Source organism: Nocardioides szechwanensis, assembly GCF_900103935.1.
GTDB classification, from domain to species: Bacteria; Actinomycetota; Actinomycetes; order Propionibacteriales; family Nocardioidaceae; genus Nocardioides; species Nocardioides szechwanensis.
The window spans coordinates 111,593-336,343 of the sequence record NZ_FNIC01000003.1 but is presented as its reverse complement, the minus strand read 5'-3'; the positions used below and the strand labels follow the sequence as shown (position 1 = coordinate 336,343).

The following is a 224,751-nucleotide window of genomic DNA, read 5'->3' as shown; positions in this document are numbered from 1 at the left end:
CCACCGGCCGCGACGATCACCGACGGCGCCGCCACGAACCCGGTCTCGTCGAACGAGCGCCAGGCGACCCCCACGACCGCACCCGAGCCGGAGTTGGAGTCGGCGACGACCAGGTTGGTCACGCCGGTCTCGTAGCGCACGGTGACGCGGGCCTCCTCGATGCGCTCGCGCAGCAGGTCCATCACGATCCGGGTGCCCTCGGTGTCGCCGGGCACCGGCACCTTGTGTCCGCGCGGAGCGGGCCGGGCCTGCTCGCGGAACGGCCAGACCTTCTCGTTGCCGGTGAACATCAGCCCCTGCGTGCCGGGCTGGATGACGGCCTTCTCGGGGTAGTAGCTGCGCTCGAACTCGAAGCCCAGCGACTCCAGCCAGTCGAAGTGCTCGACCGACTCGTCGCAGTAGACGCGGATCTTGTCGGGCTCGGGGTCCTTAGAGACCGCGAGGAGGTACTTGTACATCTCGTCGGCCGAGTCCTCCTGGCTGGTCGCACGCTGCACCGCGGTGCCGCCACCGAGGTAGAAGTGGCCCCCCGACATGCTCGACGTGCCGCCGTGCACGGCGGCCTTCTCCAGCAGCAGCACCGACGCGCCCGCCCTGGCCGCCTCCAGCGCCGCGCAGCCCCCGGCGATGCCGAAGCCGACCACCACGACGTCGTACGACGGCGCGTCGGCGGGCAGGTCGGCTGCCGGGAGGACGGCTGGGATCGCGGTGCCCTTGGGCGTTGAGGTCATGGCCGCAAATCTAGAACAAGTTTCAGTTTCGTGCGATCCTGACCACCATGCTGACCCTGATCGACGTGGACGGCCGCGAGCACCAGCTGCGCACCGCCGACGGCTACGTGCACGCCGAGGACCTCACCGCCGCCACCGGCTGGACGCTCAAGCCCGTGGGACTGTGCCGGGGCGAGGTGTGCCTGCCGCTGTTCGGCCGCCAGATCGCGCACCCGGACAACCCGGACCTGATCGATCTCGACGCGTGGGCCGACGTGGTCGGCGTGGTCACGGCCCGCGACACCGCCTCCGACGTGGTCGCCCTCGCGCCGTCGGCGGAGGCGCGGCTTCAGGAGCTGCGCGACGGCAAGGCGCCGTCGCTCACCCTCAACGACGTCGACGGCAACCCGGTCAGCTTCGACGACTTCTCCGGCAGCAAGCGCGTCCTCGTCACGTGGGCGTCGTGGTGCGGGTGCCGCCACGAGCTCGCCGGCTGGCAGCAGCTCCAGGACGAGCTCGCCGACACGGGCCTGAAGCTGTTCTCCGTGGCGCTCGACGCCGACCCCGAGGACTCCCGGCCGTGGATCGAGGCCGGCCACCCGTCGTACCCCGTCGCGGTCGACACCGCCCACGTGACCGCCGAGCGCTACGGCATCACCAACGTGCCCTCGGTGGTGTGGATCGACGAGGACGACAACATCGTGAAGCCGCCGACGATCGCGCCCGGCGACGACCAGTTCGTCGAGTTCACCAAGATCAGCAGCGAGCAGCACCACGACCTGCTGCGGGCCTGGGTCAAGGACGGCGTCCTGCCCGAGAGCGCCCAGGTCGAGCCGGCGCAGCGCACCGACGAGGAGCAGCGCGCGCTCGCCGAGCGTCGCGTCGCCGCCCACCTCCAGCGGCAGGGCCGCACCGAGGACGCGCGCACCCACCTCGCCGCCGCACAGGAGCTCTCGCCCTGGGACTGGACCGTACGACGAGGCGGGATCGCCATGACCGGCGGCGACCCGTTCCTCGGCGAGGAGTTCACGTCGTTCTGGGAGGAGTGGGACGCCTCCGGGCGGCCCGGCTACACCCCGACCACCTGACGTCGACTCGGTCAGGACGGCCCTCGCGCACCGATAGACTGCGCACCCGCCGCCCCGCCAAGCAGGACGAGGTGACATGTCGTTCGACGTCCACCAGCTCGAGACCTTCCTGCTGCTGGGCTCCGCCGTCACGTTGCTGGCCGTGTTGGCCGTGCGGGTCAGCACCCGGGCCGGGCTCCCCAGCCTTCTGATCTACCTGCTGATGGGCGTGCTCCTCGGCGAGGCCGGCTTCGGCATCGGCTTCGAGGACGCCGAGCTCGCCCACGCGCTGGGGTTCGCGGCGCTGGTCCTGATCCTGGCCGAGGGCGGTCTGACCACCAACTGGCGTGAGATCCGGCCCGCGATGAAGCTGGGTGTCTCGCTGGCCACCATCGGCGTCACCGTCTCGGTGGCGGTGGTCGCGACCGGTGCGCACTTCCTGCTCGGGCTGCCGTGGGAGCTCGCCGTGCTGCTCGGGGCGGTCACGTCCGCGACCGACGCGGCGGCGGTGTTCTCCGTGCTGCGCGTGGTGCCGCTGCCGCGCAAGCTCACCGGCTCCCTCGAGGCCGAGTCCGGCCTCAACGACGCCCCCACCGTCGTGCTCGTGGTGCTCGTCTCGACCGGCGCCGCCGCCGACGAGGGCGTGCTGATGATGCTCCTGACGATCGTCTTCGAGCTCTCCGCCGGCGTGCTGTTCGGGCTCGCCGTCGGCTTCGGCGGCGCCTGGGTGATGCGGCGCGCGGCCCTGCCGTCGACCGGCCTCTACCCGATCGCGGTGCTCTGCCTGACGGTCTTCGCGTACGCCGGCGGGGCCGCCGTTCACGCGTCGGGCTTCGCCGCCGTCTACGTCGCCGCCCTCGTGCTCGGCAACTCCGACCTCCCGCACCGCAACGCCACCCGGTCGTTCTCCGAGGGCATCGCGTGGCTCGCCCAGATCGGGCTGTTCGTCATGCTCGGGCTGCTGCTCTCCCCGGGCCGGATCTCGATGGAGACGGTGGGGCTTGCGGTGGCGGCCGGGCTGATCCTGACCTTCGTGGCCCGTCCGCTCTCGGTGCTCGTCAGCGCGACCGTCCAGCCGATGCCGTGGCGTGAGCTGGGCTTCCTCTCGTGGGCCGGACTGCGCGGAGCGGTCCCGATCGTCTTCACGACGATCCCGCTGGCCGAGGGGGTGAAAGACGCCGAACGTCTCTTCGACATCGTCTTCGTCATGGTCGTGATCTACACGCTGCTGACCGGCCCGACGCTCCCGGTCGTCGCGCGGGTCCTCGGCGTGGCCCGCCGGTTCGAGCCGCGCGACCTCGAGCTCGAGGCGGCGCCGCTCGAGCGGGTGGCTGCCGACCTGCTCCAGGTCACGATCAGTCCGGCGTCGCTCATGCACGGCGTCGAGGTGGGCGAGCTGCGGCTGCCGACGGGTGCGTCGGTCGCGCTGATCATCCGCGACGGCGACGCCAAGGTGCCCGAGCGGCGTACCGTCCTGCGCCACGGCGACGAGCTGCTCGTGGTCACCCCCCGCAAGCTGCGCTGGCGCACCGAGGAGCGGCTGCGGCAGGTCAGCCTGCGCGGCCGTCTCGCCCAGTGGCTCGACGAGTCCTAGGAGACGCCCTCGTCGGTGTCGGCCTCGGCCGGGGGGCTGCAGATCTCGGAGTCGTCGTCGGACTTCGTCGACTTGCGGCCCTCGACCAGCTTGGTGAACTCGTCGCCGACGATCACGGTGACGCCGGGCAGGTCGGTCTCGGCCTCGACGATCTCGGCACGCTCCCCGAGCCGGCTCGCGACCAGCCGGACCGCGGGGTTGCGCGGGTCGTCGGTCCAGATCTCGGCGAACTCGACCTCGGCGGTGGGCGGCGCGTTGTCGGTGCGGCCGGCGCCGAAGCCGGCGTCGGTCAGGAGCAGCATCACGCGCCCGGCCAGGCCCTCGGTGGTGCCGGCGTTGGCGACGCTGACCAGGACCTGGTCGGGGTAGACCTTGGTGCCGGCGGGCACCGTCGTGTCGGTGCAGATGGGGGTCTCGGTCGACTCCGGGAACGGCGCGGTGACCGCCGACCATCCCCACGTCACGCCGATCAGCAGCAGCACCCCGAGCACACCGAGGGTGAGCGCCGTGCGCAGCCGGGCCGCGATGAGCGAGGCCATGTCAGGCCTCCAGCCGGTGGACGCGGGCGTGGAGCACGTTGCGCTGGTGCAGTGCGGCGCGCAGCGCGCGGTGGAGACCGTCCTCGAGGTAGTACTCGTCGCGCCACTCCACGACGTGGGCGAAGAGGTCGCCGTAGAACGTGGAGTCCTCGTCGAGCAGCGTCGCCAGCTGGAGGGTGTCCTTCGTCGTGACCAGCTCGTCGAGCCGCACCTGGCGCGGCGGCACGCCGGCCCACGCGCCGGCGGAGAGGCCGTGCTCCGGGTAGGGCCGGCCCTCCCCGACGCGTTTGAAGATCACGCCGCGACTATAAACGGCGTCCGGCTACCCCTCCGGTGGCGGCTGTGACGGCGGCTATGTTGGCGCCCATGACGGAGACCCCCGCGAACCCCACTCCCGAGACCCCGCCGCCGGCCGCCGGCGACAGCCCGGTGGTGGCCGCGGTCGCCCCCGGCTACGCCTTCGAGGGTGCGGCGCTGGACCTCGGTGGGCTGATGCTCGACGCGGTGAACCTGTCCGACGTACGGATCAGGATCCCGCTCGCGATGGTCAACCGGCATGGTCTCGTGGCGGGCGCGACCGGCACGGGCAAGACGAAGACCCTGCAGCTGCTGGCCGAGCAGCTGAGCACCCAGGGGGTGCCGGTCTTCGCCGCCGACATCAAGGGCGACCTCTCCGGCCTGGCCACGCCGGGCGAGACCAGCGACAAGGTCACCGCCCGTGCGCAGTCGGTCGGCCAGCAGTGGACGGCGACCGGCTTCCCGGTGGAGTACTACGCGCTCGGCGGGCAGGGCACCGGCATCCCGCTGCGGGTGACGATGAGCGCCTTCGGCCCCACCCTGCTGAGCAAGGTGCTCGGCCTCAACGACACCCAGGAGTCCAGCCTCGGCCTGGTCTTCCACTACGCCGACCGGGCGGGGCTGCCGCTGCTCGACCTCGCCGACCTGCGGGCCGTGGTCGGCCACCTCACCAGCGACGAGGGCAAGCCCGAGCTCAAGGAGCTCGGTGGCCTGTCCTCGGCGACCGCGGGGGTCATCCTGCGCGAGCTGATCGCCTTCCAGGACCAGGGCGCCGACGAGTTCTTCGGCGAGCCGGAGTTCGAGTCGGCCGACTTCCTGCAGACCACCGCCGACGGCAAGGGGCTGATCTCCCTCGTGGAGCTGCCCAACCTGCAGGACCGCCCCGCGGTCTTCTCGACGTTCCTCATGTGGCTGCTGGCCGACCTCTTCCACGACCTGCCCGAGGTCGGCGACATCGACAAGCCCAAGCTGGTGTTCTTCTTCGACGAGGCGCACCTGCTGTTCAACGACGCGTCGAAGGAGTTCCTCCAGCAGGTGGCCCAGACGGTGCGCCTGATCCGCTCCAAGGGCGTCGGCGTCTTCTTCGTGACGCAGAGCCCCACCGACGTGCCGGACGAGGTGCTCGCGCAGCTCGGCTCGCGGGTCCAGCACCAGCTGCGCGCCCACACGCCCAACGACGCCAAGGCCCTCAAGGCCACCGTCAACACCTACCCCACTAGTGCGTACGACGACCTCGGTGCCGTGATCACGAGCCTGGGCATCGGCGAGGCCGTGGTGACCGTGATGAACGAGCGCGGCGCGCCCACCCCGGTGGCCTGGACCAGGCTGCGGGCGCCTGAGTCACTGATGGGCCCCAGCGACCCCGCGGCGATGGCCGCCGCGGTCCAGGCCAGCCCGCGCTACGCCAAGTACGCCGAGACCGTCGACCGCGAGTCGGCGCGCGAGAAGCTCGCCGTACGTCTCGAGGAGGGCGCGCGCAAGCGGGCCGAGGAGGAGGCCGCCGCCACGCCTCCGGCCAAGCAGCCGACGTCCCCGACCAGTCGCCGTACGCCCCGGGAGAAGGACGAGGGCGGGCTGGTCAGGGACGTCGTGCAGTCGAGCGCCTTCAAGGACTTCATGCGCACCGCGGCCCGAGAGATCGCGCGGGGCATGTTCAAGACCGGAAGGCGGTAGACGGTAGACGGGAGAACGAGCGAAGCGAGTTCTCCCAATGAAGGGCGAAGCCCTTCACGCGGTCCAGCGGACCGCGTCGTCGACGAGGTCGGCGAGGGCGTGGACGCCGCGCAGGTCACTGCGCTCGTCCATCAGGGTGGTCAGGCCGCGGGCGTGCCGCAGCTTGAAGGCGGCGCGCTTCTCGCGGGCCTGGTCGGTCTCTTGTGCGGTGGTGATGTCGGCGTTCATCGGGGGTCCCCCTCAGGTGTTCGGTGTTCTCGGTGGGACCAGCGTGCCCGGGCAACATCGCCGGGAGATTGACCCACGGTTACAACCACGTCTCAGGGGCGGCCGCGCCACGTGATCCGGCCCACAGGGAATGGCTAGATTGACCTCTGTGACCGACTACGACGACATCTGCCAGCTCAAGTACCGCTACCTGCGCACCCTCGACACCAAGGACTGGGACGCCTTCGAGGCCTGCTTCCTGCCCGAGGCGACCGGTGACTACAACGGGCTGGTCTTCGACGACCGTGCGGCGCTGGTGAGCTACATGCGAGAGAACCTCGGCGAGGGCATGCTGACCATGCACCAGGTGCACCACCCCGAGATCACCATCGAGGGCGACGAGGCCACCGCGCGCTGGTACCTCCAGGACAAGGTGATCGTCGAGGCTTTCCGCTTCATGCTCGAGGGGGCGGCGTTCTACACCGACCGCTACGTCCGTACGCCGGAGGGCTGGCGGGTCGCCCACACCGGCTACCGCCGCACGTTCGAGCTGAGCTACAACCTGGACGACCTGCCGAGCCTCAAGGTCACCGGTCCCGGCGTCCACACCCACACGTAGGCGGGCCGGAAAGTACGGAACGTTTTCGACGTGGATCCGCGCGATCAGGGTCGGTTTCGTTCCGTACTTTCCGCTCGGCTCACTTCCAGGTGAAGGTCGCCAGCATCGAGGCGATCGTCTGGGTGCGCTCGGGCTCGTCGGAGAGCATCTCGAAGTCGATCTCCACGACCACGCCGTCGCGCAGCATGATGTAGACCTCGGCGTGCCGGTTGGCGCCCGCCTTGCCGCTGAGGTGGAGGGCCGGCTGGCCGTCCACCTCGGTGTCGGCCAGGCGGGCGAGGCTGCCGACGTACGTCGCCTCGGCGGCGTAGACGTCGGCGAGTTCCTCCAGCGTGAAGTCGTCGTAGTCCTGCTTCACGGAGAAGTAGACGTTGTCGCCGACCCGGAGGTCGCTGAGCGCCGTGATCTTGTCACCGGACACGACGCGGGAGACGTAGTCGGGCGTGGCCCCGCGGATGGTGAACGCGCTCGTCTCGTGCACCGGGCCGGTCGCCTCGGGAGCCGCCGGTGTCGTCTCCGACGTCGTGTCGGTGGGCGACGGGCTCCCGGTGTCGCTCGCCGAGGGGGCCGGCGACGGGTCGGCCTCCGGCTCCTCGTCGCCGGAGCAACCACCGAGCAGCAGGACCAGGATGGCCACCGCGCCCATGAGCGGGACCCTCACAGCGTGGGCTCCGTCCAAGCGGCCTGGATCATCTCGGTGCCGCGGTCGCGAGTGATCAGGCGGCCGCGGCCGGGGAGCAGCGGGACCGGACGCAGGTTGCCGAGCAGCGGGCCCTCGTCGGGGTTGCCGGAGAGCATCAGGCCGGGCATGGCGAGGTCACGCATCGACTGGATGACCGGCTCGTAGAGCGCCCGCGACGCACCACCGGAGCGGCGGGCGACGGCCACGTGCAGCCCGACGTCGCGAGCCTGGGCGAGCAGCGGCTGAAGCAGGGCGACCGGCGAGGTCTGCTGGGTGGCGACCAGGTCGTAGTCGTCGACGAGCACGAACACCTCGGCGCCGGTCCACCACGTGCGGCTGCGCAGCTGCTCGGGCGTCACGTCCGGGCCGGGGATCCGGCTCTCGAGGTAGGTCGCGAGGTCCTTGAGCGCCGGCGCCGCCTGGGTGGCGGAGGTGAGGTAGTTGAGGAGGTAGTCCTCCGGTACCTCTCCGAGCAGGGAGCGTCGGTAGTCGACGACGACGATCTGCGCCTCCTTCGGCGTGTAGGCGCGCATCACCTCGTGGGCGTAGGTGCGCAGGATCGCGCTCTTGCCCGAGCGGCCGTCGCCGAAGACCAGCAGGTGCGGCTCGGTGTCGGGGTTGAGAGCGACCGGCGCGAGCTCCTTCTCGTTGATGCCGAGCAGGATGCGGCGCTCGCCCTCGCCGGCGGCGACGCCGTTGGTGCCGGCCTCCACCATCTCGCGGACCTCCGCCAGCTCGATGCGCTCGGGAAGGAGACGGAGCTTCGGTCCGGTCGGACCGCGCCAGGAGGCAGCGACCCGGGTGATCAGCTCGTCGACCCCGTCGCCGAGCGTCTCGGCGGAGGGCTGGCCGTCGATGCGCGGCAGCGCGGCCAGGAAGTGCAGCTTGCTCTGGACCAGCCCGCGACCGGGGCGGCCCGTGGGCACCAGCTGGGCGATCTTGCGGTCGATCTCGGAGTCCATCGCGTCGCCGAGGCGCAGCTCCAGGCGGGTGCCGAACAGGTCGCGCATCGCGGCCCGGAAGTCGGCCCAGCGGGAGGCGCCGGTCACGATGTGGAGCCCGAACGTCAGGCCCCGCGACGCCAGCTGCTGGATCTCCATCTCGAGGTCGTCGAAGTCGGAGCGCAGCGTGCTCCAGCCGTCGACGACGAGGAAGACGTCGCCGTAGCCGTCGTCGGCGCGACCCTGCGCGCGGCGCGAGCGGTAGGTCTCGATCGAGTCGATGCCGTTGGCACGGAAGTAGGCCTCGCGGCGGTCGACGACCCCGCCGACCTCGGCCATGATCCGGCGTACGACGTCGGGCTCGGAGCGCGTGCCGACGCCGGCGACGTGGGGCAGGTTGACCATGGGCGCGAAGGTGCCGCCACCGAAGTCGAGCACGAAGAACTGCGACTCGGCGGGCGTCGTGGTCAGCGCCATGCTGGTCACAATCGTGCGCAGCATGGTGCTCTTGCCGCTGCGCGGGCCGCCGACGACGGCCACGTGGCCCCCGGAGCCGCTCAGGTTGATGGTGAGGGTGTCGCGGCGCTGCTCGCGCGGGCGGTCGACGGTGCCCAGCGGTACGACGAGCCCGCCCAGGGCCCGCCACTGCTTGGAGACCAGCCCGAGGTCGGGGTCGGCGACCAGGTCGGGCATCAGCTCGTCGAGGGTGTCGGGCACGTCGAGCGGCGGCAGCCACACCTGGTGGGCGGCGGGGCCGTGACCCACCATGTGCTCGACGGCGATGTCGAGCAGCGTCTCCTGGCTGTCGGGCTCGACCTGGGGCTCGGGCTCCGGCTCCTGGTCCGCGGCCTCGAGCTTGTGCACCTCGGAGATCGTGAACGGCAGGATCCCCTGGAGGTGGCCGCCCTCGTCGCGACGGATGCGCACCCGGCCGGACGGCGGCCCGGAGACGTAGGCCGCCTTGAACCGGATCAGCGAGGTCGGGTCGGGCTTGAGGAAACCGAGGCCGGGCACCGCCGGCAGCTCGTAGGCGTCGGGGACGCCGAGGACCGCGCGCGACTCCTGGGCGCTGAACGTGCGCAGCCCGACCCGGTAGGACAGGTGTGACTCGAGGCCGCGCAGGCGGCCCTCCTCGAGGCGCTGGGACGCCAGCAGCAGGTGGAGGCCGAGGGAGCGACCGAGGCGGCCGATCGCCACGAACAGGTCGATGAACTCCGGCTTGGCCGAGAGCATCTCCGAGAACTCGTCGACGACGACGAAGAGCGACGGCATCGGCTCGAGCTCTTCGCCGCTGACGCGGGCCTTCTCGTAGTCGCGGATCGAGGCGTAGTTGCCGGCGTCGCGCAGCAGCTCCTGGCGGCGCACCATCTCGCCCGACAGGGCGTCCTGCATGCGGTCGACCAGGGTGAGCTCGTTGGCGAGGTTGGTGATGACCGCGGAGACATGGGGCATGTGGGACATGCCGGCGAACGTCGCGCCGCCCTTGAAGTCGACCAGCACCATGTTGAGCTGCTCGGGGGAGTGGGTCATGGCCAGCCCGAGGACGAGCGTGCGCAGGAACTCCGACTTGCCCGAGCCGGTCGCGCCGATCACCAGCCCGTGCGGGCCCATGCCCTGCTGGGCGGACTCCTTGATGTCGAGGTGGACCAGGCCGCCGCCCTCGCCGAGCCCGATCGGCACGCGCAGCCGGTCGCGGGCCGGGCGCGGTCGCCAGGCGGCGACCGGGTCGAAGCGGCGTACGTCGCCCAGACCGAGGAGGTCCATGAAGTCGGTGGGGCCGGTGATCTCGCCGCTGGCGGGCTCGGTCGTGCCGGCGGCCACCGTGTGGAGCGGGGTGAGGCGCCGGGCGAACGCCTCGGCGGTGGCGAGGTCGCACTGGTCGGCCTTGGCCCGCACGGGCTCCTCGCGCAGCCGCAGTGCCAGCACCGGCACCTGGCCGTCACTCGCGACGGGTACGTCCTCGAACTGGACCCGGAGCCGGCTCGGGTCGTCGAGCTCTCCCCAGTGGGCGGGCAGGTCCAGCACGGTGACCCCGTGGAGGCCGTCGGGCGGGATGACGTGGTTGCCGGGCGGCAGCTCGACGTCGTCGGTGATCAGCAGGATGTGGGGCGTGGCCGGGCGCTCGTCGGCGCCGAAGCGTGGCCGGTCGCTGAGGTCGGGGGGCAGCAGGCTGGCCAGGTCGGCCAGCGACGTGGTCACCATCCGCATCGGGCCCACGGCATCGGTGAGCTGGGTGCTCTGCGCGTGCGGTAGCCACTTGATCCAGTCCCAGTGCGCGAGGTGCTGCTCGGAGGAGAGCACCGCGACGACCAGGTGCTCGGGGGAGTGGAACGCGGTGGCCGAACAGATCATCGCGCGGGCCAGCCCGCGGGCCTCCGCCTCGTCGCCGCAGAGCTCCACCCGGTCGAAGGCGCGCAGGTCGATCGACGCCGGCAGGTCGGGCTGCAGCCGGTGCACGACCAGCAGCCGGTGCAGGGCGGAGGCGGCGGCGGGGTCGACCTCGTCGATGGGCGCGCTCTCCGGTGGCACCAGCTCGAGGGCCAACGGCTGGGCGCACAGGCCGTAGCGGACGTGCAGGAAGTTGGGGTCGCTGGTCGAGTGCTCCCAGATGCGGGAGCGCTCCTCGGCGATGGCCGGGAGGGAGCCGGGGTCGGGGTGGTGCCAGGTCAGGGCCCGGCGCTGCTGGTCGGCGGACTCGCGGGCGACCTTGCGGACGTTGTTGAGGTAGCGGAGGTACTCCGTGCGAGAGCCGGTGACCTGCTGGGCGCGCTGCTTACGCTGCCGGTCGATCTGCACGACGATGAAGCCGATCGTGGCGAAGAGGAACATGCCGGCCGCGATGAAGCGGATCCCGTTGCCTCCGGTGCTCCGGGAGCTCATCGTCGCGACGAGCACGATCGAGCCGAGGCTGCCGAGCATCGGGATGGCGTTCATCATCACGCCGGCCGCGCCCTCGTTGGGCTGGATCTGCGGCGGCGGCTGGAGAACCAGCTGTCCGGTCGGCATCTCCGGCTCGTCGACCCGTGCTCCGCGAAGCGTCGTGCTCAACTCATCAGTCCTCGCCGTAGACCATCCGTGCCCGAGAGTGCCCGGCCCGCTCCCGCCGCGGTGGCTCGATGATATGCACAGCGTCCAGCGGCTACGCTGCGCGCGACGGGCGGTCCCGTCCGGGACTTCTTCGGGGAGGCGACGTGAGCGGGTCAGCCGGGCACACCACCGACGGCCTGTCCCTCAGCGTGCACGGCCCGTCCGGGGTGCTCGACCTGGTCGTCCCTGCCGGCGCCTCCGCCGGTGACGTCGCGATCGAGTACGCCGCCCAGGCGCGGATGCCGGCGGTGCCCACGCTCCTCACGGGGCTGGGCCAGGCCCTCGACCCCGAGGAGTCGCTGGAGGGTGCCGGGGTGCGGTCGGGCTCGCTGCTCGTCGCGCTGCTGCACGGCTCCGCGACGCCGACTCCCACCGCGTCCCGACGGCGCCGCCCGGCCGATCGCACCTCTTCGCGCAGGGCTGGGCCGGCACTGGAGGCACCCGGTGCGATCTCCGTGCTGTGGTTCTGCGTGAGCGCCGGCGTCGCGCTGCTGGCCGGCTGGTTCGCCTCGCAGGAGGAGCCGTCCGACCTGCGCTCGGTCGCCGTCTGGCTGCTGGCGGGGGCTGCCGTGGTGGGTGTGCTGCCGTTCGGGCGCTACGCACCACACCGGATCCTCGCGGCGCCGGCCTTCGCGGCCTCGGCCGCGTTCGTGGTCGCCTGGGACCCCGCCCCCGAGCGCCTGCCGACGATCGTCGGTGTCGCCGCCCTCACCGCCGCAGTGACCGCGGCCGTCGCCCGCGCGCTCGACCAGCACTCGGAGGAGGCGCTGCGGGTCTGGGTCGTCGTCGGCGTGGCGGCGTTCGTCGTCACGTGCGGTGTGGCCCTGCTCGACTTCCGGCCGCAGGTCGCCTGGACCTTGCTGCTGGTGCTCGCCATGCTCGCGGCCCGGTTCGTGCCCACCCTCGCCGTCGACGTGCCCGACCAGTTCCTGATCGACCTCGAGCGGCTGGCGGTCACGGCCTGGTCGGCGCGTGACCGGCCCACCGGTCGCCGTGGCCGGATCGTCGTACCTCCCCACGCGATCGAGGTGGTGGCCGAGCGCGGCACCCGTCTCGTCACCGCGGCCTGCGCCGCGATCCTGGCGACGGTCGTGATCTCGGCACCGCTGCTGCTCGAGACCGCGACCCAGCGCCACGACTGGGTCGGCGCGCGCTGCCTGGTCGGGTTTGCCGGCGCGACGCTGCTCTTCACAGCCCGCAGCTATCGCAACACAGCGGCGCGGGCGCTGCTCCGCGCCGCCGGGCTGGCGTGCTGGATCTTCCTGCTCGTCGCGCTGTTCACCGACGCCGAGGTCGACACGGTGCTGACCCTCGGGATCGTGGCGATTTCCCTTGCCTGCTTGGTGATTGTCGCCTCCGTGGCCCTCGGGCGGGGGTGGCGGTCGGCGTGGTGGTCGCGCCGCGCCGAGGTCGCCGAGGCACTGTGCGGGTCGTTCGCAGTCGGGTCCGTCGTGGTCGCCGTCGGGCTCTTCCGGCAGCTGTGGGAATTGACAGGCTGAGGTTTAGGGGGTTAGCCCCCGGGTAGAGACGTGGTTGTCCGGATCGGACCGAGACGGACCCAGATCTGACACCACTGCACCACTCGGAACAGACCTCTTGAGAACGACCCCACGAATGAGCGGCGACATGCCGCCAGACATTGAAGGAGAAGGCGACATGTCCGAAAACTCCAACGAGTTCGGCCAAGGCGAAGGTGTACTCACCCGTGCCGCGGGGATGGTGGCCGATGCTCGCAGCGACTTCAACACCATCAGCCGTCAGCTGACCGACCAGATCTCGCAGGTCCAGGGCCGCTGGGGCGGCCAGGGCGCCACGGCGTTCTTCGCCCTGCAGCAGGCCTGGACCGAGAAGCAGCAGGTCATCGTCGACGCGCTCAACGAGTTCGAGAACTCCCTCGGCGTCACCGAGCGCGACAACATCAACACCGATGACGCGCAGGGCAGCAACTTCACCAACCTCACCCACAAGCTCGGCTGACGGCCGCTACCGGACTAGGAGCACACCAATGAACCTCGACGGAATCAAGGTCAACCACGGTGCCGTGGACCAGGCCGCGGCCGACATGTACCAGAAGGTCAAGGACATCGACGACCGCATGAACCGCCTCGAGTCTGAGCTCGAGCCGCTGCGTAGCCAGTGGGTCGGTCAGGCGCAGTCGCAGTACACGATCTCCAAGGCCAAGTGGGACTGGGCCATCCAGGAGATGCGGGACCTGCTCGACAAGAGCAGCCAGACGGTCTACCAGTCCAACGCCGAGTACATGGCCGCCGACAAGCGCGGCGCCGCCCAGTTCGAGATCTGATCTCGCGGCACGGACGGACAGGACGGAAGGGGGTCGGCACTCGGTGCCGACCCCCTTTGTCGCCGTCTCACCCGCTCGCTCCCTCCCCTGACCTGGTCAGGAGCTAAGGACTCCCACGTCATGCTGATGATCGACAGGGTCGTCTCGATCCTTCACGACCTCTCCGTCAACGAGGAGGCCATCCAGGCCGTGTCGGCCGCCCTCCAGGACGGCGCGGAGCTGATCGAGACGAGCAGCTTCATGACTGCCGACCCGCTCCCCGTGACCGCGTTCGGCGCCGGCGACAAGGGCGGCCTGCTGGGCTTCCACCACGACAAGGCGCGGGTCGTCATCCAGGAGACCCTCGACTCCTTCATGACCGACCTCGTGGGCTTCGCCGAGGGCGTCTCGTACGCCGTCCAGCTCGTCGTCGGTGCCGACGAGACGGCGGGGGCCGACCTGTCGGTGCAGCGGCAGGCCGTCGAGATCCTGGCGAGCCACAGCGACTTCTCCGCCTCTGAGCAGCAGGAGCAGGGAGCCCGCGACGCCTACCCCGACAGCCCGTCGGACGGCGGCGCCACGAACGAGGGGACGGGAGCCTGATGGCCAACGGTGAGCAGGTCGCCCAGCTGCAGACCGCCTTGAGCGGCGTCGAGCTCGGCCGGGTCCGGCTCGCGGCGACCGACTGGCACGACGGGGCCAAGGTGCTGCGCGACGTCGCGGCTGCCCTGGCCAAGTGCAGCCCCGACATCCGCGAGCACTTCGGCGGCGAGACCGGCGCGGCCGCCCAGGCGGCGTTCGACCGGGTGCACTCCCGCGTCTCCGAGCGAGCCGACCAGATGGCCCTGGCCGGCGGTGCGCTCGACGACGCCGGCGACGCGATCTTCACGGCCGAGGAGGACGCCAAGGCACTCGAGGCCAAGGAGCCCAAGCCACCCACGAAGGAGACGCCCGGCCTCGACGAGACGCCGCTGGAGGCCCTCAACCGGGAGGCCCGCGACGGTCAGGCCGCGTCCGACTACCAGGCCGAGTTCGAGAAGCACGAACGCCGGGCGCGCAAGATCCGCACCGCTCTCGAGGCCGACTACGACGTGTCGACCGAGAAGATGAAGCAGATTCACGGCGACCCCGACCCGATCACGGACGGGCCCGGTGGTGGCGGCAACGGCGGTGGCGGTGGCGGCGGGACCCCGCTCAAAGGCACCGGCCGACCGCCCCGCGACCCCGGCGTCGGCACCTTCGACGAGCCGCGGCCGCCCAGACCGCCGCGGCCGCCCGAGCCGCCCATCTGCTTCCCGCCCCCGCCTCCGGAGCCGCCGCTCCCGCCGGAGCCGCCGCTCCCCCCGGAACCCCCGCTGCCCCCCAACCCGCAACCTCCCGGCACGCCTCCGACGACCACGCCTCCTCTCAGCACGTCGTCACCGTCCGGGCTGAGCGCCGGTGTGGCCGGTGGCCTCGCCGCGGGAGCGGTCGGTGGCCTCGCCGGCGGCGCCATCCGTGGAGCACTGTCGTCGGCCGCCGGCGGCACTCCGGTGCGCCCCATCGGCGCTGGTGGTCGACCGGGCGCGCCCGGTGCCCTCGGGCGCGGTGCTGCCGCCGGAACGCGCGGCGGAGCCGCCTCTCCAGGTGCCCCTGCCGGGCGTGGCTCACGCGGTGGGACACGTGGTGGCCAGGGCGGTGCCGGCGGCCGTGGCGCGGCCGGAGAGGGAGCCCCCGGCGGCCGCGGTCGCGGCACCAAGCGCGACCGGGACGAGAAGGACCCGAGACGCAACCTCTTCCTCGACGAGGACGGGTGGACCGACGACGAGGGCGCCGCGCTCGGTGTGATCGACTGAGCGGCACTCCGGCCAGACCCGCCCGGGCCGGTAGCATGCGCCTCGCTTGCGCCGGGCGCTCGGATCCGTTGCGAACACCCCTGAGGGAGAGACGATGAGCCAGGTCCCCGTTGGCGCGTCGGGACTCGTGCGTGTGACGGTCACGTCCGGCAGCCGCCGAGTCGACCTCGTGCTGCCGGGCGCCGTACCGGTCGCTGAGCTGGTGCCCGAGCTCGCCCGCAGTGTCGGGCTGCTCGACGCCAGCACGGTCTACGGCGGCTACCGCCTGGTGACCGCCGAAGGGCGGCGCCTCGCACCCGACTCGGGCCTGACGCTCCAGGGCGTCGAGGACGGCGTGACCCTGACGGTGACCGCCGGGATCGACGACGATCCACCGCGCGTCTACGACGACGTCGTCGAGGCGATGACCGACGTCGTCGAGCGCGACCTGAAGCCCTGGGAGCCGGCCTCGGGACGCCGTACGGCGCTGAGTGCCGCCGCGCTGTTGATGAGCCTGGGGGCGGTGGCCCTGCTGATCCAGGAGGACTCCCTGCTCGCGGCCGTCGCGGCGGTCACCGTCGCGTTCGCCCTCGTGTCCGGCGCGATCGTGCTGTCGCGCGCACAGCGCGAGGCCGAGGCCGCCGTCGCGGTCGCCTGGATGGGCGCCGGCTACGCGGCCGTCGCCGGCCTGATGCTCGCGCCCGAGGGTCCCTTCTTCGACTACCCCGTCGCCTACGCCGGCGCGGGTGCCCTGATCGCCGGGCTGGTCTGTCTGGTCGGTCTGGGCGAGGGGCGCACCCTGGTCATCCCGCCGGTCGTGGTCGGCGCGTTGTTCCTCGCCACCGGCATGCTGATGCGTGCCACCGACTTCGACCCTGCGGTCGTGCTCACGGTCGTGCTCACCGTGGTCGTCATGATCGGCAGTGTCTTCCCGTGGCTCGCACTGGGCGCGACTCGCACCCAGGTCGACCAGCTCTTCTCCGCCGCCGACATCACTGCCGACCCTGCCGAGATCGACCCGGCCCGGGTCGAGGCCGACGCTCGGGTCGCCCACGAGATCCTGGTCGCCATCTCCGGCACGGTGGGCCTGCTGCTCGTCGTGATCGCGCCGCTGGCGGTGTCGCTCGGTCTCTTCGGCACCCTGCTGGCGGTGGTCTGCAGCCTGGTCGTCATGCTCCGCACCCGTCAGTACCGCACCGGTTCCGAGGTGCTGGTGGGTCTCGTCTCGGGCATCCTCGGCCTGGTCTCCGTGGCGGTCTCGCTGCTCGTGATGTTCCCCGAGTGGCAGCCGGTGGCGGCGGTGGTGCTGGCCGGGTCCGGCGCCGTGCTCCTGGCCGCGACCCTGCTCCCCGCGACCCCGTCCGTACGACGCGGTCGCTTCGGCGACGTGGTCGAGAGCATCGCGCTGCTCGCCCTGCTGCCCCTGGCGGTCCTGGCCGTCGGTGTGTTCGACGTGTTCCAGTCGGTCGGGCGCTGAGGGCTCCCGGATGGCCACCAAGAAGGATCTCGTCGAGGCCTACTCCTTCAGTCGTCGACGGCTCGTCACGGCCTTTGTGTCCGGGGCGCCGGGCGGCCGGGAGGTCGAGCCGTCACGGCCCGGACGCACGATCGTCGGTGGCCTCGCGCTGGCGGTGCTGCTCTGCGCCGGTGCCGCGATCGCCGGCGTCTTCAAGCCCGACGTCGACGTCGACTGGGAGCAGCCGGGCCTGATCCTCTCGAAGGAGAAGGGCGCCGCCTACGTCATCCTCGAACCCAACGCGGACGGTGAGCACCAGGTCCGCCCGGTCATCAACGTGACCTCGGCCCAGCTGATCCTCGGGGAGGACGCCACCCCCGACGTCATCCCGCAGGCCGAGATCGACGAGAAGAAGATCGGCCCCGACATCGGCATCCTGGGGGCGCCGGTGACCGTGCCCGCCACCGACGACCTGATCGAGAGCGGCTGGACCGCCTGCACCGACAACGACCGTGGCACCCGCTTCACCGTCAGCGCCGCCCCGGACGTCGACGCCGCTCCCGACAGCGGAGCGCTGGTCAAGCACGGCGGCGCCTTCTACATCGTGGCTCACTCCCAGCTCGACGACGAAGGACAGTCGCGGGCCTACCGCTACGAGCTGCCCAAGCTGGCGGGCCTCGACAACCTGCTCGGGGCCCTCGGGATGCCGATCGACGACAACGCCACCACGGTGCCTTCCGAGTGGCTCGACCTCTTTCCCGCCGGGGGCCCCCTCAAGCTCGAGAGCTTCGGCTTCGAGACCTACGGCAAGGCGTCCCCGCAGGCCGGACAGGGCGGGCTGCCGGATACGGCGAAGATCGGTGACTACTACGAGATCGACGGCCAGCTGACCGTCCTGACGCCCGACGGTCCGGCCGTGATGACCGAGTTCGCCCGGGCGCTCTACCTCCAGGTCCGCCCCGACCGGGCCAAGGACCTCGGTCTGGACGAGCCCGCGGACGTGTCGCAGGCGGAACCGCCGTACCGGGACGCCCACTGGCCCTCGGAGGTGCTGAGCCAGCTCCTGGGCGAGCAGTGCGCCCAGCTGCTGACCGAGCCGGGGGAGCTGCCGCGCGCCGTCCTGGTCGCCAACCCCGGCGACTTCGCCAGCGCCGCCGACGTCGAGGCCGGCGACCGCGAGGTCACCGTCGACCCCGGTCGCGGCGCCTTCGTGCTCTCCGGCGGCTGGCACGACCCCGAGGTCGGCGAGCCCTTCGTGATGGACGCCAAGGGCTTCAGCTATGCGCTGATCGGCACCGATGCGGTCGCCAACCTCGGCTTCGGCGACTACGACGCTCCCGTGGTCCCCGACAGCTGGCTCCAGCTGTTCGAGGAAGGCGAGGAGCTGTCCGTGGACGCGGCTCTCTGCCCGCCGATCCGGCCGAGCCGCGAGGACCGGGCGGAGGAGGGCGGCGAGGAGTCGGACGAGGCCGACGGACAGGCCGAGTCATGCGAGTGACCCTGCCGCTGCGCTCGGTCCTGGCCGGAGGGCTGGCGGTCGGCACCCTCGTCGTCGGCGGCGCACCCGCGCACGCCGTCGACCAGGAGTGCAGCGCGATCCGCGCGGACAACACCGACCCGACGACCGCCGAACGGGTCGGCTCGCCCGTGCAGCTCCTGCAGATCGACGAGGCGCAGCGCATCGTCGCCGAGTCGGGCAAGGAGCCGGGCGAGGACGTGGTCGTCGCAGTCCTGGACTCCGGGGTCGCCAAGAACGACTTCATGTTCGTGGGCCAAGGTGACTCCTTCTCCAAGACCCCCAAGGACGCCGTGCCCCTGGAGATGCAGGGCACGGCCGTGGCCGGCCTGATCGCGGCGAAGGGTGGCGAGGACCAGTCGATCGGCATCGCCCCCGGCGCCGTGATCTTCGACGTCAAGATCTACGACCGGTTCACCACCGACGACCCCGACACCGAGTCGGAGCCCGACGTGGGAGCGCTGCTCGGAGCCCTGCGCTACATCGCCGGCCTGGAGAAGGGGACGGTCGACGTCGTCAACATCTCGGTGGCGTTGCGCCACAGCGAGGAGCTCGACGCCGAGCTCGACGAGGTGCTGGAGGACCTCGCGGACAAGGACATCGTGGTCGTGGCCGCGACCGGCGACCGGCCCGAGGAGGCCGACCCGCTCTACGCCGACTTCGGGTACGACGGAGAGGAGCCGCCGCACGGCGAGGACGCCCGCAAGGTGATCTGGCCGGCCAGTGACCCGCACGTGCTGGCCGTCAACGCGAGCGCCACCGTGTTGGTCGACGACGAGGTGGTGCCGGGCGACGCCTTCGACTCGGTCCTGCGCAGCTCGGCGACCGACGTCGCCGCGCCGACCTCCGACGCGGTCTCGGTCGCGATGGACGGCGAGAGCACCTGCCTGCTCCCCGAGGTCTCCACCGCATGGGCCACGGCCGAGGTGTCCGGAGTGGTGGCGCTGCTGCGGTCCTACTACCCCGACGAGAGCGCCCAGCAGATCGTGGAGCGCATCAAGCGCACCGCCACCGGCTCGCCCCGGGCCGGCACCACGCTCACCGGCCACGGCGTCGTGCAGCCGGTGGAGGCCCTGCAGCGTCCGCTCCCGGCTGAGGGCGACGCCGCCGGCTCACGCATCGTCGACCCCCCCGACGAGCGGGCGGAACGGCCGCAGCCTGAGCCCGACCTGCTCGCCAGCACCAAGCGCAACGCGGTCTGGTGGGGGCTGCTCGCCGGCGGTGGGCTCGTGGTCGCCGTTCTCCTGCGGCCGGTGCTGGCCCGCCGCCGCGACTGACTCCTGCCGCCGGGTTGATCGCGGCCTACGACATCAGCTGCGATCCTCGAACAGCGTCGTCGGCGGCTCGCGGCCCTCGAAGCAGAGAACGCCGGTCTCGTCCCCGAACGTGTTGCGCGCCTCGATGCAGTAGCCGCCGCCCTCGACCGTGACGCGCACCGTCTCGGTATGGGAGTCGAGGGTGAGCCCGGTCTCGCCGCCGGTCCGGTCGCCACCTGCCAGCGTCAACGCGGCCGGCCGGCCGGTCTCCTTGATCTGCTCCCACTCGTACTGGGCGACCGCGAGCACGTCGTCGTACAGCGGTCGTGCCCGGTCCGTACGGCGGTCCAGCGCGGTGGTCGCCGGCAGCAACAGCGAGAAGAACACCACCGTCGCCACTCCGGCGAACCACGCCATGCGCTGCTCCGTGCTGAGCCTCGTCGTCCTGGTCATCGCTCCGAGGGTGGCACACGTCGTGAGACGACGAACGGCGCCGCGGTGAGCGGCGCCGTCCGGTTGGCGGAGGATAGGGGATTCGAACCCCTGAGGGCTTTCACACCCAACCCGCTTTCCAAGCGAGCGCCATAGGCCACTAGGCGAATCCTCCGCCGGAGACCCTACCCGGCGGTTCGGGGTCGGATGAAATCGCCTAGACTCCGGGGCAACCCCCCGTGTGGCGACATCTTGCTCAACTCCCCCAGGGCCGGAAGGCAGCAAGGGTCGGCGAGCTCTGTCGGGTGCGCGGGGGGCCTCATTCTTTCTGGAACCGGGCCGACGACCGCCCGCTACCGGCTGTCGGCAGCGGTGGTTAGTGTTCTGGCGTGGAGTCCCCCCTGGCGTTGTACCGCCGCTACCGTCCCGAGACCTTCCAGGAGGTCATCGGGCAGGAGCACGTGACGGAGCCGCTGCGGGTGGCGCTGGCCAACAACCGGGTCAACCACGCTTACCTCTTCTCGGGTCCGCGCGGGTGCGGCAAGACCACGTCGGCCCGCATCCTGGCGCGCGCCCTCAACTGCGAGCTCGCTCCGGTGGCCGACCCGTGCGGTGAGTGCGACAGCTGTCGCGACCTGGCCCGCGGTGGCCCCGGCTCGATCGACGTGATCGAGATCGACGCGGCCTCCCACGGCGGTGTCGACGACGCGCGCGACCTGCGGGAGAAGGCGTTCTTCGCGCCCGTGCGCAGCCGCTACAAGGTCTACATCATCGACGAGGCCCACATGGTGACCACGCAGGGCTTCAACGCCCTGCTCAAGCTGGTCGAGGAGCCGCCGCCCCACCTGCGCTTCATCTTCGCGACGACCGAGCCCGACAAGGTCATCGCCACGATCCGCTCGCGCACCCACCACTACCCGTTCCGGCTGATCCCGCCGCGCCTGCTGTCGTCCTACCTCTCCGAGCTGTGCATCCAGGAGGGCGTCTCCATCGAGCAGGCGGCGCTGCCCCTCCTCGTGCGCGCCGGTGCCGGGTCGGCCCGCGACACCCTGTCCGTGCTCGACCAGCTGCTGGGCGGCGCCGGGCCCGAGGGCGTCACCTACGCGCTCGCGAGCGGGCTGCTCGGCTACACCCCCGACACCCTGCTCGACGAGGTCGTCGACGCGTTCGCGGCCGGTGACGGCTCCGCAGTGTTCGGGGTGGTCGACAAGGTGATCGAGACCGGCCAGGACCCGCGCCGCTTCACCGAGGACCTCCTGCGCCGCCTTCGCGACCTGGTGATCATCTCGGCGGTGCCGGACGCGCCGGCCACCGGGCTGATCGACGTCTCCGAGGACCAGGGGGAGCGGCTGATCGCCCAGGCCGCCCGCTTCGGCGCCGCCGAGCTCAGCCGCGCCGCCGACATCGTGGCGACCGGCCTGACCGAGATGCGCGGGGCCACCGCGCCCCGGCTGCTGCTCGAGCTCATCTGCGCGCGGGTGCTGCTGCCGGGCGCCGACCACTCCACCGACGGCGTGCTCGCGCGCCTCGACCGCCTCGAGCGCCGCGCCGCGATCACCGGCTCCCCGTCCGACGCCGTGGCCGCGCCGGCCCCCGCGAGCGCGCCCGCACCTGCCCAGGACCGGCCTGCCCAGTCCCGACCGGCCCCCCGCGAGCCGGAGGCGCCCGCACCGGTCGCGGCACCCGAGCCCCCGCCGGCGGCTCCTGTGCCCCCGGCCCGCCCGGTCGAGGTGGTGCCCGAGACGCCCGAGCCCCAGCGCGCTCCGGAGCCGGAGCCCGCGCCCGCGACGGCGGGCACGAGCGTGCTGTCCCTGGTCGACGTACGCCGACTGTGGCCCGACATCGTCGAGGCGACCAAGCAGCGGCGCCGGGTCACCTGGATCCACCTCACCCAGCACGCCCAGGTGGTCGCGGTCGACGCCGCCACCCTGACCCTCGGCTTCTCCAACGCCGGGGCGCGCGAGTCCTTCGACAACGGCGGCTCGCCCGAGATCGTCCGCCAGGCCGCGATCGACGTGGTCGGCACCGACTGGAAGGTCGAGACGATCGTCGACCCCGGTGCCTCCGCCGACGTGCCCCCGCCGCCCCCACCCGCGACGCCGGAGCCCGTGCGGCCCGTGTCGTCCGAGCCGGTCGCCCAGCGCGCCGAGCCCGACGGGCCCCCGGCCTGGATGAGTGACGACGCGGCGCCCGCCGAGCCCGAGCCGCCCGCCGCCGCCAAGCCGGACCCCGTCTCCGTGGGGGCGGCTCGCGAGGCGATCAAGGGCACCCGTCCCGCGGGCGCCGGTGCCGACAGCGGCCCCGACCTGGCCGCCGCCGACGCCGACGCCCACCCCGACGATCTCGACGCCGACTCCGACGAGCTCGGGGGGGCCGACCTGCTCGCCCGCGAGCTGGGGGCGAAGATCATCGAGGAGATCCCCAACAAGTGAGCTCCCCCCAGACCACCACCCGCCCACTCCACCCCGAGGTGACCGCACGATGACGCAGAACCCCTTCGACGCCCTGGGTGGCGGTGGCTTCGACATGAACGCCCTGCTCCAGCAGGCCCAGCAGATGCAGGAGCAGCTCCAGGCCGCCCAGGAGCGGCTCACCGACACGGTCATCGACGGCACGGTCGCCGGTGGCGCCGTGACCGTCAAGGTCAACGGCGTGGGTGACCTGATGGCAGTCGAGATCAAGGCCGGCGGGTTCGACGGCAGCGACGCCGACGACCTGAGCGACCTCGGCGACATGATCGTGGCCGCCTACCGCGACGCCAAGAGCCAGGCCGACGCCCTCGCGGGCGAGGCCCTCGGTCCACTGGCCGGAGGTGGCGGCCTCCCGGGCATGCCGCCGTCCGGCCAGCTGGGGTTCTGAGCCCGCCTTGTACGAAGGCGTCGTCCAGGACCTCATCGACGAGCTCGGCCGGTTGCCGGGAGTGGGACCCAAGAGCGCCCAGCGGATCGCCTTCCACCTGCTCCAGGCCGAGCCGACCGACGTACGCCGTCTTGCCGACGTGCTGATGGAGGTCAAGGCCAAGGTGCGGTTCTGCTCGGTGTGCTTCAACGTCTCCGAGGACGAGCAGTGCCGGATCTGCCGCGACCCGCGCCGCGAGACGACGGTGCTGTGCGTGGTCGAGGAGTACAAGGACGTCGTCGCGATCGAGCGGACCCGCGAGTTCCGCGGCCGCTACCACGTGCTCGGCGGCGCGATCTCGCCGATCGACGGCATCGGGCCCGATCAGCTGCGGATCAAGGAGCTGTTGCCCCGGCTGGCCGACGGGGTGGTCACCGAGGTGATCCTCGCGACCGACCCCAACCTCGAGGGGGAGGCCACGGCGACCTATCTCACGAGGCTTCTGGGGCCGATGGGCTTGCAAGTGACCCGCCTGGCGAGTGGACTGCCGGTGGGTGGTGACCTCGAGTACGCCGACGAGGTCACCTTGGGCAGGGCTTTTGTGGGAAGACGGGCAGCCGAATGACCAGCAATATGCAGGGCAACATCCAGGACACCGACCTCGACGGCGTGACGCAGGACTTCGCGCAGGAGATCGCCGACAGCGTCGCGAGCTTCCTGATCGCGCTGAGGGCGATCAGTCGCGAGGCCACGTCCGGGCAGGCGATCTCGTTGCTGCTGCTCGAGATCAGCCAGGTGCTGCTCGCAGGGGCCCGCCTCGGCGCGCAACAGGACTTCACGCCCACCGCCGACTACCAGCCCGACGTCGGCCCCGAGGCCGACCTCGACGAGATGCGGCTGCGCCTGGCCACGCTGCTCGGCAACGTCGACACCTACAGCTTCGTGCACGACCCCTACGTCCCCGAGGTGGTCGAGAGCCAGCTCTCCGACGACCTCACCTCGATCGCGACCGACCTCGAGAACGGCCTGCGCCACTACCGCCTCGGTGACATCAGCGAGGCGCTGTGGTGGTGGCAGTTCTCCTACGTCGCCTCGTGGGGCAACCTCGCCGGGGCCGCCCTCAACGCGCTGCTCTCGGTGGTGTCGCACGACCGGCTCGACGTCGACAACGACGAGGAGATCGAGCAGATCGAGGCGGCCGAGGCGGTCCTGGACGTCGACCCGGCCTGACCCCGCGCGCTCGGTAGACTCTGGGGGTCCTTCCCCGATCGCAGGAGTGAGCTCGTTGGGCATTGTCGTGCAGAAGTACGGCGGCTCGTCCCTGGGCGACGCCGGCCGGATCAAGGAGGTCGCGCGCCGGATCGTCGAGTCCAAGAAGGCGGGCTACGACGTCGTGGTCGCCGTCTCGGCGATGGGCGACACCACCGACGACCTCCTCGACCTGGCCAAGGGTGTCAGCCCGCTGCCGCCGGCGCGCGAGATGGACATGCTCCTGACCGCCGGCGAACGGATCTCGATGGCGCTGGTCGCGATGGCGATCTCCGACCTGGGCTTCACCGCCCGCTCATTCACGGGCTCGCAGGCGGGTGTCATCACCGACTCCGCGCACGGCCGGGCCAAGATCATCGACGTCACCCCGGGTCGGATCTCCGCGGCGATCGCCGACGGCCACATCGTGATCGTGGCCGGCTTCCAGGGCGTCAGCCAGGACACCAAGGAGATCACCACGCTGGGCCGCGGGGGCACCGACACCACCGCGGTGGCGCTGGCCGCCGCGCTCGGCGCCGACTACTGCGAGATCTTCACCGACGTCGACGGCGTCTTCACCGCCGACCCGCGCATCGTGCCGACCGCGCGCCGCCTCGAGCGGGTCTCCTACGAGGAGATGCTCGAGATGGCCGCCTCGGGCGCCAAGATCCTCCACCTGCGGTGCGTCGAGTACGCCCGCCGTTACGACATGCCGGTCCACGTCCGTTCCTCCTTCTCGCACAAGGAGGGGACCTGGATCACCCCCGAGCAACCAGGAGAAGAAGCCATGGAGCAGGCGATCATCGCGGGCGTTGCCCACGACCGCAGCGAGGCCAAGATCACCGTCGTCGGCGTACCCGACAAGGTCGGCGAGGCCGCCCGGATCTTCGAGGCGCTGGCCGCGACCGAGGTCAACATCGACATGGTCGTGCAGAACGTCTCCGCCGCGGCCACCGGCCTCACCGACATCTCCTTCACGCTGCCGCGCGCCGACGGCCAGACCGCGATGAGCGCCCTGGCCCGGATCCAGGACGAGGTCGGCTACGACAAGCTGCTCTACGACGACCGCATCGGCAAGGTGTCGCTGATCGGCGCCGGCATGCGCTCGCACCCCGGCATCACCGCCAAGTTCTTCGCCGCGCTCGCCTCGGCCGGCGTCAACATCGAGATGATCTCCACCTCCGAGATCCGGATCTCGGTGATCGTCAACGAGGTGCAGGTCGACGAGGCGGTGCGCGCCACGCACACCGCGTTCGAGCTGGACGCCGCCGAGGTCGAGGCGGTCGTCTACGGCGGGACCGGGAGGTAGTCATGGGTGTCCGTATCGGCATCGTCGGCGCGACCGGCCAGGTCGGCGTCGCCATGCGCCAGATCCTCGCGGAACGGGACTTCCCGGCCGACGAGATCCGCTTCTTCGCGTCGGCCCGCTCGGCCGGCTCGGTGCTGCCCTACGCCGGACGCGAGATCACCGTCGAGGACGCCGCGACCGCCGACCCGAGCGGCCTCGACATCGCGCTCTTCTCCGCGGGCGCCACCACTTCGCGCGCCCTGGCCCCGGCCTTCGCCGCCGCCGGCGTGACCGTGGTCGACAACTCCTCGGCGTTCCGGATGGACCCCGACGTCCCGCTGGTCGTCTCCGAGGTCAACCCCGAGGCGATCGAGCTGGCGCTGTCCGGCCGGCGCATCATCGCCAACCCCAACTGCACCACGATGGCCGCGATGCCGGTGCTCAAGCCGCTGCACGACGCGGCCGGGCTGGTGCGCCTGATCGCCTCGACCTACCAGGCCGTCTCCGGCTCCGGCGTCGCCGGCGTCGAGGAGCTGGCCACCCAGGTCGCCGCGGCCGGCGACAAGGCCCGTGAGCTGGCCTACGACGGCGAGGCCGTGTCGTTCCCCGACCCGGTCAAGTACGCCCGCACCATCGCCTACAACGTGCTGCCGATGGCCGGCTCGATCGTCGACGACGGCCTGTTCGAGACCGACGAGGAGCACAAGCTCCGCAACGAGTCGCGCAAGATCCTCGGCATCCCCGACCTGGCGGTCTCCGGCATCTGTGTCCGGGTCCCGGTCTTCACCGGGCACTCCCTCGCGATCAACGCCGAGTTCGCGTCGTCGATGACCGTCGAGCACGCCCGCGAGCTGCTGTCGTCGGCCCCGGGCGTCGCGCTCTCCGACATCCCCAACCCCCTCCAGGCCGCCGGCAAGGACTCGTCGTACGTCGGTCGGCTGCGGCACGACCCCGGCGTACCCGACCACCGTGGCCTCGCGCTCTTCGTGTCGAACGACAACCTGCGCAAGGGTGCCGCGCTCAACACCGTCCAGATCGCCGAGCTCCTCGCCGACCGCTGACGTTGACCCGCCCGAAACTTTCGGGCGGGTCAACGGGCAAGTCGGTGAGTTTCGGGCGGGTCAGTACTCCCCCGCGGAGGGACGAAGTCACTCCACGGGTTCGATGAAGGTCGTCGTGACCCAGTGGGAGAGCAGGTAGGCGAGCACGGAGACGGCCGGGATGGCGATGATCATCCACCAGGCGTCGATGACCTCGATGAAGAACAGCAGCGCGACGACGGAGACCAGGCCGACGGCCAGGAAGCTGGTGCTCCCGGGGTCGGGCACCTCGAACATCCGCAGCAGCACCGAGCCGAGCACGATCATCAGCACCACGATGACGACCAGCAGCGGGAAGCCCGCGCTGCCGCAGGTCGACGTGTTCTGGACGGCCTCGCAGCCGCGTAGGGCTCCGGCCGTGGCGCCGACCAGCGCGAGCCCGACGACCACGCCGGTGAGGGCTGCGGCCACCCGGCCGGGCAGCGGCTTCCGCGGCGGCCGAGGCTCCTTCGGCGGCTTGGGTGCCTTCGGCTCCTTGGCGCGCTTGCGCTCCTTGGCCTTCGGCTCGGGGGTGGGAGTGACGGCGGGCGGCTCGACCTCGTCGACGAAGAGCGGGGGCGGCGGCTCCTCCTGCGGGGGAGCAGCAGGCACGGAGGCCGCGACGGGCGCCGCGTCGACCATGGTGTCGTGGACCTCAGGAGCCGGCTCCGGCTCGATGACCTGGGTGTCCTCGACGTCGGCGGGGGCCGTCTCGGCCTCGGGGGCGGACGCCTTGCGGCCCCTCTTGCGGCCGAACAGCCGGGGCGGCTCGAGCCGCGCCTGGGCGTCCTGCTGGTCCTCGTCTGCCATGCGGGCAGTCTGTCACGCGGCAACCCCCGGAAATGGCACAGACCCGGACCCATTTTCGTGGGTCCGGGTCTGGCGGATGTCCTGCGACATCACATGGTCGGGCTGACAGGATTTGAACCTGCGGCCTCCTCGTCCCGAACGAGGCGCGCTACCAAGCTGCGCCACAGCCCGATTTATGGGCTCCCCCCGGTGGAGGGAGGAGCCCACAAGCACGGGAGCATACCCGAGCGTGGAGCGCGTCCCCCAATCGGCCTCAGCCTCGGGGCACCAGGGTCAGCAGGGTCGCCTCGGGGCGGCAGGCGACCCGGATCCGGGTCCACGGGCTGGTGCCGACGCCGGCGGAGACGTGCAGCCACGCCGAGCCGGAGTCGCCGGGCCTCGAGTCGGCCGGGTGGCGGTGCAGGCCCTTGGCACGCGCGGTGTCGAGGTCGCAGTTGGTGGTCAGCGCCCGGCCCCCCGGCAGGCACACCTGGCCTCCGTGGGTGTGCCCGGCCAGGACGGCGTCGTAACCGTCGGCGGCGTACTGGTCGAGCACCCGGAGGTACGGCGCGTGGGTGATCCCGAGCCGCAGGTCGGCGGTCGGGTCGGCCGGGCCCGCGACCAGGTCGAGCCGGTCGTAGCGCAGGTGCGGGTCGTCGACCCCCGCGAACGCGAGCGTCGTCTCACCCACGGTCAGGGTGTCGCGGCGGTTGGTCAGGTCGAGCCAGCCGGCACCGGTGAGGGTCTGGCTGAGCTCGGGCCACGGCAGCTGGGGTACGTCGGTCCGGCGGGTGCCGTCGTCGGGCAGCAGGTAGCGCAGCGGGTTGCGCAGGGTCGGCTCGTAGTAGTCGTTGGACCCGTGGACGAACACTCCCGGGACGTCGAGGAGCGCCCCGAGGGCGTCGCGCACGACCGGGACGGCGTCGCGGTGCGCCAGGTTGTCGCCGGTGTCGACGACCAGGTCGGGGCGCAGGTCCGCCAGCCCGCGCAGCCACTCCTGCTTGCGCGTCTGGCCGGGGGTCATGTGGATGTCGCTCAGGTGCAGCACCGTGAGTGGCCGCTGGCCCGGGGGCAGTACCGGCACCTCGACGCGCCGCAGCGTGTAGGCCCGCGCCTCCCAGGCGGCGTACGCCGTCAGCCCGCCGCCGGCGAGCGCCCCGGCGCCCAGAAGGCGGGGGAGCAGGCGCGGGAGAATCCGGAGGCTGGGCATTCGCCCAGGCTGCCACAATGGCCCTATGAGTGCTCTGAAGGACCGTCTCCGCGCCGACCTGACCACCTCCATCAAGTCGCGTGACGAGGTCCGCTCCTCGACCCTGCGGATGGTGCTCACCGCGATCACCAACGCGGAGGTCGCCGGCAAGGAGGCCCGCGAGCTCACCGACGACGACGTGATCGGCGTGCTGTCGAGCGAGGCCAAGAAGCGCCGCGAGGCGGCCACCGCGTTCGCCGACGGTGGCCGGGCCGAGATGGCGGCCAAGGAGAAGGCCGAGGCGGCGGTGATCGCCGACTACCTGCCCGCCGCGCTCAGCGACGACGAGGTCGCCGCCCTGATCGCCGCCGCGATCGAGCAGACCGGTGCCGCCGGTGAGGGCATGCGCGCCATGGGCAAGGTCATGGGCGTCGTGACGCCCCAGGTCAAGGGTCGCGCCGACGGGTCGGCCGTCGCCGCGGAGGTACGCCGCCAGCTCGGCTAGCGGCCCCCGCCGTTGCCGTTGCCGCCGCCATTGCCGTTGCCCTGGCCGCCGCCCCCGCCACCGCTGCCCGGAGGCGGACGGGTGCGGCCGGTGGACTGGTAGATGACCACGGTGTCGCCGCTGGCGAGCTCGGAGCCGATGCCGGGGTCGGTGTAGGCGACCGTGTCCGCCGGGTAGCCGGAGGGCCGGTAGCCGCCGAGGGTGACCTCGAAGCCGAGGTCCTCGAGCTCGCGGCGGGCGTCGTCGACGCTCATCCCGCCGACGTCGTGGATGCCGATGAGCAGGCCCATCACGTCGGTGCCGCTGGGCTGGGTGAAGTCCTCGTCGTCTAGCCACTGCTCGATGACCTTCATCGCGTCGCCCCACATCGGGCCGGCCAGGGTGGAGCCGAACGCCGCCGAGACGTAGGAAGGCCCGATGGTCTGGCCGTTGAGCGTGATCGGCTGACCCTCCTTGTTGGCGCCGGCGATCATCGAGGCGGTGGCGAGGTTGGGCGTGTAGCCGACGAACCACACGGCGCGGTTCTCCTGGATGGTGCCGGTCTTGCCGGCCGAGGGCTGTGCGGTCTGGATGTTGGCGCTGTAGCCGAATCCGCCCGGCTCGAGCACCCCCCGCAGGATGTCGTTGACGGCGTCGGCGACCGAGCTGGGCATCACCTGGGTGCACCGCGCGGGGTAGTCCTTCAGCGTGTTGCCGGCCGCGTCGAGGATCGCGGTGACCGGGCGCGCGTCGCAGTGGAGGCCGCGGCCGGCGAAGGTCGCGTAGGCCTCGGCCATCTCCAGCGGGCTCACGTCGGCGACCCCGAGGGTGAACGTCGGGACCATCTCGGTGTCACGGTCGGTGAGCTGGATGCCCATCTGCTTGGCGAGCTCGTAGGGCTCGCAGAGACCGGTCTCCAGCTCGAGCTGTGCGAAGAAGGTGTTCACCGAGAGCCGGGTGCCGGTGTAGAGGTCGAAGGTGCCGGAGTCGGTGGAGTTGGAGGGGTCCCAGATCTCGGAGCTCTGGTAGAACTCGCCGTCGCAGACCTCGAAGTCGCCCTGGTCGAGGAAGACCTGCGGGGGCGAGGGGATCTGGGTGGAGAGCGGGATCTCCTGCTTGATCGCCGAGGCGAGCACGAACGCCTTGAACGTCGAGCCGGCCTGGAAGCCGTTGGAGTCGCCGTACTGGGAGGGCACGACGTAGTTGAGGTAGGTCTCGCCCTGCTTCTTGCGGGCACCCATCGGTCGGGACTGCGCGATCGCCTTCACCTCACCGGTGCGGGGCTCGACCATCGCGAGCGCCCCGATGGCGTCGTTCTCCTTGTAGACGTGGGAGCGCACCGACTCGTCGGCCGCGTCCTGGAAGCGCAGGTCGACGGTGGTGCGGATCGTCAGGCCGCCGGAGTTGAGCAGCCGCCAGCGCTCCTCGGCCGTCCGGCCCAGCGAGCGGTCGCGCATCAGGTAGCGCAGGACGTAGTCGCAGAAGAACGGGGCCCGCGAGAAGAAGCAGCCGTTCTGAGTCTTGTTGATGTCGAGCTTGAGCCCCTTGGCCTTGGTCCTGTCGGCCTGCTGCTCGGTGATGACGTTGAGCTCGGCCATCCGGTCCAGCACGATGTCGCGGCGCTCGCGGGCGCGGTCGGGGGAGTTGGTCGGGTCGAACTTCGTGGGGTTCTGCACGAGGCCCGCGAGGATCGCCGACTGGTTGAGGTTGAGCTTGCGGGCGTTGACGTCGAAGTAGTGGCGGGCGGCCGCCTGTACGCCGTAGGCGCCGTCGCCGAAGTAGGCGATGTTGAGGTAACGCTCGAGGATCCAGTCCTTGCTGTAGGCCTTCTCGACCGCGATGGCGTAGCGCAGCTCCCGGAGCTTGCGGGCGTAGGTCTGGTCGACCGCCGCTTCCCGCTCCTGCTTGGTGTCGGCCTGGTTGAGGAGCGTGAGCTTGACCATCTGCTGGGTGATCGAGGAGCCACCCTGGACCACGCCGCTGGAGGCGGAGTTGGTCAGCAGGGCGCGGATGGTGCCCTTGACGTCGAGGGCACCGTGCTCGTAGAAGCGGTAGTCCTCGATCGCGACGATCGCCTTGACCATCCGGCGCGACACCTGGCCGAGCGAGACCTCGACGCGGTTCTGGTCGAAGATCGTCGCGATGGTCTCGCCGTTGCCGTCGACGATGCGGGTCTTCTGGGGCAGCGCGTCGGCCTCGAGCTCGGTCGGCAGCTGGTCCATGGTCTCGGCGACGTTGCGGGTCGTCACGCCCACGACCGCGGCGAACGGGATGGCGAGGCCGGCCACGACCACGCCGAGCACGGCGGCGACAGCCACCATGACGCCCAGGTGGGAGACCACCTTGACGAAGGAAAGACGCTCAGATCCAGACCGGGACATGGCGCCAGCGTACGTGAGGAGGCCGAGCGGGCGGCTTTCGGCGGTGCGACCGTCATACCAGGCCCGAGTGCGGGTATGACCACAAATGACTAGTCATTTCGGACTAGTGAGTGTGGGTCGTGCGGGCCTTACGGTTTGGTTGAAACATCCTTAACTTTGTCATTGTTGGGATAGGAACCGGGGGCGTCGTGGGGACGCACTTCCTTCTCGGAAGATGTGGGGACATCACTTATGTGGGTTGAAGACTGGGCGCCTCGCGCCGCTTGCAGGGCCACGCAGCCGGACCAGCTGTTCGTGCGTGGCGCAGAGCAGAACAAGGCCAAACAGCTGTGCGCCGGGTGTCCCGTGCGCACCGAGTGCCTGGCCGAGGCTCTGGACAACCAGATCGAATGGGGGGTCTGGGGCGGGATGACCGAGCGGGAGCGCCGTGCGCTGCTGCGTCGTCGCCCGGCCGCGTCCTGGCGCACGGTCCTCGAGACCGCTCGCGAGGGCAGCCAGGTCGCCGTCCTGGCCTGAGCCACCAGCGCAACGCCTGAGCCGCCCCGGGAGGGAGGGTTCAGGCGTTGTCTACTGCCCGGCGAGCAGGTCGCCGATCCGGCGCAGGCCCTCGAGGTCGTGCACATCCCCGGCGAGCGCGGGCACCACGGCCGTCGCCACCTGCGGGTGGGCGGTCGCGAAGCGCTCGCGCAGCCGCGCCTCCCGCTCGACCATCCGGGTCTGGTCGGCGTGCAGCCGCAGGAGCCCCGCGGTGAGCGACTCCGGGTCGCGCTTGCGCAGCCGCTCGGCGGCCGCCATCGCCTCGTCCGCCGACAGCGTGCCCGCGGGCGCCGGGCTCGCCCGGTTGACGATCAGCCCGGCCAGTGGCATCCGGTCCTCGCTGAGGCGCTCCACGAAGTACGCCGCCTCGCGCAGCGCGTCCGGCTCGGGCGCGGCCACCACGAGGAACGCCGTGCCGTCGGCCTGGAGCAGCGCATAGGTGCGCAGCGCCCGCTGGCGGAACCCGCCGAATACCGTGTCGAGCGCCGAGACGAACGTCTGTAGGTCCTTGAGGACCTGACCGCCGAGGATCTTGGTCAGGGCGTTGGTGATCAGGCCGAAGCCGGCCGTCATCAGCTTGGCCGGACCCCGGGCCGGGGCCAGCATCAGGCGGATGAACCGGCCGTCGAGGAAGCTCGACAGCCGCTCGGGGGCGTCGAGGAAATCCAGCGCCGAGCGTGACGGCGGGGTGTCGACCACGATCAGGTCGTAGCTGCCGTCGACGGCCGCCTGGGCGTGGATCTGGCCGAGCTTCTCCATCGCCATGTACTCCTGCGTGCCGGCGAACGAGCTCGACAGGGCGATGTAGAAGGGGTTCTCCAGGATCTGCTGCGCCTTCTCGGGACTGGCCTGGCTCTCGACCACCTCGTCGAAGGTGCGCTTCATGTCGAGCATCATCGCGTCGAGCCACCCACCCCCGGAGGTGTCGACCGGCGACACCGGGCGGGGCGTGTTGTCGAGCTCCTCGATGCCCATCGACTGGGCCAGCCGCCGAGCCGGGTCGATCGTGAGGACGACGACCTTGCGGCCACGCTCGGCCGCGCGCAGCGCGATCGCCGCCGCGCTGGTGGTCTTGCCGACGCCGCCGGAGCCGCAGCACACGATGATGCCGGTGGCGGGGTCGTCGATCAGGGCGTCGACGTCGAGGGCGTGTGCCTGGGTCCCGGTCGGTCCCTGCCGGGTGCGGGCTTTCGTCATCTCTCGGGGTCCCCGGCGAAAGCGGAGCGAAGCGAGCATTTCGTTGGGGTGTTCATGCCATCCCCTGGTCTCGGAGGCTGGCGGCGAGCTCGTAGAGCGCGCCGAGGTCGACGCCGAGGGGCAGCCGGGGCAGCTCGTACGTCGGGCCGCCGAGGCCGCCGACCAGCACCCGCTGGGAGTCCTCCAGCGCCCGCCGCTCGGCGTGGTCGTGGGCCTCGCTGAGCAGCCCGTCGACCAGCGCCGGGCCCGGAGCGATGCCGGCGTACTCGAGGTCGGCCTCCACCTCGGAGCGGTCGATGGTGCCGCTGTGGGAGCGGGCCAGGTCGTCGGCCGAGAGGTCCTGCGGCCGGACCAGGTTGACCACGATGCCGCCGACCGGGAGGTCCGCGGAGCGCAGCTCGGCGATGCCGTCGGCGGTCTCCTGTACCGGCATCTCCTCGAGCACGGTGACGAGGTGCACGGCGGTCCGGGGCGAGCGGAAGAGCGTCATCATCGTGTCCGACTGCGACTTGATCGGCCCGACCTTGGCCAGCCCGGCCAGCTCGTTGCTGACGTTGAGGAACTGGGTGATCCGCCCGGTGGGGGGCGCGTCGAGCACCACGGCGTCGTACTGGATGGCGCCCTTGTTGCGGGTGTTGCGCTGGACCGCCTCGAACACCTTGCCGGTGAGCAGCACGTCGCGGACGCCGGGGGCGATGGTCGTGGCGAACTCGATCACGCCGAAGCGGTCGAGTGCGCGGCCGGCGCGGCCGAGCTTGTAGTAGAGGGAGAGGTACTCGAGCAGCGCGGCCTCGGCCTCGATGTGGAGCGCGTGGACGACGCCGGGGCGGCCGTCGGCGCCGGGCAGGCCGGTCGTGAGGCGTCGCTCCTCGGGGGGCAGCGGGTCGACGTCGAACATCCGCGCGATCCCCTGGCGGCCCTCGACCTCGCACAGCAGGACGTTCTTGCCGCGGTCGGCGAGCGCCAGCGCCAGGGCCGCCGCCACCGTGGACTTGCCGGTGCCGCCCTTGCCGGTGACGACATGGAGTCGCACCTTCGGCCAGTCGTTCGCGGCTTCACTCACGGGTGAAGCCTAGGGCCGTCGTGGTTGACGCCCGGCGGCAACCTGCTTGGATCGGGCCATGGACAAAGTGGTGGCCTCCGCGGCCGAGGCTGTGGCCGATATCCCGTCCGGGGCGATGTTGTCGGTGGGTGGGTTCGGGTTGTGTGGGATCCCGTCGGTGTTGATCGATGCGCTCCTGCAGGTGGGTACGACGGACCTGGAGGCGGTGTCGAACAACTGCGGGGTCGACGACTGGGGGCTGGGGCGGCTGCTGGCGCAGAAGCGGATCCGGCGGATGATCTCCTCCTACGTGGGGGAGAACAAGGAGTTCGCCAGGCAGTACCTCTCGGGTGAGCTGGAGGTGGAGCTGACTCCGCAGGGCACGCTGGCGGAGCGGATGCGGGCGGGTGGGTTCGGGATCCCGGCGTTCTTCACGATCACGGGGGCGGGCACCCAGGTCGCCGATGGTGGGCTGCCGTGGAAGTACGACAGCGAGGGCGCCGTGATCGTGGCCTCGCCGCCGAAGCAGACCCAGACGTTCGAGACCGACCACGGTCCGGCTGAGTTCGTCCTGGAGCACGCGATCACCGCGGACTTCGGGCTGGTGCGGGCCTGGAAGGGCGACCGGCACGGCAACCTCGTCTACCGCGACTCTGCCAGGAACTTCAACCCGCTCGCTGCGATGTGTGGGCGGGTCACGATCGCGGAGGTCGAGGAGCTGGTCGAGCCCGGGGAGATCGACCCCAACCACGTGCACACCCCCGGGGTGTTCGTGCAGCGCGTCGTGGCGCTGACTGCTGAGCAGGCCGCGGACAAGCGGATCGAGAAACGCACCGTGCGGAGCCGCCAGGAGGTCTCACCGTGAGCTGGTCGCGTGAGGAGATGGCTGCCCGGGCGGCCTCGGAGCTGGTCGACGGGTCGTACGTCAACCTCGGGATCGGGCTGCCGACGCTGGTGCCCAACTATGTCGCCGACGACGTCGAGCTGGTGCTGCAGTCGGAGAACGGCATCCTCGGTGTGGGTGCCTACCCCCTGGACGGCGAGGAGGACCCGGACCTGATCAACGCCGGCAAGGAGACCGTCACGCTGCGTCGGGGGGCGTCGTTCTTCGACTCCGCGACGTCGTTCGGGATGATCCGGGGCGGCAAGATCGACGCCGCGATCCTTGGCGCGATGCAGGTCTCCAAGGGCGGTGACATCGCGAACTGGATGATCCCCGGGAAGATGGTCAAGGGCATGGGCGGCGCGATGGACCTGGTCCACGGCGCCAAGCGGGTGATCGTGCTGATGGAGCACGTCGCCAGGGACGGGTCCTTCAAGATCGTCGAGGAGTGCTCGCTGCCCTACACCGGTCGCGGCGTCGTCCAGCGCATCATCACCGACCTCTGCGTCATCGACATCACCCCCGCCGGGCTCACGCTCGTCGAGCTCGCCCCCGATGTCACCGAGGCCGAGGTCCGCGAGAAGACCGAGCCCGAGCTGGTCTAGCGAGGGGCCCCGATGTCACGTCCGGGACGGGCTGTCTCGTCATCAGGGTATGAACACGACGACGCAGACAGCGGCGACCGGCGTGCTCACGGCATCGGCGTCGTACGTCGGTTCGTGGGCCTCGTTCGCACCGCGGTCCTTCTACGACGACTTCCCGGGCTTCAACCGCATGTGGGTCGGGGGTGACGGCCCCTACAACGAGCACCTCGTCCGCGACGTGGGCGGGCTCTACCTCGCCCTCGCCGTCGCCGGCCTCCTCGCCCTGCTCTGGCGCGAGCCACACGTGACGACGCTGCTCGGCGCCGCCTGGGCCGTCTTCTCGGTGCCGCACCTCGGCTACCACGGCCACCACCTCGGGCAGATGGACACGCTCGATGCAGTCGGCAACGTGGTCACCCTCGGTGGGACGCTGGTCCTGGCACTGCTCCTGCTCGTGCCGTCGCGGAAGGAGGCCGGTCGATGAAGCCGATGAGGATCGCCGTGGCTGGTGGGACCGGCGTCGTCGGGCACCACGTCGTCGAGGTCGCCCGGGAGCGCGGGCACCACGTCGTGGTCCTGTCGCGCTCGGAGGGGGTCGACCTGACGACCGGCGCCGGCCTCACCGAGCGTCTCGACGGAGTCGACGCCGTCATCGACACGACCAACCAGGTCTCGCAGAGGCGGGCGGACTCGGAGGCGTTCTTCGGCGGCGTGACGCGCACCCTGCTGAGCGCCGAGGCCGCGGCGGGGGTGCGCCACCATGTCGTGCTCTCCATCGTCGGCATCGACGACGTCGACTCGGGCTACTACGCCGGCAAGCGGCTCCAGGAGCGCATCGCCGCCGAGGGCCCGGTGCCGTGGAGCGTGCTGCGGGCGACCCAGTTCCACGAGTTCGCCGAGCAGGCGCTGGGCTTCGTGCGGGTCGGGCCGTTCTCGCTGGTGCCGCGGATGTTGAGCCAGCCCGTCGCCGCCCGCGAGGTGGGCGAGGCGCTGGTCGACCTGGCGGAGGGTGACCCGGCCGGCCAGGCTCCCGAGCTCGCCGGGCCCGAGCGGCTGCAGATGGTGGACCTCGCGCGCAAGGTCGCCCACGGGCGCCGGGTGGTCCCGGTGCGGGTGCCGGGTGCCGCGGGCAGGGCGATGCGCACGGGCGCGCTGGTGCCGACGGGCGATGGTCCGCGCGGCCGCGTCACGTTCGACGCGTGGCTGGCGGGCCGGTGACCGACCTGCTGGCGGCGGCGTACGACGCGGAGCGGTCAAGGCTGGTCCGCGTCGCCTACGCCATCCTCGGCAGCCATGCCGAGGCCGAGGACGTGGTCGCCGAGTGCTGGCTGCGGCTGGCCGCCGCCGACGAGCGCGAGCCGGTCCGCGACGTCGCGGCCTGGGCCACGGTCACGGTGGCCCGGGCGGCGCTCGACGTGCTCCGTTCGGCGCGCGTGCGCCGTGAGTCGTACGTCGGACCGTGGCTGCCCGAGCCGGTGGTGGTCGTCCCCGACGCCGCTGACCGCGTCAGCCTCGACGACTCGGTGCGCTACGCGCTGCTGGTCGCGCTGGAGCGGCTGACGCCGGCCGAGCGGACCGCGTGGGTCCTGCACGACATCTTCGAGATGCCCTTCGACGACGTCGCGGACGCCGTCGGGCGGACACCGGTCGCGGTGCGCCAGCTCGCCCGTCGGGCGCGGCAGCACGTGGCCGCCGGGACCCCGCGGGTCGCGGTCGACGCCACCACGCACGACCGGGTGGTCGGAGCGTTCCTCGGCGCTGCCGCCGGTGGCGACCTGGCCGGGCTGGTCCGGCTGCTCGACCCGACGGTCGTGCTCACCAGCGACGGTGGCGGTGTCGTGAACGCGGCCCGGCGGCCGGTGCTCGGTCCCGACCGGGTGGCTCGGTTCTTCGCGGGCATCGCCCGCAAGGACGGTCAGGTCGAGATCGTCGAGATCAACGGCCGGACCGGCCTCACCTTCAGCGTCGACGGGCGGCTGCACTCGGTCGTGTCGTTCACGGTCGACGGCGAGCAGATCACCCGCATCGACATCGTGCTCGCGCCGGACAAGCTCAGCGGCGTGCGGTCCGCCCGGACGCCCTAGCCCTTCGGGGGCAGGGACTGTGCGGTGGCGACGCCGCGGCCGACCCAGGCCCCGAGCTGCTCGTCGGTGCGCACGAGCAGACCGCCGTCGTGGCTCGCGCAGACCGCCAGATGGCCACCGAGCAGGAACGCCGGGCCACCGAACATCCGCTTCTCGTCGGCCGGGCCGTGCTCCTGCACCAGCTCGCGGACCCGATCGGCCAGCTGCTCGTCGTACGCCATGAGGAGAGTGTGGCGCACGGCGCCGACAGCGCCGTTCTGGTAGTCATGGCGAATGAGCGCCGCGACCTACAAGGACCTCTGCGTCGACGCCGTCGACGCGGCGCGGCTGGGGCGGTTCTGGTCCGACGTACTGGGGCTGGAGCTGCGGCGGCGCGAGCGCGACGGCATGACGCTGCTCGTGGGGGCCGGCGACCGGCACACGGTATGGGTCAACCAGGTGCCGGAGCCCGTCTCGGTGAAGCAGCGCGTGCACCTGGACGTCCACGCGGCCCGCGTCGACGACGTACTGGCGGCCGGGGCGACCGCCGTCGACCTCGAGTCGTTCTCGTGGAAGGTCCTGCGCGACCCCGAGGGCGGCGAGCTGTGCGTCTTCGAGCGGGAGTCGGTGCCCGACGAGCGGCTGTACGAGGTCGGCGTGGACAGCGCCGACCCCGAGCGGATCGCCACCTGGTGGGCCGATGTCCTCGGCTCGACCGTGGAGCTCGGGACGGACGACTGGGGCGGGAGCTGGGCGGGAGTGCCGGTACCGGGTGCGCCGTTCGGGAGCTTCGTCTTCGTGGCGGTGCCCGAGCCCAAGACGGTCAAGAACCGCATCCACTGGGACGTCGACACCCCTGACCTCGAGCTGCTGGTCGGCGACGGTGCGCGGGTGCTGAGGGCGCCGGACGGCGACATCTCGTGGACGGTGCTCGCGGATCCCGAGGGCAACGAGTTCTGTGCGTTCGAGGAGTGAGGGGTACGACGTGGTGAAAGCAGAGCTGGAGGAGCTGCTGGTGCCCGACACCGCTGGGTGGCGGGCGTGGCTGCTGGAGCACCATGCCGACGTACCCGGCGTGTGGCTGGTGCTGAGCAAGAAGGGCGACACGGTCACCGAGCTGAGCTACCCCCAGGCCGTCGAGGAGGCGGTCTGCTTCGGGTGGATCGACGGGCAGGCCCGGCGCCGAGAGCAGGGCGGCACCTTCATCCGGATGACGCCGCGCGGCCCCCGCAGCAACTGGTCGGTCAGCAACGTCGAGCGGGTCGAGCGCCTCGACGCCGCGGGCCGCATGCACCCCGCCGGCTGGGCCGCCGTCGACGTCGCCAAGACCAACGGCCGCTGGGACAAGGCTGTCGCCGAGCGGGACGCCCGCTGACCCAGCTTGTGGATGAGCCGGGGGAAGTACGGAACGCAATCGACGTGGTTCTGTCGATTCTGGGTCGATTGCGTGCCGTACTTTCCCGGGCTGGGGCCGGAGGGACGCGAGGAAGCCCCCGGGTATGGTGCGAGCCATGACGAAATGGGAGTACCTGACCGCGCCGATCCTCACGCATGCGGCCAAGCAGATCCTGGACAACTTCGGGGCCGACGGCTGGGAGCTGGTGCAGGTCGCGCCCGGCATGAACCCGGAGAACCTCGTCGGCTACTTCAAGCGTCCCGTGGAGGGCTGAGCCATGAGCACCCCCGAGGAGCGGCTGGCCGGGCTGGGGCTCGCGGTGCCCGAGGTCGCGAAGCCGGTGGCGGTCTACGTGCCCGCCGTACGCAGTGGCAACCACGTCTACACCTCGGGGCAGCTCCCGATGCGCTCCGGCGAGCTGATGTTCACGGGCAAGGTGGGCGGCGAGGTCACCGTCGACGAGGCCGTGGAGTGTGCGCGGCAGTGCGCGCTCAACGCGCTGGCCGCGATCAGGGCCGAGGTCGGCGAGCTGAGCGCGGTGAAGCGGGTGGTCAAGGTCGTCGTCTTCGTCGCCTCCACCCCCGACTTCACCGGCCAGCCGGGCGTCGCCAACGGCGTCTCCGAGCTCCTGGGCGAGGTCTTCGGCGACGCCGGCGTCCACGCCCGCTCGGCCGTGGGGGTCACGGCCCTGCCGCTCGACGCCCCGGTCGAGGTCGAACTCCTCGTCGAGCTCTGACCGCGTGAGGATCCCACTGCCGCCGGTCCCGCTGCCGGCTCACCTGCTCGACGTCGCCCGTGAGTACGACGACGGCACCCGGCAGGCGGTCGAGCCGCGCAACGCGGCCACCGTCGTGCTGCTGCGCCCCTCCGACGAGGGCCCCGAGGTCTACCTGATGCGCCGGCAGGTCTCGATGGAGTTCGCCGGCGGCATGTGCGTCTTCCCGGGTGGCGGGGTCGACCCCCGCGACTTCGACACGACCGTGTCCTGGGCCGGGCCCCCCGCGTCCGAGTGGGCGCAGCGCCTCGGCACCGACGAGGAGACCGCCCGCGCGCTGGTGTGCGCGGCCGTGCGCGAGACGTTCGAGGAGTCCGGGGTGCTGCTGGCCGGTACGTCGGAGACCAACGTCGTCGCCGACACCACCGGCGACGACTGGGAGGCCGACCGGCACGCGCTCGAGTCGCGCGACGTGGCGATGACCGAGTTCCTCAACCGGCGCGGGCTGGTGCTGCGCACCGACCTGCTCGGCACCTGGGACGGCTGGCTGACGCCGGTCTTCGAGCCCAAGCGCTACCGCACGTGGTTCTTCGTCGCGCTGCTCCCCGAGGGCCAGCTGACCCGCGACGTCTCGACCGAGTCGTCCTCGGTGCACTGGGTGCCCGCCCGGGTCGCCGCCGACCAGGCCGACCGGGGCGAGCTGGCGATGTTGCCGCCGACGTACCTCACCTGTCTGGAGATCGGCGAGCTCGAGTCGCCCGAGGCGGTCCTGGCGGCCACGCAGGGGCGCTCGGTGGAGATGTTCACGCCCACCGTCGAGGCCCTCGGTGACGGCTTCACGCTGTCGATGCCCGACCGGCTGCGGCCCCTGGTGGCGCAGCGACGCCGCGCATGACCGAGGCGACCGACGGGGCCTGGACCGGCGGGTCCTTCGGTGAGCGCGCGCGGTGCGTCCTGGCCGACAACGCCAACATGATGACCCTCGACGGCACCAACACCTGGGTGCTGCGCGAGCCCGGCGCCCGGCGCTCGGTCGTCATCGACCCCGGCCCGTCGATCCCGGCCCACCTCGACGCGATCGCGGAGGCGGCCGGCGAGGTGGGTGTCGTACTCCTGACCCACCACCACTACGACCACTCCGAGGCCGCCAAGGAGTTCGCCGAGCGGATGGGCTGCGGCGTACGCGCCCTCGACCCCGACTACCGGCTCGGCTCCGAGGGGCTCGGCGACGGCGACGTGGTCTCCGTCGACGGCCTCGAGATCAAGGTCGTGGGTACGCCGGGGCACACGGCCGACTCGCTGTCGTTCCTGCTGCCCGCGGAGGGTGCCGTGCTCACCGGCGACACCGTCCTGGGGCGCGGTACTACGGTCGTCGCCCACCCCGACGGCCAGCTCGGCGCCTACCTCGACTCGCTCGACCGGCTGCACGCGCTCGCCGCCGCCCACGAGGTCGCCTCGATCTGGCCCGGCCACGGACCGGTGATCACCGACGCTCTCGGTGCGCTCGACTTCTACATCGCCCACCGCAAGGAGCGCCTCGGGCAGGTCGAGGCGGCGTTCGCCCAGCTGCGCGACGCCCCGCACCCCGAGGGCATCGCCGAGGACGAGGTCCCTCGGCGGGTCGTCGAGATCGTCTACCAGGACGTCGACCCGGTGCTCTGGGGCGCCGCGGAGCTGTCCGTGCGGGCCCAGCTCGCCTATCTACAGAACCGCTGACGCGTTGCTCGGTGGAGTCAGCGGGCGCGTCGGGCCAGTCGCTCGACGTCCATGATGACCACCGAGCGGGGCTCGAGGCGCAGCCAGCCGCGCGAGGCGAAGTCGGCGAGCGCCTTGTTGACCGTCTCGCGGGAGGCGCCGACCAGCTGGGCGAGCTCCTCCTGCGTGAGGTCGTGGTGGACGTGGACGCCGTCGTCGGCGGTGCGGCCGAAGCGGTCGGCGAGGTCGAGCAGCGCCTTGGCGACGCGGCCGGGGACGTCGGAGAACACCAGGTCGGCGACCACGTCGTTGGCCTTGCGGAGACGGCCGGCGAGCTGGGTCAGCAGGCCGCGAGCGACGACGGGGCGCCCCTCGAGCCAGCGGAGCAGGTCCTCGTGGGACAGCGACGCGAACGTCGTGTCGGTGACCGCCGTGACCGTGGCCGAGCGCGGGCCGGGGTCGAAGAGCGACAGCTCGCCGAACATCTGGCCGGGGCCGAGGATCGCGAGGAGGTTCTCGCGGCCGTCGGAGGACGAGCGGCCGAGCTTCACCTTGCCCTCGAGGACGATGTAGAGCTTGTCGCCGGAGTCTCCCTCGTGGAAGAGCACGTCGCCGCGGCGCAGTCGCGTGTCGGACATGGACGCCCGCAGCGCCGTCGCGGCCTCGTCGTCGAGCGCGCTGAACAGCGGGGCTTGACGGAGTACGTCGTTGTCCACGGATCCTCCTGTTGTGGTGTCGGGTTGATCCTATCCAGTGGCTCATCTCACACGGAAACCCAACCCGCCCGATGACCTGCGAACTTGTCGCCCCGCAGTCGGGTCCGGACGCTGTTTCGGGGGTGTCCCCGCTGCGCCGTAGGCTGTCGGCGTGCCTGCGCCCGAGACCCACACCGGCCTCGTCCGGCGCGCACGCAAGATCGACCGGATGCTCGCCGAGACCTATCCCGACGCCCGCTGCGAGCTCGACTTCGACAACCCGTTCCAGCTCCTGGTCGTCACCGTCCTAAGCGCCCAGACCACCGACCGGCGCGTCAACGCGGTGCGGCCGACTCTCTTCGCCGCCTACCCCACGCCCGCGGCCATGGCCGCCGCCGACCGCGCCCACCTCGAGCAGATCGTCGGGCCCCTGGGCTTCTTCCGGGCCAAGACCGAGTCGCTGCTCAAGCTGAGCGCCGCGCTCGTCGAGCGGTACGACGGTCAGGTGCCCCCGCGGCTGGTCGACCTGGTCACGCTGCCGGGTGTCGGTCGCAAGACGGCCAACGTGGTGCTCGGTGACGCCTTCGGCGTACCCGGCATCACCGTCGACACCCACTTCGGGCGGCTCGCGCGCCGCTTCGGCTGGACCGAGGAGACCGACCCGGTCAAGGTCGAGCACGCCATCGGGGCGCTGTTCCCCAAGCGCGACTGGGTGATGCTCAACCACCACCTGATCTGGCACGGCCGGCGCCGCTGCCACGCCAAGAAGCCCGCCTGCGGCGCCTGCCCGATCGCGCGGCTCTGCCCGTCGTACGGCGAGGGGCCGACCGACCCGGTCGCCGCCGCCGCGCTGGTCAAGACGCAGGGTCCCGCGTGAGGAGGCTGCTCGGCGGGCTCTGTCTCGTGCTGCTGCTCACTGGCTGCACCGAGGACGAGCGCCCCGAGGTCAAGACGCTGCCCGAGGTCACCCTCGTGGGCTTCGACTCCGAGGACGAGGTCGACCTGTCCACGCTCAAGGGGCCGCTCGTCGTCAACCTGTGGGCGTCGTGGTGCGGCCCCTGCCGGCGCGAGCTGCCGATCCTCGAGGCGTTCGAGAAGGAGCACGGCGACCAGGTGGCGATGCTCGGCATCAACCACCTCGAGACGATGCGAGACAAGGCCGAGCAGCTGATCGCCGACAGCGGCGTCACCTACGAGCTGCTGTCCGACGACGAGGGCGAGGTGAGCGACTCCCCGCCGTTCCCGGACATCTTGGGCCTGCCGTTCCTGGCGCTGGTCGACGCCGACGGCGTCGTGGTCCACATGGAGTTCACGGAGATCGAGTCGGTGGCCGAGCTCGAGGAGCTCGTCGAGACCCACCTGGACGTGACCCTGTGACCTCCGACCTCCCCGACTGGCTCGAGCCGGTCGCGATCGGCGCCCGCTCGATCACGGTCCACGAGCTGACCCGCTTCATGCCGCCGGAAGACTCCAACGCCCGCCGCGGCGCGGTCCTGATGCTCTTCGGGGAGGGGCCGCAGGGACCCGACCTGCTGCTCACCGAACGCGCGCACCACATGCGGTCCCACCCGGGCCAGGTCTCGTTCCCGGGCGGCACCATCGACGAGGGCGAGACGCCGCACGACGCCGCGCTGCGCGAGGCACAGGAGGAGACCGGGCTCGACCCGTCCGGCGTCGACGTGTTCGCCGAGCTCCCCGAGCTCTGGCTGCCGCCGAGCAACTTCGCCGTCACCCCGGTCCTCGCCTGGTGGCGCGAGCCGAGTCCGGTGTCGGTGGTGTCACCCGACGAGGTGCACGCCATCTACCGCGTGCCGCTCAGCGAGCTGACCGAGCCGACGCACCGGATCGCCGTACGCCACCCGAGCGGCTGGGTCGGTCCGGGCTTCCTGATCGGCGACGACCGCGACGTGATCCTGTGGGGCTTCACGGCCGGGATCATCTCGCGGCTCTTCCACTTCCTCGACTGGGCCGAGGAGATCGCCGACCCGCCGGTGCACGACCTACCGGCCCACATGCTGCAAGGTGAACCCACCCGCACCGACTTCAAGCCCAACACCCGTTTCGAGGAACGCCGTTGAACGCACTCGACTGGCTGCTCGTGCTGCTGGTGCTCGCCTACGCGCTCTCGGGCTACTGGCAGGGCTTCGTCACCGGGGCGTTCGCCACCACCGGCCTGCTGCTCGGCGGGCTGCTGGGGGTCTGGCTCGCGCCGGTCGCGCTCGGCGAGGCCGAGCCGTCGCTGCTGGTCTCGTTGGGGGCGCTGTTCATCGTGATCCTGTCCGCCTCGCTCGGGCAGGCCGCGATGCAGTACGCCGGCGCGCGGATCCGCGACCGGATCACCTGGCAACCGATCCGGGCGATCGACGCGGTCGGCGGGGCGGCGCTCAGTGCGGTCGCCGTACTCCTGGTCGCCTGGGCCCTCGGTGTCGCGATCTCGGGCTCGCGGATCGGTTCGGTGACCCCGCTCGTCCGCAGCTCCGAGGTGCTCGCGGGTGTCGACCGGGTGCTCCCGCAGTCGGCGTCCAACGTGCTCCAGGCGTTCAACAACGTCGTCGGCACCAGCTTCTTCCCGCGCTACCTCGAGCCGTTCGCCCCCGAGCGCATCGTCGAGGTCGGACCCGGCGACAAGCGGCTGCTCACCGACCCCGACATCACCCGCGCCGAGGCCAGCGTGCTCAAGGTGCTCGGCACCAACGACTGCGGCCGCGGGGTCGAGGGCACCGGCTTCGTCTACGCCCCGGGCCGGCTGATGACCAACGCCCACGTCGTCGCCGGCGTCGACAACCCCGAGGTGGTCGTCGGCGACACCTCGATGGCGGCCCAGGTGGTCGAGTACAACCCGGAGCTCGACATCGCGATCCTCGCGTTCGACACCGGCGACGTGCCGATCCTGGCGTTCAGGGACGCCCAGCCCAAGGACGCCGTCGCGATCCTCGGCTATCCGCAGGACGGGCCGTTCGACATCCAGCCCGGCCGGATCCGTGACGAGCAGCGGCTGCGCTCACCCAACATCTACGGCGAGGGCACGGTCATCCGCGAGGTCTTCTCGCTGCGGGCGCTGGTCCGCCCGGGCAACTCCGGCGGGCCGATCCTCACGTCCAAGGGTGACGTCGCCGGCGTGGTCTTCGCCGCCTCGGTCACCGACAAGGAGACCGGCTACGCGCTCACGGCCGACCAGGTCGCGGAGTCCGCGGCGATCGGGATCACCAACACCGAGAGCGAGTCGACCGGCGACTGCGCCGGCTGAGGTGAATCAGCGGACCGGGAGTACGAGCGCAGCGAGTACTCCCAAGGGAAGTGACGAAGTCACTTTCCCTGGCCCTTCAGGGCGGCGGGGATCTGCTTGCCCTGCCGGATCGCCTTCTCGGGCGCCTTGACCTGCTTGACCTTCTTGATGCCGACGAAGACCAGGCCCCCGGCGAGCAGCAGGTAGAACGCGAAGACGATCAGGAACGCCCAGTGCAGGTCGAGCCCGGAGCCGTTCCAGTGGATCAGGTAGGCGATCGCGACCGAGAGCATGATGACCGCGAGCACCAGCAGGAACCCGGCGGCGGCGAACAGCCCCGCGCCCAGCCCGCCGGCCTTGACGCTGACCTTGAGCTCCGACTTGGCGAGCTCGATCTCCTTCGACAGCAGCGTCGAGATGTCCCGGCTGGCGTCGGCGACGAGACGTCCGATGGTGGGATCGCCCTCAGCGGGCGGTGCCTTGACCGGTTCGGGTGACATGCGCGTTCCTCTGGTCTCGTTGGTCTCGGGTTCCGACCCTACCGAACCCCACCGGCGAACCTCACCAGTGCCGGTCGCGGTCAGGAGGTCTCGTCCCGCTCGAAGACGTCGGGTACCCCGTCTGCGTCCGTGTCACGCTCCTCGAGCTCGCAGATCCGCCGATAGACGCGGTTGCGCATCCTCAGCACCACCGAGGCGAGCACAGCGGCGGTGAGCGAACCGACGAGCACGCCGACCTTGACGTGGTCGGTGGTGGTGCTGCCGTGACCGAAGGCCAGCTCGCCGATCAGCAGCGACACGGTGAAGCCGATGCCCGCGAGCAGCGCCATGCCGAACACGTCGACCCACGACAGGTCGTCGTCGAGGTCGGCCCGGGTGAACGTGGCGAGCAACCAGGTCGACCCGGTGATGCCGACGGTCTTGCCGACCACCAGGCCGAAGACGATGCCGAGGGCAACCGGGTCGCCCAGCGAGTCGGTCAGCCCGCTCAGCCCGCCAACGGTCACGCCGGCGGCGAAGAACGCGAAGACCGGGACCGCGAACCCCGCGGAGATCGGCCGCACCAGGTGCTCGAGGTGCTCGGCCAGGCCCCGGGCGTCCTCTCGCCCGTCGCGCCGGAGCACCGGCACCGTGAACCCCAGGAGCACGCCCGCCACGGTCGCGTGGACGCCGGACTCGTGGACCAGCGCCCAGGCGAGGAGCGCCAGCGGGACCAGCAGCCAGGCGCTGTGGATGCGGCGCTGCACCAGCAGCGCGAACAGCCCAATGGGCACCACCGCCAGCGCGAGGAACAGCAGGTCCAGGTCGCTGGTGTAGAAGATCGCGATGATCGTGATGGCCAGCAGGTCGTCGACGACCGCCAGCGTCAGCAGGAACGTACGCAGCCCCGTCGGCAGGTGGGTGCTGATCACCGCGAGCACCGCCACCGCGAACGCGATGTCGGTGGCGGTGGGGATCGCCCACCCGCGCAGCGAGCCGTCGCCGCCGAGGTTCCACAGCACGAAGATCAGGGCCGGCGCGACCATCCCGCCGACGGCGGCGGCGACCGGTACGGCGGCCCGGCGCGGGTCGCGCAGGTCCCCGGCGACGAACTCCCGCTTGAGCTCGAGCCCGGCCACGAAGAAGAACACCGCCAGTAGCCCGTCGGCCGCCCACGCGCCGAGCGTCAGGTCGAGGTGCAGCGACGACGGGCCGACCCGCTGGTCGCGGATCGACTCGTAGACGTCGCTCCAGGGCGTGTTGGCCCAGATGATCGCGATCGCCGCCCCGGCGATGAGCAGCAGGCCGCCGGTGGTCTCGGCGCGCAGGATCTCCGCCGTACGGGAGTGCTCGAGGAACGTCCCCCGCGCGAACAGCCGCGGCCGGCCGGCCGGTCGGTCGGGAGGGGTCTGGGGTGCGGGGCTCGCGGGGCTCACAAAGAGGCTCCTGGCAGGGGTCGGCGGAATCGTTGCCGACCAGACTTCCCGGCGCACCTGGTGCCCACCCTACCCATCGCGAGTCGGCTCTTGTGCACGCCCAGAAACGCCGAGTCGGCGCGAACAACGTGCGTTCGCGCCGACTCGGCAGGTGGTCAGGCCTCGTCGCCGGCGGCGGAGCCTTCCTTCTTGGAGATCAGGTCCATCACGGTGGAGTCGGCGAGGGTGGTGACGTCGCCGACCTCGCGGTGCTCGGCGATGTCCTTAAGCAGGCGGCGCATGATCTTGCCCGAGCGGGTCTTGGGGAGCTCGGGGACGACCATGATCTGGCGCGGCTTGGCGATCGCACCGATCTCCTTCTGCACGTGGCGGCGCAGCTCCTCGACGATGTCCTCGCCGCCGTCGCCGGCGGAGTCACGCAGGATCACGAACGCGCAGACGGCCTGGCCGGTGGTCTCGTCGGCGGCGCCCACCACGGCCGCCTCGGCGACCTTCGGGTGGGACACCAGGGCCGACTCGATCTCGGTGGTGGACAGCCGGTGGCCGGAGACGTTCATGACGTCGTCGACGCGGCCGAGCAGCCAGATGTCGCCGTCGTCGTCCTTCTTGGCCCCGTCGCCGGCGAAGTAGAAGCCCTGCTTCTTGAACCGCGACCAGTAGGTGTCCTTGAACCGCTCGTCGTCGCCCCACAGGGTGCGCAGCATCGCGGGCCAGGGCTGCTTGAGGACGAGGTAGCCGCCGGAGCCGTTGGGCACCGACTCGCCATCGTCGTTGACGACGTCGGCCTCGACCCCCGGCATCGGCGTCATCGCCGAGCCCGGCTTGCCGGCGGTGACGCCCGGCAGCGGCGAGATCATGATCTGGCCGGTCTCGGTCTGCCACCAGGTGTCGACGATCGGGCAGCGGTCGCCGCCGATGACCTCGCGGTACCACATGTAGGCCTCGGGGTTGATCGACTCACCGACCGAGCCCAGCAGCCGCAGCGACGACAGGTCGAAGCCGTCGGGGATCTCGCGCCCTTGCTTCATGAACGTCCGGATCGCCGTGGGGGCGGTGTAGAAGATCGTGACCTTGTAGTCCTGGATGATCTCCCACCAGCGGCCCTTGTGCGGCGCGTCCGGTGTGCCCTCGTACATCACCTGGGTGGCGCCGTTGGCAAGCGGCCCGTAGACCATGTAGGAGTGGCCGGTCACCCAGCCGACGTCGGCGGTGCACCAGTAGACGTCCGTCTCGGGCTTGAGGTCGAAGACGGCGTTGTGCGTGTACGACGTACCGACGAGGTAGCCGCCCGTTGTGTGCAGGATGCCCTTCGGCTTGCCGGTGGTGCCCGAGGTGTACATGACGTAGAGCGGGTGCTCGGCGTCGAACGCCTCGGCCTCGTGCTCGGCGGACGCCGAGTCGACGACGTCGTGCCACCACACATCGACGCCGTCGTCCCACCCGTTCTCGCCCAGGTCCTGGCCGGTGCGGCGTACGACGAGCACGTGCTCGACGTCGAAGCCCTCGCCTGCGGCCTTGGCCCTGGCCTCGTCGACGGCGGGCTTGAGGCCCGAGGCGGCGCCGCGGCGGTAGCCGCCGTCGGAGGTGATGACCACCTTGGCCTCGCAGTCGACCAGCCGTGAGGCGAGCGCGTCGGAGGAGAAGCCGCCGAACACCACGGTGTGCGGTGCGCCGATGCGGGCACAGGCCAGCATCGCGACGACCGTCTCGGGGATCATCGGCATGTAGATCGCGACCCGGTCGCCGGCCTGGACCCCGAGCGAGAGCAGGGCGTTGGCTGCCCGGCAGACCTCGTCCTTGAGGTCGGAGTAGGTGATCGTGCGCTTGTCGTCGGCCGGCTCACCCACCCAGTGGATCGCCACCTTGTCGCCGTTGCCGGCCTCGACATGGCGGTCGACGCAGTTGTGGGCGGCGTTGAGCTTGCCGCCGACGAACCACTTGGCGAACGGGGGGTCGTCCCAGTCGAGGACGCGGTCCCACTTCTGGCTCCAGTCAAGGCGCTCGGCGGCCTCGGCCCAGAACCCGTCGCGGTCCGCGGCGGCCCGGTCGTAGGCCTCGGCGGTGACGTTGGCCGAGGCCGCCAGGTCCGCGGGCGGCTCGAACGAACGGTCCTCGCGCGACAGGTTGGACAGGGTCTCTTCGCTCACTTCTCACTCCTGGCTTAGTGGAGTGACTTCGTCACTCCATTGGGAGTACTCGCTTCGGTCGTACATCCCGGTGGTGGAGGACTTCGTCCTCCATTGGGAGTACTCGCTTCGGTCGTACATCCCGGTGCTTGGGTGGCTCTCGCCACCCTAGGACGCCCGTGGCCGGGTGTCTCTCCCCGATGGAGAGAGCACCCGACCACGGCAATGGAACTACTCCGTCAGTCCACGATCAGTGCACGATCGCCTTCTCGGACCCGGCACCCGTGAGGGCGCGGACCTCGAGCTCGGTGAACTTCTCCTCCGACTCCGGCTCGCGACGGCTGATGGTGCCGAGGAAGCCGAACAGGAAGCCGAGCGGGATCGAGACCAGGCCGGGGTTCTCCAGCGGGAACCACGAGATGTCGATGCTGGTCGGCAGCAGAGACAGGTTCTTGCCCGTGACCGGGTCCAGGCCCTTGCCGGACATGACCGGCGAGAAGAACACCAGGCCGAGGGACGAGATCAGGCCGCCGTAGATGCTCCAGGTGGCGCCGCGGGTGTTGAAGCGCCGCCAGAACATGTTGTAGACGATCGCCGGCAGGTTCGCCGAGGCCGCGACCGCGAACGCCAACGCCACCAGGAACGCGATGTTGAGGTTCTGGGCCGGGATGGCCAGCAACGTCGCGATGGTGCCGATGGTGATCGCCGCGATCCGGGTGACCCGGATCTCCTGGGCCTCGGTGGCGGTGCCCTTCTTGATCACGTTGTTGTAGATGTCGTGCGCCACGGACGCCGACGACGTGAGGGTCAGTCCGGCCACCACCGCGAGGATGGTGGCGAAGGCGACCGCCGCGATCAGTGCGAGCAGGATCGCGCCTCCGGTGGAGCCGGCCCCGCCGCCGACGGACTCCGCCAGCAGTGGGGAGGCCAGGTTGCCCTTGCTGATGGCCACCTGCTCTGCCTCGTCACCCTTCAGCAGGGCCGCGGCACCGAAGCCGAGGACCAGCGTGAACAGGTAGAAGACGCCGATCAGGCCGATCGCCCACAGCACCGACTTCCGCGCGTCGCGAGACGTGGGGACGGTGTAGAAGCGGATCAGGATGTGCGGCAGGCCCGCCGTACCGAGGACCAGCGCGAGCCCGAGCGACACGAAGTCCATCTTGCTCGTGAGGTCGACGCCGTAGCGCAGACCCGGCTCGAGGAACGCCTGGCCCTTGCCGGTGTTGGAGCTGGCGGCGCCGAGGAGCTCGGAGAGGTTGAAGTTGAACTTCACGAGCACCAGTACGACGATCAGCGCCGAGCCGGCCATGAGCAGCACGGCCTTGACGATCTGGACCCAGGTGGTGCCCTTCATGCCGCCGACGGCGACGTAGAAGATCATCAGCAGTCCGACGCCGAAGATGGTGAGGTTCTTGATGGCCTGGCTCTCCACGTCGAGCAGGAGCGCGACGAGCGAGCCGGCGCCGACCATCTGGGCGAGCAGGTAGAAGATCGACACCGCGACCGTCGAGGTCGCCGCGGCCATCCGCACCGGCTTCTGCTTCATCCGGTACGCGAGCTGGTCGGCCATCGTGTAGCGGCCGGAGTTGCGCAGCATCTCCGCGACCAGCAGCAGCGCCACCAGCCAGGCGACGAGGAAGCCGATCGAGTAGAGGAAGCCGTCGTAGCCGTAGAGCGCGATGGCACCCGAGATGCCGAGGAACGAGGCGGCCGACATGTAGTCGCCGCCGATGGCCAGGCCGTTCTGGAAGCCGGAGAAGCTGCGGCCTCCGGCGTAGAAGTCGTCACTGCCGGAGGTCTGGCGGCTGGCCCAGAACGTGATGCCGACGGTCAGGGCGACGATCGACAGGAAGAGGCCGGTGGTGATCAGCTGGTCTTGGTCCATGGGTCAGTGCCTCTTTCCGTGCTCGTCGATCACGGTGGCGTCGTACTCCTCGTTGAGGCGGCGCGCCAGCGGGTCGAGCTTGGCGGTGGAGAACCGGCTGTAGAGCCAGGCCAGTCCGAACGTCGTCACGAACTGCAGCAGCCCGAAGATCAGGGCGACGTTGATGTTGCCGACGACCTGGGTGTTCATGAACGAGGTCGCCCAGTTCGACATCAGGACGTAGAGGAGATACCAGGTCAGGAACGCGATGGTCGCCGGGAAGACGAACCCCCGGTACAGCTTGCGCAGCTCGGCGAACTCTGGCGTCGCCGCCAGCCGGTCGTAGACCGGGTCGTGACGCTCGGCGTGGTCATGGGCGTGATGTGTGGGCGTGACCTCTGGTGGCACCGGAGACTCCTTCCGTGAGGGGTGTGATCGCCGTCACCGTAGGAGTGACCGGGCTCACGGCGAGAGGGGTGCGCGAGGTCGCTGCGGTCAGCGGGAGCGCGTCTGCGCCGAGCGGTCGGTCCCGTACGACCAACGGTCGTCGTTGACGGGCCCCTCGCCAGGAGTGCGAGCGCAGCCTTGCGGGAGTACGAGCGAAGCGAGTACTCCCAATGGCAGGACGCAGTCCTGCCACTACTCCCCATGGAGCGACGAAGTCGCTGCACGGACTGTTAGGCCGTGAGGACAAGTTGACCTTCAGGTTGCGCCGGGCGGTCCGCCGGTGAAACCTGCGCTGCCTTTAGTGGGGGCATCCGAACCCCCACAGGAGCGCGATCATGACCATGACCAGCACCTCACAGGCTGAGCAGACACCCGAGAGCACGGCGGTCCACGCCCGCCGTACCGGCCGTTGGATCGACGACTGGAGGCCCGAGGAGCCCGAGTTCTGGGCCGAGACCGGGCAGCAGGTCGCGCGCCGCAACCTGATCTGGTCGATCTTCGCCGAGCACCTCGGCTTCTCGGTCTGGCTGATCTGGAGCGTCTCCTCGGCGTTCCTGCTGTCGGTGGGCTTCTCGTACTCGCCGCAGCAGCTGTTCCTGCTCGTCGCCCTGCCCAACCTGGTCGGCTCGCTGCTGCGGCTGCCCTACACGCTCGCGGTGCCGAAGTTCGGCGGCCGCAACTGGACGATGGTGAGCGCGGCCCTGCTGCTGGTCCCGACGCTCGGGTTCGCGTACGCCGTGCAGAACCCGCAGACGCCGTTCTGGGTGTTCTGCCTGATCGCCGCGACCGCCGGCCTCGGTGGCGGCAACTTCGCCAGCTCGATGGCCAACATCAACTTCTTCTACCCCGCGGCCAAGAAGGGCACCGCCCTCGGCCTCAACGCGGCCGGCGGCAACCTCGGCGTCTCGCTGATCCAGTTCTTCCTGCCGGTCATCGTCGGTGGTGCGGGCATCTTCGGCCTGGTCAAGGCGGGGGAGGGCGGCATCAACCTGGAGCGCGCCGCCTGGGTCTACGCCGGTCTCGCGGTCGTTGCCACGCTGGCGGCGTACTTCTTCATGGACAACCTCGGCACCGCGATCTCCAAGCCGCGCGAGCAGCTCCAGGTCGTCAAGAAGCCCCAGACCTGGATCATGGCGTTCCTCTACATCGGCACCTTCGGCTCGTTCATCGGCTACTCCGCCGCCATGCCGCTGCTGATCAAGCTCAACTTCTGGGTGCCGGAGCCGGCGCCGCTCGGCACCGGCATCTACTTCGCCTACTTCGCGTTCCTCGGCGCCCTCGTCGGGTCGGTGACGCGTCCCGTCGGCGGCTGGCTGGCCGACAAGTACGGCGGCGCCAAGGTCACGCTTGCTGCCTTCGGCGCGATGGTCTTCTTCACCCTGGCGGTGCTCTGGACGCTGATGCAGCTCACGCCCAACCCCACCAAGGACCCGACGATCGCCACCGACAACCAGTCGTGGTTCCCGTTCTTCCTCGCCTTCTTCCTGTGCGTCTTCGCCGCGACCGGCATCGGCAACGGCTCGACCTACAAGATGATCCCGGCGATCTGGCGCCACGAGGCCGAGCGGGATACGACGCCCGGCACCGCGGAGCGCGCCACTGCGCTCCTGGCCGCCAACAAGCAGGCCTCGGCCGCGATCGGCGTCATCGGCGCGGTCGGTGCCATCGGCGGCTTCCTGATCCCGATCGCGTTCAGCGCGCCGTGGGTCGACGACCCGATGTCGGCCACCAAGGGCGCCTTCGTCGTCTTCACCGCGTTCTACGTCGTGTGCGCGGCCGTCACCTGGTTCGTCTACCTGCGCAAGCCCGCCACGGTGAAGGCCACGAGCCTTGCCGGGGTCGGCATCTAGGGCCGCATGACCAAGACCCACTGCCCCTACTGCAGCCTCCAGTGCGGGATGACTCTGGCGCCTTTGAGTCCGAGTCGTCGCACTGGCAACCAGGTGGAGGTGCAGGCGTGGCCGGAGTTCCCCGTCAACGAGGGAGCGCTGTGCCGCAAGGGCTGGACCGCCACGGGGCTGCGGGGGAGCCGGGAGCGGCTCACCACGCCGCTGGTGCGCGACCGTGCCACCGGTGAGCTGCGCTCGGCGGGCTGGGACGAGGCGCTCGACCTGGTCGCCGGCAGGCTGGCCGCGCTGCGGGCCGAGCGCGGCCCCGACTCGGTGGCGGTCTTCGGTGGCGGTGGGCTCACGAACGAGAAGGCCTACCAGCTGGGCAAGCTCGCCCGGGTCGCGCTGGGCACCTCGCAGATCGACTACAACGGGCGCTGGTGCATGTCGTCGGCCGCCTCGGCCGGCAACCAGGCGTTCGGGATCGACCGGGGGCTGCCGTTCCCGCTCGCCGACGTCGAGCAGACCGACGTACTGGTGCTGGTGGGGTCGAACCTCGCCGAGACCATGCCTCCGGCGGCGCGTCACCTCGACCGGCTGCGCGAGCGCGGCGGCCACGTCGTCGTCATCGACCCGCGGCTCACCTCGACCGGCGAGCGCGCCGACACGTTCCTCCAGCCGGTGCCCGGCACCGACCTGGCGCTGGCGCTCGGGCTGCTCCACCTGCTGGTGGCGATGGGCGCCGTCGACGAGGAGTACGTCGGGGCGCGCACCACCGGCTTCGACGACGTACGCCGCTCGGTCGCCGCCTGGTGGCCCGAGCGGGTCGAGCGTGTGACCGGTGTCCCGGTCACCGACCTGCACGCCACCGCCCGGCTGCTCGCCGGTGCGGACAAGGTGATGGTGCTGACCGCCCGCGGCGCCGAGCAGCACAGCCAGGGCACCGACACCGTGCTCGCCTGGATCAACGTGGCGCTCGCGCTGGGGATGCCGGGCAAGGCGTTCAGCGGGTACGGCTGCCTCACCGGCCAGGGCAACGGCCAGGGCGGGCGCGAGCACGGCCAGAAGGCCGACCAGCTGCCCGGCTACCGGATGATCGACGACCCCGCCGCCCGCGAGCACGTCGCGCGGGTGTGGGGCGTCGCGCCGGAGACGCTGCCCGGCAAGGGCCGCTCGGCCTACGAGCTGCTCGAGTCGCTCGGTGTCGAGGACGGCCCGCGGGCGCTGCTGGTGTTTGGCAGCAACATCGTGGTCTCGGCGCCCAACGCCACCCATGTCACCGACCGGCTGGAGTCGCTCGACCTGCTCGTCGTCGCCGACATGGTGATGTCGGAGACCGCGGCCATGGCTGACGTCGTACTACCCGTGACCCAGTGGGCCGAGGAGACCGGCACCATGACCAACCTCGAGGGCCGCGTGATCCTGCGCGAGCGCGCCGTCGCCCCGCCCGAGGGCGTCCGCAGCGACCTCGAGGTGATGGCCGGCCTGGCGTCGCGGCTCGGCTCGCCGGTGCCGTTCTCGACCGAGCCGGAGGAGATCTTCGCCGAGCTCGGCCGCGCGTCAGCCGGCGGCAAGGCCGACTACGCCGGCATCGACTACGACCGGATCCGTCGTGAGCACGGCGTCTTCTGGCCCTGTCCGACCCCGGAGCACGCCGGTACGCCGCGGATGTTCGGCGACACCTTCGCCACGCCCGACGGCCGCGCCCGCTGCCTTCCCGTCGAGCACCGCGGGGCCGCCGAGGTGCCGTGCGACGACTACCCCGTGCACCTGACCACCGGGAGGGTGCTGGCGCAGTACCAGTCCGGCGCCCAGACCCGGCGGATCAAGGAGCTGCCCGACGAGGGTGCGTTCGTCGAGCTGCACCCGATGCTGGCCGACCGGGTCGGCGCGCACGACGGCGACCTGGTCGTCGTCACGACCCGACGCGGCGAGCTGAAGGCGCCGGCCCGGGTCGTCACCACGATCCGCCCCGACACCGTCTTCGTGCCCTTCCACTGGGTCGGCGCCAACCGGCTCACCAACGACGCGCTCGACCCGTCCAGCCGGATGCCGGAGTTCAAGGTCTGCGCCGCGGCGGTGCGGACATGAGCGCCCCGCAGCGGATCGTCGTCGTCGGCAACGGCATGGCCGCCACCCGGCTGGTCGAGGAGCTGGTCGCGCGCGGGGCCGGTGGAGCGACGAAGTCGCTCCACGTGCTGGGTGACGAGTCGCACGCCCCCTACAACCGGATCCTGCTGTCCGCCCTGCTCGAGGGCACGCACCGCCGCGACGCCCTCACGCTCCGCTCGCCCGAGTGGTACGCCGAGCACGGCGTGGACCTGCGCCTCGGCGCGCGGGTGCTGGGGGTCGACCGGACGCACCGCGACGTGATGATCGTCGACGGCACGGTGCTGCCCTACGACCGCCTGGTGCTCGCCACCGGGAGCATCCCCAGCCTGCCGCCGATCCGCGGCCTGGTCCGCCTCGACGGCCGGCTCCACGAGCGGGTGCACGCCTTCCGTTCGCTCGACGACTGCACCCGCCTGATGGACGCCGTGCAGCACTCGCGGCGCGCGGTCATCGTCGGCGGCGGACTGCTCGGCCTCCAGGTCGCGCGGGCGCTGAGCGTGCGCGGCCTCGAGACCGAGATCGTGGAGGGCGGCGAGCACCTGCTGCGCAGCCAGGTCGGCAACCCCGCCGGCCAGGTGCTCGCCCGCGGCCTGCGCCGGCTCGGCACGACGGTCTACACCGGCGCCCGCGCCGTACGCCTCACGGACAACGAGGACGGCTCCGTCGGCCTCCGCCTCGACAACGGCTTCACCCTCGACACCGACCTGGTGGTGCTGACCGCCGGCGGCCGCCCGTCGACCGCCCTCGCCCGCGGCGCCGGCCTCGAGGTCAACCGCGGCATCGTCGTCGATGACCACCTCGCCTCGGTGACCGACCCCGACATCCACGCCATCGGCGACTGCGCCGAGCACGGCGGCCGCACGACGGGCTTCGTCCCGCCTGCGTGGGAGCAGGCGACGCTGCTGGCCCGCCGCCTGCTGGGGGAGGACGTCAGCTACCAGGGCAGCCGCAGCGTCGCCCGGCTGCGCGCCACCGGCCTGGACGTCGCGGTCCTCGGCGACCCCGAGCGTGCGGCGCGCGAGGGCGGCGAGGTGGTCGAGGTGACCAACCCCGTCGTCGGCTCGCACCGCAAGCTCGTCGTCCGCGACGGCATCATCGTCGCCGCGACGCTCGTCGGCGACCTGTCGCGGATCGGCCTGATCACGCAGTACTACGACCGCGGCATCCGCCTCTCCGGCACGGAGCCGGGCGCCCTGCTCATGGGCGACCGCCAGGCGCCGCCCACCCGGCTCCCCGAGGACGCCGAGATCTGCGCCTGCGCCGGCGTCAGCGCCGGCCGCATCCGCGCCTGCGCCTCCCTCGAGGAGGTCCGCGAGACCACCCGCGCCACCACCGGCTGCGGCGGCTGCGCGTCCGCCGTACGCCAGCTGCTCGACACCCGACCCGCCCTGTCCGGCACGTCCTGAAGGAGAACCAGATGTCCCCCAAGACCAGGAAGACGCTCGTCGTCGCCGGCCACGGCATGGTCGGCCACCGCTTCGTGCAGGCGGCGATCGAGCGCGGGCTGACCGAGACCTACGACGTGATCGTGGTCGGCGAGGAGTCGCGGGCGGCGTACGACCGGGTCGCCCTCACCTCGTTCTTCGAGGTGGGCGCCGACGAGCTGTCGCTGCTGCCCGGCGGCCAGTACGACGACCCCCGGGTGCGGCTGGTGCTCGACACCGCCGTCGAGGGCTTCGACCCTGAGACGCGGACCGTGCTGCTCGCGGGTGGCGAGGTGATCTCTTACGACGAGCTGGTGCTGGCCACCGGTGCCTCGCCGTTCGTGCCGCCGGTGCCCGGCCACGACCTGCCGGGCTGCTTCGTCTACCGCACCATCGACGACCTCGAGGCGATCCGCGAGGCCGCGGCCGGCGCCCGGGTCGGTGTCGTGATCGGCGGGGGCCTGCTGGGCCTCGAGGCGGCGAACGCCCTTGCCCAGCTGGGTCTCGAGACCCACGTGGTCGAGATGGCGCCGCGTCTGATGGCGGTCCAGGTCGACGCCGCGGGCGGCGCCACGCTGGCCCGCCACATCGAGAAGCTCGGCCTGAAGGTCCACACCGGCGCCATGACCAGCGAGGTCGTCGAGAAGGACGGCCGCGTCGGCGCCCTGGCGCTGAAGGACGAGGAGCCGATCCCGGCCGAGGTCGTGGTCTTCTCGGCCGGCATCCGGCCGCGCGACACCCTGGCCCGCGAGGCCGGTCTGGACCTCGCGGAGCGCGGTGGCGTGCTCGTCGACGAGCGCTGCCGGACCTCCGACCCCCACGTCTGGGCGATCGGTGAGTGCGCGGCCCCGGGCGGCCGGATGTACGGCCTGGTCGCGCCCGGCTACGCCATGGCGGAGGTCGTCGTCGACGCGCTGCTCGGTGGCCCCGGTGAGTTCACCGGCGCCGACATGTCCACCAAGCTCAAGCTGCTCGGCGTCGACGTCGCCTCCTTCGGCGACGCCCACGCGACCACGGTGGGCGCGCTGGAGCTGGTGTTCGCCGACGCGGTGGCGGGCCACTACAAGAAGCTGGTCGTCCTAGAAAATGAAGCCGGGGACGGCACCGTACTCATCGGCGGCGTCCTCGTCGGCGACGCGTCGGCGTACGGCGTGCTCCGGCCGATGGTGGCCAGCGGCATCGAGCTGCCGGCCAACCCCGAGGACCTGATCCTCCCCGCGAGCCGCGGCGTGCCGGAGATCGGGCTGCCCGACGAGGCGGTCGTCTGCTCCTGCAACAACGTCACCAAGGCCACGATCCTCGAGCACGTGTCGCGGGAGGAAACGCCCTGCACCGACGCCACCTGTGTGACCAAGTGCTCCGGCGCCGGAAGCACCTGCGGATCCTGCAAGGCAGGCGTGAAGAAGATCGTCGAGGACCACTTCGCGTCGGTCGGCAAGGTCGTGGACCGCAGCCTCTGCGAGCACTTCCCGCTGACCCGCCAGGAGCTCTTCGACGTCATCGCGGTGCACGGCTACACGCGCTTCGACGACGTCGTCGAGGGCCACGGCCGGGGACGCGGCTGCGATATCTGCAAGCCGACAGTCGCCTCGATCCTGGCCAGCCAGCTCAACGGGCACGTGCTCGACGCGGCGGCCCGGACCCTGCAGGACACCAACGACGCCTACCTCGCCAACATCCAGCGCAACGGCACCTACTCCGTCGTACCCCGGATCCCCGGCGGTGAGATCACGCCCGAGAAGCTGATCGTGATCGGTGAGGTGGCCCGCGACTTCGACCTCTACACCAAGATCACCGGTGGCCAGCGGATCGACCTGTTCGGCTCCCGGATGGAGCAGCTGCCGCAGATCTGGCAGCGCCTGGTCGACGCCGGCTTCGAGTCCGGCCACGCGTACGGCAAGTCGCTGCGCACCGTGAAGTCGTGCGTGGGCTCGACGTGGTGCCGGTACGGCGTGCAGGACTCGGTGGGCCTCGCGATCGCGCTCGAGCTGCGCTACCGCGGGCTCCGCTCGCCGCACAAGCTCAAGGGTGGCGTCAGTGGCTGCGCCCGCGAGTGTGCCGAGGCGCGGTCGAAGGACTTCGGCGTGATCGCGACCGAGAAGGGCTGGAACCTCTTCGTCGCCGGCAACGGCGGTGCCGCGCCGGTGCACGCCCGGCTGCTCGCGGGGGACCTCGACACCGAGACCCTGGTCCGCTACCTCGACCGGTTCCTTATGTACTACATCCGCACCGCCGACCGCCTCCAGCGCACCGCACCCTGGGTGGACAGCCTCGAGGGCGGGTTGGAGCGGGTCCGCGAGGTCGTGGTCGACGACGTGCTGGGCCTGGGCAGCGAGCTCGAGGCGGCGATGGCGAGCCACGTCGAGGGCTACTTCGACGAGTGGGCGGCCACGCTGGAGGACCCCGACAAGCTCGCCCGCTTCGTCTCCTTCGTCAACGCTCCCGACACCCCCGACCCGCACATCACGTTCCGTGAGGAGCGCGACCAGGCGGTGCCCGGCGACTCGGCAGGTCCGGTCTCGCTCGGAGCGAGCATCCCCGTGGGAGCTCCGCAGTGACCGCCTCGGCGGAGCCGGACAGCCGGGTGACCACTGTGGTGTGCCGGCTCACCGACATCGAGGTCGAGGGAGGCGTCGCGGCGCTCGTCGTGGGCGAGGCCGTGGCCGTCTTCCGGACCTACGACGACCACGTGTTCGCGTTGTCCAACTACGATCCTTGTTCACGGGCCTCGGTGCTGGCTCGTGGCATCGTCGGGACGCGGGACGTCGACGGGACCCAGGTCCCGTTCGTGGCCTCGCCGATGCACAAGCAGGCCTTCGACCTGCGCACCGGGCAGTGCCTCGACGACGCGGCGGTGCAGGTCCCGACGTACGACGTCCGGGTGGGCGACGACGGCATGGTGCTGGTGGGAGGTAGGACATCGAGCTCGTAGATACGGACGCCTCGACCGGGCCGACGCCTCTGTCCCTGACCGGCTACCGGATCGGGGTCACCGCTGCGCGCAAGGTCGAGGAGCAGGTCCAGCTCTTCGAGCGGCGTGGTGCCACCGTGGTCTGGGCGCCGGCGCTGTCCCTGGAGCCCAACCAGGTCGACGACGCCTCGCTGCGCGCGGCCACCGACGAGGTACTGAGCCGGCCGATCGACCTCTTCCTGGCCACCACCGGCATCGGCATGAAGGCGTGGTTCAACGCGGCCGAGCAGTGGGGGATGCTCGACCAGCTCCTCGCGGCCCTCGGCTCGGCGGAGATCCTGGCCCGCGGCCCCAAGAGCGTGGGCGCGCTGCGCAGACGCGGCCTGCGCGAGCTGTGGGCACCGGAGTCCGAGGAGTTCGAAGACGTGCTCGAGCACCTGCGCGGCCGGGACCTGGCCGGCCAGCGGATCGTCGTACAGGAGCACGGTCAGTCGCTGTCGATGGTCGCCCACGCGTTGCGCCGCCGCGGGGCCGACGTGACCACCGTGACCGTCTACCGGGTGGCGAGCGCCGACGACCCCGAGCCGATGTTCCACCTGATCGACGAGATCGCCGACCGCGCCCTGCACGCGGTCACCTTCACGTCCGCGCCCGCCGTCGCCGCCCTGATGGAGGCGGCCGGCTCCACGGGACGTCGTGAGGAGGTCGTCGGCGCCTTCCAGGCCGACGTCATCGCGTCGTGCGTCGGCCCGGTGACCGCGGCGGCGTTCGAGATGTGGGGGGTGCCGTCGATCTACCCCGACCGGTCCCGGCTGGTCGCGATGGTCAAGCAGCTCGAGACCGAGCTGCCCTCGCGGGCCACCGGGCACTCCTTCGAGGTGGCCGGCCACACCCTGCTGCTCCACGGCGACGAGGTGCTGCTCGACGGCGTCGAGGTCAAGCTCTCGCCGGCCCCGTTCGCGGTGCTCCAGGCGCTGCTGGTCAACCCTGGTCACGTCGTCTCGCGCCGCGAGCTGTTGTCCTACCTGCCGTCGGGGATCGCCGGCTCCGAGCACGCCGTCGAGATGGCCGTGGCCCGGCTGCGCGCCGCGATCGGCACCCGGATGATCCAGACCGTGGTCAAGCGCGGCTACCGGTTGGCGGTCTCGCAGTGAGACTGGTGACCGTCGCGCACGGCACCCGCAAGGCGTCGGGCAACGAGGTCGCGCGCGAGATCACCTCGGCTGCCGGGGACGTGCTCGGCGTCGAGGCCGTCTGCTCGTACGTCGAGCTGTGCGAGCCGCTGTTCGAGAGCGTCGTAGCGGCGTCCGCCGTGCCCACGATCGTCGTACCGCTCCTGCTGTCGACCGGGTTCCACCTGCGCCAGGACCTGCCCCGGATGGCGCGCGCCGCCGCGGGCCCGCTCGTGCTGGGGCGCCCGCTCGGGGCGCACCAGATGCTGGCCGAGGCCCAGGTCGCTCAACTCGTTGCGGCCGGGGCCCGTCGCGGCGAGGGTCGGCTGGTGCTCCTCGCCGCCGGCTCGTCGGACCCGCTGGCCACCCGCGACCTCACCCGCGCCGCCGAGCTGCTCGGCCTCGCGTGGGGCACGCCGGGCTCGGTGGAGATCGCGACCCTGTCGGCCCTGGGCCGCCGGCCCGCCGAGGTGGTCCGCCCGGGCGACCTGGTGTCGCCGTACCTGCTCGCGCCGGGGTTCTTCGCCGACCGCGCCCGCGACGAGTCGCTGGCCGCCGGCGCCGCGCTGGTCGCTGACGTGATCGGGCCGCACCCGCTCGTGGTCGACCTGGTCGTGCAGCGGGGGCAGGCGCTGGCCGCGGCACGTGTCTCCGCCTGACCCAACCGCGACCTCGACTCGCACGAGTCCCTACCCCTACAAGGGTGTTCGCTGCCATGCTGGCCCCGATGGTGGTCGACGCCTTTGAGGGGGAATACATGGGCCTGCACGAGGATCTTCGCGCCATGGTCGCTCGGCTCGGCCCGGGCGTCCTCGACGATGCGGATCGGTTCCGCGCGGCCCTGGACGACTTCGTCCCGGAGGACTCCGCTACGCCCGGTGAGCTCAACCAGCTGGTCGACGCGGTTCGACTCGGCGCGTTGGAGATGCTGGTCCGGAACCTGCGGTACGGCGCTGCGGCCGGCCCGGCGGTTGAGAGTGCCGGCGAGTACCTGGGGCGCGAGCGCGGGTCCACCCAGCCGCGGGGAGCCCGCTGGACGGTGGCGGCGTTGGGCTACGCGCTCGGCCTGGTGGAGGAGGCGGAGGTGGCGCGGCACGCCCCGACTGCAGAGTCGCCGGACGCGGCGCCGGTGACCGCTGCCGCTGTACCACCCCCGGTGCCCGGGTCTGCGGCCGCCACTGGCTCGCGACGACCGTTGCTGGTCGCCTCTGCTGCGCTCGCCGTGCTGCTGGGTGTCGGGCTGGTCGCGTGGTCGCCGTGGTCGACGGAGGCAGACCCGGACGATCCGGGTCGTGCGTCCGACGGATCGTCGGAGAGCCCGTCATTCAGCCCCTCTGCCACCCCGTCGGAGACGGACGAGCCCGACGCCTCCCAGCAGAACCTGCCCCCGACCGTGGACCTGAAGGAGCAGACGATCGACGAGGAAACGCCGGTCTCGGTGCCCGTGCTGGTCTCCGACCCCAACGGCGACGAGGTGACCGTGCAGACCGTGACCGGGCTGCCTCCCGGTCTGCGGTTCGACGCTGCGTCGCTGAGTGTGATCGGCGCCGTCGCCCACACGTTCGCCAACGGCACCGTCAAAGACGACGACCTCGCGTCCGAGACCCGGAAGGTCGTGATCACCGCACGGGACGCGCAGGGCAAGGAGGCGCGCACGACGATCCGGTGGACGGTCCTCGACAGCCACCGGCTGATGCCCGACTACACCGATAAGTACGGCGACGGGAGCCAGGGCCTACCGGACATCAGCGACATCACGACCGTAGATACCCCCGCACACTTCTGCCGCGACGCCGACCGGGAAGAGAGCACGATCGCGGGACAGTCCCTAGCCCCCGGGGCCGTGCTGAGGTACGGCGAGGTCGTCACCTTCGTCTACGTGTCCACGGAGCCAGGGCATCCGTCGTGCTGACTAGTCCTGGTCGAGCAGCAGGTCGCGGTCGTGGAGGTCCTGGAGCGGGCGGGAGTTGGCGTCGTAGCGCGCCGTGAGTCGCGCGAGCTGCTCGGCCGACCAGGTGACGGGCTCGTCGAGGACCAGCCAGGTGACGTCCTCGGTGCACGGTGGCGTGGTGAGCGAGCCCTCGTAGCGGTAGGCGGTGAGGGAGTCGGGCAGCAGCTCGGCCGCGTCGAAGAACGTGCCGGCGTCGGCGTCGCCCGTGCCGACGGGCAGGTGGTCGAGCACGTCGTTCATCGCCGCCTCGGGCGGCCCCTCCTCGACGAGCACGCCGAGCACCACGAACGGTCCGTCGTGGTCGCCGTGGACGAAGTGGATCTCCGCGGCCGCAGGCTTCCCGTCGATGGTGTGCTCGCTGGGGGCGTGGAAGTGCAGCTGCACCAGCTCGTACGCCGCGTCGTCCAGCGTCAGCGTGCTGCCGGTCTCGTAGCCGACCTGGATGGAGTGGTCGGTGTCGGTCACGGTCAGCTCGAAGGGCTGGTAGTCGAGCACGGGGTCGGCGAGGTCCTCGTCGGCGGCGCCGGCCAGGTCGACGGGTGACTGGCGCTCCCCGGTCCCGCACGCGGCGTACTGCTCGTCGAGGTCTCCCCACTCGGGTGCCTCGTCGTAGGTCCAGTGCGGGGCGTCGGGCAGCGCCGGGTGGGCGGTGAGGTTGTGGCTCGGCGCGTCGTCGGCCGCGGCGACCGGCTCCTCGTCGGAGCCGCACGCGCCGGCCGCCAGGCATGTGGCTGCGACGGCGGCGAACTGCAGCTGTCGTCTCATGTGTGTCCTTCCCCCGAGCCGAAAACGTAGCGCCTCTTCGGGTCGTGTGCCCGAGGGTGCGCCGCAGCGCACTGTGGGGCACACGACCCGCGAACGCCGGCCGCTCACCTCAGCCGCGGTCGAGCTCGAGCGCCTCGGGGGTGTGCAGGCGCACCATGAACCGCCGCGTGTGCGGCGGCACCCGCGACGCGGTCAGCCGCGAGACGCCGACCATGACCGCGAAGGCGAGCGGGACGCTCCAGGCCGCCGGCTGCACCAGCAGGATGCCGGGCCAGCCGGACGCCGACCCGTCGGCGAGCGTCCACACCACGCCGGCGCCGGAGCCGAGCCCGCCCGCGACCAGCCCGGAGACGGCGCCGACGTCGGTGAGCCCGCGCCACCAGATCCCCAGCAGCAGCAAGGGGCAGAACGTCGAGGCCGCGACGGCGAACGCCAGCCCGACCGCCCGGGCCACGCCGACGTTGGGCAGCGCGAGCGCCACCGCGAGCGGCACCGCCACCGCGACGGCGGCGCTCGTCCGGAAGACCGCGACGCCCGTGACGTTGCGTGCCCGCAGCAGCTTGCCGGTCACGTCCTGGCTGAGCACGCCGGACACCGCGATCACGAGCCCGGACGACGTGGACAGGAACGCCGCGAACGCCCCGGCCACGACCAGCCCCGCGAGCAGCTCCCCGCCGAGACCGGGCACCATCAGCCGCGGCAGCTCGAGCACGAGTACGTCGGACCGCCCGGCGGCGGCCAGCTCCTCGGCGTACACGCGTCCGAGGGCGCCGTACACCGGAGGCAGCAGGTAGAACACGCCGAGCAGCACCAGCACGAAGAGCGTCGTGCGCCGCGCGGCGCGGCCGTCGGGGTTGGTGTAGAAGCGGACGACCACGTGCGGCAGGCCCATGGTGCCGAGGAACGTCGCGACGATCAGCGAGTAGGTGAGGTAGAGGCCCTCGCTGCCGCCGGAGGCGAGCGGGACCGACCAGCCGGGGTCGGCGGGCATCCGGCTGCCCGGCGCGCCGTCGCCGGCCCACACGATGAGCAGCACCGCGGCGGGCAGGAGCAGGGCGGTGAGCTTGAGCCAGTACTGGAAGGCCTGCACGAACGTGATGCTGCGCATCCCGCCCGAGGACACGTTGGCCAGCACGACCGCGCCGACGATCACCGGCCCGAGCCAGATCGGCGCCCCGATCGCGGCGCGCAGGGTGATGCCCGCGCCGTGGAACTGCGGCAGCAGGTAGAGCCAGCCGATCGCCACCACCATCATCGAGCAGGTAGCGCGGACGCCGCGCGAGCCCAGCCGCGCCTCGGCGAAGTCGGGCAGCGTATAGGCGCCGGAGCGGCGCAGGGGTGCGGCGACCAGCGCCAGCAGGAGGAGGTAGCCGGCGGTCCAGCCGATCGGGTACCAGAGCATGTCGGCGCCGAACGTCAGCACCAGCCCGGCCACGCCGAGGAACGACGCGGCGGAGAGGTACTCCCCGCCGATGGCCGACGCGTTGAGCGCCGGCCGCACCGACCGCGACGCCACGAAGAAGTCGCTCGTCGTCCGCGAGAACCTCAGCCCCCACGTGCCGATCACCAGCGTCGCGATGGTCACGACCACCACCGCGACCAGGCCGGTGGCGGTCTCGGTGCTCATTGTTCGCTCGCAGTTCGAGCGCACGGTAGCGGTCGGCGTTCGGGCGCGTGGCCGATGCGCTCTCTCGCTTCGCTCACGGTGCTCACGGGGTCCTCACCGGTCGACCTCGCTCATCAGGTCCGCGAAGTCGCGCTCGTTGCGCTCCGCCCGGCGCACGTAGCGCCAGCCGAGCAGCACCAGCAGCGGGTAGACCAGGCCACCGAGCAGCACCCACGCGAGCGGCACCCCGACCAGGTGTACGTCGGACAGTCGCGGCGCGACGTGGAACGCGAGCGGCAGCGAGCCGACCGTCAGCATCAGCACGCCGACCGTGCGCAGCGCCAGCCGCAGCTGCTCGCGCATCAGCGAGCCGAGGTAGACGCTGCCCAGCCGGGTCTGGTCGTCGATGTCCCCGGTCCGGGTACGGGGCAGGTGCCGCCGCGGCGGACCGGTCACCCGGACCCGCTCCGGCCGCGGTCCCTCGGTCATCCGGACCTCACGGCTCGGCGCGCCGGATCAGCAGGTCGCGCAGCTCGCGGGTGTGGCGGCGGCTCACCCCGAGCTGGATGCCCTCGTCCGGGCCGGCCACGACCACCGAGCACCGACCGGCGTCCATGCGGACCTCGCGCACGTGCGCGAGCGACACCAGCAGCGACCGGTGGATCCGCACGAACCCGGCCGAGCGCCACTCCTCCTCGAGCGTCGAGAGCGGCACCCGGATCAGGTGGGACCCGTCGGCGGTGTGCAGCCGGGCGTAGTCGCCGTGCGCCTCGACGTGGGTGACGTCGGCCCGGTCGATGAAGCGGGTGACACCGCCGCGCTCGACCGGGATCTGGGCCTGGTGGGCAGGGCCAGGGGCCCGCTCGCTGCCCTCGACCACGCGGCGTACGGCCTCGGCGAGACGGTCGGCGCGCACCGGCTTGAGCACGTAGTCGACGGCCCGCAGCTCGAACGCGTCGACGGCGTGCGCCTCGTGCGCGGTGACGAAGACGATCGGCGGCGGCGTCTTGAAGCGCGACAGCACCTGGGCCAGGTCGAGGCCGGTGAGCCCGGGCATCTGGATGTCGAGGAACACCACGTCGACGTCGATCTCGTGCAGCGTGCGCAGGCCCTCGGCGGCGGAGTCGGAGGTGAGCACGTCGCCGATGCGCTCGTCGCGGGAGAGCAGGTAGGCCAGCTCGTCGAGGGCTGGCCGCTCGTCGTCGATGACCAGCACCTTGAGCAGGCCGGTCATGCCTGCACCCCCGGCGCGAACTTCGGCACCCGCACGATCACCTTGGTGCCGGCGCCGGGCGCGGTCTCGACGACCAGACCGTAGTCGTCGCCGAAGCTGTTGCGCAGCCGGCTGTCGACGTTGCCCAGACCGACCGAGTCGAGGGCGGCGTCGCCCGCGAGCGCGCGCCGGACCTTCTCCGGGTCTTCGCCCACACCGTCGTCCTCCACCTCGATGACGCACTCCTGCCCACGGTCCAGCGCCACGATCCGCACGTGGCCGGCCCCCTCGACGTTGGCGAGCCCGTGGCGGACGGCGTTCTCGACGAGGGGCTGGATACACAGGAACGGTACGGCGACCGGGAGCACCTCGGGGGCGATGCTCAACGTGACCTGGAGCCGCTCGCCGAAGCGGGCCTGCTCGAGCAGCAGGTAGCGCTCCACGGAGCGCAGCTCCTCGGCCAGCGTCGTGTACTCACCGTGGCTGCGGAAGGAGTAGCGGGTGAAGTCGGCGAACTCCAGCAGCAGGTCGCGGGCCCGGTCGGGGTCGGTGCGCACGAAGCTCGCGATCGCGCCGAGCGAGTTGTAGATGAAGTGCGGGCTGATCTGGGCCCGCAGTGCGCGGACCTCCGCCTCGATGGCTCGCGTGCGCGACGCGTCGAGCTCGGCCAGCTCGAGCTGCCCCGACACCCACTGCGCCACCTCGTCGGCGGCGCGGGCCAGCCCGGCGGTGGGGTAGGGCGCGAAGGCCTGGAGGGTGCCGACGATCCGCTCCTCGACGACCAGCGGGCTGACCACCGCGGTGCGCACCGGGCAGCCGGTCTCGTCGCACCCGAGGTCGGAGCGGTCGAAGACCCGGGTCGCCCCCCGCTCGAGCGTGCCCGCGACCAGGGTGGCCACCTGCTCCTCGTGGTGCTGGCCCAGGCCGTCCCACGCCAGCGCCGCCGCGGTGTCGGTCAGCGCCATCGCCGGAGTGCCGAGCAGCGAGCGCAGGTGCCGGATCGACCGCGCGGCAGAGTCGGTGGTCAGGCCCTCGCGCAGCGCGGGTGCCGCCAGCGACGCGCGGTGCAGCGTGCGGAACGTCGCCCGGTCGGCCTCCGTGCCGAGATGGGTACGCCGCCAGGCCCGCATGCGCTCATGGTGCACCACTCCCGACTCGAGTCGGCGTGAATGCACGCTCGTTCTCGCGTGAGTCGGCGCTTACGTCATGCACAAGCGCCGACTCGGCGTCGGACAGCCGTGCACAAGCGCCGACTCGGCGAGGGTCAGCGGAAGTCGATGAGGAGCATGCCGCTGTCGTCGTCGGTGGGCGGGGCGACCGGGCCGCCCACCGGATCGGAGGCGGGGTCGGAGGCGTCGCGGTCGGAGTGCACGAGGGGGAGCGGCCCGGTGTCGGCCGGCCGGGGGACGACCTGGGCACGGAAGCAGCGGGTGACGTAGGGGAGCTGCATGCCGTCCATGCCGCGGCCGTAGTCGCGGTAGAGCGCCGCGACGGCGTCGAGCTTGGCGGCGCGCTCCTCCTCGGGCAGCGCGATCACGTCGGAGCGCGAGCGCACGAGGTCGAGGATGGAGTGCTGGTCGACGGTCTGCCAGCACTTGAACGACTCCTCCGCCGCCTCGGCGAAGTGCTTCGACGCAGCGAGCACGCCGGCCGAGTCGCGCTCGCGCGGAGCGGAGCCGATGATCCGGCCGAGCTTCTTGACCCACGGGATGCGCTCGTCGCGGGCGTTCCAGATCACCGCGAGATGGCCGCCGGGCTTGAGCACGCGCGCGATCTCGGGCAGCGCCCGCTCGTGGTCGAACCAGTGGAACGCCTGCGCCACCACGACCACGTCGTACGACGAGTCCGAGGCCGGGATGTCCTCGGCGCCGGTGAGCGAGGTGCGCACGTCGGGCAACCGGGTCTTCAGCACGTCGAGCATCGCGGCGTCGGGCTCGGTCGCGTGGACGTCGTGGCCGAGCGCGACCAGCTGCTCGGTGAGCTTGCCGGTGCCGGCGCCGAGCTCGAGCACCGTGAGCGGCTCGTCGGCGGTCGCCCACGCGGCGGCCTCGCGCGGGTAGGCGGGTCGACCTCGGTCGTAGATGTCGGCCACGCTCCCGAAGGAGCGGGCGGGAGGCAGGTGGTCGGTCATCGGGTCGAGGCTACCCGCGGATAGCCTTCGGCCGTGGCTTCTGATCCCCTTGCGTGGCTGGTGTCTCTCGAAGGCGTGCCCTCGGCGTACGCCGCCGTGCGCGACGGGATCGACGTGATGCTGCGCGACCGCGGGCTGCGCCGTACCTCCCCCGAGACCACGGCTGAGTCACTGCTGCGCGGCGCGCACGCGAGCGCCGTGCTCGAGGGCTCGGGCTCGACCCTCGCCGAGGTGCGCGAAGGCCGCGGCGACGAGGTGGCCCAGGACGCAGTCCGGCTCTCCACCGAGCTGCTGTCCCTGGCGCCGCTGATGGACCGCTCGCCGGCGCAGGCGCTGGCCAGGATGCACGCGCTGGCCGCGTCGTCGCTGCCCGACGACCTGCGCGGCCGCCCGCGCGGCGACGAGTCCGCCGCCCGGCTGCGCGACATCGCGACCCTGCTGACCAAGCCCACCGAGGCGCCGGCGCTGCTGGTGGCCGCGCTGATCCACGCCGAGCTGATCACCGCCGCGCCCTTCGCGTCGCACAACGGCGTGGTCGCACGGGCCGCCGAGCGGCTCGTGCTCGTCGCGCGCGGCGTCGACGAGAAGTCGCTCGTCGTGCCCGAGGCCGGGCACCTCGCGTTGCGGGCGGCGTACGAGTCCAACCTGGTGGGGTACGGCGAGGGTGGTGCGGCCGGCATGCACGCGTGGGTGCTCTACGCGGCGGAGGCCTTCGCCGCCGGCGCCGAGGCGAGCCCGCTGCGGCGGTCGGCCGACTGACCGTCGACCCAGAGCGTGCAGGTGGCGCCCGAGTCCACGAGGGACCTGAACGCCACCGCTGACACGTGGGCACCTGGCTACCAAGCGTGCATCGCCAACTGCTGCTCCGCGAATATCGCGGATGACAGCGCCCTAAAGGAAGGGAGATCGCCGCGTGGGTACCCGGCTCACGTGCTGCTCTTGAGTTGTTGTCTTCTTTCTACGCCCCTGTCGGTGCGGGAACAAGGGTTGACTTTTGGCTACGGCGAGAGGTGAGTCGCGAGGTCCCGGCCGGTCGGTGGCTGGACCAGACCGAGGTCTCCGGGTACGACGGAGTCGCCGTCCGGGGTGCGGCCCGAGAGGTAGAACGTCACCCGGTTGACGTCGTCGCCGAGCAGGTCGCTGAGGACCGCGTAGGCCGTGCGCAGGACGGCCAGGAACGCCGGGGTGTCGGCGACGTCGACGACTCCGCTGAGTGCGCCGCCCTTGTACTGCTGGTGGTTGTAGGTCAGCGAGTGCGCGCTGACACCGGGCTGGGAGGCGACGGCGTCGGCGACCGCGTGGGTGACCGCGGCCTCGTCGGGTCGGCTGCCGAAGAAGCGAGACAGCAGACCCACAGCGTCAATCTCCTCTGCTCACCGGCACGTCCACGGCGGTCGCGGTGCCGCCCGGGGTGACCAGGAACGGTGCCAGCGTGGACTGGTAGTCCCGAAGGATATGCGCTGCCTCGCTGTTGGTGGCGAGCTCGGAGCGAACCGAGGAGGCGTACTCGGTGTAGCTGTGGTTGGTCGCGACCTGCCAGAACTGGCCGGGGCTGTCAGACTCCGCGCCGCCGAGCTCGAGGTCGACGCGCCGCGTGGTGTCGTCGTACGTGACGACGACCCGGAGAGCGACCGTGGGACGTGGGGACCCGGTGTCGTTGAGGCCGGGTTCACTCAGTGCGGCGGACGTCATGCGCCGACGCTAGGACTGCAGGGGCGTCAGCGGCAGGTGGAACGTTCCGGCTTGTCGTGGAGTGACTTCGTCACTCCCGGGCTTTTCCGCCCGAGGAGATCAGGCGCCGAGCCGGCGACGACGGGCCTGGGCCCACCAGAGGCCACCGGCGGTGGCGACGCCGCCGACCGCGAGGACGGCGAGGGTGGGCTTGACCGGTGGCAGCCGGAGCCGGCTGCGCAGCGCCACCGGCTTGGTGAAGACCAGGACCGGCCAGCCGTTGGCGGCGGCGATCTTGCGCAGCTCGCGGTCGGGGTTGACGGCGTGAGGGAAGCCGACGGCCTCGAGCATGGGGACGTCGGTGACCGAGTCGCTGTAGCCGTAGCACTGGGCCAGGTCGTAGCCGAGCTCGCCGGCGAGACGGCGCATCGCGACGGCCTTCTCGGGGCCGTAGGCGTAGTAGTCGATCTCGCCGCTGTAGCGGCCGTCGACGATCTCGAGCTGGGAGGCGATGACGCGGTCGGCGCCGAGGAGCTCGCCGATCGGCTCCACCAGCTCGCTGCCGGACGCGGAGACGATGACGATGTCGCGACCGGCCGCCCGGTGCTCCTCCATCAGCGAGACCGCCTCGTCGTAGACGAGCGGGTCGACGATGTGGTGGAGGGTGTCGGCCACGATCTCGCGCACGGTCGCGACGTCCCAGCCGGCACACAGCTGCGACATGAACTGCCGCATCTTCTCCATCTGGTCGTGGTCGGCCCCGCCGACGAGGTAGACGAACTGGGCGTAGGCGGAGCGGAGCACGGCGCGGCGCGAGATCAGCCCCCCGGCCTGGAACGGCCGAGAGAAAGCAAAGGTGCTCGACGCGGCGATGATCGTCTTGTCGAGGTCGAAGAAGGCCGCAGTGGGCATGTGCTCATGGTAGGCGGCCGGGTGTTGCCAGCTGTGATGCACAGGGTGTCGCGGCGCGGACCTAGGAGCATGCTGAACAATCCGGCCGGCTACGCGCCGCGATGGACGCACGCTGGCTGCGTTGTCGACGCTCGACGCACGCCCAGTGTGCCTTCACGCCTCCGCCTTGTCAGCCCACGCGCCTCACGACGCTCGCTTCGCCCGCCTTGTTCAGCAGTCTCCTAGGCGTCGTCGTAGAAGGCGTAGTCGTTGAGGAACTCGCGCTTCCAGAGCTGGTCCCGCTCTGCTCTGGTCAGCCGGGCCTCGTCGCAGACGTCGTCCCAGCAGCCGGTGAGGGTGTCGATGACGTGGTCGATGATGCCTTGGGCGTCCGGGACCGTGAGGAGGAACTCCGGCGCAGCCTTCAGGGCGACGCGGAACTGGCTGGCCCGTTCGCCGGCGCTGGTGAGCTTGATCGCGTGGGTCGTGACCGAGGTGGACCGTGCCTGTGGTGAGACGTCGTACGCCGGTGTGAGCCGTAGGTCGTGGCCGTTCCAGAAGGCGGCGTGGTTGCGCAGGTGGTCGTCGGTGTTGGAGATCGCGATGTTGAGGACCATGCGCGTGTAGAGCTCGCGGAGCTGTTGGGCGCTGTCCGCCCACCCGGGGTGACGGATGGCCCGGGCGATGTCGCCGTAGCCGGCGTAGCGCGACTCCTCTTCGCGGAGCCCGAGGACGGTGAGCGCGGAGACGACGCCGCGCCGCTGGCCTTCGGGAGAGCGGTCGAACCGGTCGACGAGGAGCACGTCCTTGCCGCCCGTCGTGGTGACGACCTCGACGTGTGGGACGTCGATGCCGACGCGTCCCGCCATGAGCATGCCGACCGCTTCGGCCTTGACGACGGGCCGGCTGTCCGTCGAGGAGGAGAACTTGGCCACCATCTGCCGGTCGCCTTCGGCCAGCAGTGCCTTGGGGCGGGCGCCGCCGATGGAGGTGCCGTGAGCCGCGGCGGCCGCGAGCCCGTCGGGGATGGGCATGCCCTGTTCGATGAGCTCGGCGGCGGCGGCGAGCTGCTCGAGCGTGGCGACGCCGCCGCGGGGCACGTATTTCGTGGGTGAGGCTTGGAAGTCGAGATTGCCGGTGCGGTCGCTGCCTGACCGGAGCAGGTAGGTCATCTCGCTGAGGTCGATGTCGGGGTTGTCGTCCAGACACAGGTTGATCACGCGGCGGCCCCAGGCGTCGGGAGCGGCATCTCGCAGGCAGCCGGCGAGCGACAGTGGCGAGCGGTCGGCGGCGGCCGGCCAGCCGGCCCAGGAGTCTTCGGCGCCGGCGAGCCTGACGGTCTCGTCGGGCCTGGTCGGGTCGAAGGTTCCGGGTCGTAGGGGCAGTTCGGGGGTGAACAGCGGGATCGAGTCAGCGCGTTCGCGGTAGCTGCGTGCGTAGGCGAACGCGATGACCGGGTCGGCGCCGAAGCGTTGCCTCAGCTGGGAGATGGTGCCTGCGACGACGGGTTCCACGGCCCCGGGGAGCCAGGTCCACACGTAGGCCGATGTGGGATTCTCCGTCTCGGTCGGCCTAGAAGTCATCGTCCAGGTCCACTCGTTGGGGGCGCACTCGGCTGGGGAGCAGGGCCAGCTGGGTGCGCGAGCTCGCCGCGAGGCGGCTCAGGGTGACGGCATCGGGCGTGAAGAGGGGCACGCCGCACAGGACCGCAGCGTCGAACACGGTCCCGATCTGGGTGGTGGCGTGACCGTTCTCGATCCGGCTGATCACAGGCGCGCTGGCTCCCACACGTTCTGCCAGCTCAGCGGCAGTCCAGCCGACCTCACGGCGGGCGGCAGCGATCTGGGCGCCGAGCACAGCGAGAGCATCCAGGGTGGCGGGCAGTGGTGCCCGGGTCTTCTTGGCCATCATGCTCCGTTGCATAACATAAAACAGTAATTAGCGGCTTAACTGGTGTTTTATGTTATCACTAAGGGTGCGGCCGGTGGAAACGCTGCCAGATGTGACCCACAAGGCCACTCCGCGGCCGGGTTCTCCACAGGCCGCGTCCTTGTGGGGTTGGGATGTCCGACCCGGCGGGGAGGCTCCCCGCCATGACCGCACCCCTGATCGTGACCCGCGACGAGACCCTGCTCGACGAGCTGCTGCGCCTGGCCGCGGCGGCCGGCGTCACCCCCGAGGTGGCCTCCGACTCCGGCGCCGCGCTCCGCTCGTGGAACGCCGCGCCGTTGGTCCTGGTGGGTGCCGACCTCGCCGACGAGACCGCCCGGCTGGCGCCCGCGCGCCGGGCGGCGGTCCACATCGTGTCGTGGGGGGCGGTGCCGCACGAGATGTTCCGCACGGCGCTCGCGGTCGGCGCCGAGAGCGTCACCGAGCTGCCGCGCTCCGACACCTGGCTGACCGAGACGCTCACCGACCTCGGTGACACCGCGCCCTCGCGCAGCCTGGTCCTGGGTGTCGTCGGTGGCTCCGGCGGAGCCGGAGCCACCACGTTCGCCTGCGCCCTCGGGCAGGTCGCGGCCCGCACCGGCCACGCGGTCGTGGTCGACTGCGACCCGCTCGGCCCCGGCGTCGACCGGGTCCTCGGGCTCGAGACCCACGACGGGTTCCGGTGGGACGCGCTGTGTCAGACCACCGGGCGGCTCAGCGGCCGGGCGCTGCGTGAGGCCCTGCCCCGGCGCGGCGCGTTGGGCGTCCTCTCGTGGTACTCCGGAGCCTCCGGGTCGCTCCAGGCGTTCGCGGTGCGTGAGGCCCTCTCGGCGGCGAGCCGCGGCCACGACGTGGTGGTGGTCGACCTGCCCCGCTCCGGCCCGCCCGTGGTCGAGGAGGTCATGGCGCGGTGCGACCTGGTCCTCGTGGTCGTGGTGCCGACCGTGGCCGGCGTCGCCTCCGCGGCCCGGCTAGCCGCGCAGCTCGAGAGCCGACCTCAGCTGCGGCTGGTGGTCCGGGGCAGCGGCATCGACGCCCGCCACCTGAGTCGCGCCACCGGGGTGCCCGTGATCGCCGAGATGACCGACCAGCGGGGGCTGGCCGAGGCGATCGACCTCGGGCTCGGGCCGGTGCGCTCGCAGCGCGGGCAGCTCGGCCGCGCCGCTGCCGACGTACTCCAGCGGGTGGGCGTGATGGGCCGCGCCGCGTGACCCTGAGCGGGACCACCGCGGTCGAGCTGGTCCGCGACCGGCTCGCCCGCGACCCGGGTGAGCTCACCCCGCACCGCGTCGCCGAGGCGCTGCGGGCGACCGGCCGGCCGGTGGGCGACGCGACCGTGCTCGAGGTCTACGAGGCGCTCCGCCGCGACGTGGTCGGCGCCGGGCCGCTCGAGCCGCTGCTGCGCCTGCCGGGCGTGACCGACGTACTCGTCAACGGCGCGGGCCAGGTGTTCCTCGACCGAGGCCGTGGCCTGGAGCCCAGCGACGTGCGGTTCCCCGACGACGACGCCGTACGCCGTCTTGCGCAACGCCTCGCCGCGGCGGGCGGTCGACGGCTCGACGACGCGACGCCCTACGTCGACCTGCGCCTGGCCGACGGCACCCGCTTCCACGCCGTGCTGTCCCCGGTCGCCCGGCCCGGGACGCTGATCTCGCTTCGGGTCCCGCGCCGGCAGGTCTTCTCGGTCGAGGAGCTGACCGCCGGCGGCTTCCTCACCGAGCAGGCGGCGCGGCTGCTGCGCTCGGTGGTCTCGTCGCGGCTGGCGTTCCTCGTCAGCGGTGGCACAGGCACCGGCAAGACCACGCTGCTGGCCGCCCTGCTGTCGCTGGTGCCGAGCGACGAGCGGCTGGTGCTCGTCGAGGACTCCTCCGAGCTGCGGCCCGACCATCCCCACCTGGTGGCGCTGGAGGCACGTCCGGCCAACATCGAGGGTTCCGGCGAGATCGACCTGCGCACGCTGGTGCGCCAGGCGCTGCGGATGCGGCCCGACCGGCTGGTGGTCGGCGAGGTGCGCGGTGCCGAGGTGGTCGACCTGCTCGCCGCCATGAACACCGGCCACGAGGGCGGCTGCGGCACCATCCACGCCAACTCCGCGCTCGACGTGCCGTCCCGGGTCGAGGCCCTCGCCCTCGCCGCCGGCCTCGACCGGGCGGCCGCCCACAGCCAGCTCGCCTCGGCGGTCGACGTGGTGCTCCACCTCGCGCGCGGCCGCGACGGTCGGCGGCGGCTGGCCCAGGTCGCGCTCCCCGTCCGTGAGACGTCCGGTCTCGTGACGATGGTCCCGGCGATCGAGGTCGACGCACGCGGCACCGCCCGGGCCGGCCCGGCCGAGGGGCTGCTGGCCGACCTGCTGGAGGCGCGGTCCCGATGATCATGCTGGCGGCAGCCGCTGCCGTCCTGGCGGTCTGGCTGCTGCTTCCGTCGGTGGGGCTGCCCACTCTTGTTGACACCTCCGAGCGACCGCCGCGCCGGGGGGTCTGGTGGGCCGTTCCCGGGGCCGCGCTGCTGGTCCCGCTGGTCCCGGGCCGCGCGCTGGCGCTGGCCGGGGTGTCGGTGGCAGCCGGCTACGCCGGCCTGGCCCTGCTGCGGGCGCGGCGGGCCCGGCTCGCCGCCCGGGCGACGGCGGCCCAGGTGCTCGAGCTGTGCGAGCAGCTGTCCGCCGACCTGGGGGCCGGCCAGCCACCCGGCACCGCGCTACAGCGTGCGGCCGCGACCTGGCCGGCGCTGGCGCCCGTGGCCGAGGCGCAGCGGATCGGCTCCGACGTGCCGGTCGCCCTGCGCGACGCCGCGCGCGAGCCCGGTGCCGACGACCTGCGGCTGGTCGCGGCGGCCTGGCAGCTCACGCACCGAACCGGCGCCGGGCTCGCCGACGCGGTCGACCGGGTCGCCCGTGGGTTGCGGGAGGCCCACGCGACCCGGCGGGTCGTCGACGGCGAGCTGGCCTCGGCCCGGGCGACCGCCCGGCTGGTCGCCTGCCTGCCGCTGCTCGCCCTCGCGATGGGTTCGGGCGCTGGTGGCGACCCGTGGGGGTTCCTGCTGGGCCACCCCGTCGGCCTGGCCTGCCTGGGCGCCGGCCTGCTGTTCGGGTTCGCGGGCCTCTGGTGGATCGAGGCGCTGGCGCGCGGGGTGGAGCAGCCGTGACCGCGCTCTGGGTCGCCGTGCTGGCCGCGGCCGCGGTCCTGCTCGCCTGGCCGCCGGCCGTCCCGGCGCCTCGGGCGAGGCCCGCGGCGGTGGAGCAGCCGTCCGCCGATGCCGCGGCCGTGCCCCGGAGTCGTGCGCTGATGTGCCTGCTGGCCGGGGTCGCGGCGGCCCTCTTCGTCGGCGGCGCTGGTGGCCTGGCCGCCGGGGTTGTCGCGGCAGTCGCGGCGTGGGTGACACTCGGCCGCGCCGAGCCGACCGTCGTACGACGTGAGCGCGAAGCGGTCCAGCACGAGCTCCCGCACATGGTGACCCTGCTCGCGGCGGCTCTGCGGGCCGGAGCGGCCCCCGCCGAGGCGGCCCGCTTGGTGTGTCGGGCACTTCCGGGTCCGGCGACCCGACGCCTCGAGCGCACGGTGGCTCATCTCGAGCTCGGTGCCGACCCGGGTCAGGTCTGGGAGCGGCTCGCCCGCGAGCCCGGGCTCGCGCCGCTCGGACGCGCGCTCGCCCGATCGCAGGCGACCGGCGCGTCGGTGGTCGCTGCCGTCGACCGGCTCTCCGACGAGCTGGCCCGGGAGGCCCGCGGGCAGGTCGAGGACCGTGCCCGTGCGGTCGGGGTCAAGGCCGCGGTACCGCTCGGGCTGTGCCTGCTGCCGGCATTCGTGCTGATCGGGATCGTGCCGCTGGTGGCCGGTCTCCTGTCCACACTGGCCTGGTGAGGGGGTCCGGGTGGCCACCAGCTGTGCACAGCCGGGGCGCCGCGCGGGCCACTGCACAGCGGAGGCCGCACCGGTCGCGGACTGTCGGGGCGGTCGCCAATCCTCGTCCCGACCGGCCGCGACCCGTGGCCGCCAGACGAAGGGGATAGCCCATGACCGACACCACCACTCCCGTCCCGCTGCGCCGGCGTCCGCACGACGAGCGCGGCATCACGACGGCGGAGTACGCCGTGGGCACGGCCGCGGGCGCCGGGCTCGCCGGGCTGCTCTACAAGCTGCTCACCGGCGGCTTCGGCGACAAGCTGCTCAAGACCCTGTTCGATCACGTCCTGGGCCTGCTGGGCATCGGGTGACCTGGCCGACCCGGCCACGCCGCACCGACCGCGGCGCCGTCACCGCCGAGCTGGCGCTCACGCTGCCGATCCTGGTCGCGGTGACGATCGGGCTGGTGTGGCTGCTCGCGGTCGGTGCCGCCCAGGTCCGGGTGGTCGACGCCGCTCGCGAGACCGCACGGGCGGTGGCCCGAGGTGACAGCACTGCCGAGGCGGTGGCCCGCGGTCAGCAGGTGGCGCCGCCCGGCAGCACCGTCACGGTGAGTCGACAGGACGGCCGGGTCGTCGCGGTTGCCTCGGGGCGGGTGGACGGTCCGGGTGGGCTGTTCGGCTTCCTGCCCGGCGTCGAGGTCCGGGCCGAGGCCGTGACCCTCGACGAGGACGAGGTGGGCCAGTGAGGGTTCGGCCAGTGAGGTCGCTCCGTCGTCGTGACGAGCGCGGTGGCGCCACGGTCTTCGCGGTGGCCTGCCTGGCGGTGATGCTCCTGGTCGGCGCCGCCCTCGGCGTCGTCGCGGCCATGGTGACGGCTCACCGCGCCGCGCAGTCCGCCGCCGATCTGGCCGCTCTCTCAGGAGCGGCCGAGCTCGGCCGCGGCCGCGATCCTTGCCCGGCCGTCGCCGTTGTGGCCGAGGCCAACGGCGCCTCGGTCACTGGATGCGCGGTTGCCGGTCGCGACGTACTGGTCGAGGTCGAGGTGTCCGGGCCGCACTGGCTCGGTCAGTTCGCCGACATGGGCGCCGCGGCCCGGGCCGGGCCGGCCTGAGACCGCCGCAGCGCGCTGTCGCTTGGGAGCACCTCAAACCATAGTTCCTGATCTCCTCGGAGTGTAGTTCTCAGAAATCACAAACTGTAGTTTGTGGGAGTCGCTAAGTGTAGTCTGTGCAGGTGAGCATGCCAGGACGAGGCGCCAGAGCCTACCGCCCCCGCGTCCTCGATGTCGTCGTCCAGCAACGCCTCCAGTCCTCCGGTGCCGTGCTGCTAGAGGGTCCCAAGGCATGCGGCAAGACGTTCACCGCTGAGCAGTTCACCGCCAGCCAGGTCTACCTGGACACCGACACCGCAGCGCTCGACGCCATCCGAATCGTCGACCCGGGACTGGTGCTCAACGGGGACCCTCCCCAGCTCGTCGACGAATGGCAGCTCGAGGCGACCCGCATCTGGAACTACGTTCGCAGCGAAGTGAATCGCCGGGCCGAGCCGGGCCAGTTCGTGCTGACCGGGTCCGCCGTCCCTGAGAACGACGCGCGGCGTCACACCGGCGCCGGCCGGTTCGCCCGACTGACGATGCGGCCCATGAGTCTCTTCGAGAGCGGTGAGTCCACCGGGGCCATGTCTCTCGCCGCGCTCCTCGCAGGCGAACGCCCGGCCACGGCCACCAGCCTCAGCGTCTCCGACGTCGCAGGCCTCATCGTCCGAGGCGGCTGGCCACTCAACCTCACCCTGCCCGTAGACGCAGCGGCCCAGTCCAATGCCGACTACCTACGAAGCATCGCCGAGGTCGACATCTCGCGCATCGACGGCGTACGTCGCAACCCCGCCCTCGTCCAACGCCTCATCCAGGCACTCGCACGCAATGTCGCCATGGAGCAGAAGGTCGCTCGACTCGCCGCTGAAGTCGAAGGGGAAGAAGGCACCATCGCGCGCACCACCGTCTACAGCTTCCTCGACGCGCTACGGCGCCTCATGGTCCTGGAGGAGCAGCCACCGTGGAGCACCCACCTGCGCTCCCGCGCGACACTCCGTCAGGCGCCCCGCACTCACTTCATCGACCCCTCACTGGCCGCCGCCGCCGTCGCGGCAGGACCCAAGCGGCTCCTGGCCGACCTGAACTACCTCGGGCTGCTCTTCGAGTCCCTCGTCATCCGGGACTGCCGGGTCTACGCGACACCCCTGGACGCGAGCATCCACCACTACCGGGACAGCGATGGGCTCGAGGTCGACGTCATCGTCCATGCCCGAGACGGCGGCTGGGGAGCGTTCGAGGTCAAGCTCGGCGGCGAACAGGCCATCGACCAAGCCGCCGCGGGGCTGCTCAAGTTCGCCGGCAAGGTCGACACGAGCAAGGTGGGCGAGCCCGCCGTCCTTGGCATCATTACCGCTTCCGGCTACGGGTACACCAGGCCTGATGGCGTCATCATCGTCCCCATCGGGGCTCTCGGCCCCTAGTAGATCCGCAGCTTCAGCGAAGTCGCAGCGCCAGATCGATGCGCTGGGTCTCGTCTAGGTCGGTACCTGTCAGACGCTCCGCAAGTCCCTGGGCGTCTCCCGCAACTAGCAGTTCGTGGCAGGTGGGGCACAGGTGCCACGAGTCCGCCATGGCGAACGTCGCGGCAGCGGGGGTCTCGGTGACGTGGGCCCACGGAGCCGGCGTGCCCTGGCACACGGCACATGCCCCGGTGCCTCCGTCGCCGCCCTCGTCGTCGCGGTCGCCGTCCGGATGCGGCTGGGAACTCGTTGTCCCGGCAGGCGCAGGCGATCGCTCGCCAGAGACGGACCCTTCGTACGAAACCATCTCGGCCACCGCAGTGGCTCAGATGTGCGGGCGGTCCTGGTCGTCACCGTCGAGGTCACGACGGCGCTCGGCCTCGGCCCGGTCGAGCTTCTCCGAGAGCTCGGAGAGCTTCTGGTTCTCGCGGCGCTGGGCCAGCTGGCGCTTCGCGCCGAACTTGGTGATCGACATGCCCCAGAGGATCGCGATGCCTGAGCCCACGCCCAGGAGGAACAGGGTGACCGCCCCGACCTCGGTGTTGAGCAGCTCGAGCTTGCCGCTGGAGGTCACCTCGGCGGTGAGCACGGAGGCGACAATGAGCAGGGCTCCGCCGCCCATCAGCAGGACTCCCAGGATCAACATGTGCCGAGGCTACTAGTCGCCGGCGCCGGCGAGCAGCACGTCGAGCAACCTGGCGGCGGCGAGCTTGTCGAGGGGGTTGTTCTGGTTGCCGCACTTGGGCGACTGGATGCACGACGGGCACCCGTCGGCGCAGGCGCACGACGCGATCGTGTCGCGGGTGGCGGTGAGCCACTCGCGGGCCGCCCCGAAGCCGCGCTCCGAGAATCCGGCGCCGCCGGGGTGACCGTCGTAGACGAAGACGGTGAGCCGACCGGTGTCGCCGTGCAGGGCGGTCGAGACACCGCCGATGTCCCAGCGGTCGCAGGTCGCGAACAGCGGGAGCAGGCCGATCGAGCAGTGCTCGGCGGCGTGGGCGGCGCCGGGCAGGTCGGCGGTGGCCAGCCCGGCGTCGGTGAGCAGGTCGTCGGGCACGGTCCACCAGACCGCGGTGGTGCGCAGCGCGCGCACCGGCAGGTCGAGCAGCTCCTCGCCGATCACCTCGCCGCTGGGCCGGCGGCGCTTGAGGAACGACACGACCTGGTGGGACACGTCGACCTCGCCGAGCGAGAGTCGCGAGCGGCCCCACTCCTGGTGGAGACGCTCCGAGACGATGGTGATGTCGGTGATCTCCCGCGCCGAGGTGGAGTAGTGGGGCTCGGCCCGGCTCATCACCGCCACGTGCTCGTCGAGGTCGAGGCTCTCGACCAGCCAGGTCTCACCGCGGTGCACGTAGACCGCGCCCTCGTGGGCGGTGCCGTGGGCGCGACCGCCGTCGACGGTGCCGACCACCCGACCGGTCTCGGCCTCGATCAGCTGGATCGGGGAGCCGCCGGCCGAGCGGATGTCGGCGAGGTCGGCGGCGCGGCGCCGGTCGGTCCAGAACCAGCCGCGCGGCCGGCGCCGCAGCAGGCCCGCCTCGACCAGGCCGGCGACGACCGAGGGTGCCGTGTCGCCGAAGAGCGGGAGGTCGTCGTCGGTGAGCGGGATCTCCTGGGCCGCCGCGCACAGGTGCGGGCCGAGCACGTAGGGGTTGTCCGGGTCGAAGACCGTGGCCTCGACCGGACGCCCGAACAGCGCCTCGGGGTGGTGGACGAGGTAGGTGTCGAGCGGGTCGTCGCGCGCCACCATCAGCCCGAGGGCGTCCTGCGCGTCCCTGCCGGCCCGGCCGACCTGCTGCCAGAGGGCCGCACGGGTGCCGGGGAAGCCGGCCATGATCACGGCGTCGAGGCCGCTGACGTCGATGCCGAGCTCAAGGGCGTTGGTCGCGGCGAGACCGACCAGGCTGCCGTCGCGCAGCGACTGCTCGATCGCCCGCCGCTCCTCGGGGAGGTAGCCGCCGCGGTAGGCCGCGACCCGGCCGGGCAGGGACGGGTCGACCTCGGCGAGCAGCTCCGCCGCGGTGAGCGCGACCTGCTCGGCACCCCGGCGGGAGCGGACGAACGCGAGGGTGCGCACACCCTCGGCCACCAGGTCGGCCAGCAGGTCGGCGCTCTCGGAGGAGGCGGCCCGGCGCACCGGGGCGCCGTTCTCTCCGGCGTACGACGTGAACGGCGGCTCCCACAGGCCGAGCGTCACCTGCCCGCGCGGCGACGCGTCGTCGGTGACGGCTCGGACCGGGAGACCGGTGAGGCGACCGGCCGCGGTCTCGGGCTCGGCGACCGTCGCGGAGGCCAGCACGAACGTCGGGTAGGCGCCGTAGTGGGCGCAGATGCGCCGCAGCCGGCGCAGCACCTGGCTGACGTGGGCGCCGAACACCCCGCGGTAGTGGTGGCACTCGTCGACCACGACGTAGCGCAGCGACCCGAGGAACGCCGACCACCGCGCATGCCCGGGAAGCAGCGAGCGGTGGAGCATGTCGGGGTTGGTGAGGACGTATTCGGCGTAGTCGCGGGCCCAGTCGCGCTGGTCGCGCCCGCTGTCGCCGTCGTGGGTCGTGACCCGGACGTCCAGCCCCAAGGAGGTCAGGCCGGCGAGCTGGTCCTGGGCCAGGGCCTTGGTCGGGGCGAGGTAGAGCACGGTCGCCCCGCGCTGGCCGCGAGTGCCGCGGCTGCTGCGCGCGGCGGTGAGGGCGGGCAGCTGGTAGGCGAGCGACTTGCCCGAGGCGGTGCCCGTGGACAGCACGACGTGCTGGCCGGCATGGGCGAGCTCGGCGGCCTGCACCTGGTGGAGCCAGGGGCGCTCGACCCCGCGCGCCACCCAGGCGGCGCGGACGTCGGGCGCCACCCAGTCAGGCCAGTCGCCGAAGACCGCCGCGCGCGGAGCGAGCGTCTCGACGTGGGTCAGCCGGTCCTCGCGCCCGGGCGCCGCGGCCAGGCGTCGTACCAGCTCGGAACCGCTCCGGGAGAGCGGGCTGGTGGAGGACGGCACCCGTCGATTGAAGCAAAGTCCACCGACACCCGCCCGTGGCGACCCTCGTCCCGAGGAGAGTAGGTTTTACTTCTTTGTGCAGGCGAGCGGTTGCCGTGGTTTCATATTCCTGGCCGGGTGTCGGGCAGGCCGCCCGCTCTCGCTGTCTGAACACTGTGCTTCCTGGGAGAGAACGTGGACCTGACTCTTGATACGCGCGAGGTCGGTGGGCGCACCATCGTGGCCGTCGGCGGCGAGATCGACGTCTACACGGCTCCCAAGCTGCGGGACCGGATCACCGAGCTGGTCGCTGACGGGGTCTACAACCTGGTCATCGACATGGAGGGTGTCGAGTTCCTCGACTCCACCGGTCTGGGTGTCCTCGTCGGCGGGCTGAAGAAGGTCCGCGCCCACGACGGCTCGCTCGAGCTGGTCTGCAACCAGGACCGGCTGCTCAAGATCTTCCGGATCACCGGCCTGGCCAAGGTGTTCGTCATCCACGAGTCGGCCGAAGCCGCCCTCGCCTGAGCCCTCCGGGCGTCTCGCCCGAGACTCGCCGGTGTCGTCCCTCACACCTCCTGTGCTACACCTCACTGCGCCTGCGTAGACTCCGCCACGTTCCGTGACCTGAGCCACAACACGCGGCTCGATCCCACTTCGCAGGAGGAAGCACATGGCCGGGATTTATCCCGCTGTCGTGGACCTCTCCGGCGGCAATCTCATCCTGGTCATCGTCGTCGCCCTGATCGCGCTCGGCGCGTTGGCGATGGCGTTCATGTTCCGCCAGGAAGTCCTTGCTGCCGGTGAAGGCACCGACAACATGAAGAACATCGCCCAGGCCATCCAGGAGGGCGCCAACGCCTATCTGACCCGGCAGTTCAAGACGCTGGCGATCTTCGCCGCTATCGCGTTCTTCGCACTGCTGGCGCTGCCCGCCGACGACATGGCGGTCCGGATCGGTCGCTCCATCTTCTTCCTCGCGGGCGCCGGCTTCTCGGCGGCTGTGGGCTACCTCGGCATGAACCTCGCGGTGCGCGCCAACGTGCGCGTCGCCGCGGCGGCCAACGAGCCCGGCGGTCGCGAGCCCGCCATGACGATCGGTCTCCGCACCGGCGCCATGGTCGGCATGCTCACCGTGGGCCTCGGCCTCCTCGGCGCCAGCATCGTCGTCCTGCTGTTCAAGGACGAGGCGCCCCACGTGCTCGAGGGCTTCGGCTTCGGTGCCGCGCTGCTCGCCATGTTCATGCGAGTCGGCGGCGGCATCTTCACCAAGGCCGCCGACGTCGGCGCCGACCTGGTCGGCAAGGTCGAGCAGAACATCCCCGAGGACGACCCGCGCAACGCCGCGACCATCGCCGACAACGTCGGCGACAACGTCGGCGACTGCGCCGGCATGGCCGCGGACCTGTTCGAGTCGTACGCCGTCACCCTGGTCGCCGCGCTGATCCTCGGCTCGCAGGCCTTCGGCGACAAGGGCCTGGTCTACCCGCTGCTGATCCCCGCGATCGGCGCGCTGACGGCCGTCGCGGGCATCTACCTCACCCGGCCCAAGGTCGGCGAGAGCGGTCTCACCACGATCAACAAGGCGTTCTACCTCTCCGCCGGCATCTCCGCGGTGGCGTGCGTGATCCTCTCCTTCGTCTACCTGCCCAACGACTTCGCGGACCTCGAGGGCCTCGAGACGAGCCCGCTCGACGCGATCTCCTCCGGCTCCGCCTCGGGCAGCCCGGCCCTGATCGCGGCGCTCGCCGTGGTCATCGGCATCGTCATGGCGGCCGGCATCCTGGCGCTCACCGGCTACTTCACCGGCACCGAGTACAAGCCGGTCAAGGACGTCGGCAAGACCTCGCTCACCGGCGCGGCCACGGTCATCCTGTCCGGCCTCTCGGTCGGCTTCGAGTCCGCGGTCTACACGACCCTGGTCATCGGTGCGGCCGTCTTCAGCGCGTTCCTCCTCGGTGGTGCCTCGCTCACGGTGTCGCTGTTCGCCGTGGCCCTCGCCGGCTGCGGTCTGCTGACCACCGTCGGCGTCATCGTCGCGATGGACACCTTCGGTCCGGTCTCCGACAACGCCCAGGGCGTCGCGGAGATGTCGGGCGACGTGAGCCCCGAGGGCGCGCAGATCCTGACCGAGCTCGACGCCGTGGGCAACACGACCAAGGCCGTCACCAAGGGCATCGCCATCGCCACCGCGGTGCTCGCGGCGACGGCACTGTTCGGTTCCTACGCCACCTCGGTGCTCGAGGCGGTCAAGGATGCACGTCCGACGGAGGAGGAGTTCTCGCTTGCGGACTTCTTCGTCTTCAACCCCTCGGTCCTCGTCGGCATCCTGCTGGGTGCGGCCGTGGTGTTCCTCTTCTCCGGCCTCGCGATCAACGCCGTGGCCCGTGCCGCTGCCGCAGTCGTCTACGAGGTGCGCCGCCAGTTCCGGGAGATCCCCGGGATCATGGAGGGCACCGGCCGGCCGGAGTACGGCAAGGTCGTCGACATCGTCACCAAGGACTCGCTGCGCGAGCTGACCACGCCGGGCATCCTGGCGGTCCTGGCCCCGATCGCGGTGGGCTTCGGCCTCGGCGTGACGGCGCTGGCCGGCTTCCTGGCCGGCGCGATCGGCACCGGCACCCTGATGGCCGTCTTCCTGGCCAACGCGGGTGGAGCCTGGGACAACGCCAAGAAGCTGGTCGAGGACGGCCACCACGGCGGCAAGGGCTCGCCGGCCCACGAGGCCACGATCATCGGTGACACCGTCGGCGACCCGTTCAAGGACACCGCCGGCCCGGCGATCAACCCGCTGATCAAGGTGATGAACCTGGTCTCGCTGCTGATCGCCAGCGCCATCGTGTCCCTGAGCATGGGCGACGACCAGAACGACGCCGTCCGGATCATCATCGCCCTCGTGGCGGCGGCGATCATCGTCGTTGCCGTCTACATCTCCAAGCAGCGTGAGAGCTCGATGGGTGACGACTCCGGTACGCCGGCGCCGCCCCTCGCGACTCCCACCCAGCCTGTCGTCACGGACCCCACCAGGCCCACGCCGACCGTCTGACCCAGCTCCACCGTTGACCCGCCCGAAACTTTCGGGCGGGTCAACGTCATTTCAGGAGTTGCGGCGCCGGACCTTCAGCACGACCGCCTTGGAGCGGGACGGCTTGACGGTGGGGCCACCGGCGTACCGGGCGGTCAGCGAGTGCTTGCCGGGCTTGAGCCGGGGCAGCAGCACGACGCGTACGCCGTCGTCGGTGCGGCGCACGGTGTAGGTCTTGAGCAGCTTGCGGCCGTCGTAGATGTGAACCTTCCCGTACGGCGTCACGCCGGCGGCGGCGAGGGTGATCTGGACCGGACCCCGGGTGCCCCACGGGATCGTCTTTGCGGCCAGCACGAGCCTGGCCGTGCTCGCCAGCTTGGCGACCTGCTTCGGGCCGGCCACGGCGACGCCGGGCTGGTAGCCCGGGCGGGTGGCGGTCACGCGGACGGCCAGGGTGCGGCCGGCGTCGGCCGCAACGACGGCGTACGTCGCCGCGAAGGCGCCGCTGACGGGCACCCGGTCGCGGAACCACTGGTAGGTGAACGTCGGCTCCTCGTCGCCGGGCCAGGTGCCCGGCTTGACGGTGAGGATCCGGCCGACGACCGCGGTGCCGGTGATGGACGGAGCCGTCTCCACCTCGATCGGGTCGCCGATCACCCCGGTGACCGCGGCGCTGGTCGTGGTGCCGGCGAGCAGCAGGGTGTTGGTGCCGGTGGCGACGACGGTGAGCTGCTTGCCGAGGTCGGCCGGGCGGACCGTGTAGGTCTGCCCCGTCGCGCCGGTGATCGCGACGCCGGTCTGCTGCCACTGGTAGGTCGTCGTGGCCGTCGCGTCGTTCCAAGTGGGCTCGGTGGCCGTGAGCTCCGACCCGACCTTCGGCGTCCCGGTGATGGCGGTCGGCGACGTCGCGACCGGCGGCTCGAGGTTCGGGACCGGAAGACCGGGGATCTCCGGGACGCAGACCGGGGGCAGGGGCGGGACCGGAGGCAGGCAGATGTCCGCCACCGCGGGCGACGCGGACAGCGTGAGGGAGCCGACGACGAGCGCCCCGCCCGCCAGGGTGGTGCCCAGCAGGCGCGAGAGGTGGGACATGGGTTACCGCTTCCTGGTGACGGTGAGGACGACCGGCGCCGACTTGGAGGCGGTCGTGGCCCGGGTGCCCGCGAAGCGGGCGGTGAGCTTGTGCTTGCCGGGCTTGAGCTTCGGGAGCTTCACGATCCGGGTGCCGTTGTCGGCCAGGCGCACGGTGTAGGTCTTCGCAGCTTGCGGCCGTCGAAGATCTTGACCTTGCCGGAGGGCCGGAGCGAGCCCGGGGCGAGGGTGATCCGGAGCAGCCCGGCCTTGCCCTGCTTGATCTTCTTCTTCAGCAGCTTGAGCGTGGTCTTCGAGGCGACCTTGGGCACGGTGACGGGCCCGGCCGCCGCGCTGGCGGGCGTGAAGCCCAGCCGGGTGACGTTGACAAGCACGGCCAGCCTGCGGCCGGCGTCGGTGACCTTGACGACGTACTGCGAGTTGGTGGCGCCGGTGATCGGCTGGTTGTCGAGGTACCACTGGTAGCCGAACGTCGGGAGCGTCCCGAGGCCCCAGGCGCCGGGCTGGACCGTGAGCACGTTGCCGGCCTTGGCCACGCCGGAGATCGAGGGCGCGGTCTCGGCCAGCAGGTCGCCGAGCTTGCCGAGGACGGTCGCGCTGCTGGCGGTGCCGATCGCGTCGCCCTTGGTGCCGGTCGCGGTCAGGCGCAGCGCCTTGCCGAAGTCCTCGGGCTTGACCGTGTAGGTCAGCGACGTGGCCCCGGGGATGGGGATGGTGTTGCGCTGCCACTGGTAGGTGGTGACCACGTCGGAGGTGTTCCAGGCGGGCGCGGTGCCGGTGAGCAGCGTGCCCACCTTGCCGGTGCCGGTGGGGATCGGGAAGGCGGTGGCGACGGGTGTGCCCGGTGCGCCGACGAGCGGGATGCCGAGGCCGTTGGTGAGCAGCTGGACGATCGGGATCCCGGCGAGGGTGCCGGTGACGACGGCGGTGATCTCGGTGCCGGCGTGCTCCGCGCCCGGGATGAAGGAGAGTCCCTGGGCGCCCGGGATCGGGACGCCGTCGCTGAGCCACTGGATGGTCGTGGTGACGCCGGGCAGGCTCCACTCGACCTGGCTGAGTGACAGCAGCTCGCCCACTGCCGGGACGCCCGTGAGTACGGGGGCGACCAGGGCCGTGAGCACAGCACCCGGGTCGGGGTCCGGGTCGGGGTCGATCGGGAGCGGGATGTCGATCCCGTTGCTGAGCGCCGTCCCGACCAACGGGATCAGGCCGAGGAGAGTGCCGGTCACCCGCGTCGTGATCTGGTGCCCGGCATCGTCGGTCGTCACGGCGTAGGTGAGGTCGGTGGCACCCGGGATAGGCACGCCGTCGCGCAGCCACTGGTAGGAGTTGCTGACCACGTCGAGGGGGCTGAGCAGGTCCCAGACCGGGGGAGCCACCGTGAGGGTCTGACCGACCTGGCCTACACCGCTGAGCAGCGGCGCGGTGATCACGCCGAGCACGTCGGCCTGTGCGGCGCTGGGCGCTGGTGCCGTCGCGGTCGCGGTCGCGGTCGCGGTCGCCGGTGAGCCGACCCCGAGGACCAGCCCGGAGCCGATCAGCGCGGTGGTGACGACGTCGCCGAAGGCGCGCCTGTACGAGTTCATCGTGCTTCCTCCCCATGAGGTGCCCGGACTCGCGCCCGGCCACCGTTCTCCCCTACCGCCCCGAAGGTAGGACGAGCCGCGCGGGTCCTGGGTGGGTTCTCGGGGGATGCGGGCGCTGGTCTAGTCCGCCGCGGGGGCCGGGTCGGCGGGGGCCGGGTGCGAGGATGCGGAGGTGAGCCAGCCCCCCGAACGACTCGACTTCGTGGGCCCCCTCCGGGCCTCGCTCCTGACGGCCGGCTTCACCTACGACGGCGTCGCGGACCTGCTGGGCGCGGAGGCGCACGCCGCCCTGATGCGCAACGAGACGACCCCCGGACGCCGGCGGACGACGGGCGGTACCCCGGTCGAGACGCTGGTCCGGCTCTTCCTCCTGCAGCTGCCGGTGTCGCTGGCGGAGGCCGAGCTGGCGCTTCCCGGCCAGGTCGACCGGCTCACCGCGGAGGGCCTGCTCGAGCAGAGCGTGAGCGAGGTCGCCGCCCGCCTCGACATCCGGCCCTACGCCACCGACGACGCCGACCTCTGGGTGGTCAGCGACCTCACGCCCGGCCTTGACGGCGGGTCGCAGCGGGTCGGCACCGACCACGTGCTCGGCATCAGCTCCGCCTCCACCTCCCTCGCCCAGCTCACCATCCGCACTCCGGTACGACGTGCGCTCGACCTCGGCACCGGGTGCGGGGTGCAGGCGCTGCACCTCGCCGCGCACAGCGACGAGGTGGTCGCGACCGACGTCAACCAGCGCGCGCTGCGGCTGACCCGGCTCAACGCCGAGCTCAACGGCGTCGCCGCGCGGGTCGACGTCCGTGAGGGGTCGTTCTTCGAGCCGGTCGCGGGGGAACGGTTCGACCTGATCGCGACCAACCCGCCGTTCGTCATCTCGCCCGGCACCGGCGAACGTCTCGTCTACCGCGACTCCGGGCTGCCCGGTGACCGCGTGGTCGAGGACATCGTGCGCGCCGCGCCGTCCTACCTCACCGACGGCGGCTGGTGCCAGGTGCTCGCCAACTGGGTGATCGCCCGGGACCGGCCGTGGGACGAGCGCCTCGGTGACTGGCTCGCCGGCGACTGCGACGCGCTGGTCGTGCAGCGCGAGGTCGTCGACCCGGCCGTCTACGTCGAGCTGTGGCTCAAGGACGCCGGACTGCACGGGTCGGCGGACTACCTGCGGCGCTACGACACGTGGCTGTCGTGGTTCGGGGACCAGGGGATCGAGGCGGTCGGCTTCGGCTGGGTCAACCTCCGCGCGTCCGGCGCCGGCGACGTGGCCACCGACTTCCTCGACTGGCCCTACGACGTGGAGCAGCCGATCGCGCCCGCGATCCACGAGTGGGGCGAGGCAGTGCGGGCCCGCGTCGACCTCGACACCCGGCTCGTCGCACGGACCGACGTACGGCAGGAGACGGCGGGGCCGGCCGGCGCCGAGGACCCCGAGACCATCGTGCTGCGCCAGCAGCGCGGCTTCCGCCGGGCCCGCCAGGTCGACACCGTCGAGGCCGCCCTGGTCGGTGCCAGCGACGGCGAGCTCAGCCTGGGCCAGATCCTCGAGGCCGTCGCCACGCTGACGGAGGCCGAGCCCGACCTGGTGCGCGACGCCTACCTGCCGGTCGCCCGCGAGATGGTGCGCGAAGGTTTCCTCGAAGTGCCGTGACGCCGGGTGGGCGAGCAGTATCGTCCGGGGCGCCCCGCGAACTCGAGGTCGAGGGTCTCTCGAACCCGACCGGAGGTTGCCCCGTGCGTGCCCACGCCCTAGCTCGGACCACTGCTCTCCTGCCCAGCCTGGTGACGATCACGGCGCTCGCCGCGCTGCTCGGTGCCTGCGGCGACGACGACGAGGGCGACGACGGCTCGTCCGGCTCCGGAGGTCTCCCCGACGGGGTCTATCCGTGCGCCTACAACTCCGGCGGCCAGCTCTACACGCTCGGGGAGCTGGTGATCGACGGCGAGGAGTACGGCGGGTTCTCGGGCGGGCTTCGCGGCGACTACTCGCTGGCCGGCGAGGAGGCCCTCGCCTTCTCGGACAGCTTCTCCGGCCTGCCGGACGGCTTCAGCGTGCTGTCGGCCGCCTGGCTGACCAGTACGTCGTCGGGCGAGCGCTTCGTGAGCATCAACATCGTCTCCGAGGCCTCGAACAACGTCCTGACCGTCACCTGCAGCCCGGAGTGAACGCCTCAGTCGGGGAGCGTCGCGGCGGTGACGTCGGTGTGGTGGAAGTCGTCGCCCTTGAAGAGCAGCGGCTGACCGCTCACGTGGGCCAAGGCGTAGGAGAAGCAGTCTCCGAGGTTGAGGCGTGCCGCTGAGCCGGAGCCCTTGCCGTAGCGGGCGTAGGCCAGGCGAGCGATCCGGGCGTGCTCGGCGTCGAAGGGGACGACCTCCGCTGCCGCGGCATCCAGTAGGGCGTCCAACTCAGCGTGGCGGGGCGGACCCAGCACGATCGCGGTCTCCAGGGCGGTCGGTGCCGCGACCGCCAGGCGGTCGGCGGCGGCCAAGGCCTCGAGCCAGTCGGCAGCATCCGGCTCACCGCGCAGGACGGCCACCAGGACGGAGGTGTCGACGATCACCGGGGGAGCCCGCGGTCGTCGTACAGGTCGTCGTCGCTCAGCGTCGGGGCGTCCAGCGCGGCCGAGCGCCGCGAGATCTCCCGCATCCTCGCGAGCCGGTCGGCCCGGTCAGCCCGGTGGCGCTCCGCGGCCTCCACCAGCGCCTGGCGCACGGCGCCGGTCATGGACGTCCCGCGCTGCACCGCGAGCTCGGCCGCGAGCCGGTATACCTCGGGATCCTTGATGTTGAGCGTCGGCACGCCACCAATTCTACCGTGCGTGGTAGAACTACGCACCGGTCGCCTGAGCCTGAGCCGCGAGGGCCTGTGTCCTAAGACGTGCCAGCCGTATCCGCGTCGATGAGATCAGCAGGTCAGTGCGACCGAGCGCGAGCAGGTTGGGCGCGATGCCAGGTCGTTCCCACGCCTCGATGGCCGGGCTGAGCCCGCGCAGGGCCAGCTCGACTCGGTAGCGGCGGCTCGCTGGGGAGGTCGTGGTGCCCAAGACCTCGGACAAGCGACCTACTCGCAGCTCACCGACGGGACGGAAGACGCCGTTGGCCTTGCCGACCACCCAGCTCACCGATCCCGCGACGTCGCGCGCCGATCGTGCGCGATCGACCAGGTCGGGGTCGGCGGTCCAGACGGCCACCAAGGCAGTGCGCAGGGCGACGCCGAACTCATGGCCCTCGCCCGGCTCGAAACAGGCGGCCGCCACCCCGTCGAGCAGGTCGGCGGTCTCCGCGAGGCGGTCCCGCACCTCGCGGTCGACAACCTCGGGCAGGTCGTCGTGGTCCTCCAGGGGCTCGGTGTCCAGCGCCGTCACCGCCGCGCGACCGCCGCAGACGGCATCGAGCCAGAGGAGTACGCGCTCATGAAGTGGAGCGGGCGCCGGGAGTGTGGGAGCCGAATGGAGCACGTCGCGGTCGAAGCGGTCCGCGTGGATCTGCCAGGGAGTGCCCTCGACCCGCTCGGTCCAGGTGTCCACGACCCGGCCATCGACAAGGACGAGGTGCCGCAAGCGGTGGTCGTCATCCGGGTCGGGGACGGCGTAGGGAGGGGGGTAGGGCTGGTATCGGTCTTCGTACATGGGAGTGGGCCTCCGAGAGCGGTCAGCGTCGGAGGCCCACGTTGACACGGATCGGCATCGGCCCGTCCGAGTCATCCACAGGCGAGTGGACGCCTCACCTCTCCTGGGCGAGCATCGCGGCGAGGCCGTCGGTGGCCTGGTAGCCGTCGGGGACGCCGTCGACGATGGCGGCGATCGACTGGCTGTGCTCGAGGCGCAGGGGGAGGATCGCGCGGTAGGGCTCGGAGTCGTACCAGGCCTGGGCGGAGGCGCGGTCGGGGAAGCGGATGACGACGATGTCGCCGTCCCACTCGCCCTCGGCCGCGACCAGGTGCCCGCCGTGGACCAGGAAGCGCCCGCCGTACGGGGCCAGCGAGGCGTCGATGCGCTGGAGGTAGTCGATGATCTCGGCCCCGAAGTCGACCTCACGCAGGTAGGCGATGGCGTAGGCGGGGGCGTTGGCGGGGGCGGCGGTGCTGGTGCTCATGGGGTGTCCTCTCATCGGTGTGGGGCGCCAGTGGAGCCCCGGCCCGTGCCGCGGGTCGATTACCTGTGAGGTCATGGGCGCGGCTACGTCGCGCGGATAACCTCACGGCCATGAGCGGCACCACGACCGACGCCGACCCGGGCGCCCTGCTGCGTGACTGGCGCCGGCGGCGCAACCTCTCCCAGCTCGAGCTGGCGAGCCGCGCCGGCGTCTCCACCCGGCACGTGAGCTTCATCGAGACCGGGCGGTCGCGGCCGACCAGCGGCATGGTCCTGCGGCTCTGCGACCAGCTCGGCGTCCCGCTGCGCGACCAGAACCGGGTCCTGCTCGCCTGCGGCTTCGCGCCGGCGCACCCCGAGCACCAGCTCTCCGACCCGCCGATGGCGGAGGTCGCGGCCGCGATCGAGGGGATCCTGACGGCGCACCTGCCGTTCCCGGCGCTGGTGGTCGACCCGGGCTGGCACCTGGTGGCCGCCAACGACGCTGTCTACTCCCTGCTCGACGGGGTCGCCCCTCGGCTCCTCGAGCCGCCGGTCAACGTGATCCGGCTCAGCCTCGACCCCGAGGGGCTGGCTCCGCGGATCGCCAACCTGGACGAGTGGCGCGCGCACCTGCTGGCCCGCCTCCGCCACGAGTACGACGCCACAGGTGACGGGAGGCTTCGTGCCCTGCTCGACGAGCTCGACCTCCCTGACCACCGGACGCCCGGCACCCACCCGCAGACGCCCGGCCTCGTCGTACCCCTGAGGCTGCGGGTCGGCGACGCCGAGCTGAGCCTGCTGTCGACGACGACCGTCTTCGGCACACCGCGTGAGGTGACGCTGTCGGAGCTCGCGATCGAGGCGTTCTATCCCGCCGACGCGACCACCCGGAGGCTGCTCACGGGGGGCGTGTGATGCTCTGAGGGACCTGATCACTGGACAGCACCCGCTACCGTGATCGGCCGTGAGCCCCCGTTGAGGTGCTCATATCTCTCTCAGCAGAAGGAAATGGCAGCGCAGTGGCACACAAGTTGGTGATCGTCGAGTCCCCGGCGAAAGCGCGCACGATCGGCGGATACCTCGGCGACGGCTATGTCGTCGAGTCGTCCATCGGGCACATCCGCGACCTCCCCAACAACGCCGCGGACACGCCCGCCAAGATCAAGGACAAGCCGTGGGGCCGGCTCGCGGTCGACGTGGACAACGGGTTCGTCCCCTACTACGTCGTGCCGCGCGACAAGAAGTCCCACATCGCCAAGCTGAAGTCCCTGCTGAAGGACGCCGACGAGCTCTACCTCGCCACCGATGAGGACCGCGAGGGCGAGGCGATCGCCTGGCACCTCCTCGACGAGCTGAAGCCCAAGGGCATCCCCGTGCACCGGATGGTCTTCCACGAGATCACCAAGCAGGCCATCCTCGCGGCCGTCGAGAACCCCCGCGAGATCAACGACGACCTCGTCGAGGCGCAGGAGACCCGCCGGATCCTCGACCGCCTCTACGGCTACGAGGTCTCGCCGGTGCTGTGGAAGAAGGTCATGTCCGGCCTCTCCGCGGGCCGCGTGCAGTCGGTCGCCACCCGCCTCGTGGTCGACAAGGAGCGGGAGCGGATGAAGTTCCGCCTCGCGTCCTACTGGGATCTCGAGGGCACGTTCGACGCCGGCTCCAAGCACGAGCAGCGGATGTTCCCGGCCAAGCTCCACTCCCTCGACGGCACCCGCGTCGCCCGCGGCTCCGACTTCGGCCAGGACGGCCTGCTCAAGGACAGCTCCAAGGTCGTCCACGTCGACCGGACCCGCGCCGAAGCACTGGTCGCGGCCCTCGCCGACTCGTCGTACGACGTGCGCTCGGTGGAGGCGAAGCCCTACAAGCGCTCGCCCTACGCGCCATTCCGCACCACGACGCTGCAGCAGGAGGCGAGCCGCAAGCTCGGCATGAGCGCGTCCGTCGCGATGTCCGTGGCGCAGCGGCTCTACGAGAACGGCTTCATCACCTACATGCGTACCGACTCCACGACCCTGTCGGACGGCGCCATCAACGCCGCCCGGACGCAGGTGCGTGAGCTCTACGGCGCCGACTACGTGCCCGACGCCCCGCGCAGCTACACCTCCAAGGTCAAGAACGCGCAGGAGGCGCACGAGGCGATCCGCCCGGCCGGCGAGTCGTTCCGCACCCCTGCGCAGACCGGGCTGACCGGTGACCAGTTCCGGCTCTACGAGCTGATCTGGATGCGCACGGTCGCCTCGCAGATGAAAGACGCCGTCGGCCAGAGCGTCTCGGTCCGCCTCGGCGGCGCCGCACTGCGCCCCGATGGAGGGCCAGGCGAGGACGTCGTGTTCTCCGCGAGCGGCCGCGTCATCACGTTCCACGGGTTCCTCAAGGCCTACGTCGAAGGCACCGACGAAGGTGCCGCCAAGGACGACGCCGAGACCCGGCTGCCCGCGCTCGTCGAGGGCGACTCGGTGTCCGCGGCCTCGATCTCGGCCACCGGCCACGAGACCAAGCCGCCGGCGCGCTACACCGAGGCCACGCTGATCAAGGAGCTGGAGGACCGGGAGATCGGGCGGCCGTCGACGTACGCCGCGATCATCGGCACCATCCTCAACCGCGGCTACGTCTACAAGAAGGGCACCGCGCTGGTGCCGGCCTGGCTGGCGTTCTCGGTCACCCGGCTGCTGGAGGAGCACTTCACGCGCCAGGTGTCCTACGAGTTCACCGCCGGTATGGAGGACGTGCTCGACGACATCGCCGGCGGGCGCAAGGACCGGATCTCCGAGCTCGGGGAGTTCTACCACGGCTCCGAGAAGTTCAAGGGCCTGCACACCCTGGTCTCCGAGCTCGGCGACATCGACGCGCGTGAGCTGGCGACCTTCCCGATCGGCGACCCCGAGGCCGGCATCAACCTGCGCGTGGGCCGCTACGGCCCCTACCTCGAGGGACCCGACGAGGACGGCAACCCGACCGGCGTACGCGCCAACGTGCCGGACGACCTGCCTCCCGACGAGCTCACGATGGAGAAGGCCAAGGAGCTCTTCGCCAACCCCGCCGGGGAGGAGATCGACCTCGGCAACCACCCCGAGACCGGGCTGCGCGTGGTCGCCAAGAACGGCCGCTACGGCCCCTACGTCACCGAGCTGCTGCCCGACGACGCCAAGAAGAACGACAAGCCGCGCACCGGCTCGCTGTTCAAGTCGATGTCGCTCGACACCATCTCCCTCGACGACGCCGTCAAGCTGCTGTCGCTGCCCCGGGTCGTCGGCACCGCCGAGGACGGCGAGGAGATCACCGCCCAGAACGGGCGCTACGGGCCCTACCTCAAGAAGGGCAGCGACTCCCGGTCGCTGACCTCCGAGGAGCAGCTGCTCACGATCGGCCTCGACGAGGCGCTCAAGATCTACGCCCAGCCCAAGCAGCGTGGACGGGCCGCCGCCGCGCCGCCGCTCAAGGAGCTGGGCAACGACCCGGTGTCGGGGCAGCCCGTGGTCGTGAAGTCGGGCCGCTTCGGCGAGTACGTCACCGACGGCGAGTACAACGCCACCCTCCGCAAGGACGACGCGGTCGAGACGCTCACCCTCGAGCGCGCCGCCGAGCTGCTCGCCGACCGTCGCGAGCGCGGCCCGGCCAAGAAGACGGCCAAGAAGGGCGCGAAGAAGGCGCCTGCCAAGAAGGCCGCGACGAAGAAGGCGGCCACGAAGAAGACCGCTGCCAAGAAGACTGCCAAGAAGGCCGCCAAGAAGACTGCGGCCAAGAAGGCCTGACTCACCCTGCGTTGGAAAGCGTCGGCGGCTCCCCGTAGGTTCGGCGCGTGACCACGGCAGGCGTCTACACCAGCACGGGCGTCTTCGTGTGCTTCGAGGGCGGCGAGGGCTCGGGCAAGTCGACGCAGTCGAAGCGGTTGGCCGAGGCGCTCCGCGCCCAGGGGTACGACGTCGTGCTGACCTTCGAGCCCGGCGACACCGAGGTCGGCAAGGCGCTGCGGCAGATCGTGCTCAGCCCCGAGACCGGGGAGCTCTCCGACCGCACCGAGGCGCTGCTCTACGCGGCTGACAAGGCCGAGCACGTCGACACGGTCGTGCAGCCGGCCCTCGACCGCGGGGCGGTCGTGATCACCGACCGCTACGTCGACTCCGCGCTGGCCTACCAGGGCGCCGGCCGCACGCTGGCGGTCGAGGAGGTGGCGCCGGTGATGCGGTGGGCCACCCACGGCCTGCGCCCGCACCTGACCGTCGTACTCGACCTGGAGCCGACGGCCGGGCTCGGCCGCTTCGAGGGACGCGACCGGATCGAGGGTGAGTCGCTGGAGTTCCACCAGCGGGTGCGCGAGGCCTTCGTACGGATGGCCGGGGCCGACCCCGAGCACTACGTCGTGCTCGACGCCCGCGACGGCGTCGACGACATCGCGGCCGCGATCCGCGAGCGGGTCACCCCGTTGCTGGCGCAGGCGGAGGCCCGGACATGACCGTGTGGGACCAGCTGGTCGGCCAGCGACACGCGGTCAAGGCGCTCCAGACCGCCGCGAGCGGCCACGGCATGAGCCACGCGTGGCTGTTCACCGGGCCCCCGGGCTCCGGGCGCTCCAACGCCGCGATCGCCTTCGCCGCCGCACTCGAGTGCGAGCAGGGCGGCTGCGGCACCTGCCACGAGTGCCACACGGTGCTTGCCGGGAGCCACGCCGACGTGTCGGTGGTCCGCACGCAGCTCCTGTCGATCAGCGTCAAGGAGGTGCGTGACCTGGTCCGTCGTGCGGCGCTCGCCCCCGTCGGCCGCCGGTGGCAGATCATGATCGTCGAGGACGCCGACCGGCTCACCGAGCAGGCCTGCAACGCGCTGCTCAAGGCGATCGAGGAGCCCACCGACCGCACCCTGTGGATGCTCTGCGCACCCAGCGTCGACGACGTGCTGCCGACGATCCGGTCCCGCTGCCGGCTGGTGACCCTGTCGACGCCCACGACCGAGGACGTCGCCGCGTTCCTCACCAGCACCGAAGGGGTCGGCGACGCGCTGGCGTCGTACGCCGCTCGAGCGAGCCAGGGCCACATCGGCCGCGCGAAGGCGCTGGCCCGTGACGAGGCCACCCGCAACCGCCGCCGCGAGATCGTGTCGCTGCCGGCCCGGCTCACGACGCTCGGCGCCTGCATGAACGCCTCGGCCAACCTCGCCGAGGTGGCCAAGGAGGAGGCCGACGCGATCACCGGCGACCTCGACGCCGCCGAGAAGGCCGACCTCGACATGAGCTACGGCGTCGTGGAGCGCGGCCGCCGGCCACGCGAGTACGCGCCGGCGCTGGCCGCGCTCGACAAGGCACAGAAGACGCGCGCCAAGCGGCGCCAGCTCGACGTGGTCGACCGTGGCCTGATGGACCTGGTGTCGGTCTACCGCGACGCCATCTCGGTCGGCGTGGGCGCGCAGGGAGCCCTGGTCAACGAGGAGATCCGCGGCGACATCGAGAAGATCGCGGCCTCCTCGACGCCCGAGCTCAACCTGCGCCGGATCGGTTGGATCTTCGAGGCTCGCGAGCAGATGCTTGAATTCAACGTGCCGGTGGCGCTTGCCCTCGACTCCATGATGGTGGCGCTCAAGGTGCCCGAAGGGAGCAGCAGGTGAACCGCACCGCTCAGGTCATCGTGGTCGCCGTCATCGTCCTCGCGCTGGTGGGTGCGGGCGCGCTGGGTGCGATCTACCTGCTCCTCGGCCACGACTCCGAGGGCGGTGACCAGTCGCAGGAGCCGCGCCCCACCGCGGTCACGACGACCCCGGCAGCGGGCGCCACGGAGCCGCCCAGCCCGGAGCTCGAGCCGTTCTACTCCCAGACGATCGAGTGGGAGCCCTGCGACGACAACCAGTGCGGCTACCTCACGGTCCCGGTCGACTACCGCGACGCCGGCGGCCCCACGATCGAGGTCAACCTGCTCAAGGTGCCCGCCGCCGACCCCGACGCACGGATCGGCTCGCTCGTGGTCAACCCGGGCGGTCCGGGCGCTCCGGGCACGACGTACGCCGAAGCCGCCGACCAGGTCTTCCGGGCACCGATCACCGACCGCTACGACATCGTCGGGTTCGACCCGCGCGGCACCGGCGACTCCGCCCCCGTCGACTGCCTGCCCGACGACGAGATGACGGAGTTCCTCGCGGTCGACCCCGACCCCGACGACGCCGAGGAGGAGCGCGCGATCGTCGACGAGCTCGCCGACTTCTACCGGGGGTGCGCCGCCAACTCCTCGCCGCTGGTCGCGCACGTCACGACCGCCGAGACCGCCCGTGACATGGATGTCCTGCGCGCGGCCCTGGGTGAGTCGACCCTCGCCTACTTCGGCGCCTCCTACGGCACCAAGCTGGGCGCCACCTACGCCGAGCTGTTCCCCGACAAGGTCGGCCGCCTGGTCCTCGACGGTGCCGTCGACGTCGGGCTGCCGTCGCGCGAGCAGACCCTCGGGCAGGCCGGCGGCTTCGAGACGGCGCTCGGTGCCTACGTCGACAACTGCGTCGAGGAGACCCCGAGCTGCTTCCTCGGCGACTCGCGCGCCGAGGGCCTAGAGACCATCAGCGACCTGCTCGCCGAGATCGACGAGGAGCCGCTGCCCACCTCCGACGGGCGCGAGCTCACCGTCGGCAGCGCCTTCTACGGCGTCGTCACCCCGCTCTACAACCGCGACTACTGGCCCTACCTCAGTCAGGGGCTCAAGACCTCTCTCGACGGCGACGGCAGCACGCTGATGGTGCTGGCCGACGCCTATGCCTCGCGCCAGAACGGCACCTACCTCGACAACAGCACCGAGGCCATCTACGCCATCAACTGCCTCGACGACCCCTACTACGTCGAACCGGAACAGGTCGAGGCCGAGGTGCCGGCCTTCGAGGAGGTCTCGCCCACCTTCGGCCGGGTCTTCGCGTGGAGCCTGGTCAACTGCAAGGGGATGCAGGTCACCTCGTCCGAGCCGACGCTCGACATCCGTGGCGAGGGCGCGGCTCCCATCGTGGTCGTGGGCACCACCCGCGACCCGGCGACGCCGTACGAGTGGGCGGTGGGGCTCGCCGAGCGGCTCGAGTCGGGCGTCCTGGTCTCGCGCGATGGCGACGGCCACACCGCCTACAACGCCGGCAACGAGTGCGTCGACACCGCGATCGAGGACTACCTCACCGACGGCACCGTGCCCGACGACGGCCTGGAGTGCTGAGGCCGGATCAAGGCAGGTGCCCGCGTTTCGACCCGGCCGACCGGCGTCCGTATACTTCTGCGGGTTGCCCGGCAGGTCTCACCTAGCCGGGCAGCACGCCGCCTTAGCTCAGTCGGTAGAGCGAGTCACTCGTAATGACTAGGTCGTCAGTTCGATTCTGACAGGCGGCTCTGATGCCCCGGGGACCCGAGACCCCGGGGCATCTTCCTTTGTCGGGGGCGCCGGACCTGACTAGTCACCGGTCTGCTGCTTCGCGGTTCCCCGGACGGCACATCCACGAGCCCCTAACCTCGCTAGGTGCCCCCTCCTCCCGCGCGCTCGACGCGCTTGCTCGCCGTCACGGCGGCCCTGCTCCTGCTCACTGCTGCCTGCAGCGGTGGCGGTGACGACGACTCCGAGCCCAAGGGAGACGGCGGGTCGGCCGCCGTCGAGCACACGGGTCGTGAGGGCGACGGGTGGACGGTGCTGCACTACTCGATGGCCGACACCAACCTCGAGCCCTTCATGGTCGCCGACGTCAACGAGCTGGGCGTGGTCGGCTCCAACGACAACCTGCACATCCGTGAGCTGATCGACCGCTCGGCGGAGTACGGCGACGACGAGCTGCTCGACCAGGGCAGCTGGGTCGGCGCCCGGGTGCTCGACCTGGGTGAGCCGGGCGTGAGCGAGGTCGTCGAGGACCTCGGCGACGTGGACTCCGCCGACCCGGCCCTGCTCGCCCGGTTCATCGCCGAGGGCATCGAGGCCAACCGGGCCGGCCACTACGCGCTGGTCATCTCCGACCACGGCGCCTCCTGGCCGGGGATCGGGCCCGACGAGGGCAGCGACTACGACGTGCTCGACCTCGCCGAGATCACCGACGCCATCTCGACCGGACTCGAGCAGGCCGGTGTCGACAAGCTCGACCTGCTGGGCTTCGACGCCTGCCTGATGGCCAACTACGAGGTGGCCAGCGCGGTCGCCCCGCTGGCCGACCGTCTCGTGGCCTCGCAGGAGCTCGAGCCCGGTCACGGTTGGGACTACACCTCCCTCCAGCTGCTGGCCGACGACCCCGACGCGACCGCGGACGAGCTGGGGTCCGCGATCATCACGGGCTTCGCCGGCCAGGCCGAGGAGCAGGGCACCCAGGACCAGATCACGCTCTCGATGGTCGACCTCACGAAGATGGGCGCGGTCGACGAGGCCGTCACCGACTTCGCGGGCGCTCTGTCGGAGCAGTCGGACGTGGTGGCCCCGGCCGTCGGCCAGTCCGAGGCCACCACCCTGGCGTTCGGCAAGAGCCCCGACGAGTCCCAGGACAAGCACCTCAGCGACCTCGGGCTGCTCGCGTCGGCGATCGGCGAGTCCGCACCGGAGGTCTCCGACCAGGCCGCGGCCCTGGTCTCCGCGCTCGACGACGCCGTCCTGGAGCAGGTGGACGGGGTCGCCACCGCCGGTGCGTCCGGGCTGTCGATCTACCTCCCGCCGGTCGCGGAGCTCGCTGACCCGGCGTACGCCGACGTGGCCACCTCGGGCCCCTGGGTCGACTTCCTCGACACCTACTACAGCGCCGGCGACGAGATCCCCGCCGAGGAGCTGCCCGCGTTCACGGACCCGGACGCCGGGCCGGACGTCGTGTTCGACGAGGAGGGCGTGTCCCTGTCGGGGTCCTACGACCCCGCCGGCCTCGACAACATCACCGAGGCGACGATCAGCTACGCCCTGGTCAACGACGACGGCTCCATCACCTACCTCGGCGAGGAGGTCACCGACTTCACCGACGAGGGCGGCGCCCCGACGGCGTCGGGCACCTACGACCTGACGGTGATGGAGATCGACGACGGCGCGGACACGGCGTACGCCTATGTCGAGCTGAACCTCAGCGAGGACCTCGCCACCGCGTTCTTCGACGTGCCGATGACCTACTACGCCTCGACCGACCCCGACCGGCTGGACCCGAAGGACGCCCTGCTGTCGCTGGTGCTCGACATCGACGCCGGGGAGTTCGTCAGCGAGACGATCTACACCTACGACGAGGTGTCGGGCGGCTACGGCGAGCTCGCGCCCGACCCGGAGGGCATCGTGATCCCGGACGTACTGACGATCGGCGCCGACGGCGAGCAGGTCTGGGAGCCGACTTCCGACGTCGGCCTCTACTCCGACGTGGCCGGTCTCGACTACACGTTCGTGCCGCTCGACTCCGGTACGACGGTCCAGGTCGACCTGTCGCTCTACGACTTCGGCGGCAACACCAGCGTGCTCAGCTCGTTGGTCGAGGTTCCGTAGCGAGCGCAGTGGTGACCTGCCCGCCCTCGACCCGCCACCGTTGGTCGAGGTGGACGTTGTCCAGCAGTCGCCGGTCGTGGGAGACCAGCAGCAGCGCACCCGCGTAGGCGTCGAGGGCCTGCTCGAGCTGCTCGATCGCGGGTAGGTCGAGGTGGTTGGTGGGCTCGTCGAGGACGAGCACGTTGACGGCGCGCGCCTGGAGCAGTGCCATCGCGGCGCGGGTGCGCTCGCCGGGCGAGAGCCGGCTCACCAGGCTGCCGACCTGGTCGGCCTTGAGACCGAACTTCGCGAGCAGCGTCCGCGCGTCGGCGGGGGAGAGGTCGGGTACGGCGGCCCCGAACGCGTCGCCGAGCAGGTCGTCCTCGTGCAGCACGCCGCGAGCCTGGTCGATCTCGCCGACCGCGAGCGTGGCCCCCAGCGAGGCGCGGCCGCTGTCGGGCGCCACCTGGCCGAGCAGCAGCCGGAGGAGGGTGGTCTTGCCCGCGCCGTTGGGCCCGGTGATCCCGATCCGCTCGGCCGCGTTGACCTGGAGCGAGACCGGCCCGAGCACGAAGTCGCCGTGACGGACCGTCGCCTCGTCGAGGGTCGCGACCACGCTGCTCGAGCGCGGCGCGGCGGCGATGTCGAAGCGCAGCTCCCACTCCTTGCGTGGCTCCTCGACCTCCTCCAGCCGGGCGATCCGCGACTCCATCTGCCGGACCTTCTGGGCCTGCTTCTCCGATGACTCGGTCTGCGCGCGACGGCGGATCTTGTCGTTGTCCGGGCTCTTCTTGATCGCGTTGCGGACGCCCTGCGAGCTCCACTCCCGCTGGGTGCGGGCCCGCGAGACCAGGTCGGCCTTGGTGTCCGCGAACTGCTCGTAGGCCTCGCGCGCGTGACGTCGTGCGACGTCTCGCTCCTCGAGGTAGGCGTCGTAGCCGCCGTCGTAGACCCGCACCTGCCGCTGCGCCAGGTCGAGGTCGACGATGCGCGTGACGCAGCGGGCCAGGAACTCGCGGTCGTGGGAGACCAGCACGATGCCGTTGCGCATCCCGGTGACCAGGTTCTCCAGCCGCTCGAGCCCGTCGAGGTCGAGGTCGTTGGTCGGCTCGTCGAGGAGGGCGACGTCGAACCGGCTGAGCAGCAGCGCGGCCAAGCCGACCCGGGCCGCCTGCCCGCCCGACAGCGACGTCATCAGGGCCTCGCTGCCGACGCCGAGCCGCAGGTCGCCCAGCACCGCGGGGATCCGGTCCTCCAGGTCGGGGGCGCCGCTCGCCAGCCAGTGGTCGAGCGCGACGGCGTACGCGTCGTCCGCGCCGGCGGCGCCGGAGCCCAGCGCGGAGGCCGTGGCCTCCATCTCCTCGGCCGCCGCCGCCGCGCCCGTCCGCCGGGCGAGGTAGCGCGCGACCGTCTCGCCGGGGACCCGCTCGTGCTCCTGCGGCAGCCACCCGACGAACGCGTCTGAGGGAGCCGTCGAGACCGTGCCCGCCGACGGCGCGTCCTGGCCGGCCAGCAGTCGCAGCAACGTGGTCTTGCCGGCCCCGTTGGCGCCGACGACCCCGACGACGTCGCCCGGTGCGACGGTCAGGTCGAGCCCGTCGAACAGCGTGCGGTGGGCGTGTCCCCCGGACAGGCCCTTGGCGACGAGGGTGGCACTCACCTCGCGATGGTAGAGGTGTCCACGTCACCCGCCGCGCGGGCACCGGGTGCGGTGGGTGCGGTAGAGGCCCGCGCAGACGTAGATCACGCCTGCAGCCACGAGGGCAGCGGCGGCGGCTGCGACGGGGACGTCGGCGTCATCTAGGTCATCGAGGTGCTGGCTCCGGAGCAGCCACACGTAGGACCCGGCCATCATCGGCACCCAGTGCCAAGCGCCGAGCCCGGCCGCGGCGACCGCGCTGCCGGCCAGGAACAGCACGACCACCAACGACCGTTCGAACGACCAGCCGGACAGCGCGAGCGAGGCGACGACGATCGCGCCGGCGGTGTGCGTGGCGACGTAGCGCAGGAGGAGCACCTGCCCCAGGGGTCGACCGGCGCGGAGCGTGAGGTCGGGCGTCTGGTCGACCAGGGGCGCGGCCAGGACGAGTGCGGCCGCGGGTGGCACCAGGTCGAGCGCCGGGATCTCGGCCTCGAACGACGGCATCCCGACGTAGCTGGTGGCGACGAACTGCGCCATGCCGGCAAGCAGCAGCGCCAGCAACAAGGTCCGCGGCACGCCCCACGCCCTCGCGACGGCGAGCCGGCTAGACACCTGCTGGAAGCCTCAACGCGTCGAGGTCACAGCTCCGCAGCTGCTCGTAGGTGGTCGTCACCCAGGAGCGCTGTTCCTCGAGGCCCGACTCCAGCCACTCGCGGTCGAAGTCATCGACGCGCGGCTGCAACAGGCCGGCCCGGAACAACAGCCAGCGGGCGAGCAGGCGACGAGTGTCGAACGACGCCTCGGGAGGTGCGATGTCGGAGCGGTAGGCCGCACACTGCGCCGGGGTGGTGAGCACTCGGGCGGCCGTCTCATCGGAGACGGTGCTGGCGAGCGTCTCTTCCACGAGGAGCATGACGCCTCCTTGTCGCTCGTCATCGCTGCCCGCCAGGTAGTCGACGTACCTCGGTGGCAGCTCCAGCCCGAGCTCGCGAAGCGCACTCGCCTGCCGCTCCATGCGCTCGACCAGGTCGTCCAGCGGCCGGGTGGTCTCACGGGCCATGCACACGCGCACGGCGTCACCTCGGCAGACGAGCTCGGGGTCCGAGACCGCGCGGTAGCGGTCATGGATGCCGTTGCCGAGCACGACGTAGCAGACGGCACCGAGCAGGACGAGGAGCGAGATCACGACGCGGGAGATCGCCGTGCGCCCCACGACCGTCCGGTTGGAGAGGAGGAGCAGCCCGGCCGCGACGCCGAGTGTCGCTCCGGTCTGCAGACCGAGCGTCGTGGCGTCGTAGGTCTCGCCCGCGTAGGTGACGCCCAGGCCGCCGGTGCGAAAGATCTCTGGCATGGCGCCGATGGCGCCGAGCACCCCGAGGGAGAACGTCGCTGCCGCGGCGACCGGAGCCAGCCAGACTCGGCGGCCGAGCCCGCCCAGAAGCACGCCCACAGCGACCTGGGCCGCCAGCACGCAGAGCGCCGGGACCAGCACCCAGAGGGTGTCGTAGTAGGGCACGGCGCCCGCCAGCGCGGCTGACGTCGTGACCCCCAGCGTGATCGCGGACATGGCGACGGCGGCGAGGCCCCAGATCGAGAGGGCGGGTCGCAGCCAGGGCCACCACGGGCGCGGCCCGGTCCGCAGGAGCGGCTCGACTCCGGAGGTCGCGAGCCGGACGTACGTCGCGCAGGCGATCCCGGCAGCGACCGGGCCGATCAGCGTGAGGCTGAAGGTGCCGGCGTCGAGCGCCATCTTCCAGGAGCCCAGCCAGTCGGCCCCGCGACTGAGCGAGGGGACGAGCCCCACGGCGACCAGCGCCACCAGGCCGAGCAACACCGTGCGCCGGTCGCCCAGCCAGGTGACGTACCCAGCGAGGCGGCCGGTCATGACCGGGCCCCCGAGAGGGTCGTGAGGAACGCGAGCTCGGCCGATCGGTGCGGCCCGCCGCGCTCCTCGACGAACGCCGCGGTGCCTCCGTGGTGGAGGACGCGACCCTCGTCGAGGACGGCGATGCGGGTGGTCATCTGTTCGACGTCCTCCATGACGTGACTGCTGAGGACCGTGACCGTGGCGCCCGGGAGGTCCATGAGCAGGGCGCGCAGGTTGGCGCGCTGCTCAGGGTCCAGGCCCGTCGTCGGCTCGTCCAGCAGGAGAACGCCCGGCGCCGTCACGAGCGCGGTGGCGAGCACCAGCCGCCTGCGCATGCCGCCGGAGAGCCGTCCGAGCCGGTCCGTGCGCCGGTCCTGCAGACCGACGAGCTCCAACAGCTCCGGCTCGCGGGTGGCGGCGACGCGGCCCGGCACGCCGCGCAACCAGCTGACGTAGGACACCGCGTCGGCGACGCGCAGCTCCCGGGGAAGGTCGAGCTCCTGCGGCATGAAGCCGATGCGGGTGACGATCTCACGCCGGTCACGTCCGTAGAGATCGACCCCGTCGAGGGTGACGGTGCCGTGCTGGGGGCGGCGGGCGCCGGCCAGCGTCAACAGCAGCGTGGTCTTGCCCGCGCCGTTGACGCCGACCAGCCCCGTTGCTCCAGGGCCAAGGGTCAGCTCGCCGATGTCGACCACCGCCGCGCTTGCGGGTGGGTAGTGACACCGCAGCTCCGACACCCGCAGCCCCGGAGCGACTTCGGTCACAGGGTGAACGTGAAGAACGGTCGCCGACTGCACGCGTCGGGACTCCAGTCCTGGTCCTCGCACACCTTGGAGTGGACCCGGCCCTTGTCGGCGTCGGAGTGGCTGCTGGAGTAGTCGTCCTTGTCGTACTGGTCGACCCACGCGCCGCTCGAGCTGCGGTCGCTCTGGTCGCTGTCGCCGTACTCGCTCCAGGACGAGCCGCCGTCCTGGTCGGGAGCGAAGTAGGTGTAGCCGGTCTCGGTGTAGACGGCGTCTCCCCCCGCGCGGGGATCGCGGTAGTAGGTGTGGTTCTTGAGGTAGCCGTCCTTGGTGTACGACGTGCCGTAGGCGAGAGCCTGGGCCTCGCCGTCCTCCACGGCCGTCAGCGGGGTGGACCGGGAGTACCAGTCCTGTTCCGCCGCATAGGCGGCGGGGACCGAGGTCACGAAGAGGCCGCTGAGGACGGCGGCCGCGAGGAGCCGGGCGTCGAGGCGGGTGAGGGAGGTGCGGTGCATGGTGGTTCCTTTCCGAGATGGGTGTGGGGTGGTGCGTCAGGGGTCGTCGCCTCGGGTCGGAGGGACGAAGAAGAGGAGCTCGAGGGGGGCGTCCAGCGCGTCGGCGATGCGCTCGGCGAGGTCTCGTGTGCAGGTCGTCTTGTGGCCGGTCACCAGGTGGCCGACCATCGACTTGCTGCAGCCGCACTGGCGGGCGAGGTCGGCCAGCGAGAGGCCGCGACGCCTCATCGTCGCGGCGAGCATCTCGGGTGAGCTGAGCTGCATCTTCTTGGCCTCCGCAGTGCTGCTGTGGTGGTCGAATCGTGACCCGGCTCGCGGACACTGTCAATTACGTGTAGAGGTGTGCTCTACTTTAGGTAGACGATACGTAGAGTCCGGCCTTGCCATTCAGGCGCGGGAGCGCCGTCCTCGGGCACAATCAGCGGTAGACGCTTTTCCTCAGCCATCGGAGGGTCGGCAATCTCTTGCCCGTGACGTTCTGGGACCTACTGCAGCACTACTGCGACGACACCGGCGCCACGGAGGCGGCAGTGCAGCGCAAGGCGCGCCTCAACCACGGCACGTTCACGGCGTGGCGTGCTCGTGGGGTCCCGGCGCTGCCGAAGGTCGACGTCGTCGTGGCCCTCGCCGACACCCTGCGCGTCGACTACGAGGAGCTGGTCCACGCCCTGCTGGTGAGCGCCGAATACCTGCCCGCCGGGGTCGCCCGCGCCCGCGCCCGCGCGGGCGACCTCTCGACCGTGCCGACGGCGGCTCGGCCCGGCAGCTCGCGGGGCAGGCGGCTGCGCGAGGAGCAGGATGCCGCTGCGACGCAGGGATCCCAGGATCCAGACGGGTCGTAGGGCGATGTCGGCGGGCACGGCTACGGTCGCCCCGCATGGTGAGCAGGTGGAACCCGTGGCGCGCCGTGGCTCGGCGGCCCGACGTGACGGTGGTGTTCGACGACCCCGGTGAGGGCAACGTCGGCATCCTCGACCTGCGCACCCGCACCATCACCCTGTGCCCCACGCTGCTTCAGGACGAGCGGCGCTCGACGCTGACCCACGAGCTCGTCCACCTGGAGCGGGGGTCGCCCTGCGCTCCGGGTGACTGGGAGGAGCGCGAGGTCGCACGCATCGCCGCCGGCCGGATCATCCCGCTGCCGGCGCTCGTCGAGGCCGTCAAGTGGAGTGACCATCTCGAGGAGCAGGCCCTCGAGCTCTGGGTCGACGAGGACACCGTCCGCGTCCGCCTCCGCCACCTGACGGACCGAGAGCGTGCAGAGCTGAGCCAGGCCCGGGCCGCACGCGACGGGCTCGAGACCTCCGACGGTCCTACGCTGGCCCCGTGACGCACGACGCGACGCCCGGCGGCCCGGCGTACCTCGCCAACCAGCGTGCCGACCTTCTCCGCTTCGCTCGGGGCGCGCGGCGCCCGAGCGGCTTCGGCTACCTCGACGCGCTGGGGTCTGTCGACCGGGCGCGACCGGTGGAGCTCTGGATCACCTGCCGGATGACCCATGTGTTCGCTCTGGGGCTGCTGGCCGCGGAGGACCCGGCCCCCGGCGGGCCGGACGCCGCCGAGCTCCGGCTGCTCGCGGAGCACGGGGTCCGCTCCCTGCGGACGAGCCTGTTCGACCATGAGCACGGCGGCTGGTTCGCCGCGGTCGACGACGACGGGGTGGTCGACGCGAGCAAGCAGGCCTACGGCCACGCCTTCGTGGTGCTGGCGGCCAGCTCGGCGGCCGCGGCCGGCATCGACGGTGGGCGCGACCTGCTGGCCGACGCGCTCGCGTGTCTCGAGGAGCACTTCTGGGACGACGCCCAGGGACTCGTCGTGGACCAGTGGGACCGCGCCTGGACCCACCTCGACCCCTACCGCGGCATCAACGCCAACATGCACACCGTCGAGGCGCTGCTGGCCGCCGGAGACGTCACGGGCGACCAGACCTGGCACGAGCGCGCCGGGCGGGTCGCCGAGCGGGTGGTGGCGTGGGCGGGGGTCAACCAGTGGCGGATCCCCGAGCACTTCGACGAGCAGTGGCAGCCGCTGCTGGAGCACCACCGCGACGAGCCCGCCCACCCGTTCCAGCCGTACGGCGCCACGGTCGGTCACGGCCTCGAGTGGGCCCGGCTGCTGGTGGCGGTCGCGGAGTCGCTGGGCGACGCCGCTCCCGCCGGGCTGCTCGTCGCCGCATCTGAGCTGGCGGAGCGGGCCGTGGCGGACGGCTGGGCGGTCGACGGGGCGGAGGGGTTCGTCTACACGACCGACTGGCAGGGGGCGCCCGTCGTACGTGCCCGGATGCACTGGGTGGCGGCCGAGGCGGTCAACACCGCCGAGGTGCTGTGGCGCGCGACCGGCGACCTGCGCTGGCAGGAGCGGCGGGAGGAGTGGTGGGCACACATCGACCGCTGCCTGGTCGACCACGAGCGTGGCTCCTGGACCCACGAGCTCGACGAGCACAACCGCCCGTCGGGCGCGACCTGGCCGGGGAAACCCGACGTTTACCACGCCTACCAGGCGGCGCTGCTCCCGCTGTTGCCCCTGACGCCGTCGTTCGCCGCAGCGCTCGCGACCAGGGTCTAGTGCGCGGCACTAGTTCCCCGCAGCGGGCGGGGGCTCGCTCAGGATGCCTCGTACGGCGAGCTCGAGCGCGTGCCGAGCGACCGGGTCGGCGAGCCTGGCCGGGGCCAGCAGCAGCGCGCCGGGGAGGTCGACGACGCAGTACCTCATGCTCGCCAGCGCCGCGCGGTCGGTGCGGCCCCACTGCCGGGCACTGAGGTCGGTGATGAGACCCGTGAGCTCACGGCGCAGCCGCCGGAGCTCGGCCCGCTCCGAGGCCACGAGGTCGCGGTCGGCCAGCTCGTCGCCGGTCGTGGTCAGCAGCAGCCGAGCCCCGGGCTCGTCGTGCTCGGCGTACGTCGTGGGGGCGAGCGCCGCGGCCACCACGGCGTCCTCGACCGGTCCGCCGGCGTCGACCACTGACGTGACCGCTGCGCGCTGGAGCTCCAGGAACCGCTCCGCCTCGCGGCTCCACACCCGGGCCAGGAGCCCGTCGCGGGAGCCGAACGCGTGGTAGATCGCCCCGTTGGAGACGCCCGACTCCGAGGCGAGCCCGCGGATCGTCACGCCGGACGGGCCGCCCTCCACCCAGAGCCGGCGGGCGTGGTCGAGCACCGTCTCCAGGTCGTGCTCGCGCGGGCGACCCATGTGGGTCAGGCCTGCGGTCGCGAGAGGGCCTCGAGCACGTCGGCGAACATGGTGCGCTTGATGGCGCCGAGGGTCCCTCGGTCCTTGCCGGCGAGGTCGCGCACCAGGTCCGCCGCGGCGGCGGGCAGGGCGTCCAGGGAGGCCACGCCGTCGACGATCCCGGCCGCGAGCGCGGCGGGACCGGCGTAGCGGCGCCCGGTGGTCATGGAGTCGACCGCCGTACGCGGGGTGAGCTTGGCCATGATCAGGGCGGCCATCCCGTCGGTGAAGGGGATGTGGATGTCCACCTCCGGGAAGCAGAAGTAGCCGCGGTCGTCACGCATCACCCGGTAGTCGTGGGCCATGGCGAGCATCGCGCCCGCCCCGAAGGCGTGGCCGTTGAGTGCCGCCACGGTCGGCACCGGGAGCGACAGGACCCGGGCGAACAGTGCGTGGACGCGGTCGACGTAGGCGCCGAGCTGGTCGGGGTGCTCGCCCAGCCAGTCGAGGTCGAGGCCGTTGGACCAGAACTTGCCGCCACCGGTCGTGACGAGCACGGCGGGCTCGCTGCCAGTGGCCAGCGCCTCCAGGTGCGTCTCGGCGGCGTCGAGCCGGTCGGGGGAGAAGCGGTTCTCGTCGTCGCCCAGGTCGAGGGTCCAGACCGGGCCCTCCTGCGTGAGTGTCGTCATGACCGGGAACGATAACAGAGCGCTTGCTCCATAATCTGGTCACTACTCTCGCTGCGTGAACCGACGCAAGCGATGGGTCAACCGAGGTGTCCAGGCGGCCTGGCGCTGGCTCGACCGGGCCGGGGAGATCGTGCCCGGAACGCGGGCCGGTGACGCCTTCGGTCACCTCGGCGAGGGCAGCTGTATCGGCTTCCCCGCCGCGACCCTGATGGGGGTCGGCTCGATCCATATCGGGTCGCGCACCCTCATCGGACGCCAGGTGACGCTGTCGGTGGGCTACGGGCCGGACGACACCAACGTCCCCGAACGTGCCCTGGTCATCGGCGACCGCTGCGTGATCGGCGCCCGGACCAGCCTGACCGCCCACTCCTCGATCACGGTCGGCGACGACGTGTGGTTCGGTCAGGACGTGTTCGTCTCCGACGCCAGCCATGGCTACCAGGAACTGGAGACCCCGATCGGCCAGCAGCTCGGCGTGCACCAGCCGGTCGTCGTCGGTGCCGGGTCGTGGGTCGGGCACGGCGCGATCATCCTGCCCGGTACGACGATCGGCCGGAACGTCGTCGTGGCCGCCGGGTCCGTCGTACGCGGGACCGTCGAGGACTACGCCGTCGTCGGTGGAGCGCCGGCGCGGGTGCTGCGGCGCTACGAGCCCGGCGTGGGCTGGGCGACGGCGTCCGGCGACGTGCGCCCGGTGCTGCCGCCGTTGTTGGCGACCGAGCCTGTTGCCGTCCAGTCCTAGTGTCGTGGGGTGACCCCTGACGAGACGCAACCGACGAACACCGTCCGAGGGTCGATGGCCACCGACCGGCCCGAGCGCTACGCCAAGCAGCTGGTGAGCCACTGGTCCAAGCGGGGCGAGGCCGTCGAGGAGGACGGGGCGCTGGTGCAGCGCTGGGCCACCGGGCAGGTCATCGTGCTGCGGTCGGTCGACGACGCGCTGGAGATCGAGATCTCCGTTGCCGAGGGCGACGACGCGGCGCGGTTCGCGCAGGTCGTGAAGGAGCACCTCGAGCGCTTCGGCCAGCGCGACGAGCTCGACGTCGTCTGGCACGTCTGACCTTTGTTGGGGGTGCGGTCAGGCGCCGAAGCCGAGGAAGACGAGTAGTCGCCGCTCGAACTCGACCAACGCCGTTGCCTCGAGCCGCCCGACGACCGTGAGTGCGTTGCTCCTTCGGACGGTGGTGATCTTGTCGACCATCAGATAGCTGTCCTGGTCGAGGCCGTTCTCCTCGTCCGCAGCAACAGAGACGCGTAGCAGAGGCGCGTCGACTTCGGTGCTTGTGAATGGGCAGACCGTCAAGGACCCGGTGGCGCCGAAGCGGTCGTCCTGGACTGTCAGCGCCGGCCGCGGCTTGGCCGCGTAGACGCCGCCGGCGACGGTGACGATGTCGCCGCGCCTCATTCGTCCCAGTCGGCGGAGACGCCCTCGACGAAGTCCATGTCACCGCTTGCTCGATCAGCGTCGGCCACTAGAGCCGACTGGCGGTGAGCTTCGGCGGCGAAGTCTGGCGAGCGCACGTCGGGCACCCAGATCTGGACAGGTCGCAGTCCTTGGGCCCGCATCCGGGCCCGGTACGCGCTCACCCGCTCTCGAACGGCCATGGCGCCATGTTACATGTAACGGGGCGGTTGACCCAGGTGGACGCCCATTGAGCGCAGGTCTTGCTCTTGGTGGCCGCTGTCGGGTCGTGAGCGCTGCGCCACCGGCAGCAGTGGCTGCTCAGAACTGATCACAGGTGCCCTATGCCGCAATCCGCGCGGTCATGCTTGGGAGCGGACTGTCCGACGCAGCGTGTGAAACGCTTGCTGGCGTGTCTATCGCCGCATCGCGCAGGGAGAACGCAGAGACGTTGCTGCGGACACATCGCGACCTCTGGCTGGCAACGTCATCGGACAGCGGACCCCATCTCGTGCCGCTCTCGTTCGTCTGGCCCAGCGAGCGGTTGCTATTCGCCACATCTGCGACCAGCAGGACGGGTCGAAACGTTCTGGAGAGCGGACTTGCCCGAGCGGCAATCGGCGCGACGCGGGATCTGGTGATTGTGGTGGGATCCGTAAGCCCGGTCGATGCTGATGACAAGGGATTGCTCCTAGCGTTCGCTGAACGGCTCGGCTTCGGTCCTAGCGATGTCGGAGATGGCGGCACTCTGTTCAGCCTGGCACCGCGGGAGATTCAGACGTGGATCGAACGTGCCGATCCCGACCGGTGGTTGATGCGCCATGGCCATTGGGTCACCTGAGAGACCGGGCCGAGCAGCCGCTGAGGACGCTGAGCGTGCGCTCGAAGAGCAGGCTTTGCCGAGATCCGAGCGGTCATCCGAGTTGCGGATGCGCGTGGTCAGACTTGGACATCTGACGACGGGGTTCTTGACACCCGGAGGCATCGAGGCTGGCGGGCCGACAGGTACGTTCCGCCACGGGCTCGCGCTGACCAGGAGACTGACACAATCGGTGTCATGACCGAGCTCAAGCTGCCGGCCGGGGTGCGGGCGATCGACCGGCTGATGAAGTCCAACAAGAACTTCTCGATCGAGCACATGGACGAGCGGGCGCTGGAGCGCGCGCAGACCACGGTCATCCCCGACGCCGGTCTCGGCGCGGTCCTCGCGGGGCTCTTCATGGGCCGTCCTCGCTCGGGGGTCACGATCTCCACGACCTCGTTCCCGGCGGCGCACGGCGACGTGCCGCTGCGGGTCTACACCCCCGACAAGCACTCTGGCCCGCGGCCGGTGGTCCTCAACTTCCACGGCGGCGGGTTCGCGCTGGGCAACGCGCGCCAGGGCGACTGGATCTGTACGACGGTCGCGGCCGACCTCGACGCCGTCGTCGTCTCCGTCGACTACCGGCTCGCCCCCACCCACCGTTTCCCGGCCGCGGTCGAGGACTGCTACGACGCGCTGGTGTGGACCGCCGCCCACGCCGACGAGCTCGGCGGCGACCCCGACCGGATCGGGGTGATGGGCGACAGCGCCGGCGGCAACCTCGCCGCCGTCATCGCGATCATGGCCCGGGAGGAGGGCGGTCCGACAGTGCGCCACCAGGCCCTGGTCTACCCCGCCACCGACCTGACCGACGGCCTGCGCGAGACCGAGTCCTACAAGTCCAACACCCGCGGGATCGTGCTGAGCAACGCCGACATGGAGGTCTTCCACGGCCACTACGTCACCGATGACGCCGACTCCAGCGACTGGCGGCTCTCCCCGCTGCACGCACCCGGCCTGTCCGGCCTGCCGCCGGCCGTCGTGGTGGTCGCCGGCCTCGACCCCCTGCACGACGTCGGGGTCCAGTACGCCGAGGCGCTGGTCGCCGCCGGTGGACACGCGCGGGTGGAGGACTTCCACGTGATGCCCCACGGCTTCCTGAGCTTCCCCTACTTCAGCCAGGGGGCCCGGCCCGCGATGGCCGCGATCGTGGCGTCGCAGCGCCAGGCGCTCCGGACCTGAGCCCCCACCCCTCGGGGTGACTTGTTAGGCGGTGCGGTCGACGCGTGTCACTCTGAGGTATGCAGGCAGAAACAGTCCTTCCCGATCCGGCGGGTTCGCCCGCCCTCAGGGTCGAGGAACATGGGCGTTTCCGCGTCGTCGTACTGGCCGGCGAGGTCGACCTCGCTGCGTCCAGCGCGGTGCGCATCTGCCTGCGTGAGCTGATGGTCGACGGCGCGACGCACGTCCTGGTGGACCTGCGCGGCGTGACCTTCATGGACTCCACGGGGCTGGGCATGCTCGTGGCCGCGCGCAAGCAGGCCCGCGTCTTCCGCGGGTCCTTCGGGCTGGTCGCACCGAGCCCCCCGGTCGCCCGGGTCCTGTCCCTGACCGCGCTCGACAAGTTCCTGCCGTGCTACGCCTCCGTCGCCGACGCGGTCCTGGCGGACCCCGCCGCGGAGCTCGAGCCGACCGCCTAGCTCCTGCTCATCAGCCACTGGCGCCGAACTGCTCGACCCGGATGACGTCGGCGCGCACGCCGGCCTCGCCGAGCAGCCGGGTGGCGAACGACGCGAAGCCGACCGAGCCGCAGACGTAGGCCCGCTCGGCACGCGCGACGAGCGGCACGACCTCCTCGACGTACGGCGGTGCGGCGACGCGGTCGCCGAGGTTCTCCCGGGTGAGAGCCACGAACGCCCCCGCCGCCAGCAGCTCGTCGGCGTAGGGCAGCTCGGCCAGGGTGCGGCCCACGGCGACCACGCGCAGCCGGTCGAGCAGCCCGTGCGTGCGGGCGTGACGCAGCATCGAGATGACGGGCACGACCCCGGAGCCGCCGACGACGCAGACCGCCTCGACCTCGCCGGCCCACGTGAACCAGCCGCCGATCGGACCACGCAGCTCGAAGACGTCACCAGCCTCGGCGACATCGTGCAGGTGCCCGGAGACCTCGCCGCCGGGCAGGCACTCGACCATCAGCTCCAGGAGCGGGTCGGCCGGCTCGGAGGCGACCGAGTAGGAACGCTGGGCGGTGTAGCCGTCGGGCGCGCGCAGCCGCAGCACGTAGTGCTGGCCGGGCAGGTGGTCGACGCGGTCGGCGACGTCGAGCCGCAGCCGGACCAGCCGGTCGCCGATGCGATCGAGCGTGACCACCCGGCCGGTGGTCCAGCCGCCGGCGGGTGCGGGGCTCACGGATCGCCCTGGTAGCGCTGCTCCAGCCACGGGTCACCGCGGTCGTGGTAGCCGTTCTGCTCCCAGAACCCCGGGCGGTCGCGGGCCATCAGCTCGAGACGCGAGACCCACTTGGCCGACTTCCAGAAGTAGAGGTGCGGCACCAGCAGCCGCACCGGCCCGCCGTGCTCCGCGGCGAGCGGCCGACCGTCGTACTCCCAGACCAGCCAGGCCTTGCCGCCGGTGAGGTCGGCCAGCGGCAGGTTGGTCGTGTAGCCGGTGGAGCAGTGGGCCATCACGTACGCCGCGTCGGGCCGCGGGCCGACGTGGTCCAGCAGCGTGTCGACGCTGACCCCGCTGAACGTGGTGTCGAGCATCGACCAGGTGGTGACGCAGTGGATGTCCCCGAAGTACGTCGATCCGGGCAGCGCGTGCGCCTCCCGCCAGGACCAGGTGGCCGGCCGTTCGACCAGACCGTCGACGGTGATCGACCAGTCCTCGGGGGCGATCACGGGCTGCGCCTCGGCCGTGAGCACCGGCCAGTCGCGCCCAGTGTCGTACTGCCCCGGCGGCAGCCGGTCCGGCCGTCCCCGGCGGGGGCCGCCCCCGAACCCTCGTGTCACTGGCATGGCACCAGCCTGCCAGGAGCCCTCAGTCGACGTGCACCTCGACCACACCGGGCACGGTGCGCGCGGCCAGCCGCGCGATCTCCCGGTCGTTCTCCGCGGCCGGCCCACTCACGTCCACGACACCGTCGTGGACCTCGACGAGCCAGTCGGAGTGGCCCAGCGAGCGCAGCATCTCGTCGAGCTCGGCCTGGATCACGTCGTCGGCCCGGGCCAGCAGCCGCACGACGTCGCTGCGGCTCACGATCCCGACGACCCGGTCGTCGTTGTCGACCACGGGCAGACTCTTCACCATCGTGGAGGTCATCACGTCGACGGCATCGGCGAGGTCGTCACGGATGCGCACCGTGACCGCGTGGGGGGTGAACACCTCCTCGACCGTGCGCGGGCGCGTGACCTCGGGGTCCTTGCGGATCATCTCCTGGACCCGGGTGTCACGGGCGACAGACTCCCGGATCAGGTCGGCTTCGCTCACGACGCCGCGGATCTTGCCGGCGGCGTCGACGACGGGCAGCGAGGTCACGTCGTAGCGCGCGAGCAGGGTGAGTGCCTCCTTGACCGAGCTGTCCGTCCGCACCGTCACCGGGTCGGGGGTCATCACGTCTTGCACGAACATCTCGGCTCCTCCGTCGGATCCGCCCAGGAGTCCTGGGCTCACCTCAAGAGTCCCGCGCGAGGCGCCGCCGGAGCAAGGAAGAAGGTCCCGGAAACTCCGCCATCGGTCCCCAGAGCGGGGTGAGGGAGCGTCAGCCGCCCGTGGCGGATGCCAGCATCCGGTCGCGGGCGGCCGCGCCCACGCTTCGGCCCCAGGCCGTCGCGCGCTCCAGCTCGCCCTCCTCCAGCGGGCCGGACGTGTCGGTGACGAGGAACCCGGCGGGGCGCGAGACCAGCCGGAAGCCGTTGCGGGAGAGGAGCTTGGCGGCGCGGGTCGACGCGGCCTTGGGGATCCGCCGCACCTTGGTGACGCGGGTGTCGAAGGTGGCCGCGACGCGTCCGCTGTCGCCCACGCTCATCGACGCGATCCACTCACGCAGGCCGGTGCCGACCGCGACCTCGGCGGGTGCGCCCTGACGTACGGCGTCCTCGCGGGTCGAGGGGCGGCTGAGCGAGAACGCGTGGGTGGGGGCGCCGACGACGAGCAGGTCGAACTCGCAGCGGTCGGCTGCCGGGGCGTCGTGGACGTGGGTCAGGGTGACGTCGAGCCCTTCGTCCCGCAGCCCTCCGGCGACCGCCTCCGCGACCGTCTGCGTGTTGCCGAACATGGACTCGTAGACCACCAGGGCTGTGATCTTTCGGATGTCGGTCATGAGGCCACGCTCCTCCTCGCGGGCGCGGCGCGCCCGGGTCGCGCGACCCAGCGACCCCGGGACGTTGGTCCCGGGGTCGGAGGGTCGGTGCTCAGGACGCGGCGACCGCCAGGTGGCCCTGGCTGTGCCGGACCGGCACCGGTTGCCCGTCGTAGGTGCCGCTCGGGGTGACGATCGTGCCGGCGTCGCCGCGCAGGATCGCGACCGCGTCGTCGAGCGTGCCGATCGCGGCGACCCCACCGGTGAGCTCCACGAAACGGCACACGGCGTCCACCTTCGGACCCATCGAGCCGGCCGGGAAGCCCATTGCCCGGAGGCCTCCCGGCGTCGCCCGGAGCACCGGGGCCTGTTGCGGCGTCCCGAAGTCACTCATGACGTTGGGTACGTCGGTCAGCACCAGCAGGACGTCGGCGTCGAGGGCCTCGGCCAGCACCGCGCTGGTGAGGTCCTTGTCGACGACCGCCTCCACGCCGACCAGCTCGCCGCGCTCGTCCCGGATCACCGGGACACCGCCGCCGCCGGCGCAGACCACGACCGCGCCGCTCTCGAGGAGCAGCCGGATCAGCCGGGTCTCGACGACCCGCTGCGGCTTGGGCGACCCGACCACCCGGCGCCATCCGGCCCCGTCGGCCTTGACCACCCAGCCGCGCTCGGCGGCGAGCTTCTCGGCCTGCTCCCGGTCGTAGACCTCGCCGACGAACTTCGTCGGGTCGTCGAAGGCCGGGTCAGCGGCCTCGACCAGGGTCTGGTTGATGATCGCGGCCACCTGCTGCCCGGGCAGCTGGTTCTGCATCGCCTGGAGCAGCCAGTAGCCGATCATCCCCTGGGTCTGTGCGCCGAGCACGTCGAAGGGGTACGGCGTGGTGAGGTGCGGGTCGGAGGCGCTCTGCAGCGCCAGGACCCCCACCTGTGGCCCGTTGCCGTGCGTCAGCACCAGCTCGTGCTTCTTCGCGAGCGGCGCGAGGGCCGCGACCGCCCGCCGTACGTTGGCCTCCTGGATCTCGGCGTCGGGCTTCTGCCCTCTCTGCAGCAGGGCGTTGCCACCGAGGGCGACGACGATGCGCACGTCAGCCTCCCAGCGTCGCGACGAGCACGGCCTTGATCGTGTGCATCCGGTTCTCGGCCTGGTCGAAGACGATCGAGTGCTTCGACTCGAAGACCTCGTCGGTGACCTCGAGGGCGTCCATGCCGGTCTGCTGGTAGAGCTCCTCGCCCACCTTGGTGTGGCGGTCGTGGAACCCCGGCAGGCAGTGCATGAACTTGACCTTGGGGTTGCCGGTCGCCTTCACCACGTCCATGTTGACCTGGTAGGGCTTGAGCAGGTTGATCCGCTCCGCCCAGACCTCCTTGGGCTCGCCCATCGACACCCACACGTCGGTGTAGAGGAAGTCCACGCCGGCGACGCCTTCGGCGACGTCCTCGGTGTGCGTGATCCGGGCGCCGGTCTCCTCGGCGATCCGCTTGGCCTCCTCGATCACCTCGGGGGCGTTCCACAGCGACCTCGGCGCGACGATGCGCACGTCCATGCCCATCATGGCGCCGGAGATCAGCAGCGAGTTGCCGACGTTGTTGTGGGCGTCGCCCAGGTAGGCGAAGGAGATCTCCTCGTCGTGCTTGCCGCTGTGCTCACGCATGGTGAGCATGTCGCAGAGCATCTGGGTCGGGTGCCACTCGTCGGTCAGTCCGTTCCACACCGGTACGCCGGCGTACGCCGCCAGCGTCTCGACGTTGGTCTGGGCCGAGCCGCGGTACTCGATGCCGTCGTACATCCGGCCGAGCACGCGCGCGGTGTCCTCCATCGACTCCTTGTGCCCGATCTGCGAGCCGCTCGGGTCGAGGTACGTGACCCGAGCGCCCTGGTCGAACGCGGCCACCTCGAACGCGCAGCGGGTGCGGGTCGAGCTCTTCTCGAAGATCAGCGCGATGTTCTTGCGGGACAGTCGCGGCTGCTCGGACCCGGCGTACTTGGCGACCTTGAGCTCGGCGGCCAGGTCGAGGAGGAACTTCCACTCCTTGGGGGTGAAGTCCAGCTCCTTGACGAAGCTGCGGTTGCGGAGGTTGAAAGCCATGACGCTCAGATCCCTTCTCGTTCGATGGGGCAGGTCATGCAGCGCGGACCACCGCGACCTCTGCCCAGCTCGTTGCCCTGGATGGTGACCACCTCGACGCCGTTCTTGCGCAGGTAGGTGTTGGTGGTGACGTTGCGCTCGTAGGCGACCACCACGCCCGGCCGGACGGCGAGCACGTTGCAGCCGTCGTCCCACTGCTCGCGCTCGGCGGCCTGCACGTCCTGCGTGGCGGTGAGGATGTTGATCTTCTCGATCCCCAGTGCGTCGGCGATGGCCTGGTGCATGTAGTCGGCCGGGTGAGCGGTGACCTTGAGCTCGTGCTCGGCGTCGCCGGGCTCGATCGTGTACGACGGCAGCATCCCGAGGCCGACGTACTTGGTGAACGTGTCCTCGTTGACCATCGTCATCACGGTGTCGAGGTGCATGAACGCCCGCTTCTGCGGCATCGAGAGCGCGACGATCTTGGTGGCGCTCCCTTCGCGGAAGAGCCGGCGCGCGAGCCGCTCGACACCCTGCGGGGTGGTGCGCTCGCTCATGCCGACCAGGACCGCGCCGCGGCCGATGACCAGGATGTCGCCACCCTCGGTCGTCGCCGCACCGTTGACGGTGCCCTCGGACCAGACGCTGTAGTCCGCGTCGGCGAAGTGCGGGTGCCAGCGGTAGATCGCCTCGTAGTGGATGGTCTCGCGCATCCGGGCCCGCTTGCGCATCGCGTTGATCGACACGCCGTCGAAGATCCACGCGGAGGTGTCACGCGTGAACAGGTGGTTGGGCAGCGGCGGCAGCAGCAGGTCGTCGAGCTCGAGGGCCTGGACCACCACCGAGGACGGCTCCTCGACGCGGTCGAGCAGCTCGCGCTTGGTCATGCCGCCGATCAGGTACGTCGTGAGCTCGGCGTCGTCCATCGAGCCGAACGCCTGGTGCAGCGCGTCCAGGGCCATCGGGCCGAAGACCAACTCGTCGAGGGACTCCTCGAGCACGAACTTGCGGGCCTCTGGGACCGCGAGGGTCTCGGCGAGCAGCTGGTCGAGGAGGTGCACCTGGACGCCGAGGTCCCGCAGGGTCTCTGCGAAGGCGTCGTGCTCCTGCTTGGCGCGCTTGACCCACAGCACGTCGTCGAAGAGGTACTCGTCGTGGTTGGTGGGCGTGAGCCGCTTCAGCTCCAGGTCGGGCCGGTGCAGGATCGCCTGTCTGAGACGGCCTACCTCGGAGTCAACGTGCAGAGTCATGTGCTGCCTCTTTCGTGTTGTCGGTGACTCCACACTGCGTGCGCGCGCGCGCGTAAAGGAGAGCAGAAGGTCCTACTCAGCGGGGCCCAACGGCAGGTCCTGCCGAGGGCCTTGGCTGTTTGGCTAGGTGATGGCCGAAGACGTCCAACCGAGAAGAGGCAAACCATGGCCACCAAGCACGCGGCGCCCCCGTCAAGGGCGGCGGCAGCCAAGCCGGACAAGAGAAGCTTCAGATTCCCCAGCGCGTTCACGGTGCTGCTCGTCGTGACCATCGCGGTCTGGCTGCTGGCTTTCATCGTCCCGACCGGCAACTACCAGGTCGACCCCGAGACCGGAGCCCCGATCCCGGGCAGCTACGAGGGCACCGACAGCGCCCTGGGCTTCGGCGACCGGCTGATGGAGCTGTTCCTGGCGCCCATCAACGGCCTGTACGGCGTGATCAACCCCGATGGATACATCGGGCCCTACGAGTCCGGTGAGCTGTACGGCGCCGCCGGCGTCTTCCTGTTCGTCATCGCCATCGGCATCTTCATCACCATGGCGATGCAGACCGGCGCCATCGACAACGGTGTGGCGCGGATCGCGCAGCGGATGAGCACCCGCGGCACCGTCCTGATCGCCGTCCTGATGGTGCTGTTCTCCATCGGTGGCACCACCGAGGGGATGGCGGAGGAGACCCTCGGGTTCTACGCCCTGCTGATCCCGCTGATGCTGGCCCTCGGCTATGACCGCATGGTCGCCGCGGCCACCATCCTGGTGGGTGCCGGCATCGGCGTCCTCGCCTCGACGGTCAACCCGTTCGCGACCGGTGTGGCCTCGGACTCGGCCGGGATCTCCATCGGCGACGGCATCGGCTTCCGTTTCCTGATGTACCTCCTGCTCGTCCCCGTGGGCGTGTGGTGGGTCCTGCGCTACGCGCGCCGGATCAAGAAGGACCCCTCCCGCTCGATGGTCGGTGAGGTCGAGGGCGATGACCTGCTGCGTCTCCAGGGACTGCGCGACGTACCTTCCCTGACCGGTCGCGAGAAGAGCGTCCTGGGCATCGTCGGCATCACGTTCGCGTTCATGATCTTCGCGATCGTGCCGTGGGCACAGGTCATCAACGGTCCCGCCGCCGAGAGCTACGGCTGGCAGCTCGACTGGTACTTCCCCGAGCTGGCGGCGCTGTTCATCGTGATGTCGCTCGTGGTCGGCATGATCGGCGGCCTCGGCGAGAAGGGCCTGACCGACACCCTGGTCAAGGGCGCCGGTGACTTCATCGGCGTCGGCCTGATCATCGTGCTCGCGCGTGGCGTCACCGTGATCATGAACAACTCGGACATCACCGACACGATCCTGCACTCCATGGAGAACCTGGTGAGTGACACCAGCTCCGGAGTGTTCGGCCTCGTGATGTTCCTGATCAACATCCCGCTCGCGTTCCTGGTCCCGTCGACGTCCGGGCACGCTGCCCTGGCGATGCCGATCCTGGCACCGCTCGCCGACTTCGCCGGCGTGGAGCGGGCGATGGTGGTCACCGCGTTCCAGTCCGCCTCCGGCATCGTCAACCTGATCACGCCCACCTCGGCCGTGGTCATGGGTGGCCTGGCGCTGGCCAAGGTCCGCTACGACCAGTACCTGAAGTTCGTACTGCCGCTGGTCGGGATCCTGTTCGTCCTCACCGCAGCGTTCGTCGCTGTCGGCGCGGCGATCTAGACGACGCTGGGGCCCGGGCCGGCGGCCCGGGCCCCAGCGCCCATGTGTCACCTGCTCCACCAGCTCAGCCCGGAAAGGGGAACCCGTCATGAACCCCACCACTCAGCCCGTCGCCATCGGCGTCGACGGCTCGCCCGGCACCTCCGGCGCGATCCGCGCCGGGCTCGACGAGGCCCGGCGCCTCGGCGCTCCGGTGCTGCTCGTGCACGTCGTCCCCGACCACGTGCCGATGACTCCCATGCTGCCGCTTGTCGGGCCGGACCTCGGCCTGACCGGGGCGGCCATCCTGCACGAGGTGGCGGCCGAGGTCGCCGAGCTGGCGCCCGACCTCCACATCAGGACCGACCTGCGGCACGGCCCGCGCGCCTCGCAGCTCGCCAAGGGCGCGCACGACGCCGCGGTGCTGTACGTCGGCCGCGACGACCGGCCGCTCTTCGAGCGCGTCCTGCTCGGCAACACCGCCGCCGGCGTCGCGTCCCGTGCGACGTGCCCGGTGGTCGTCGTACCTCCTGAGTGGCCGCCCGGCTCGGGGGCACGCGGTGCCGTGGTCGTGGCCGTGAAGTCCCCGGCGCACTCCACCGAGCTGCTGGCTGACGCGTTCGCGGCCGCCGCTGCGCTCGGCGACCGGCTGCTCGTGCTGCACTCGTGGAAGCTCCCCACTGGGTACGACGACATCGTCGTCTCGCGGGTCGCGGCCGACGAGCTCACGGAGCGCTCCACCGCCGAGCTCGAGACGCTGCTGCACGAGTGGCGCACGACCTACCCGTCGGTGGGCGTGGAGATCCGGATCGTGCACGACCAGCCCGCCCACGCGCTCGTGAGGGCCTCCCGCGACGCCGACCTGGTGGTCCTGGTGCGCCACGCCCACGGGTTCCCGACCGGGTCCCTCGGCGGTACCGGCCGCGCGGTCCTGCGTGACGCCGAGTGCCCGGTCCGCATCGTCCCGCCGGGCGCGGTCACCGCCGTCGCCGGGCTGGTGCTTGAGCAGGCCGGGGACATCACCAAGTGACCACCGAGACCCCTGTCGCCAGCTGGGGCCTGAGCAGCGCCGAGGCGGCCGAGCGGCTGGCCGAGGTCGGCGCCAACCGCGCGCCGCGGCCCAAGCCGCGCAGCCCCTTGTCGCGCGTCGTCGACCAGCTGCGCGACCCGATGATCCTTTTGCTGCTCGCGGCCGGGGTCATCGTGGTGCTGCTCGGCGACCTCGCCGACGCCGGCATCATCGCCGCGGTGATCGTGCTCAACACCACGATCGGGGTGGTCCAGGAGGTACGGGCGGCCAACGCCATCGCCTCGCTCGACCGGCTCTCGGCTCCGCACGCCACGGTGCTTCGAGATGGCGAGCCCGTGCGACTCGACAGTGCCGACGTCGTGCCCGGTGACGTGGTCCGCCTCGAGGCCGGCGACATCGTGCCGGCCGACGGCACCCTGCTCGAGTCCGCTGCCCTCCAGGTCGACGAGTCGGCGATGACCGGCGAGTCGGTCCCCGTCGCGCGTGGTGAGGGTGAGGAGCTGCTCTCCGGCACCGTCGTCACCCGCGGGCGAGGCTGGGCCGAGATCAGCCGCACCGGGGCCGACTCGGGGCTCGGCCGGATCGCCACCGCGATCGCGTCGGTGGGTGCGCGCCCGACCCCCTTACAGCAGCGACTGTCCCGGCTGTCGCAACAGCTCGTCGTACTCACCCTGGCGCTGGCCGCCCTGGTGTTCGGCCTCGGCCTGGCCCGCGGTGAGGACGCCGCCGAGATGCTGATCCTGGCGGTCAGCCTCGCGGTGGCCGCCATCCCGGAGTCGCTGCCCGCGGTGGTCTCCGTGGCGCTGGCGATGGGCGCGTTCCGGATGGCCAAGCAGGCCGCACTCGTGCGCTGGCTCCCGGCCGTCGAGACCCTGGGCTCGGTCACCGTCCTCGCCTCCGACAAGACCGGCACCCTGACCGAGGGCCGGATGGTCGTGCAGCACCTCTGGACGCCGGCCGGCTCCTGGGAGGTGACCGGCCACGGCTACGGCACCGCCGGCGACGTGGTCGGGCCCGACGAGCGCGGGAGCCTGACGCCCCTGCTCAGCGACGCCGTCCTCTGCAACGACGCCCGGCTCTCGGCCCCGCAGGACGACACCTGGGGGATCGTCGGCGACCCCATGGAGGCCGCGCTGCTCATCGCCGCCGCCAAGTACGACGACGCCCTGGCCGCGGACGCCGGTGACTGGCAGCGGGTCGAGGAGGTCCCGTTCGACGCGACCCTCCAGCGGATGGTCACGGTCCACCGGCGCGCGGACACCTGGCTCACGATCTGCAAGGGCGCACCCGAGGTGGTGCTCGAGCTCGTCCAGGACCAGCAGGTCGCCGAGCAGGCCCGGGAGGCCACCCGGCAGCTGGCCGAGCAGGGCTTCCGGGTGCTGGCCATCGCCGACTCCCGCGGCGCCACCCGCCCGGCCACCGAGCTGCTGGAGAGTGGGCTCGAAGGGGAACTGGTCCTGCGCGGCCTGGCCGCCATCTCCGATCCCCCGCGTGCGGACGCCGCGCACGTGGTCGCGGCCTGCGCCGCCGCGGGCATCCACACGGTCCTGATCACCGGTGACCACCCGGCCACGGCCCGGGCGATCGCCTCCGAGCTCGGCATCGGGGTCGACGCCGAGGTCGCCGACGGCGACATGGTCCTGCGCGGCGAGCACGTGGACCGGGTGGACCGGATCGGCGTCTACGCCCGCACCCGGCCCGAGCAGAAGGTCGACATCGTGAGTGCCTGGCAGGACCGGGGCGACGTGGTGGCGATGACCGGCGACGGCGTCAACGACGCACCGGCGCTGCGCCGGGCCGACATCGGGATCGCGATGGGCGCCCGCGGCACCGAGGTCGCGCGCCAGGCCGCCGACCTGGTGCTGGCCGACGACAACCTGCGCACCGTGGTCACCGCCGTGGGGGAGGGTCGGCGGATCTACGCCAACATCCGGATGTTCCTGCGCTACGGGCTGGCCGGCGGTCTCGCGGAGGTCGCGGTCATCCTGGTCGGCCCGTTCCTGGGCATGCCGGTGCCGCTCGGCCCGGGCCAGATCCTGTGGATCAACATGCTCACCCACGGCGTACCGGGGGTGGCCTTTGGCGGGGAGCCGATGGACCCGGCCGTGATGCGCCGGCCCTCGCCGCCACCCCAGAAGTCGGTGCTCGGGCAGGGCCTCTTCCGCCAGATCCTCGTGGCCGGTGCTCTGATCACCCTGGTCTCGTTGGTGGCCGGGCTGCTGGCCCCCGAGTCCCGGGTGCAGACCTGGGTCTTCCTCACCCTGGGCCTGGCCCAGCTGGGGGTGGGCCTGGCCATCCGCAGCCCCCGGTCCGGCCTCGCCTGGCGCTCCCGTGGTCTGGAGGTGGCAATCGCCGTCGCGGCCGGCCTCCAGGTGCTGGCGGTGACCTGGTCGCCGCTGCGAGAGCTGCTCGGAACGCACCCCGTGCCGCTGCCCGACGCGGCTGCGCTGCTCGCGCTGAGCGCGGTGCCCGGTGTCGTGCTGGTCGTCCAGCGCTGGGCCGCGGCGTCGAAGGTCCCAGCCCGGTGAGGGCGTTCGGCCCTGCCGGGTTCGTGGCGGCGGGACAAGACTGGAGGTGAGTGACAAAGGAGGCCCTCTGATGAACCAAGTACGCAACCGCATCGTCGCCGCCGTCGGTGCCGATGACGTCGACTCGCTTCTGCACTTCGCCGCCGACGAGGCGGTCCGCACCGGCGCAGACCTGCATCTGGTGCACGTCATGACCATGCCGCCCAGCCTCCCCGAGGCGTACGTCGTCGCCTACGAGGGCGCCCGGGAGCTCGGCACGTCGATCCTCGAGGACGCGAAGCGCACCGCGACCAAGCTCGTGGCCGGCCAGGTGGCCGTCACCAGTGAGCTGGTCGACCACGGCGCCGGCACCGTCAGCGACCTCGTGGAGCGCTCCGCCGACGCCCGGCTGGTGGTGCTCCAGCACCGCCACCTGTCCGGCCTGCGCCGGGTCGCGAGCGGCTCGACGACGTACGGCGTCGCAGCTCGCGCCCACACCTCGGTGGTGTCGGTGCCCGAGGGCTGGCGTCCTCCGGAGCAGCCACACGGTCGGGTGACGGTCGGCGTCCACGACCCGGAGCGTGCCGACGATGCCCTGCGCGTGGGCTTCGAGCTGGCGCGCGAGCGACGGGCCACGCTGCACGTCGTGCACGCCTGGTGGCTGGCCAACGGCTACGACGCAGTGGTCGTCGGTGACGACATGCGCCGGGAGTTCAGCGACCGCTTCCACCGCGAGCTGGCCCCGCACGTCGACGAGCTCGCCGCGGAGTTCGCTGATGTCGAGGTCGAGATCCAGGTGTTCCACGCCCAGAGCGCAGCCGCGCTGACGAAGGCGTCGGAGGGCTCCGACCTCATCGTGCTCGGGCGGCGTCACCCCACGCTGCCGATCGGGTCGCACCTCGGCTCGGTCGCGCGTGCCGTGATCCGCTTCGCGGCCTGCCCGGTCGTGGTCGTCGAGACCGCGCGCTAGGGCCTAGTCCGGGGAGCCTGTGGGTCGGCCGCTGACCGCACAGCCCGCAACCTCGTCGTCGAGGTGGACCTCGGGCGTGAGGCCGGCGCCGGCCATCAGCGCTGCCGTCGTCGGCGCCTGGTCGCGCCCGGTCTCGAGCAGCAGCAGCCCGTCCGGTGACAACCAGGCGCGAGCCTGCGCGACGACGCGCCGCTGGACGTCGAGGCCGTCGGGGCCGCCGTCGAGCGCCTCGCGGTGCTCGTGGTCGCGGGCCTCGGGCGGCATCGTGGCGATGGCGGCGGTGGGCACGTAGGGGGCGTTGACGACCAGTACGTCGACGGTGCCGCGCAGCAGGTCGGGCAGGGCGTCGTACAGGTCTCCGGCGTGGACGCGCTCGGGCGGCAGGTTGCGCCGGGCCGCCGCGACCGCTGCGGGGTCCACGTCGGCGGCGTGGACGTCGATCCCGGGCTCGCGGGCCAGCAGAGCGGCGCCGAGGGCGCCGGTGCCGCAGCACAGGTCGACCACCACCGTGCCGGGCCGGAGGGCCTCCGCGGCCAGGCGGACCAGCAGGAGGCTGCGCAGGCGTGGCACGAAGACCCCGGGCTCGACGTACACCTCGAGGCCGTCGAACCCGGCCCAGCCCACCACCTGCTCCAGCGGCGGGCCGGCGACCCGGGCGGCGACCAGGCGCTCGAGCTCGGCCTCGTCGCTCGCGGCGGCGACCAGCAGCGCGGCCTCGTCCTCCGCGAACACGCAGCCTGCCGCCCGCAGTCGGACGGTGATCTCGTCGGTGCCCACACGTCATCGTCTCGCACCGGCCCACCAGGAAACTAGAACGCGTTATCGTTCTGCCCGTGAGCACCCCCGACGTCTTCGGCCCCGCGACCCTCGGTCCGGTCCGCCTGCGCAACCGCACGGTCAAGGCCGCGACGTTCGAGGGGCGCGCGCCGCACGGCCAGGTGACCGACGACCTGATCGGCTACCACCTCGCGGTCGCCGAGGGCGGGATCGGGCTGACCACGGTGGCCTACCTCGCCGTGGCGCCGGAGGGGCGCACGCACGCCGAGCAGATCGTGGTCGGCCCCGACACCGCGGCCGGTCTCGCCCGGATGACGGACGCCATCCACGCCACCGGCGCCAAGATCGCCGGCCAGGTCGGCCACGCCGGCCCGGTCGCCAACGGACGCTCCAACGGGGTCAAGGCGATCAGCGCCAGTCGGATGCCGAGCCCGCTGTCGATGCAGATGATCCGGTCCGCCTCCGAGCAGGACCTGACTCGCGTCACCAAGGCCTACGTCGCCACCGCCCGGACGCTGGTCGGTGCGGGCTTCGACGTACTCGAGCTGCACATGTCGCACAGCTACCTGATCTCGTCCTTCCTCGCGCCCGGGCTCAACCGCCGCAAGGACCGCTGGGGCGGCTCGCTCGAGAACCGGGCGCGGCTGGGCCGGCAGGTCGCCCGCGCCGTACGCGACGAGGTCGGCGGCGAGGTCGCGGTGACCGCCAAGGTGTCCCTGAGCGACGGCTTCAAGGGCGGGGTCACGACCGACGCCGGGCTGGAGTACGCCCAGCTGCTCGAGGCCGACGGCAACCTCGACGCCCTGCAGATGAGCGGCGGCAGCTCGCTGATGAACCCGATGTACCTCTTCCGCGGTGACGTGCCGCTCAAGGAGTTCGCGGCGTCGATGCCGCTGCCGGTGCGGCTCGGCATGCGTACGCCGATGGGCAAGGGCTTCATGAAGCACTACGACTTCCAGGAGGGCTACTTCTGGGAGAAGGCGCTGCGCTTCCGCGAGGGCCTGTCGATGCCCCTGATGCTGCTCGGCGGGATCAACCGCCGCGACACCATGGAGCGCGCGATGGAGCACGGCTTCGACTTCGTCGCCATGGGCCGCGCCGTCCTCCGCGAGCCCGACCTCGTCAACAAGCTCCAGGCCGGCCGCCAGACCTCCGGCGTCTGCATCCACTGCAACCGCTGCATGCCCACCATCTACTCCGGCACCCGCTGCCCCGTCGTTACCGGCGGCTGAGCGCCCGAGTTACATAGGGGCCCAACCCTTCCGCATTTCTAGAACGTGTTCTAGGTTTGCGCCATGTCTCAAGTGATCCCTGACCGCAAGCTCCGTGTCGTCGTCTGGTCGACCGGCACCATCGGGCGCCACGCCATCGCCGGCATCGACGCCCACCCGGACCTCGAGCTGGTGGGGGTGTGGGTGTCCAACCCGGACAAGGACGGCAAGGACGCCGGGATCCTGGCCGAGCTCGGGCGCGAGCTCGGGGTGGCCGCGACCACCGACCGCGACGCGCTGATCGCGCTGAAGCCCGACGCGATCGTGCACACCGCGATGGCCGACGACCGGGTCTTCGAGTGCATCGAGGACCTGATCTCGTTCGTCGAGGCGGGCATCAACGTCACGAGCAGCGGGCCGGTGCTGCTCCAGTGGCCGGAGAAGATCCTGCCGCCGGAGTTCCTGGCGCGCATCGACGACGCCTGCAAGGCCGGCAACGCCAGCATGCACATCAACGGCATCGACCCCGGCTTCGCCAACGACCTCCTGCCGCTGGTGATGACCAGCCTGAGCCAGCGCATCGACGAGGTCCGGGTCATGGAGATCTGCGACTACTCGACCTACTACCAGCCCGTCGTCATGGGCGACATGTTCGGCTTCGGCCGGCCGATGGAGTTCAAGCCGTTCCTCTGGGAGCCGGGCATCCTCACCATGGCGTGGGGCAGCGTCGTACGCCAGATCGCGGCCGGCCTGGACATCGTGCTCGACGAGCCGCTGACCGAGGAGGTCGACCGCCGGGCCGCCGACGTGTTCACGCCGTCGGTCTCCGGCGACGTCGAGGCCGGGACCATGGGCGCGGTCCGCTTCCAGCTGATCGGCAAGGTCGACGGCACGCCCCGCGTCGTGCTCGAGCACATCACGCGTACGGCGCCCGACCAGGTTCCCGAGTGGGAGACCCCGCCGACCGGCCACGACGGCTGCTACCGGATCAAGATCACCGGCGAGCCGATGATGCAGGTCGACTTCACCCACCACGGCGAGTACGGCGACCACAACGTGTCCGGGATGATCACCACCGCGCAGCGGATCATCAACGCGCTGCCGGCCGTCGTCGCGGCCGAGCCCGGCCTGGTCACCGCGATCGACCTGCCGCTCGTCACCGGCCGCGGCCTGGTGTCAAAGTGAGCGGCATCCTCGACCGCTTCGCGGTCACTGGTCAGGTCGCCATCGTCACCGGCGCCGGCCGCGGCCTCGGTGCCGCCACCGCCGTCGCCCTGGCCGAGGCCGGGTCCGACGTCCTGATCTCGGCACGCACCGAGAAGCAGCTCGACCGGGTGGCCGAGCAGATCCGCGCGACCGGGCGCCGCGTCCTCGTCGTCCCGGCCGACCTCAGCGACCTCGACGCGGTCGCCGGCCTGGCGCAGGCGGCGTACGACGAGTTCGGCCGCCTCGACACGGTCGTCAACAACGTCGGCGGCACCTTCCCGACCGAGTTCCTCAAGACCAGCAACGAGTTCCTCAACGAGGCGTTCAGCTTCAACGTCACCACGGCCCACGCGCTCAGCGTCGCCGCCGTGCCGCTGATGCTGAAGGACGACGACCTCCAGAAGAGCATCGTCACGATCAGCTCGATGATGGGCCGCACGGCCGACCGCGGCTTCATCGCCTATGGCACCGCCAAGGCGGCACTCGCGCACTGGACCAAGATGGCTGCGCAGGACCTCGCCCCGAAGATCCGGGTCAACGGCATCTACGTCGGCTCGATCATGACGAGCGCCCTCGAGTACGTCGCCGGGCAGCCCGAGATGATGAACCAGCTCGAGACGAAGACCCCGCTGGGCCGGGTCGGTGAGCCGGAGGACATCGCCGCCGCGGTGCTGTACCTCAGCTCGCGGGCCGGGCAGTACGTCACCGGCAAGCTCCTCGAGGTGGACGGCGGAATCCAGCAGCCGACCCTCGACCTCGGGTTCCCCGACGTCGGCGCGTAGCGTCCGTCCCGTGATCCCGGACTCCGCCGCACCCGCCAAGGACCCGGGCGTCAGCACGGCGTACGCCATCTCTCCCGACTCGGGCGAGCACTGGACGGCCGAGGGTGCGTGGCGGGTGGCCGACGGCGTCTTCCGGATCCCGCTGCCGCTGCCGATGGACGGGCTGCGCGCGATCAACGTCTACGTCATCGAGACCGACGACGGGCTGACCCTGGTCGACGGCGGCTGGGCGATCCCGGTCGCGCGCGACCTCCTCGACAGCTGCCTGCGCGGTGTCGGCTACGGCTTCGGCGACATCCGGCGCTTCCTGGTCACCCACGTGCACCGCGACCATTTCACGCTGGCCACCGTCCTGGGTCACGAGTACGGCGCCGACGTCGCCCTGGGCATCGGAGAGCAGCCGGCGCTCGAGCTGCTCAACAACCTCGAGGACCTGACCGAGAACCCGTTCGTCGAGGTGCTCGTCTCGGCCGGCGCGCGGCTGGTCGCCGAGCAGTGGGTCCGGATGGACGCCGACCGCGAGCCGCCCGACCCCTCGATCTGGACGTTCCCCGACACCTGGCTCGACGGCGACCAGGAGATCAAGGTGGGCCACCGCACCATCGACGCCGTGCACACTCCGGGCCACACCCCCGGGCACTTCGTGTTCGCGGAGCGCGCGGCGGGGCTGCTGTTCGCCGGCGACCACGTGCTGCCCACGATCACGCCGTCGATCGGCTTCACGGTGCCGCCCACCGACCAGCCGCTGGGCGACTTCATGGCGTCGCTGACCAAGGTGCGTGCGCTGCCCGACCTGACGATCCTGCCGGCGCACGGGCCGGTCGCGCCGTCGTCGCACGCCCGCGTCGACGAGCTGCTCGTCCACCACGAGGAGCGGCTCGACCTGAGCCTGGCCGCGCTCGAGGCCGGCAGCACGACCGCGTTCGAGGTGGCCGGCCACCTGCCGTGGACGCGCCACGAGACGCCGCTGCCCGAGCTCGACCTCTTCAGCCAGGGCATGGCCTCGATGGAGACCAAGGCCCACCTCGAGCTCCTCGTCGCGCGCGGCCTGGCCACGCGCGAAGAGGACCCCGAGGGTGTGCGCTTCCGTCCTCAGCTCGCCGTACGCGAGACGTAGGACAGTCGGTAGAAGCTGTCGCCGGCCAGCGGCAGGTAGACCTGGCCGGCGTAGGCGATGCCGTCGGGCTCGCGCACGGCGAGGCTGACCTGCCGGTCGTAGCCGTCGAACACGTCGGAGATCGGGCGGGCGTCGTCCTCGGACAGGAACTGGACGGCCCAGCCGCCGGTGACGTGGACGACGTCGCCCAGCGCCTCCACGCCGACGTGGTGGCTCAGCCGGTGGGCCGGGGCGCGCCAGCCCTTGCGCAGGTCGGGATAGCCGTCGACCAACGTGTACTTCGCCAGGCCCTTCATGGGCGTGTTCTGGTAGCCCGCGTCGTCGAAGATGCCGGCGACGTAGAGGTCGTCACCCTGTCGTGAGATGTCGTAGATCGGGCCGTTGGTCTGCGGGTCGAAACCTTGGCGGACGCCGCCCGAGCGGGGCCGCACCTTGAGCAGTGCCAGGTGGGCGCGCTGGCCGTTGGCGCGGACGCGGCGGAAGCTGCCCGCGAACAGCAGGTGACCGTCCGCGGAGGACATCTCCGCGATGTAGCCGCGCAGGGGGAGCATGAAGCCGCCCACGACCCGCCCGGTCTTCTGGGAGTACGCCGTCACCCGGTTGCGCGGGAAGCGCACGTCGTTGTCGAGCCGTTGGGCCACGTAGTAGCGGTCGCCGAGCGTGGCGATGCCGGTGAGGTTCCGCACCTTGTCGATCCCGAGCCGCTTGATGACGGCGCCGGTCGTGGGGTTGACGGCGCGGACCTTCGACCGGGTCGGCGTGTACAGGCGGTAGCCGTACTCCAGTGCGTCCTCGTCATAGCCGTGGAAGTTGGTCTCCGCGATGAAGATCGCGCGCTGCCCGTCGACCATCGAGCCCCTCGGGGACACGCGGTGGCCGCCGAAGCCGGCGATCGGCAGCAGCGTGTCACCGTCGAGCGCGGCCATGCCGCGCGCCGGGACCCAGCCGGCCATGAAGAACTGGCCGCCCACGTAGACCCCGTCGCCGGAGGCCTCGACGGTGTTGACCTGGCCGTCCAGCGAGGCCAGCGACTTGGCGTTGCGCGCGCCGGTGAGGGGGTCGACCGCGGCGAGGTTCTGCGCGGGCGCGCCGCCCGCGCTGGTGAACAGGCCAGCGACCCAGAGGTCGGAGCCGAGCGTGGCGAGGTCGAAGACGCCGCTGTCGGCGGCTCCGCGGCGCGTGCTGCCGATGGCGGGCGCGAACCCCGGGTCGCCGCTGCCGTCCTGCGGGTCCAGCGCCACGAGCGGGCCATCGAGGCCGCCCAGGCGGCGGAAGTCGCCGCCGGCGATCAGGTGACCACCCACGGCGAGCAGGGCGTGCACCCGGCCGTCGAGCTTGCCGAACGCCGTCGTCGTGGGCTGGAACGACGCGTTGGCGACGCCGGTGTCGGTGTCGAGGTCGACCAGGCCGCGGCCGCCGACGTAGAGGTGGGGGCCGACGGTCGCCAAGGCCCGGATCGGTCCGGAGACCGGCGCGGTGAAGCCGGCGTCGCGGGCGCCCGTGGCCGGGTCGACGGCGACGAGGTCCTTCTCGGTGCCGACGTAGAGTCGCGCGTCGGCGTGCAGCAGCTCGGTCACCCGGGACGGGCGCGAGGACACGAACGCCGTCAGCTCGCCGGTCGCGGTCGACACGGCGGCGAGGTTGGTGCGGGCCTTGCCGTTGACCTCGTCGAACAGGCCGCCGGCGTAGAGCGTGTCGCCGTCGAGGGCCAGGGCGCTGACCAGGCCGCCGACCTTGGGCGCGAACGCCGGGTCGGCGAGACCGTCGGCGCCGATGTGCGCGAGGCCGCGGTAGCGGTGCCCGTCGATCGTCTCGAAGTCGCCGGCGACGTACCAGCCGCCGGCTCCGTCGGCGACCGACACCGAGATCTGGCCGTCGATCGCGGGCGCCACGACCCGGGCGCCGGTGGCGGGGTCGATCGGCATGCCGGAGCCCGTGAAGGGACCGATCTTCGAGAACGTGCCGCGGACGTAGAGCTTGCCCTCGCGGCGCAGCAGGTCGGTGATGTCGCCGTCGGTGGCGATGGAGTACGCCGGCGGCGCGTGGAAGGACTTCGTCCTTCCATTGGGAGTGCTCGCTGCGCTCGCACTCCCGGGCTGGAACCCCGGCTCGGGGGACTGCGCCTGGGCGGTGGTGAGCGTGGCTGAGGCGAGCGCGAGCGCCAGGGCGACGGTGCCGGCGCGCGCGAACGCGGCGGCAGACGGTGTGGGCATGGCGTCACCGTAGGTGGGTGCCGCCGCCGGGTCCGGCGATGTTCGGAAACTCGCCCAGCGGTCTGGACCTCAGGGCCTGGGAGTTGCGCTGAGCCGCATCGGGGTGTGGGGGATGTCGTCCTCCAGGAACTCGTCGCCGTCGACGACGAAGCCGAGCCCCTCGTACCAGCCGCACAACGGCGACTGGGCATCCAGCACGATGTCGCGGCCGGGGCACGCCTCCATCGCCGCGGCCATCAGGCCGTCGGCCAGTCCCCGCCCGCGGGCCGACGGGGTCAGCACCACCCGCCCGATCCGCCAGGCGGTGGCGTCGTCGAGCACCCGTGCGTACCCGACCAGCAGGTTGTCGTCGTCGCGCATCAGCACGTGGCGCGTCCCGGGCTCGGGGTCCCGGCCGTCCAGGTCGGGATAGGGGCACTCCTGCTCGACGACGAAGACCGCCTGGCGCAGCCGCCAGGCGTCGTACGCCGTGCGTGCGTCGAGGGCGTCGAAGGGGACGGTGGTCAGGTTCATCGCAGCCACTCCAGGGTCTGGCGCCAGGCCACCCGCGCCTCCGGGATCACCGGCAGGATCGGGTAGACGTGGATGAGGTCCGGCTCCTCGACGTAGGTCAGGTCCCAGCCGGCCTCCTGGGCCCGCCGCTGCAGCAGGCGACAGCCGGGCACGAGCAGGTCGCGGGTGCCGCAGAACATCAGTGCCGGTGGGAGGCCCTCGAGCGGCGCCAGCGCCGGCGAGGCCTCGTGCTGGGTCAGCGCCTCGGCCGACCCGGCCCACCACTCGGCGTACGCGCGGAGCTTGCCGATGAAGAGCCACCGGTCGACCTTGTCCAGCGCCTCGGTCTCGGCCTTGGTGCTGGTGGAGAGGTCGACCCACGGCGAGACCAGCAGCAGCCGCGTCGCCTGGGGCCCCCCGCGGTCGCGCAGGGTCTGGGCCACCGCCAGGGCGTAGCCACCGCCGGCCGAGTCGCCGACCAGCACGGTGGGGCCGGCACCCGCCCATCGCGCGGCCGCGTCGGCCACGGCCGCGTGGGAGGCGTGCACGGTGTGCTCGGGGGTGAGCGGGTAGTCGGGCACCACGACCCGGGCCCGGAGCGCCTTCGCCAGCCGGGTCACCCACAGCACCTGGAAGTGGTCGATGGGCGCCATGAAGGCGCCACCGTGCAAGTAGTAGAGCGTCAGCTCGGGCTCGTAGCCGCGTGGCGTGATCGTGTACGACGGGAAGTCGCCGTCGGCGCCGGCCAGGGTCTCGGTCGTGACGGTGAAGTCCCGGTCGAAGCCGCGGACCCGGCCGGTCGGCAGCGTGCGGTCGAGCGTGGCGTGCCAGACCTCGATGCGGGCCCGCTCCTCGGCGACGTCCGTGAGCTCGCACGAGCCGCGCAGCTTGGGGATCGTCCACGCGAGGACCTGGTGTCGGAGGCTCGCCATACGCCAAGACTTCCACAGCGCTGTCACAGAACGACGGCGGCCGGTGTCTGAAGGGGGCCACGAGAAACCAGCGACCGAAGGAGCAGTCATGCCCAGCACGTTCCGCATCCCGAGAGCCACGATCACCGGTGTCTACGGCCGCGTGATGTCCGCGTACGCCCGCCGCGAGTGGGGCCAGGTCCCCGACAACGCCTACGTCCTCTGGCACCACCGCAAGGTGCTCAAGGCGGTGTTCTCGTTCGAGGGCAAGGTGCGCAAGTGGGACCGGCTCGACGCCGACCTCAAGTCCTACGCCCAGCTTGCGAGCGCCGCCGTGATCGGCTGCTCGTGGTGCCTGGACTTCGGCTACTTCCTGGGCCGCAACGACGGCCTCGACCTCGCGAAGCTGCGCGAGGTGCCCCGCTGGCGCGAGTCGTCGGTGTTCACCGACGTGGAGCGCGACGTCCTGGAGTACGCCGAGGCGATGAGCGTGACCCCGCTGACGGTCACCGACGAGCTGACCGGCCGGCTGCTCGCCACGCTCGGCACCCCCGCGGTGGTCGAGCTCACCCAGATGGTGGCGCTGGAGAACATGCGCTCCCGCTTCAACTCCGCGGCGGGACTCCAGAGCCAGGGCTACTCGGACGTCTGCGAGCTGCCGCTCGCCGTACCCTCCACCTCATGACGGCTGCGACCGACGACTTCGTGCGCCACCGCAACCTGCTGTTCACGGTCGCCTACGAGATGCTCGGCTCCGCGGTCGACGCCGAGGACGTGCTCCAGGAGGTCTGGCTGCGTTGGGCCGAGGTGGACCACACCGAGGTCCTCGAGCCGCGCGCCTACCTCGTGCGGATCACCACCCGGCTCGCCCTCAACCGGATGCGCACGGTGGCGCGCCGCCGCGAGGCGTACGTCGGTCCGTGGCTGCCGGAGCCGCTGCTGACGGTCCCGGACGTGGCCGACGACGTGGCGCTGGCCGACAGCCTCTCCACCGCGATGCTGCTGGTGCTGGAGACGCTGACCCCCACCGAGCGGGCGGTGTTCGTGCTGCGCGAGGTCTTCGACGTGGGGTACGGCGAGATCGCGGCCGCCGTCGACAAGTCGCCCGCGGCGGTGCGCCAGATCGCGCACCGCGCGCGCAGCCACGTGGAGTCGCGCCGGCCGCGGGCGAGCGTGTCGGTGCGCGAGCGCGACGCGGTGCTCCAGCGGTTCGTCGAGGCGACGGCGACCGGCGACCTCCAGGGACTGATGGACGTGCTCGCACCGGACGTCGTACTCATGACCGACGGCGGCGGGCTCAAGAAGGCCGCACTGCGGCCGATCGTCGGCGTCGAGAAGGTGCTCCGCTTCCTGGCCGCCGTCGCCGAGGGCGTCGACGCGGTCGCCGACGTGGTCGTCGTCAACGGTGCCCCCGCCGTCCGCTTGGTCGTCGACGGCGAGGTGGACACGATCGGCTCGCTGCTGATCGAGGACGGCCGGGTGACCGCGCTCTACCTCGTGCGCAACCCCGAGAAGCTGGCCCGGCTGGGCACGGAGACCGCGTTGACCCGCGCCTGAGTCGGACCACGCCCCGCCACCCGCCGGCGGAGGGCTAGAGTGCAGGCACACGACAGGGGAGCAAGCGCGAGCTTGCTGAGAGTGCGGACCAGCCGCAGACCCTCGAACCTGCTCCGGTTAGTACCGGCGAAGGGAGTCACATGAAGTCCAGTTTCGTGCTGCTCGCATGCGCGCTCGCAGCCACGTCCTGCTCCGTCATCGGGGGCGGCGACGACCAGGAGTCCGCGGCCGAGGCCGGGGGACAGGTCGTTCTCGTCACCCACGAGTCCTTCGCACTGCCCGACGAGGTGGTGGCGGCGTTCGAGGAGGAGTCCGGCTACGAGCTCGTCATCCGGGCGTCCGGCGACGCGGGCACCCTGACCAACAAGCTCGTCCTCACCGCGGACAACCCGACCGGCGACGTGGCGTTCGGGGTCGACAACACCTTCGCGTCCCGGGCCCTCGAGGCCGGGGTCTTCGACGGCCACGAGTTCGACCTCCCGGCGGGGGCCGGCGACTTCGCGCTGGCCGGCGACGACGAGCACGCCCTCACGCCGGTCGACAACGGCAACGTGTGCGTCAACGTCGACGACCCCTGGTTCACCGCCGAGGGCCTCGCTCCGCCGCAGACGTTCGCGGACCTCGCGGACCCGGCGTACGAAGGGCTGTTCGTGCTTCCGTCCGCGGTCACCAGCTCCGTCGGCCTGGCCTTCCTGCTCGCGACCATCGACGAGTTCGGCGACGCGTGGCCCGACTACTGGGCCGACCTGGTCGACAACGGGGCCAAGCTGACCAGCGGCTGGTCTGAGGCCTACCAGGGCGACTTCACCCAGGGCGGCGGCAAGGGCGACCGGCCGATCGTGCTGTCCTACGACTCGTCGCCGGCGTTCACCGTCGACGGCAAGGGCGGGTCCACCACGAGCGCGCTGCTCGACACCTGCTTCCAGCAGGTGGAGTACGCCGGAGTGCTGGCCGGGGCGGACAACCCCGAGGGTGCCGAGGCGCTGGTGGAGTTCCTGGTCGGACCCGAGGTGCAGTCGGCCCTGCCCGAGAGCATGTACGTCTTCCCCGTGGTCGAGGGCACCCCGCTGCCGGAGGAGTGGGCGACGTTCGCGGTCCAGCCGACCGACCCCCACGAGGTCGACCCCGCCGAGGTGGCGGCCAACCGTGACGACTGGCTGAGCGAGTGGCGCGACATCACCACCGGCTGACCCACGCCGTACGGCGCCCTGCGGCGCTGCTGGCACTGGCCCTGCTGCCGGTGCTGGTGCTGGGCGTCTTCTTCCTGCTGCCGGTCAGCGGGATGGTGGCGCGCGGGTTCTGGGTCGAGGGCGACTTCGTGCCGGGTGGCGTGGTCGAGGTGCTGACCCGCCCGCGCACCGGACGGGTCGTGTGGTTCACGGTCTGGTCCGCCGGCACCGCGACCGTGGTGTCGGTGGTGCTCGGGCTGCCGGCGGCGTACGCCCTGCACCGCCTGGACTTCCCGCTGCGGCGGCTGGTCCGGGCCGGGCTGCTGGTGCCGTTCGTGCTGCCCACGGTGGTCGTCGGTGTGGCGTTCCTCGAGCTGCTGGGGGAGTCGGGCCCGCTCGGTTTCCTGGGGTTCGACGGCACCCCGGTGGCGATCATCGCCGGCCTGGTGTTCTTCAACGCGGCGGTCGTGATCCGCGCGGTCGGGGCGTCGTGGGAGTCGCTGGACTCGCGGCCGGCCGAGGCGGCGGCGGCGCTCGGCGCCACGCCGCTCCAGGTGTTCCGCACGGTGACGCTGCCGTCGCTGCGGCCCGCGATCGTGTCGGCCGCGAGCGTGGTCTTCCTGTTCTGCGCCACGTCGTTCGGCGTCGTGCTCACCCTCGGCGGCACTGAGTACAGCTCGGTCGAGACCGAGATCTACCTGCTGACGACCGACCTCCTCGACCTGCCCGCGGCGGCTGCCCTGTCGATCATCCAGCTGCTCGCGGTCGTCGCCCTGCTCGCCGTGGCGGCCAGGCTCCGGGCGAGCGCCGACCCCAGCGTCACCCGGGTCCCGGCCCGGCCGCGCCGCCCCGCGCGCGCCGACCTCCCGCAGCTGGTCATGACCGGGCTGCTCCTGCTGCTGGTGGCCGCGCCGATCGTCACGCTGGTGCTGGGGTCGCTGCGCGTCGGCGACGGCTGGGGACTTGCCAACTACCGGGCCCTCGACTCGACCGGCTCGCAGCAGGCACTCGTCGTACCGGTCACCGAGGCGCTCGCCACCTCACTTCGTACGGCGGTCGACGCCACGTGGATCTCGCTGACGCTCGGCCTCCTCGTGGCGCTGGCGGTGACCCGGCGGTCGCGTTCGCGGGCGGAGCGGAGCGTCCGCACCGTGCTCGACGGATTCTTCATGCTCCCTCTCGGCGTCTCCGCGGCCACCCTCGGCTTCGGGTTCCTGATCACCCTCGACCGGCCGCCGGTCGACCTGCGGGACTCGGCGCTGCTCGTGCCGATCGCCCAGGCCCTGGTGGCACTTCCGCTCGTGGTGCGCACGCTGGTGCCGGTGCTCGACGGCATCGACGACCGCCAGCGGCAGGCGGCGGCCTCGTTGGGCGCCGGACCGCTGCGCACACTGCTCACGGTCGACGTACCCGTCCTCTGGAAGCCCCTGCTCGCCGCCTCGGGGTTCGCGTTCGCCGCATCGCTGGGGGAGTTCGGGGCCACCGCCTTCCTCGCGCGCGACGAGTCCGCGACGCTCCCGGTCGTGATCTTTCGGCTGATCGGGCACCCGGGTGCGATGAACTACGGCATGGCCCTCGCCGCCTCCGTGGTCCTCGCCGTCACCACGGCGGTCGTGATGTTCGCCGTCGAGCGGCTGCGCGTGCCCTCGCTGGGAGCGCTCTGATGAGCCTGAGCCTGACTGGCGTGTCGGTCGACTACGACGGAGTGCCCGCGGTGGTCGACGTCGACCTCGGGCTCCCCGCCGGCCAGGTGCTCGCCGTGCTCGGGCCGTCCGGCTCGGGCAAGTCGACGCTGCTGCGCGCGGTCGCCGGGCTCGAGCCCGCCCGCGGCACCATCGCCTGGGCCGGGCAGGACCTCGCCGGTACGCCGACCCACAAGCGCGGTTTCGCGCTGATGTTCCAGGACGGACAGCTGTTCCCCCACCTCACCGTCGCGCGCAACGTCGGCTACGCGCTGCGCCTGCGCCGGGCCCCCGACACCGAACGCCGGGTCACCGAGCTGCTCGAGCTCGTCGGGCTGTCCGGGTACGGCGACCGCCTGCCCTCGACGCTCTCGGGCGGTGAGCGCCAGCGCGTCGCCCTCGCCCGGTCGTTGGCCGTGGAGCCGCGGCTGCTGCTGCTCGACGAGCCGCTGTCCGCCCTCGACGCCGGGCTGCGTGAGAGGCTGGCCGGCGAGCTGCGCGACATCCTGGTCGCGGCCGGCACCACCGCGCTGATGGTGACCCACGACCACGACGAGGCCTACACCGTCGCCGACCGGCTCGCCGTCATGCGCGCGGGCCGCCTCGTGCAGAGCGGCGCGATCGACGAGGTCTGGGCCGCGCCCGCCGACCCCGAGACGGCCCTGTTCCTCGGCTACGCGCGGGTGCTCGAGGGCACCGCCGCCGACCGGGTCCTCGCCGCGGCGGGACTGCGGGCCGCGAGCGCGGTCGCCGTACGTCGCTCGGCGCTGACCGTCGACGTCTCCGAGGGCTCCGCGGGTCCCGAGGCGCTGCGCGGGGTCGTGCTGTCGGCGCGGGTCACCCCGGACCAGGTGCGGCTGGTCGTCGACGTCGAAGGCGTCGGCGAGCTCGACGCGGTCGCGTCGGTCAACACCCACCCCGCGCCGGGCGAGCCGGTGCGGCTCACCGTCGACCCGTCGCGCCTGGCGACGATCCGGTGAGAGCCTGGCAAGAGCGGTCTCTACACTGACCCGGGTGTACCGCCGCGCCTACGTGACCCTGATCGGCACGGCTGCCGTCATGGGGATCCTGGCGCTCATCGTCTCGCGGCACTACGACCGGCCGCTGCTCGACCCGGAGGGCAAGTTCCTCGGGCCCTCCTGGCTCCGGCTGCCGCTGCTCCTGCTCGGCGCCGCGCTGCTCGACCTGCTGCCGCGCACGCTGTGGATGTCGCGTCTCAACCCGAAGGCCGTGCCGGACCTGGTGCGTGAGCGCATCCGCCAGCACTGGAGCCGGGAGCGGCTGACGCTGGTGGTCACCGGGATCGTCGCGTTCTACATCACCTACGTCAGCTACCGGAACCTCAAGTCCGCGCTGCCGATCGCGCGCGGTGACGTCGAGTACGACCGCGAGCTGATGTACCTCGACCGGGTGCTGTTCTTCGGCCAGGACCCGCCGGTGGTGCTGCACGCGGTGTTCGGGGAGACCTTTTCGGCGTACATCCTTTCTTATGTCTACCTGCTGTTCCTGCCGATGGTGCCGCTGGCGCTGACCGCGTGGCTGGTCTGGTCGCGCAACGTCTCCTACGGCTACTGGTTCGCCACCTCGCAGTGCCTGGCCTGGTCGCTCGGCACGCTGTCCTACTACGCGCTGCCCACCAAGGGCCCGGGCTTCGAGTACTTCGCCCGCTATGAAGGCCTGACCCGAACGCCGACGACCGACCTCATGAACAGCCTGGCGTCCGCGCGGGCGGACGTCATCCATGGTGGTGTCACCGGCATCGTGCAGTCCGTCGCGGGCTTCGCGAGCCTGCACGTCGCGATCACCCTGCTGGTGGCCCTGATGGTGCAGTTCACCCTGCGCAGCCGGGTCCTCAAGATCGTCTTCTGGATCAACTTCGCGATTACCGTGGTGGCCACCCTCTACTTCGGCTGGCACTACATCGCCGACGACGTCGCGGGCGCGATGATCGCGTTCGTCGCCTTCTACCTCGGCGGCATCGCCACCGGCCAGAAGTTCGAGAAGCACGGCCTCCAGTCGCACCCCACCACCACCACCTCCGCCATCCCGATCGACCGGCCCTAGGGACCCTGTCTGATCGCCCCGTCGGGATAGTCCCCAACGCTAGAGAGATTTTGGATCGATCAAATGCGCTCTGGGGTTAGGGACTACCCCGGCAAGAGCGCCTTCGTGGGGTCTCCGGGGGTGGCTCGTCAGGCCGAGCGGACGATGCGGAAGATGCGCTGGTACGCCGCGAACGCCGGCCCGCCGTCGACCCGCAGCACGAGCTCGTCGTGCCCGCGCGAGGGTGACCACCAGTTCTCCGAGCCCGTCCAGACCCGCGACCGTGGGCCGGCCGGAGTGGCGTAGCGGACTGCCATGAACTTCAGGTGGCTGTAGCGGTGCGGTCCCCACCAGGTGTTGGACACGGGGATCCCTCCCGCGCGCAGGACCGCCCGCACCCCCCGACCCAGCGGCTGGCTGGCGAGCACACGCACCGTGGCGCCGGCCCGGCGCTGCCCGACGAGCGCCCGCGCGATGGCGACGCCGCGCTGGTCCTGCCAGTTCGACTGCGCGACCAGGATCGTGGTGCTGGCGCCGGGCAGGCCGCGGATCCGCTCGACGACGGGGTCCGCCTGCCCCGGCGAGTTCCACGGCAGGAAGGTCACGGCCACCCCGCGACCGACCTCGTAGTGGCGGAACGGGTGAGCAACCGCGCGGTCCCTCGCCTGCTGCTCGAAGACCTGGCCGAGACGGCGGTAGAGCTCGCGGTGGCCCACGACCTCGTAGGCGTCGTTGTACTGGTGGCGCTCCGCGACCTCGGTCGCGTTGGCCGTGGTCACGACACTCACCCAACGGGCCCGGCCGACCCGCGAGAAGGTCCAGGACTTCTGGTGCAGGTTGGCCTCCGCGCCGTCGAACACGGCGCCACCCCGGGCCGAGCCGCGCACGCACCCGGCGTACGACGGAGGGCGCAGGGTCCGGCGCAGGCGCACGAAGGCCGGCTCCCCACAGGAGATGCCGCCGACCAGGACCCGTACCCGGACGCCACTGCGCGCCGTACGAACCAGCGCGGAGGTGAGGGCTTGGCTGTCGTAGGCCCACACCACGCCCTGCACCACCGATCCCGGCGGTGACGCGCGCAGGTGCCGCACCAGCAGGGCGCGGATCCGGAGCCGTCCCGGCTCGTCGAGCAGGGCTCGGGTGAGCGGCCACCGCGGAGGGGAGGCACGGGCGACGGGGTCGCTGTGGCTGGGGACCGCCGCCACGGCGAGCGTCGCCGGGCCGGGGGCGGGGGCGGACGCCGGTGCCGGCGCGAGCGCCGCGCCCACAGCCAGCACCGACATCACGAGCGACGAGACCAGGATGCGCCAACCGGGACGGGGCATCATGCCAACTCCTGCGACGACGAGGCACCGGCCGCTCGCGCGGCCCTGTCGTACGTCGACGCTAGGAAGCCGATCTGGCCGGTACCGGTCCTCCGTCCGACTCCTGGCCGACGGCCCGACGACGGTCAGGAGACGGCGCGGTCGGGCCGCGCTCCGTGAATTACAAATATGTAGTTCGTCAAGCCGACACGCCGATAGATCCACAAAAAGTTGGGACAAATGTTTCTTTTGGGACTCCTGAGCACTAGCGTGCCGGGAGTTACCCACGTCCCCGACCTGTCTGGAGACCGCCGTGCGCTCCCGCGCGACCGCCGCCGCCCTGTGCCTCGCCCTCGCCGCGGGGGTCGTGACCGCCCAGGTCGCCCACGCCGACGACACCGACGTCCCGACCCGTGCCGAGGTGGCGCAGGCCGAGGAGGCGGTGGTCGCGAAGACCAGCGACGTCGACTCCCTCCAGGCCGAGATCGCTGCCGCCAACGAGCGGCTCCGGGCGTCCTCCGTGGCCGCCGCACAGGCCTCGGAGGCGTTCAACGGCGCCCGGTACGAGGCCGCCGTGGCTCGCGCCGCCGCCCGCAGGGCCGACCGCGAGGAGGCCGCGGCACTCGCCGACCTGGCCCGGCTGCGTGACGTCTACGCCAGCTCCGTCGTGACGTCGTACCAGTCGATGCCGACGCTCAACGCCCTCTCCGGCGTCATGGAGTCCGAGGGGATCCTCGACGTCATCGAGCGCATGGACACCATGCGCGACACCGAGGACGCCCTCGACGACAGGTACGACGAGTTCCGCGTCGCGTCCTCCCGGGCCCAGGTCGCCAGCGACCAGGCAGCGGAGGCGCGTGCCGAGGCCGAGGAGACCGAGAGCGCAGCGCGCGACGCCCGCGACGCCGCCCAGGCCGCGGCCGACGCCGCGGCGGCCGAGGCGCAGGCGGTGGCCGACGAGAAGTCGCGGCTGCTCGCCGAGATGGCCCGGCTCCAGGACATCAGCGTGGACCTCGCCGAGCGCCGCCAGACCGGTCTCGAGGCGGCCGCCGCCGAGGCCGCCGCCCAGGCCGCGGCCGAGCAGGCAGCGGCGGAGGCAGCGGCGGAGGCTGCCGCCGAGCAGGCGGCCCAGGACGCCGCAGACCAGGCTGCCCAGCAGCAGCAGCAGCAGCAGGAGCCCGACCCGGCACCCGAGCCCGAGCCGCAGCCCGACCCCGCACCCCAGCCCGAGCCTCAGCCCGACCCGGCTCCCCAGCCGCAGCCGGACAACGACCCCCCGCCGGCGTCCTCGGGCGCGCAGGCCGCCATCGCCTTCGCCCGCGACCAGATCGGCGAGCCCTACGTGTGGGGCGCCGCCGGCCCGGGCTCGTGGGACTGCTCCGGCCTGACCATGGGTGCCTGGGAGCGCGGCGGCATCTCGCTGCCGCACTACTCGGTGGCGCAGTACGACCAGTCGACGCCGATCTCCGCGAGCCGGCTCGCGCCGGGCGACCTCGTCTTCTGGGGGTCGTCGAGCAGCCCCTCCTCGATCTACCACGTCGCGCTCTACATCGGCGGAGGCCGGATCATCCACGCCCCGCGGTCTGGACAGCCGGTCTCGGAGGAGTCGATGTACTACTGGACGACGCCCAACTTCTACGCACGCCCGTAGGGACGAAGCCACGGAGGGCGTACCGCCGGTAGCGTGCGGTCATGGCTACCGAGACCGCGCCGCCGCAGACCCCCACGCCCGAGGGCGCCTACGTCCAGCCGCGGATCGACGTCGCGGCGCTCCAGGCGGTGCTCGACGGCAAGTACGCCGAGATCCGCAACCTGGTGCGCAGCAACCTCGCCGACTACGCCTCCGTCCTCGAGGACGCCGAGACGATGTCGGTCGACGACTACCGCGAGCGGGTCAAGGAGATCGTGGTCGAGATGGCCGCGACCGGCCAGACCGGCATGGGCTTCCCCGAGTCGTACGGCGGCGGTGGTGACATCGGCGCCTCGATCGCGGCGTTCGAGACCCTGGCGTTCGGCGACCTGTCGGTGCTGGTCAAGGTGGGCGTGCAGTTCGGCCTGTTCGGCGGCGCGATCCTCCAGCTCGGCACGAAGGAGCACCACGACGCCTACCTCTCCAAGCTCATCACCGGCGAGCTGATGGGCTGCTTCGCCATGACCGAGACCGGCCACGGCTCCAACGTGCAGGCCCTCGGCACCGTTGCGACGTACGACGTGGCGACGCAGGAGTTCGTGATCACCACGACGCGCGAGGACGCCCGCAAGGACTACATCGGCAACGCCGCCAAGCACGCCGAGGTGGCGGTGGTGTTCGCACAGCTCCACGTGGCCGGGGGCTCCGAGGGCGTGCACGCGTTCGTCGTACCGATCCGCGAAGGCGGCAAGCCGTGTGCCGGCGTCCGGATCGAGGACGACGGCCTCAAGATGGGTCTCAACGGTGTCGACAACGGGCGGCTGTGGTTCGACGAGGTCCGGGTGCCGCGCACCTCGATGCTCAACCGTTTCGCCGACGTCACGCCGGCGGGGGTCTACGAGAGCGCGATCGAGAACCCCAACAAGCGCTTCTTCACGATGCTCGGCACCCTCATCCAGGGCCGGGTCTGCGTCGGCGGAGCCGGGATCAACGCCGCCAAGGTGGCCATGACGATCGCGACGAAGTACGCGCTGCACCGCCGCCAGTTCGAGGCGACCAGCGAGGACGAGGAGGAGCTGCTCCTCGACTACGGCATGCACCAGCGGCGGCTCTTCCCCCTGCTGGCGCGCACCTACGCGCTGCACTTCACGCAGGAGCGGGTGGCCGGCGAGCTGCACGACATCCTGTCCGGCGTCGTCGAGAGCGAGCACCGCCAGCGTGAGCTCGAGTCGCTGGCGGCGGGCGCCAAGGCGCTCGGCACCTGGCACGCGACGCGCACGATCCAGGAGTGCCGCGAAGCGTGCGGCGGCGCGGGCTACCTGTCGATCAACCGGTTCGCGGCGCTCAAGGCCGACACCGACGTCTTCACGACCTTCGAGGGCGACAACCACGTCCTGCTGCAGCTGGTCGCCAAGGGCCTGCTCACCGACTACTCCAGCGAGTTCTCCGACCTCGACCAGTTCGGGATGGTGAAGTTCGTCGCCGGCCTCGCGGTCGAGACGGTGCTCGAGCGCACCAACGTCCACAAGCTCCTCGAGCGGATCAAGGACGTCCTGCCCGGCGGCGACGACGGCTGGGACCAGGAGGCCGGTCTGCTCGACTCCGACTACCAGCTGACGATGCTGCGCTTCCGCGAGGAGCACATGCTCGGCGGCGTCGCCCGGCGGCTCAAGCGCGGCATCGACCAGAAGATGAACCCCGGCGCGGTCTTCTCCCGGGTGCAGGACCACGTCATCGGCGCGGCCCGCGCCCACGTCGAGCGGCTGGTCCTCGAGGCGTTCGTCGAGAAGACCCGGGCCCAGCCCGACGGCGACCTCAAGGTCGCGCTCAACCTGCTGTGCGACCTGCACGCGCTGTCGACGATCGAGGCCGACCGGGCGTGGTTCATGGAGCACGGACGCCTCACGACCGCCCGCTCCAAGGCGATCAGCCGCGAGGTGTCGTCGCTGTGCCGCAAGCTCCGGCCGCTGGCCGGCGACCTCGTCGACGCCTTCGGCGTACCCCCCGAGATGCTGCGCTCTCCTGACCTCGTCCGGCCCGGCCTGGTGGGCGGCGCATGAGGGTCCCCGGCCTGCGCCGCCTCGGACTGGGCGGCTGGACCGAGGACCCCGTCTGGGCCTCGATCTACCCGTGGCTCGTGGAGCACCCGCGCGTCGGTCGGCCCGTGTGGGCGGTCGGGATCCAGAGCGACCTCGAGCGCCTGTACGCCGCCACCCAGGAGATCGCCGGGCTCCCCGCCGGCGCCTCGGTGCTCGACGTACCGTGCGGCGGCGGGGTCGCCCTGCGCGGTCTACGCCCCGACCAGGGGCTGCGCTATGTCGCCGCCGACATCTCCCCGGAGATGCTCAAGCGCACCCTCGCTGTGGCCTACGCGCGCGACGTCGAGGAGCAGGTCGAGACCCACGTCGCCGATGTCGCGGACCTGCCGTTCGCCGACGGGTCCTTCGACCTGGTCGCGTCGTTCACCGGCCTGCACTGCTTTCCCGACCCCGCTCGCGCGGTCGTCGAGATGATGCGGGTGCTGCGCCGCGGTGGTGTCTTCACCGGCAGCGCCCTGCTCAACGACTCGGGCATCCGCCACGCACCCGTACGCCGGATCGGCCGGCTCACCGGACTGATCGGTCCGGGCTGCACCGGTGAGGACGTCCAGCTGTGGCTGCACGCCCAGGGCGGCACCGACGTCACCCTCGAGTGGTCCGGCGCGATGGCCTACTTCCGCAGTGTGAAGTCATAGCCCCGCTGACCCCCGCTGACCCCCGCGAGTCGGCGCCTGTGCACGCCGAGAACCCGCTGAGCCGGCTCTTGTGCGCGGCAAAAGATCGCCGAATCGGCGCGAAGTGAGTGCATAAGCGCCGACTCGGCGTGATTACAGCGTGCATAAGCGCCGACTCGGCGTTGCTCCGGGGCGCAGAAGCGGAGCGGGAGCTCCAGCTGGGCTCAGTGCCCGGAGCCGCCGATGTCCTGGAAGCGCTTGAAGGAGGCGTGGACCTCGAGCTCGGCCTCGGTGCGGCCGACCCAGTCGGCGCCTTCGACAGACTTGCCGGGCTCGAGGTCCTTGTAGACCTCGAAGAAGTGCTGGATCTCGAGCCGGTCGAACTTCGGCACGTGGTTGATGTCGCGCAGGTGCTCCTGGCGCGGGTCCTTGGCGGGGACGCAGAGGACCTTGTCGTCGCCGCCGGCCTCGTCGGTCATGCGGAACATGCCGATCGCGCGGCACTTGATCAGGCAGCCCGGGAAGGTCGGTGCCTGGAGCAGGACGAGCGCGTCGAGCGGGTCGCCGTCCTGGCCGAGGGTGTTCTCGATGTAGCCGTAGTCGGCGGGGTACTGCGTCGAGGTGAAGAGCATCCGGTCGAGGCGCATCCGACCGCTCTCGTGATCCACCTCGTACTTGTTGCGCTCCCCCTTGGGGATCTCCACCAGTACGTCGAACTCGAGCACGTCATCCTCCGGAATGTCTGTCTACTGCGGCAGGCCCCGGCGAGGCCGATGGTCATTGTCCCGCACAATGGCTCCGCACGCGCAGTCGGGCAGCCAGTCGGGACCCAAATGGAGGATGAGAGATGCGCCGCACGATCGGCATCCTCCTGGTCCTCGCGCTCGCCGTCGGCGGCGTCGCGACCTGGCGCTACGACCTCGTGGACCGCTGGCTGGGCCGCGACCAGCCCTCGCCTGGCGCCGACCCGAACACGGTCGCCCCCCCGGAGGGGCTCGAGCTGCCCCCGGTCACGGTGCCCTCCCCGGTCGCCGACGTACTCCTGCCAGGAGCGCTCAACGTGTCGGCGGTACGCAAGGTGCTGACTCCCTACCTCGGCGACCCCGACCTCGGGCCGCACGTGCTCGCGGCGGTCGCGCCGCTCGACCCGGCCGACGGCCGGCCGGTCCTGATCGGCTCCGGCACGGCGGTCCCGGCCTCGACCACCAAGGTCGTCACCAGCGCGGCCGCGCTGCTCGCCCTCGGCCCGGACCACACCTTCGAGACCACGGTCGTACGCGCCGGCAAGGGGCGGATCGTGCTCGTCGGCGGGGGTGACCCGTTCCTCGCCCGCGGCCCGGTCGCGGCCGACGAGGAGGCGCTGTACCCCGTCCGCGCCGACGTGGCCGACCTCGCCGCGCGAACAGCGGCCAGCCTCCGCGAGCGCGGTGTCCGCCGGGTCACGCTCGGCTACGACGCGAGCCTGTTCACCGGACCGAGCGCGAGCCCGCAGTGGGAGCCCGACTACGTCCCCGACGGCGTCGTCTCCCCGATCACCTCGCTGTGGGTGGACGAGGGGCGCCCGGACACCGGCTTCGGCCGCGTCGCCGACCCGGCGCTCGACGCGGCGCAGACGTTCGCCGCAGCCCTGGCCGAGCAGGGGATCACCGTCACCGCGGCGCCCGCCCCCGCGACCGCCGCCGCGGGCTCGCCCACGATCGCCCGCGTGACCAGCGCACCCCTCGCCCAGATCGTCGAGCGGGTGCTCCAGACCAGCGACAACGAGGCCAGCGAGGTGCTGCTGCGACACGTCGGGCTCCGGGCCGTCGACGACGCGTCGTTCGCCGGCGGCCGGCGTGGGGTCGCGCAGGTCCTGGGCGAGGCGGGGGTCGACCTCACCGCCGACACGTTGTACGACGGCAGCGGTCTCAGCCGCCGCAACCGGCTGACCCCCCGCACCCTGCTGGCCGTGCTCCAGCTGGCGACGTCCCGCCCCCGGCTGGGGGCAGTGGTGAGCGGGCTGCCGGTGTCGGCGTTCAACGGGTCGCTGGCCGACCGGTTCTCCGAGGTGGCGGCCCCGGCGCGCGGCAGGGTCCGCGCCAAGACCGGCACCCTGACCGGGGTGAGCTCGATGGCCGGCTTCACCACCGACGCCACCGGGCGCCCGATGCTGTTCGTGCTGATGGCCGACCGGGTGGCGAAGCCGGACGAGACCGACGCGGAGGTCGCCCTCGACTTCGCCGCCGCGGCTCTGGCTGCCTGCCTCTGCGGCGTCGAGTGACGCGGCAGGCCGGCATTTCGGCCCCCAGAACCGGCCCCCCGCGTCACTCGACGCGGAACGGCGCACCAACCCCCGGCTAGATTCGGGGCATGACGACGAACCCGACCGCTGAGTCGATGGTCGACTGGGACTTCGCCGTCTCGGTCGGCACCAAGATCGCCGGCGACGGCCCCGAGGTCGGCCGCGACGAGGCCGACGAGGTCGTCGAGGAGCTGCGCGCGGGCGCCGGACGCTCCACCGGGCTGGTCCGTGAGTTCACCGGACTGGTCGCGGCCCACCACAACGCCCCGGTGCTCGTGGTCGACCGGCCCGGCTGGATCCGCGCCAACGCCGACGGCTTCAAGGTCGTCATCGGCCCGCTGGTCGACAAGCTCTCGTCCAAGAAGCCGCCCACCGGGCTGGCGCTCAAGGTCGGCTCCCGGATCACGGGCGCCGAGATCGGTGGCCTGCTGGGCTTCATGGGCAGCAAGGTGCTCGGCCAGTTCGACCCGTTCTACGAGCCCGACGGGCGGCTCCTGCTGGTGGCGCCCAACATCGTCCACGTCGAGCGCGAGATCAACGCCGACCCCCACGACTTCCGCCTCTGGGTCTGCCTGCACGAGGAGACCCACCGCGTGCAGTTCACCGCGGTGCCGTGGATGCGCGGCCACCTCTTCTCCGAGATCGAGGCGCTCGCGCGCACCGTCGAGCCGACCAAGCTGCTCGACGACGGCCTCAAGCGGGTCACCGACGCGCTCAAGGACGGTGTCCGCGGCGGCAGCCTCATGGACATCATGAGCTCGCCCGAGCAGAAGCAGATCCTCGACCGGGTCACCGGAGTGATGTCGCTCCTGGAGGGCCACGCCGACGTGGTCATGGACGGCGTCGGACCCTCCGTCATCCCGAGCGTCGAGAAGATCCGGGGCGCGTTCAACGAACGCCGCAAGGGCATCGGCACCCTCGACCGGGTCCTGCGCCGGCTGCTCGGCCTCGACGCCAAGATGGCGCAGTACCGCGACGGCGCCGCCTTCGTGCGCGCCGTCGTCGACAAGGTCGGGATGGACGACTTCAACGCGGTCTGGGCCGGGCCCGAGAACCTCCCGTCCAAGGATGAGATCGCCGACCCGGCAGCCTGGGTCGCCCGGGTCCTCTGACGCCGTGACGCTCGACCCCGCGGTCGCCGCCGTCCGTCTCGCTGTACGACGGTCGCTCGCCGACGTCGGCGACCACCCGGTGATCGTGGCCTGCTCGGGCGGCGCCGACTCGCTGGCCCTGCTCGCCGCTGCTGTCTTCGAGTCGCGCTCGCGCCCGTGGCGGGTGATCGGGGTGACCGTCGACCACGGCCTCCAGGACGGTTCGGCGGACCACGCGTCGCGGGTGGTCGCCCAGATGGCGCGGCTCGGGGCCGACGAGACCGCGTCGTGCCGGGTCGCGGTCGTGGCCGAGGGCCAGGGGCCCGAGGCGGCGGCCCGCGAGGCGCGCTACGCGGTGCTCGAGGAGGTCGCCGGTCGGCTCGGCTCCGAGGTGGTGCTGCTCGGCCACACCCGCGACGACCAGGCCGAGACCGTGCTGCTCGGGCTCACCCGGGGTTCTGGGGGCCGCTCGATCGCCGGGATGCGCCGCTCCTTCGACGTCTTCCGGCGCCCGCTCCTCGACGTCAGCCGCGAGCAGACCGAGGCGGCGTGCCGCTCCGAGGGCATCGACTTCTGGCAGGACCCCCACAACGAGGACCCCCGGTTCACCCGCTCCCGCGTCCGCCACACGGTGCTGCCGATGCTCGAGCGCGAGCTCGGCCCGGGCGTCGCCGAGACCCTGGCCCGCACCGGCGAGCAGCTGCGTCCCGACATGGAGGCGCTCGACCGCTTCGCCGAGCAGGCGCTGGCCGAGCACCACGACGACGCCGCGGGCTTCGACGTACGAGAGATCCGGGCGCTCGAGCCCGCGGTCCGCACCCGGATGCTCCGGCTCGCCGCCCTGGCCGCGGGCAGCCCGGCCTCCGAGCTCTTCGCCGTCCACGTCGACGCACTGGAGCGCCAGGTCCACAACCGCGACCAGCTCCCCAAGGAGATCCAGCTCCCCGGCCACGTCACCGCCGTCCGCGAAGGGCACCACCTGTGGTTCCGGCCGACCCTTGTGGAATCCTGACGCCCATGGACTCAGCCCATGTCGAGAGCGACCTCGTCAACGTTCTCTTCACAGAGGCCCAGATCCTCGAGCGGATCGGCGAGCTGGCCGAGGAGATCGAGCGCGACTACGCCGGCAAGGAGCTGCTGATCGTCGGCATCCTCCGCGGCGCGGTGATGGTGATGGCCGACATGGCCCGCGCGTTCACCCGCCACGTCGAGATGGACTGGATGGCAGTGTCGTCCTACGGCTCGGGCACCAAGTCCTCCGGCGTCGTACGGATCCTCAAGGACCTCGACACCGACATCTCCGGTCGCCACGTCGTGGTCGTCGACGAGATCATCGACACCGGCCTGACCCTGTCGTGGCTCACCTCCAACCTCTCCAGCCGCAGCCCCGCGAGCGTCGAGATCTGCACCCTGCTCCGCAAGCCCGAGGCGCTGCAGATGCCCGTCGACGTCAAGTACGTCGGCTGGGACATCCCCAACGAGTTCGTGGTCGGCTACGGCCTCGACTACCGCGAGCGCTACCGCAACCTGCGCGACATCGGCACCCTCGCCCCGCACGTCTACTCCTGAGCGGCCACCGACGGCTACTCTCAGCACCACCGAGCGCCCCGACCCTCCGGAAGCAGCCACGTGCGCGAGATCGTCGTCTTCAGCGGTAGTGCCCACCGCGCCCTCGCCACAGGCATCTGTGAGCACCTCGGGGTCGAGCTGTCCGCCGTCGAGCTGACCCGGTTCTCCAACGACTGCCTCCAGGCGCAGCTCCAGGCCAACTGCCGCCAGCGCGACGTCTACCTCGTGCAGCCGCTGTCGCCGCCGACGCAGGAGCACCTGATGGAGCTGCTGCTCATGACCGACGCCGCCCGCGGCGCCTCGGCCGCGTCGATCACGGCGGTGATCCCCTACTTCTCCTACGCGCGCTCGGACAAGAAGGACGCCTCCCGGATCTCCATCGGTGGCCGCCTGGTCGCCGACCTGCTCACGGCCGCCGGCGTCGACCGCGTGATCACCATGAACCTCCACGCCCCGCAGGTCCACGGCTTCTTCTCGGTCCCGGTCGACCACCTGACCGCGCTCGGCGAGCTCGCCGACCACTTCCTCGGCCAGGACCTCACCGACTGCGTCGTCGTCTCGCCCGACTTCGGCAACGCCAAGACCGCCACCCAGTTCTCCCGGCTGCTCGGCCTGCCGGTCGCCGCCGGCAGCAAGAAGCGGCTGGCCGACGACCGGGTGGTGATCGACGAGATCGTCGGTGACGTCGAGGGCAAGCGCGCGATCGTGCTGGACGACGAGATCTCGACCGGCGGCTCGATCCTCGAGCTGCTCGACCGGCTGGCCGAGCGGGGCTGCACCGGTGCGTCGATCGCCTGCACGCACGGCCTGTTCGTCGGCAAGGCCGTGGAGCGGCTCCAGGGCCATCCGATGATCTCCGAGGTGGTCACCACCGACACGGTGCCGGCCCCGACCGGGTGGCCCGAGCTGCGTACCCGCTCCGTCGCCGGCCTCTTCGCCACCGCGATCGAGCGCATCCACGCGGGTGAGTCGGTCAGCAGCCTCTTCGACGGCGTCGACCCCGCCCACGCCTCGCCCCAGCCGCGCCTCTTCGACTGACCCGGGCTGGGAACACCCCGGCCGGGGGTGCTCGCATTGCCTTGCCTGACAGACTGGGCTCTGTGATCGGCGTGTACCGTCGAGTGTTCAGTCCTGGGCTCACGTCGACAGGCCCAGTACAAGCGAAGAGATGTCTGTGAAGCGCATATTCAAGGGTCCCTGGGTGTGGATCGCGCTCGCCGTGGTGGCGGTGCTCCTCGCCCTCCAGTACCTCGCCCCCGGAGGCGGGTACGACGAGGTCTCGACCTCCCGCATGGAGTCCTACATCTCCAAGGGCGAGGTGAAGGAGATCTCCTTCATCGACGGCGACCAAGCGATCCAGGCCACCCTCGACTCCGGCGTGCGCGACAGCGGCTCCAAGGTCACGGCGTTCTGGGTCAAGGGCCAGCAGGGCGGCATCATCAACCTGGTCGACGAGCAGGTCGCCAAGGGGACGATCGAGGAGTCCAACTCCGAGAACCCCCAGCCCAGCCTGCTGGGCTCGATCCTGGCCACGCTCCTTCCCTTCGCGCTGATCATCCTGCTGTTCCTGTTCCTGATGAACCAGGTCCAGGGCGGTGGCGGCCGCGGCGTCATGCAGTTCGCCAAGTCCAAGGCCAAGCTGATCACCAAGGACATGCCCAAGACCACGTTCGCCGACGTCGCCGGCTGCAACGAGGCGATCGAGGAGCTCGGCGAGATCAAGGAGTTCCTCCAGGAGCCGGCCAAGTTCCAGGCCGTCGGCGCCAAGATCCCCAAGGGCGTGCTGCTCTACGGCCCTCCGGGCACCGGCAAGACGCTGCTGGCCCGCGCGGTCGCCGGCGAGGCCGGCGTCCCCTTCTACTCCATCTCCGGCTCCGACTTCGTCGAGATGTTCGTGGGTGTCGGCGCGAGCCGCGTCCGTGACCTCTTCGAGCAGGCCAAGGAGAACGCCCCCGCGATCGTCTTCATCGACGAGATCGACGCCGTCGGGCGTCACCGCGGCGCCGGCATGGGCGGCGGCCACGACGAGCGCGAGCAGACCCTCAACCAGCTGCTGGTCGAGATGGACGGCTTCGACGTACGAGGCGGCGTGATCCTGATCGCCGCGACCAACCGTCCCGACGTGCTCGACCCCGCGCTGCTGCGCCCGGGCCGCTTCGACCGCCAGATCGGCGTCGACGCGCCGGACCTCGCCGGCCGCAAGAAGATCCTCGAGGTGCACTCGCGCGGCAAGCCGATGTCGCCCGACATCGACCTGATGTCGTACGCCCGTCGTACTCCCGGCTTCACCGGTGCCGACCTCGCCAACGTGCTCAACGAGGCCGCCCTGCTCACGGCGCGCAACAACGAGAAGGTCATCACCAACCACTCCCTCGACGAGGCCATCGACCGCGTCATCGCCGGCCCGCAGCGCAGCTCGCGGCTCATGAGCGAGAAGGAGAAGCTGATCACGGCCTACCACGAGGGCGGCCACGCCCTCGTCGCCGCGGCGCTTCCCGGCACCGACCCGGTGCACAAGATCACGATCCTGCCGCGCGGGCGTGCCCTCGGCTACACGATGGTGCTGCCCGACGAGGACAAGTACTCCCAGACCCGCTCGGAGATGCTCGACCAGCTGGCCTACATGCTCGGTGGCCGCGCCGCCGAGGAGATGGTCTTCCACGACCCGACCACCGGCGCCGGCAACGACATCGAGAAGGCCACCAGCCTGGCCCGCGCGATGGTGACCCAGTACGGCATGACCGAGCGCCTCGGTGCGATCAAGCTCGGCGACGCCAACTCCGAGCCGTTCCTGGGCCGCGACATGGGCCACCAGCGCAACTACTCCGAAGATGTCGCCGCGATGATCGACGACGAGACGAAGAAGTTCCTGGCGACCGCGCACCAGGAGGCCTTCGACATCCTCGAGGAGAACCGCGACGTCCTCGACTCGCTGGTGCTCGCCCTGCTCGACCGGGAGACCCTCGACAAGGCCGAGGTGGCCGAGATCTTCGTGCCGCTGCGGCGGCGCCCCGAGCGCCCGGCCTGGACCGGCTCGCCCGACCGCAACCCGTCGAACATCCCGCCGATCGAGATCCCGCAGGAGATCCGCGACCGTGCGGCCACCAACGGCCAGGCGCCGGAGAAGGAGGGCGCGGGCGTGATCCTCACCCCGCCGGGCTCCGGTGGCGACGTGCACGGCGGCACGCCTCCGACGGGTGGCTCGCCCGAGCCCGGTCCCGGTCTCCCGAGCTAGGCGGTCCCGTGCCCGACCCGATCAGCACGCCCGAGCGCGCGCCGCGCGACATCCCCGACTTCGACCACGACCGCGCGGCGGCCGCCGTACGCGAGCTGCTGATCGCGCTCGGTGAGGACCCCGACCGCGAGGGCCTCAAGGAGACCCCGGCCCGGGTGGCCCGGGCCTACGCCGAGCTCACCCAGGGCCTGCGCCAGGCTCCCGAGGACGTCCTCACGACCACGTTCGACATCGGCCACGACGAGATGGTGCTGATCCGCGACATCGAGCTGTGGTCGATGTGCGAGCACCACCTGGTGCCGTTCACCGGCGTCGCCCACGTCGGCTACATCCCGGCCGAGTCCGGCAAGATCACCGGGCTGTCCAAGCTGGCCCGGCTGGTCGACGTCTACGCCAAGCGGCCGCAGGTGCAGGAGCGGCTCACGACCCAGGTGGCCGACGCCCTCATGGACATCCTCGACGCCCGGGGAGTGATCGTGGTGATCGAGGCCGAACACCTGTGCATGACCATGCGCGGGGTCAAGAAGGCCGGCGCCCGCACCATCACGTCGGCCGTGCGCGGCATCATGCACAACGCCGCCACGCGCTCCGAGGCGATGGCGCTGATCAACCGCAACCACTGACCGGCCTCCACCGCCACGCCGGAGCCGACGTTGGTAGCGTGGCGCGACCGGAGCCAGAGGCCGGAACCAGAGGAGCAGCACCTGTGTCCAACCCCGCCAGGGCCAAGAAGATCGCGGCCACTGTTGGTGTGCGCGCGGTGAAGCCGCTCGTGAGCCCCAAGGTCTGGGACCGCCTCAAGTCGATCGGGCCGTCGCCGGCCCCCGCGCCGCCCCGGATGAAGGCCCCGGCCCCGCCTCCGCGGCGACCCGCACCCCAGCTCACCGACGCCCAGCGCCGGCGCCGGGAGCTCAAGGCGATGTCGCTCGACGAGCTGGCGGTGCACTTCGGGACCGACAAGTTCGGGATGCACTTCTACACCCCCCACTACGCGCGCCACTTCGGTCACCTCCGCAAGGAGCGGTTCACGCTCCTGGAGATCGGCATCGGCGGCTACATCCGCGACCGCAAGGGCGGTGCCTCGCTGCGGATGTGGAAGTACTTCTTCCCCAACGCCCAGATCGTCGGCCTCGACATCGAGGACAAGGCGTTCGTTCGCGCCCCACGGATCGACACCTACCAGGGCAGCCAGGACGACGAGGCGCTGCTGCGCCGCGTGGTCGACGAGAAGGGCCCGATCAAGGTCATCATCGACGACGGCAGCCACCGCCCCGAGCACATCCGCGAGACGTTCCGGGTGCTGTTCCCGCTCCTCGAGGACGGTGGCGTCTACGCCATCGAGGACATCCAGACGTCCTACTGGCCAGAGTGGGGCGGCAGCGAGGACCGCCACGACCCGACCACCACGATGGCCCTGGTCAAGGACCTCGTCGACGGCCTCAACTACGAGGAGTACGTCGACGAGTCCTACGAGCCGACCTACACCGACCTCAACGTCGTGGCCGTGCACTGCTACCACAACCTCGTGTTCATCGAGAAGGGTCGCAACGTCGAGGGCACCAACCGGCGCTCGGTCCTCCGGCAGCGCTACGCCGACACCCCCGAGCCCTAGGCCGCCGTGTCCACCCGGCTGATGGGGGTCGTCAACGTCACCCCCGACTCGTTCTCGGACGGCGGCCTGTACGCCGACACCGAGAGCGCGGTCGCCCACGGCCGGCAGCTGCTGCTCGACGGCGCTGACATCCTCGACATCGGCGGCGAGTCCACCCGGCCGGGCGCCACCCGACCGCTGGTGCGCGAGGAGCTCGACCGGGTGGTCCCGGTCATCAGCACCCTGGCGGCCGACGGGGCGGTGGTCTCGGTCGACACCATGCGCGCGGAGGTCGCCGCCGCCGCGCTGGAGGCCGGGGCGACGATCGTCAACGACGTGTCCGGCGGGCTCGCCGACCCCGAGATCCTCGACGTGGTGGCCGCGACCGGTGCGACGTACGTCGCGATGCACTGGCGCGCCCACGCCGACCGGATGCAGGACCTCGCGTCGTACGACGGTCCGGGCGGCGTGGTCGAGGCCGTGCGCGCCGAGCTCGCCGAGCGGGTCACCGCCATCCGGGCCGCGGGCATCTCCGACGACCGGGTGGTGCTCGACCCCGGCCTGGGCTTCGCCAAGGGCGCGGCCCACAACTGGGAGCTGGTCGCCGGCCTCGACCGGCTGGCCGAGCTGGGGTTCCCGCTGCTCGTGGGTGCCAGCCGCAAGAGCTTCCTGGGCCGGCTGCTCGCCGACGCCGGGGGCGACCCGCGCCCGGTCGACGAACGGGAGGCAGCCGGCCTGGCGCTGACCGTGCTGCTGGCCCAGCGGGGCGTCTGGTGCGTGCGAGTGCACGACGTACGGGCCAACCGCGACGTGCTGGACGTGCTCGACAGACTGGCCCTTGAGACGGGCGCCGGAACGACCCCCACGAAGGAGTCACCATGACCGACGAGCTCGCGATCCTGGGGATCGAGTGCTACGGCCATCACGGCGTGTTCGAGTTCGAGAAGCGAGAGGGACAGACCTTTGTGATCGATCTCGCGTTGGGCCTCGACACCGCCCCCGCGGCGGCCTCCGACGACTTGCGCGACACCGTGGACTACGGGAGTCTCGTGCTCTCGGTGAAAGCCGCCGTGGAGAAAGATCCGGTCGACCTGATCGAGTCGCTCGCCCAGCGGATTGCGGATGTCTGCCTCTTGGACGCCCGTGTTGAATGGGCGCGGGTGACCGTTCACAAGCCGGATGCCCCCATTGAGACCACGTTCTCGGACGTAGCGCTCACGATCACCCGGAAACGCGAGGGCCGCAGTGACTGAGACCCCCAACCCCCACATCGTCGACGCCGACACCCTGACCGGAGAGATGCGGCCGATCCGGCGTGCGGTGCTGTCGTTGGGCTCCAACCTCGGCGACCGCCTGGCGAGCCTCCAGGGCGCCGTCGAGGCGATCGCCGACACCCCCGACGTCTGGGTCACGGCCGCGTCGCCGGTCTACGAGACCACGCCCGTCAACTGCCCTCCCGGCTCCGACAACTTCCTCAACGCGGTGCTGCTGATCGACACCACGCTGGCCGCCAACCGGCTCATGGACCGCGCACTGGCCATCGAGGACGCCTTCGACCGCGAGCGCAGCGAGGTCCCCAACTCCCCGCGCACCCTGGACGTCGACCTGATCGTGGTCGGCGACCGGCGCAGCAACGACGACCACCTCCGGCTGCCGCACCCGCGCGCCGCCGAGCGCGCGTTCGTGCTCAAGCCGTGGTTCGACGTCGAGCCCGACGCCGTCCTGCCCGAGCGCGGGCCGATCGCGGAGCTCCTCGCCGACCTGGGCACCGACGGGCTCGTCCACCGCGACGACCTGTCCCTCGACGTGGGATGACGCTTGCCTGAGCGGCCCGAGGACGACGACCAGCAGCTCGGTTCGCTGCGTCCCACCCGCTACGCCACGCTCGCCGCGTGGGCGGCCGTGGGCCTGGTCGGCGGCTGGTTCCTGCACCCCGTGTCGGAGCTGGTCAACGCCACCGCTCCCGTGGTGTCGTGGGCGCAGCCGCTCGCGCTGTTCCTGGTCGCCGCCATCCTCGGCGTCACCGCCCATGCCACCTGGCGCTCGGTGCACGTACGCCGCGAGCGCCTCGAGCCCCACCGTGCGGTCAACCGCCTGGTGCTCGCGCGGGCCTGCGCCCTGGCGGGCGCGCTGGTCGGTGCCGGCTACCTCGGCTACGCCCTCAGCTGGCTGGGCTCCAGGTCGGAGCTGGCCGACGAGCGGGTCGTCCGCTCGGCCGTGGCCGCCCTCGGCGGGCTGGCGACGGTCGTCACAGCGCTGCTCCTCGAGCGTGCGTGTCGCGTCAGAAACGGCCCTGACCAGGCCTAATGTGCCTTGCATGACTTCCCCGTCAAGCACGCCCATGCGACGCCGCCAGCGGTCCACCCGCCTGGTGGTCGCTGTCATCCTGCTCCTCGTCGGTGCCCTGGCTGTCGCCGGCGCCGCCCTCAGCGGCTCGTGGCTCGTCGCCACGATCGCTGCCGCCCTCGGTGTCGTCCTCGGCACCGCGGCCACCCGGATTACCCACACCGAGCTCGCCGAGGCGCGCCGCGAGGCCGCCCGCGACCGAGCCGAGCAGGCCCGTGCCTACCGCGACCTCACCGTCGCCCGGACCGCCGAGCAGGCCACCTTCGTCGAGGCGACCAACGCCCGCGTCGGTGCCCACGAGCAGACCATCTCCGGCCTCGAGCGCGACCTGAGCGACGCCCAGGGCTGCCTCATCGATGCCCACCGCCAGCTCGTCGCAGAGCAGCTTCGTGCCGACGACGCCGAGCGCGAGGTCGCCGCCCTGACGACCCGCCTCGACAGCGCCGAGGAGCGGGCCGCCCAGGCCATCGTGCGGGTCGCCGAGATCGAGCGTGAGCTCGATGTCGTCACCGCCGAGTGGCAGGCCGCCGAGCTCTCCCGCAAGCGAGCCTGACCCGCAACTGACCCACGCCGCCGGTTCGGCGGGCTCGACTGGGACAATGGCTTCTCGTGAGCACTGACGAGTCCCGTTTCGAGGCCGACCCCGACGAGCTCCTGCCTGATCTGCCGGGTCTCCCGACCGGGTGGACGGTCGATGTCCCCGACCCCGGAGACCGCTTCACGCTGGCCCGGCTGACCCACCTGCTGCGCGCCCACGAGCGGCACGGCCGCGGCTGGGCCGGCTCCGGCGTCGACGACGTCCTGGTGGAGGTGTCCGAGGCCGGACTGCGGACCCGCCAGAACGTCGTGGTGCGCGACCGCACCGGCGAGGTGCAGGCGTGGGGCAGCGTCCACGACCGGGCCGGCGGCCGGATGTTGTTCGTGCACATCGTGTCGCGCGAGCTCCCCGAGGGGCTGGCGCGCACCTGCTCCGACGTACTCGTGGAATGGGCGGTGGGCCAGGCCCGCACGGTCGGCGCCGCCCGTGGGCTCGAGGTCCAGCAGATAGACACCGGCGCGTTCGCCGACGACGACCGTCAGCACCGCTGGCTCGAGGCCGGCGGGTTCACCAAGGTCCGGACGTGGTGGCAGATGAAGCGCCCGGTCACTCCGGACGAGGCCGGCCTGGTGCCGTCGACCGAGTTCTGGGAGTCGGAGAAGGCGCGCTTCCGGACCGTACGCCGTGGCGCTGACGGCCTGCCCGACGTCGACGACCTCCGCGAGGTCCACGAGGTGCTCGAGAGCGCCTTCCTCGACCACTTCAACTCGTGGGAGGAGACCTTCGACGAGTTCGAGAGCCGCCTGCGCGAGGATCCCGGCCACCGCTGGGACCACTGGTGGCTCGCCGAGGTCACCGAGAGCGGGGAGCCGGTCCCGGTCGGCGCCCTGATCGGCACGGCGTCGGAGTCGGCGACCGGCCCCGACGGCTCCTACGTCTCCTACATCGGGGTGCTCGAGGAGGCGCGCGGCCGCGGCGTGGCCAAGGGCCTGCTCAACACGATCATCGCCGACGCCGCCTCCCGCGGCCGCGACCGCGTGACCCTCGAGGTCGACGCCGACTCCTCCACCGGCGCCGACGGCCTCTACGTCGCCCTGGGCTGGAAGATCTCCTACGTCACCGAGTCCTGGCACCGCGACGTCCCCGTTACCGACGAGACCTGACGTCACCGGGATAGTCCCCAACCTGAGAGACCAATAGGAGACCTCTTAGGGCTCTCGCGTTAGGGACTATCCCGACGAGACGGCTTTGGGGGTCAGTCGGCGAGCGACGCCCGCAGCGCGCGGTGGACGCCGTTGGGGGTGAGTACGCCGACGAAGCGGACGCCGTCCTTGACGCCGACCATCGGCTTGTCGTCGCGCAGCATCGCGGCGAGCGCCTGCTCGAGGGTGCTGTCGAGGTCGATCGCGGCGCCGAGCTCGCCCGCGCTGACCCCGTCGAGCGACTCGAGGTGGGCGGGGTCGATCGGGGTGACCGTCAGCCGGCGCAGCCCGCGCTCGGAGCCCACGAAGTCGGCCACGAAGTCGTCGGCGGGGTGGGCCAGGAGCGCGGCCGGGGTGGCGAACTGGGCCAGGCGGCCGCCCGTGGCGAAGATCGCCACCCGGTCGCCCATCCGCACGGCCTCGTCGATGTCATGAGTCACGAGGACGACGGTCTTGCCGAGTTCGCGCTGGAGCCGCAGGAACTCGTCCTGCAGCCGCACCCGCACCACGGGGTCGACGGCACCGAACGGCTCGTCCATCAGCAGCACCGGCGGGTCGGCGGCCAGGGCGCGGGCCACGCCCACGCGTTGCCGCTGGCCTCCGGAGAGCTGGTGCGGGTAGCGGTCGCCGTACGTCGCGGGGTCGAGGCCGACCAGCTCCAGCAGGTGGTTGGCCCGCTCGCGGGCGGTCGCCTTGGACTCGCCGTACAGCAGCGGCACGGTCATCACGTTGGCGGTGATCTTCTGGTGCGGGAACAGCCCGACCTGCTGGATGACGTAGCCGATGCCCCGGCGCAGCTTGACCGGGTCCTGCGTGGTGACGTCCTCGCCGTTGATCTCGATGGTCCCGGTCGTGGGCTCGATCAGTCGGTTGATCATCTTCAGCGTCGTGGACTTGCCGCAGCCGGAGGGGCCGACCAGCACGACCAGCTCGCCGCGCCCGATCTCCAGGTCGAGCTCGTGGACCGCGACCGTGCCGTCGTCGTAGGTCTTCCCGACCCCGGTCAGACGGATCATCGCCTCCGAGCCGCTACTCTCCATGCGGTGACCCTACTCGCGGCGGACACCCCGAGCTGTTACAGCCGGTTCGTCAACGAATGGTTCTGCTGGCAGTACGTCGACGACCGTCAGGACGAGATCGTCGACGCGCTCGTGGAGCACATCGGCATCACCCTTGCCGCGATCGTCTTCGGTCTGGTCATCGCCTTCCCGCTCGCGCTGGTCGCCCGCCGGATGCCTCGGCTGGAGTCCACGATCCTGGCGCTGAGCACCGGCCTCTACACGGTGCCGTCGTTGGCGCTGCTGCCGCTGCTGGTGCCGTTCACGGGGCTGAGCGCGACCACCGTCGTCATCGGTCTCGGGCTCTATGCCCTGACCATCCTGGTGCGCGCGTTCCTCGACGGGCTGCGGTCGGTCCCCGACGACGTACGTGAGTCCGCGGTCGGACTGGGCTACGGCTCCGGGCGGCTGCTGGTCCGCGTCGAGCTGCCGCTGGCGATGCCGGTGATCATGGCGGGCCTGCGCGTCGCGACGGTGTCGACGGTCGCGCTGACCACGGTCGGCACGCTCGTCGCCAACGGCGGCCTCGGCAACCTGATCTCCCACGGCGTGCAGCGCGACTTCCGCGCCGAGCTGCTGACCGCCGCCGTACTGTGCGTGCTGCTCGCGGTGCTGCTCGACGTCCTCCTGGTGCTCACCCAACGGCTGCTGACGCCCTGGACCCGGGGGGCGCACTCGTGAACCTCTTCGCAGAGACCTGGCGCTACCTGCTCGACGGGAGCAACTGGACCGAGAACGGCGGGTTCCTCTCCCGCCTGGTCGAGCAGCTGCTGGTGTCGTTCACCGCGCTGGGGCTGGCAATGGCGATCGGGCTCCCGATCGCGCTCTGGCTCGGCCATCTCGGCCGGGGCGGCTTCCTGGCCATCAACATCTCGAACGTCGGCCGCGCGGTACCGACGTTCGCGCTGCTCGCCCTGCTGGTGACCCTGGACTGGCCCGGCTCGGGCTACTTCGGGCCCTACGGCCGGGCCGGCCTGGCCACCCTGATCGCGCTGGGGCTCTTCGCCCTCCCGCCCCTGATCACCAACGCGTACGTCGCCGTGCGCGAGGTCCCGCTGGAGATCCGGCAGGCGGCCGACGGGATGGGGATGTCCGGCGCCCAGAAGTTCTGGCGGGTCGAGCTGCCGCTGTCGATGCCGCTGGTGATGTCCGGGGTGCGGCTGGCCCTGGTGCAGGTGTGGGCGACGAGCACGATCGCGGCGCTGGTCGCCGGCCCGGGCGTGGGCCGGATCATCACCGAGGGCTTCGCCACCAACACCTACAGCCAGGGCATGGCGGGTGCCGTCGTGGTGGCCGCGGTCGCCCTCGTGCTGGAGCTGCTGGCCGCCGTGGCGCAGCGTCTGGTCGACCCCGTCCCGCGCGCCCGAGCCGGGTCGTCACCGAATCGTGAGGAGCAACTGTCGGAGCCGCGACCTAAGGTTGCGGAGGCAGCCGACACCGTCGGACGCTGAGCGCGTTCGCTCGCACCACCGGACACGCGTGGCCGTCGGCCACGGGACACAGAAGGTAGACACTCATGAAGCTCCGACGCCCACTCGCCGTGGCCCTCTCGACCGGGCTGCTGCTCCTTGCCGGCTGTGCCGGCGACGACCTCGCCGAAGACGACAACAACAACAGCGACGACTCGAGCTCGACCGGCGGTGCCGTCACGCTGGGCAGCCAGGCCTTCGACGAGGCGGCCCTGGTGACCGCGATGTACGCCGCCCTCCTCGAGGACACCGGCTACGACGTGGAGACCAAGCTGGTGGAGACCCGCCCGGCCTACCTCAACGAGCTCCCGGGCGAGATCGACATCGCCCCGGAGTACCTCGCCGGCCTCGGCGACCAGCTCAACACCGACGCCAACGGCGAGGACGCCGCGCCGATCAGCACCAGCGACACCCAGGAGACGCTCGACGCCATGGCGCCGCTCCTGGAGGAGAAGGGGATCACCGTCCTCGAGCCCTCCGAGGCCAACTCCCAGAACGCCTACTTCGTCACCCAGGAGTTCTCCGACAGCGAGGGCGTCACGGCGCTGTCCGACCTGGAGGGCCAGTCGGTCACCCTCGCGGCGGCTCCCGACTGCAAGGGTCGCGACGACTGCGAGAAGGGGCTCACCGAGGTCTACGGCATCGACATCACGCTCGAGCCGCTCGGCTACGCCTCTCCCGAGACGTTCCAGGCGGTGCTCGAGGGTGAGGCGCAGCTCGGCCAGACCAGCACCTTCGACGGGACCCTCGAGGAGCAGGGCCTGCTCCTGCTCGAGGACGACCGCGGCATCCAGCCGGCGCAAAACCTCATCCCCGCCGTCTCCACGGAGTTCCTGGGCGAGCACCCCGACGTCGGGGACACCCTCAACGGCCTGATGGAGGTGCTCACCAACGACCTGCTGGCCGAGGCGCTGGTCAAGGTCCAGATCGACCGTGAGCCGGTCGAGGACGTCGCCCAGCAGTTCCTGGAGGACCAGGGTCTGCTCTGATCCCGCGGCCTAACGCTCGAACTCACGCACGGCCAGGGCCGCGCGATCGACGCTCCTCCGGTCGATGACCGGGACGTCGATCCGCGGCCCCTGGTCGTCCGTGACCCGCGGCACGGGGCCGCCGGCGAGGGTGGCGACGTACTCCATCACCGCGGCGGCGTCCTCGCGGCGGCCGTGCTCGACCAGCCACCCGGTCAGCCGATGCGCCGGCGGCAGGCCGCTGTGGGTGAGTGAGCGACCGCTCCACAGCTCGCGCACCCCGCTCTCGAGCAGCGCCCACCACTCGTCGTCGCAGCCGGGGATCTCGGTGAAGTAGCGGTGCAGGTCGCCGGCCATCACCCTGTCGCGGAACACCTGGGTGACCTTGGGCGAGCCGTAGGCCTCGACGCTGTGCAGCGCCATCCGCTTGGTGGCCCACCGGTCCTCGAGGTCCTTGAGCGTCGAGCGCTGCTGGGTGATCGAGGTGCCCTCGGCGCGGATCCGCCAGTGGTAGACCACGTCCGGGATGATCGCGAAGCTCCGGGCCCGCAGGTAGGCGTCGGTGGTCGTCGGCTGGTCCTCGTAGCGGACTCCTTCGGGCCAGCGCAGCCCGCTGGAATGCCAGAAGTCCCGCGTGAAGAGCTTGTTCCAGGCGAAGACGTCGCCCAGGATCTCCGGCTCGCTGTCGATGTCGATGACCAGACGGGTGCGGTGCAGGCGCCGCATCCACGGGGGCTCCGAGAGGGTGTCGCCCTCCCACCGGGCCACCGAGCCGGTGACGAAGTCCGCGCCGCTGCGCCGTACCTCCCGCGCCATCGTGGCGTACGCCGTCGGCGGCACCACGTCGTCGGAGTCGGCGAACGCCAGCAGGTCGGCCGTGGCGTGCCGGGCGCCCTCGTTGCGCGCGGCCCCGAGACCGTGGTTGGCGGTGCGGACGAGTCGCACCGGGTGGCCGGCGTCGACGAAGCGCTGCACCCGCGCGGCGGACCCGTCGGTCGAACCGTCGTCGACCACCACGACGTCCAGGTCGACGTCGCGCTGCGCGAGCAGGCTCTCGAGGCACTCGTCGACGTACGCCTCGACGTCGTACACGGGCACGACCACGCTCACGCGGGGCGCTCCACGGCCTGGGCGCCGCCCGAACTTCATGTCCGCACGCTACCGACAGATAGGCTCGTCGCTCGTGAGCGACCCCATTGACGTGACCCCCGAGGACTATCCCCGCAAGGTGCTCTTCGTCGCCGGTGCCGGACGCAGCGGCACCAGCACGATGGCGGGCCTGATGTCGATCCTCGGCCTCCACGTGCCGCAGCCCGAGGTGGCGGCCGACGAGACCAACCCCAAGGGCTTCGGCGAGCCGCGCTGGGTCGTGGACCACCACGACCGGCTGCTCAAGGCCGCGCTGGTGCAGGTCAGCGACGCCCGCCCCGAGGCGTGGTTCGAGACCGGCCGGATCTCCACCCGTGAGCAGGAGCGGATCAAGACCGCCACCTGGCTCGGCGAGCACTTCGACGTCAGCCGTGAGCTGGTCGTCAAGGACCCGCGACTGAGCTGGTTCCTGTCGCTGTGGCGGGTGGCCGCGATCCGCAACGGCGCCACTCCGGTGTTCGCCACCATGCTGCGCCCGCCGGCGGAGGTCGTGGGCAGCAAGCAGAAGTACTACGCCAACCGCCTCGGCTCGGCCCACCTCGCCGCGTCGTGGCTCAACATGCTGCTCCACACCGAACGGGCCACCCGCGAGTCGGTGGCCGACGGCGGCCGCGTGTTCGTCCGCTACGCCGACCTGCTCGACGACTGGACAAAGACCACCATGTGGGTGGGGGAGAAGCTCCAGCTCCAGGGAGTCCTGCACGCCAACAGCGAGCAGATCCGCGAGGGCCACCGCTTCGTCGACCCGTCGCTGCGCCGGATGGGCCAGAGCCTCGCCGACCTCAACTTGCCGCCCAAGCTGCACGAGCTGACCGAGGAGACGTGGGGCGAGCTCAACAAGCTCGCCGAGCCCGACGGTGACACCGCCGACGTGCACGCCACGCTCGACCAGCTTCGCGAGGCCTACGTCGACCTGTACGCCGAGGCCGAGGCGATCTCAGCCTCCTCCGTGGTGGCCGCCGAGCAGACCCTCCGCGCGCAGCTCAAGCGGCCCGGTGGGGCGCCCGGCGTCCCCGCCACGCCGGCCGAGGAACCCACCACCCTCGCCGACAAGATCCCGCACGGCGTGCGCGCCGCGATCCCGCCGTCGGTGCGCCGCGGGCTGCGAAAGATGGCCGGCCGCGCACGATGACTGCCCACTCCGGCCCCACGGGGATCACCAACCTCGAGGGCCACGCCGAGTTCGACATCACCTGGCCCTGGACCCGGCCGGGCGGCCTGCGTGCCGGCAGTACCGCCGTGCTCCGGGTCAAGGACGAGGCGCCGTCGCTGCCGTTCGTGCTGCCGCCGCTGCTGCGCGCCATGGACCACGTCCTGGTGGTCGACAACGGCTCCACCGACGGCACCCCGGACGTGGCCCGCGAGACCGCGGCCAAGGCCGGACGGACCGACAAGCTCACGCTGACGTCGTACCCCTTCGAGGTGGCGCGCGCCGGCGCCGAGCACCTCGCCCAGCACGAGCTGTCGGTGCACTCGCTGTCGTACTTCTACAACTGGTGCTTCTCCCAGGTCGAGACCCGCTACTCCTGGAAGTGGGACGGCGACATGGTGCTCACCACCGAGGGGGAGACGTCCATCGGCGACCTCGCGTGGCAGGTGGGCGACGTGCAGTCGATCATCCGGGTGCCGCGCCACGGCCTCTACCTCGACGGCGACCGGCACGGCTACCTCGACCTCGGGCTGCGCAACGCCGAGGAGTGGGGCTACCCGATGGGGCCCGACTTCGTCTTCACCAAGGCCTTCGAGTGGGAGGTCCGCACCACGCCCGAGCACGTCCGCTCGATCGGGCTGCCGCACGGGCTCTGCGTGGAGCTGAAGTACCTCGACGGCGACGAGTTCGCGCACTGGACCGACCCGGCGTCGTTCGCCACCAGCTTCCGCAACAAGCGCAAGCGCCGCGAGTGGGCGGTCTTCAACGCCCTCAAGGAGGGCACGGTTCTCCCCGGCGTCCACGAGATCCACGCCCCCGACGGCGTCCACATCGTCGACCACGTCACCCACGACTGGCTCCCCCGCGCCCCCCGCCCCCTCGACGTCGGCTCCATCGTCACCTCCGACGACGCCGCCCCCCGCTGACCGAAACCGGGAAAGTACGGAACGTTCTCGACCCGGATCGGGCGGACTCAGGTCGAAAACGTTCCGTACTTTCCGGGCAGGCGTGTCGGGTAGGTCACGTAACTCGTCGTTCCCAGAAGGGAAACCTCCGCGTACATTTCACGTTGTTGTAGGCAAGAACAACTGACGAGCACACCGTCCGGTACCCACACCGGCCCGCGCGAGCGGGTGGTCGGAGGGACTGGAACGAAAGGTTCGAACATGACGCAGCACCTTCGGGTGGGTGTCGTCGGCGCGGGTCGCGTCGGCGCCGTCCTCGCCGCCCGCCTCCGCTCCGCCGGTCACGAGATCGTCGCCGCCGCCGGTGAGTCCGACGCCTCCACGCAGCGCATCGCCGCGCTGCTGCCCGGTGTCCCCACCGAGAAGCCGAGCGTCGTCGCGCGTGCCTGTGACGTCCTGCTGCTCACGGTCCCCGACGACATGCTGGCCAACGTCGTCCACGTCCTCAGCGCGAGCGGTGCGCTCCGCGCGGGCCAGTACGTCGTTCACACGTCCGGCCGCCATGGGCTCGACGTACTCGCTCCCGCAGCCGAGCTCGGGGCGCGGGTCGTGGCCATGCACCCCGCGATGACCTTCACGGGCACCGAGATCGACCTCGATCGGCTCACCGGCTGCTACTTCGGCCTGACCGCCGGGCCCGCCGAGCGGGAGTTCGCCGCTGGCCTGGTCGCCGACCTCGGGGGCCGCCCCCTGTGGGTGCCCGAGGAGAGCCGCACGCTCTACCACGCGGCGCTCGCCCACGGCGCCAACCACCTCGTCACCCTCGTCACCGAGGCCATGGAGATGCTGACCGCCGCGGGAGCCGACGACCCCGCCGGCACCCTGCGGCCGCTGCTCGGCGCGGCCCTCGACAACGCGCTGGCGCAGGGCGACGCCGCCCTGACCGGCCCGATCGTGCGCGGCGACGTCAACACCGTGGCCGCGCACCTCGAGGAGATCGCCGCCAATGCGCCGCACACGATGCCGTCGTACGTCGCCCTCGGTCGCGCCACGCTGAGCCGCGCGGTGACCGACGGCCGGCTGGTGCCGATCCGCGCGCTGCGGATCAACCAGCTCCTCGAGGAGGCGCTCGCCGAGAGCGCCGTCCGCCCCGTCTACCTGCGCGACGTCCGTGACGCCCGCGACGGGCGCTGAGGCTGCCATGACCCGGCCGGTCCTGGTCCACACGCGCGCCGACCTGGCGGCGCGGCTCGCGCCCGCCCGGGCGGCCGACTCCCGCGTCGGCCTCGTGCCGACCATGGGCGCCCTCCACGAGGGCCACGCCAGCCTGATGCGGGTCGCCCGCGAGCACGTCGGCGACGGACCGGTCGTGGTGTCGGTGTTCGTCAACCCGATGCAGTTCGCTCCCGGCGAGGACCTCGACCGCTACCCCCGCACGCTCGACGACGACCTCAAGCTCTGCGAGCGGGAGGGCGTCGACCTCGTCTTCGCTCCCAGCGTCGACGAGGTCTACCCCCAGGGCGAGCCGATGGTCACCGTCGAGCCCGGCCCGCTCGCCGGCGTTCTGGAGGGCAAGACCCGGCCGACCCACTTCCGGGGCGTGCTGACGGTGGTGGTCAAGCTGTTCGGGCTGGTCCGACCTGACGTCGCCGTCTTCGGGCAGAAGGACTACCAGCAGCTCGCCCTGATCCGGCGGATGGTCGCCGACCTCTGCCAGGGCGTCGAGGTCGTCGGAGCCGAGACCGAGCGCGAACCCGACGGCCTGGCGCTCTCGAGCCGCAACCGCTACCTCGACCCCGAGCAGCGGCACGACGCCGTCGCCCTCAGCCGGGCGCTGCACGCCGCGCGCGAAGGGGCGCAGTACGGCGTGGCCGCGGCGCTCACGGCCGCCCGCGCGGAGCTGCGTGCCGCCAAGCTGGTCGACCTCGACTACCTCGCGATCACCACGCCCGAGCTCGACGAGCTGCCCGCCGACGTACCCCCCGGCACCGAGGCGCGGATCCTGGTCGCCGCCCGGCTCGGCAGCACCCGTCTGATCGACAACATGCCCCTGGTCATCGGGACCACCGGCAGCCCAGACGTGAGCACCGAAGGGAACAGCTGATGCTGCGAACCATGATGAAGAGCAAGATCCACCGGGCCACCGTGACCCAGGCCGATCTGCACTACGTCGGTTCGGTCACCGTCGACGAGGACCTCCTCGACGCGGCCGACCTGCTGCCCGGCGAGCTCGTCCACATCGTCGACGTGACCAACGGCGCCCGGATCGAGACCTACACGATCGCCGGCGAGCGCGGCAGCGGCGTGATCGGCATCAACGGTGCCGCCGCCCGTCTCGTCCACCCCGGCGACATCGTGATCCTGATCGGCTACGGCCAGATGGACACCGCGGAGGCCAAGGAGCTCAAGCCGCACGTCGTCTTCGTCGACGCCGACAACCGGATCCTGGCCACCGGCTTCGACCCGGCCGAGACCTTCGACGGCGCCGGGCTCGTACGCGGCGACACGACTGCCACGCGCTAGCCTCGGCGGATGCCTTCGGAGCGCTTGTTCGACGCACCCGTACGACGGGTCCCCGCGCGCCTCACGGCGCCCGAGCCGGGCTGGACGACGCGCTCCGACGTCGTGGTGATCGGGTCCGGGATCGCCGGGCTGACCGCCGCGCTGCGGCTCAAGGACCACGTCGACAAGGTCCTCGTCGTCACCAAGGACGTGCTCGCGGCCGGCTCCACCCAGTGGGCCCAGGGCGGCATCGCCGCGGCGCTCGGTGAGGGCGACACCCCCGAGGAGCACGAGATCGACACCCTCGTCGCGGGCGCCGGAGCCTGTGACCCGGACGCCGTACGGATCCTGGTCAACGAGGGCCCCGAGGCCGTGCACGAGCTGATCGCGCTCGGCACCAACTTCGACCACGACGTCGACGGGCTGATCTCGCTGACCCGCGAGGGTGGCCACCACCGCGACCGGATCGCGCACGCGGGCGGCGACGCGACGGGTGCCGAGATCCAGCGCGCGCTGATCGAGGCGGTGGCGGCGGCCCCCGAGATCGAGGTGGTCCAGCACGCGCTCGCGGTCGACCTGCTGCTTGCGGCCGACGGCGGCGTCGCCGGGGTCACCCTCCACGTGATGGGCGAGGGGCAGCGCGACGGCGTCGGCGCCGTGCACTGCCGGGCCGTGGTCCTCGCCAGCGGCGGTCTCGGGCAGGTGTTCAGCCAGACGACCAACCCGTCGGTCTCGACCGGCGACGGCATGGCGCTCGCGCTGCGGGCCGGCGCGACCCTGCGCGACCTGGAGTTCGTCCAGTTCCACCCCACGGTGATGTGGCTCGGCCCCGACTCCCACGGCCAGCAGCCGCTGATCTCCGAGGCCGTACGCGGCGAGGGCGCCTTCCTGGTCGACTTCGAGGGCAACCGGCTGATGAAGGGCGTCCACCCGCAGGAGGACCTGGCTCCCCGCGACGTGGTGGCCAAGGCCATCATGCGGCGGATGCTCGACACCGGCCACCCGCACATGTGGCTCGACGCCCGCCACCTCGGCGAGGCGTTCTGGCAGAAGCGCTTCCCGACCATCCTGGCCACCGCGCGCTCGCACGGGGTCGACCCGGTCACCGACCTGATCCCGGTGGCGCCCGCCTGCCACTACGCCTCCGGCGGGGTCCGCACCGACCTGCACGGCCGGTCCGACGTACCCGGCCTCTACGCCACCGGCGAGGTCGCCTGTTCCGGCGTCCACGGCGCCAACCGGCTGGCCTCCAACTCCCTGCTCGAGGGGCTCGTGTTCTCCCGCCGGATCGCGACCGTGCTGCCCGGCGAGCTGCGCCCCTGGGCCGACCCCGTCGACGACCAGCGCCCCGAGGGGCTGGTGCCCGGCGCCGTACGCACGGAGATGCAGGAGGTCATGACCTCCAAGGCGGGCGTGCTCCGCACCGCCTCCGGGCTCTCCGACGCGACGGCGTTGCTCGACAAGCTGGCCGGCAGCCCCGCCGAGCTCGTCGACCTGGAGTCGTGGGAGACCACCAACCTGCTGACGATCAGCGCCGCCCTGGCCGCCGCGGCGATGCTGCGCGAAGAGACCCGGGGCTCGCACTGGCGCGAGGACTTCCCCGAGCGTGACGACGCCCGGTGGGCCGGCCACTTCGACGCCGTGATGGTCGACGGCTCCTCGGTGCTGACGTTCCGTCCCGCGCCTGCGAGCGACGGGCCACTCACTGACGGGGGAGCCGCATGAAGTTCCACCTGCCACCGCCGGCTGCGCTGACCCAGGAGCTCATCGAGGCCGACCTGGACCGGCAGACCCTCGTCGACCACATCATGCGTGGGCTCCAGGAGGATCTCGCCGAGGGCGAGGTCGATGTCACCTCGGTGGCCACGATCGCGCCCGACGCACGCGCCGAGGCGGTCCTCGCCGCCCGCGAGGACGGCATCGTCGCCGGGCTCGGGGTGGCCGCGCTGGTGTTCCACATCGTGATGGGCGACGACGTCGAGATCACCGACCGCCTCCCCGACGGCACCCGCGTCTCCGCCGGAGACGTCGTGATGCGCGTGGCCGGACTCACGCGCGGCCTGCTCACCGCCGAGCGGACTGCGCTCAACTTCGCCTCCCACCTCTCGGGCGTCGCCACCGCGACCTCGCACTGGGTGGCCGCGCTCGAGGGCACCCGTGCGCGGGTGCTCGACACCCGCAAGACGCTGCCGGGCTGGCGCGCGCTCCAGAAGTACGCCGTGCGCTGCGGCGGCGGCGTCAACCACCGCTTCAGCCTGGCGGACCGCGCGATGGTCAAGGACAACCACGTGATCGCCGCCGGCGGCGTGGTCCCGGCCTTCGAGGCGGTCCGGGCGAAGTACCCCGACCTGCGCGTCGAGGTCGAGGTGACCGACCTCGACCAGCTCCGCGAGCTGCTGGAGGTGGGCTGCACCGAGATCCTGCTCGACAACATGGCGACCGGGACGATGGCCGAGGCGGTCCGGATCACCGACGGCCGGGCAACCCTCGAGGCTTCGGGCGGCCTCACGCTGGAGCGGGCACGCGAGGTCGCGCAGACCGGCGTCGACTTCATCTCGGTCGGGGCGCTGACCCACTCGGTGAAGGTCTTCGACATCGGCATGGACCTCCAGGACCGCCGGCAGGATCGATGACGCTGCTCGCCGCCGACATCGGCAACGCCCACACCGTGCTCGGCCTGATCACCGACGGCCAGGTCAGCGCGGACTGGCGGGTCGCCACCGACGAGCGCCGTACCTCCGACGAGTGGTCGGTGCTGCTGCGCGGACTGCTCGGTGCCCTCGCGGACGACGTCGACGGGATCGTGGTCTGCTCGACCGTCCCGGCGGTGCTGCACGAGTGGCGAGACATGCTGACTCGGCATTTCGGCGACATCCCGCACGTCGTCGTCGAGCCCGGGGTGCGCACCGGCGTGCCGGTCCTGATGGACAATCCGCGCGAGGTGGGATCCGACCGGATAATCAACGCTCTCGCGGCCGCGACGGTTTATGGCGGGCCTGCCATCGTGGTCGATTTCGGCGGGACGGCGACCACATTCGACGTCGTGAGCGATAAGGGCCAGTACGTCGGCGGGGCGATTGCGCCCGGAATAGAGATCTCGCTCGAGGCGCTCGGCCGCCGCGGCGCCCAGCTGCGCAAGGTGGAGCTACTGCGCCCGCGCTCGGTCATCGCGAAGAACACCGTCGAGGCGCTGCAGTCGGGCATGGTCTTCGGCGTCGCCAGCCAGGTCGAGGGAATCGTCGACCGGATGACCGTCGAGCTCGGGGTGCCGCCCGAGGAGGTGAAGGTCATCGCGACGGGATATCTCGCGCATCTCGTGATCGACGAATGCCGCTGCTTTACCGAGCACAGCCCTTGGCTGACGCTGATCGGGCTCGAATTGGTCTTCGCTCGCAATACCTGATGCTTAACTGCCGGACGAATTCCCTTTTCGGTCCGTGAATGTCATGATCGATATCCAGATATCCCCGACATGACAAGAGGTCCCTGCAGATGGCGCAAAAGGTCAACATCGTTCTGGTCGACGACATCGATGGCAGCGACGCCACCGAGACCGTCACCTTCGGCCTCGACGGCACGTCCTACGAGATCGACCTGAACGACAAGAACGCCGCCAAGCTGCGCGATTCGCTGGCCGCCTACGTCGGTCACGCGCGCAGGTCCGCCGGCGGCCGTCGTACCGCCAAGAAGTCCACCTCGCTCGGCCCCAGTGCCCGCGAGGTACGCGACTGGGCCCGCTCCAACGGTTTCACCGTCCCGGACCGTGGCCGCATCCCCGCCGACGTCCGCACCGCCTTCGACGCCGCCAACTGACCCACCTTTTCGTTGACCCGCCCGAAACTTTCGGGCGGGTCAACGGTCATTTCGGTGAGTTTCGGGCGGGTCAACATGTGTGGGGTCGAGTGTTCGCTCTCAGCGGACGGCATTGGGACGTGATGGGGAACGCGTAGGCTGTCTGCGGGGTTAGATCTCTTGTTCTGATCTGTCCGACCCAGGGTGGATCGGCCCCGTTGAGCTTCAGGAGCGATGCGCATGTTCGAGCGGTTCACAGACCGAGCCCGTCGGGTGGTGGTGCTGGCCCAAGAAGAGGCCCGCATGCTGTCCCACAACTACATCGGTACCGAGCACATCCTGCTCGGTCTCATCCACGAGGGCGAAGGCGTCGCCGCCAAGGCGTTGGAGAGCCTGGACATCTCGCTGGAGGCCGTGCGCGCCCAGGTCGAGGAGATCATCGGCCAGGGGCAGCAGGCGCCCAGCGGCCACATCCCGTTCACGCCACGCGCCAAGAAGGTGCTCGAACTGTCCCTGCGCGAGGCGCTGCAGCTCGGTCACTCCTACATCGGCACCGAGCACATCCTGCTCGGCCTGATCCGTGAGGGCGAGGGCGTCGCCGCCCAGGTGCTGCAGAAGCTCGGCGCCGACCTCAACCGCGTGCGCCAGCAGGTCATCCAGCTGCTCTCGGGCTTCCAGGGCAAGGAGTCGACCGCCGCGGCGGCCGCCCAGGGTGCCGGTGCTGATGCGCCGTCCTCCTCGCTGGTGCTCGACCAGTTCGGCCGCAACCTGACCCAGGACGCCCGCGAGGGCAAGCTCGACCCGGTCATCGGTCGTGAGGCCGAGATCGAGCGGGTCATGCAGATCCTCTCGCGACGCACGAAGAACAACCCGGTCCTCATCGGTGAGCCCGGCGTCGGCAAGACCACGATCGTGGCCGGCCTGGCGCAGGACATCGTGCGCGGCACCGTGCCCGAGACGCTCAAGGACAAGCAGATCTACACGCTCGACCTCGGCGCGCTCGTGGCCGGCTCGCGCTACCGCGGTGACTTCGAGGAGCGCCTCAAGAAGGTGCTCAAGGAGATCCGCACCCGCGGCGACATCGTGCTGTTCATCGACGAGATCCACACCCTCGTCGGTGCCGGTGCGGCCGAGGGCGCCATCGACGCCGCCAGCATCCTCAAGCCGATGCTGGCTCGTGGTGAGCTCCAGACCATCGGTGCCACCACGCTCGACGAGTACCGCAAGTACCTCGAGAAGGACGCCGCGCTCGAGCGCCGCTTCCAGCCGATCCAGGTCGCCGAGCCGTCGATCGCGCACACGATCGAGATGCTCAAGGGCCTGCGTGACCGCTACGAGGCGCACCACCGCGTGACGATCACCGACGAGGCGCTGGTCTCGGCCGCCACCCTGGCCGATCGCTACATCTCCGACCGGTTCCTGCCCGACAAGGCCATCGACCTGATCGACGAGGCCGGCTCCCGGCTGCGGATCCGCCGGATGACGGCGCCCGCCGACCTGCGCGAGTACGACGACAAGATCAGCGACGTGCGTCAGCGCAAGGAGGCCGCGATCGACGGCCAGGACTTCGAGGCGGCTGCGCGTCTGCGCGACGAGGAGAAGCAGCTGATCCTCAAGAAGACCGAGCGCGAGAAGCAGTGGCGTGCCGGCGACATGGACGAGGTCGCCGAGGTCGACGAGGAGCTGATCGCCGAGGTGCTGGCGGTCGCCACCGGCATCCCGATCGTCAAGCTCTCCGAGGAGGAGTCCACGCGGCTGCTCAAGATGGAGGACGAGCTCCACAAGCGCGTCATCGGCCAGGAAGAGGCCGTCCGCGCGCTGTCGCGCGCGATCCGTCGTACCCGTGCCGGCCTGAAGGACCCCAAGCGTCCCGGTGGCTCGTTCATCTTCGCCGGCCCGTCCGGTGTCGGTAAGACGTGGCTGTCCAAGACGCTCGCGGAGTTCCTCTTCGGCGACGAGGACGCGCTCATCCAGCTCGACATGTCGGAGTTCAGCGAGAAGCACACCGTCTCGCGGCTCTTCGGCTCGCCTCCGGGCTACGTCGGCTACGAAGAGGGCGGCCAGCTCACCGAGAAGGTGCGGCGCAAGCCGTTCTCAGTGGTGCTGTTCGACGAGGTCGAGAAGGCCCACCCCGACATCTTCAACAGCCTGCTGCAGATCCTCGAGGAAGGTCGCCTGACCGACTCGCAGGGCCGAGTCGTCGACTTCAAGAACACCGTCATCATCATGACGACCAACCTCGGCACCCGCGACATCAACAAGGCCGTCAACCTGGGCTTCCAGCAGTCCGGCGACGTCGCGGGCTCCTACGAGCGGATGAAGAGCAAGGTCGCCGACGAGCTCAAGCAGCACTTCCGCCCTGAGTTCCTCAACCGTGTCGACGAGATCATCGTCTTCCCGCCGCTTTCTCGCGAGCAGATCGTCGCGATGGTCGACAACATGATCATCGCCGTCGAGCTGCGGCTGCGTGACCGCGACATGAGCCTCGAGCTGACCCAGCCCGCCAAGGACCTGCTTGCCGAGCGCGGCTTCGACCCGGTCCTGGGTGCGCGTCCGCTGCGGCGCACGATCCAGCGCGAGATCGAGGACACCCTGGCCGAGAAGATGCTCTTCGGCGAGGTCGGACCCGGCCAGATCATCCTGGTCGACGTGGAGGGTGAAGGCGCGTCCGCGACGTTCACCTTCAAGGGCCAGAAGGTCGGCGCGCTTCCTGACCTGCCGCCCTTCGAGGTCGCCGAGGTCGGTGCCGTCCTCGAGGGCCCCGACGACAGCGAGGGCCCGGTCGACGTGCCCCGCGAGACCGAGTAGCAGCCGAGCAGCAGCACAGCACCACGCAGCGAGAGCCTCACCGGTCAGCCGGTGAGGCTCTCGGCGTTCGTGGGGGGTCGTTAGTCTCTGTGCATGCTCTTCACGGTCAGCACGGTCAAGGACACGCTGCCCAACGTGCAGCGGTTCGTGGCCGGCAACTTGGCCGGCGGAGCCGACCACCTGTTCGTGTTCCTGGACGCCGCCGACGCCGAGGTCCGCACCTGGCTCGACGAGCACCCGCACGTCACCTGCGTGCGCACCGACAAGTCCTGGTGGCACGGTGAGCGGCCCGCCGACCTCAACGTGCGCCAGCGCATCAACGCCAACCTGGTTAAGGCCCTGCTGAGTTTCTTCGACTGGGCCGACTGGGTCTTCCACATCGACGGCGACGAGATCGTGCAGATCGACCGGGCCTTGCTCGACACGGTGCCGGCCTCCACCCGGGTGGTGAGGCTGGCCCCGCTCGAGGCTGTCAGCCAGATGAGCTGGGACGGTGACCCGACCTGGTTCAAGCGGCTGCTCGGCAAGGGCGACCTGACCCTGCTCCAGGTGCTCGGCGTGATCGACCGGCCGGCCAACGGTGCCCTGTTCCACGGCCACGTCGACGGCAAGTCCGGCGTCCGCCCCGCCCTCGACATGTGGCTGACCCTGCACCTCGGCGTCGACGCGTCGGGCGAGGAGCTGGACGCGTACACCGACGATCAGCTCCGGCTGCTGCACTACGAGTCGTTCTCCGGCGAGGACTTCGTGCGCAAGTGGACCGCCATCCTCTCGGCCGGTCCGATGGCCAACTTCCGGCCCGCGCGCGAGCCCACCGCGGTCGCGCTCAACACCCTGATCGGCAAGGGGCTGAGCGAGGAGCAGGTCCGGCCCTACCTGATGCGGATCTTCGAGCGCACCACGGCCGACGACTTCGACACCCTGCGGGAGCTCGGGATGCTGGTCGAGGCCGACCCGACCAAGGGCATCCATCAGCCGGCGGACTTCCCGGACGGCGCTCGCGAGGAGATGCTCGCCGTCCTCGAGTTCCTGCGCACCGAGTCGAAGCGTCCCTTCCACCCCGGTGAGCCCGCGTCTGCCGCGCAGAAGATCCTCGACCGGGCCGCCGGCCCGGCTAGGGCAGGGCGTAGCGTCCGGCGCCGGTCCTGACCACCAGCCGGTCCTCGACCAACCCTTCGAGGCAGCGCAGCCGCTGGGTGTCGTCGGGCCACACGGCGTCGAGTCGGCTCTGGTGGACCGCGCCCTCGGTGTCGCGCAGCACGGCCAGCAGCCGGCCGCGGCACTGCCGGTCGGTGCCGGCCCAGGCCTGCGCGCGCCGCGGCGGACCGTCGTACGCCGGGTAGCCGGCCGCGCGCCACGCGCACAGGTCGGCGACGGGGCACGCGCCGCAGCTCGGGCCGGTGGCCGTGCAGACGAGCGCCCCGAGCTCCATGACCGCGACCGACCACGTCGCAGCGGTCGGCGGATCCTCGGGCAGCAGCTCGGTGGCGGTCTCGCGCTCGGCCTTGGTGACCGACGGCCCGGGCAGCTCGGCGCCGCCCACGGTCCGGGCGAGGACCCGGCGCACGTTGGTGTCGAGCACGACGTGGCGTCGGCCGTGGGCGAAGGTCGCGATGGCCGCCGCGGTGTAGTCGCCGATCCCGGGCAGCGCGATCAGGTCGGTGTAGGAATCGGGGACCTCGCCGCCGTGGTGTTCGACGATCGCGGTCGCGGCGGCGTGCAGCCGCAGGGCCCGGCGGGGGTAGCCCAGCCGGCCCCAGGCCCGCACCGCCTCACCCGTGGCCTCGGCTGCGAGGTCGGCCGGCGTCGGCCAGCGATCGAGCCAGTGCTCGTGCACGGGGAGGACGCGGGCGACCGGCGTCTGCTGCAGCATGAACTCCGAGACCATCACCGACCACGCGGACGCAGAAGGCCCGCGCCACGGCAGCTCGCGGGCGGTCTCGTCGTACCACCGCAGGATCGGCGCATGGAGGTCCATCGCTCCCATTGTCCTCACGGTGTGGCAACGCGATTGCGGGCGGTCGGCTGACTAGCGTTCGGGCATGGCATCGTCGCTGACCCGTGGGCCGCTCCCGGCCAAGGTCTACTGGCGACGCCGGCTCGTGCTCGTCGGTGGCGCCCTCGCGCTGGTGCTCGCCCTCGGACGGGTGCTGGGCGGCGGGAGCGACGGGTCGTCCGAGGACCCCGGCGCCGCGCAGGTGGCCGGGCAGCCGACCTCGTCCGCCCCGAGCGCGTCACCCTCGACCAAGAAGAAGAAGTCGCGTCCCAACCAGCCGATCTCCCCGCCGAGCAGCCGGGCGCCCGAGCTCGCCGTACCTGACGGCCCGTGCGCCGACGACGACATCTCCGTCACGCCGAGCGTCGTCGACGCGGTGGCCGGTCGCGACGTCACCTTCCAGCTCGACCTGCGCACGATCGTCGACGAGGCGTGCACCTGGCGGGTGTCGTCCGAGCATCTCACCGTGGCGATCACCTCCGGCGCCGACGACATCTGGTCGAGCCAGCAGTGCCCGGCGGCCATCCCGGTCCAGAACGTCATCGTCCGGCGGGCGGTCAGCGCCAGCATCACCGTGGTCTGGGCCGACGCCCGGCGCTCCGACGAGGAGTGCTCGCGGCTGACCGGCTGGGCGATGCCCGGCTATTACCACGTCGCCGCGTCCGCCCTCGGCGGTGAACCGGTCGACGTCCAGTTCGAGCTTACGAAGCCGGAGCCCGAGGTGGTCGTCGAGACCACCCCGCCCGGCGGCGAGGGCGGCACGGGAACGGGCAACGGAACGGGCAACGGTGCCGGGGCTGGCAGTGGCGGCAGTCAGCCGGGCGGTGGCAAGCCCAACCAGCCCGACGACGACGCGACGGGTCCCGCCGACGCGCCCTCCGGAGCGGTCGAGCCGAACGGCTGACCGGGTCTCGACACGCCGGTCGCGGGTTCGTTCCTCACCCGCGCGGCTCGCTCGACCACCATCAGCGGGTCCGCTGGCGCGTCTCCGCTCACACGTAGCGCTCGAGGATCGTCGACTCGGCCAGGCGGGAGAGGCCCTCGCGGACGCTGCGGGCGCGCAGCTCGCCGACCCCCTCGACGGCCTGGAGGTCGTCGATGCCGGCGGAGAGCAGCTTCTGCAGGGTGCCGAAGTGCTCGACCAGGCGGTCGACCACCGACGACGGCAGCCGGGGCACCTTGGCGAGCAGCCGGTAGCCGCGCGGGGCGACGGCCCCGTCGAGGTGCTCGCTGCTGCCCAGGCCGAGCACCTTGGCCGCGGCGGCGGGGTCGACCAGCTCGGTGGCCGACAGCGCCTCGAGCCGGTTGAGCAGCTCCTCGGGGCTCTTGCTGCGACGGCCGGCGGGGACGTAGTCGCGGATCACCAGCTCGCGCTCGGTGTCGACGCCGGTGACCAGCTCCTCGAGCTGGAGTGAGAGCAGCCGGCCGTCGGAGCCGAGCTCGAGCACGTAGTCCTCGATCTCGCGCGCGATCCGGGTCACCATCTCGAGCCGCTGGGCGACCACGGCGACGTCGCGCACGGTGACGAGGTCCTCGATCTCGAGCGCCGACAGGGTGCTCGAGACCTCGTCGAGGCGCAGCTTGTAGCGCTCCAGCGTCGCCAGCGCCTGGTTGGCACGCGACAGGATCTGGCCGGAGCCCTCGAGCACGTGGCGGGTCTCGCCGACGTAGGCCGCGATGATCTGCATCGACTGCGACACCGAGATCACCGGGAAGCCGGTCTGGCGCGCGACGCGGTCGGCGGTGCGGTGGCGGGTGCCGGTCTCCTCCGACGGGATCGTGTGGTCGGGCATGAGGTGCACGGCCGCGCGCAGGATGCGGGTCAGGTCGCCGTCGACGATGATCGCGCCGTCCATCTTGGCCAGCTCGCGCAGGCCGGTGGCCGTGAAGGGGACGTCGAGGGTGAAGCCGCCGGTGGCGATCGAGTCGACCAGCTTGTCGTGGCCCATCACGATCAGCGCACCGGTGCGACCCCGGAGGATGCGCTCCAGGCCGTCGCGCATGGCGGTGCCAGGTGCGATGGAGGCGAGGGTCTCGCGCAGGCGCAGAACCTCGTCCGAACGGTCGACTGCCACGGTGCTCCCTGGGGATTCGGTCGCCCTGGGTGTCGGGCGGTCCGATCTTAACCTTCGTCGGCGCTGCGCAGCCCCCGCTTTGTCGCACGCGCGACCCCGAGGCAGCGCAGCGCCGAGGCGACGTCGGGCACCTCGACCACCCGCATCCCGTCGATGGTGCGGTCGGTGGAGGAGGGGCGTACGCCGCCGGGCTGGCCGGGGGCGGTCGGCACCACCGCCATCCGGAAGCCGAGCCGGGCCGCCTCGGCGAGGCGCTGGGGCAGGTCGCGCACGCGCCGGAGCTCACCGGCCAGCCCGATCTCGCCCATGGCGACCACTCCCGCCGGCGGCGCGATGTCGAAGGTGGCGGAGGCCAGGGCGACCGCCACCGCCAGGTCGCTGGCGGGCTCGTTGAGACGCGCGCCACCGACCGTGGAGGCGAAGACGTCGTGGGCGTGGAGGCGGATGCCGCAGTGCTGCTGGAGCACGGCGAGGACCATCGCGATCCGCGAGCCGTCGAGCCCGGACGTCGTACGCCGGGGCCGCTCGAGCGCCGACGGGGTCACCAGGGCCTGCACCTCGGCGAGCAGCGGGCGCCTGCCCTCCATGGTCACGGCGACGCAGGTGCCGGAGACCTGGCCGTGGTGGTTCTCGATGAACAGGCCGGTGGGGTCGGTGACCGCGGTGATGCCCTCGGAGCCCAGGTCGAAGCAGCCGACCTCGTCGACCGGCCCGAAGCGGTTCTTCACCGAGCGGAGCATCCGGAAGCGGGAGTTGCGGTCGCCCTCGAAGTGGAGCACCACGTCGACGAGGTGCTCGAGGACGCGGGGGCCGGCGATCGAGCCGTCCTTGGTGACGTGACCGACCAGGACCACGGTGATGTTGCGGGTCTTGGCGACCCGGATCAGCGCGGCCGCGACCTCCTTGACCTGGGTGACGCCGCCGGGGACCCCCTCGACGCCGGGGGCGCCGATGGTCTGCACCGAGTCGACGACCAGGAGCAGGGGCCGGACGTCCTCGATGTGGGTGAGCACGGCACCGAGGTCGGTCTCGGCGGCGAGGTAGAGGTCGTCGTGGACGCCGCCGGTGCGGTCGGCGCGCAGGCGGACCTGGGAGGCGGACTCTTCGCCGGTGACGTAGAGAGTGCGCCGGTGGTAGCGCGCGGTCTGCGCCGCGACCTCCAGCAGCAGCGTGCTCTTGCCGACGCCCGGCTCGCCGGCCAGCAGGATCGCGGCACCGGGGACCAGGCCGCCGCCGAGCACGCGGTCGAGCTCGGGGACCCCGCTGCTGCGGAACGCCGACTCCTCGACCGACACCTCGCCGATGGGTACGGCGGCCCGGGTGACGGGGGTGGCTCCGGTGCGGGAGGACGGCGCTGCGGTCTCGGCGACCGACCCCCACGCCTGGCACTCGCCGCAGCGGCCGACCCACTTGCCGGTCTCCCAGCCGCACTCGGTGCAGCGGTAAGCAGGGCGAGGAGGTTTGGCCATGGCCCGAACGTTAGGCGCTCCCACCGACAACCCCCCGACAACTCACGCGACATCCCCACCTACGGATGAGGGAGCGGCGCGTCGTACGCCGTTATGCTCCCTTGGAACGATCAAGCGCAGGAGGCGAGATGAGCCGGATCCCGGGACGGGTACCCACTCAGCCGCCGACCCTCGCCGACGTCGCGGAGCTCGCCGGAGTCTCCCGGCAGACCGTCTCCAACGCCGTCAACAACCCCGACCTGCTGCGCGCCGACACCCTTGTCCGGGTGCAGGAGGCGATCGAGCAGCTCGGCTACTCACCCAACCGGGCCGCGCGCAACCTGCGCACCCGCGCCTCCCACCTGATCGGGCTGCGGATGAACCCCGGCCAGGAGTTCACCGCCAACGCCGCGATGGACCGCTTCGTGCACTCCCTGGTGGAGACCTCCGGCGAGGCGGGCTACCACGTGCTGCTGTTCGCGGGCTCGGGCACCGACCCGTTGGCCGGGTACGACGACCTGTTGCGGTCCACGGCCGTCGACGCGTTCGTGGTGACCGACACCTACCTCGGCAACCCCCAGGCCGCGTGGCTGCGCGAGCGGCGGGCCCCGTTCGTCGCGTTCGGCCGTCCCTGGGACGACGCGGAGGCCACGCACCCGTGGGTCGACGTCGACGGCGCGGCCGGCACCGAGCTGGCGGCTCGTCACCTCCTCGACAAGGGCCACGAGCGGATCGCGTGGATCGGCTGGCGCAAGGACTCGTGGATCGGCGAGGACCGCCGGGCCGGCTGGAGCCGAGCTCTCAAGGCGCGCGGGCTGTCGACCTCCGGTCTGGCCTCGCGGGTCGAGGACACCATCCACAGCGGGCGTGAGGCGAGTGCCGTGCTCCTCGACGAGGCGCACCCCTCGGCGTTCGTGTGCGCGTCCGACACCCTCGCCATGGGGGTGCTCCACACCCTCGCCGACAGGGGCCTGCGTGCCGGCCAGGACGTCGCGGTGATCGGCTTCGACGACTCCCAGGTGGCGCAGGTCGTGCGCCCCGGGCTGACCTCGGTGCGCCAGCCGCTCGAGGACGTCGCGAGCCAGATCGTCAACGCGCTTGAGGGCCTGCTCGCGCACCCGCCCAGGGTCGGTCCCGGCATCCTGCTCACGCCGACCCTGGCCGTGCGCGGGTCCAGCTAGTAGACCTTCGACCAGACGTTGACCGCGTAGTCGACGTCGGTCCCCTCGTGGTGACGCAGGATCTCCTCGGCCACCGCCGGCTTGAACTCGATCCGCACCACGGCCTCCAGGTCGGCACGCGACCCGAACGACCAGCCCATGTCGACCGGGGTGCGGGTCCACCCACGGGTGGCCCAGAAGCGCTCGATCTCCTGGGGGCTCGGCAGGTGCGGGTAGCCGCGCCGGAACCACGCGCCGAACGTCGAGCGGGAGCCGTCGTTGTCGATGACGAGCGCGGTGCCGCCACGCCGTACGACGCGGTCCAGCTCGGCGAGGCCGGGCTCGCAGCCCGGCCCGAAGAAGTAGGCCCAGCGGGCGTGCACGACATCGACCGATGCGGCCGGCAGCGGGACCTCCTGTGCGGTGCCCTGGAGCAGGATGACGTTGCTCAGTGCGCGGGTACGGCGACGGGCCAGCGCCAGCAGGTCGGGGTGCGGCTCGACGCCGATGACCTGGCCGGCCGTCGCCGCGAAGCCGGGGAGGTGGAAGCCGGTGCCGCAGCCGAGGTCGAGGACGGTGGTGCCGTCCCAGTCGGCCAGCGAGCGGAGGGCGGCGTCGAGGTGCCCGTGGGGGTCGACCGCGCGGTTCTCGATCTCGTACGTCGCCGGGTGCTCCCAGATGTTGGGGCTCGCGACGGTGCCCTGAGGTCTCACCGGTCGGTCCGGCGACAGGTCAGAGACGGACCAGGCCGGTGGGGGTCTGCACCTGGACGGCGATCACTCCGGGCGTGCCGTGGGGTGCGACCCACTCGACCTTGATGTCCTCCAGCGGCGCTTCGACGGTCTCACCGAGCCACTCGCTCACACGCTGCGGGTCGCCCGCGATCTCCAGGCAGGCAAGGGAGAACGTGCCGTCGGCGCCGGCAGAGGGGTGCAGCTCAGCAGGGCTCTCCCACTCGATGAAGAACGGCAGCTGCGGGTCGGAGATCAGCCCGTTGACGCCGATCTGGCGCCAGCGGAGCTCGGTGCCGTCGGGACGGTGCCGGCTGCCGATCGCGGCGGCGCGGCCGAGGCGCTCCTCGACGTTGCTGATGTCCTTGACGGCCACGACCCAGCCGAGCCAGCCGCCGCCGAGCGCGGAGCGGGCCTTGACGGCCTGGCCGAAGGGGGCCTTGTCGGAGGCCGGGTGGTCGAGGGCCTCGACCACTTCGAGGTAGGTGTTGTCGGCGAGCGGCAGAATCATGTTGCGGGTGCCGAAGCGGGGGTGGACGCCGCCGTCGGTGAAGTCCCGGCCAAGCACCCGTCCGAGGCGCTCGGCGGTGCCCACGAGTCCGTCCGGCCCTGCTGCGTACGAGAGATGGTCCAGGCGCATACCGAACATTCTGCGTCACCCGGAACCGCCCCAGACCGGGGGGTCGGGTTGTCTTGACGTCGAGAAGCCTGGGGTCAGTGCGGGTCGGCGGGGTGCAGCGCGAGGGCCGAGCGGGAGCGCACGTGCGCGTCGCAGTGGCGCACCAGCTCGGCGTACGCCGCGGGGCCCATGAGCTCGGTGAGCTCGGCCGCATGGGTGATGTAGACGGCCTCGACGGCCACGTGGGCCTCGGTGTTGCCGGAGCAGTACCAGTCGAGGTCGTGGCCGCCCTCGCCCCAGCCCCGCCGGTCGTACTCCGTGATCGTCACCTCGGTGTACGTCGTCCCGTCCTGCCGCTCGACGTTGCGGAAGCGGCGCCGGATGGGCAGCTGCCAGCACACGTCGGGCTTGGTCTCGAGCGGGTTGCGCCCCTGCTGCAGCGCCAGCCCGTGCAGGGCGCAGCCCGCGCCACCCTGCCCGTTGGGCGGCGCGAAGTCCTTGCGGTTGTGGAAGACGCACGCGCGCTGACCGTCGACCTCGATCATGAGGGTCTTGCGCTCGCCCTCCTCGTCGGTCTCGATCCAGTGCTTCTTCTTCACCTCGCGTCCGGGGTGGAACTGCCACTGGGTCTCGTCGAGCTGCGCGACGTACGACGCGACGCGCTGCTCGTCCTCCTTGTCGGCGAAGTGCGCACCCAGGGTGCAGCAGCCGGTGTCGGGGGCGTCGGCGTAGATGCCCTGACAGCCCTGGCCGAAGATGCACATGAAGCTCGACGTCAGCCAGGTCAGGTCGCAGCGCATCACCTCGCTAGCGTCCGCGGGGTTCTCGAACTCCACGAAGGCGCGCGGAAAGACCAGGTCTACTTCGGGCATGCCGGAAGACTACGCGGGTGGCGGCGGTACGTTTGTCGCATGCGCCTGGGCGTCCTGGACATCGGTTCCAACACCGGCCACCTTCTGGTGGTCGACGCGCATGGTGGCGCCGCGCCGCTGCCGGCGTACTCCTACAAGCAGCCGCTGCGGCTGGCGGAGCACCTCGACGAGTCCGGCGCGGTGACCCAGACCGGGATCGACTTGCTGACCGAGTTCACGGCCGAGGCGCTCCTGGTGGCCGAGGACAAGGGCTGCGAGGAGATGCTCAGCTTCGCGACGTCCGCCGTGCGCGATGCCGTCAACTCCGAGGAGGTGCTCGACCACGTGCTGGCCCGGACCGGGGAGCACATCGCCGTGCTGTCCGGCGAGGACGAGGCGCGACTGACCTTCCTCGCCGTGCGCCGGTGGTTCGGCTGGTCGTCCGGACGGCTCGCGGTCTTCGACATCGGTGGCGGCTCGCTGGAGATCGCCGGCGGCACCGACGAGCGGCCCGACGTCGCATGGTCGCTGCCGCTCGGCGCGGCGCGGCTCGCCCGCTTCTTCGCCGACCGCCCCGACGAGGCGGCCATCCGCAGGCTGCGCAAGGAGATCCGGGCCGAGATCGCCCGCGACGCCGGGCACCTGCTGCGCGCCGGCACCCCGCACCGGGCGGCGGCCACGTCCAAGACGTTCCGCTCCCTGGGTCGGATCTGCGGGGCCGCGCCGTCCGCCGACGGACAGCTGGTGCCTCGCACCCTGCCGCTCGGCGCGTTGCGTGAGTGGATCCCCAAGCTGGTGGCGATGTCGCCGGAGGAGCTCGCCGAGCTGCCCGGCGTCTCGGCCAACCGCACCCACCAGATCGTGCCGGGGGCACTCGTCGCCGAGGCGTGCATGGACATCTTCGACCTCAGCGAGCTGGAGATCTGCCCGTGGGCGCTGCGCGAGGGCGTCATCCTTGAGCGCCTTGACAGCTTCAGCGTGACGGACTGACCTCGTGGTGTCGCGCATCGGACTCTCGACCGCCTCGGTCTACCCCGAGTCGTCGGCGCACGCCTTCGCCTACGCCGCGCAGCTCGGTTACGACACCGTCGAGGTGATGGTCGGTATCGACGCCCTGAGCCAGCAGACCTCCGCGGTCAAGCAGCTCTCCGAGCACCACGAGATCCCGATCAGCGCGGTGCACGCGCCGTGCCTGCTCTTCACCCAGCGGGTATGGGGCACCGAGCCGTGGGGCAAGCTCCAGCGCTCCGCCGAGATGGCGGCCGAGGTAGGCGCCGAGGTGGTCGTCGTACACCCGCCGTTCCGGTGGCAGCGCGACTACGCCCGCGACTTCGTCAACGGCATCGCGGCGCTCGAGAACTCCACCGGCATCGCGTTCGCCGTCGAGAACATGTATCCCTGGCGGGCCTCCTCCAAGCGCGGCGTCGAGATGTACGTCCCCGGCTGGGACCCCTCCGCCGAGGACTACGCCAACACCACCATCGACCTGTCGCACGCCGCGATCGCCGCGTCCGACCCGATCGACATGGCCAAGCGGCTGGGGGAGCGGCTGCGCCACATCCACCTCACCGACGGCAGCGGGTCGGCCAAGGACGAGCACCTGGTGCCGGGGCGCGGCTCGATGGGTGCGGGCCCGTTCCTGCGCTACCTCACCAAGGTCGGCTTCGCCGGCGAGATCGTCGTCGAGATCAACACCAGGCGCTGCAACAGCCGCGAGGAGCGCGAGGTGGACCTGCGCGAGTCGCTCGAGTTCGCTCGCGAGCACCTCGCGGTGGCCGCCCCGTGAGTGTCCCGTGAGTGTCCCGTGACCGCTCCGCGGCGCGGTCGTCGGCCAGGGGCACCCGACACCCGCTCGGCGATCCTGGACGCCGCGCGCGCCGGCTTCGCCACCTCCGGCTTCGCAGGTACGTCGGTCCGCTCGGTCGCCGCGGCGGCCGGGGTCGACGCGGCCCTGGTGCACCACTACTTCGGCACGAAGGAGGACCTGTTCGTCGCCGCGCTCGAGCTGCGGCTCGACCCGCGGGAGGCGATGACGCCCGTGGTGCTGGCCGGTGCCGACCAGGCGGGCGAGGCGCTGATGCGGGTGTTCGTCGCGGTGTGGGACGACCCGGAGGTCTCGCTGCCGCTGCGCGCGCTGGTGCGCGGGATGTCCGAGCCGCCGACCCAGCAGCTGATGCGCGACGGGTTCACGCAGATGGTGCTCGGTCCGGTGGGGCTGGCGCTCGGCATCGACCAGCCCGAGCGGCGGATGGCCCACGTCGGCTCCCAGCTCATCGGCCTCGTGGTCATCCGCTACCTGCTGGCCGTCGAACCCCTTGCCTCCATGCCCCCCGACCTCGTCGTCGCGACGTACGCGCCCGTGCTCCAGGGCTTCCTCACCGGCCCGCTGCCGAGCTGAGGCGGCGGCGCAAACGCCCTTGTAACTCACCGTTACTGGATCTGCCACGCCCGTGTACGGGCATGACACCAGCAGTAACGGTGAGTTACATGCCCGATCTCTTGCGCACCAGCGCCCCCGAGGAGCACAATTCATCACATGATGAAATCGACCGTGGAGGTCAGCGGGCTGACGGTGGTGAGAGGTGGGAGGCCGGTACTGACCGGGCTCGACCTCGTGATCGGCAAGGGCGTGACCGGGCTGCTCGGGCCCTCGGGCTGCGGCAAGTCAACGCTGCTGCGCTCGATCGTCGGCGTGCAGCGGGTCGACAGCGGAACCGTCAGCGTGCTGGGGGAGCCGGCGGGCAGCGCCCCGCTGCGCGACCGGATCGGCTACGTCACGCAGGACTCCAGCGTCTACCTCGACCTGTCCGTCACCGAGAACCTCCGCTTCTTCGCCCGGGTCCTCGGCGTCGGCGCCGACGAGGTCGACCGGGCCGTCGAGGCGGTCGACCTCACCAGTCACCGCGACGCGCTGGCCGGCAACCTCAGCGGTGGCCAGCTCTCCCGGGTCAGCCTGGCCGTCGCGCTGCTCGGGAAACCCGACCTCCTGGTGCTCGACGAGCCGACCGTGGGCCTCGACCCGGTGCTGCGCCGCGACCTCTGGGAGCTGTTCCACCGGATCGCCGACGCCGGAGCCACGGTCCTGGTCTCCAGCCACGTCATGGACGAGGCCGAGCGCTGCGACCGGCTGCTGCTCATGCGCGAGGGCCGGATCATCGCCGACGACACACCCGCCGCAATCAAGGCCGCGGCGGGCGCCGACGACATCGAGACCGCGTTCCTCGCCCTCGTGGAAGCGAGCCCGGCATGAACCCCCGGATCACCATGGCGGTCACCGGCCGCGTCCTCAGCCAGCTCCGGCGCGACCACCGCACCCTCGCGATGCTGCTCGTCCTGCCCTGCCTGCTGATGACCCTGCTCTGGTGGATGTACAACGACTCCGGCCCGATCTTCGACCGGATCGGCCCGGCGCTGCTCGCGATCTTCCCGTTCATCGTGATGTTCCTCGTGACCAGCGTGACCACCCTGCGCGAGCGCTCCTCCGGCACCCTCGAGCGGTTGCTCGCGATGCCGATGGGCAAGCTCGACTTCCTGGTCGGGTACGCCGTGGCGTTCGGCGTGGTCGCGGCGCTCCAGTCCGTGCTCGCGGTCGGGGTCAGCGTGGGGCTGCTCGGGCTCGAGATCGTGGGCCACGTGTGGCTGCTGACCCTGGTCGCCGTCGTCGACGCCACCCTGGGCACCGCACTGGGGCTGTTCGTGTCGGCGTTCGCGCGCACCGAGTTCCAGGCCGTGCAGTTCATGCCCGCGATCGTGGTGCCGCAGATCCTGCTGTGCGGGCTGCTGGTGCCGCGCGACTCGATGCCCGACGTCCTCGGCGCCATCTCCGACGTACTCCCGCTGTCCTACGCCGTCGACGCCATGACCCACCTGACCGTGTCGTCGAGCGCCGGCGAGGTGTGGGGCGACCTGGTCGTGGTGGCGGCGTTCGTGCTGGCGGGCCTGGCCCTGGGGGCGGCGACCCTGCGCCGCCGTACCGCGTAATCTGGAGCGCATGTCCCTGCTGCGCCAGCCGATCCTGCTCCTCTCCCGAAGTGGCCGGGTCAAGAAGCTCGTCAGCACGCTCCCGGTGACCGCGAGCATCGTGACGAGCTATGTGCCCGGCGAGACCACCGAGTCGGCCGTCCACGCGACCGCGGCACTGGTCGACGACCATCTCAAGATCACGCTCGACTTCCTCGGCGAGGACACCACCGACGTCGAGCAGGCCGACGCCACCGTCGCCGCCTACGTCGAGCTGCTGCGTCAGCTCTCCACCAAGGGGCTGCCGCGGCACGCCGAGGTGTCGGTCAAGCTGTCGGCGATCGGCCAGGCTCTGCCCGACTCCCTGGGCTTCGGTGGTGGTCACAAGATCGCGCTCGAGAACGCCCGCACCATCTGCCGCGCCGCCCGCAACGCCGGGACGACGGTGACCCTCGACATGGAGGACCACACCACCACCGACTCGACGCTGGCGATCCTGCGCGACCTGCGCAAGGACTTCCCGGAGACCGGCGCCGTGCTCCAGGCCTACCTCCACCGCACCGAGGACGACTGCCGCTCCCTCGCCTACGAGGGCTCGCGCGTGCGTCTGTGCAAGGGCGCCTACAACGAGCCCGAGTCGGTGGCCTTCCAGGACAAGATCGACGTCGACAAGTCCTACGTGCGCTGCCTGAAGATCCTGCTCGCCAGCGAGGCCTACCCGATGATCGCCACCCACGACCCGCGGATGATCGAGATCGCCTCGTCGCTGGCCAGCCGCTACGGCCGCGCCCAGAAGACCTACGAGTTCCAGATGCTGTTCGGCATCCGCCCCGACGAGCAGCGCCGGCTCGCCACCAGCGGCGAGACCGTGCGGGTCTACGTCCCCTACGGCGAGGAGTGGTACGGCTACCTGATGCGTCGGCTCGCCGAGCGACCGCAGAACCTGTCATTCTTCGTGAAGTCCTTGTTCTCGAAGAAGTGAGATCGCAGTGGCCGCGACGAAGGAGCGGACGCGTGGCGGGCGAAGATTGAGCAAGCTCGCGGGCGAGGGACGAGGCCGCGAAGGCGCGTCGAAATCCAGTACAGGAGTGGAAACATGGGCTCGCAGACAGCCATCCTCGGCGCCGGGGTGATGGGCGAGACCCTGCTCTCGGGCCTCGTCCGCGCCGGCCGCCGCGTCGACAACCTGCTCGTCGGCGAGAAGCGCGCCGAGCGCGCCGCCGAGCTCGAGCAGCGCTACGGCGTCGCCGTGGTCACCAACATCGAGGCGGCCGAGAAGGCCGACACCCTCGCCCTGGTCGTCAAGCCCCAGGACATGGGTGACCTGCTCGACGAGATCTCCGGCGTGCTGCGCCCGGGCCAGCTGATCGTCTCGCTCGCCGCCGGCATCACCACCGCGTTCATCGAGTCCCGCGTGCCCGAGGGCATCGCCGTCGTACGCGTCATGCCCAACACCCCGGCTCTCGTCGACGAGGGCATGGCCGCGATCTCGCCCGGCTCCCACTGCGACGAGTCCCACCTGGCCGAGGCCGAGTCGCTGCTCGCGTCGGTGGGCAAGGTCGTCCGCGTCCCCGAGCGGCAGCAGGACGCCGTCACCGCGATCTCCGGGTCCGGGCCCGCCTACATCTTCTTCGTCGTCGAGTCGATGATCGAGGCGGGCGTCCACCTCGGGCTGCCGCGCGCGATGGCGAGCGAGCTGGTCATCCAGACCCTGGTCGGCTCGGCCAAGATGCTGCGCGAGACCGGCACCCACCCCACCGTGCTGCGCGAGCAGGTCACCTCTCCCGGTGGTACGACGGCGTCCGCGCTGCGTGAGCTGGAGATCCACAAGGTGCGCGCCGCGTTCCTCGCCGCCATGGAGGCTGCGCGCGACCGCTCGCGCGAGCTCGCCGAGGGCACTTGAGCCGACTCCCGCACGTCTGGGGCGCCACCTCCGACGAGGTGCTGCGCGACTACCCGGCCGACCGCCTCCTGGACGGCCGGACGACGGCCATGACGCGGGCCGTGCGCGTCGCGGCCCCACGGGAGCTGTCCTGGCGCTGGCTCTGCCAGATCGCGGTCGCGCCCTACTCCTACGACCTGCTGGACAACCGCGGCCGGCGCAGCCCGCGTGAGCTGACCCCGGGCGCCGACGAGCTGCACGTCGGCAAGCTGATGATGATCTTCCGCGTGACGTCGTACGAGCCCGGGCACCACTGGACCGGCGTCACGACGCCCGGGGCCGCCAGGCTGTTCGGGCCGGTCGCGGTGACGTACGCCGCCGAGCCCGACGGGTCGGACCCGACCGCCAGCCGCATGGTCTGCCGCCTCGTCTCCGAGGTCGACGGGCGCGTCGCCCGCGTGCGCGCGCCCCTGCTGGCCTGGGGAGACCTGGTGATGATGCGCAAGGAGCTGCTGACGCTGAAGCAGCTGGCCGAGCGGGACGCTGAACGGAGCAGGTCCCCACTGGCATAGTGAGGAGGTGCAGACCTACCGAACCCCCGACGACCGCTTTGCCGGGCTGGACGACTTCCCGTGGGACCCGTCGTACGCCGACGTCCCCGACCAGGACGGCGGCAGCCTGCGGATGGCGTGGGTCGAGGCCGGCCCGGCCGACGGGCCGGTCGTCCTGCTGCTGCACGGCGAGCCCACCTGGTCCTACCTCTACCGCCACGTCATCCGCGTGCTCGTCGATGCCGGGATGCGCGTGATCGCGCCCGACCTGGTCGGCTTCGGGCGCTCGGACAAGCCGCTGGCCACCGCCGACCACAGCTTCGCCCGTCACGTCGAGTGGGTGCGCTCGCTGGTGGTCGACGAGCTCGACCTCACCGACATGACGCTGGTCGGCCAGGACTGGGGCGGCCTGATCGGGCTTCGCCTGGCCGCGGAGAACCCCTCGCGCTTCGAGCGGATCGTGGCCGCCAACACCGGCCTCCCGACCGGTGACTTCGACATGCCCGAGATCTGGTGGGAGTTCCGTCGCGCCGTCGAGAGCGCGCCGGCGCTCGACATCGGCCGCTTCGTCGAGGCCGGCTGCCTGCGCGGGCTCTCCGAGGCCGGCCGGGCGGCGTACGACGCACCCTTCCCGGTCGAGGAGGCCAAGGCCGGGCCGCGGGTGATGCCGACACTGGTGCCGACCGACCCCGAGGACCCCGCGGCCGCCGCCAACCGGGCCGCGTGGGCGGTGCTCGCCACCTGGGGCAAGCCGTTCCTCACGGCGTTCAGCGACGGCGACCCGATCACCGGAGCCATGGGCCCGATCATGCGCAAGCTGATCCCCGGCGCCGCCGGCCTCGACCACCCGACCCTGCGCGGCGCCGGCCACTTCCTCCAGGAGGACGCCGGCGAGGAGCTCGGCCACGTCGTCGCGGAGTTCGTGCGCGCCTGACTCACAACCCCACCGCCGCCTGCGCCGCGGCGAGCACCGGACCCGTGACCTCGCGGCAGCGGGCCGCACCGGCGGCGTAGACCTCGGTGACCGCCGCGGGGTCGGCCGCGAGGTCGGCGTACCGCTTCTGGATCGGCTCGAGCTCGGCGACGACCGCGTCGGTGACCGCCTTCTTGAGGGCGCCGTACGTCGTCAGCCCGTCGGGCGAGCCGCCGCACGCGACCAGGATGTCGAGCAGGTTGGTGACACCGGGCTTGGTGTGGCGGTCGGCCGTGAGCGCGGAGGGCCCGGTGTCGCTGTCGGTGACCGCCCGCCCCACCTTGCGCCGTACGACGTCGGGCGGGTCGAGCAGGCCGATCACGCCGGCGCCGTCGCTCCCGGTCTTGCCCATCTTGCTGGTCGGGTCCGCGAGGTCCATGACCCGGGCACCGGTCGGCGGGGTGGTGATCTCCGGGACCGTGAACACCTGCCCGTAGGTGTTGTTGAACCGGATCGCCAGGTCGCGGGTGAGCTCGACGTGCTGGCGCTGGTCGTCGCCGACCGGCACCTGCGTCGGCCGGTAGAGCAGGATGTCGGCCGCCATCAGCGCCGGGTAGGTGTAGAGCGACACCCGTGTCCCGTCGACACCCCGGCCCTTCTCCTTGAACTGGATCATCCGGTTCAGCTCACCGGTCGTGGCGACGCACTCGAGCAGGTAACCCAGCTCGCTGTGCGCCGGCACCCGGCTCTGGACGAACAGCGTGCTCGAGTCGAGCCCGACCGCGAGCAGAAGCGTCGCCTGCTCGCGTACGAGCTCGCGCAACCGCCCGGGCGAGTGGGTGACCGTCAGGGCGTGCAGGTCGGCGATGCCGTAGAAGCAGTCCGCGTCGTGCTGCGCCGCAGCCATCGGGCGCAGGGCGCCGAGCAGGTTGCCGAGGGTGAGGCGCCCGGTCGGCTTCAGCAGCGAGAGCCGCCGGGTGGTCTGGTGGTGGGTGGTCATGAGGTACTCCTGAGGTGAGGCCCGCAGGACGCCGATCAGTGCCGGAAATGCACGACGGCCGCCCGCAGGCGGCCGTTGAAGGGTGTGCTTCGTCGTGGTCCGCCGGTCAGGCGGCCCACCACTGGGTCGATCGGGTGTTCAGCACGAGCCCATCCTGCCACTTCTCCCGGGCAGGCGGCGAGTAGGTTGCAGACATGACCACGGCGGCAGAATGCACCGGGCCGGCGACGGTGGTGTTCGACGAGAGCCTGACGGAGTACGACTTCGGACAGGGGCACCCGATGTCCCCGCTGCGAGTCGACCTGACGATGCGTCTGGCCCGCGAGCTGGGGGTCTTCGACCACGGGCTGCGGCTGGTCGACGCCCCGATGGCCGACGACGCGACGATCGCCACCGTGCACGACGAGCGGTTGATCGCGGCGGTCAAGCGCATGGGCGACAACCCCGGACCGGGGGAGGAGGCGTTCGGCCTCGGCACCGACGACAACCCGGTCTTCCTCGGCATGCACCGTGCCTCCGCCCACGTCGTGGGGGCCAGCTGCGAGGCTTTTCGCCAGGTGTGGACCGGCGAGTCGCTCCACAGCGCCAACATCACCGGCGGCCTGCACCACGCGATGCGTGACCGCGCGAGCGGGTTCTGCATCTACAACGACATCGCGGTCGGCATCCAGTACCTCCTGGACCAGGGTGCGCAGAAGGTCGCCTACGTCGACGTCGACGTCCACCACGGCGACGGCGTCGAGGCGATCTTCTGGGACGACCCGCGGGTGCTCACGATCTCGCTGCACGAGACCGGCCAGATGCTCTTCCCGGGCACCGGCTTCTCCGTCGACCTGGGTGGCCCCGGCGCCGAGGGTACGGCGGTCAACGTCCCCCTCCCGCCGGGCACCAGCGACGCGGGCTGGCTGCGCGCCTTCCATGCCGTCGTACCCCCGCTGCTGCGGGAGTTCGCCCCCGAGATCCTGGTGACCCAGCACGGCTGCGACTCCCACGCCGACGACCCGCTGGCGCACCTGATGCTCACCGTCGACGGACAGCGCGCCACCTACCAGGCACTGCACGAGCTGGCGCACGAGGTGGCCGGGGGCAAGTGGGTCGCGACCGGGGGCGGTGGCTACGCGCTCGTCGAGGTGGTTCCTCGGGCCTGGAGCCACCTGCTCGCCATCGTCGGCGGCCGCCCGCTGGAGCCGACGCTGGAGACGCCGCCGGGCTGGCGCGAGCACGTCCGCGAGACGATGGGACGCACCGCGCCGTTCCGGATGACCGACGGCCGGACCCCCGCCTACCGGCGCTGGGAGGACGGCTACGACCCCGAGACCTGGCTCGATCGGGCCATCCACGCGACCCGTATGGAGGCGTTCCCGCTGCACGGACTGGACCCGATGCCCTGACCGGGAACGCGCCAGGTCAAGCCGACACGCCGAAGCCCCAGAAGTTACATTGGTGAATCCCTTCCCCATCAGTCACTTCTGGCCCTATTCTCACCACGACGCGCCCGTGTGATCATCGGTGGGGAAGCCGATGGCGAGCGCACAGAGAGTTGGGTGCGCCATGGCTTCGAACACGACTGGAGATCTCTCCGAGTCCAAGTTCCTGACTATCGCCGAGGTTGCCGCGATGATGCGGGTCTCCAAGATGACGGTCTACCGGCTCGTGCACGGCGGTGAGCTGCCCGCGCTGCGCGTCGGGCGGTCCTTCCGGGTGCTCGAGGAGGACGTCAACGACTACCTCCGCAAGAGCTTCTACAACGCCGGCTGACCCCGTTCAGGGCACGTCCGGCGCCGCCGCCGCGGACCCACATGGTGGAACTCACGTAGGCGGATTCTTCGTGCTCGCACCCACGCCGATAGGCTGACCGGGTTCTCCGGGCGACTCCTGGAGCGACTATGCAGTCTGGAGAGGTTTATTCGTGGGTTCTGTCATCAAGAAGCGTCGCAAGCGTATGGCGAAGAAGAAGCACCGCAAGCTGCTGAAGAAGACGCGCGTCCAGCGTCGCAAGCTCGGCAAGTAAGCGCGCGGTCAGGCTTCTGACTCGATGGCCGGCGCCGGCAAGGTAGTACTCGTCACCGGGGTCTCTCGTGACCTCGGTCGCAAGGCCGCGCGTGCCATCGCCGCCGACCCCGGCGTCGCCCGGGTGATCGGCGTCGACGTGGTGCCCCCACGCGGTGACATGGGCGAGGTGTCGTTCGTCCGCGCCGACATCCGCAACCCGGTGATCGCCAAGGTGATCGCCAAGGAGGACGTCGACACCGTCGTCCACATGAGCGTCATCTCGACCCCCGGCAGCGCCGGGGGCCGCAACACGATGAAAGAGCTCAACGTCATCGGGACGATGCAGCTCCTCGCTGCCTGTCAGAAGGCCCCCGGGCTGCGCCACCTGGTCGTGAAGTCGACGACCACCGTCTACGGCGCGAGCAACCGCGACCCGGCGATGTTCACCGAGGACATGGAGCCCCGGCGGGCTCCGCGCGCGGGCTACGCCAAGGACGTCGCCGAGATCGAGGGCTACGTCCGCGGCTTCGCGCGCCGGCGCCCCGACGTACGAGTCACGCTGCTGCGGGCGGCCAATGTGATCGGTCCGCACGTCTCGAGCCCGATGACGTCCTACTTCCGGCTCCCGGTGCTGCCCGTCGTCCTCGGCTTCGACGCCCGGCTGCAGTTCCTCCACCAGGACGACCTCCTCGCGGTGCTGCGCCACAGCGTCGGCAACGACATCCACGGCACCTTCAACGTCGCCGGTGACGGCATCCTGATGCTCTCGCAGGCCGCGCGCCGGCTGCAGCGCCCGATCGTCCCGATGCCCGGCTTCGCGGTCGGCACCCTCGGCTCCTTCCTGCGCTCGGCGCGGGTTGCCGACTTCTCGCCCGAGCAGCTCTCGTTCCTCACCTACGGGCGCGGCGTCGACACCACCAGGATGCGCGAGGTGCTCGGCTTCGAGCCGCGCTTCACCACCGCCGAGGCGTTCGCCGACTTCGGCCGCCTCCTGCCCGTCACCGGAGGCCGCACCGACAAGGTGCTGGCCGCGGTCGCCCGCCAGCTCCCCGACACCGACGTCGAGCAGCCCACCAGCGTTGTCGAGATCGGCACAGGAGGTGGTCGCCGTGGGTGACGCCGAGATCATCCCGATCGGGACCCGCGGCCGTCCGGGCCGCGGCACCGGTACCCAACCGAGCTCGGCCGCGCGCAGCCTGGCTCCCACGCCCAGGACCAAGGCCCAGCCCAAGGCTCCCAAGGCCGGGTCCAAGGCCCCCACGAAGAAGCCTTCACAGCCGGATGCTCCGCCGGCCCCGGCAGTCGACGACACCCCGGTGATCGAGACCCCGCAGCCGCACGCCGCCGCACCGGCGACCACCCGCGAGCGTCATCCCATGGCGGGCATCCCCAGCTCCGACTGGCTTTCCGCCTTCCAGTACGCCGCCCGCGAGGTGTTCGGCGACCAGTGGGAGCCGCAGCTCGCCCGCTTCCTCGCGTTCGTGCGACGCCGGCTGACCGGCGACTACGTCGTCGACGAGTACGGCTTCGACCAGGAGGTCACCCAGCGGTTCTTCATGGCCACGCTGCGCCCGATCGCGGAGAAGTGGTTCCGCATCGAGGTCCGCGGCGTCGACAACATCCCCACCGAGGGTGGCGCGCTGGTCGTGTCCAACCACTCCGGCACGATCCCGGTCGACGGCCTGATGACGATGGTCTCGATCCACGACCACACCGGCCGGTTCCTGCGGCCGCTCGGTGCCGACCTGGTCTTCCGGATGCCGCTGGTCAGTGCGCTCGCCCGCAAGGGTGGCGCGACGATGGCGTGCACCGAGGACGCCGAGCGGATGCTGCGCGGCGGTGAGCTGGTGGGCGTCTGGCCCGAGGGCTTCAAGGGCATCGGCAAGCCCTACTCCGACCGCTACAAGCTGCAGCGCTTCGGCCGCGGCGGCTTCGTGTCGGCCGCGCTGCGCACCGGCGTACCCATCGTGCCGCTCGCGGTCGTCGGTGCCGAGGAGATCTACCCCCTGGTCGGCAACATCCCGGGCCTGGCCCGGGTCCTGGGCGTGCCCTACATCCCGATCACGCCGTTCTTCCCGCTCCTCGGACCGCTCGGTCTGGTGCCGTTGCCGTCCAAGTGGCTGCTGGAGTTCGGCGAGCCGATCCGCACCGACGAGTACGACGGCGGGGCGTCCGACGACCCCATGCTGGTCTTCAACGTGACCGACCAGGTGCGCGAGACGATCCAGCAGACGCTCTACTCGCTGCTCATGCAGCGCCAGTCCGTCTTCCGCTGATCTAGGAGTCGGGCTGAGCCTGGCTGAGGAGGATCAGGGCAGCAGCGGCTCGGTGACGTCCTCGACGACGTCACCGATGACGTTGCCGAGCTCGGGCAACGAGGACGGGATCGAGGTGGCCCCGCCCGTCAGGCCCTTGGTGATGTCGCCGATCGGGTCGTCGGTCTGCTCGTCGGTGGGGTCTCCGTCGGAGCCGCCGGGCTGCTGCACGGGCGGGGTGCCGGTGCCGGACCCGTCGCCAGGCTCGGCCTCGGGCGGGGTTGTGCCGCCCGGACCCTGGTTGCCCTTGCCCTTGTTGCCCTTGCCCTTGCCGTCGGGGGTGCCGACCGGCGGGGCGCTCTCGGGCTCGCCGTCGCCGGTGACCGTCGAGGCCACGTGGTCGAGGAGTTCCTGGGGGATCGAGACCGGGCCGCCGGGCGCACAGCTCGGGCAGGCGAAGAGGGCCTGCTCGTCGATCTGGCTCAGGACCTGCACGGCCTGGATCAGCGCCGCGCGGGCCTCGTTGGGCACGACGCCCTCGAGCTGCTCGAGGGCGGCGATGCTGTCGGCGGCGAACTCGCGGAGCTCGGCGATCGAGCCCTCCTGGCCGGTGCTCTGGTAGCTGGCGATCAGCAGGTCGGAGGCAGCCGTGGCCTGGTCGGCGAACGCCTGGAGCGTCTCGGCGATCGCGAGGCCGTCCTGGCCGGCGCCCTGGCGGCTCAGCTCGTCGACCTCGTCGAGGCGTCCGGAGGCGTTGGCCAGCAGGGTCTCGCCCTTGTCGCCCTCGTCGACCTGGACGCCCGCGTGGGCGTTCTCGAGGGCGCGCTTGAGCGGGTAGAGCGTGTCGCCCGGGAGGGCGGTCTGGGCGGCGACGGCCATCGAGGTCGTGGCGCCGACGATCGCGAAACCACCGATCGCGACAGCGATCCGGCGCTCGCGAGGGGTGCGGCGCGGTGCAACGGTCAGACGTGCCTTGAGCTCGGCGTCGGTGGCCGGCGCGAGGGCGGCGTCGGCGGCCAGCATCAGCCGCTCACGCAGGTTGGCGACGAAGGCCGGGTGGGCCTCGACGGGGGCTGCGTGGCGCATGGCCTCGACTAGCTCGAGGACGTCGACGTACCGCGCACGGGTCAGCTCGCTGGTCGAGGCGTTCTCGACCAGGGAGTTGAACTCCTCGGCGCGCTTGCGCGCCGTGAATGCGGGTGTCATCTCTTCCGTCCTGTACTGAATGTCTGTGTCTGTGTGGTGCGTGCTGACACTCGGCTAAACGAGCCGGTTGCCAGGGAGGTTACGGCGGGGACGACGGGCAAAATGGTGGCCTGAGCCACGTGCTTAAGGCCGGGGCACGCGGGCTGCCTCTGGATGAACGTCATCAGCCCCGGATCCCTTCCGGCATCAGCTTCGCGAGGTTGCGTACGCCGCGCAGCTGGAGCTGCTTGACGGCGCCGTCGCTGCGGCCCAGGACGGCCGCCGTCTCGGCGATGCTCATGCCCTGCAGGAAGCGCATGACCAGGCAGTCGCGCTGCTCGTCGGGGAGCTGGGTGAGTGCCTTGAGGAGGATCTCGTTGGTGAGGCCCGCGAGCACCGTCAGCTCGGGGCCCTCGGTGCTGTCGTCGTGCGCGCCCATGTCCTCGGTGGTCATCTCGAGGCGGGTGCGGCCGGCCTTGAAGTGGTCGGTGGCGAGGTTGCGGGCGATGGTCATGAGCCAGGCGCCGAAGTCCTTGCCCTGCCAGCGGAAGTTGGTCATGCTCCGCAGCGCCCGGAAGAAGGTCTCGGAGGTGAGGTCCTCGGCGAGGGTGGCCGAGCGGGTGCGGTAGTAGAGGAAGCGGTAGACCGAGCTCTGGTAGTGGTCGTAGAGGAGACCGAAGGCGTCCGAGTCGCCGGTGCGGGCCAGCTCGACCAGCGCGATCAGCCTGGTGCGCTCGAACTCGTCCTCCTCCGAGGAGGTGGCCAGGTCGGCGTCGCCGAATCCTCCGGAGCCACCGGTGGCACTGGGGCGGCCGATGCTGTCGCCGGCGAGCGCCTCGCTGAACAGGACGTCGTACCCGCCTGCGAGGAGGGGCTGCGGGACGATGATCAGACGCGTGAGGACGACGCGCAGGGCGTCGAGCCCGCGCGTGATGTCCAGACCGTCCGACGGCGTGCCGATAGCAACCCTCCAGCGATTCGTTCCCCCATGCCCTGCCGATCTTAGGGCAGCATCGCCTCTGAGTCAGTAAAATGTTGTGACGCAGAGTTACAGAGGACTCGTTCGGTGGGGGTCAGCGGCGCCTGCGGAGGGCCAGCGCGGCGGCCACGGTGCCGGACACCCCGCCGGCCACGGCACCCACCACCAGGCCGGCCCGCGCCGCCTTGCGGCCGGTGCGGTAGTCGCGGATGCGCCAGCCCTGCGCCCGGGCGTGGACCCGGAGCCGGGCGTCCGGGTTGATCGCGATCGGGTCACCGACGAGCGAGAGCATCGGCAGGTCGTTGTAGGAGTCGGAGTAGGCCGAGCACGCGGACAGGTCGAGTCCTTCGCGGGCGGCCAGTGCCTTGATCGCCTCCGCCTTGGCGGGGCCGTGGAGGAGGTCGCCCACCAGCTGTCCGGTGTAGACGCCGTCGACGTGCTCGGAGACCGTGCCCATCGCGCCGGTCAGCCCGAGGCGGCGGGCGATGATCGTGGCGATCTCGATCGGCGCGGCGGTGACCAGCCAGACCCGCTGGCCCTGGTCGAGGTGCATCTGGGCGAGGGCCCGGGTGCCGGGCCAGATCCGGTGAGCCATGGCCTCGTCGAAGATCTCCTCGCCGAGCTCCTCGAGCTCGCTGACCGTGTGGCCGGCGATGAAGCTCAGCGCCGAGTTGCGGGCCTCGGCCACGTGCTCGGGGTCCTCGACGCCGACCACGCGGAAGTAGGCCTGCTTCCACGCGGCGCCCAGGATGTCGCGGGTCGTGAAGAAGTCGCGCCGGTGCAGCCCGCGGGCCAGGTGGAAGATGCTGGCGCCCTGCATGACGGTGTTGTCGACGTCGAAGAAGGCCGCCGAGAACGGGTCGGCGGGCGTGACCAGCGCGGTCTCGACCTCCGCCGCCGCCGCCGCTGCCTCCCCTGCGAGCGTCGAGCGCTGCTGCAGGTTGAGATGGTGTCGGTGGCGGTCCGGATGCGGCACGCGATCACACTAGCGCCGGGGAGTCACGGCTCCGCCGGCTACCGGACCCCCGACCGGCGGGTGTGGAAGTATCCCTCCATGTCCAGCGTGAGCCCCCCTTCGGGCGTGACGGACGTGGCCGACCTGGTCACGGCTGCCGCCGAGGAGAGCCCCGACCGGCTCGCGCTCGTCGAGGCCGGCGGCCGCAGCCTCACCTGGGCCCAGCTCGACCAGGAAGTGAGCCGGATCGCGACCGGCCTGGGCGCCGCGGGTGTCGTCGCCGGTCTGCGCGTGATGTCGGCGCTAGGTAACCGGATCGAGTTCGTGACCACCTACCTCGGGACGCTGCGCGCGCAGGCGGTCGCCGTACCCGTCAACCCGTCGTCGACGCCCGGTGAGCTGGCTCGGATGATCGTCGACTCCGGATCGCGGATGGTGGTCGCCGACGGCACCACCGTCTCCGCGGTGCGCGAGGCGGTCGCCTTGCTGGGCAGGGCTCTCGACGGCGACATCGAGGGCCTGGGCGAGGTCGACCCGGACGTGATGGCCCGGGTGACGCTGCCGCGGATCGTCGTCGTCGGCGCCACCCTGCTTCCGGGGGAGCGCTCCTACGACCACCTGCGTGCCGACACCCCGCGGCCGTCGCCCGCCCTGCAGGACCCGGAGAAGCTCGCCGCCCTCCTCTACACCAGTGGTACGTCGGGCCGGCCGCGCGCCGCGATGCTCACCCACCGGGCGCTGCTGGCCAACATCGAGCAGGTCGCCGCGGTCGAGCCGCCGATGATGCACGGTGACGACGTCGTGCTCGGCGTACTCCCGCTCTTCCACGTCTACGGCCTCAACGCCGTGCTCGGCGGCGTCCTGCGGCACCGCGCCAAGCTGGTCCTGACCGAGCGCTTCGACCCGCAGGGCACCCTCGACCTGATCGAGGACGAGGCGTGCAGCGTCGTACCCGTCGCCCCGCCGGTCTTCGCCTACTGGCGCGACGTCGAGGCACTCGAGGAGCGTCTCGGTCCGGTGCGGCTGATCCTCTCCGGCTCCGCCCCGCTGTCGACCGAGGTGATCGAGGAGTTCACCGAGCGCACGGGCGTCCCGATCCACCAGGGCTACGGGCTGACCGAGGCGTCGCCCGTGGTGACCAGCACGCTGTGCTCGGAGTCGCTGCAGAACGGATCGGTGGGGGCCGCGCTCGAGGGCATCGAGATCCGGCTGGTCGACGAGGCCGGGCACCTGCCCCTCGGCGACGACCCGGGCGAGATCCAGATCAAGGGCGCCAACCTGTTCAGCGGCTACTGGCCCGACGGCTCGGACGGCCCCGACGACGAGGGCTGGTGGTCCACCGGCGACGTCGGCTTCCTCGACAGGACCGGCGACCTGTTCCTGGTCGACCGGCTCAAGGAGCTGGTCATCGTCTCCGGCTTCAACGTCTACCCGGTCGAGGTCGAGGACGTCATCCGCGAGACCCCCGGGGTCAGCGAGGTCGCCGTGATCGGCGTCGACGACCCCGTCTCCGGCGAGGCCGTGGTCGCCTACGTCGTGGCCCCCGGCGGCGACGCGGCGCAGGTCGAGGCCGCCGTACGCGAGCGCTGCGAGATGCGCCTGGCCCGCTTCAAGCGGCCCAGCCGGATCGAGGTGGTCGACGAGCTGCCGCTCACCGTCACCGGCAAGGTCCAGAAGGGGCGCCTGCGCGGGCTCGAGCGGCGGCGCACCCTCGGCATCCTGGAGTGAGCGCTCCGCGAGTCACCCTCTACGGCCGGCCGGGCTGCCACCTGTGCGACGACGCCCGGGTGGTGATCGCGCGGGTCTGCGCCGACCTGGGGGAGTCCTACGTCGAGATCTCCGTCGACGACGACCCCGCCCTGGCCCGGCGCTTCGGCGAGGAGGTGCCGGTCACCTTCGTCGACGGCCGCCAGCACGACTTCTGGCGCGTCGATGAGGCCCGCCTGCGCGCCGCGCTCGCCTGAGAGCGCCTGGTTCCAAGGGCGGCTCCCTGCCACCCGCCGACAGTGGCTCATCTCACATGTGATAGTCCGACACCGGCACAGCGCCCGGCAGAGGCGCCTGCTCGTTTTGTTCTCGCGTTCACAAACTCCTACAGTGATCGGGCCGCACCCCCAGCGCCTGAGAAATGTGCCCCAGAACCCCCACAACGTGGCGTGCGACTGGAAAGTAGAGCAGTGACCGCACGGAGTTCGAGCGAGACCGCCCGGGACATCCCCGAGGCGACGGTCGCCCGCCTGCCCGTCTACCTGCGAGCGCTGACGACCCTGGCCGAGGGCGGCACCCGCACCTGCTCCTCCGAGGACCTCGCCGCCGCGGCCGGCGTCAACAGCGCCAAGCTGCGCAAGGACCTCTCCTACCTCGGCAGCTACGGCACCCGCGGGGTCGGGTACGACGTCGACTACCTGCGCTACCAGATCGCCCGCGAGATCGGCGTGACCCAGGACTGGCCGGTCGTCATCGTCGGCATCGGCAACCTGGGCCACGCCCTGGCCAACTACTCCGGCTTCCGCAGCCGCGGGTTCCGCGTGGTCGCGCTGCTCGACGCCGACCCGGCGCGCCACGACGAGGTCGTCGCCGGCGTCGACGTACGCCCCTTCGACGACCTCGAGCAGATCGTCGGCGACCAGAGCGTCGCGATCGGCGTCATCGCCACGCCCGCCATCGCCGCCCAGGACGTCGCCGACCGCATGGTCGCCTGCGGCATCACGAGCATCCTCAACTTCGCGCCGGCCGTGATCGCGGTGCCCGACGGCGTCGACGTCCGCAAGGTCGACCTCTCCATCGAGCTGCAGATCCTGGCCTACCACGAGCAGCGCAAGGCGCAGAGCGCATGAGGGGGCCAGCATGAGCGTCCTCGTGGTGGGCATCTCCCACAACTCCGCCCCGGTCTCCCTGCTCGAGCGGGTCGCGCTCGACGACGACGGCGTCAACAAGCTGATCAGCGATGCCAACGCCAGTGAGCACGTCAACGAGGCCACGGTCATCTCCACCTGTAACCGGGTCGAGATCTACACCGACGTCGACCGCTTCCACGGCAGCGTCGAGGAGCTCTCGCGGCTCCTGCTCGACCGCGCCGGCGAGTCGACCGAGGCGATGCTGCCGCACCTCTACGTCCACTACGACGACGCCGCGGTGTCCCACCTCTTCCAGGTCGCGGCCGGTCTCGACTCCATGGCGGTCGGGGAGGCCCAGATCCTGGGCCAGGCCCGCGAGGCGCTGCGCCTTGGCCAGGAGCTCGGCACCGTCGGACCGGCCCTCAACCTGCTGTTCCAGCAGGCGCTGCGCGTCGGCAAGCGCTCCCGTGCCGAGACCGACATCGACCGTGTCGCGCCGACCCTGGTCACCGCCGCCCTCCAGCGCTCTGCCGAGTCCGTCGGCGACGTCGCCGGCAAGCGGGTCCTCATCGTCGGCGCCGGCGCGATGGCCGGGCTCGCCACCGCCACCGTCACCCGCCTGGGCGCGGGCGACGTCACCGTCGTCAACCGCACGCCGGGTCGCGCCGACCGCCTCGTCCTCGAGTACGGCGTGCGTGCGGCCGCGATGCCCGACCTCGCCGCCGAGCTCGCCGCGGCTGACGTCGTGATCACCTGCACCGGCGCCCGCGGCGTCCTGGTGACCCGCGAGATGGTCGAGGCAGCGCTGCCCGAGCCGCGTCCCTTCTCGATCATCGACCTCGCCCTCCCGCACGACGTCGACCCGGCCGTGGTCGGGCTCCCCGGCGTGACGCTGGTCGACCTCGCGCAGCTCTCGGAGCTCCTGCACGACTCCGCCGCCGGCCGTGAGGTCGCCGAGGTCCGCCGGATCGTCACCCAGGAGGTCACCGCCTTCCTGGCGGCCCGTCGCCAGGCCAGCGTGACCCCGACCGTCGTCGCCCTGCGCTCCATGGCCACCTCGGTCGTCGACGCCGAGATGATCCGTCTGGCCGGACGCCTGCCCGACCTCGACGAGGCCGCGCGCCAGGAGATCCTCCACACCGTGCGCCGGGTCGCCGACAAGCTGCTCCACGAGCCGACGGTCCGCGTCAAGGAGCTCGCCAACGACCAGGGCGCGGTCTCCTACGCCGCGGCCCTCGCCGAGCTGTTCGCCCTCGACCCCGAGGCCGTCGACGCCGTCACCCGGCCGGAGGGGCTCGCATGAGTCTCCCCGCGCTGCGCGTCGGCACCCGCGCCTCCCTGCTGGCCACCACCCAGGCCGGCCACGTCGCCGAGCTCATCCGCACCACCCTCGGCCGCGACGCCGAGCTGGTCGAGGTCAGCACCAAGGGCGACCGCACGCAGGCGGCCGGCACCCCGCTCGAGTCCATGGGCGGCACCGGGGTGTTCGTCAGCGCCCTGCGCGACGCCCTGCTCGACGGGCGCGTCGACATCGCCGTCCACTCGCTCAAGGACGTCCCCACCTACCCCGCCGACGGCATCACGCTGGCCGCCGTACCCCTCCGCGAGGACCCGCGCGACGTCGTGGTCGCCCGCGACGGCCTGACGCTGGGCGAGCTCCCCGTCGGCAGCAGGGTCGGCACCGGCTCTCCCCGACGGGTCGCGCAGCTGCACGCGCTCGGCCTCGGTTTGGACGTGGTCGGCGTTCGTGGCAACGTCGACACCAGGATCGGCAAGGTCCGTTCGGGTGAGTACGACGCAGTCGTGCTCGCGCGTGCGGGGCTCGCCCGCATCGGCCGTCTCGACGAGGCCACCGAGGTGCTCGACCCGCTGCAGATGCTTCCCGCCCCCGGGCAGGGTGCGTTGGCGATCGAGTGCCTCAGCGAGGGTGATCTGGCCGCCGAGCTCCAACAGCTCGACGACCCGGCCACCCGAGCAGCGGTCAACGCCGAACGCGCCGTGCTCGCCACCCTCGAAGGTGGGTGCTCCGCACCGATCGGGGCACTGGCCGAGGTGGCGGAGGGCGACGACGGTGACGAGATCTGGGTGCGGGCCATCGCGCTCTCACCCGATGGGGGCCTGTCGGTGCGGATGTCCGCATCCGGCGCCCCCGCTGACGCCACGAGCGTCGGCATCCGACTGGCGAACGAGATGCTCGCCGACGGAGCAGGACAACTGAATCAACCGGCAGAACCATCAGCAGAGGTGCAGAACGCATGACGCGAGGCAAGACCACAGGAACGAACCAGGCCACTACACGCGGCTGGGTGTCGTTCGTAGGCAGCGGCCCGGGCGACCCCGACCTGCTGACGGTGCGCGCCGTCGAGCTCATCAAGCAGGCCGAGGTGATCGTGACCGAGTCACCCGAGCACGCCCCGCTGGTGCGTTCGCTCCTCGGGCTCCCCGAGCCGGTCGAGCCCGACGAGACCGATGAGGGCGACGTCGTCGTCGAGGTCCCGGCCGGCCCCGAGCTGGTGGACGGCGGCTTCGGCGAGGACGGCCAGCCCCTGACCCACGCGGCGCGGGCCAAGGTCGTCGTCCGGTACGCCAAGAAGGGCCGGCGCGTCGTACGCCTGCTCTCCGGCGACCCCTTCCTCTACGCCTCCGGGCCCGAGGAGGCCCAGGCCGTCGCCAAGGCCGGCATCGGCTTCGAGGTCGTCCCTGGTGTCTCGTCCGTCGGCGCGGTCCCGGCCTACGCCGGGATCCCGCTGACCACCAAGGACCACCGTGAGATGTCGGTGATCACCTGTGGCGACAAGGTCGACTGGACCGCCTACGCGGACAACCGGACCCTGGTCCTGCTCTCCGCCGTCGGCCAGATCGGCGACATCGCCACGGCCCTGATGCTCGCGGGCCGCTCGCCCGAGACCCCGGTCGCGATGACCCGGGTCGGCACCACCACGGGCCAGGCCACCGTCATCTCCACGCTCGAGCACATCGGCGCCGACTCCCGCGCGGCCCGGATGACGCCGCCCGCGATCACCGTCGTCGGCAACGTCGTCGACCTGCGCGAGACGCTGTCGTGGTTCGAGAGCAAGCCGCTCTTCGGCTGGCGCGTGCTCGTGCCCCGCACCAAGGACCAGGCCCCGGCGCTGTCGGCCCGCCTGCGCGGCTACGGCGCGGTGCCCGAGGAGGTCCCGACCATCTCGGTCGAGCCGCCCCGCAACCCGCTCCAGATGGACAAGGCCGTGCGTGGCCTGGTCGAGGGCCGCTACGAGTGGATCGCCTTCACCTCCGTCAACGCGGTCAAGGCGGTGCGCGAGAAGTTCGAGGAGTACGGCCTCGACGCGCGTGCGTTCTCCGGCCTCAAGATCGCCGCGGTCGGCGACAAGACCGCCGCCGCCATCGCCGCCTGGGGCCTGCGCGCCGACCTGCTGCCCTCAGGCGAGCAGTCCGCCGCCGGGCTGCTGGCCGACTGGCCGGAGTACGACGACCTGCTCGACCCCATCAACCGGGTGTTCCTGCCGCGCGCCGACATCGCCACCGAGAACCTCGTCGCCGGCCTGGTCGACCTGGGCTGGGAGTGCGACGACGTCACCGCCTACCGCACCGTGCGGGCAACGCCGCCGCCGGCGCCGACGCGCGACGCGATCAAGACCGGCAAGTTCGACGCGGTCGTCTTCACGTCGTCCTCGACCGTGCGCAACCTGGTCGGCATCGCCGGCAAGCCGCACCCGTCGACGATCATCGCCGTGATCGGGCCCGCGACCGCCAAGACCGCCGAGGAGCACGGCCTGCGGGTCGACGTGCTTTCTCCCAAGCCGGACGTCGACGCCCTGGTCGACGCCCTCGCCGACTTCGGTGCCGCCCGTCGGGTCGCGATGCTCGACGCCGGTGACCCGGTCACCAAGCCGTCGGCGCGCAAGCCGTCGGGTCGTCGTACCAAGGCGACCTCGTCGCGGTAACGACATGACCGATCAGGACGTCCCTTCCGTAGCCGGCCCGGTCGTGCGACCGCGCCGGCTGCGGACGACGCCCGCGCTGCGCCGGATGGTGGCGGAGACCTCGGTCGAGCCGCGTCAGCTCGTGCTGCCGCTGTTCGTGCGTGAGGGTCTCGACGAGCCCCGGCCCATCAGCTCGATGCCGGGCGTCGTGCAGCACACCCGGTCGTCGCTCGCGGCGGCCGCGGCCGAGGCCGCCGAGCTCGGTCTCGGCGGCGTGATGCTCTTCGGGATCCCGACGCGAAAGGACGCCACCGGCTCGGGCGCGCTCGACCCCGACGGCATCCTCAACGTGGCGATCAGCGACGTGGTGGCCGAGGTCGGCGACGCCATCACCGTCATGAGCGACCTGTGCCTCGACGAGTTCACCGACCACGGCCACTGCGGGGTGCTCACCGCCGACGGTCGCGTCGACAACGACGCCACCCTGGCGGCGTACGCCGAGATGGCGCGTGTGCAGGCCGCGGCCGGCGTCCACATGGTCGGCCCCAGCGGGATGATGGACGGACAGGTCGGCGTGGTCCGGGCGGCGCTCGACGGCGCCGGCCACCAGGACATCTCGATCCTGGCCTACTCCGCCAAGTACGCCTCGGCGTTCTTCGGTCCGTTCCGCGAGGCCGTCGACTCCTCGCTCGAGGGCGACCGCCGCACGTACCAGCAGGACCCCGCCAACGCGATCGAGGGCGTGCGCGAGGCGCTGCTCGACGTCGAGCAGGGCGCCGACATCGTCATGGTGAAGCCGGCGCTGGCCTACCTCGACGTGCTGCGCCGCGTGCGCGACGCCGTCTCCGTGCCGGTCGCGGCCTACAACATCTCCGGCGAATACGCCATGGTCGAGGCGGCCGCCGCCAACGGCTGGATCGACCGCGAGGCAGCGATCCTCGAGACCCTGACCTCGATCCGCCGCGCCGGCGCCGACGTCATCCTCACCTACTGGGCCGCCGAGGCCGCCCGGCTCCTGCGCTGACCCTCTCCGGAAAGTACGGAACGTTTTCGACCCGTTCCGCGCCGGCTCACGTCGAAAACGTTCCGTACTTTCCCGGCGGTGAGAAGACCGAGGCCCCCTAGGGTGTGGCGCATGAGCGAGGTAGAGGTCGAGCAGCGCGACGGCGTACAGGTCATCACCATCAACCGTCCGGAGGCGCGCAACGCCCTCAACGGTGCGGTGGCGCGCGGCATCGCGGCCGCGATCGACGAGCTGGAGGACTCATCCGACCTGCGGGTGGCCGTGCTGACGGGTGCCGGGGGCACGTTCTGCGCCGGCATGGACCTCAAGGCGTTCCTCACCGGCGACGTGCCGCTGGTCGAGGGCCGGGGCCTGGGCGGGCTGACCGAGGCGCCGCCGCGCAAGCCGCTGATCGCCGCGGTGGAGGGGTACGCCGTGGCGGGCGGCTTCGAGCTGCTGCTCGCCTGCGACCTCGTGGTCGCCTCCGAGACCGCCATGTTCGGCGTGCCCGAGGTCAAGCGTGGCCTGGTGGCGGCCGCGGGCGCCGCGCTGCTGCTGCCCCAGCGGATCCCGCAGGCGATCGCGCTCGAGATGCTGATGACCGGCGCCTCGATCGACGCCGCCCGGGCCGCCCAGCTGGGCCTGGTCAACCGGCTGACCCCGGAGGGTGGCGCCCTCGCCGGTGCGCTCGAGCTGGCGGCCCAGGTCGCCGCCAACGGGCCGCTGGCCGTCGCGGTCAGCAAGCAGATCGCCCGCTCCGCCCCGGACTGGACCCTGGAGGAGGGTTGGCGCCGGCAGACCGAGCTGATGATGCCGGTGTTCACGTCCGAGGACGCCCAGGAGGGCGCGACGGCGTTCGCGGAGAAGCGTCCGCCGGTGTGGAAGGGCCGCTGAGCCGACTCAGCCGGCAGTGGCAGCGGCCGCGGGGACGGTGAAGGTGAACGTGCAGCCCTCACCCTCGGGGCACTCGAGCTCGATGGCACCGCCCATCAGCGTCACCAGCTGCTTGCAGATGGCCAGTCCGAGCCCGGTGCCGCCGTACCTCCGGGTGATCGAGGGGTCGGCCTGGTTGAAGGACTCGAAGAGCCGCGTCTGCTGCTCGGCGCTGACCCCGATCCCGGAGTCGGCCACCTCGAACCGGACCATCGGCCCGGCCGCCGAGGCGTCGTCGGTGACGCTGACCCGCACCCAGCCGTCGTGGGTGAACTTCACCGCGTTGCCGATGAGGTTGGTCAACACCTGCGCCAGCCGGGAAGGGTCGCCGGTGACGCGGTCGTCGACCCGCTCGTCGATGTGCACCGACAGCGCCAGGCCCTTGGCCGCGGCCTCGGCGCGATGCGGCGCGACGACCTCGTCGACCAGCCCCCGCAGCCCGAACTGGACCTCCTCGAGGGACGTCTTGCCGGCCTCGATCCGGGAGAAGTCCAGGATCTCGTCGACCAGACGGAGCAGCCGGTCGCCCTGACGGTCCATCACCTTGGCGAGCCTCAGCTGCTCCTCGTCGAGGTCGGTCTCGCACAGCATCTCGGCCGCGGCCAGCACACTGGTCAGCGGAGTCCGGATCTCGTGGCTCATGTTGGCGAGGAACAGCGACTTGGCGCCGTTGGCCCGCTCCGCCGTACGGCGGGCGTCGGCCAGGTCGGCCTGCATCCGGTTGCGCTCGGTGATGTCCTCAGCGATGCCGTAGACGCCCACCACCTCGTCGTCGACCACGATCGGCAGCCCGGTCACGCTCAGGTCCACCAGCCGACCGTCCTTGTGACGGAAGCGGACCTCGAACCGCTGAGGACGGCGCTCCACCATCTCGAGGAACGCGTTGACCGTGGGCTCGAGCTCCTCCGGCGGCAGCATCTCGGTGAACGGCATCCCGAGCAGCTCGTCCGCCGCGTAGCCGCTGACGCGCTCGGCGGCCGGGTTGACGGTCGTGAAGCAGCCCTCGAGGTCGAGCGAGAAGACGGCGTTGGGGTGGTACTCGAACAGCGAGCGGTAGCGCTCGCCGGTCTCGCGCATCTCGCGCTCCACCGCGGCCAGGCGCGCGGAACCCTGCTGCTCCTCAGCGTCTGCGCTCATCGCCGCTGTCACCTCCCGGACCCCGATGCCGTGGGGCCGACCCTAAGGGACTCGGACGCGGTAGGCCCCGTGGGACTCGAACCCACAACCAAGAGATTAAAAGTCTCCTGCTCTGCCAATTGAGCTAGGGGCCCATGACCACGAGGAAGTATCGCAGGCGGTTCGTCGCCGGTTGACGGGTAGTCGTCGAGGCATTCGGGTACCTCGGGCGATTCCGAGAGAACTGGAGGGACCATGTCCACCACAGAGATCATCGTGCTCGTCGTCATCGTCATCGCGGTGCTCGCCGTGCTTGCACTCGTCGCGGCCATGATGAACAAGAAGAAGGCCGAGCGCCGCCGGCACGAGGCCGAGCAGCTCCGCACCGAGGCCGTCAGCCATCGAGGCACCGCCGCGGAGACCGCACGGCAGGCCCAGGAGGCCGAGGCGGAGGCCCAGCTCAAGCGCGCCGAGGCCGAGCGTGCCGAGCAGCGAGCCGCCGAGGCGCGCCAGGGTCACCACGTCGAGGAGGCGCGCACCGAGGACGCCATCCGCGAGGCGGACCGGATCGACCCCGACGTCGACCACACCTCCGACGACTACCGTCCGGGCACCGTGACCTGACCCCAGGAGGGCGGGCAGCGGCACGCCCGTTGGCCCGCCCGACACGCCCGCGACGCACAACCTTCATGGGTGCTCGGCAGAAACTTCGCTCCGGAAAGTTCGGTTGTGGCGATTGCTTGGTAGTGTCGTAGTTGCAACAGGTGCAAGTTCCAGCTGGTCTAACGCCCAAGGAGTTTGTGATCCACCGGCGTTTCTGGTTTGTGGTGTTACCAATCACGGGTCGGAGCGACGTGTCACCGCATCTGATGCGGGTCGCCGAAGTGGCGACTTTCGTTCCGATAACAGGAGTATCGAGCACATGGCTCAAGGCACCGTGAAGTGGTTCAACGCTGAGAAGGGCTTCGGCTTCATTGCACAGGAGGACGGCGGCGACGACGTTTTCGTGCACTACTCGGCGATCCAGACCCAGGGCTACAAGTCCCTGGACGAAAACCAGAAGGTCGAGTTCGACGTGACCCAGGGTCCCAAGGGTCCCCAGGCTGAGAACGTTCGGGCCGTCTGAGTTCAGACGACTCTCGAGTCTTCGCACGAGGCCTCAACCCGTTTTCGGGTTGGGGCCTCGTGGCCTTTTCGGGGCATGCCAGGGGCTGCGGGCATGGCCCGTTATGACCAGTTGGAAAGCGAATGTTTGCGCGTACGCTTGGCTGGGAAGGCTCGATCGGATAGCGCCCACCAACTCGGACGGAGACCCTCGTGTACGACCAGTTCGACGTGACGCTCGAGGACGTCGACCTCCTCGGCGAGGTGGAGCTGACGACCAACCTGATCATCGCGGCCAGCGAGTCCGACGGGCACCTGCCCGCGGAGGAGATCGACCGGATCCTCGGCGTCGCCCCTCCTCAGCCCCGCCGCGAGGCCTGAGCGCCTCTTCCGCCCCGACCTACCCGACCCGCCTGCGCTGCCGCCGGCGGGTTCTTCTTTGCCCTTGCACTCATACCGTAGGGGGGTATGGTGTAAGCATGGCGACTGAACACCAGCACGGCTACATCCAGCGCAAGGACGACTACCTCAAGCGGTTGCGCCGGATCGAGGGCCAGGCCCGCGGCCTCCAGCGCATGGTCGAGGAGGAGCAGTACTGCATCGACATCCTCACCCAGGTGTCCGCCATGACCAAGGCACTCCAGGCGGTCTCGATCGGACTGCTGGAGGAGCACATGCACCACTGCGTGGTCGACGCCGCCCGGGCGGGCGACGACGAGGCACGCGAGAAGGTGGCCGAGGCCGTCGAGGCGATCGCCCGACTGGTCCGGTCCTGAACAGCAACCCTGAGAGGCACGCCATGAGCGAAGTCAGCACCTGGAACGTCACCGGCATGACCTGCGGCCACTGCGCCACCTCGGTCGCCGAGGAGATCGGCGAGATCGACGGTGTCGAGAGCGTCGAGGTCTCCCACGAGTCCGGGGAGGCCGTGGTCACCAGCGCCGCCCCGCTCGACCGTGCGGCCGTGGAGGCCGCCGTGGCCGAGGCGGGCTACGCGCTCGCCTGAGCGGCGCCCGTCATGAGCCATCGATGAGCCAGTCATGAGTACGACGCAGCGGGTCCTCGGTTTCGTGGCCGGTCTGGCGGCGGTGTTCGCCGTCGGGCTCGGCCTGGGCCAGCTCGTCGACCTCGAGGAGCCGGCCCCGGTGCGCCAGACGCCCAGCCACACGCCCAACCAGGCGCCCAGCGAGCAGCCCAGCCACGCGCCGAGCGACCACGACGAGAGGGAGGTGCCCTGATGTCGACGAGTGAGATCGAGCTCGCGATCAGCGGCATGACCTGTGCGTCGTGCGCCAACCGGATCGAGCGCAAGCTCAACAAGCTCGAGGGCGTCACCGCGAGCGTCAACTACGCCACGGAGAAGGCGAAGGTCGCCTACCCCGACTCGGTGTCCACCGCCGACCTGCTCTCGACGGTGGAGGCTGCGGGCTACTCCGCCGCCGTGCCGGCCCCTCCTGGGACGACTGCGGACGGCGGAGCCCCCGAGGGCGACCCCGAGCTCGACGCACTCCGGCAGCGGCTGGTGGTCTCGGCCGTCCTGGCCGTGCCGATCATCGCCATGTCGATGGTGCCCGCCCTGCAGTTCGACCACTGGCAGTGGGCCTCCCTGACCCTCGCTGCGCCGGTCGCGGTCTGGGGTGCCTGGCCCTTCCACCGGGCCGCCTGGACCAACGCCCGCCACGGCGCGACCACGATGGACACCCTGGTGTCGGTCGGGGTGCTGGCCGCGTTCGGATGGTCGCTGCTGGCGCTCTTCTTCGGTACGGCCGGCGACCCGGGCATGACGCACCCGTTCCGTCTCACCGTCGACCGCAGCAGCGGGCTCGACAACATCTACCTCGAGGTCGCCGCGGGGGTCACGACCTTCCTGCTGGCGGGGCGCTGGTTCGAGAAGCGGTCCAAGCGCCGAGCCGGCGCCGCGCTCCGCGCCCTGATGGACCTGGGCGCCAAGGACGTGGGCCTGCTCCGCGACGGGGTCGAGACGCGCGTGCCCGCGGGGTCGCTCGCGGTGGGCGACCTGTTCGTCGTACGGCCGGGGGAGAAGGTCGCCACCGACGGCGTCGTCGACTCCGGCCACTCGGCGGTCGACGCCTCCATGCTCACCGGTGAGCCGGTGCCGGTGGAGGTCGGCCCCGGGTCCACGGTCACGGGCGCCACGGTCAACGCCAGCGGCCGGCTCGTGGTGCGCGCGACGCGGATCGGTGCCGACACGCAGCTGGCCCAGATGGCGCGGCTGGTCGAGGAGGCCCAGAACGGCAAGGCCGAGGTTCAGCGCCTGGCCGACCGGGTCTCCGGCTTCTTCGTGCCGGTCGTGATCGCGCTGTCGGTGGGCACGCTCGGCTTCTGGCTCGGGGGTGGCGCCGATGCGTCGGTGGCCTTCACCGCCGCGGTCGCCGTCCTGATCATCGCCTGCCCGTGCGCCCTCGGCCTGGCCACGCCGACCGCGCTCATGGTCGGCACCGGACGCGGCGCCCAGCTGGGCATCGTGATCCGCGGGCCCGAGGTCCTCGAGTCGACCCGCGCCGTCGACACCGTGGTGCTCGACAAGACCGGAACGGTCACCACCGGCCGGATGTCGCTGGTCGAGACCGTGGCTGCCGACGGCGAGTCCGTCGACGACGTACGACGCACGGCCGGCGCCGTCGAGGCCGGCTCGGAGCACCCCATCGCCCGCGCGATCGCCGAGTCGGCGTCGCACGAGGAGGTCGCCGGCTTCCGCAACCTCGAGGGTCTCGGCGTCCGAGGGACCGTCGGTGTCCGCGAGGTCCTGGTCGGCCGCCCGGCGCTGCTCGAGCGCGAGGGGCTGCCGCTCGGCCCGGAGCTGCTCGCCGCGGTCGACCGGGCCGAGGCCGCGGGGCGCACCGCGGTGGCGGTGGGCTGGGACGGCACCGCTCGCGGGGTCCTCGTCGTCTCGGACACCCTGAAGCCGACGTCGGCCGAGGCGATCGTCGCGCTGCGGGGGCTCGGGCTGACCCCGGTGCTGCTCACCGGCGACAACGAGCGCGCAGCGCGCGCCGTCGCTGCCGAGGTCGGGATCGAGAGGGTAGTCGCCGAGGTGCTGCCGGCCGACAAGGTCGACGTGGTCAAGCAGCTCCAGTCCGAGGGCAGGGTCGTGGCCATGATCGGCGACGGCGTCAACGACGCCGCCGCGCTCGCGCAGGCCGACCTGGGCATCGCGATGGGCACCGGCACCGACGTGGCCATCGAGGCCAGCGACCTCACGCTCGTCCGGGGCGACCTGCGGGTCGCGGCGGACGCCGTACGGCTGTCCCGGCGCACGCTGGCCACGATCAAGGGCAACCTCTTCTGGGCCTTCGCCTACAACGTCGCTGCCCTGCCGCTGGCCGCCGCCGGCCTCCTCAACCCGATGCTCGCCGGCGCCGCCATGGCCCTCTCCTCGATCTTCGTCGTCACCAACAGCCTCCGCCTGCGCCGCTTCTCCTGATCGCTCTCCTTCTCGGGATAGTCCCCAACAGGAGAGCGAATAAGAGGGCTCTTATGGTCCCTCCTGTTAGGGACTATCCCGGCGCACGACTCAGGAAGGGGGAGGTCAGCAGGTGGCGAAGAGGACGGGGCCGTTGCTGAGGTCGGAGAGCACGTAGGAGCCCTCGACCGTCTCGAGCTCCATAGTCAGGAGACGGCCGTCGGCCTCGACGCGGCCGAGCTCGAAGCGGTCGGAGAAGTCGCCGCCCTGTCCGGGTGCGGGACCGGCGGCGAGTACGGCGCGCGAGTCGGCGTTGGCGCGGGCCTGGTCGTCGTTCTCGAAGGCGAGCGCCAGGCGCAGGTCGAGGCCGGGCTGCACCGACAGCGCGAACGCCGTGAACGGGTTGACCTCGCCGGCCTCCCGCACGAGCTCGTCGGCCAACGCCTGGTCGTCGGGGTCCGCCTGGCCCATGGAGAGCGCCGCGCACGCGTGGTCACCGGTGTAGATGCTGGCCGACAGGGCCTCACCGGACGCGTCGACCACGTCGTCCATCCCGGCGGCCGGGTCCCCGTCACCGAGCGCGTCGTCCAGCGCGTCCTCGAGGTACTCGACCGTGTCGCTGGTGAAGATCAGCGAGTCCTCCTCGTCGAGCGCGACGTAGCCGAGCTCGGGGGTGACGCCGCCGATCCGGCCGAGCGCCTCGGAGCCACCCATCCACACTCCTGCCTCGTCGTCCGGCTCGGTGTAGCCCAGCGTCTTGAGCTGTGCGGCCAGGCTGCCCCAGTCGGTCGACTCCGGGAGGTGCATCATCACGACCGCGCCTGCCTCGGACTGGCTGAACAGTTCCCAGTCGACCGACGCCGGCGAGAAGCCGAAGCGCACGTGCATGACCTGCGCCGACTCCGGCAGGGCGGAGGCCGAGGTGAGGTCGGCGTCGTACCCCTGGTCGAGGAAGTCGACCACCTCGCCCTGTGGACTGTCGGCGTCGAGGTCGACCCCCAGCTCCTCGCGTACGGCGGACCAGTCGGTCCAGGAGAAGCGCTGACCGTCGCTCGGGGCGAGGTCCATCGCCCGCTGCAGGTCGGTGCGGTGGGCGTCGCGCCACCAGCGCAGGCCGACCACCGTGGCCGCCGTGACGAGGGCCAGGACGACGACGAGAACCCCGATGTTCCTCAGACGTTTACGGTTCACGGTGGCGCCGGTCTCCTGTCGTGGCCAAGGTGGTGTGAGACTAGCCGTCGTGCCTGCATCTCCTCTCCCGGACGTGCTCTCCGCCGGGGTCGTGGTCTTCCGTCCCGGCAAGCGGGTCCTGCTCGTGCACCGCCCCAAGTACAACGACTGGTCGTTCCCCAAGGGCAAGCTCGACCGGGGCGAGCACGCCGCGGCGGCCGCGGTCCGTGAGGTCGCCGAGGAGACCGGCCTCCACGTCCGGCTCGGCCCACCGCTGGGCAGCCAGCGCTACTCGCTCGGTGCACGGATGAAGACCGTCAGCTACTGGACCGGACGGCCGGTCGGCGACCACGACGTCAGCGGTTACCTGGTCAACGCCGAGATCGACGACCTGGAGTGGCTCGAGGCGTCGGAGGCGGCTGAGCGGCTCAGCTACGACTACGACCGGTCCACCCTGGCCGAGGCGCTGAAGGCGCGGCGGCGTACCACCCCACTGGTCGTCCTGCGGCACGGGCCGTCCCGCTCCCGCAAGGCGTGGCGCGGTGACGACCGGCTCCGGCCCCTGCTCCAGGCGGGGCGTGTCCAGGCCCAGCGCCTCGTGCCGCTATTGGCGGCGTACGGCGTCAGCCGGGTGGTGACGTCGAGCAGCGTGCGGTGCCTGGAGACCGTCACGCCGTACGCCGACACGACGGGCTGGTCGCTCGAGCCCGACGACCGGCTGAGCGAGGAGGACTGCTCACCCAAGCGCGTACGCCGTGTCGTCGACGACCTCGTCGGCGACCTGGTCCGGGACGACCGCGGCGCGGTGCTGTGCACGCACCGTCCGGTCCTGCCCGAGGTGTTCGAGGCGCTCGGGATCGACGACCCGAAGCTCGCCGTGGGCGAGATGCTGGTGGCCCATCTGCGCAAGGGCGTCGTGGTCGCTGCCGAGCGGCATCTGGCGCGCTGAGTCAAGCCCGCCGGCCGTTGTTCACGTGACCGTCGTCTCACCTCCGGCGGCCGGTGGCCAACTGGCAGGGCCGAGTTCACCCCTCGTTCACCGACGACCCCGGATCCGTCCACCTGCGCTCCCTAACTTCTGAGACGTCACACAACAGACGAAACAGGAGAACTGAAGTGAAGCTCACTTCCATCCGCCGGGCACTGGTGCCCGGCATCGCCGCCCTCGCCCTCGCGCTCAGCGCCTGTGGTGGAAGCGACGCCGGCGACGACACCTCAGGGGATGGCGTCAGCGGCAAGGTCGCGGTCGACGGCTCCTCGACGGTGTTCCCGATGAGCGACGCCGCTGCCGAGCTCCTTCTCGAGGAGACCCCCGACGTCGACGTAACCGTCGGCGAGTCCGGCACGGGTGGCGGCTTCGAGGCCTTCTGTGCCGACAAGACCGACATCTCCGACGCCTCGCGCCCGATCAAGGACGAAGAGGCTGCGATCTGCGAGGAGGCGGGGATCGACTACACCGAGCTCCAGGTCGCCACCGACGCGCTCACCATGGTCGTGCACCCCGACCTCGCGGTCGACTGCCTGACCGTCGACCAGATCATCCAGCTGTGGGGCCCCGACTCCAAGGTCAAGAACTGGAACGAGCTGGACCCGAGCTTCCCCGACCAGGAGATCTCGCTGTACGGCCCCGGCACCGACTCGGGCACCTACGACTACATGGCCGCTGATGTCATCGGCGCCGAGTCGGAGTCGACCCGCGCCGACTACCAGTCCTCTGAGGACGACAACGTCCTGGTGCAGGGCGTCGCCGGCACCGAGGGTGCGACCGGCTACTTCGGCTACACGTACTACGAGGAGAACACCGACTCGCTGAAGGCGCTTTCCATCGACAGTGGCAACGGCTGTGTCGAGCCCTCGGCCGAGACGGCCCAGGACGGGTCCTACACGCCGCTGGCCCGGCCGCTGTTCATCTACGTCAACAACGCCAAGTACAACGACAACGAGGCGGTCAAGACGTACGTGGACTTCTACATCGAGAACCTCGCCGAGATTGCCGAGGTCGGGAAGTTCATTCCGCTGAGCGACGAGCTCTACGGCGAGACGCAGTCCGCGCTCGAGGGCATCGGAAGCTGATCAAGGGCTACTGACCAGCTGATGAGCACCATCTCCAGCACCGGCGCAGGCCCGCCCTTCGGGGCGGGCCTGCCCGCTGCGCCCGACCTTCGCAAGAAGGCGCGTCCGCTCGAGACCGTGATCCGCACCATCTTGATGGTGTCGGCGTTCCTCTCGGTCGCCATCACCGTCGGCATCATCTTCGCGCTGATCCGCCCGGTGATCGATTTCTTCGCCGAAGTCCCTTTCGGGGACTTCTTCGCGACTGAGGGCACTCACGCCGTGCTCCCGCTCGTCGGCGGCACCTTGATGACCACCGTCATCGCGTTGCTGGTCGCCGTACCGCTCGGGCTCGGCGCGGCGATGTACCTCTCCGAGTACGCCTCACGTCGGGCGCGCAGGGTCCTCAAGCCGACGGTGGAGCTCCTCGCCGGCGTGCCCTCGGTGGTCTATGGCTTCTTCGCGCTCAGCTTCGTGACGCCGACGCTGCTGCAGGACATCCTGAGCCTCGAGGTGGGTTTCACCAACGCTCTCTCCGCCGGGCTCGTCCTCGGCGTCATGGTCATCCCCACCGTCGCTTCACTGTCCGAGGACGCCCTGACGGCCGTGCCGCAGTCGATGCGCCAGGGGTCGATGGCGATGGGCGCCAACCGCATGCAGACCACCCTTCGGGTCGTGCTGCCGGCCGCCTTGTCGGGCGTCGCCGCGGCGGTCGTCCTGGGCATGTCGCGCGCGGTCGGCGAGACGATGATCGTCACGCTGGCCTCGGGCAACCTGAAGAACCTATCGGCCGACCCCCGCGAGGACATGCAGACCATGACCGGCTTCATCGCGACCACGGCAGGCGGTGAGAACGCCGTTGGCTCGACGTCCTACAACGAGCTGTTCGCCGTCGGCATGCTGCTCTTCCTGCTGACACTGGTCATCAACGTCATCAGCATCGCTCTCGTTCGACGATTCCGGCAGGTGTACTGATGAGTGTCGCGACAAGTACGGCGCGCGAGGTGACACGGACGGTGTCCACCGGGCGTAGCAAGGACAAGTCCCTCGGTTCGCTGGTGTTCCTCGGGGCTCTGTGGTTCTCGCTGTTCTTCGGCGTCATGGTGCTTCTGGTGCTCATCGTCGACACCGCGATCGAGGGTTCGCCGCGCTTCGACTCTGCGCTGATCACCGAGTACGGCTCGCGGGTTCGCCCGGAGTCGACGGGTTTCCGGGCCGGCATCCTCGGATCGCTGTGGCTGATGGTGTTCACCGCGTTGTTCGCGGTGCCCCTAGGGATCGCGGCTGCGCTGTACCTCGAGGAGTTTGCAGACGGCGACCGCTGGTGGAACCGGTTGATCGAGCTGAACCTGCAGAACCTCGCGGCCGTTCCCGCCATCGTCTACGGCCTCCTCGCCGTCGCCGTCATGGCGCTCATGGGCTTCGGCCGCAGCGGCATCGTGCTCGGTGGCGCCATCGCCCTGGCACTGCTGATCCTCCCGGTCATCATCATCACCACGCGCGAGGCAGTGCGTTCGGTCCCGCAGGAGATCAGACAGGGTTCGCTCGCGCTCGGCGCCACGGTGTGGCAGACGACGTGGCGCCAGACGCTGCCGTCCGCCGTACCCGGCATCGCCACCGGCACCATTCTCGGCCTGTCCCGGGCCATCGGCGAGGCGGCGCCACTGATCGTCGTCGGCCTGGCCGGGTCTGTGCGCTTCGACCCCACCGGCGTCATGAGCGAGATCACCGCGCTCCCGATGATGATCTACTCGCTGACGTCGAACTCGCAGGAGGAGTTCCGCACGGCGGCCTCGGCCGCCATCATCGTGCTTCTGATCATGATCCTCGGGTTGAACGCGTTGGCCATCTACATTCGTAACAAGTTCCAGAAGACCTGGTAGGAGACCCACATGTCCACCCACCCCGCCACCGCGTCCACGCGCCCGGCGAACTCCGAGGGACGCGAGATCTCGATGATGACCGGCCTCCATGGCGACGCCGAGCGCGAGGTGCCCGACGTACCGCCGGACCCGGTGATGGAGGCGCTCAAGCTCAACGTCTTCTACGGCGACTTCCACGCGGTCCACGACGTCAACCTGAGCTTCGGCAAGCACGAGATCACCGCGCTGATCGGGCCGTCGGGCTGTGGCAAGTCGACGGTGCTGCGCTGCCTCAACCGGATGAACGACCTGGTGGCCGGGGCTCGGGTCGACGGCGAGGTCACCTACCACGGGCAGAACATCTACGCCCGCAAGGTCGACCCGATCGCCGTACGCACCCAGATCGGCATGGTCTTCCAGAAGCCCAACCCGTTCCCCAAGTCGATCTACGACAACATCGCCTACGGCCCGCGGGTCACCGGCATGAAGGTCGACAACATGGACGACCTGGTCGAGGAGGCGCTCCAGGGCGCCGCCCTTTGGGACGAGGTCAAGGACAAGCTCAAGCAGTCGGCGTACGGACTCTCCGGCGGCCAGCAGCAGCGTCTGTGCATCGCGCGCACCATCGCGACCAAGCCCGACGTGATCCTGATGGACGAGCCGTGCTCGGCGCTGGACCCGATCGCCACCTCGCGCATCGAGGACCTGATGCTCCAGATGCGTGACGACTACACGATCATCATCGTCACCCACAACATGCAGCAGGCCGCCCGCGTCTCGGACCGGACGGCGTTCTTCACCGCCCGCCCCGACGAGACCACCGGCAACCGCACCGGCCTCCTCGTGGAGTTCGACCGCACCAGCAACATCTTCGCCAACCCCGCCGACAAGCGCACCGAGGACTACATCTCCGGTCGTTTCGGCTAGGTCGTCTCGTCGGGATAGTCCCCAACCGGGGAGCTCATGAGAGCCCTCTCAATCGCTCTGGTGTTAGGGACTATCCCGGCAACCCGGACGTGCGGCGCCCAGCAGCCGCGTCAGGGCCTGTGGAGGACGAGCGCGAGTGCGGGCGGGATCGGGGACCCTCGTCTGCATGCGACGGGAGGTCATCCACGCGCCCACCGGTCACCACCCGGGTCACCCCGGCGTGGTGGTGCCGGCGCGCACCGACCCCGCTGGCGTGAGCGGGCCGACGAAGCCCCAGGCGCGGGGTCGACGGTGGCGGCGCTCCAGCCCGGGGCTCTACGTCCCGGCGGACGTGAGCACCGAGCTCCCCGAGCAGCGGATCGTCGAGGCCGCCCAGATGATCCCTGGGTACGGCGGCGTGACCGGATGGGCGGCGTTGTGCTGGCAGGGCGGGCGTTGGTTCCGTGGCGACGACCTGTGGGTCGAGGGGCAACGCGCGCTGCGGGACGTCACGGTCGCCACCATGATCCATGCGCGCTCGCGGCCCGGGGTCGTCTTCAGCGAGGAGCGGCTCAACCGGCGCGAGATCCTCATGTGCGACGGGTTGCCCCTGACCATCGCGGCGAGGTCGGTGTGCTTCGAGGCCCGCTACGCACCGGACCTGCGCTCCGCGGTGCGGGTGTTCGACATGGCGGCGTACAACGACATCGTCTCCCTGGCCGAGTGCGCCGCCTACCTCCCCCACCTCAACGGCTGGACGGGTGTCCCGCAGTGCCGCGAGGCATTCGCCCTCGCCGAGGAGAACGCCTGGTCCCCACGGGAGGTCGACATGCGGCTCGCGTGGCGTCCCGACCCCGGCGGCCGGCTCCTTCTCTGCAACGTCCCGGTCTTCGACCTGCACGGACAGCTGATCGGCACCCCCGACCTGCTCGACCCGGTCGTCGGCATCGTGGGGGAGTACGACGGCGCGCACCACCTCGCCGGGCCGCAGCGCTCGAAGGACGTGCGGCGGGAAGCGGCGTTCCGTGCCGTGGGTCTGGAGTACGTCACCATGCTCGCCGCCGACCTGGCGGACCCGCACCACTTCGAGTGGCGCCTGCGCGACTGCTACGGCCGCGCCGCGCGCCGTACCGCCGACGAACGCCGCTGGACCCTGCAGCGTCCGCCCTGGTGGGTCTCGACCGACACGGTGGCGCAGCGCCGGGCCCTCACGGAGTCCCAGCGGGCGCGCCTGCTCGCACACCGCCTCGCCTGACTCTCTGAGCCCGAGTGTCCGGACCAACCCGAGACAGGTCGTTGCGGACGTCGGGGTAGTCCCTCACGTGAGAGCCACCGGAGCGCGCGAAAGTGGCTCTCCTGTTGGGGACTATCGGGGCAGGCGCGGCACCAGGCCGGCCGCGGCGACCGCGACCAGGGCGAGGACGAGGAACGCGGACTGGTAGCTACCGAGGCCGGCGGCGAGGAGTGCTCCGCCCCAGGGGGAGAGGGCGGAGGCGGTGATGACGGCGCCGGAGAGTACGCCGTTGCGAGCGCCGTACGACGCCGTTCCCCAGCGGTCCGAGACGGCCGTGGCCTGGAGCAGCGTGTAGACGCCGCGCGCGGACCCGGCGGCGAACGAGATCGCCGCGACCAGCACCAGCGGCTGGTGCACCAGCGCCAGGCCGACGGTGAGCAGCCCGGCGAACAGCAGCGTGGCGCGGGTGCGGGCGACGACCTCGAGGCGACGCGCCATCGGGGCGTAGAGGAGACGGCCGGCGACCTGGCCGGCGCCGCCGATGCCCAGTGCCAACGCGGCCTCCGAGGTGGTGAGGCCACCCTCGACGAGCAGCGGGACGAGGTTGACCACCACGGCGTAGACGCTCACTCCGGCCAGGCTCATCGCCAGGCAGAGCAGTACGAAGCCTTCGAGCCGCACCTTCTCCGGCGCGGATGCCGGCGAGGCCGCCGCGTCCGGCGAGGGATCCACCACGACGACTGACGCCGTCCAGGGCCCGCGCAGCCCCCACCAGTGCAGCGGGACGGTGAGTGACAGCACGGCCGCGAGCACCAGGTAGGCCGAGCGCCAGTCGCCGACCGTCAGCAGCCACGCCGTCAGCGGCGCGAAGACCGTCGACGCGAAGCCGGCGACGAGCGTGATCGCGGTGAGTGCCCGTACGCGGTGCTCGCCGCCCCAGTGCGTGACGGCCGCGAACGCGGGCGGGTAGAGCGTCGCCGACATCGCCGCGCCGGCGACCACCCACGCGGCTGCGTACGTCGCCAGCGTCGGCGCCCACGAGATCGCGACGACCGCGACGACCGCGAGCGCCGAGCCCGCGGTCATCACCCGGCGCGGACCGATGGCGTCGATGTGGCGTCCGACCCAGACACCGGTCGCGGCGCCGACGAGCTGCGCGACGGTGAAGACCGCGACCAGAGCCGTGAGCGGCCAGCCCTCGGTGTCCGAGATGTCCACAGCCGCCACCGTGAACGCGTAGAAGAGGACACCCCACGACACGATCTCGGTCGCGCAGAGGACCGCCACCACCCGCCGCAGCGCACCGGCGTCGAGAGTCACGCCTGCGCGCGAGAACCGATGGTGATCAGCTCCTCGGAGGGCGCCCCGCAGCAGCCGCCGTCGGCCTCGGCGGGGGCTCCGTCGAAGAGCCCCGAGCCTCCGCAGACGCCCGTCTCGGGCAAGGTGAGCTCGACCCGGGCCGCGGCCTCGTGGTCGCCGGCGATCGCCGCGACGATGCTGCGGGTCTGCTCGAAGCCGGTGAGCGCGAGGA

At 71.4% G+C, this 224,751-nt stretch carries 230 protein-coding genes, 4 tRNA genes, 1 other RNA gene and 1 riboswitch (2 of these 236 only partly in view); of the genes, 154 read left to right on the top strand and 81 right to left on the bottom strand.

What is annotated here, in order from left to right:
• Positions 1-731: the 5' end (the start) of an FAD-binding protein gene (locus tag BLR90_RS10250; RefSeq protein WP_091025084.1), read on the bottom strand. Its footprint begins 760 nt before the window's first position; the window shows 731 of its 1,491 coding nt (coding positions 1-731); the start codon lies at positions 729-731; the stop codon falls past the left edge of the window.
• Positions 732-778: 47 nt separating this feature from the next.
• Between BLR90_RS10250 and BLR90_RS10245 the strand changes: the two genes are divergently transcribed.
• Together BLR90_RS10245 and BLR90_RS10240 are read left to right on the top strand one after the other, a co-directional pair.
• Positions 779-1,798 (top strand): TlpA disulfide reductase family protein, encoded by a 1,020-nt coding sequence (locus BLR90_RS10245; RefSeq protein ID WP_091025083.1) that lies wholly within the window; start codon positions 779-781, stop codon positions 1,796-1,798.
• Positions 1,799-1,874: 76 nt separating this feature from the next.
• Positions 1,875-3,371, top strand: coding sequence for a potassium/proton antiporter (locus BLR90_RS10240; RefSeq protein WP_091025082.1), 1,497 nt, complete (start codon positions 1,875-1,877; stop codon positions 3,369-3,371).
• On the opposite strand, the gene BLR90_RS10235 is transcribed toward BLR90_RS10240, so the two are convergent.
• Positions 3,368-3,910: a LytR C-terminal domain-containing protein gene (locus tag BLR90_RS10235; protein WP_091025081.1), complete on the bottom strand. Its 543-nt coding sequence runs from the start codon at positions 3,908-3,910 to the stop codon at positions 3,368-3,370. The two genes, BLR90_RS10240 and BLR90_RS10235, sit on opposite strands and share 4 nt — an antisense overlap.
• A gap of 1 nt (position 3,911) precedes the next feature.
• The gene (locus BLR90_RS10230; RefSeq protein ID WP_091025080.1) at positions 3,912-4,208 is read right to left on the bottom strand and encodes a type II toxin-antitoxin system VapB family antitoxin; all 297 of its coding nucleotides are present in this window, start codon (positions 4,206-4,208) and stop codon (positions 3,912-3,914) included.
• A gap of 68 nt (positions 4,209-4,276) precedes the next feature.
• Between BLR90_RS10230 and BLR90_RS10225 the strand changes: the two genes are divergently transcribed.
• Entirely contained in the window at positions 4,277-5,881 is a 1,605-nt protein-coding gene (locus BLR90_RS10225; RefSeq protein ID WP_218029338.1) for a helicase HerA-like domain-containing protein, read from the top strand.
• Between the two features lie 54 nt (positions 5,882-5,935).
• Here the strand turns inward: BLR90_RS10225 and BLR90_RS21000 are convergent, their stop codons facing one another.
• A complete protein-coding gene (locus BLR90_RS21000) occupies positions 5,936-6,109 on the bottom strand; it encodes a hypothetical protein (RefSeq protein WP_170254237.1) in 174 nt (57 codons plus the stop codon).
• A gap of 148 nt (positions 6,110-6,257) precedes the next feature.
• Between BLR90_RS21000 and BLR90_RS10220 the strand changes: the two genes are divergently transcribed.
• Positions 6,258-6,707 carry a nuclear transport factor 2 family protein gene (locus tag BLR90_RS10220; protein WP_245715242.1) on the top strand — a complete coding sequence of 150 codons (450 nt, stop codon included), beginning with the start codon at positions 6,258-6,260 and terminating at the stop codon, positions 6,705-6,707.
• 79 nt (positions 6,708-6,786) lie between these two features.
• On the opposite strand, the gene BLR90_RS10215 is transcribed toward BLR90_RS10220, so the two are convergent.
• Together BLR90_RS10215 and eccCa are read right to left on the bottom strand one after the other, a co-directional pair.
• Complete coding sequence (locus BLR90_RS10215) at positions 6,787-7,353, bottom strand: hypothetical protein (RefSeq protein WP_091025077.1); 567 nt, start codon at positions 7,351-7,353, stop codon at positions 6,787-6,789.
• Between the two features lie 11 nt (positions 7,354-7,364).
• On the bottom strand, positions 7,365-11,378 hold the full coding sequence (gene eccCa / locus BLR90_RS10210; RefSeq protein WP_245715241.1) for a type VII secretion protein EccCa: 4,014 nt from the start codon (positions 11,376-11,378) through the stop codon (positions 7,365-7,367).
• 143 nt (positions 11,379-11,521) lie between these two features.
• Between eccCa and BLR90_RS10205 the strand changes: the two genes are divergently transcribed.
• The 8 genes from BLR90_RS10205 (at position 11,522) to BLR90_RS10170 (ending at position 19,761) form a co-directional block, all read left to right on the top strand.
• Positions 11,522-12,916, top strand: a complete 1,395-nt coding sequence (locus BLR90_RS10205; RefSeq protein ID WP_091025075.1) for a hypothetical protein — start codon at positions 11,522-11,524, stop codon at positions 12,914-12,916.
• 157 nt (positions 12,917-13,073) lie between these two features.
• Entirely contained in the window at positions 13,074-13,394 is a 321-nt protein-coding gene (locus tag BLR90_RS10200) for a WXG100 family type VII secretion target (protein ID WP_170254238.1), read from the top strand.
• A 28-nt stretch (positions 13,395-13,422) separates the two neighbouring features.
• Positions 13,423-13,719 (top strand): WXG100 family type VII secretion target, encoded by a 297-nt coding sequence (locus tag BLR90_RS10195; RefSeq protein ID WP_170254239.1) that lies wholly within the window; start codon positions 13,423-13,425, stop codon positions 13,717-13,719.
• Between the two features lie 120 nt (positions 13,720-13,839).
• The gene (locus tag BLR90_RS10190) at positions 13,840-14,301 is read left to right on the top strand and encodes a hypothetical protein (RefSeq protein ID WP_091025072.1); all 462 of its coding nucleotides are present in this window, start codon (positions 13,840-13,842) and stop codon (positions 14,299-14,301) included.
• Positions 14,301-15,533: a hypothetical protein gene (locus BLR90_RS10185; RefSeq protein ID WP_091025071.1), complete on the top strand. Its 1,233-nt coding sequence runs from the start codon at positions 14,301-14,303 to the stop codon at positions 15,531-15,533. The genes BLR90_RS10190 and BLR90_RS10185 overlap by 1 nt, the downstream gene beginning before the upstream one ends.
• Positions 15,534-15,627: 94 nt before the next feature.
• On the top strand, positions 15,628-16,989 hold the full coding sequence (gene eccD, locus BLR90_RS10180) for a type VII secretion integral membrane protein EccD (protein WP_091025070.1): 1,362 nt from the start codon (positions 15,628-15,630) through the stop codon (positions 16,987-16,989).
• Positions 16,990-16,999: 10 nt separating this feature from the next.
• The gene (gene eccB, locus BLR90_RS10175; RefSeq protein WP_091025069.1) at positions 17,000-18,466 is read left to right on the top strand and encodes a type VII secretion protein EccB; all 1,467 of its coding nucleotides are present in this window, start codon (positions 17,000-17,002) and stop codon (positions 18,464-18,466) included.
• Entirely contained in the window at positions 18,457-19,761 is a 1,305-nt protein-coding gene (locus BLR90_RS10170; RefSeq protein WP_091025068.1) for a S8 family peptidase, read from the top strand. Before eccB ends, BLR90_RS10170 begins: the two co-directional genes overlap by 10 nt.
• 33 nt (positions 19,762-19,794) lie before the next feature.
• Here BLR90_RS10170 and BLR90_RS10165 read toward each other — a convergent pair whose 3' ends face one another.
• Together BLR90_RS10165 and BLR90_RS10160 are read right to left on the bottom strand one after the other, a co-directional pair.
• Complete coding sequence (locus BLR90_RS10165) at positions 19,795-20,193, bottom strand: hypothetical protein (RefSeq protein ID WP_143016178.1); 399 nt, start codon at positions 20,191-20,193, stop codon at positions 19,795-19,797.
• Between the two features lie 64 nt (positions 20,194-20,257).
• Positions 20,258-20,347: transfer RNA gene (locus tag BLR90_RS10160), tRNA-Ser, on the bottom strand.
• A 56-nt stretch (positions 20,348-20,403) separates the two neighbouring features.
• On the opposite strand from BLR90_RS10160, the gene ffs reads away from it, so the two are divergent.
• From ffs to BLR90_RS10125, 7 genes are all read left to right on the top strand, one after another.
• Positions 20,404-20,494, top strand: an RNA gene (gene ffs / locus BLR90_RS10155) — signal recognition particle sRNA small type.
• 67 nt (positions 20,495-20,561) lie between these two features.
• The gene (locus tag BLR90_RS10150) at positions 20,562-22,604 is read left to right on the top strand and encodes a DNA polymerase III subunit gamma and tau (RefSeq protein WP_091025066.1); all 2,043 of its coding nucleotides are present in this window, start codon (positions 20,562-20,564) and stop codon (positions 22,602-22,604) included.
• 49 nt (positions 22,605-22,653) lie between these two features.
• The gene (locus BLR90_RS10145; protein ID WP_091025065.1) at positions 22,654-23,031 is read left to right on the top strand and encodes a YbaB/EbfC family nucleoid-associated protein; all 378 of its coding nucleotides are present in this window, start codon (positions 22,654-22,656) and stop codon (positions 23,029-23,031) included.
• A 7-nt stretch (positions 23,032-23,038) separates the two neighbouring features.
• Entirely contained in the window at positions 23,039-23,635 is a 597-nt protein-coding gene (gene recR, locus BLR90_RS10140) for a recombination mediator RecR (protein WP_091025064.1), read from the top strand.
• Positions 23,632-24,240, top strand: a complete 609-nt coding sequence (locus BLR90_RS10135; RefSeq protein WP_218029339.1) for a DUF5063 domain-containing protein — start codon at positions 23,632-23,634, stop codon at positions 24,238-24,240. Before recR ends, BLR90_RS10135 begins: the two co-directional genes overlap by 4 nt.
• A 55-nt stretch (positions 24,241-24,295) precedes the next feature.
• Complete coding sequence (locus BLR90_RS10130; RefSeq protein WP_091025063.1) at positions 24,296-25,567, top strand: aspartate kinase; 1,272 nt, start codon at positions 24,296-24,298, stop codon at positions 25,565-25,567.
• A gap of 2 nt (positions 25,568-25,569) precedes the next feature.
• A complete protein-coding gene (locus BLR90_RS10125; protein WP_091025062.1) occupies positions 25,570-26,607 on the top strand; it encodes an aspartate-semialdehyde dehydrogenase in 1,038 nt (345 codons plus the stop codon).
• Between the two features lie 87 nt (positions 26,608-26,694).
• Here BLR90_RS10125 and BLR90_RS10120 read toward each other — a convergent pair whose 3' ends face one another.
• From BLR90_RS10120 to BLR90_RS10110, 3 genes are all read right to left on the bottom strand, one after another.
• The gene (locus tag BLR90_RS10120; protein ID WP_091025061.1) at positions 26,695-27,435 is read right to left on the bottom strand and encodes a hypothetical protein; all 741 of its coding nucleotides are present in this window, start codon (positions 27,433-27,435) and stop codon (positions 26,695-26,697) included.
• Positions 27,436-27,529: 94 nt separating this feature from the next.
• Positions 27,530-27,606 (bottom strand) — tRNA-Pro (locus BLR90_RS10115).
• Positions 27,607-27,688: 82 nt separating this feature from the next.
• Complete coding sequence (locus BLR90_RS10110; protein WP_091025060.1) at positions 27,689-28,624, bottom strand: metallophosphoesterase; 936 nt, start codon at positions 28,622-28,624, stop codon at positions 27,689-27,691.
• Between the two features lie 25 nt (positions 28,625-28,649).
• Between BLR90_RS10110 and BLR90_RS10105 the strand changes: the two genes are divergently transcribed.
• Positions 28,650-29,108, top strand: a complete 459-nt coding sequence (locus tag BLR90_RS10105; RefSeq protein WP_091025059.1) for a GatB/YqeY domain-containing protein — start codon at positions 28,650-28,652, stop codon at positions 29,106-29,108.
• Here the strand turns inward: BLR90_RS10105 and BLR90_RS10100 are convergent.
• Positions 29,105-31,468, bottom strand: a complete 2,364-nt coding sequence (locus tag BLR90_RS10100; RefSeq protein ID WP_091025058.1) for a penicillin-binding protein — start codon at positions 31,466-31,468, stop codon at positions 29,105-29,107. The two genes, BLR90_RS10105 and BLR90_RS10100, sit on opposite strands and share 4 nt — an antisense overlap.
• Before the next feature lie 231 nt (positions 31,469-31,699).
• Here BLR90_RS10100 and BLR90_RS10095 point away from each other — a divergent pair, with 231 nt between their 5' ends.
• A complete protein-coding gene (locus tag BLR90_RS10095) occupies positions 31,700-31,984 on the top strand; it encodes a WhiB family transcriptional regulator (protein ID WP_091025057.1) in 285 nt (94 codons plus the stop codon).
• A 51-nt stretch (positions 31,985-32,035) separates the two neighbouring features.
• On the opposite strand, the gene bagB is transcribed toward BLR90_RS10095, so the two are convergent.
• Both bagB and bagA read right to left on the bottom strand, forming a co-directional pair.
• A complete protein-coding gene (bagB, locus tag BLR90_RS10090; RefSeq protein WP_091025056.1) occupies positions 32,036-33,202 on the bottom strand; it encodes an ArsA family ATPase in 1,167 nt (388 codons plus the stop codon).
• Positions 33,203-33,254: 52 nt separating this feature from the next.
• Entirely contained in the window at positions 33,255-34,265 is a 1,011-nt protein-coding gene (gene bagA, locus BLR90_RS10085; RefSeq protein ID WP_174812358.1) for an ATPase BagA, read from the bottom strand.
• A gap of 58 nt (positions 34,266-34,323) precedes the next feature.
• On the opposite strand from bagA, the gene BLR90_RS10080 reads away from it, so the two are divergent.
• From BLR90_RS10080 to sigJ, 5 genes are read left to right on the top strand one after another with little or no spacing between them, the layout of a single operon-like run.
• Entirely contained in the window at positions 34,324-35,109 is a 786-nt protein-coding gene (locus BLR90_RS10080; RefSeq protein ID WP_091025055.1) for a CoA transferase subunit A, read from the top strand.
• Positions 35,106-35,732, top strand: a complete 627-nt coding sequence (locus BLR90_RS10075) for a CoA transferase subunit B (protein WP_091025054.1) — start codon at positions 35,106-35,108, stop codon at positions 35,730-35,732. Before BLR90_RS10080 ends, BLR90_RS10075 begins: the two co-directional genes overlap by 4 nt.
• Before the next feature lie 49 nt (positions 35,733-35,781).
• Positions 35,782-36,195 (top strand): hypothetical protein, encoded by a 414-nt coding sequence (locus BLR90_RS10070; RefSeq protein ID WP_091025053.1) that lies wholly within the window; start codon positions 35,782-35,784, stop codon positions 36,193-36,195.
• Positions 36,192-36,929: an SDR family oxidoreductase gene (locus BLR90_RS10065; protein ID WP_245715240.1), complete on the top strand. Its 738-nt coding sequence runs from the start codon at positions 36,192-36,194 to the stop codon at positions 36,927-36,929. Before BLR90_RS10070 ends, BLR90_RS10065 begins: the two co-directional genes overlap by 4 nt.
• Positions 36,911-37,795, top strand: coding sequence for an RNA polymerase sigma factor SigJ (gene sigJ / locus BLR90_RS10060; RefSeq protein WP_245715239.1), 885 nt, complete (start codon positions 36,911-36,913; stop codon positions 37,793-37,795). The genes BLR90_RS10065 and sigJ overlap by 19 nt, the downstream gene beginning before the upstream one ends.
• Here the strand turns inward: sigJ and BLR90_RS10055 are convergent.
• Entirely contained in the window at positions 37,792-38,016 is a 225-nt protein-coding gene (locus BLR90_RS10055) for a TfoX/Sxy family protein (protein ID WP_091025200.1), read from the bottom strand. The genes sigJ and BLR90_RS10055 overlap by 4 nt on opposite strands.
• A gap of 52 nt (positions 38,017-38,068) precedes the next feature.
• Here BLR90_RS10055 and BLR90_RS10050 point away from each other — a divergent pair, with 52 nt between their 5' ends.
• The 6 genes from BLR90_RS10050 to BLR90_RS10025 all read left to right on the top strand — a co-directional run bounded on the left by BLR90_RS10050 (position 38,069) and on the right by BLR90_RS10025 (position 41,601).
• Positions 38,069-38,749 carry a VOC family protein gene (locus BLR90_RS10050; RefSeq protein ID WP_091025052.1) on the top strand — a complete coding sequence of 227 codons (681 nt, stop codon included), beginning with the start codon at positions 38,069-38,071 and terminating at the stop codon, positions 38,747-38,749.
• A 10-nt stretch (positions 38,750-38,759) separates the two neighbouring features.
• Entirely contained in the window at positions 38,760-39,149 is a 390-nt protein-coding gene (locus BLR90_RS10045) for a YdeI/OmpD-associated family protein (protein ID WP_091025051.1), read from the top strand.
• A 136-nt stretch (positions 39,150-39,285) separates the two neighbouring features.
• Positions 39,286-39,444 (top strand): Sp36 family protein, encoded by a 159-nt coding sequence (gene sp36, locus BLR90_RS20995; RefSeq protein WP_091025199.1) that lies wholly within the window; start codon positions 39,286-39,288, stop codon positions 39,442-39,444.
• 3 nt (positions 39,445-39,447) lie between these two features.
• Positions 39,448-39,906, top strand: a complete 459-nt coding sequence (locus tag BLR90_RS10035) for a RidA family protein (RefSeq protein ID WP_091025050.1) — start codon at positions 39,448-39,450, stop codon at positions 39,904-39,906.
• Between the two features lie 4 nt (positions 39,907-39,910).
• Entirely contained in the window at positions 39,911-40,780 is an 870-nt protein-coding gene (locus BLR90_RS10030) for an NUDIX hydrolase (protein ID WP_143016177.1), read from the top strand.
• Positions 40,777-41,601, top strand: coding sequence for an MBL fold metallo-hydrolase (locus tag BLR90_RS10025; RefSeq protein ID WP_091025049.1), 825 nt, complete (start codon positions 40,777-40,779; stop codon positions 41,599-41,601). Before BLR90_RS10030 ends, BLR90_RS10025 begins: the two co-directional genes overlap by 4 nt.
• A gap of 17 nt (positions 41,602-41,618) precedes the next feature.
• Here the strand turns inward: BLR90_RS10025 and BLR90_RS10020 are convergent, their stop codons facing one another.
• Positions 41,619-42,296, bottom strand: coding sequence for a Crp/Fnr family transcriptional regulator (locus tag BLR90_RS10020; protein ID WP_091025048.1), 678 nt, complete (start codon positions 42,294-42,296; stop codon positions 41,619-41,621).
• Positions 42,297-42,504: 208 nt separating this feature from the next.
• On the opposite strand from BLR90_RS10020, the gene nth reads away from it, so the two are divergent.
• From nth to BLR90_RS10000, 4 genes are read left to right on the top strand one after another with little or no spacing between them, the layout of a single operon-like run.
• Positions 42,505-43,152 carry an endonuclease III gene (gene nth, locus BLR90_RS10015; RefSeq protein WP_091025197.1) on the top strand — a complete coding sequence of 216 codons (648 nt, stop codon included), beginning with the start codon at positions 42,505-42,507 and terminating at the stop codon, positions 43,150-43,152.
• Positions 43,149-43,652, top strand: coding sequence for a TlpA family protein disulfide reductase (locus tag BLR90_RS10010; RefSeq protein WP_170254240.1), 504 nt, complete (start codon positions 43,149-43,151; stop codon positions 43,650-43,652). The genes nth and BLR90_RS10010 overlap by 4 nt, the downstream gene beginning before the upstream one ends.
• Positions 43,649-44,353 (top strand): NUDIX hydrolase, encoded by a 705-nt coding sequence (locus tag BLR90_RS10005; protein ID WP_245715238.1) that lies wholly within the window; start codon positions 43,649-43,651, stop codon positions 44,351-44,353. Before BLR90_RS10010 ends, BLR90_RS10005 begins: the two co-directional genes overlap by 4 nt.
• Positions 44,350-45,522 (top strand): MarP family serine protease, encoded by a 1,173-nt coding sequence (locus tag BLR90_RS10000; protein WP_091025046.1) that lies wholly within the window; start codon positions 44,350-44,352, stop codon positions 45,520-45,522. Before BLR90_RS10005 ends, BLR90_RS10000 begins: the two co-directional genes overlap by 4 nt.
• Before the next feature lie 59 nt (positions 45,523-45,581).
• On the opposite strand, the gene BLR90_RS09995 is transcribed toward BLR90_RS10000, so the two are convergent.
• The 5 genes from BLR90_RS09995 to BLR90_RS09975 form a co-directional block, all read right to left on the bottom strand.
• Positions 45,582-46,001, bottom strand: a complete 420-nt coding sequence (locus BLR90_RS09995) for a phage holin family protein (protein WP_091025045.1) — start codon at positions 45,999-46,001, stop codon at positions 45,582-45,584.
• Positions 46,002-46,081: 80 nt separating this feature from the next.
• Positions 46,082-47,416, bottom strand: a complete 1,335-nt coding sequence (gene nhaA, locus BLR90_RS09990; RefSeq protein WP_091025044.1) for a Na+/H+ antiporter NhaA — start codon at positions 47,414-47,416, stop codon at positions 46,082-46,084.
• Between the two features lie 155 nt (positions 47,417-47,571).
• Entirely contained in the window at positions 47,572-49,563 is a 1,992-nt protein-coding gene (gene acs / locus BLR90_RS09985; RefSeq protein ID WP_091025043.1) for an acetate--CoA ligase, read from the bottom strand.
• Positions 49,564-49,792: 229 nt separating this feature from the next.
• Positions 49,793-51,427, bottom strand: coding sequence for a solute symporter family protein (locus BLR90_RS09980; protein WP_091025042.1), 1,635 nt, complete (start codon positions 51,425-51,427; stop codon positions 49,793-49,795).
• 3 nt (positions 51,428-51,430) lie between these two features.
• Positions 51,431-51,814, bottom strand: coding sequence for a DUF485 domain-containing protein (locus BLR90_RS09975; RefSeq protein ID WP_091025041.1), 384 nt, complete (start codon positions 51,812-51,814; stop codon positions 51,431-51,433).
• A 374-nt stretch (positions 51,815-52,188) separates the two neighbouring features.
• Here BLR90_RS09975 and BLR90_RS09970 point away from each other — a divergent pair, with 374 nt between their 5' ends.
• From BLR90_RS09970 to BLR90_RS09935, 8 genes are read left to right on the top strand one after another with little or no spacing between them, the layout of a single operon-like run.
• On the top strand, positions 52,189-53,703 hold the full coding sequence (locus BLR90_RS09970) for an MFS transporter (RefSeq protein WP_091025040.1): 1,515 nt from the start codon (positions 52,189-52,191) through the stop codon (positions 53,701-53,703).
• Between the two features lie 6 nt (positions 53,704-53,709).
• Positions 53,710-55,773: a molybdopterin oxidoreductase family protein gene (locus tag BLR90_RS09965; RefSeq protein ID WP_091025039.1), complete on the top strand. Its 2,064-nt coding sequence runs from the start codon at positions 53,710-53,712 to the stop codon at positions 55,771-55,773.
• Positions 55,770-57,200 (top strand): FAD-dependent oxidoreductase, encoded by a 1,431-nt coding sequence (locus BLR90_RS09960; protein ID WP_091025038.1) that lies wholly within the window; start codon positions 55,770-55,772, stop codon positions 57,198-57,200. The genes BLR90_RS09965 and BLR90_RS09960 overlap by 4 nt, the downstream gene beginning before the upstream one ends.
• Before the next feature lie 11 nt (positions 57,201-57,211).
• Positions 57,212-59,776 carry a nitrite reductase large subunit NirB gene (nirB, locus tag BLR90_RS09955; RefSeq protein WP_091025037.1) on the top strand — a complete coding sequence of 855 codons (2,565 nt, stop codon included), beginning with the start codon at positions 57,212-57,214 and terminating at the stop codon, positions 59,774-59,776.
• Positions 59,773-60,150 carry a nitrite reductase small subunit NirD gene (nirD, locus tag BLR90_RS09950; RefSeq protein WP_091025036.1) on the top strand — a complete coding sequence of 126 codons (378 nt, stop codon included), beginning with the start codon at positions 59,773-59,775 and terminating at the stop codon, positions 60,148-60,150. The genes nirB and nirD overlap by 4 nt, the downstream gene beginning before the upstream one ends.
• Positions 60,138-61,283, top strand: a complete 1,146-nt coding sequence (locus BLR90_RS09945) for a uroporphyrinogen-III synthase (protein WP_218029357.1) — start codon at positions 60,138-60,140, stop codon at positions 61,281-61,283. The genes nirD and BLR90_RS09945 overlap by 13 nt, the downstream gene beginning before the upstream one ends.
• Before the next feature lie 5 nt (positions 61,284-61,288).
• Complete coding sequence (locus BLR90_RS09940; protein ID WP_170254241.1) at positions 61,289-61,960, top strand: sirohydrochlorin chelatase; 672 nt, start codon at positions 61,289-61,291, stop codon at positions 61,958-61,960.
• Between the two features lie 56 nt (positions 61,961-62,016).
• Complete coding sequence (locus BLR90_RS09935; protein ID WP_143016175.1) at positions 62,017-63,213, top strand: putative Ig domain-containing protein; 1,197 nt, start codon at positions 62,017-62,019, stop codon at positions 63,211-63,213.
• Here the strand turns inward: BLR90_RS09935 and BLR90_RS09930 are convergent, their stop codons facing one another.
• The 6 genes from BLR90_RS09930 to BLR90_RS09905 all read right to left on the bottom strand — a co-directional run bounded on the left by BLR90_RS09930 (position 63,214) and on the right by BLR90_RS09905 (position 68,967).
• Entirely contained in the window at positions 63,214-64,017 is an 804-nt protein-coding gene (locus tag BLR90_RS09930; RefSeq protein WP_091025032.1) for a carbonic anhydrase, read from the bottom strand.
• A gap of 109 nt (positions 64,018-64,126) precedes the next feature.
• Entirely contained in the window at positions 64,127-65,644 is a 1,518-nt protein-coding gene (locus BLR90_RS09925; RefSeq protein ID WP_091025031.1) for a sodium/solute symporter, read from the bottom strand.
• Between the two features lie 93 nt (positions 65,645-65,737).
• The gene (locus BLR90_RS09920) at positions 65,738-66,112 is read right to left on the bottom strand and encodes a 6TM ABC transporter family protein (RefSeq protein ID WP_091025030.1); all 375 of its coding nucleotides are present in this window, start codon (positions 66,110-66,112) and stop codon (positions 65,738-65,740) included.
• A gap of 7 nt (positions 66,113-66,119) precedes the next feature.
• Positions 66,120-66,857, bottom strand: coding sequence for a LytR/AlgR family response regulator transcription factor (locus tag BLR90_RS09915; RefSeq protein ID WP_218029341.1), 738 nt, complete (start codon positions 66,855-66,857; stop codon positions 66,120-66,122).
• Positions 66,854-67,966 (bottom strand): sensor histidine kinase, encoded by a 1,113-nt coding sequence (locus BLR90_RS09910; protein ID WP_091025029.1) that lies wholly within the window; start codon positions 67,964-67,966, stop codon positions 66,854-66,856. Before BLR90_RS09910 ends, BLR90_RS09915 begins: the two co-directional genes overlap by 4 nt.
• A gap of 134 nt (positions 67,967-68,100) precedes the next feature.
• Complete coding sequence (locus BLR90_RS09905) at positions 68,101-68,967, bottom strand: class I SAM-dependent methyltransferase (RefSeq protein WP_091025028.1); 867 nt, start codon at positions 68,965-68,967, stop codon at positions 68,101-68,103.
• Positions 68,968-69,000: 33 nt separating this feature from the next.
• On the opposite strand from BLR90_RS09905, the gene BLR90_RS09900 reads away from it, so the two are divergent.
• Positions 69,001-69,726: a Fic family protein gene (locus BLR90_RS09900; protein ID WP_091025027.1), complete on the top strand. Its 726-nt coding sequence runs from the start codon at positions 69,001-69,003 to the stop codon at positions 69,724-69,726.
• Positions 69,727-69,965: 239 nt separating this feature from the next.
• Here the strand turns inward: BLR90_RS09900 and BLR90_RS09895 are convergent, their stop codons facing one another.
• From BLR90_RS09895 to BLR90_RS09875, 5 genes are all read right to left on the bottom strand, one after another.
• On the bottom strand, positions 69,966-70,322 hold the full coding sequence (locus BLR90_RS09895) for a hypothetical protein (RefSeq protein WP_091025026.1): 357 nt from the start codon (positions 70,320-70,322) through the stop codon (positions 69,966-69,968).
• Positions 70,323-70,326: 4 nt separating this feature from the next.
• Positions 70,327-70,659, bottom strand: coding sequence for a hypothetical protein (locus BLR90_RS09890; RefSeq protein WP_091025025.1), 333 nt, complete (start codon positions 70,657-70,659; stop codon positions 70,327-70,329).
• A 99-nt stretch (positions 70,660-70,758) separates the two neighbouring features.
• Positions 70,759-71,550: an HAD family hydrolase gene (locus tag BLR90_RS09885; protein ID WP_091025024.1), complete on the bottom strand. Its 792-nt coding sequence runs from the start codon at positions 71,548-71,550 to the stop codon at positions 70,759-70,761.
• A 221-nt stretch (positions 71,551-71,771) separates the two neighbouring features.
• Complete coding sequence (locus BLR90_RS09880; RefSeq protein WP_218029342.1) at positions 71,772-73,043, bottom strand: type II toxin-antitoxin system HipA family toxin; 1,272 nt, start codon at positions 73,041-73,043, stop codon at positions 71,772-71,774.
• A gap of 58 nt (positions 73,044-73,101) precedes the next feature.
• Positions 73,102-73,452 (bottom strand): helix-turn-helix transcriptional regulator, encoded by a 351-nt coding sequence (locus BLR90_RS09875; protein ID WP_091025022.1) that lies wholly within the window; start codon positions 73,450-73,452, stop codon positions 73,102-73,104.
• A 170-nt stretch (positions 73,453-73,622) separates the two neighbouring features.
• Here BLR90_RS09875 and ssd point away from each other — a divergent pair, with 170 nt between their 5' ends.
• The 8 genes from ssd to BLR90_RS09835 all read left to right on the top strand — a co-directional run bounded on the left by ssd (position 73,623) and on the right by BLR90_RS09835 (position 79,813).
• A complete protein-coding gene (ssd, locus tag BLR90_RS09870; protein ID WP_091025021.1) occupies positions 73,623-74,669 on the top strand; it encodes a septum site-determining protein Ssd in 1,047 nt (348 codons plus the stop codon).
• Positions 74,666-75,829: a TadA family conjugal transfer-associated ATPase gene (locus BLR90_RS09865; RefSeq protein ID WP_091025020.1), complete on the top strand. Its 1,164-nt coding sequence runs from the start codon at positions 74,666-74,668 to the stop codon at positions 75,827-75,829. Before ssd ends, BLR90_RS09865 begins: the two co-directional genes overlap by 4 nt.
• The gene (locus BLR90_RS09860; RefSeq protein WP_091025019.1) at positions 75,826-76,599 is read left to right on the top strand and encodes a type II secretion system F family protein; all 774 of its coding nucleotides are present in this window, start codon (positions 75,826-75,828) and stop codon (positions 76,597-76,599) included. Before BLR90_RS09865 ends, BLR90_RS09860 begins: the two co-directional genes overlap by 4 nt.
• Positions 76,596-77,315 carry a type II secretion system F family protein gene (locus tag BLR90_RS09855; protein WP_245715237.1) on the top strand — a complete coding sequence of 240 codons (720 nt, stop codon included), beginning with the start codon at positions 76,596-76,598 and terminating at the stop codon, positions 77,313-77,315. The genes BLR90_RS09860 and BLR90_RS09855 overlap by 4 nt, the downstream gene beginning before the upstream one ends.
• A gap of 152 nt (positions 77,316-77,467) precedes the next feature.
• On the top strand, positions 77,468-77,668 hold the full coding sequence (locus BLR90_RS09850) for a DUF4244 domain-containing protein (RefSeq protein ID WP_091025018.1): 201 nt from the start codon (positions 77,468-77,470) through the stop codon (positions 77,666-77,668).
• Positions 77,665-78,045 carry a TadE family protein gene (locus BLR90_RS09845; protein WP_143016174.1) on the top strand — a complete coding sequence of 127 codons (381 nt, stop codon included), beginning with the start codon at positions 77,665-77,667 and terminating at the stop codon, positions 78,043-78,045. Before BLR90_RS09850 ends, BLR90_RS09845 begins: the two co-directional genes overlap by 4 nt.
• An 11-nt stretch (positions 78,046-78,056) precedes the next feature.
• Positions 78,057-78,410, top strand: a complete 354-nt coding sequence (locus tag BLR90_RS09840; protein WP_245715236.1) for an Rv3654c family TadE-like protein — start codon at positions 78,057-78,059, stop codon at positions 78,408-78,410.
• Between the two features lie 128 nt (positions 78,411-78,538).
• On the top strand, positions 78,539-79,813 hold the full coding sequence (locus tag BLR90_RS09835) for an ATP-binding protein (RefSeq protein WP_091025017.1): 1,275 nt from the start codon (positions 78,539-78,541) through the stop codon (positions 79,811-79,813).
• A gap of 364 nt (positions 79,814-80,177) precedes the next feature.
• Here the strand turns inward: BLR90_RS09835 and BLR90_RS09825 are convergent, their stop codons facing one another.
• Complete coding sequence (locus BLR90_RS09825; RefSeq protein WP_091025015.1) at positions 80,178-80,498, bottom strand: hypothetical protein; 321 nt, start codon at positions 80,496-80,498, stop codon at positions 80,178-80,180.
• Between the two features lie 12 nt (positions 80,499-80,510).
• Entirely contained in the window at positions 80,511-82,844 is a 2,334-nt protein-coding gene (locus BLR90_RS09820; RefSeq protein ID WP_091025014.1) for a DEAD/DEAH box helicase, read from the bottom strand.
• 174 nt (positions 82,845-83,018) lie between these two features.
• Between BLR90_RS09820 and BLR90_RS09815 the strand changes: the two genes are divergently transcribed.
• Both BLR90_RS09815 and BLR90_RS09810 read left to right on the top strand, forming a co-directional pair.
• Positions 83,019-83,351: an STAS domain-containing protein gene (locus BLR90_RS09815; RefSeq protein ID WP_091025013.1), complete on the top strand. Its 333-nt coding sequence runs from the start codon at positions 83,019-83,021 to the stop codon at positions 83,349-83,351.
• 145 nt (positions 83,352-83,496) lie between these two features.
• Positions 83,497-85,869, top strand: a complete 2,373-nt coding sequence (locus BLR90_RS09810; protein WP_091025012.1) for a sodium-translocating pyrophosphatase — start codon at positions 83,497-83,499, stop codon at positions 85,867-85,869.
• Positions 85,870-85,920: 51 nt separating this feature from the next.
• On the opposite strand, the gene BLR90_RS09805 is transcribed toward BLR90_RS09810, so the two are convergent.
• From BLR90_RS09805 to BLR90_RS09800, 3 genes are read right to left on the bottom strand one after another with little or no spacing between them, the layout of a single operon-like run.
• Positions 85,921-86,940 carry an Ig-like domain repeat protein gene (locus tag BLR90_RS09805; protein WP_091025011.1) on the bottom strand — a complete coding sequence of 340 codons (1,020 nt, stop codon included), beginning with the start codon at positions 86,938-86,940 and terminating at the stop codon, positions 85,921-85,923.
• Positions 86,941-86,943: 3 nt separating this feature from the next.
• The gene (locus tag BLR90_RS20695; RefSeq protein ID WP_143016173.1) at positions 86,944-87,093 is read right to left on the bottom strand and encodes an Ig-like domain-containing protein; all 150 of its coding nucleotides are present in this window, start codon (positions 87,091-87,093) and stop codon (positions 86,944-86,946) included.
• The gene (locus BLR90_RS09800) at positions 87,060-88,526 is read right to left on the bottom strand and encodes a hypothetical protein (RefSeq protein WP_091025010.1); all 1,467 of its coding nucleotides are present in this window, start codon (positions 88,524-88,526) and stop codon (positions 87,060-87,062) included. Before BLR90_RS09800 ends, BLR90_RS20695 begins: the two co-directional genes overlap by 34 nt.
• Before the next feature lie 172 nt (positions 88,527-88,698).
• On the opposite strand from BLR90_RS09800, the gene BLR90_RS09795 reads away from it, so the two are divergent.
• On the top strand, positions 88,699-90,171 hold the full coding sequence (locus BLR90_RS09795; protein ID WP_245715235.1) for a DUF7059 domain-containing protein: 1,473 nt from the start codon (positions 88,699-88,701) through the stop codon (positions 90,169-90,171).
• A gap of 83 nt (positions 90,172-90,254) precedes the next feature.
• Entirely contained in the window at positions 90,255-90,686 is a 432-nt protein-coding gene (locus tag BLR90_RS09790) for a hypothetical protein (RefSeq protein ID WP_143016172.1), read from the top strand.
• A 5-nt stretch (positions 90,687-90,691) separates the two neighbouring features.
• Here the strand turns inward: BLR90_RS09790 and BLR90_RS09785 are convergent, their stop codons facing one another.
• From BLR90_RS09785 to BLR90_RS09770, 4 genes are all read right to left on the bottom strand, one after another.
• Positions 90,692-91,081 carry a type II toxin-antitoxin system VapC family toxin gene (locus BLR90_RS09785; protein WP_091025006.1) on the bottom strand — a complete coding sequence of 130 codons (390 nt, stop codon included), beginning with the start codon at positions 91,079-91,081 and terminating at the stop codon, positions 90,692-90,694.
• Entirely contained in the window at positions 91,078-91,320 is a 243-nt protein-coding gene (locus BLR90_RS09780) for a type II toxin-antitoxin system VapB family antitoxin (RefSeq protein WP_091025004.1), read from the bottom strand. The genes BLR90_RS09785 and BLR90_RS09780 overlap by 4 nt, the downstream gene beginning before the upstream one ends.
• 28 nt (positions 91,321-91,348) lie before the next feature.
• The gene (locus tag BLR90_RS09775) at positions 91,349-92,149 is read right to left on the bottom strand and encodes a hypothetical protein (protein WP_091025002.1); all 801 of its coding nucleotides are present in this window, start codon (positions 92,147-92,149) and stop codon (positions 91,349-91,351) included.
• A gap of 94 nt (positions 92,150-92,243) precedes the next feature.
• Positions 92,244-92,615, bottom strand: coding sequence for a DUF1330 domain-containing protein (locus tag BLR90_RS09770; protein ID WP_174812359.1), 372 nt, complete (start codon positions 92,613-92,615; stop codon positions 92,244-92,246).
• Positions 92,616-92,725: 110 nt separating this feature from the next.
• Here BLR90_RS09770 and BLR90_RS09765 point away from each other — a divergent pair, with 110 nt between their 5' ends.
• The 7 genes from BLR90_RS09765 (at position 92,726) to BLR90_RS09735 (ending at position 102,033) form a co-directional block, all read left to right on the top strand.
• Positions 92,726-93,511 (top strand): helix-turn-helix domain-containing protein, encoded by a 786-nt coding sequence (locus tag BLR90_RS09765; RefSeq protein WP_091025000.1) that lies wholly within the window; start codon positions 92,726-92,728, stop codon positions 93,509-93,511.
• 104 nt (positions 93,512-93,615) lie between these two features.
• Positions 93,616-96,351, top strand: coding sequence for a type I DNA topoisomerase (topA, locus tag BLR90_RS09760; protein ID WP_091024992.1), 2,736 nt, complete (start codon positions 93,616-93,618; stop codon positions 96,349-96,351).
• Positions 96,352-96,398: 47 nt separating this feature from the next.
• On the top strand, positions 96,399-97,052 hold the full coding sequence (tmk, locus tag BLR90_RS09755) for a dTMP kinase (protein WP_091024990.1): 654 nt from the start codon (positions 96,399-96,401) through the stop codon (positions 97,050-97,052).
• Positions 97,049-98,197 carry a DNA polymerase III subunit delta' gene (locus tag BLR90_RS09750; protein WP_091024989.1) on the top strand — a complete coding sequence of 383 codons (1,149 nt, stop codon included), beginning with the start codon at positions 97,049-97,051 and terminating at the stop codon, positions 98,195-98,197. The genes tmk and BLR90_RS09750 overlap by 4 nt, the downstream gene beginning before the upstream one ends.
• Positions 98,194-99,768: an alpha/beta hydrolase gene (locus tag BLR90_RS09745; RefSeq protein WP_091024987.1), complete on the top strand. Its 1,575-nt coding sequence runs from the start codon at positions 98,194-98,196 to the stop codon at positions 99,766-99,768. Before BLR90_RS09750 ends, BLR90_RS09745 begins: the two co-directional genes overlap by 4 nt.
• A gap of 97 nt (positions 99,769-99,865) precedes the next feature.
• Positions 99,866-99,938, top strand: a tRNA-Thr gene (locus BLR90_RS09740).
• Positions 99,939-100,065: 127 nt separating this feature from the next.
• Positions 100,066-102,033, top strand: a complete 1,968-nt coding sequence (locus BLR90_RS09735) for a clostripain-related cysteine peptidase (RefSeq protein WP_143016171.1) — start codon at positions 100,066-100,068, stop codon at positions 102,031-102,033.
• On the opposite strand, the gene BLR90_RS09730 is transcribed toward BLR90_RS09735, so the two are convergent.
• From BLR90_RS09730 to BLR90_RS09710, 6 genes are read right to left on the bottom strand one after another with little or no spacing between them, the layout of a single operon-like run.
• Complete coding sequence (locus tag BLR90_RS09730) at positions 102,008-103,672, bottom strand: ABC-F family ATP-binding cassette domain-containing protein (RefSeq protein WP_091024985.1); 1,665 nt, start codon at positions 103,670-103,672, stop codon at positions 102,008-102,010. The two genes, BLR90_RS09735 and BLR90_RS09730, sit on opposite strands and share 26 nt — an antisense overlap.
• Before the next feature lie 24 nt (positions 103,673-103,696).
• Positions 103,697-104,266, bottom strand: a complete 570-nt coding sequence (locus tag BLR90_RS09725; protein ID WP_143016170.1) for a hypothetical protein — start codon at positions 104,264-104,266, stop codon at positions 103,697-103,699.
• The gene (locus tag BLR90_RS20990) at positions 104,259-105,539 is read right to left on the bottom strand and encodes a DUF7224 domain-containing protein (protein ID WP_091024981.1); all 1,281 of its coding nucleotides are present in this window, start codon (positions 105,537-105,539) and stop codon (positions 104,259-104,261) included. The genes BLR90_RS09725 and BLR90_RS20990 overlap by 8 nt, the downstream gene beginning before the upstream one ends.
• The gene (locus BLR90_RS09715) at positions 105,536-106,288 is read right to left on the bottom strand and encodes an ABC transporter ATP-binding protein (RefSeq protein ID WP_170254242.1); all 753 of its coding nucleotides are present in this window, start codon (positions 106,286-106,288) and stop codon (positions 105,536-105,538) included. Before BLR90_RS09715 ends, BLR90_RS20990 begins: the two co-directional genes overlap by 4 nt.
• Complete coding sequence (locus tag BLR90_RS20985) at positions 106,285-106,782, bottom strand: hypothetical protein (RefSeq protein WP_170254243.1); 498 nt, start codon at positions 106,780-106,782, stop codon at positions 106,285-106,287. Before BLR90_RS20985 ends, BLR90_RS09715 begins: the two co-directional genes overlap by 4 nt.
• A gap of 36 nt (positions 106,783-106,818) precedes the next feature.
• Positions 106,819-107,046 carry a helix-turn-helix transcriptional regulator gene (locus BLR90_RS09710; protein WP_091024979.1) on the bottom strand — a complete coding sequence of 76 codons (228 nt, stop codon included), beginning with the start codon at positions 107,044-107,046 and terminating at the stop codon, positions 106,819-106,821.
• Between the two features lie 206 nt (positions 107,047-107,252).
• Between BLR90_RS09710 and BLR90_RS09705 the strand changes: the two genes are divergently transcribed.
• Genes BLR90_RS09705 through BLR90_RS09695 form a run of 3 tightly spaced genes read left to right on the top strand, consistent with a single transcriptional unit; the run spans position 107,253 to position 109,347 of the window.
• Complete coding sequence (locus BLR90_RS09705) at positions 107,253-107,624, top strand: hypothetical protein (RefSeq protein ID WP_091024977.1); 372 nt, start codon at positions 107,253-107,255, stop codon at positions 107,622-107,624.
• A 35-nt stretch (positions 107,625-107,659) separates the two neighbouring features.
• Positions 107,660-108,112 (top strand): ImmA/IrrE family metallo-endopeptidase, encoded by a 453-nt coding sequence (locus BLR90_RS09700; RefSeq protein WP_143016169.1) that lies wholly within the window; start codon positions 107,660-107,662, stop codon positions 108,110-108,112.
• Positions 108,109-109,347: an AGE family epimerase/isomerase gene (locus tag BLR90_RS09695; RefSeq protein WP_091024973.1), complete on the top strand. Its 1,239-nt coding sequence runs from the start codon at positions 108,109-108,111 to the stop codon at positions 109,345-109,347. Before BLR90_RS09700 ends, BLR90_RS09695 begins: the two co-directional genes overlap by 4 nt.
• A gap of 9 nt (positions 109,348-109,356) precedes the next feature.
• On the opposite strand, the gene BLR90_RS09690 is transcribed toward BLR90_RS09695, so the two are convergent.
• On the bottom strand, positions 109,357-109,971 hold the full coding sequence (locus BLR90_RS09690) for a TetR/AcrR family transcriptional regulator (RefSeq protein ID WP_091024971.1): 615 nt from the start codon (positions 109,969-109,971) through the stop codon (positions 109,357-109,359).
• Positions 109,972-109,976: 5 nt separating this feature from the next.
• Entirely contained in the window at positions 109,977-110,639 is a 663-nt protein-coding gene (locus tag BLR90_RS09685; RefSeq protein ID WP_091024969.1) for an enoyl-CoA hydratase-related protein, read from the bottom strand.
• Positions 110,640-110,694: 55 nt separating this feature from the next.
• Between BLR90_RS09685 and BLR90_RS09680 the strand changes: the two genes are divergently transcribed.
• Both BLR90_RS09680 and BLR90_RS09675 read left to right on the top strand, forming a co-directional pair.
• The gene (locus BLR90_RS09680; protein ID WP_091024968.1) at positions 110,695-111,381 is read left to right on the top strand and encodes an acyltransferase; all 687 of its coding nucleotides are present in this window, start codon (positions 110,695-110,697) and stop codon (positions 111,379-111,381) included.
• A 9-nt stretch (positions 111,382-111,390) separates the two neighbouring features.
• The gene (locus tag BLR90_RS09675; protein WP_218029344.1) at positions 111,391-111,699 is read left to right on the top strand and encodes a DUF2218 domain-containing protein; all 309 of its coding nucleotides are present in this window, start codon (positions 111,391-111,393) and stop codon (positions 111,697-111,699) included.
• A gap of 18 nt (positions 111,700-111,717) precedes the next feature.
• Here BLR90_RS09675 and BLR90_RS09670 read toward each other — a convergent pair whose 3' ends face one another.
• Both BLR90_RS09670 and BLR90_RS09665 read right to left on the bottom strand, forming a co-directional pair.
• A complete protein-coding gene (locus BLR90_RS09670) occupies positions 111,718-112,044 on the bottom strand; it encodes a type II toxin-antitoxin system PemK/MazF family toxin (protein ID WP_091024964.1) in 327 nt (108 codons plus the stop codon).
• Complete coding sequence (locus tag BLR90_RS09665; protein ID WP_091024963.1) at positions 112,041-112,244, bottom strand: antitoxin MazE family protein; 204 nt, start codon at positions 112,242-112,244, stop codon at positions 112,041-112,043. The genes BLR90_RS09670 and BLR90_RS09665 overlap by 4 nt, the downstream gene beginning before the upstream one ends.
• 209 nt (positions 112,245-112,453) lie before the next feature.
• Between BLR90_RS09665 and BLR90_RS09660 the strand changes: the two genes are divergently transcribed.
• The 3 genes from BLR90_RS09660 (at position 112,454) to BLR90_RS09650 (ending at position 114,543) form a co-directional block, all read left to right on the top strand.
• On the top strand, positions 112,454-112,882 hold the full coding sequence (locus tag BLR90_RS09660) for a pyridoxamine 5'-phosphate oxidase family protein (RefSeq protein WP_170254244.1): 429 nt from the start codon (positions 112,454-112,456) through the stop codon (positions 112,880-112,882).
• A 216-nt stretch (positions 112,883-113,098) separates the two neighbouring features.
• Positions 113,099-114,085, top strand: coding sequence for an alpha/beta hydrolase (locus BLR90_RS09655; RefSeq protein WP_091024959.1), 987 nt, complete (start codon positions 113,099-113,101; stop codon positions 114,083-114,085).
• A 59-nt stretch (positions 114,086-114,144) separates the two neighbouring features.
• A complete protein-coding gene (locus tag BLR90_RS09650) occupies positions 114,145-114,543 on the top strand; it encodes an STAS domain-containing protein (protein ID WP_091024957.1) in 399 nt (132 codons plus the stop codon).
• Positions 114,544-114,553: 10 nt separating this feature from the next.
• On the opposite strand, the gene BLR90_RS09645 is transcribed toward BLR90_RS09650, so the two are convergent.
• The 7 genes from BLR90_RS09645 to BLR90_RS09615 form a co-directional block, all read right to left on the bottom strand.
• Positions 114,554-115,252 (bottom strand): FAD-binding oxidoreductase, encoded by a 699-nt coding sequence (locus BLR90_RS09645; RefSeq protein ID WP_170254245.1) that lies wholly within the window; start codon positions 115,250-115,252, stop codon positions 114,554-114,556.
• Positions 115,249-115,860: a sulfite oxidase-like oxidoreductase gene (locus BLR90_RS09640; protein ID WP_091024955.1), complete on the bottom strand. Its 612-nt coding sequence runs from the start codon at positions 115,858-115,860 to the stop codon at positions 115,249-115,251. Before BLR90_RS09640 ends, BLR90_RS09645 begins: the two co-directional genes overlap by 4 nt.
• A 22-nt stretch (positions 115,861-115,882) precedes the next feature.
• Positions 115,883-116,473 carry a CBS domain-containing protein gene (locus BLR90_RS09635; protein WP_091024953.1) on the bottom strand — a complete coding sequence of 197 codons (591 nt, stop codon included), beginning with the start codon at positions 116,471-116,473 and terminating at the stop codon, positions 115,883-115,885.
• Between the two features lie 130 nt (positions 116,474-116,603).
• Positions 116,604-117,164: a flavodoxin family protein gene (locus tag BLR90_RS09630; protein WP_218029345.1), complete on the bottom strand. Its 561-nt coding sequence runs from the start codon at positions 117,162-117,164 to the stop codon at positions 116,604-116,606.
• Between the two features lie 91 nt (positions 117,165-117,255).
• The gene (arcC, locus tag BLR90_RS09625; RefSeq protein ID WP_091024952.1) at positions 117,256-118,230 is read right to left on the bottom strand and encodes a carbamate kinase; all 975 of its coding nucleotides are present in this window, start codon (positions 118,228-118,230) and stop codon (positions 117,256-117,258) included.
• A gap of 1 nt (position 118,231) precedes the next feature.
• The gene (argF, locus tag BLR90_RS09620; RefSeq protein WP_091024950.1) at positions 118,232-119,233 is read right to left on the bottom strand and encodes an ornithine carbamoyltransferase; all 1,002 of its coding nucleotides are present in this window, start codon (positions 119,231-119,233) and stop codon (positions 118,232-118,234) included.
• A 5-nt stretch (positions 119,234-119,238) separates the two neighbouring features.
• Positions 119,239-120,462, bottom strand: coding sequence for an arginine deiminase (locus BLR90_RS09615; RefSeq protein WP_091024948.1), 1,224 nt, complete (start codon positions 120,460-120,462; stop codon positions 119,239-119,241).
• Positions 120,463-120,627: 165 nt separating this feature from the next.
• Between BLR90_RS09615 and BLR90_RS09610 the strand changes: the two genes are divergently transcribed.
• The 4 genes from BLR90_RS09610 to BLR90_RS09595 all read left to right on the top strand — a co-directional run bounded on the left by BLR90_RS09610 (position 120,628) and on the right by BLR90_RS09595 (position 126,643).
• On the top strand, positions 120,628-122,157 hold the full coding sequence (locus BLR90_RS09610; protein WP_091024947.1) for a YfcC family protein: 1,530 nt from the start codon (positions 120,628-120,630) through the stop codon (positions 122,155-122,157).
• Positions 122,158-122,245: 88 nt separating this feature from the next.
• The gene (locus tag BLR90_RS09605; protein WP_091024945.1) at positions 122,246-123,166 is read left to right on the top strand and encodes a universal stress protein; all 921 of its coding nucleotides are present in this window, start codon (positions 122,246-122,248) and stop codon (positions 123,164-123,166) included.
• Positions 123,163-125,694: a cation-translocating P-type ATPase gene (locus tag BLR90_RS09600; RefSeq protein WP_091024943.1), complete on the top strand. Its 2,532-nt coding sequence runs from the start codon at positions 123,163-123,165 to the stop codon at positions 125,692-125,694. The genes BLR90_RS09605 and BLR90_RS09600 overlap by 4 nt, the downstream gene beginning before the upstream one ends.
• Before the next feature lie 70 nt (positions 125,695-125,764).
• Positions 125,765-126,643: a universal stress protein gene (locus BLR90_RS09595; RefSeq protein ID WP_091024941.1), complete on the top strand. Its 879-nt coding sequence runs from the start codon at positions 125,765-125,767 to the stop codon at positions 126,641-126,643.
• Positions 126,644-126,646: 3 nt separating this feature from the next.
• Here the strand turns inward: BLR90_RS09595 and BLR90_RS09590 are convergent, their stop codons facing one another.
• Positions 126,647-127,420, bottom strand: coding sequence for a putative protein N(5)-glutamine methyltransferase (locus BLR90_RS09590; protein WP_091024938.1), 774 nt, complete (start codon positions 127,418-127,420; stop codon positions 126,647-126,649).
• Positions 127,421-127,476: 56 nt separating this feature from the next.
• On the opposite strand from BLR90_RS09590, the gene BLR90_RS09585 reads away from it, so the two are divergent.
• The 4 genes from BLR90_RS09585 to BLR90_RS09570 all read left to right on the top strand — a co-directional run bounded on the left by BLR90_RS09585 (position 127,477) and on the right by BLR90_RS09570 (position 131,736).
• Positions 127,477-128,652 carry an oxidoreductase gene (locus BLR90_RS09585; protein WP_091024936.1) on the top strand — a complete coding sequence of 392 codons (1,176 nt, stop codon included), beginning with the start codon at positions 127,477-127,479 and terminating at the stop codon, positions 128,650-128,652.
• Between the two features lie 63 nt (positions 128,653-128,715).
• Positions 128,716-129,816: an NAD(P)H-dependent amine dehydrogenase family protein gene (locus BLR90_RS09580; protein WP_091024934.1), complete on the top strand. Its 1,101-nt coding sequence runs from the start codon at positions 128,716-128,718 to the stop codon at positions 129,814-129,816.
• A complete protein-coding gene (locus BLR90_RS09575; RefSeq protein ID WP_245715234.1) occupies positions 129,813-130,619 on the top strand; it encodes an SDR family oxidoreductase in 807 nt (268 codons plus the stop codon). Before BLR90_RS09580 ends, BLR90_RS09575 begins: the two co-directional genes overlap by 4 nt.
• A gap of 10 nt (positions 130,620-130,629) precedes the next feature.
• The gene (locus BLR90_RS09570) at positions 130,630-131,736 is read left to right on the top strand and encodes an MBL fold metallo-hydrolase (RefSeq protein ID WP_245715233.1); all 1,107 of its coding nucleotides are present in this window, start codon (positions 130,630-130,632) and stop codon (positions 131,734-131,736) included.
• Here the strand turns inward: BLR90_RS09570 and BLR90_RS09565 are convergent.
• The 3 genes from BLR90_RS09565 to BLR90_RS09555 all read right to left on the bottom strand — a co-directional run bounded on the left by BLR90_RS09565 (position 131,712) and on the right by BLR90_RS09555 (position 135,373).
• Positions 131,712-133,949 carry a PQQ-binding-like beta-propeller repeat protein gene (locus tag BLR90_RS09565; RefSeq protein ID WP_091024932.1) on the bottom strand — a complete coding sequence of 746 codons (2,238 nt, stop codon included), beginning with the start codon at positions 133,947-133,949 and terminating at the stop codon, positions 131,712-131,714. The genes BLR90_RS09570 and BLR90_RS09565 overlap by 25 nt on opposite strands.
• A 69-nt stretch (positions 133,950-134,018) precedes the next feature.
• Positions 134,019-134,462, bottom strand: a complete 444-nt coding sequence (locus BLR90_RS09560; protein WP_091024930.1) for a GNAT family N-acetyltransferase — start codon at positions 134,460-134,462, stop codon at positions 134,019-134,021.
• Entirely contained in the window at positions 134,459-135,373 is a 915-nt protein-coding gene (locus BLR90_RS09555; protein ID WP_170254246.1) for an alpha/beta hydrolase, read from the bottom strand. Before BLR90_RS09555 ends, BLR90_RS09560 begins: the two co-directional genes overlap by 4 nt.
• 88 nt (positions 135,374-135,461) lie before the next feature.
• On the opposite strand from BLR90_RS09555, the gene BLR90_RS09550 reads away from it, so the two are divergent.
• The 6 genes from BLR90_RS09550 to BLR90_RS09525 all read left to right on the top strand — a co-directional run bounded on the left by BLR90_RS09550 (position 135,462) and on the right by BLR90_RS09525 (position 141,824).
• On the top strand, positions 135,462-136,037 hold the full coding sequence (locus BLR90_RS09550; protein WP_091024926.1) for a carboxymuconolactone decarboxylase family protein: 576 nt from the start codon (positions 135,462-135,464) through the stop codon (positions 136,035-136,037).
• On the top strand, positions 136,034-136,909 hold the full coding sequence (locus tag BLR90_RS09545) for an RNA polymerase sigma-70 factor (RefSeq protein WP_091024924.1): 876 nt from the start codon (positions 136,034-136,036) through the stop codon (positions 136,907-136,909). The genes BLR90_RS09550 and BLR90_RS09545 overlap by 4 nt, the downstream gene beginning before the upstream one ends.
• A gap of 44 nt (positions 136,910-136,953) precedes the next feature.
• A riboswitch (TPP riboswitch) is annotated at positions 136,954-137,061 on the top strand.
• Complete coding sequence (locus BLR90_RS09540) at positions 137,050-138,099, top strand: thiamine ABC transporter substrate-binding protein (RefSeq protein WP_091025183.1); 1,050 nt, start codon at positions 137,050-137,052, stop codon at positions 138,097-138,099. (Overlaps the previous riboswitch by 12 nt.)
• A complete protein-coding gene (locus BLR90_RS09535) occupies positions 138,075-139,742 on the top strand; it encodes an ABC transporter permease (protein WP_245715232.1) in 1,668 nt (555 codons plus the stop codon). The genes BLR90_RS09540 and BLR90_RS09535 overlap by 25 nt, the downstream gene beginning before the upstream one ends.
• A complete protein-coding gene (locus BLR90_RS09530; RefSeq protein WP_091024922.1) occupies positions 139,742-140,740 on the top strand; it encodes an ABC transporter ATP-binding protein in 999 nt (332 codons plus the stop codon). Before BLR90_RS09535 ends, BLR90_RS09530 begins: the two co-directional genes overlap by 1 nt.
• A gap of 34 nt (positions 140,741-140,774) precedes the next feature.
• Entirely contained in the window at positions 140,775-141,824 is a 1,050-nt protein-coding gene (locus BLR90_RS09525; protein ID WP_245715231.1) for a phosphatase PAP2 family protein, read from the top strand.
• 128 nt (positions 141,825-141,952) lie between these two features.
• Here the strand turns inward: BLR90_RS09525 and BLR90_RS09520 are convergent, their stop codons facing one another.
• A complete protein-coding gene (locus BLR90_RS09520) occupies positions 141,953-143,131 on the bottom strand; it encodes a phospholipase D-like domain-containing protein (RefSeq protein WP_091024921.1) in 1,179 nt (392 codons plus the stop codon).
• Between the two features lie 289 nt (positions 143,132-143,420).
• Here BLR90_RS09520 and BLR90_RS21655 point away from each other — a divergent pair, with 289 nt between their 5' ends.
• Genes BLR90_RS21655 through BLR90_RS09505 form a run of 3 tightly spaced genes read left to right on the top strand, consistent with a single transcriptional unit; the run spans position 143,421 to position 147,471 of the window.
• Entirely contained in the window at positions 143,421-144,758 is a 1,338-nt protein-coding gene (locus BLR90_RS21655) for a C40 family peptidase (RefSeq protein ID WP_091024919.1), read from the top strand.
• A gap of 41 nt (positions 144,759-144,799) precedes the next feature.
• Positions 144,800-146,797 (top strand): acyl-CoA dehydrogenase family protein, encoded by a 1,998-nt coding sequence (locus BLR90_RS09510; RefSeq protein ID WP_091024917.1) that lies wholly within the window; start codon positions 144,800-144,802, stop codon positions 146,795-146,797.
• Complete coding sequence (locus tag BLR90_RS09505) at positions 146,794-147,471, top strand: class I SAM-dependent methyltransferase (protein ID WP_091024915.1); 678 nt, start codon at positions 146,794-146,796, stop codon at positions 147,469-147,471. Before BLR90_RS09510 ends, BLR90_RS09505 begins: the two co-directional genes overlap by 4 nt.
• 203 nt (positions 147,472-147,674) lie before the next feature.
• Here BLR90_RS09505 and BLR90_RS09500 read toward each other — a convergent pair whose 3' ends face one another.
• Positions 147,675-148,175 carry an inorganic diphosphatase gene (locus BLR90_RS09500; RefSeq protein WP_091024913.1) on the bottom strand — a complete coding sequence of 167 codons (501 nt, stop codon included), beginning with the start codon at positions 148,173-148,175 and terminating at the stop codon, positions 147,675-147,677.
• Between the two features lie 122 nt (positions 148,176-148,297).
• On the opposite strand from BLR90_RS09500, the gene dacB reads away from it, so the two are divergent.
• The 14 genes from dacB to BLR90_RS09430 all read left to right on the top strand — a co-directional run bounded on the left by dacB (position 148,298) and on the right by BLR90_RS09430 (position 161,264).
• Positions 148,298-149,710: a D-alanyl-D-alanine carboxypeptidase/D-alanyl-D-alanine endopeptidase gene (gene dacB / locus BLR90_RS09495; RefSeq protein ID WP_091024912.1), complete on the top strand. Its 1,413-nt coding sequence runs from the start codon at positions 148,298-148,300 to the stop codon at positions 149,708-149,710.
• Between the two features lie 89 nt (positions 149,711-149,799).
• Positions 149,800-150,843: a zinc-dependent metalloprotease gene (locus tag BLR90_RS09490; protein WP_245715230.1), complete on the top strand. Its 1,044-nt coding sequence runs from the start codon at positions 149,800-149,802 to the stop codon at positions 150,841-150,843.
• Between the two features lie 4 nt (positions 150,844-150,847).
• Complete coding sequence (gene tilS / locus BLR90_RS09485) at positions 150,848-151,834, top strand: tRNA lysidine(34) synthetase TilS (RefSeq protein WP_091024911.1); 987 nt, start codon at positions 150,848-150,850, stop codon at positions 151,832-151,834.
• 5 nt (positions 151,835-151,839) lie between these two features.
• Complete coding sequence (gene hpt, locus BLR90_RS09480; protein WP_091024909.1) at positions 151,840-152,391, top strand: hypoxanthine phosphoribosyltransferase; 552 nt, start codon at positions 151,840-151,842, stop codon at positions 152,389-152,391.
• Between the two features lie 60 nt (positions 152,392-152,451).
• Complete coding sequence (locus BLR90_RS09475) at positions 152,452-153,429, top strand: ribose-phosphate diphosphokinase (protein ID WP_091024907.1); 978 nt, start codon at positions 152,452-152,454, stop codon at positions 153,427-153,429.
• Positions 153,430-153,559: 130 nt separating this feature from the next.
• Positions 153,560-155,626: an ATP-dependent zinc metalloprotease FtsH gene (ftsH, locus tag BLR90_RS09470; RefSeq protein WP_091024905.1), complete on the top strand. Its 2,067-nt coding sequence runs from the start codon at positions 153,560-153,562 to the stop codon at positions 155,624-155,626.
• 50 nt (positions 155,627-155,676) lie between these two features.
• Complete coding sequence (gene folE, locus BLR90_RS09465) at positions 155,677-156,249, top strand: GTP cyclohydrolase I FolE (protein WP_245715253.1); 573 nt, start codon at positions 155,677-155,679, stop codon at positions 156,247-156,249.
• 83 nt (positions 156,250-156,332) lie between these two features.
• On the top strand, positions 156,333-157,238 hold the full coding sequence (locus BLR90_RS09460; protein ID WP_218029347.1) for a class I SAM-dependent methyltransferase: 906 nt from the start codon (positions 156,333-156,335) through the stop codon (positions 157,236-157,238).
• A 21-nt stretch (positions 157,239-157,259) separates the two neighbouring features.
• Complete coding sequence (gene folP / locus BLR90_RS09455; RefSeq protein WP_091025179.1) at positions 157,260-158,099, top strand: dihydropteroate synthase; 840 nt, start codon at positions 157,260-157,262, stop codon at positions 158,097-158,099.
• Positions 158,096-158,470 (top strand): dihydroneopterin aldolase, encoded by a 375-nt coding sequence (folB, locus tag BLR90_RS09450; RefSeq protein WP_091024901.1) that lies wholly within the window; start codon positions 158,096-158,098, stop codon positions 158,468-158,470. Before folP ends, folB begins: the two co-directional genes overlap by 4 nt.
• A complete protein-coding gene (folK, locus tag BLR90_RS09445; protein WP_091024899.1) occupies positions 158,463-159,032 on the top strand; it encodes a 2-amino-4-hydroxy-6-hydroxymethyldihydropteridine diphosphokinase in 570 nt (189 codons plus the stop codon). Before folB ends, folK begins: the two co-directional genes overlap by 8 nt.
• Before the next feature lie 3 nt (positions 159,033-159,035).
• Positions 159,036-159,524 carry a DUF3180 domain-containing protein gene (locus BLR90_RS09440; RefSeq protein WP_091024898.1) on the top strand — a complete coding sequence of 163 codons (489 nt, stop codon included), beginning with the start codon at positions 159,036-159,038 and terminating at the stop codon, positions 159,522-159,524.
• 10 nt (positions 159,525-159,534) lie between these two features.
• Positions 159,535-160,116, top strand: a complete 582-nt coding sequence (locus BLR90_RS09435) for a hypothetical protein (RefSeq protein ID WP_091024896.1) — start codon at positions 159,535-159,537, stop codon at positions 160,114-160,116.
• A 56-nt stretch (positions 160,117-160,172) separates the two neighbouring features.
• The gene (locus BLR90_RS09430) at positions 160,173-161,264 is read left to right on the top strand and encodes a GNAT family N-acetyltransferase (RefSeq protein ID WP_218029348.1); all 1,092 of its coding nucleotides are present in this window, start codon (positions 160,173-160,175) and stop codon (positions 161,262-161,264) included.
• A gap of 92 nt (positions 161,265-161,356) precedes the next feature.
• Here the strand turns inward: BLR90_RS09430 and BLR90_RS09425 are convergent, their stop codons facing one another.
• Entirely contained in the window at positions 161,357-162,343 is a 987-nt protein-coding gene (locus BLR90_RS09425) for an ABC transporter ATP-binding protein (RefSeq protein ID WP_218029349.1), read from the bottom strand.
• A 3-nt stretch (positions 162,344-162,346) separates the two neighbouring features.
• Between BLR90_RS09425 and BLR90_RS09420 the strand changes: the two genes are divergently transcribed.
• From BLR90_RS09420 to BLR90_RS09410, 3 genes are all read left to right on the top strand, one after another.
• Positions 162,347-163,042 (top strand): ABC transporter permease, encoded by a 696-nt coding sequence (locus BLR90_RS09420; protein WP_091024892.1) that lies wholly within the window; start codon positions 162,347-162,349, stop codon positions 163,040-163,042.
• Positions 163,039-163,812 (top strand): ABC transporter permease, encoded by a 774-nt coding sequence (locus tag BLR90_RS09415; protein ID WP_091024890.1) that lies wholly within the window; start codon positions 163,039-163,041, stop codon positions 163,810-163,812. Before BLR90_RS09420 ends, BLR90_RS09415 begins: the two co-directional genes overlap by 4 nt.
• 65 nt (positions 163,813-163,877) lie before the next feature.
• Entirely contained in the window at positions 163,878-164,819 is a 942-nt protein-coding gene (locus tag BLR90_RS09410; protein WP_091024888.1) for a glycine betaine ABC transporter substrate-binding protein, read from the top strand.
• Between the two features lie 9 nt (positions 164,820-164,828).
• Here BLR90_RS09410 and BLR90_RS09405 read toward each other — a convergent pair whose 3' ends face one another.
• Entirely contained in the window at positions 164,829-165,947 is a 1,119-nt protein-coding gene (locus BLR90_RS09405) for a glycosyltransferase family 2 protein (RefSeq protein WP_091024886.1), read from the bottom strand.
• Positions 165,948-165,981: 34 nt separating this feature from the next.
• Between BLR90_RS09405 and BLR90_RS09400 the strand changes: the two genes are divergently transcribed.
• The 11 genes from BLR90_RS09400 to BLR90_RS09350 all read left to right on the top strand — a co-directional run bounded on the left by BLR90_RS09400 (position 165,982) and on the right by BLR90_RS09350 (position 178,253).
• The gene (locus BLR90_RS09400) at positions 165,982-167,079 is read left to right on the top strand and encodes a sulfotransferase family protein (RefSeq protein ID WP_245715229.1); all 1,098 of its coding nucleotides are present in this window, start codon (positions 165,982-165,984) and stop codon (positions 167,077-167,079) included.
• On the top strand, positions 167,076-168,023 hold the full coding sequence (locus BLR90_RS09395; protein WP_091024882.1) for a glycosyltransferase family protein: 948 nt from the start codon (positions 167,076-167,078) through the stop codon (positions 168,021-168,023). The genes BLR90_RS09400 and BLR90_RS09395 overlap by 4 nt, the downstream gene beginning before the upstream one ends.
• Positions 168,024-168,263: 240 nt before the next feature.
• Positions 168,264-169,196, top strand: coding sequence for a Rossmann-like and DUF2520 domain-containing protein (locus tag BLR90_RS09390; protein ID WP_091024880.1), 933 nt, complete (start codon positions 168,264-168,266; stop codon positions 169,194-169,196).
• Between the two features lie 7 nt (positions 169,197-169,203).
• Positions 169,204-170,106: a pantoate--beta-alanine ligase gene (gene panC / locus BLR90_RS09385; RefSeq protein WP_091024878.1), complete on the top strand. Its 903-nt coding sequence runs from the start codon at positions 169,204-169,206 to the stop codon at positions 170,104-170,106.
• On the top strand, positions 170,106-170,525 hold the full coding sequence (gene panD, locus BLR90_RS09380) for an aspartate 1-decarboxylase (protein ID WP_091024876.1): 420 nt from the start codon (positions 170,106-170,108) through the stop codon (positions 170,523-170,525). Before panC ends, panD begins: the two co-directional genes overlap by 1 nt.
• Positions 170,526-170,534: 9 nt before the next feature.
• Positions 170,535-172,229, top strand: coding sequence for an L-aspartate oxidase (locus BLR90_RS09375; protein WP_091024874.1), 1,695 nt, complete (start codon positions 170,535-170,537; stop codon positions 172,227-172,229).
• Positions 172,226-173,137, top strand: coding sequence for a carboxylating nicotinate-nucleotide diphosphorylase (gene nadC / locus BLR90_RS09370; protein WP_091024872.1), 912 nt, complete (start codon positions 172,226-172,228; stop codon positions 173,135-173,137). The genes BLR90_RS09375 and nadC overlap by 4 nt, the downstream gene beginning before the upstream one ends.
• Positions 173,134-173,907 (top strand): type III pantothenate kinase, encoded by a 774-nt coding sequence (locus tag BLR90_RS09365; protein ID WP_091024870.1) that lies wholly within the window; start codon positions 173,134-173,136, stop codon positions 173,905-173,907. Before nadC ends, BLR90_RS09365 begins: the two co-directional genes overlap by 4 nt.
• Positions 173,908-173,996: 89 nt before the next feature.
• Positions 173,997-174,317: a histone-like nucleoid-structuring protein Lsr2 gene (locus BLR90_RS09360; protein WP_091024868.1), complete on the top strand. Its 321-nt coding sequence runs from the start codon at positions 173,997-173,999 to the stop codon at positions 174,315-174,317.
• A gap of 219 nt (positions 174,318-174,536) precedes the next feature.
• Complete coding sequence (locus BLR90_RS09355; RefSeq protein ID WP_091025177.1) at positions 174,537-177,104, top strand: ATP-dependent Clp protease ATP-binding subunit; 2,568 nt, start codon at positions 174,537-174,539, stop codon at positions 177,102-177,104.
• 93 nt (positions 177,105-177,197) lie between these two features.
• Positions 177,198-178,253 carry a glycosyltransferase family 2 protein gene (locus BLR90_RS09350; RefSeq protein WP_091024866.1) on the top strand — a complete coding sequence of 352 codons (1,056 nt, stop codon included), beginning with the start codon at positions 177,198-177,200 and terminating at the stop codon, positions 178,251-178,253.
• Here the strand turns inward: BLR90_RS09350 and BLR90_RS09345 are convergent.
• Entirely contained in the window at positions 178,219-179,091 is an 873-nt protein-coding gene (locus BLR90_RS09345) for an HhH-GPD family protein (RefSeq protein ID WP_091024864.1), read from the bottom strand. The two genes, BLR90_RS09350 and BLR90_RS09345, sit on opposite strands and share 35 nt — an antisense overlap.
• A 55-nt stretch (positions 179,092-179,146) precedes the next feature.
• Between BLR90_RS09345 and BLR90_RS09340 the strand changes: the two genes are divergently transcribed.
• On the top strand, positions 179,147-180,004 hold the full coding sequence (locus BLR90_RS09340; protein WP_091024862.1) for a hypothetical protein: 858 nt from the start codon (positions 179,147-179,149) through the stop codon (positions 180,002-180,004).
• Positions 180,005-180,092: 88 nt separating this feature from the next.
• On the opposite strand, the gene disA is transcribed toward BLR90_RS09340, so the two are convergent.
• Together disA and radA are read right to left on the bottom strand one after the other, a co-directional pair.
• Positions 180,093-181,175 carry a DNA integrity scanning diadenylate cyclase DisA gene (gene disA / locus BLR90_RS09335; protein WP_091024860.1) on the bottom strand — a complete coding sequence of 361 codons (1,083 nt, stop codon included), beginning with the start codon at positions 181,173-181,175 and terminating at the stop codon, positions 180,093-180,095.
• 47 nt (positions 181,176-181,222) lie between these two features.
• Positions 181,223-182,644 carry a DNA repair protein RadA gene (gene radA / locus BLR90_RS09330; RefSeq protein ID WP_091024858.1) on the bottom strand — a complete coding sequence of 474 codons (1,422 nt, stop codon included), beginning with the start codon at positions 182,642-182,644 and terminating at the stop codon, positions 181,223-181,225.
• Between the two features lie 128 nt (positions 182,645-182,772).
• Between radA and BLR90_RS09325 the strand changes: the two genes are divergently transcribed.
• Positions 182,773-183,804, top strand: a complete 1,032-nt coding sequence (locus tag BLR90_RS09325; protein ID WP_091024856.1) for a LacI family DNA-binding transcriptional regulator — start codon at positions 182,773-182,775, stop codon at positions 183,802-183,804.
• On the opposite strand, the gene BLR90_RS09320 is transcribed toward BLR90_RS09325, so the two are convergent.
• The 3 genes from BLR90_RS09320 to BLR90_RS09310 all read right to left on the bottom strand — a co-directional run bounded on the left by BLR90_RS09320 (position 183,801) and on the right by BLR90_RS09310 (position 186,005).
• Complete coding sequence (locus BLR90_RS09320; protein WP_245715228.1) at positions 183,801-184,496, bottom strand: class I SAM-dependent methyltransferase; 696 nt, start codon at positions 184,494-184,496, stop codon at positions 183,801-183,803. The genes BLR90_RS09325 and BLR90_RS09320 overlap by 4 nt on opposite strands.
• Before the next feature lie 19 nt (positions 184,497-184,515).
• On the bottom strand, positions 184,516-185,154 hold the full coding sequence (locus BLR90_RS09315) for a VOC family protein (protein WP_091024854.1): 639 nt from the start codon (positions 185,152-185,154) through the stop codon (positions 184,516-184,518).
• A gap of 74 nt (positions 185,155-185,228) precedes the next feature.
• Entirely contained in the window at positions 185,229-186,005 is a 777-nt protein-coding gene (locus tag BLR90_RS09310) for a DUF3109 family protein (RefSeq protein WP_091024852.1), read from the bottom strand.
• A 39-nt stretch (positions 186,006-186,044) separates the two neighbouring features.
• Between BLR90_RS09310 and BLR90_RS09305 the strand changes: the two genes are divergently transcribed.
• The 9 genes from BLR90_RS09305 to BLR90_RS09265 all read left to right on the top strand — a co-directional run bounded on the left by BLR90_RS09305 (position 186,045) and on the right by BLR90_RS09265 (position 193,311).
• On the top strand, positions 186,045-186,974 hold the full coding sequence (locus BLR90_RS09305; protein WP_091024850.1) for a Ppx/GppA family phosphatase: 930 nt from the start codon (positions 186,045-186,047) through the stop codon (positions 186,972-186,974).
• A gap of 4 nt (positions 186,975-186,978) precedes the next feature.
• Positions 186,979-187,770, top strand: a complete 792-nt coding sequence (locus BLR90_RS09300) for a sugar phosphate isomerase/epimerase family protein (RefSeq protein ID WP_091024847.1) — start codon at positions 186,979-186,981, stop codon at positions 187,768-187,770.
• An 18-nt stretch (positions 187,771-187,788) separates the two neighbouring features.
• Positions 187,789-188,382 (top strand): TetR/AcrR family transcriptional regulator, encoded by a 594-nt coding sequence (locus tag BLR90_RS21650; protein ID WP_281245385.1) that lies wholly within the window; start codon positions 187,789-187,791, stop codon positions 188,380-188,382.
• 138 nt (positions 188,383-188,520) lie between these two features.
• A complete protein-coding gene (locus BLR90_RS09290) occupies positions 188,521-189,234 on the top strand; it encodes an ABC transporter ATP-binding protein (protein WP_091024842.1) in 714 nt (237 codons plus the stop codon).
• A complete protein-coding gene (locus BLR90_RS09285) occupies positions 189,231-189,965 on the top strand; it encodes an ABC transporter permease (RefSeq protein ID WP_091024841.1) in 735 nt (244 codons plus the stop codon). The genes BLR90_RS09290 and BLR90_RS09285 overlap by 4 nt, the downstream gene beginning before the upstream one ends.
• Positions 189,966-189,975: 10 nt before the next feature.
• Positions 189,976-190,926 carry a proline dehydrogenase family protein gene (locus tag BLR90_RS09280; protein ID WP_218029350.1) on the top strand — a complete coding sequence of 317 codons (951 nt, stop codon included), beginning with the start codon at positions 189,976-189,978 and terminating at the stop codon, positions 190,924-190,926.
• Positions 190,927-191,040: 114 nt separating this feature from the next.
• A complete protein-coding gene (gene proC, locus BLR90_RS09275; protein WP_091024839.1) occupies positions 191,041-191,847 on the top strand; it encodes a pyrroline-5-carboxylate reductase in 807 nt (268 codons plus the stop codon).
• Positions 191,844-192,398, top strand: coding sequence for an SRPBCC family protein (locus BLR90_RS09270; protein WP_091024836.1), 555 nt, complete (start codon positions 191,844-191,846; stop codon positions 192,396-192,398). The genes proC and BLR90_RS09270 overlap by 4 nt, the downstream gene beginning before the upstream one ends.
• A gap of 7 nt (positions 192,399-192,405) precedes the next feature.
• Positions 192,406-193,311: a haloalkane dehalogenase gene (locus BLR90_RS09265; RefSeq protein ID WP_091024834.1), complete on the top strand. Its 906-nt coding sequence runs from the start codon at positions 192,406-192,408 to the stop codon at positions 193,309-193,311.
• Between the two features lies 1 nt (position 193,312).
• Here the strand turns inward: BLR90_RS09265 and trpS are convergent, their stop codons facing one another.
• Complete coding sequence (trpS, locus tag BLR90_RS09260; RefSeq protein WP_091024830.1) at positions 193,313-194,290, bottom strand: tryptophan--tRNA ligase; 978 nt, start codon at positions 194,288-194,290, stop codon at positions 193,313-193,315.
• A 194-nt stretch (positions 194,291-194,484) separates the two neighbouring features.
• Here trpS and BLR90_RS09255 point away from each other — a divergent pair, with 194 nt between their 5' ends.
• The 5 genes from BLR90_RS09255 (at position 194,485) to BLR90_RS09235 (ending at position 198,558) form a co-directional block, all read left to right on the top strand.
• Positions 194,485-195,681, top strand: coding sequence for an acetoin utilization protein AcuC (locus BLR90_RS09255; RefSeq protein WP_091024828.1), 1,197 nt, complete (start codon positions 194,485-194,487; stop codon positions 195,679-195,681).
• A 160-nt stretch (positions 195,682-195,841) separates the two neighbouring features.
• The gene (locus BLR90_RS09250) at positions 195,842-196,048 is read left to right on the top strand and encodes a helix-turn-helix domain-containing protein (RefSeq protein WP_091024826.1); all 207 of its coding nucleotides are present in this window, start codon (positions 195,842-195,844) and stop codon (positions 196,046-196,048) included.
• 151 nt (positions 196,049-196,199) lie between these two features.
• Complete coding sequence (locus tag BLR90_RS09245) at positions 196,200-196,301, top strand: 30S ribosomal protein bS22 (protein WP_008356322.1); 102 nt, start codon at positions 196,200-196,202, stop codon at positions 196,299-196,301.
• Between the two features lie 24 nt (positions 196,302-196,325).
• Positions 196,326-197,399, top strand: coding sequence for an NAD-dependent epimerase/dehydratase family protein (locus BLR90_RS09240; RefSeq protein ID WP_091024824.1), 1,074 nt, complete (start codon positions 196,326-196,328; stop codon positions 197,397-197,399).
• Positions 197,392-198,558: a lysophospholipid acyltransferase family protein gene (locus BLR90_RS09235; RefSeq protein ID WP_091025174.1), complete on the top strand. Its 1,167-nt coding sequence runs from the start codon at positions 197,392-197,394 to the stop codon at positions 198,556-198,558. The genes BLR90_RS09240 and BLR90_RS09235 overlap by 8 nt, the downstream gene beginning before the upstream one ends.
• A gap of 33 nt (positions 198,559-198,591) precedes the next feature.
• Here the strand turns inward: BLR90_RS09235 and BLR90_RS09230 are convergent, their stop codons facing one another.
• The 3 genes from BLR90_RS09230 to BLR90_RS09220 all read right to left on the bottom strand — a co-directional run bounded on the left by BLR90_RS09230 (position 198,592) and on the right by BLR90_RS09220 (position 201,677).
• Complete coding sequence (locus BLR90_RS09230) at positions 198,592-199,743, bottom strand: DUF5667 domain-containing protein (protein ID WP_091024822.1); 1,152 nt, start codon at positions 199,741-199,743, stop codon at positions 198,592-198,594.
• Positions 199,744-199,906: 163 nt separating this feature from the next.
• Entirely contained in the window at positions 199,907-200,428 is a 522-nt protein-coding gene (locus BLR90_RS09225; RefSeq protein WP_245715251.1) for a sigma-70 family RNA polymerase sigma factor, read from the bottom strand.
• A 367-nt stretch (positions 200,429-200,795) separates the two neighbouring features.
• The gene (locus tag BLR90_RS09220) at positions 200,796-201,677 is read right to left on the bottom strand and encodes an HAD family hydrolase (RefSeq protein ID WP_091024819.1); all 882 of its coding nucleotides are present in this window, start codon (positions 201,675-201,677) and stop codon (positions 200,796-200,798) included.
• A 78-nt stretch (positions 201,678-201,755) separates the two neighbouring features.
• Between BLR90_RS09220 and BLR90_RS09215 the strand changes: the two genes are divergently transcribed.
• From BLR90_RS09215 to BLR90_RS09180, 8 genes are all read left to right on the top strand, one after another.
• Positions 201,756-203,384: a class I adenylate-forming enzyme family protein gene (locus BLR90_RS09215; protein ID WP_091024817.1), complete on the top strand. Its 1,629-nt coding sequence runs from the start codon at positions 201,756-201,758 to the stop codon at positions 203,382-203,384.
• Positions 203,381-203,620, top strand: coding sequence for a glutaredoxin family protein (locus BLR90_RS09210; RefSeq protein ID WP_091024815.1), 240 nt, complete (start codon positions 203,381-203,383; stop codon positions 203,618-203,620). Before BLR90_RS09215 ends, BLR90_RS09210 begins: the two co-directional genes overlap by 4 nt.
• A gap of 213 nt (positions 203,621-203,833) precedes the next feature.
• Entirely contained in the window at positions 203,834-204,493 is a 660-nt protein-coding gene (locus BLR90_RS09205; RefSeq protein WP_091024812.1) for a redox-sensing transcriptional repressor Rex, read from the top strand.
• A gap of 10 nt (positions 204,494-204,503) precedes the next feature.
• Positions 204,504-205,796 carry a glutamyl-tRNA reductase gene (locus BLR90_RS09200; RefSeq protein WP_091024810.1) on the top strand — a complete coding sequence of 431 codons (1,293 nt, stop codon included), beginning with the start codon at positions 204,504-204,506 and terminating at the stop codon, positions 205,794-205,796.
• Positions 205,793-206,752 carry a hydroxymethylbilane synthase gene (gene hemC, locus BLR90_RS09195; protein ID WP_091024808.1) on the top strand — a complete coding sequence of 320 codons (960 nt, stop codon included), beginning with the start codon at positions 205,793-205,795 and terminating at the stop codon, positions 206,750-206,752. Before BLR90_RS09200 ends, hemC begins: the two co-directional genes overlap by 4 nt.
• Positions 206,749-208,437 (top strand): bifunctional uroporphyrinogen-III C-methyltransferase/uroporphyrinogen-III synthase, encoded by a 1,689-nt coding sequence (locus tag BLR90_RS09190; protein ID WP_091024806.1) that lies wholly within the window; start codon positions 206,749-206,751, stop codon positions 208,435-208,437. The genes hemC and BLR90_RS09190 overlap by 4 nt, the downstream gene beginning before the upstream one ends.
• A 4-nt stretch (positions 208,438-208,441) precedes the next feature.
• Complete coding sequence (gene hemB / locus BLR90_RS09185) at positions 208,442-209,440, top strand: porphobilinogen synthase (protein ID WP_091024802.1); 999 nt, start codon at positions 208,442-208,444, stop codon at positions 209,438-209,440.
• A gap of 111 nt (positions 209,441-209,551) precedes the next feature.
• Positions 209,552-210,313: a crotonase/enoyl-CoA hydratase family protein gene (locus BLR90_RS09180; RefSeq protein WP_091024799.1), complete on the top strand. Its 762-nt coding sequence runs from the start codon at positions 209,552-209,554 to the stop codon at positions 210,311-210,313.
• Positions 210,314-210,319: 6 nt separating this feature from the next.
• Here the strand turns inward: BLR90_RS09180 and BLR90_RS09175 are convergent, their stop codons facing one another.
• Together BLR90_RS09175 and BLR90_RS09170 are read right to left on the bottom strand one after the other, a co-directional pair.
• Complete coding sequence (locus BLR90_RS09175) at positions 210,320-211,489, bottom strand: sensor histidine kinase (RefSeq protein WP_091024796.1); 1,170 nt, start codon at positions 211,487-211,489, stop codon at positions 210,320-210,322.
• 61 nt (positions 211,490-211,550) lie between these two features.
• Positions 211,551-211,623: transfer RNA gene (locus BLR90_RS09170), tRNA-Lys, on the bottom strand.
• A 100-nt stretch (positions 211,624-211,723) separates the two neighbouring features.
• Here BLR90_RS09170 and BLR90_RS09165 point away from each other — a divergent pair.
• From BLR90_RS09165 to BLR90_RS09140, 7 genes are all read left to right on the top strand, one after another.
• On the top strand, positions 211,724-212,092 hold the full coding sequence (locus BLR90_RS09165) for a hypothetical protein (RefSeq protein ID WP_091024793.1): 369 nt from the start codon (positions 211,724-211,726) through the stop codon (positions 212,090-212,092).
• A 298-nt stretch (positions 212,093-212,390) separates the two neighbouring features.
• The gene (locus tag BLR90_RS09160; protein WP_068108172.1) at positions 212,391-212,594 is read left to right on the top strand and encodes a cold-shock protein; all 204 of its coding nucleotides are present in this window, start codon (positions 212,391-212,393) and stop codon (positions 212,592-212,594) included.
• A 191-nt stretch (positions 212,595-212,785) separates the two neighbouring features.
• Entirely contained in the window at positions 212,786-212,953 is a 168-nt protein-coding gene (locus BLR90_RS20980) for a hypothetical protein (protein WP_170254247.1), read from the top strand.
• A 98-nt stretch (positions 212,954-213,051) separates the two neighbouring features.
• Positions 213,052-213,348 (top strand): metal-sensitive transcriptional regulator, encoded by a 297-nt coding sequence (locus BLR90_RS09155; protein ID WP_091024790.1) that lies wholly within the window; start codon positions 213,052-213,054, stop codon positions 213,346-213,348.
• A 23-nt stretch (positions 213,349-213,371) separates the two neighbouring features.
• Entirely contained in the window at positions 213,372-213,578 is a 207-nt protein-coding gene (locus BLR90_RS09150) for a heavy-metal-associated domain-containing protein (RefSeq protein WP_091024787.1), read from the top strand.
• A gap of 34 nt (positions 213,579-213,612) precedes the next feature.
• Complete coding sequence (locus tag BLR90_RS09145; protein WP_091024785.1) at positions 213,613-213,810, top strand: hypothetical protein; 198 nt, start codon at positions 213,613-213,615, stop codon at positions 213,808-213,810.
• Entirely contained in the window at positions 213,810-216,017 is a 2,208-nt protein-coding gene (locus tag BLR90_RS09140) for a heavy metal translocating P-type ATPase (protein ID WP_091024783.1), read from the top strand. Before BLR90_RS09145 ends, BLR90_RS09140 begins: the two co-directional genes overlap by 1 nt.
• A gap of 105 nt (positions 216,018-216,122) precedes the next feature.
• Here the strand turns inward: BLR90_RS09140 and BLR90_RS09135 are convergent, their stop codons facing one another.
• Complete coding sequence (locus BLR90_RS09135) at positions 216,123-217,187, bottom strand: hypothetical protein (RefSeq protein ID WP_091024781.1); 1,065 nt, start codon at positions 217,185-217,187, stop codon at positions 216,123-216,125.
• 49 nt (positions 217,188-217,236) lie between these two features.
• Here BLR90_RS09135 and BLR90_RS09130 point away from each other — a divergent pair, with 49 nt between their 5' ends.
• From BLR90_RS09130 to BLR90_RS09105, 6 genes are all read left to right on the top strand, one after another.
• Complete coding sequence (locus BLR90_RS09130; RefSeq protein WP_091024780.1) at positions 217,237-218,115, top strand: NUDIX domain-containing protein; 879 nt, start codon at positions 217,237-217,239, stop codon at positions 218,113-218,115.
• Positions 218,116-218,282: 167 nt separating this feature from the next.
• Positions 218,283-219,239, top strand: a complete 957-nt coding sequence (locus BLR90_RS09125) for a PstS family phosphate ABC transporter substrate-binding protein (RefSeq protein WP_091024778.1) — start codon at positions 218,283-218,285, stop codon at positions 219,237-219,239.
• Positions 219,240-219,260: 21 nt separating this feature from the next.
• Positions 219,261-220,193, top strand: coding sequence for a phosphate ABC transporter permease subunit PstC (gene pstC / locus BLR90_RS09120; RefSeq protein ID WP_091024776.1), 933 nt, complete (start codon positions 219,261-219,263; stop codon positions 220,191-220,193).
• Positions 220,193-221,101 (top strand): phosphate ABC transporter permease PstA, encoded by a 909-nt coding sequence (gene pstA / locus BLR90_RS09115; RefSeq protein ID WP_091024775.1) that lies wholly within the window; start codon positions 220,193-220,195, stop codon positions 221,099-221,101. The genes pstC and pstA overlap by 1 nt, the downstream gene beginning before the upstream one ends.
• A gap of 135 nt (positions 221,102-221,236) precedes the next feature.
• Positions 221,237-222,007 (top strand): phosphate ABC transporter ATP-binding protein PstB, encoded by a 771-nt coding sequence (gene pstB / locus BLR90_RS09110; RefSeq protein WP_218029364.1) that lies wholly within the window; start codon positions 221,237-221,239, stop codon positions 222,005-222,007.
• Between the two features lie 166 nt (positions 222,008-222,173).
• On the top strand, positions 222,174-223,241 hold the full coding sequence (locus tag BLR90_RS09105; protein WP_091024773.1) for a hypothetical protein: 1,068 nt from the start codon (positions 222,174-222,176) through the stop codon (positions 223,239-223,241).
• Between the two features lie 111 nt (positions 223,242-223,352).
• Here BLR90_RS09105 and BLR90_RS09100 read toward each other — a convergent pair whose 3' ends face one another.
• Entirely contained in the window at positions 223,353-224,540 is a 1,188-nt protein-coding gene (locus BLR90_RS09100) for an MFS transporter (RefSeq protein WP_091024771.1), read from the bottom strand.
• Positions 224,537-224,751 carry the end of an NAD(P)-binding domain-containing protein gene (locus tag BLR90_RS09095; RefSeq protein ID WP_091024769.1) on the bottom strand. 1,135 nt of this gene lie beyond the right edge of the window, so only the last 215 of its 1,350 coding nucleotides appear in the window; its start codon lies off the right edge, out of view — the gene reads right to left on this strand; its stop codon occupies positions 224,537-224,539. Before BLR90_RS09095 ends, BLR90_RS09100 begins: the two co-directional genes overlap by 4 nt.

Bases quoted from the DNA above. Each gene is read 5' to 3' on its own strand.
- BLR90_RS10245 (WP_091025083.1), top strand. From the start codon at position 779: ATGCTGACCCTGATCGACGTGGACGGCCGCGAGCACCAGCTGCGCACC.
- BLR90_RS10240 (WP_091025082.1), top strand. From the start codon at position 1,875: ATGTCGTTCGACGTCCACCAGCTCGAGACCTTCCTGCTGCTGGGCTCC.
- BLR90_RS10235 (WP_091025081.1), bottom strand. From the start codon at position 3,910: ATGGCCTCGCTCATCGCGGCCCGGCTGCGCACGGCGCTCACCCTCGGT.
- BLR90_RS10225 (WP_218029338.1), top strand. From the start codon at position 4,277: ATGACGGAGACCCCCGCGAACCCCACTCCCGAGACCCCGCCGCCGGCC.
- BLR90_RS21000 (WP_170254237.1), bottom strand. From the start codon at position 6,109: ATGAACGCCGACATCACCACCGCACAAGAGACCGACCAGGCCCGCGAG.
- BLR90_RS10215 (WP_091025077.1), bottom strand. From the start codon at position 7,353: ATGGGCGCGGTGGCCATCCTGGTCCTGCTGCTCGGTGGTTGCTCCGGC.
- BLR90_RS10200 (WP_170254238.1), top strand. From the start codon at position 13,074: ATGTCCGAAAACTCCAACGAGTTCGGCCAAGGCGAAGGTGTACTCACC.
- BLR90_RS10195 (WP_170254239.1), top strand. From the start codon at position 13,423: ATGAACCTCGACGGAATCAAGGTCAACCACGGTGCCGTGGACCAGGCC.
- BLR90_RS10190 (WP_091025072.1), top strand. From the start codon at position 13,840: ATGCTGATGATCGACAGGGTCGTCTCGATCCTTCACGACCTCTCCGTC.
- BLR90_RS10185 (WP_091025071.1), top strand. From the start codon at position 14,301: ATGGCCAACGGTGAGCAGGTCGCCCAGCTGCAGACCGCCTTGAGCGGC.
- eccD (WP_091025070.1), top strand. From the start codon at position 15,628: ATGAGCCAGGTCCCCGTTGGCGCGTCGGGACTCGTGCGTGTGACGGTC.
- eccB (WP_091025069.1), top strand. From the start codon at position 17,000: ATGGCCACCAAGAAGGATCTCGTCGAGGCCTACTCCTTCAGTCGTCGA.
- BLR90_RS10170 (WP_091025068.1), top strand. From the start codon at position 18,457: ATGCGAGTGACCCTGCCGCTGCGCTCGGTCCTGGCCGGAGGGCTGGCG.
- BLR90_RS10165 (WP_143016178.1), bottom strand. From the start codon at position 20,193: ATGACCAGGACGACGAGGCTCAGCACGGAGCAGCGCATGGCGTGGTTC.
- BLR90_RS10145 (WP_091025065.1), top strand. From the start codon at position 22,654: ATGACGCAGAACCCCTTCGACGCCCTGGGTGGCGGTGGCTTCGACATG.
- BLR90_RS10135 (WP_218029339.1), top strand. From the start codon at position 23,632: ATGACCAGCAATATGCAGGGCAACATCCAGGACACCGACCTCGACGGC.
- BLR90_RS10125 (WP_091025062.1), top strand. From the start codon at position 25,570: ATGGGTGTCCGTATCGGCATCGTCGGCGCGACCGGCCAGGTCGGCGTC.
- BLR90_RS10120 (WP_091025061.1), bottom strand. From the start codon at position 27,435: ATGGCAGACGAGGACCAGCAGGACGCCCAGGCGCGGCTCGAGCCGCCC.
- BLR90_RS10110 (WP_091025060.1), bottom strand. From the start codon at position 28,624: ATGCCCAGCCTCCGGATTCTCCCGCGCCTGCTCCCCCGCCTTCTGGGC.
- BLR90_RS10105 (WP_091025059.1), top strand. From the start codon at position 28,650: ATGAGTGCTCTGAAGGACCGTCTCCGCGCCGACCTGACCACCTCCATC.
- BLR90_RS10100 (WP_091025058.1), bottom strand. From the start codon at position 31,468: ATGTCCCGGTCTGGATCTGAGCGTCTTTCCTTCGTCAAGGTGGTCTCC.
- BLR90_RS10095 (WP_091025057.1), top strand. From the start codon at position 31,700: ATGTGGGTTGAAGACTGGGCGCCTCGCGCCGCTTGCAGGGCCACGCAG.
- bagB (WP_091025056.1), bottom strand. From the start codon at position 33,202: ATGACGAAAGCCCGCACCCGGCAGGGACCGACCGGGACCCAGGCACAC.
- BLR90_RS10080 (WP_091025055.1), top strand. From the start codon at position 34,324: ATGGACAAAGTGGTGGCCTCCGCGGCCGAGGCTGTGGCCGATATCCCG.
- BLR90_RS10070 (WP_091025053.1), top strand. From the start codon at position 35,782: ATGAACACGACGACGCAGACAGCGGCGACCGGCGTGCTCACGGCATCG.
- BLR90_RS10065 (WP_245715240.1), top strand. From the start codon at position 36,192: ATGAAGCCGATGAGGATCGCCGTGGCTGGTGGGACCGGCGTCGTCGGG.
- BLR90_RS10055 (WP_091025200.1), bottom strand. From the start codon at position 38,016: ATGGCGTACGACGAGCAGCTGGCCGATCGGGTCCGCGAGCTGGTGCAG.
- BLR90_RS10050 (WP_091025052.1), top strand. From the start codon at position 38,069: ATGAGCGCCGCGACCTACAAGGACCTCTGCGTCGACGCCGTCGACGCG.
- sp36 (WP_091025199.1), top strand. From the start codon at position 39,286: ATGACGAAATGGGAGTACCTGACCGCGCCGATCCTCACGCATGCGGCC.
- BLR90_RS10035 (WP_091025050.1), top strand. From the start codon at position 39,448: ATGAGCACCCCCGAGGAGCGGCTGGCCGGGCTGGGGCTCGCGGTGCCC.
- BLR90_RS10025 (WP_091025049.1), top strand. From the start codon at position 40,777: ATGACCGAGGCGACCGACGGGGCCTGGACCGGCGGGTCCTTCGGTGAG.
- nth (WP_091025197.1), top strand. From the start codon at position 42,505: ATGCTCGCCGAGACCTATCCCGACGCCCGCTGCGAGCTCGACTTCGAC.
- BLR90_RS09995 (WP_091025045.1), bottom strand. From the start codon at position 46,001: ATGTCACCCGAACCGGTCAAGGCACCGCCCGCTGAGGGCGATCCCACC.
- BLR90_RS09980 (WP_091025042.1), bottom strand. From the start codon at position 51,427: ATGGACCAAGACCAGCTGATCACCACCGGCCTCTTCCTGTCGATCGTC.
- BLR90_RS09970 (WP_091025040.1), top strand. From the start codon at position 52,189: ATGACCATGACCAGCACCTCACAGGCTGAGCAGACACCCGAGAGCACG.
- BLR90_RS09965 (WP_091025039.1), top strand. From the start codon at position 53,710: ATGACCAAGACCCACTGCCCCTACTGCAGCCTCCAGTGCGGGATGACT.
- BLR90_RS09960 (WP_091025038.1), top strand. From the start codon at position 55,770: ATGAGCGCCCCGCAGCGGATCGTCGTCGTCGGCAACGGCATGGCCGCC.
- nirB (WP_091025037.1), top strand. From the start codon at position 57,212: ATGTCCCCCAAGACCAGGAAGACGCTCGTCGTCGCCGGCCACGGCATG.
- BLR90_RS09935 (WP_143016175.1), top strand. From the start codon at position 62,017: ATGCTGGCCCCGATGGTGGTCGACGCCTTTGAGGGGGAATACATGGGC.
- BLR90_RS09930 (WP_091025032.1), bottom strand. From the start codon at position 64,017: ATGAGACGACAGCTGCAGTTCGCCGCCGTCGCAGCCACATGCCTGGCG.
- BLR90_RS09925 (WP_091025031.1), bottom strand. From the start codon at position 65,644: ATGAGCACCGAGACCGCCACCGGCCTGGTCGCGGTGGTGGTCGTGACC.
- BLR90_RS09920 (WP_091025030.1), bottom strand. From the start codon at position 66,112: ATGACCGAGGGACCGCGGCCGGAGCGGGTCCGGGTGACCGGTCCGCCG.
- BLR90_RS09915 (WP_218029341.1), bottom strand. From the start codon at position 66,857: ATGACCGGCCTGCTCAAGGTGCTGGTCATCGACGACGAGCGGCCAGCC.
- BLR90_RS09910 (WP_091025029.1), bottom strand. From the start codon at position 67,966: ATGCGGGCCTGGCGGCGTACCCATCTCGGCACGGAGGCCGACCGGGCG.
- BLR90_RS09905 (WP_091025028.1), bottom strand. From the start codon at position 68,967: ATGACCGACCACCTGCCTCCCGCCCGCTCCTTCGGGAGCGTGGCCGAC.
- BLR90_RS09890 (WP_091025025.1), bottom strand. From the start codon at position 70,659: ATGACGTCCGCCGCACTGAGTGAACCCGGCCTCAACGACACCGGGTCC.
- BLR90_RS09885 (WP_091025024.1), bottom strand. From the start codon at position 71,550: ATGCCCACTGCGGCCTTCTTCGACCTCGACAAGACGATCATCGCCGCG.
- BLR90_RS09875 (WP_091025022.1), bottom strand. From the start codon at position 73,452: ATGCAACGGAGCATGATGGCCAAGAAGACCCGGGCACCACTGCCCGCC.
- ssd (WP_091025021.1), top strand. From the start codon at position 73,623: ATGACCGCACCCCTGATCGTGACCCGCGACGAGACCCTGCTCGACGAG.
- BLR90_RS09860 (WP_091025019.1), top strand. From the start codon at position 75,826: ATGATCATGCTGGCGGCAGCCGCTGCCGTCCTGGCGGTCTGGCTGCTG.
- BLR90_RS09850 (WP_091025018.1), top strand. From the start codon at position 77,468: ATGACCGACACCACCACTCCCGTCCCGCTGCGCCGGCGTCCGCACGAC.
- BLR90_RS09835 (WP_091025017.1), top strand. From the start codon at position 78,539: ATGCCAGGACGAGGCGCCAGAGCCTACCGCCCCCGCGTCCTCGATGTC.
- BLR90_RS09825 (WP_091025015.1), bottom strand. From the start codon at position 80,498: ATGTTGATCCTGGGAGTCCTGCTGATGGGCGGCGGAGCCCTGCTCATT.
- BLR90_RS09810 (WP_091025012.1), top strand. From the start codon at position 83,497: ATGGCCGGGATTTATCCCGCTGTCGTGGACCTCTCCGGCGGCAATCTC.
- BLR90_RS09805 (WP_091025011.1), bottom strand. From the start codon at position 86,940: ATGTCCCACCTCTCGCGCCTGCTGGGCACCACCCTGGCGGGCGGGGCG.
- BLR90_RS09800 (WP_091025010.1), bottom strand. From the start codon at position 88,526: ATGAACTCGTACAGGCGCGCCTTCGGCGACGTCGTCACCACCGCGCTG.
- BLR90_RS09775 (WP_091025002.1), bottom strand. From the start codon at position 92,149: ATGTACGAAGACCGATACCAGCCCTACCCCCCTCCCTACGCCGTCCCC.
- BLR90_RS09770 (WP_174812359.1), bottom strand. From the start codon at position 92,615: ATGAGCACCAGCACCGCCGCCCCCGCCAACGCCCCCGCCTACGCCATC.
- BLR90_RS09765 (WP_091025000.1), top strand. From the start codon at position 92,726: ATGAGCGGCACCACGACCGACGCCGACCCGGGCGCCCTGCTGCGTGAC.
- BLR90_RS09750 (WP_091024989.1), top strand. From the start codon at position 97,049: ATGACCGTGTGGGACCAGCTGGTCGGCCAGCGACACGCGGTCAAGGCG.
- BLR90_RS20990 (WP_091024981.1), bottom strand. From the start codon at position 105,539: ATGACCGGCCGCCTCGCTGGGTACGTCACCTGGCTGGGCGACCGGCGC.
- BLR90_RS20985 (WP_170254243.1), bottom strand. From the start codon at position 106,782: ATGCACCGCACCTCCCTCACCCGCCTCGACGCCCGGCTCCTCGCGGCC.
- BLR90_RS09710 (WP_091024979.1), bottom strand. From the start codon at position 107,046: ATGCAGCTCAGCTCACCCGAGATGCTCGCCGCGACGATGAGGCGTCGC.
- BLR90_RS09700 (WP_143016169.1), top strand. From the start codon at position 107,660: ATGGTGAGCAGGTGGAACCCGTGGCGCGCCGTGGCTCGGCGGCCCGAC.
- BLR90_RS09690 (WP_091024971.1), bottom strand. From the start codon at position 109,971: ATGGGTCGCCCGCGCGAGCACGACCTGGAGACGGTGCTCGACCACGCC.
- BLR90_RS09685 (WP_091024969.1), bottom strand. From the start codon at position 110,639: ATGACGACACTCACGCAGGAGGGCCCGGTCTGGACCCTCGACCTGGGC.
- BLR90_RS09670 (WP_091024964.1), bottom strand. From the start codon at position 112,044: ATGAGGCGCGGCGACATCGTCACCGTCGCCGGCGGCGTCTACGCGGCC.
- BLR90_RS09665 (WP_091024963.1), bottom strand. From the start codon at position 112,244: ATGGCCGTTCGAGAGCGGGTGAGCGCGTACCGGGCCCGGATGCGGGCC.
- BLR90_RS09655 (WP_091024959.1), top strand. From the start codon at position 113,099: ATGACCGAGCTCAAGCTGCCGGCCGGGGTGCGGGCGATCGACCGGCTG.
- BLR90_RS09650 (WP_091024957.1), top strand. From the start codon at position 114,145: ATGCAGGCAGAAACAGTCCTTCCCGATCCGGCGGGTTCGCCCGCCCTC.
- BLR90_RS09640 (WP_091024955.1), bottom strand. From the start codon at position 115,860: ATGCCAGTGACACGAGGGTTCGGGGGCGGCCCCCGCCGGGGACGGCCG.
- BLR90_RS09635 (WP_091024953.1), bottom strand. From the start codon at position 116,473: ATGTTCGTGCAAGACGTGATGACCCCCGACCCGGTGACGGTGCGGACG.
- BLR90_RS09630 (WP_218029345.1), bottom strand. From the start codon at position 117,164: ATGACCGACATCCGAAAGATCACAGCCCTGGTGGTCTACGAGTCCATG.
- argF (WP_091024950.1), bottom strand. From the start codon at position 119,233: ATGGCTTTCAACCTCCGCAACCGCAGCTTCGTCAAGGAGCTGGACTTC.
- BLR90_RS09615 (WP_091024948.1), bottom strand. From the start codon at position 120,462: ATGACTCTGCACGTTGACTCCGAGGTAGGCCGTCTCAGACAGGCGATC.
- BLR90_RS09610 (WP_091024947.1), top strand. From the start codon at position 120,628: ATGGCCACCAAGCACGCGGCGCCCCCGTCAAGGGCGGCGGCAGCCAAG.
- BLR90_RS09605 (WP_091024945.1), top strand. From the start codon at position 122,246: ATGAACCCCACCACTCAGCCCGTCGCCATCGGCGTCGACGGCTCGCCC.
- BLR90_RS09595 (WP_091024941.1), top strand. From the start codon at position 125,765: ATGAACCAAGTACGCAACCGCATCGTCGCCGCCGTCGGTGCCGATGAC.
- BLR90_RS09580 (WP_091024934.1), top strand. From the start codon at position 128,716: ATGTCTCAAGTGATCCCTGACCGCAAGCTCCGTGTCGTCGTCTGGTCG.
- BLR90_RS09565 (WP_091024932.1), bottom strand. From the start codon at position 133,949: ATGCCCACACCGTCTGCCGCCGCGTTCGCGCGCGCCGGCACCGTCGCC.
- BLR90_RS09560 (WP_091024930.1), bottom strand. From the start codon at position 134,462: ATGAACCTGACCACCGTCCCCTTCGACGCCCTCGACGCACGCACGGCG.
- BLR90_RS09555 (WP_170254246.1), bottom strand. From the start codon at position 135,373: ATGGCGAGCCTCCGACACCAGGTCCTCGCGTGGACGATCCCCAAGCTG.
- BLR90_RS09550 (WP_091024926.1), top strand. From the start codon at position 135,462: ATGCCCAGCACGTTCCGCATCCCGAGAGCCACGATCACCGGTGTCTAC.
- BLR90_RS09545 (WP_091024924.1), top strand. From the start codon at position 136,034: ATGACGGCTGCGACCGACGACTTCGTGCGCCACCGCAACCTGCTGTTC.
- BLR90_RS09540 (WP_091025183.1), top strand. From the start codon at position 137,050: ATGAAGTCCAGTTTCGTGCTGCTCGCATGCGCGCTCGCAGCCACGTCC.
- BLR90_RS09530 (WP_091024922.1), top strand. From the start codon at position 139,742: ATGAGCCTGAGCCTGACTGGCGTGTCGGTCGACTACGACGGAGTGCCC.
- BLR90_RS09520 (WP_091024921.1), bottom strand. From the start codon at position 143,131: ATGATGCCCCGTCCCGGTTGGCGCATCCTGGTCTCGTCGCTCGTGATG.
- BLR90_RS09510 (WP_091024917.1), top strand. From the start codon at position 144,800: ATGGCTACCGAGACCGCGCCGCCGCAGACCCCCACGCCCGAGGGCGCC.
- BLR90_RS09505 (WP_091024915.1), top strand. From the start codon at position 146,794: ATGAGGGTCCCCGGCCTGCGCCGCCTCGGACTGGGCGGCTGGACCGAG.
- dacB (WP_091024912.1), top strand. From the start codon at position 148,298: ATGCGCCGCACGATCGGCATCCTCCTGGTCCTCGCGCTCGCCGTCGGC.
- BLR90_RS09490 (WP_245715230.1), top strand. From the start codon at position 149,800: ATGACGACGAACCCGACCGCTGAGTCGATGGTCGACTGGGACTTCGCC.
- hpt (WP_091024909.1), top strand. From the start codon at position 151,840: ATGGACTCAGCCCATGTCGAGAGCGACCTCGTCAACGTTCTCTTCACA.
- ftsH (WP_091024905.1), top strand. From the start codon at position 153,560: ATGTCTGTGAAGCGCATATTCAAGGGTCCCTGGGTGTGGATCGCGCTC.
- folP (WP_091025179.1), top strand. From the start codon at position 157,260: ATGGGGGTCGTCAACGTCACCCCCGACTCGTTCTCGGACGGCGGCCTG.
- folB (WP_091024901.1), top strand. From the start codon at position 158,096: ATGACCGACGAGCTCGCGATCCTGGGGATCGAGTGCTACGGCCATCAC.
- BLR90_RS09435 (WP_091024896.1), top strand. From the start codon at position 159,535: ATGACTTCCCCGTCAAGCACGCCCATGCGACGCCGCCAGCGGTCCACC.
- BLR90_RS09425 (WP_218029349.1), bottom strand. From the start codon at position 162,343: ATGGAGAGTAGCGGCTCGGAGGCGATGATCCGTCTGACCGGGGTCGGG.
- BLR90_RS09410 (WP_091024888.1), top strand. From the start codon at position 163,878: ATGAAGCTCCGACGCCCACTCGCCGTGGCCCTCTCGACCGGGCTGCTG.
- BLR90_RS09405 (WP_091024886.1), bottom strand. From the start codon at position 165,947: ATGAAGTTCGGGCGGCGCCCAGGCCGTGGAGCGCCCCGCGTGAGCGTG.
- BLR90_RS09395 (WP_091024882.1), top strand. From the start codon at position 167,076: ATGACTGCCCACTCCGGCCCCACGGGGATCACCAACCTCGAGGGCCAC.
- BLR90_RS09390 (WP_091024880.1), top strand. From the start codon at position 168,264: ATGACGCAGCACCTTCGGGTGGGTGTCGTCGGCGCGGGTCGCGTCGGC.
- panC (WP_091024878.1), top strand. From the start codon at position 169,204: ATGACCCGGCCGGTCCTGGTCCACACGCGCGCCGACCTGGCGGCGCGG.
- panD (WP_091024876.1), top strand. From the start codon at position 170,106: ATGCTGCGAACCATGATGAAGAGCAAGATCCACCGGGCCACCGTGACC.
- BLR90_RS09375 (WP_091024874.1), top strand. From the start codon at position 170,535: ATGCCTTCGGAGCGCTTGTTCGACGCACCCGTACGACGGGTCCCCGCG.
- nadC (WP_091024872.1), top strand. From the start codon at position 172,226: ATGAAGTTCCACCTGCCACCGCCGGCTGCGCTGACCCAGGAGCTCATC.
- BLR90_RS09365 (WP_091024870.1), top strand. From the start codon at position 173,134: ATGACGCTGCTCGCCGCCGACATCGGCAACGCCCACACCGTGCTCGGC.
- BLR90_RS09360 (WP_091024868.1), top strand. From the start codon at position 173,997: ATGGCGCAAAAGGTCAACATCGTTCTGGTCGACGACATCGATGGCAGC.
- BLR90_RS09355 (WP_091025177.1), top strand. From the start codon at position 174,537: ATGTTCGAGCGGTTCACAGACCGAGCCCGTCGGGTGGTGGTGCTGGCC.
- BLR90_RS09350 (WP_091024866.1), top strand. From the start codon at position 177,198: ATGCTCTTCACGGTCAGCACGGTCAAGGACACGCTGCCCAACGTGCAG.
- BLR90_RS09345 (WP_091024864.1), bottom strand. From the start codon at position 179,091: ATGGGAGCGATGGACCTCCATGCGCCGATCCTGCGGTGGTACGACGAG.
- BLR90_RS09340 (WP_091024862.1), top strand. From the start codon at position 179,147: ATGGCATCGTCGCTGACCCGTGGGCCGCTCCCGGCCAAGGTCTACTGG.
- radA (WP_091024858.1), bottom strand. From the start codon at position 182,644: ATGGCCAAACCTCCTCGCCCTGCTTACCGCTGCACCGAGTGCGGCTGG.
- BLR90_RS09325 (WP_091024856.1), top strand. From the start codon at position 182,773: ATGAGCCGGATCCCGGGACGGGTACCCACTCAGCCGCCGACCCTCGCC.
- BLR90_RS09315 (WP_091024854.1), bottom strand. From the start codon at position 185,154: ATGCGCCTGGACCATCTCTCGTACGCAGCAGGGCCGGACGGACTCGTG.
- BLR90_RS09310 (WP_091024852.1), bottom strand. From the start codon at position 186,005: ATGCCCGAAGTAGACCTGGTCTTTCCGCGCGCCTTCGTGGAGTTCGAG.
- BLR90_RS09305 (WP_091024850.1), top strand. From the start codon at position 186,045: ATGCGCCTGGGCGTCCTGGACATCGGTTCCAACACCGGCCACCTTCTG.
- BLR90_RS09290 (WP_091024842.1), top strand. From the start codon at position 188,521: ATGATGAAATCGACCGTGGAGGTCAGCGGGCTGACGGTGGTGAGAGGT.
- BLR90_RS09285 (WP_091024841.1), top strand. From the start codon at position 189,231: ATGAACCCCCGGATCACCATGGCGGTCACCGGCCGCGTCCTCAGCCAG.
- BLR90_RS09280 (WP_218029350.1), top strand. From the start codon at position 189,976: ATGTCCCTGCTGCGCCAGCCGATCCTGCTCCTCTCCCGAAGTGGCCGG.
- proC (WP_091024839.1), top strand. From the start codon at position 191,041: ATGGGCTCGCAGACAGCCATCCTCGGCGCCGGGGTGATGGGCGAGACC.
- trpS (WP_091024830.1), bottom strand. From the start codon at position 194,290: ATGACCACCCACCACCAGACCACCCGGCGGCTCTCGCTGCTGAAGCCG.
- BLR90_RS09255 (WP_091024828.1), top strand. From the start codon at position 194,485: ATGACCACGGCGGCAGAATGCACCGGGCCGGCGACGGTGGTGTTCGAC.
- BLR90_RS09250 (WP_091024826.1), top strand. From the start codon at position 195,842: ATGGCTTCGAACACGACTGGAGATCTCTCCGAGTCCAAGTTCCTGACT.
- BLR90_RS09240 (WP_091024824.1), top strand. From the start codon at position 196,326: ATGGCCGGCGCCGGCAAGGTAGTACTCGTCACCGGGGTCTCTCGTGAC.
- BLR90_RS09230 (WP_091024822.1), bottom strand. From the start codon at position 199,743: ATGACACCCGCATTCACGGCGCGCAAGCGCGCCGAGGAGTTCAACTCC.
- BLR90_RS09215 (WP_091024817.1), top strand. From the start codon at position 201,756: ATGTCCAGCGTGAGCCCCCCTTCGGGCGTGACGGACGTGGCCGACCTG.
- BLR90_RS09200 (WP_091024810.1), top strand. From the start codon at position 204,504: ATGAGCGTCCTCGTGGTGGGCATCTCCCACAACTCCGCCCCGGTCTCC.
- hemC (WP_091024808.1), top strand. From the start codon at position 205,793: ATGAGTCTCCCCGCGCTGCGCGTCGGCACCCGCGCCTCCCTGCTGGCC.
- BLR90_RS09190 (WP_091024806.1), top strand. From the start codon at position 206,749: ATGACGCGAGGCAAGACCACAGGAACGAACCAGGCCACTACACGCGGC.
- hemB (WP_091024802.1), top strand. From the start codon at position 208,442: ATGACCGATCAGGACGTCCCTTCCGTAGCCGGCCCGGTCGTGCGACCG.
- BLR90_RS09180 (WP_091024799.1), top strand. From the start codon at position 209,552: ATGAGCGAGGTAGAGGTCGAGCAGCGCGACGGCGTACAGGTCATCACC.
- BLR90_RS09175 (WP_091024796.1), bottom strand. From the start codon at position 211,489: ATGAGCGCAGACGCTGAGGAGCAGCAGGGTTCCGCGCGCCTGGCCGCG.
- BLR90_RS09165 (WP_091024793.1), top strand. From the start codon at position 211,724: ATGTCCACCACAGAGATCATCGTGCTCGTCGTCATCGTCATCGCGGTG.
- BLR90_RS09160 (WP_068108172.1), top strand. From the start codon at position 212,391: ATGGCTCAAGGCACCGTGAAGTGGTTCAACGCTGAGAAGGGCTTCGGC.
- BLR90_RS09155 (WP_091024790.1), top strand. From the start codon at position 213,052: ATGGCGACTGAACACCAGCACGGCTACATCCAGCGCAAGGACGACTAC.
- BLR90_RS09150 (WP_091024787.1), top strand. From the start codon at position 213,372: ATGAGCGAAGTCAGCACCTGGAACGTCACCGGCATGACCTGCGGCCAC.
- BLR90_RS09145 (WP_091024785.1), top strand. From the start codon at position 213,613: ATGAGTACGACGCAGCGGGTCCTCGGTTTCGTGGCCGGTCTGGCGGCG.
- BLR90_RS09140 (WP_091024783.1), top strand. From the start codon at position 213,810: ATGTCGACGAGTGAGATCGAGCTCGCGATCAGCGGCATGACCTGTGCG.
- pstC (WP_091024776.1), top strand. From the start codon at position 219,261: ATGAGCACCATCTCCAGCACCGGCGCAGGCCCGCCCTTCGGGGCGGGC.
- pstA (WP_091024775.1), top strand. From the start codon at position 220,193: ATGAGTGTCGCGACAAGTACGGCGCGCGAGGTGACACGGACGGTGTCC.
- pstB (WP_218029364.1), top strand. From the start codon at position 221,237: ATGGAGGCGCTCAAGCTCAACGTCTTCTACGGCGACTTCCACGCGGTC.
- BLR90_RS09105 (WP_091024773.1), top strand. From the start codon at position 222,174: ATGCGACGGGAGGTCATCCACGCGCCCACCGGTCACCACCCGGGTCAC.